General features: G+C 57.9%; 223 protein-coding genes and 4 tRNA genes (2 of these 227 running past the window's edge). 87 read left to right on the top strand and 140 right to left on the bottom strand.

Annotated features, from left to right (window positions below; all coding sequences use genetic code 11):
- Positions 1-1,127, bottom strand: partial view of an enolase C-terminal domain-like protein gene (locus GOX73_RS01695; protein ID WP_171122679.1) — the 5' portion only. 7 nt of this gene lie to the left of the window's left edge; 1,127 of the gene's 1,134 nt are visible here — the first part of the coding sequence; the start codon lies at positions 1,125-1,127; its stop codon lies beyond the left edge, outside the window.
- Positions 1,128-1,225: 98 nt separating this feature from the next.
- On the opposite strand from GOX73_RS01695, the gene GOX73_RS01690 reads away from it, so the two are divergent.
- Entirely contained in the window at positions 1,226-2,146 is a 921-nt protein-coding gene (locus tag GOX73_RS01690) for a LysR family transcriptional regulator (RefSeq protein ID WP_171122678.1), read from the top strand.
- Here GOX73_RS01690 and GOX73_RS01685 read toward each other — a convergent pair.
- On the bottom strand, positions 2,107-3,801 hold the full coding sequence (locus tag GOX73_RS01685) for a thiamine pyrophosphate-binding protein (RefSeq protein ID WP_171122676.1): 1,695 nt from the start codon (positions 3,799-3,801) through the stop codon (positions 2,107-2,109). The two genes, GOX73_RS01690 and GOX73_RS01685, sit on opposite strands and share 40 nt — an antisense overlap.
- 107 nt (positions 3,802-3,908) lie before the next feature.
- Here GOX73_RS01685 and GOX73_RS01680 point away from each other — a divergent pair, with 107 nt between their 5' ends.
- The 6 genes from GOX73_RS01680 (at position 3,909) to GOX73_RS01655 (ending at position 11,080) form a co-directional block, all read left to right on the top strand.
- Positions 3,909-4,607 carry a GntR family transcriptional regulator gene (locus GOX73_RS01680; protein WP_171122674.1) on the top strand — a complete coding sequence of 233 codons (699 nt, stop codon included), beginning with the start codon at positions 3,909-3,911 and terminating at the stop codon, positions 4,605-4,607.
- A 3-nt stretch (positions 4,608-4,610) separates the two neighbouring features.
- Complete coding sequence (locus GOX73_RS01675; RefSeq protein WP_171122672.1) at positions 4,611-5,321, top strand: aspartate/glutamate racemase family protein; 711 nt, start codon at positions 4,611-4,613, stop codon at positions 5,319-5,321.
- Between the two features lie 224 nt (positions 5,322-5,545).
- A complete protein-coding gene (locus GOX73_RS01670) occupies positions 5,546-7,636 on the top strand; it encodes a hydantoinase/oxoprolinase family protein (protein ID WP_171122670.1) in 2,091 nt (696 codons plus the stop codon).
- Positions 7,636-9,282, top strand: a complete 1,647-nt coding sequence (locus tag GOX73_RS01665) for a hydantoinase B/oxoprolinase family protein (RefSeq protein ID WP_171134761.1) — start codon at positions 7,636-7,638, stop codon at positions 9,280-9,282. Before GOX73_RS01670 ends, GOX73_RS01665 begins: the two co-directional genes overlap by 1 nt.
- Positions 9,279-10,346 carry a histidinol-phosphate transaminase gene (locus GOX73_RS01660; RefSeq protein WP_171122666.1) on the top strand — a complete coding sequence of 356 codons (1,068 nt, stop codon included), beginning with the start codon at positions 9,279-9,281 and terminating at the stop codon, positions 10,344-10,346. Before GOX73_RS01665 ends, GOX73_RS01660 begins: the two co-directional genes overlap by 4 nt.
- Entirely contained in the window at positions 10,343-11,080 is a 738-nt protein-coding gene (locus tag GOX73_RS01655; protein WP_171120876.1) for an Asp/Glu racemase, read from the top strand. Before GOX73_RS01660 ends, GOX73_RS01655 begins: the two co-directional genes overlap by 4 nt.
- A gap of 29 nt (positions 11,081-11,109) precedes the next feature.
- On the opposite strand, the gene GOX73_RS01650 is transcribed toward GOX73_RS01655, so the two are convergent.
- Positions 11,110-11,829 (bottom strand): hypothetical protein, encoded by a 720-nt coding sequence (locus GOX73_RS01650; protein ID WP_171122664.1) that lies wholly within the window; start codon positions 11,827-11,829, stop codon positions 11,110-11,112.
- Positions 11,830-12,056: 227 nt separating this feature from the next.
- Positions 12,057-12,146, bottom strand: a tRNA-Ser gene (locus GOX73_RS01645).
- Between the two features lie 199 nt (positions 12,147-12,345).
- Between GOX73_RS01645 and GOX73_RS01640 the strand changes: the two genes are divergently transcribed.
- The 8 genes from GOX73_RS01640 (at position 12,346) to GOX73_RS01605 (ending at position 19,824) form a co-directional block, all read left to right on the top strand.
- Positions 12,346-13,518, top strand: a complete 1,173-nt coding sequence (locus GOX73_RS01640) for an SPOR domain-containing protein (RefSeq protein ID WP_171122662.1) — start codon at positions 12,346-12,348, stop codon at positions 13,516-13,518.
- Positions 13,519-13,534: 16 nt separating this feature from the next.
- A complete protein-coding gene (locus tag GOX73_RS01635; protein ID WP_171122660.1) occupies positions 13,535-14,710 on the top strand; it encodes a D-alanyl-D-alanine carboxypeptidase family protein in 1,176 nt (391 codons plus the stop codon).
- Entirely contained in the window at positions 14,707-15,333 is a 627-nt protein-coding gene (gene tmk, locus GOX73_RS01630; RefSeq protein WP_171122658.1) for a dTMP kinase, read from the top strand. The genes GOX73_RS01635 and tmk overlap by 4 nt, the downstream gene beginning before the upstream one ends.
- 7 nt (positions 15,334-15,340) lie before the next feature.
- Positions 15,341-16,462: a DNA polymerase III subunit delta' gene (locus GOX73_RS01625; RefSeq protein ID WP_171122656.1), complete on the top strand. Its 1,122-nt coding sequence runs from the start codon at positions 15,341-15,343 to the stop codon at positions 16,460-16,462.
- Entirely contained in the window at positions 16,459-17,265 is an 807-nt protein-coding gene (locus tag GOX73_RS01620; protein WP_171122654.1) for a TatD family hydrolase, read from the top strand. The genes GOX73_RS01625 and GOX73_RS01620 overlap by 4 nt, the downstream gene beginning before the upstream one ends.
- A complete protein-coding gene (locus tag GOX73_RS01615; protein ID WP_171120838.1) occupies positions 17,262-18,059 on the top strand; it encodes an MBL fold metallo-hydrolase in 798 nt (265 codons plus the stop codon). Before GOX73_RS01620 ends, GOX73_RS01615 begins: the two co-directional genes overlap by 4 nt.
- A 61-nt stretch (positions 18,060-18,120) precedes the next feature.
- Entirely contained in the window at positions 18,121-19,053 is a 933-nt protein-coding gene (locus GOX73_RS01610) for an AEC family transporter (protein ID WP_171134760.1), read from the top strand.
- A 72-nt stretch (positions 19,054-19,125) separates the two neighbouring features.
- Positions 19,126-19,824, top strand: a complete 699-nt coding sequence (locus GOX73_RS01605; protein WP_171134759.1) for a CbiX/SirB N-terminal domain-containing protein — start codon at positions 19,126-19,128, stop codon at positions 19,822-19,824.
- 2 nt (positions 19,825-19,826) lie between these two features.
- On the opposite strand, the gene GOX73_RS01600 is transcribed toward GOX73_RS01605, so the two are convergent.
- The 5 genes from GOX73_RS01600 to GOX73_RS01580 form a co-directional block, all read right to left on the bottom strand.
- Entirely contained in the window at positions 19,827-20,873 is a 1,047-nt protein-coding gene (locus GOX73_RS01600; RefSeq protein ID WP_171122648.1) for a GGDEF domain-containing protein, read from the bottom strand.
- Entirely contained in the window at positions 20,873-21,457 is a 585-nt protein-coding gene (locus tag GOX73_RS01595) for a heme NO-binding domain-containing protein (protein ID WP_171122646.1), read from the bottom strand. Before GOX73_RS01595 ends, GOX73_RS01600 begins: the two co-directional genes overlap by 1 nt.
- A gap of 120 nt (positions 21,458-21,577) precedes the next feature.
- The gene (locus GOX73_RS01590) at positions 21,578-23,137 is read right to left on the bottom strand and encodes a trimethylamine methyltransferase family protein (protein WP_171122644.1); all 1,560 of its coding nucleotides are present in this window, start codon (positions 23,135-23,137) and stop codon (positions 21,578-21,580) included.
- Between the two features lie 121 nt (positions 23,138-23,258).
- On the bottom strand, positions 23,259-23,951 hold the full coding sequence (locus GOX73_RS01585; RefSeq protein WP_171134758.1) for an HAD family hydrolase: 693 nt from the start codon (positions 23,949-23,951) through the stop codon (positions 23,259-23,261).
- A gap of 25 nt (positions 23,952-23,976) precedes the next feature.
- Positions 23,977-24,261: a DUF3572 domain-containing protein gene (locus GOX73_RS01580; RefSeq protein WP_171122642.1), complete on the bottom strand. Its 285-nt coding sequence runs from the start codon at positions 24,259-24,261 to the stop codon at positions 23,977-23,979.
- Positions 24,262-24,348: 87 nt separating this feature from the next.
- On the opposite strand from GOX73_RS01580, the gene GOX73_RS20695 reads away from it, so the two are divergent.
- Complete coding sequence (locus GOX73_RS20695) at positions 24,349-24,807, top strand: two-component system response regulator (RefSeq protein ID WP_254429099.1); 459 nt, start codon at positions 24,349-24,351, stop codon at positions 24,805-24,807.
- A gap of 123 nt (positions 24,808-24,930) precedes the next feature.
- A complete protein-coding gene (locus GOX73_RS20690; protein ID WP_254429098.1) occupies positions 24,931-25,731 on the top strand; it encodes a GGDEF domain-containing protein in 801 nt (266 codons plus the stop codon).
- Positions 25,732-25,736: 5 nt separating this feature from the next.
- Here the strand turns inward: GOX73_RS20690 and GOX73_RS01570 are convergent, their stop codons facing one another.
- Genes GOX73_RS01570 through GOX73_RS01555 form a run of 4 tightly spaced genes read right to left on the bottom strand, consistent with a single transcriptional unit; the run spans position 25,737 to position 27,635 of the window.
- Positions 25,737-26,210 carry a periplasmic heavy metal sensor gene (locus GOX73_RS01570; RefSeq protein WP_171122640.1) on the bottom strand — a complete coding sequence of 158 codons (474 nt, stop codon included), beginning with the start codon at positions 26,208-26,210 and terminating at the stop codon, positions 25,737-25,739.
- Positions 26,207-26,554 (bottom strand): hypothetical protein, encoded by a 348-nt coding sequence (locus tag GOX73_RS01565; protein ID WP_254428672.1) that lies wholly within the window; start codon positions 26,552-26,554, stop codon positions 26,207-26,209. Before GOX73_RS01565 ends, GOX73_RS01570 begins: the two co-directional genes overlap by 4 nt.
- The gene (locus tag GOX73_RS01560) at positions 26,547-27,161 is read right to left on the bottom strand and encodes an RNA polymerase sigma factor (RefSeq protein ID WP_171122639.1); all 615 of its coding nucleotides are present in this window, start codon (positions 27,159-27,161) and stop codon (positions 26,547-26,549) included. The genes GOX73_RS01565 and GOX73_RS01560 overlap by 8 nt, the downstream gene beginning before the upstream one ends.
- 6 nt (positions 27,162-27,167) lie before the next feature.
- Entirely contained in the window at positions 27,168-27,635 is a 468-nt protein-coding gene (locus GOX73_RS01555) for an EF-hand domain-containing protein (protein WP_171122637.1), read from the bottom strand.
- A 191-nt stretch (positions 27,636-27,826) separates the two neighbouring features.
- Here GOX73_RS01555 and GOX73_RS01550 point away from each other — a divergent pair, with 191 nt between their 5' ends.
- Both GOX73_RS01550 and GOX73_RS01545 read left to right on the top strand, forming a co-directional pair.
- A complete protein-coding gene (locus GOX73_RS01550) occupies positions 27,827-28,225 on the top strand; it encodes a DUF983 domain-containing protein (RefSeq protein WP_171122635.1) in 399 nt (132 codons plus the stop codon).
- Between the two features lie 25 nt (positions 28,226-28,250).
- A complete protein-coding gene (locus GOX73_RS01545; RefSeq protein ID WP_171122633.1) occupies positions 28,251-28,952 on the top strand; it encodes an NUDIX hydrolase in 702 nt (233 codons plus the stop codon).
- A gap of 7 nt (positions 28,953-28,959) precedes the next feature.
- Here GOX73_RS01545 and GOX73_RS01540 read toward each other — a convergent pair whose 3' ends face one another.
- The 30 genes from GOX73_RS01540 to GOX73_RS01400 form a co-directional block, all read right to left on the bottom strand.
- A complete protein-coding gene (locus GOX73_RS01540) occupies positions 28,960-30,630 on the bottom strand; it encodes a ribonuclease J (protein WP_171122631.1) in 1,671 nt (556 codons plus the stop codon).
- The gene (locus GOX73_RS01535; RefSeq protein WP_171122629.1) at positions 30,627-31,406 is read right to left on the bottom strand and encodes a type III pantothenate kinase; all 780 of its coding nucleotides are present in this window, start codon (positions 31,404-31,406) and stop codon (positions 30,627-30,629) included. The genes GOX73_RS01540 and GOX73_RS01535 overlap by 4 nt, the downstream gene beginning before the upstream one ends.
- 11 nt (positions 31,407-31,417) lie before the next feature.
- Positions 31,418-32,167 carry a biotin--[acetyl-CoA-carboxylase] ligase gene (locus tag GOX73_RS01530; RefSeq protein ID WP_171122627.1) on the bottom strand — a complete coding sequence of 250 codons (750 nt, stop codon included), beginning with the start codon at positions 32,165-32,167 and terminating at the stop codon, positions 31,418-31,420.
- Between the two features lie 54 nt (positions 32,168-32,221).
- Positions 32,222-33,664: an NADH-quinone oxidoreductase subunit NuoN gene (gene nuoN / locus GOX73_RS01525; protein ID WP_171122625.1), complete on the bottom strand. Its 1,443-nt coding sequence runs from the start codon at positions 33,662-33,664 to the stop codon at positions 32,222-32,224.
- A gap of 15 nt (positions 33,665-33,679) precedes the next feature.
- Positions 33,680-35,224: an NADH-quinone oxidoreductase subunit M gene (locus tag GOX73_RS01520; RefSeq protein ID WP_171122623.1), complete on the bottom strand. Its 1,545-nt coding sequence runs from the start codon at positions 35,222-35,224 to the stop codon at positions 33,680-33,682.
- Positions 35,224-37,365, bottom strand: coding sequence for an NADH-quinone oxidoreductase subunit L (gene nuoL, locus GOX73_RS01515; protein ID WP_171122621.1), 2,142 nt, complete (start codon positions 37,363-37,365; stop codon positions 35,224-35,226). The genes GOX73_RS01520 and nuoL overlap by 1 nt, the downstream gene beginning before the upstream one ends.
- A gap of 6 nt (positions 37,366-37,371) precedes the next feature.
- Complete coding sequence (gene nuoK, locus GOX73_RS01510) at positions 37,372-37,677, bottom strand: NADH-quinone oxidoreductase subunit NuoK (RefSeq protein ID WP_050602759.1); 306 nt, start codon at positions 37,675-37,677, stop codon at positions 37,372-37,374.
- A 4-nt stretch (positions 37,678-37,681) separates the two neighbouring features.
- The gene (locus tag GOX73_RS01505) at positions 37,682-38,284 is read right to left on the bottom strand and encodes an NADH-quinone oxidoreductase subunit J (protein ID WP_171120795.1); all 603 of its coding nucleotides are present in this window, start codon (positions 38,282-38,284) and stop codon (positions 37,682-37,684) included.
- A complete protein-coding gene (locus GOX73_RS01500; RefSeq protein ID WP_171122619.1) occupies positions 38,281-38,691 on the bottom strand; it encodes a carboxymuconolactone decarboxylase family protein in 411 nt (136 codons plus the stop codon). Before GOX73_RS01500 ends, GOX73_RS01505 begins: the two co-directional genes overlap by 4 nt.
- Positions 38,688-39,182 (bottom strand): NADH-quinone oxidoreductase subunit NuoI, encoded by a 495-nt coding sequence (gene nuoI / locus GOX73_RS01495; RefSeq protein WP_170331439.1) that lies wholly within the window; start codon positions 39,180-39,182, stop codon positions 38,688-38,690. The genes GOX73_RS01500 and nuoI overlap by 4 nt, the downstream gene beginning before the upstream one ends.
- Before the next feature lies 1 nt (position 39,183).
- Positions 39,184-40,221 (bottom strand): NADH-quinone oxidoreductase subunit NuoH, encoded by a 1,038-nt coding sequence (gene nuoH / locus GOX73_RS01490; RefSeq protein WP_171120790.1) that lies wholly within the window; start codon positions 40,219-40,221, stop codon positions 39,184-39,186.
- Positions 40,222-40,266: 45 nt separating this feature from the next.
- Entirely contained in the window at positions 40,267-42,288 is a 2,022-nt protein-coding gene (gene nuoG / locus GOX73_RS01485) for an NADH-quinone oxidoreductase subunit NuoG (protein WP_171122617.1), read from the bottom strand.
- Between the two features lie 3 nt (positions 42,289-42,291).
- Positions 42,292-42,711 carry a DUF5333 domain-containing protein gene (locus GOX73_RS01480; protein WP_171123560.1) on the bottom strand — a complete coding sequence of 140 codons (420 nt, stop codon included), beginning with the start codon at positions 42,709-42,711 and terminating at the stop codon, positions 42,292-42,294.
- 56 nt (positions 42,712-42,767) lie between these two features.
- Positions 42,768-43,208: a hypothetical protein gene (locus GOX73_RS01475; protein ID WP_371808558.1), complete on the bottom strand. Its 441-nt coding sequence runs from the start codon at positions 43,206-43,208 to the stop codon at positions 42,768-42,770.
- Positions 43,163-43,579 (bottom strand): MAPEG family protein, encoded by a 417-nt coding sequence (locus GOX73_RS01470; RefSeq protein WP_171120786.1) that lies wholly within the window; start codon positions 43,577-43,579, stop codon positions 43,163-43,165. Before GOX73_RS01470 ends, GOX73_RS01475 begins: the two co-directional genes overlap by 46 nt.
- Before the next feature lie 5 nt (positions 43,580-43,584).
- On the bottom strand, positions 43,585-44,883 hold the full coding sequence (gene nuoF, locus GOX73_RS01465; protein WP_171122615.1) for an NADH-quinone oxidoreductase subunit NuoF: 1,299 nt from the start codon (positions 44,881-44,883) through the stop codon (positions 43,585-43,587).
- A 12-nt stretch (positions 44,884-44,895) separates the two neighbouring features.
- Positions 44,896-45,114 carry a DUF5337 domain-containing protein gene (locus tag GOX73_RS01460; protein WP_170784212.1) on the bottom strand — a complete coding sequence of 73 codons (219 nt, stop codon included), beginning with the start codon at positions 45,112-45,114 and terminating at the stop codon, positions 44,896-44,898.
- Positions 45,115-45,145: 31 nt separating this feature from the next.
- Positions 45,146-46,195, bottom strand: coding sequence for an NADH-quinone oxidoreductase subunit NuoE (gene nuoE / locus GOX73_RS01455; RefSeq protein WP_171122613.1), 1,050 nt, complete (start codon positions 46,193-46,195; stop codon positions 45,146-45,148).
- Positions 46,195-47,418, bottom strand: coding sequence for an NADH-quinone oxidoreductase subunit D (locus GOX73_RS01450; RefSeq protein WP_171120779.1), 1,224 nt, complete (start codon positions 47,416-47,418; stop codon positions 46,195-46,197). Before GOX73_RS01450 ends, nuoE begins: the two co-directional genes overlap by 1 nt.
- The gene (locus GOX73_RS20885; protein WP_255431592.1) at positions 47,418-47,540 is read right to left on the bottom strand and encodes a hypothetical protein; all 123 of its coding nucleotides are present in this window, start codon (positions 47,538-47,540) and stop codon (positions 47,418-47,420) included. The genes GOX73_RS01450 and GOX73_RS20885 overlap by 1 nt, the downstream gene beginning before the upstream one ends.
- A 1-nt stretch (position 47,541) precedes the next feature.
- A complete protein-coding gene (locus GOX73_RS01445; RefSeq protein ID WP_171120778.1) occupies positions 47,542-47,718 on the bottom strand; it encodes a hypothetical protein in 177 nt (58 codons plus the stop codon).
- 5 nt (positions 47,719-47,723) lie between these two features.
- A complete protein-coding gene (locus tag GOX73_RS01440) occupies positions 47,724-48,323 on the bottom strand; it encodes an NADH-quinone oxidoreductase subunit C (protein WP_171122611.1) in 600 nt (199 codons plus the stop codon).
- Positions 48,324-48,335: 12 nt separating this feature from the next.
- Positions 48,336-48,869 (bottom strand): NADH-quinone oxidoreductase subunit B family protein, encoded by a 534-nt coding sequence (locus tag GOX73_RS01435; RefSeq protein WP_037307875.1) that lies wholly within the window; start codon positions 48,867-48,869, stop codon positions 48,336-48,338.
- Positions 48,860-49,225: an NADH-quinone oxidoreductase subunit A gene (locus GOX73_RS01430; protein WP_050602775.1), complete on the bottom strand. Its 366-nt coding sequence runs from the start codon at positions 49,223-49,225 to the stop codon at positions 48,860-48,862. Before GOX73_RS01430 ends, GOX73_RS01435 begins: the two co-directional genes overlap by 10 nt.
- 187 nt (positions 49,226-49,412) lie before the next feature.
- On the bottom strand, positions 49,413-50,201 hold the full coding sequence (locus tag GOX73_RS01425) for a crotonase/enoyl-CoA hydratase family protein (protein WP_171120774.1): 789 nt from the start codon (positions 50,199-50,201) through the stop codon (positions 49,413-49,415).
- Between the two features lie 8 nt (positions 50,202-50,209).
- Positions 50,210-51,064: a hydroxymethylglutaryl-CoA lyase gene (locus GOX73_RS01420; RefSeq protein ID WP_171122609.1), complete on the bottom strand. Its 855-nt coding sequence runs from the start codon at positions 51,062-51,064 to the stop codon at positions 50,210-50,212.
- A 66-nt stretch (positions 51,065-51,130) separates the two neighbouring features.
- Positions 51,131-53,059, bottom strand: a complete 1,929-nt coding sequence (locus tag GOX73_RS01415) for an acetyl/propionyl/methylcrotonyl-CoA carboxylase subunit alpha (protein WP_171122607.1) — start codon at positions 53,057-53,059, stop codon at positions 51,131-51,133.
- Positions 53,060-53,064: 5 nt separating this feature from the next.
- Positions 53,065-53,484, bottom strand: a complete 420-nt coding sequence (locus GOX73_RS01410; RefSeq protein WP_171122605.1) for an ASCH domain-containing protein — start codon at positions 53,482-53,484, stop codon at positions 53,065-53,067.
- A gap of 5 nt (positions 53,485-53,489) precedes the next feature.
- Positions 53,490-55,097, bottom strand: coding sequence for a carboxyl transferase domain-containing protein (locus tag GOX73_RS01405; RefSeq protein ID WP_171122603.1), 1,608 nt, complete (start codon positions 55,095-55,097; stop codon positions 53,490-53,492).
- A complete protein-coding gene (locus tag GOX73_RS01400; RefSeq protein ID WP_171122601.1) occupies positions 55,098-56,627 on the bottom strand; it encodes an AMP-binding protein in 1,530 nt (509 codons plus the stop codon).
- 136 nt (positions 56,628-56,763) lie between these two features.
- Between GOX73_RS01400 and GOX73_RS01395 the strand changes: the two genes are divergently transcribed.
- On the top strand, positions 56,764-57,372 hold the full coding sequence (locus GOX73_RS01395) for an OmpW family protein (protein WP_171122599.1): 609 nt from the start codon (positions 56,764-56,766) through the stop codon (positions 57,370-57,372).
- 50 nt (positions 57,373-57,422) lie between these two features.
- Here the strand turns inward: GOX73_RS01395 and GOX73_RS01390 are convergent, their stop codons facing one another.
- From GOX73_RS01390 to GOX73_RS01380, 3 genes are all read right to left on the bottom strand, one after another.
- On the bottom strand, positions 57,423-58,586 hold the full coding sequence (locus GOX73_RS01390) for an isovaleryl-CoA dehydrogenase (protein ID WP_171122597.1): 1,164 nt from the start codon (positions 58,584-58,586) through the stop codon (positions 57,423-57,425).
- 155 nt (positions 58,587-58,741) lie between these two features.
- Positions 58,742-59,932, bottom strand: coding sequence for a DegT/DnrJ/EryC1/StrS aminotransferase family protein (locus GOX73_RS01385; protein ID WP_171122595.1), 1,191 nt, complete (start codon positions 59,930-59,932; stop codon positions 58,742-58,744).
- Positions 59,933-59,971: 39 nt separating this feature from the next.
- Positions 59,972-60,643: an HAD-IA family hydrolase gene (locus tag GOX73_RS01380; protein WP_171120756.1), complete on the bottom strand. Its 672-nt coding sequence runs from the start codon at positions 60,641-60,643 to the stop codon at positions 59,972-59,974.
- Positions 60,644-60,777: 134 nt separating this feature from the next.
- Between GOX73_RS01380 and glmU the strand changes: the two genes are divergently transcribed.
- From glmU to GOX73_RS01365, 3 genes are read left to right on the top strand one after another with little or no spacing between them, the layout of a single operon-like run.
- Positions 60,778-62,130, top strand: a complete 1,353-nt coding sequence (gene glmU, locus GOX73_RS01375) for a bifunctional UDP-N-acetylglucosamine diphosphorylase/glucosamine-1-phosphate N-acetyltransferase GlmU (RefSeq protein WP_171122593.1) — start codon at positions 60,778-60,780, stop codon at positions 62,128-62,130.
- A gap of 3 nt (positions 62,131-62,133) precedes the next feature.
- Positions 62,134-63,954 (top strand): glutamine--fructose-6-phosphate transaminase (isomerizing), encoded by a 1,821-nt coding sequence (gene glmS, locus GOX73_RS01370; RefSeq protein ID WP_171122591.1) that lies wholly within the window; start codon positions 62,134-62,136, stop codon positions 63,952-63,954.
- 6 nt (positions 63,955-63,960) lie between these two features.
- Positions 63,961-64,644, top strand: a complete 684-nt coding sequence (locus tag GOX73_RS01365; RefSeq protein ID WP_171122589.1) for a DNA alkylation repair protein — start codon at positions 63,961-63,963, stop codon at positions 64,642-64,644.
- Here the strand turns inward: GOX73_RS01365 and GOX73_RS01360 are convergent.
- The gene (locus GOX73_RS01360) at positions 64,632-65,054 is read right to left on the bottom strand and encodes a hypothetical protein (RefSeq protein WP_171122587.1); all 423 of its coding nucleotides are present in this window, start codon (positions 65,052-65,054) and stop codon (positions 64,632-64,634) included. The genes GOX73_RS01365 and GOX73_RS01360 overlap by 13 nt on opposite strands.
- Before the next feature lie 90 nt (positions 65,055-65,144).
- Here GOX73_RS01360 and moaA point away from each other — a divergent pair, with 90 nt between their 5' ends.
- Together moaA and GOX73_RS01350 are read left to right on the top strand one after the other, a co-directional pair.
- Positions 65,145-66,155, top strand: a complete 1,011-nt coding sequence (gene moaA / locus GOX73_RS01355; protein ID WP_171122585.1) for a GTP 3',8-cyclase MoaA — start codon at positions 65,145-65,147, stop codon at positions 66,153-66,155.
- A 1-nt stretch (position 66,156) separates the two neighbouring features.
- Positions 66,157-67,479 carry a 3-deoxy-D-manno-octulosonic acid transferase gene (locus tag GOX73_RS01350; RefSeq protein ID WP_171122583.1) on the top strand — a complete coding sequence of 441 codons (1,323 nt, stop codon included), beginning with the start codon at positions 66,157-66,159 and terminating at the stop codon, positions 67,477-67,479.
- A gap of 46 nt (positions 67,480-67,525) precedes the next feature.
- On the opposite strand, the gene GOX73_RS01345 is transcribed toward GOX73_RS01350, so the two are convergent.
- From GOX73_RS01345 to GOX73_RS01315, 7 genes are all read right to left on the bottom strand, one after another.
- Complete coding sequence (locus GOX73_RS01345; RefSeq protein WP_171122581.1) at positions 67,526-68,689, bottom strand: M20 aminoacylase family protein; 1,164 nt, start codon at positions 68,687-68,689, stop codon at positions 67,526-67,528.
- A 40-nt stretch (positions 68,690-68,729) separates the two neighbouring features.
- Positions 68,730-69,872, bottom strand: coding sequence for an MFS transporter (locus GOX73_RS01340; RefSeq protein WP_371808557.1), 1,143 nt, complete (start codon positions 69,870-69,872; stop codon positions 68,730-68,732).
- 69 nt (positions 69,873-69,941) lie between these two features.
- Positions 69,942-71,219 carry a DUF3422 family protein gene (locus GOX73_RS01335; RefSeq protein WP_171122579.1) on the bottom strand — a complete coding sequence of 426 codons (1,278 nt, stop codon included), beginning with the start codon at positions 71,217-71,219 and terminating at the stop codon, positions 69,942-69,944.
- A 108-nt stretch (positions 71,220-71,327) separates the two neighbouring features.
- On the bottom strand, positions 71,328-71,684 hold the full coding sequence (locus GOX73_RS01330; RefSeq protein ID WP_171122577.1) for a VOC family protein: 357 nt from the start codon (positions 71,682-71,684) through the stop codon (positions 71,328-71,330).
- A gap of 163 nt (positions 71,685-71,847) precedes the next feature.
- Positions 71,848-73,299: an NAD(P)(+) transhydrogenase (Re/Si-specific) subunit beta gene (locus tag GOX73_RS01325; protein ID WP_171122574.1), complete on the bottom strand. Its 1,452-nt coding sequence runs from the start codon at positions 73,297-73,299 to the stop codon at positions 71,848-71,850.
- Positions 73,300-73,312: 13 nt separating this feature from the next.
- On the bottom strand, positions 73,313-74,884 hold the full coding sequence (locus GOX73_RS01320) for a Re/Si-specific NAD(P)(+) transhydrogenase subunit alpha (protein ID WP_171123554.1): 1,572 nt from the start codon (positions 74,882-74,884) through the stop codon (positions 73,313-73,315).
- Positions 74,885-75,015: 131 nt separating this feature from the next.
- A complete protein-coding gene (locus GOX73_RS01315; protein WP_171122572.1) occupies positions 75,016-75,465 on the bottom strand; it encodes an isoprenylcysteine carboxylmethyltransferase family protein in 450 nt (149 codons plus the stop codon).
- Between the two features lie 195 nt (positions 75,466-75,660).
- On the opposite strand from GOX73_RS01315, the gene kynU reads away from it, so the two are divergent.
- A complete protein-coding gene (gene kynU / locus GOX73_RS01310; RefSeq protein ID WP_171122570.1) occupies positions 75,661-76,854 on the top strand; it encodes a kynureninase in 1,194 nt (397 codons plus the stop codon).
- Here kynU and GOX73_RS01305 read toward each other — a convergent pair.
- A complete protein-coding gene (locus GOX73_RS01305; protein WP_171122568.1) occupies positions 76,847-77,440 on the bottom strand; it encodes a TetR/AcrR family transcriptional regulator in 594 nt (197 codons plus the stop codon). The two genes, kynU and GOX73_RS01305, sit on opposite strands and share 8 nt — an antisense overlap.
- A gap of 82 nt (positions 77,441-77,522) precedes the next feature.
- On the opposite strand from GOX73_RS01305, the gene GOX73_RS01300 reads away from it, so the two are divergent.
- Both GOX73_RS01300 and GOX73_RS01295 read left to right on the top strand, forming a co-directional pair.
- The gene (locus tag GOX73_RS01300) at positions 77,523-77,987 is read left to right on the top strand and encodes a (2Fe-2S)-binding protein (protein WP_171120729.1); all 465 of its coding nucleotides are present in this window, start codon (positions 77,523-77,525) and stop codon (positions 77,985-77,987) included.
- 3 nt (positions 77,988-77,990) lie between these two features.
- Positions 77,991-80,231, top strand: coding sequence for a xanthine dehydrogenase family protein molybdopterin-binding subunit (locus tag GOX73_RS01295; protein ID WP_171122566.1), 2,241 nt, complete (start codon positions 77,991-77,993; stop codon positions 80,229-80,231).
- A gap of 46 nt (positions 80,232-80,277) precedes the next feature.
- Here GOX73_RS01295 and GOX73_RS01290 read toward each other — a convergent pair whose 3' ends face one another.
- The 3 genes from GOX73_RS01290 to GOX73_RS01280 form a co-directional block, all read right to left on the bottom strand.
- A complete protein-coding gene (locus GOX73_RS01290; protein WP_171120725.1) occupies positions 80,278-81,057 on the bottom strand; it encodes a gamma-glutamyl-gamma-aminobutyrate hydrolase family protein in 780 nt (259 codons plus the stop codon).
- A gap of 204 nt (positions 81,058-81,261) precedes the next feature.
- Entirely contained in the window at positions 81,262-81,687 is a 426-nt protein-coding gene (locus GOX73_RS01285; RefSeq protein ID WP_171122564.1) for a heme-binding protein, read from the bottom strand.
- Between the two features lie 82 nt (positions 81,688-81,769).
- On the bottom strand, positions 81,770-83,905 hold the full coding sequence (locus GOX73_RS01280) for a malate synthase G (protein ID WP_171122563.1): 2,136 nt from the start codon (positions 83,903-83,905) through the stop codon (positions 81,770-81,772).
- Positions 83,906-84,109: 204 nt separating this feature from the next.
- Between GOX73_RS01280 and pepN the strand changes: the two genes are divergently transcribed.
- The 5 genes from pepN to GOX73_RS01255 all read left to right on the top strand — a co-directional run bounded on the left by pepN (position 84,110) and on the right by GOX73_RS01255 (position 90,624).
- A complete protein-coding gene (pepN, locus tag GOX73_RS01275) occupies positions 84,110-86,662 on the top strand; it encodes an aminopeptidase N (RefSeq protein ID WP_171122561.1) in 2,553 nt (850 codons plus the stop codon).
- Positions 86,659-87,087 carry a hypothetical protein gene (locus tag GOX73_RS01270; protein ID WP_171122559.1) on the top strand — a complete coding sequence of 143 codons (429 nt, stop codon included), beginning with the start codon at positions 86,659-86,661 and terminating at the stop codon, positions 87,085-87,087. Before pepN ends, GOX73_RS01270 begins: the two co-directional genes overlap by 4 nt.
- A 131-nt stretch (positions 87,088-87,218) precedes the next feature.
- Positions 87,219-88,475: a hypothetical protein gene (locus GOX73_RS01265; RefSeq protein ID WP_171120715.1), complete on the top strand. Its 1,257-nt coding sequence runs from the start codon at positions 87,219-87,221 to the stop codon at positions 88,473-88,475.
- A 71-nt stretch (positions 88,476-88,546) separates the two neighbouring features.
- The gene (gatB, locus tag GOX73_RS01260) at positions 88,547-90,058 is read left to right on the top strand and encodes an Asp-tRNA(Asn)/Glu-tRNA(Gln) amidotransferase subunit GatB (RefSeq protein ID WP_171122557.1); all 1,512 of its coding nucleotides are present in this window, start codon (positions 88,547-88,549) and stop codon (positions 90,056-90,058) included.
- Between the two features lie 158 nt (positions 90,059-90,216).
- Entirely contained in the window at positions 90,217-90,624 is a 408-nt protein-coding gene (locus tag GOX73_RS01255) for a DUF4177 domain-containing protein (RefSeq protein WP_171122555.1), read from the top strand.
- 12 nt (positions 90,625-90,636) lie between these two features.
- Here GOX73_RS01255 and GOX73_RS20685 read toward each other — a convergent pair whose 3' ends face one another.
- Together GOX73_RS20685 and GOX73_RS01250 are read right to left on the bottom strand one after the other, a co-directional pair.
- A complete protein-coding gene (locus GOX73_RS20685) occupies positions 90,637-90,861 on the bottom strand; it encodes a GDCCVxC domain-containing (seleno)protein (protein WP_254428668.1) in 225 nt (74 codons plus the stop codon).
- Between the two features lie 31 nt (positions 90,862-90,892).
- Positions 90,893-91,147: a BolA family transcriptional regulator gene (locus GOX73_RS01250; protein ID WP_171120708.1), complete on the bottom strand. Its 255-nt coding sequence runs from the start codon at positions 91,145-91,147 to the stop codon at positions 90,893-90,895.
- A 107-nt stretch (positions 91,148-91,254) separates the two neighbouring features.
- On the opposite strand from GOX73_RS01250, the gene GOX73_RS01245 reads away from it, so the two are divergent.
- On the top strand, positions 91,255-91,881 hold the full coding sequence (locus GOX73_RS01245) for a J domain-containing protein (RefSeq protein ID WP_171122553.1): 627 nt from the start codon (positions 91,255-91,257) through the stop codon (positions 91,879-91,881).
- A gap of 12 nt (positions 91,882-91,893) precedes the next feature.
- On the opposite strand, the gene GOX73_RS01240 is transcribed toward GOX73_RS01245, so the two are convergent.
- The gene (locus tag GOX73_RS01240; protein WP_171122551.1) at positions 91,894-92,775 is read right to left on the bottom strand and encodes a Hint domain-containing protein; all 882 of its coding nucleotides are present in this window, start codon (positions 92,773-92,775) and stop codon (positions 91,894-91,896) included.
- A gap of 493 nt (positions 92,776-93,268) precedes the next feature.
- Here GOX73_RS01240 and cobS point away from each other — a divergent pair, with 493 nt between their 5' ends.
- From cobS to GOX73_RS01210, 6 genes are all read left to right on the top strand, one after another.
- Positions 93,269-94,252, top strand: a complete 984-nt coding sequence (cobS, locus tag GOX73_RS01235; RefSeq protein WP_171122549.1) for a cobaltochelatase subunit CobS — start codon at positions 93,269-93,271, stop codon at positions 94,250-94,252.
- Positions 94,253-94,259: 7 nt separating this feature from the next.
- Entirely contained in the window at positions 94,260-95,744 is a 1,485-nt protein-coding gene (locus GOX73_RS01230) for a glycosyltransferase family 25 protein (protein WP_171122547.1), read from the top strand.
- Between the two features lie 169 nt (positions 95,745-95,913).
- On the top strand, positions 95,914-96,291 hold the full coding sequence (locus GOX73_RS01225) for a hypothetical protein (protein WP_171122545.1): 378 nt from the start codon (positions 95,914-95,916) through the stop codon (positions 96,289-96,291).
- A 92-nt stretch (positions 96,292-96,383) separates the two neighbouring features.
- Positions 96,384-98,261 (top strand): cobaltochelatase subunit CobT, encoded by a 1,878-nt coding sequence (gene cobT / locus GOX73_RS01220; protein WP_171122543.1) that lies wholly within the window; start codon positions 96,384-96,386, stop codon positions 98,259-98,261.
- Between the two features lie 54 nt (positions 98,262-98,315).
- Positions 98,316-100,097: an aminopeptidase P family protein gene (locus GOX73_RS01215; protein ID WP_171122541.1), complete on the top strand. Its 1,782-nt coding sequence runs from the start codon at positions 98,316-98,318 to the stop codon at positions 100,095-100,097.
- 60 nt (positions 100,098-100,157) lie between these two features.
- Complete coding sequence (locus GOX73_RS01210; protein WP_171122539.1) at positions 100,158-100,499, top strand: DUF427 domain-containing protein; 342 nt, start codon at positions 100,158-100,160, stop codon at positions 100,497-100,499.
- Here GOX73_RS01210 and GOX73_RS01205 read toward each other — a convergent pair.
- A complete protein-coding gene (locus GOX73_RS01205) occupies positions 100,496-101,821 on the bottom strand; it encodes a hypothetical protein (RefSeq protein ID WP_171122537.1) in 1,326 nt (441 codons plus the stop codon). The two genes, GOX73_RS01210 and GOX73_RS01205, sit on opposite strands and share 4 nt — an antisense overlap.
- A gap of 599 nt (positions 101,822-102,420) precedes the next feature.
- The gene (locus GOX73_RS01200; RefSeq protein ID WP_171122535.1) at positions 102,421-104,046 is read right to left on the bottom strand and encodes a PQQ-dependent sugar dehydrogenase; all 1,626 of its coding nucleotides are present in this window, start codon (positions 104,044-104,046) and stop codon (positions 102,421-102,423) included.
- A 239-nt stretch (positions 104,047-104,285) separates the two neighbouring features.
- Between GOX73_RS01200 and GOX73_RS01195 the strand changes: the two genes are divergently transcribed.
- Positions 104,286-105,653 (top strand): DUF3179 domain-containing protein, encoded by a 1,368-nt coding sequence (locus GOX73_RS01195; protein WP_171122532.1) that lies wholly within the window; start codon positions 104,286-104,288, stop codon positions 105,651-105,653.
- Here GOX73_RS01195 and GOX73_RS01190 read toward each other — a convergent pair.
- The 17 genes from GOX73_RS01190 to GOX73_RS01110 form a co-directional block, all read right to left on the bottom strand.
- Positions 105,650-107,335 carry a chloride channel protein gene (locus GOX73_RS01190; RefSeq protein ID WP_171122530.1) on the bottom strand — a complete coding sequence of 562 codons (1,686 nt, stop codon included), beginning with the start codon at positions 107,333-107,335 and terminating at the stop codon, positions 105,650-105,652. The two genes, GOX73_RS01195 and GOX73_RS01190, sit on opposite strands and share 4 nt — an antisense overlap.
- An 80-nt stretch (positions 107,336-107,415) precedes the next feature.
- Positions 107,416-109,065: a DNA repair protein RecN gene (gene recN, locus GOX73_RS01185; protein ID WP_171122528.1), complete on the bottom strand. Its 1,650-nt coding sequence runs from the start codon at positions 109,063-109,065 to the stop codon at positions 107,416-107,418.
- 35 nt (positions 109,066-109,100) lie between these two features.
- Positions 109,101-109,943 carry an outer membrane protein assembly factor BamD gene (locus GOX73_RS01180; protein WP_171122526.1) on the bottom strand — a complete coding sequence of 281 codons (843 nt, stop codon included), beginning with the start codon at positions 109,941-109,943 and terminating at the stop codon, positions 109,101-109,103.
- 127 nt (positions 109,944-110,070) lie between these two features.
- Positions 110,071-110,991: a UDP-3-O-acyl-N-acetylglucosamine deacetylase gene (gene lpxC, locus GOX73_RS01175; protein ID WP_171122524.1), complete on the bottom strand. Its 921-nt coding sequence runs from the start codon at positions 110,989-110,991 to the stop codon at positions 110,071-110,073.
- 213 nt (positions 110,992-111,204) lie between these two features.
- The gene (gene ftsZ / locus GOX73_RS01170) at positions 111,205-112,827 is read right to left on the bottom strand and encodes a cell division protein FtsZ (protein WP_171122522.1); all 1,623 of its coding nucleotides are present in this window, start codon (positions 112,825-112,827) and stop codon (positions 111,205-111,207) included.
- Between the two features lie 48 nt (positions 112,828-112,875).
- On the bottom strand, positions 112,876-113,073 hold the full coding sequence (locus tag GOX73_RS01165; RefSeq protein ID WP_171122520.1) for a hypothetical protein: 198 nt from the start codon (positions 113,071-113,073) through the stop codon (positions 112,876-112,878).
- Between the two features lie 101 nt (positions 113,074-113,174).
- Positions 113,175-113,588 carry a hypothetical protein gene (locus tag GOX73_RS01160; RefSeq protein WP_171122518.1) on the bottom strand — a complete coding sequence of 138 codons (414 nt, stop codon included), beginning with the start codon at positions 113,586-113,588 and terminating at the stop codon, positions 113,175-113,177.
- Positions 113,575-114,909 carry a cell division protein FtsA gene (ftsA, locus tag GOX73_RS01155; RefSeq protein WP_171121679.1) on the bottom strand — a complete coding sequence of 445 codons (1,335 nt, stop codon included), beginning with the start codon at positions 114,907-114,909 and terminating at the stop codon, positions 113,575-113,577. The genes GOX73_RS01160 and ftsA overlap by 14 nt, the downstream gene beginning before the upstream one ends.
- 8 nt (positions 114,910-114,917) lie before the next feature.
- Entirely contained in the window at positions 114,918-115,919 is a 1,002-nt protein-coding gene (locus GOX73_RS01150) for a cell division protein FtsQ/DivIB (protein WP_171122516.1), read from the bottom strand.
- Positions 115,907-116,830, bottom strand: coding sequence for a D-alanine--D-alanine ligase (locus GOX73_RS01145; RefSeq protein WP_171122511.1), 924 nt, complete (start codon positions 116,828-116,830; stop codon positions 115,907-115,909). Before GOX73_RS01145 ends, GOX73_RS01150 begins: the two co-directional genes overlap by 13 nt.
- Positions 116,831-116,931: 101 nt before the next feature.
- Complete coding sequence (gene murB / locus GOX73_RS01140) at positions 116,932-117,858, bottom strand: UDP-N-acetylmuramate dehydrogenase (protein WP_171122509.1); 927 nt, start codon at positions 117,856-117,858, stop codon at positions 116,932-116,934.
- Positions 117,859-117,903: 45 nt separating this feature from the next.
- A complete protein-coding gene (locus GOX73_RS01135; RefSeq protein WP_171120664.1) occupies positions 117,904-118,158 on the bottom strand; it encodes a DUF2484 family protein in 255 nt (84 codons plus the stop codon).
- Positions 118,155-118,403, bottom strand: a complete 249-nt coding sequence (locus tag GOX73_RS01130) for a DUF2484 family protein (protein WP_171122507.1) — start codon at positions 118,401-118,403, stop codon at positions 118,155-118,157. The genes GOX73_RS01135 and GOX73_RS01130 overlap by 4 nt, the downstream gene beginning before the upstream one ends.
- A gap of 74 nt (positions 118,404-118,477) precedes the next feature.
- Positions 118,478-119,887 carry a UDP-N-acetylmuramate--L-alanine ligase gene (murC, locus tag GOX73_RS01125; RefSeq protein ID WP_171122504.1) on the bottom strand — a complete coding sequence of 470 codons (1,410 nt, stop codon included), beginning with the start codon at positions 119,885-119,887 and terminating at the stop codon, positions 118,478-118,480.
- Complete coding sequence (locus GOX73_RS01120) at positions 119,884-120,981, bottom strand: UDP-N-acetylglucosamine--N-acetylmuramyl-(pentapeptide) pyrophosphoryl-undecaprenol N-acetylglucosamine transferase (RefSeq protein ID WP_171122502.1); 1,098 nt, start codon at positions 120,979-120,981, stop codon at positions 119,884-119,886. Before GOX73_RS01120 ends, murC begins: the two co-directional genes overlap by 4 nt.
- Positions 120,981-122,144, bottom strand: a complete 1,164-nt coding sequence (gene ftsW / locus GOX73_RS01115) for a putative lipid II flippase FtsW (protein WP_171120656.1) — start codon at positions 122,142-122,144, stop codon at positions 120,981-120,983. The genes GOX73_RS01120 and ftsW overlap by 1 nt, the downstream gene beginning before the upstream one ends.
- 173 nt (positions 122,145-122,317) lie before the next feature.
- Positions 122,318-122,716, bottom strand: a complete 399-nt coding sequence (locus tag GOX73_RS01110) for a rhodanese-like domain-containing protein (protein ID WP_171122500.1) — start codon at positions 122,714-122,716, stop codon at positions 122,318-122,320.
- Between the two features lie 139 nt (positions 122,717-122,855).
- Between GOX73_RS01110 and GOX73_RS01105 the strand changes: the two genes are divergently transcribed.
- Positions 122,856-124,034 (top strand): NAD(P)/FAD-dependent oxidoreductase, encoded by a 1,179-nt coding sequence (locus tag GOX73_RS01105; protein WP_171122499.1) that lies wholly within the window; start codon positions 122,856-122,858, stop codon positions 124,032-124,034.
- Here the strand turns inward: GOX73_RS01105 and GOX73_RS01100 are convergent.
- The 9 genes from GOX73_RS01100 to mraZ all read right to left on the bottom strand — a co-directional run bounded on the left by GOX73_RS01100 (position 124,031) and on the right by mraZ (position 133,713).
- Positions 124,031-124,405 (bottom strand): glycine zipper family protein, encoded by a 375-nt coding sequence (locus GOX73_RS01100; RefSeq protein ID WP_254428667.1) that lies wholly within the window; start codon positions 124,403-124,405, stop codon positions 124,031-124,033. The two genes, GOX73_RS01105 and GOX73_RS01100, sit on opposite strands and share 4 nt — an antisense overlap.
- Before the next feature lie 105 nt (positions 124,406-124,510).
- The gene (gene murD / locus GOX73_RS01095; RefSeq protein WP_171122497.1) at positions 124,511-125,911 is read right to left on the bottom strand and encodes a UDP-N-acetylmuramoyl-L-alanine--D-glutamate ligase; all 1,401 of its coding nucleotides are present in this window, start codon (positions 125,909-125,911) and stop codon (positions 124,511-124,513) included.
- 150 nt (positions 125,912-126,061) lie between these two features.
- Complete coding sequence (gene mraY, locus GOX73_RS01090) at positions 126,062-127,144, bottom strand: phospho-N-acetylmuramoyl-pentapeptide-transferase (protein ID WP_171120644.1); 1,083 nt, start codon at positions 127,142-127,144, stop codon at positions 126,062-126,064.
- A 24-nt stretch (positions 127,145-127,168) separates the two neighbouring features.
- Positions 127,169-128,563, bottom strand: coding sequence for a UDP-N-acetylmuramoyl-tripeptide--D-alanyl-D-alanine ligase (gene murF / locus GOX73_RS01085; RefSeq protein ID WP_171122495.1), 1,395 nt, complete (start codon positions 128,561-128,563; stop codon positions 127,169-127,171).
- Entirely contained in the window at positions 128,560-130,041 is a 1,482-nt protein-coding gene (locus GOX73_RS01080) for a UDP-N-acetylmuramoyl-L-alanyl-D-glutamate--2,6-diaminopimelate ligase (RefSeq protein WP_171122493.1), read from the bottom strand. Before GOX73_RS01080 ends, murF begins: the two co-directional genes overlap by 4 nt.
- Positions 130,042-130,063: 22 nt before the next feature.
- A complete protein-coding gene (locus GOX73_RS01075) occupies positions 130,064-131,851 on the bottom strand; it encodes a penicillin-binding protein 2 (protein WP_171122491.1) in 1,788 nt (595 codons plus the stop codon).
- Positions 131,848-132,216 (bottom strand): cell division protein FtsL, encoded by a 369-nt coding sequence (locus GOX73_RS01070; RefSeq protein WP_171120635.1) that lies wholly within the window; start codon positions 132,214-132,216, stop codon positions 131,848-131,850. Before GOX73_RS01070 ends, GOX73_RS01075 begins: the two co-directional genes overlap by 4 nt.
- On the bottom strand, positions 132,213-133,205 hold the full coding sequence (rsmH, locus tag GOX73_RS01065) for a 16S rRNA (cytosine(1402)-N(4))-methyltransferase RsmH (RefSeq protein WP_171122489.1): 993 nt from the start codon (positions 133,203-133,205) through the stop codon (positions 132,213-132,215). The genes GOX73_RS01070 and rsmH overlap by 4 nt, the downstream gene beginning before the upstream one ends.
- 4 nt (positions 133,206-133,209) lie before the next feature.
- On the bottom strand, positions 133,210-133,713 hold the full coding sequence (gene mraZ / locus GOX73_RS01060; RefSeq protein ID WP_170384396.1) for a division/cell wall cluster transcriptional repressor MraZ: 504 nt from the start codon (positions 133,711-133,713) through the stop codon (positions 133,210-133,212).
- Positions 133,714-134,626: 913 nt separating this feature from the next.
- Here mraZ and GOX73_RS01055 point away from each other — a divergent pair.
- Complete coding sequence (locus GOX73_RS01055) at positions 134,627-134,851, top strand: DUF1127 domain-containing protein (protein ID WP_171122487.1); 225 nt, start codon at positions 134,627-134,629, stop codon at positions 134,849-134,851.
- 524 nt (positions 134,852-135,375) lie between these two features.
- On the opposite strand, the gene GOX73_RS01050 is transcribed toward GOX73_RS01055, so the two are convergent.
- On the bottom strand, positions 135,376-137,769 hold the full coding sequence (locus GOX73_RS01050; protein ID WP_171122485.1) for an ATP-dependent helicase: 2,394 nt from the start codon (positions 137,767-137,769) through the stop codon (positions 135,376-135,378).
- A 246-nt stretch (positions 137,770-138,015) separates the two neighbouring features.
- On the opposite strand from GOX73_RS01050, the gene GOX73_RS01045 reads away from it, so the two are divergent.
- The 7 genes from GOX73_RS01045 (at position 138,016) to GOX73_RS01015 (ending at position 145,326) form a co-directional block, all read left to right on the top strand.
- Entirely contained in the window at positions 138,016-139,152 is a 1,137-nt protein-coding gene (locus tag GOX73_RS01045) for an alpha-hydroxy acid oxidase (protein WP_171122483.1), read from the top strand.
- Between the two features lie 146 nt (positions 139,153-139,298).
- Entirely contained in the window at positions 139,299-142,736 is a 3,438-nt protein-coding gene (locus GOX73_RS01040; protein ID WP_171122481.1) for a pyruvate carboxylase, read from the top strand.
- 77 nt (positions 142,737-142,813) lie between these two features.
- Complete coding sequence (locus GOX73_RS01035) at positions 142,814-143,197, top strand: MAPEG family protein (RefSeq protein WP_171122479.1); 384 nt, start codon at positions 142,814-142,816, stop codon at positions 143,195-143,197.
- Positions 143,198-143,529: 332 nt separating this feature from the next.
- A tRNA-Gly gene (locus GOX73_RS01030) sits at positions 143,530-143,604 on the top strand.
- A 37-nt stretch (positions 143,605-143,641) separates the two neighbouring features.
- A tRNA-Gly gene (locus GOX73_RS01025) sits at positions 143,642-143,716 on the top strand.
- Between the two features lie 84 nt (positions 143,717-143,800).
- Positions 143,801-144,667 (top strand): GNAT family N-acetyltransferase, encoded by an 867-nt coding sequence (locus tag GOX73_RS01020; protein WP_171120623.1) that lies wholly within the window; start codon positions 143,801-143,803, stop codon positions 144,665-144,667.
- A 56-nt stretch (positions 144,668-144,723) separates the two neighbouring features.
- Entirely contained in the window at positions 144,724-145,326 is a 603-nt protein-coding gene (locus GOX73_RS01015; RefSeq protein WP_171122477.1) for a hypothetical protein, read from the top strand.
- Between the two features lies 1 nt (position 145,327).
- Here GOX73_RS01015 and GOX73_RS01010 read toward each other — a convergent pair whose 3' ends face one another.
- Entirely contained in the window at positions 145,328-145,567 is a 240-nt protein-coding gene (locus GOX73_RS01010) for an Lrp/AsnC family transcriptional regulator (RefSeq protein ID WP_050602861.1), read from the bottom strand.
- 155 nt (positions 145,568-145,722) lie between these two features.
- Here GOX73_RS01010 and hisB point away from each other — a divergent pair, with 155 nt between their 5' ends.
- Both hisB and hisH read left to right on the top strand, forming a co-directional pair.
- Complete coding sequence (gene hisB / locus GOX73_RS01005; protein ID WP_171122475.1) at positions 145,723-146,310, top strand: imidazoleglycerol-phosphate dehydratase HisB; 588 nt, start codon at positions 145,723-145,725, stop codon at positions 146,308-146,310.
- Positions 146,311-146,949 carry an imidazole glycerol phosphate synthase subunit HisH gene (hisH, locus tag GOX73_RS01000; protein WP_171120617.1) on the top strand — a complete coding sequence of 213 codons (639 nt, stop codon included), beginning with the start codon at positions 146,311-146,313 and terminating at the stop codon, positions 146,947-146,949.
- A 4-nt stretch (positions 146,950-146,953) separates the two neighbouring features.
- Here hisH and GOX73_RS00995 read toward each other — a convergent pair whose 3' ends face one another.
- A complete protein-coding gene (locus GOX73_RS00995; RefSeq protein ID WP_171120614.1) occupies positions 146,954-147,355 on the bottom strand; it encodes a DUF2147 domain-containing protein in 402 nt (133 codons plus the stop codon).
- Between the two features lie 134 nt (positions 147,356-147,489).
- On the opposite strand from GOX73_RS00995, the gene hisA reads away from it, so the two are divergent.
- Positions 147,490-148,209 carry a 1-(5-phosphoribosyl)-5-[(5-phosphoribosylamino)methylideneamino]imidazole-4-carboxamide isomerase gene (hisA, locus tag GOX73_RS00990; RefSeq protein WP_171122473.1) on the top strand — a complete coding sequence of 240 codons (720 nt, stop codon included), beginning with the start codon at positions 147,490-147,492 and terminating at the stop codon, positions 148,207-148,209.
- 1 nt (position 148,210) lies between these two features.
- Here the strand turns inward: hisA and GOX73_RS00985 are convergent, their stop codons facing one another.
- Positions 148,211-148,657, bottom strand: a complete 447-nt coding sequence (locus GOX73_RS00985) for a DUF302 domain-containing protein (RefSeq protein ID WP_254429096.1) — start codon at positions 148,655-148,657, stop codon at positions 148,211-148,213.
- Between the two features lie 118 nt (positions 148,658-148,775).
- Here GOX73_RS00985 and hisF point away from each other — a divergent pair, with 118 nt between their 5' ends.
- The 3 genes from hisF to GOX73_RS00970 are packed head-to-tail and all read left to right on the top strand — an operon-like array spanning position 148,776 to position 150,478.
- Positions 148,776-149,537 carry an imidazole glycerol phosphate synthase subunit HisF gene (gene hisF, locus GOX73_RS00980; protein ID WP_170384425.1) on the top strand — a complete coding sequence of 254 codons (762 nt, stop codon included), beginning with the start codon at positions 148,776-148,778 and terminating at the stop codon, positions 149,535-149,537.
- Positions 149,534-149,851 (top strand): phosphoribosyl-ATP diphosphatase, encoded by a 318-nt coding sequence (locus GOX73_RS00975; RefSeq protein ID WP_171120606.1) that lies wholly within the window; start codon positions 149,534-149,536, stop codon positions 149,849-149,851. Before hisF ends, GOX73_RS00975 begins: the two co-directional genes overlap by 4 nt.
- A 60-nt stretch (positions 149,852-149,911) precedes the next feature.
- On the top strand, positions 149,912-150,478 hold the full coding sequence (locus GOX73_RS00970; protein ID WP_171122471.1) for a hypothetical protein: 567 nt from the start codon (positions 149,912-149,914) through the stop codon (positions 150,476-150,478).
- A gap of 4 nt (positions 150,479-150,482) precedes the next feature.
- Here GOX73_RS00970 and GOX73_RS00965 read toward each other — a convergent pair whose 3' ends face one another.
- From GOX73_RS00965 to rlmB, 4 genes are all read right to left on the bottom strand, one after another.
- Positions 150,483-150,953: a CoA-binding protein gene (locus GOX73_RS00965; protein ID WP_171122469.1), complete on the bottom strand. Its 471-nt coding sequence runs from the start codon at positions 150,951-150,953 to the stop codon at positions 150,483-150,485.
- Positions 150,954-151,152: 199 nt separating this feature from the next.
- A complete protein-coding gene (locus tag GOX73_RS00960) occupies positions 151,153-151,602 on the bottom strand; it encodes a YHS domain-containing (seleno)protein (RefSeq protein ID WP_254428665.1) in 450 nt (149 codons plus the stop codon).
- Positions 151,603-151,710: 108 nt separating this feature from the next.
- Positions 151,711-152,025: a hypothetical protein gene (locus GOX73_RS00955; RefSeq protein ID WP_171134756.1), complete on the bottom strand. Its 315-nt coding sequence runs from the start codon at positions 152,023-152,025 to the stop codon at positions 151,711-151,713.
- Positions 152,006-152,779, bottom strand: coding sequence for a 23S rRNA (guanosine(2251)-2'-O)-methyltransferase RlmB (gene rlmB / locus GOX73_RS00950; protein WP_171122465.1), 774 nt, complete (start codon positions 152,777-152,779; stop codon positions 152,006-152,008). The genes GOX73_RS00955 and rlmB overlap by 20 nt, the downstream gene beginning before the upstream one ends.
- Positions 152,780-152,895: 116 nt before the next feature.
- Here rlmB and GOX73_RS00945 point away from each other — a divergent pair.
- The 3 genes from GOX73_RS00945 (at position 152,896) to GOX73_RS00935 (ending at position 154,619) form a co-directional block, all read left to right on the top strand.
- Positions 152,896-152,979: transfer RNA gene (locus GOX73_RS00945), tRNA-Tyr, on the top strand.
- Between the two features lie 207 nt (positions 152,980-153,186).
- Complete coding sequence (locus GOX73_RS00940; RefSeq protein ID WP_171122463.1) at positions 153,187-153,705, top strand: hypothetical protein; 519 nt, start codon at positions 153,187-153,189, stop codon at positions 153,703-153,705.
- The gene (locus GOX73_RS00935; protein WP_171122462.1) at positions 153,702-154,619 is read left to right on the top strand and encodes an integrase arm-type DNA-binding domain-containing protein; all 918 of its coding nucleotides are present in this window, start codon (positions 153,702-153,704) and stop codon (positions 154,617-154,619) included. The genes GOX73_RS00940 and GOX73_RS00935 overlap by 4 nt, the downstream gene beginning before the upstream one ends.
- A gap of 151 nt (positions 154,620-154,770) precedes the next feature.
- Here GOX73_RS00935 and GOX73_RS00930 read toward each other — a convergent pair whose 3' ends face one another.
- Complete coding sequence (locus GOX73_RS00930) at positions 154,771-155,568, bottom strand: sulfotransferase family 2 domain-containing protein (protein ID WP_171122460.1); 798 nt, start codon at positions 155,566-155,568, stop codon at positions 154,771-154,773.
- 141 nt (positions 155,569-155,709) lie between these two features.
- On the opposite strand from GOX73_RS00930, the gene GOX73_RS20990 reads away from it, so the two are divergent.
- The 3 genes from GOX73_RS20990 (at position 155,710) to GOX73_RS00915 (ending at position 159,481) form a co-directional block, all read left to right on the top strand.
- Positions 155,710-156,996, top strand: coding sequence for a glycosyltransferase (locus GOX73_RS20990; protein WP_371808556.1), 1,287 nt, complete (start codon positions 155,710-155,712; stop codon positions 156,994-156,996).
- A 341-nt stretch (positions 156,997-157,337) separates the two neighbouring features.
- Positions 157,338-158,315: an autotransporter outer membrane beta-barrel domain-containing protein gene (locus tag GOX73_RS00920; RefSeq protein ID WP_171122456.1), complete on the top strand. Its 978-nt coding sequence runs from the start codon at positions 157,338-157,340 to the stop codon at positions 158,313-158,315.
- Positions 158,316-158,692: 377 nt separating this feature from the next.
- Positions 158,693-159,481 carry a hypothetical protein gene (locus GOX73_RS00915; RefSeq protein WP_171122454.1) on the top strand — a complete coding sequence of 263 codons (789 nt, stop codon included), beginning with the start codon at positions 158,693-158,695 and terminating at the stop codon, positions 159,479-159,481.
- Positions 159,482-159,675: 194 nt separating this feature from the next.
- Here GOX73_RS00915 and GOX73_RS00910 read toward each other — a convergent pair whose 3' ends face one another.
- From GOX73_RS00910 to GOX73_RS00880, 7 genes are all read right to left on the bottom strand, one after another.
- Positions 159,676-160,797, bottom strand: a complete 1,122-nt coding sequence (locus GOX73_RS00910; protein WP_171122452.1) for an alanine racemase — start codon at positions 160,795-160,797, stop codon at positions 159,676-159,678.
- Positions 160,794-162,041, bottom strand: coding sequence for a D-arabinono-1,4-lactone oxidase (locus GOX73_RS00905; protein WP_171122450.1), 1,248 nt, complete (start codon positions 162,039-162,041; stop codon positions 160,794-160,796). The genes GOX73_RS00910 and GOX73_RS00905 overlap by 4 nt, the downstream gene beginning before the upstream one ends.
- Before the next feature lie 87 nt (positions 162,042-162,128).
- Entirely contained in the window at positions 162,129-162,650 is a 522-nt protein-coding gene (locus GOX73_RS00900; protein ID WP_171120569.1) for a DUF2478 domain-containing protein, read from the bottom strand.
- 69 nt (positions 162,651-162,719) lie between these two features.
- Positions 162,720-163,385, bottom strand: a complete 666-nt coding sequence (locus GOX73_RS00895) for an NnrU family protein (protein WP_171134755.1) — start codon at positions 163,383-163,385, stop codon at positions 162,720-162,722.
- A 103-nt stretch (positions 163,386-163,488) separates the two neighbouring features.
- A complete protein-coding gene (locus tag GOX73_RS00890) occupies positions 163,489-165,549 on the bottom strand; it encodes a proline/glycine betaine ABC transporter permease (protein WP_171122446.1) in 2,061 nt (686 codons plus the stop codon).
- The gene (locus GOX73_RS00885) at positions 165,546-166,595 is read right to left on the bottom strand and encodes a betaine/proline/choline family ABC transporter ATP-binding protein (protein ID WP_171134754.1); all 1,050 of its coding nucleotides are present in this window, start codon (positions 166,593-166,595) and stop codon (positions 165,546-165,548) included. Before GOX73_RS00885 ends, GOX73_RS00890 begins: the two co-directional genes overlap by 4 nt.
- A 10-nt stretch (positions 166,596-166,605) precedes the next feature.
- A complete protein-coding gene (locus GOX73_RS00880) occupies positions 166,606-167,556 on the bottom strand; it encodes an ABC transporter substrate-binding protein (RefSeq protein ID WP_171120561.1) in 951 nt (316 codons plus the stop codon).
- Between the two features lie 391 nt (positions 167,557-167,947).
- Here GOX73_RS00880 and GOX73_RS00875 point away from each other — a divergent pair, with 391 nt between their 5' ends.
- Complete coding sequence (locus tag GOX73_RS00875) at positions 167,948-168,610, top strand: DNA-3-methyladenine glycosylase I (RefSeq protein ID WP_171122442.1); 663 nt, start codon at positions 167,948-167,950, stop codon at positions 168,608-168,610.
- 41 nt (positions 168,611-168,651) lie between these two features.
- A complete protein-coding gene (locus GOX73_RS00870) occupies positions 168,652-169,338 on the top strand; it encodes a hypothetical protein (protein WP_171120557.1) in 687 nt (228 codons plus the stop codon).
- A 3-nt stretch (positions 169,339-169,341) separates the two neighbouring features.
- Here GOX73_RS00870 and GOX73_RS00865 read toward each other — a convergent pair whose 3' ends face one another.
- The gene (locus GOX73_RS00865) at positions 169,342-169,746 is read right to left on the bottom strand and encodes a cytochrome c (protein WP_171134753.1); all 405 of its coding nucleotides are present in this window, start codon (positions 169,744-169,746) and stop codon (positions 169,342-169,344) included.
- Positions 169,747-169,838: 92 nt separating this feature from the next.
- On the opposite strand from GOX73_RS00865, the gene GOX73_RS00860 reads away from it, so the two are divergent.
- The gene (locus GOX73_RS00860) at positions 169,839-170,276 is read left to right on the top strand and encodes a DMT family transporter (protein ID WP_171122440.1); all 438 of its coding nucleotides are present in this window, start codon (positions 169,839-169,841) and stop codon (positions 170,274-170,276) included.
- On the opposite strand, the gene GOX73_RS00855 is transcribed toward GOX73_RS00860, so the two are convergent.
- Positions 170,260-170,946 carry an ABC transporter ATP-binding protein gene (locus tag GOX73_RS00855; RefSeq protein ID WP_171120551.1) on the bottom strand — a complete coding sequence of 229 codons (687 nt, stop codon included), beginning with the start codon at positions 170,944-170,946 and terminating at the stop codon, positions 170,260-170,262. The genes GOX73_RS00860 and GOX73_RS00855 overlap by 17 nt on opposite strands.
- The gene (locus GOX73_RS00850; RefSeq protein WP_171122438.1) at positions 170,939-172,234 is read right to left on the bottom strand and encodes a lipoprotein-releasing ABC transporter permease subunit; all 1,296 of its coding nucleotides are present in this window, start codon (positions 172,232-172,234) and stop codon (positions 170,939-170,941) included. The genes GOX73_RS00855 and GOX73_RS00850 overlap by 8 nt, the downstream gene beginning before the upstream one ends.
- Before the next feature lie 367 nt (positions 172,235-172,601).
- On the opposite strand from GOX73_RS00850, the gene GOX73_RS00845 reads away from it, so the two are divergent.
- Positions 172,602-172,964, top strand: a complete 363-nt coding sequence (locus tag GOX73_RS00845; RefSeq protein ID WP_171122436.1) for a hypothetical protein — start codon at positions 172,602-172,604, stop codon at positions 172,962-172,964.
- Here GOX73_RS00845 and GOX73_RS00840 read toward each other — a convergent pair.
- Both GOX73_RS00840 and proS read right to left on the bottom strand, forming a co-directional pair.
- Positions 172,961-173,872, bottom strand: coding sequence for a glycosyltransferase family 2 protein (locus GOX73_RS00840; RefSeq protein WP_171122434.1), 912 nt, complete (start codon positions 173,870-173,872; stop codon positions 172,961-172,963). The genes GOX73_RS00845 and GOX73_RS00840 overlap by 4 nt on opposite strands.
- The gene (gene proS, locus GOX73_RS00835; protein WP_171120546.1) at positions 173,856-175,196 is read right to left on the bottom strand and encodes a proline--tRNA ligase; all 1,341 of its coding nucleotides are present in this window, start codon (positions 175,194-175,196) and stop codon (positions 173,856-173,858) included. The genes GOX73_RS00840 and proS overlap by 17 nt, the downstream gene beginning before the upstream one ends.
- Positions 175,197-175,363: 167 nt before the next feature.
- Here proS and GOX73_RS00830 point away from each other — a divergent pair, with 167 nt between their 5' ends.
- From GOX73_RS00830 to GOX73_RS00810, 5 genes are all read left to right on the top strand, one after another.
- The gene (locus GOX73_RS00830; protein ID WP_171122432.1) at positions 175,364-176,728 is read left to right on the top strand and encodes an FAD-dependent oxidoreductase; all 1,365 of its coding nucleotides are present in this window, start codon (positions 175,364-175,366) and stop codon (positions 176,726-176,728) included.
- Positions 176,728-177,702 carry an isopenicillin N synthase family oxygenase gene (locus GOX73_RS00825; protein WP_171122430.1) on the top strand — a complete coding sequence of 325 codons (975 nt, stop codon included), beginning with the start codon at positions 176,728-176,730 and terminating at the stop codon, positions 177,700-177,702. Before GOX73_RS00830 ends, GOX73_RS00825 begins: the two co-directional genes overlap by 1 nt.
- 91 nt (positions 177,703-177,793) lie before the next feature.
- On the top strand, positions 177,794-178,876 hold the full coding sequence (locus GOX73_RS00820; protein ID WP_171120541.1) for an AI-2E family transporter: 1,083 nt from the start codon (positions 177,794-177,796) through the stop codon (positions 178,874-178,876).
- On the top strand, positions 178,877-179,566 hold the full coding sequence (locus GOX73_RS00815) for a DnaA ATPase domain-containing protein (RefSeq protein ID WP_171122428.1): 690 nt from the start codon (positions 178,877-178,879) through the stop codon (positions 179,564-179,566).
- Positions 179,567-179,615: 49 nt separating this feature from the next.
- Entirely contained in the window at positions 179,616-181,160 is a 1,545-nt protein-coding gene (locus GOX73_RS00810; RefSeq protein ID WP_171122426.1) for a Ppx/GppA family phosphatase, read from the top strand.
- 3 nt (positions 181,161-181,163) lie between these two features.
- On the opposite strand, the gene GOX73_RS00805 is transcribed toward GOX73_RS00810, so the two are convergent.
- From GOX73_RS00805 to scpA, 6 genes are all read right to left on the bottom strand, one after another.
- On the bottom strand, positions 181,164-181,553 hold the full coding sequence (locus GOX73_RS00805; protein WP_171122424.1) for a hypothetical protein: 390 nt from the start codon (positions 181,551-181,553) through the stop codon (positions 181,164-181,166).
- Between the two features lie 38 nt (positions 181,554-181,591).
- Positions 181,592-182,596, bottom strand: coding sequence for an endonuclease/exonuclease/phosphatase family protein (locus GOX73_RS00800; RefSeq protein ID WP_171122422.1), 1,005 nt, complete (start codon positions 182,594-182,596; stop codon positions 181,592-181,594).
- A gap of 5 nt (positions 182,597-182,601) precedes the next feature.
- On the bottom strand, positions 182,602-183,282 hold the full coding sequence (locus tag GOX73_RS00795; protein WP_171122420.1) for a molecular chaperone DjiA: 681 nt from the start codon (positions 183,280-183,282) through the stop codon (positions 182,602-182,604).
- A 9-nt stretch (positions 183,283-183,291) separates the two neighbouring features.
- Positions 183,292-183,816, bottom strand: a complete 525-nt coding sequence (locus tag GOX73_RS00790) for a GNAT family N-acetyltransferase (protein WP_171122418.1) — start codon at positions 183,814-183,816, stop codon at positions 183,292-183,294.
- Positions 183,813-184,415, bottom strand: a complete 603-nt coding sequence (locus GOX73_RS00785) for a VOC family protein (protein ID WP_171122416.1) — start codon at positions 184,413-184,415, stop codon at positions 183,813-183,815. Before GOX73_RS00785 ends, GOX73_RS00790 begins: the two co-directional genes overlap by 4 nt.
- A 99-nt stretch (positions 184,416-184,514) precedes the next feature.
- Positions 184,515-186,641: a methylmalonyl-CoA mutase gene (scpA, locus tag GOX73_RS00780; RefSeq protein ID WP_171120524.1), complete on the bottom strand. Its 2,127-nt coding sequence runs from the start codon at positions 186,639-186,641 to the stop codon at positions 184,515-184,517.
- 169 nt (positions 186,642-186,810) lie between these two features.
- Between scpA and GOX73_RS00775 the strand changes: the two genes are divergently transcribed.
- On the top strand, positions 186,811-187,257 hold the full coding sequence (locus GOX73_RS00775) for a DUF4174 domain-containing protein (RefSeq protein ID WP_171120521.1): 447 nt from the start codon (positions 186,811-186,813) through the stop codon (positions 187,255-187,257).
- A 76-nt stretch (positions 187,258-187,333) separates the two neighbouring features.
- Here GOX73_RS00775 and GOX73_RS00770 read toward each other — a convergent pair whose 3' ends face one another.
- Together GOX73_RS00770 and GOX73_RS00765 are read right to left on the bottom strand one after the other, a co-directional pair.
- A complete protein-coding gene (locus tag GOX73_RS00770) occupies positions 187,334-189,379 on the bottom strand; it encodes an acetyl/propionyl/methylcrotonyl-CoA carboxylase subunit alpha (RefSeq protein WP_171122414.1) in 2,046 nt (681 codons plus the stop codon).
- Between the two features lie 114 nt (positions 189,380-189,493).
- Positions 189,494-189,697 (bottom strand): hypothetical protein, encoded by a 204-nt coding sequence (locus GOX73_RS00765; protein ID WP_171120517.1) that lies wholly within the window; start codon positions 189,695-189,697, stop codon positions 189,494-189,496.
- A 650-nt stretch (positions 189,698-190,347) separates the two neighbouring features.
- Here GOX73_RS00765 and GOX73_RS00760 point away from each other — a divergent pair.
- A complete protein-coding gene (locus tag GOX73_RS00760) occupies positions 190,348-191,499 on the top strand; it encodes a DcaP family trimeric outer membrane transporter (RefSeq protein ID WP_171134752.1) in 1,152 nt (383 codons plus the stop codon).
- 86 nt (positions 191,500-191,585) lie between these two features.
- On the opposite strand, the gene GOX73_RS00755 is transcribed toward GOX73_RS00760, so the two are convergent.
- The 3 genes from GOX73_RS00755 to GOX73_RS00745 all read right to left on the bottom strand — a co-directional run bounded on the left by GOX73_RS00755 (position 191,586) and on the right by GOX73_RS00745 (position 194,183).
- Positions 191,586-191,939 carry a hypothetical protein gene (locus tag GOX73_RS00755; protein ID WP_171120512.1) on the bottom strand — a complete coding sequence of 118 codons (354 nt, stop codon included), beginning with the start codon at positions 191,937-191,939 and terminating at the stop codon, positions 191,586-191,588.
- A gap of 124 nt (positions 191,940-192,063) precedes the next feature.
- Positions 192,064-192,549: a DUF6497 family protein gene (locus GOX73_RS00750; RefSeq protein WP_254429094.1), complete on the bottom strand. Its 486-nt coding sequence runs from the start codon at positions 192,547-192,549 to the stop codon at positions 192,064-192,066.
- Positions 192,550-192,650: 101 nt separating this feature from the next.
- On the bottom strand, positions 192,651-194,183 hold the full coding sequence (locus GOX73_RS00745) for an acyl-CoA carboxylase subunit beta (protein ID WP_171120510.1): 1,533 nt from the start codon (positions 194,181-194,183) through the stop codon (positions 192,651-192,653).
- Positions 194,184-194,366: 183 nt separating this feature from the next.
- On the opposite strand from GOX73_RS00745, the gene GOX73_RS00740 reads away from it, so the two are divergent.
- Both GOX73_RS00740 and GOX73_RS00735 read left to right on the top strand, forming a co-directional pair.
- A complete protein-coding gene (locus GOX73_RS00740) occupies positions 194,367-195,572 on the top strand; it encodes a multidrug effflux MFS transporter (protein WP_171122412.1) in 1,206 nt (401 codons plus the stop codon).
- 65 nt (positions 195,573-195,637) lie between these two features.
- Complete coding sequence (locus tag GOX73_RS00735; protein WP_171122410.1) at positions 195,638-197,038, top strand: short-chain fatty acyl-CoA regulator family protein; 1,401 nt, start codon at positions 195,638-195,640, stop codon at positions 197,036-197,038.
- A 75-nt stretch (positions 197,039-197,113) separates the two neighbouring features.
- On the opposite strand, the gene GOX73_RS00730 is transcribed toward GOX73_RS00735, so the two are convergent.
- The 6 genes from GOX73_RS00730 to GOX73_RS00705 all read right to left on the bottom strand — a co-directional run bounded on the left by GOX73_RS00730 (position 197,114) and on the right by GOX73_RS00705 (position 202,891).
- Positions 197,114-197,353: a YdcH family protein gene (locus tag GOX73_RS00730; protein ID WP_171120501.1), complete on the bottom strand. Its 240-nt coding sequence runs from the start codon at positions 197,351-197,353 to the stop codon at positions 197,114-197,116.
- 77 nt (positions 197,354-197,430) lie between these two features.
- Entirely contained in the window at positions 197,431-199,089 is a 1,659-nt protein-coding gene (gene betA / locus GOX73_RS00725; protein WP_171122408.1) for a choline dehydrogenase, read from the bottom strand.
- A gap of 86 nt (positions 199,090-199,175) precedes the next feature.
- Entirely contained in the window at positions 199,176-200,684 is a 1,509-nt protein-coding gene (betC, locus tag GOX73_RS00720; RefSeq protein WP_171122406.1) for a choline-sulfatase, read from the bottom strand.
- Positions 200,681-201,253, bottom strand: a complete 573-nt coding sequence (betI, locus tag GOX73_RS00715; RefSeq protein WP_171120494.1) for a transcriptional regulator BetI — start codon at positions 201,251-201,253, stop codon at positions 200,681-200,683. Before betI ends, betC begins: the two co-directional genes overlap by 4 nt.
- Positions 201,254-201,342: 89 nt before the next feature.
- Entirely contained in the window at positions 201,343-202,251 is a 909-nt protein-coding gene (locus GOX73_RS00710) for a DMT family transporter (protein WP_171122404.1), read from the bottom strand.
- A 40-nt stretch (positions 202,252-202,291) separates the two neighbouring features.
- Positions 202,292-202,891, bottom strand: coding sequence for a LysE/ArgO family amino acid transporter (locus GOX73_RS00705; protein WP_171122402.1), 600 nt, complete (start codon positions 202,889-202,891; stop codon positions 202,292-202,294).
- 84 nt (positions 202,892-202,975) lie between these two features.
- Here GOX73_RS00705 and GOX73_RS00700 point away from each other — a divergent pair, with 84 nt between their 5' ends.
- Positions 202,976-203,863 carry a LysR family transcriptional regulator ArgP gene (locus GOX73_RS00700; RefSeq protein WP_171122400.1) on the top strand — a complete coding sequence of 296 codons (888 nt, stop codon included), beginning with the start codon at positions 202,976-202,978 and terminating at the stop codon, positions 203,861-203,863.
- Positions 203,864-203,877: 14 nt separating this feature from the next.
- Here GOX73_RS00700 and GOX73_RS00695 read toward each other — a convergent pair whose 3' ends face one another.
- Both GOX73_RS00695 and GOX73_RS00690 read right to left on the bottom strand, forming a co-directional pair.
- Complete coding sequence (locus tag GOX73_RS00695; RefSeq protein WP_171122398.1) at positions 203,878-205,146, bottom strand: MFS transporter; 1,269 nt, start codon at positions 205,144-205,146, stop codon at positions 203,878-203,880.
- Positions 205,147-205,310: 164 nt separating this feature from the next.
- On the bottom strand, positions 205,311-206,051 hold the full coding sequence (locus tag GOX73_RS00690) for a YebC/PmpR family DNA-binding transcriptional regulator (protein ID WP_171120485.1): 741 nt from the start codon (positions 206,049-206,051) through the stop codon (positions 205,311-205,313).
- A 110-nt stretch (positions 206,052-206,161) separates the two neighbouring features.
- Here GOX73_RS00690 and GOX73_RS00685 point away from each other — a divergent pair, with 110 nt between their 5' ends.
- From GOX73_RS00685 to GOX73_RS00670, 4 genes are all read left to right on the top strand, one after another.
- Entirely contained in the window at positions 206,162-207,934 is a 1,773-nt protein-coding gene (locus GOX73_RS00685; RefSeq protein WP_171122395.1) for an SLC13 family permease, read from the top strand.
- 16 nt (positions 207,935-207,950) lie between these two features.
- Positions 207,951-208,685 (top strand): glutamine amidotransferase, encoded by a 735-nt coding sequence (locus GOX73_RS00680; protein ID WP_171122393.1) that lies wholly within the window; start codon positions 207,951-207,953, stop codon positions 208,683-208,685.
- 72 nt (positions 208,686-208,757) lie between these two features.
- Positions 208,758-209,615: a bile acid:sodium symporter family protein gene (locus tag GOX73_RS00675; protein WP_171122392.1), complete on the top strand. Its 858-nt coding sequence runs from the start codon at positions 208,758-208,760 to the stop codon at positions 209,613-209,615.
- Between the two features lie 11 nt (positions 209,616-209,626).
- Positions 209,627-211,288: an FAD-binding dehydrogenase gene (locus GOX73_RS00670; RefSeq protein WP_171122390.1), complete on the top strand. Its 1,662-nt coding sequence runs from the start codon at positions 209,627-209,629 to the stop codon at positions 211,286-211,288.
- A 12-nt stretch (positions 211,289-211,300) separates the two neighbouring features.
- Here GOX73_RS00670 and GOX73_RS00665 read toward each other — a convergent pair whose 3' ends face one another.
- From GOX73_RS00665 to GOX73_RS00655, 3 genes are all read right to left on the bottom strand, one after another.
- Positions 211,301-212,041, bottom strand: a complete 741-nt coding sequence (locus GOX73_RS00665; protein WP_171122387.1) for a YbaY family lipoprotein — start codon at positions 212,039-212,041, stop codon at positions 211,301-211,303.
- Positions 212,042-212,138: 97 nt separating this feature from the next.
- Positions 212,139-213,917, bottom strand: a complete 1,779-nt coding sequence (locus tag GOX73_RS00660) for an SLC13 family permease (protein WP_171122385.1) — start codon at positions 213,915-213,917, stop codon at positions 212,139-212,141.
- Between the two features lie 80 nt (positions 213,918-213,997).
- Positions 213,998-214,813: a TIGR00282 family metallophosphoesterase gene (locus GOX73_RS00655; RefSeq protein ID WP_171122383.1), complete on the bottom strand. Its 816-nt coding sequence runs from the start codon at positions 214,811-214,813 to the stop codon at positions 213,998-214,000.
- 88 nt (positions 214,814-214,901) lie between these two features.
- On the opposite strand from GOX73_RS00655, the gene GOX73_RS00650 reads away from it, so the two are divergent.
- Positions 214,902-215,129 (top strand): DUF333 domain-containing protein, encoded by a 228-nt coding sequence (locus GOX73_RS00650; protein WP_171120467.1) that lies wholly within the window; start codon positions 214,902-214,904, stop codon positions 215,127-215,129.
- 8 nt (positions 215,130-215,137) lie between these two features.
- Here GOX73_RS00650 and GOX73_RS00645 read toward each other — a convergent pair whose 3' ends face one another.
- Both GOX73_RS00645 and mgtE read right to left on the bottom strand, forming a co-directional pair.
- The gene (locus tag GOX73_RS00645; RefSeq protein WP_171122381.1) at positions 215,138-215,701 is read right to left on the bottom strand and encodes a 5-formyltetrahydrofolate cyclo-ligase; all 564 of its coding nucleotides are present in this window, start codon (positions 215,699-215,701) and stop codon (positions 215,138-215,140) included.
- Complete coding sequence (mgtE, locus tag GOX73_RS00640; RefSeq protein WP_171122379.1) at positions 215,698-217,092, bottom strand: magnesium transporter; 1,395 nt, start codon at positions 217,090-217,092, stop codon at positions 215,698-215,700. Before mgtE ends, GOX73_RS00645 begins: the two co-directional genes overlap by 4 nt.
- A 140-nt stretch (positions 217,093-217,232) precedes the next feature.
- On the opposite strand from mgtE, the gene guaD reads away from it, so the two are divergent.
- Complete coding sequence (gene guaD / locus GOX73_RS00635; protein ID WP_171123549.1) at positions 217,233-218,522, top strand: guanine deaminase; 1,290 nt, start codon at positions 217,233-217,235, stop codon at positions 218,520-218,522.
- 68 nt (positions 218,523-218,590) lie between these two features.
- On the opposite strand, the gene GOX73_RS00630 is transcribed toward guaD, so the two are convergent.
- The 3 genes from GOX73_RS00630 to GOX73_RS00620 form a co-directional block, all read right to left on the bottom strand.
- The gene (locus tag GOX73_RS00630) at positions 218,591-219,925 is read right to left on the bottom strand and encodes an 8-oxoguanine deaminase (protein WP_171122377.1); all 1,335 of its coding nucleotides are present in this window, start codon (positions 219,923-219,925) and stop codon (positions 218,591-218,593) included.
- 115 nt (positions 219,926-220,040) lie between these two features.
- A complete protein-coding gene (gene hisN, locus GOX73_RS00625) occupies positions 220,041-220,832 on the bottom strand; it encodes a histidinol-phosphatase (RefSeq protein WP_171122375.1) in 792 nt (263 codons plus the stop codon).
- A 44-nt stretch (positions 220,833-220,876) separates the two neighbouring features.
- Positions 220,877-221,248 (bottom strand): helix-turn-helix domain-containing protein, encoded by a 372-nt coding sequence (locus GOX73_RS00620; RefSeq protein WP_171120458.1) that lies wholly within the window; start codon positions 221,246-221,248, stop codon positions 220,877-220,879.
- A 336-nt stretch (positions 221,249-221,584) separates the two neighbouring features.
- Between GOX73_RS00620 and GOX73_RS00615 the strand changes: the two genes are divergently transcribed.
- A complete protein-coding gene (locus GOX73_RS00615) occupies positions 221,585-222,541 on the top strand; it encodes an NADPH:quinone oxidoreductase family protein (RefSeq protein WP_171122373.1) in 957 nt (318 codons plus the stop codon).
- On the opposite strand, the gene GOX73_RS00610 is transcribed toward GOX73_RS00615, so the two are convergent.
- Positions 222,538-223,419, bottom strand: coding sequence for a LysR family transcriptional regulator (locus tag GOX73_RS00610; RefSeq protein WP_171134751.1), 882 nt, complete (start codon positions 223,417-223,419; stop codon positions 222,538-222,540). The two genes, GOX73_RS00615 and GOX73_RS00610, sit on opposite strands and share 4 nt — an antisense overlap.
- 127 nt (positions 223,420-223,546) lie before the next feature.
- Here GOX73_RS00610 and GOX73_RS00605 point away from each other — a divergent pair, with 127 nt between their 5' ends.
- Both GOX73_RS00605 and GOX73_RS00600 read left to right on the top strand, forming a co-directional pair.
- Positions 223,547-223,756, top strand: a complete 210-nt coding sequence (locus tag GOX73_RS00605) for a DUF1127 domain-containing protein (protein ID WP_171120453.1) — start codon at positions 223,547-223,549, stop codon at positions 223,754-223,756.
- Between the two features lie 181 nt (positions 223,757-223,937).
- Positions 223,938-224,714 (top strand): Bax inhibitor-1/YccA family protein, encoded by a 777-nt coding sequence (locus tag GOX73_RS00600; RefSeq protein ID WP_171120451.1) that lies wholly within the window; start codon positions 223,938-223,940, stop codon positions 224,712-224,714.
- Between the two features lie 167 nt (positions 224,715-224,881).
- On the opposite strand, the gene GOX73_RS00595 is transcribed toward GOX73_RS00600, so the two are convergent.
- Both GOX73_RS00595 and rpmG read right to left on the bottom strand, forming a co-directional pair.
- Positions 224,882-225,388 (bottom strand): hypothetical protein, encoded by a 507-nt coding sequence (locus tag GOX73_RS00595; RefSeq protein ID WP_171120450.1) that lies wholly within the window; start codon positions 225,386-225,388, stop codon positions 224,882-224,884.
- A 216-nt stretch (positions 225,389-225,604) separates the two neighbouring features.
- Positions 225,605-225,772 carry a 50S ribosomal protein L33 gene (gene rpmG, locus GOX73_RS00590; protein WP_005630270.1) on the bottom strand — a complete coding sequence of 56 codons (168 nt, stop codon included), beginning with the start codon at positions 225,770-225,772 and terminating at the stop codon, positions 225,605-225,607.
- Between the two features lie 495 nt (positions 225,773-226,267).
- On the opposite strand from rpmG, the gene GOX73_RS00585 reads away from it, so the two are divergent.
- On the top strand, positions 226,268-226,903 hold the full coding sequence (locus tag GOX73_RS00585; protein ID WP_171122371.1) for a DUF1326 domain-containing protein: 636 nt from the start codon (positions 226,268-226,270) through the stop codon (positions 226,901-226,903).
- Positions 226,904-226,915: 12 nt separating this feature from the next.
- On the top strand, positions 226,916-227,049 hold the 5' portion of the coding sequence (locus GOX73_RS00580) for a DUF2182 domain-containing protein (protein ID WP_171122369.1). 709 nt of this gene lie beyond the right edge of the window; the window shows 134 of its 843 coding nt (coding positions 1-134); the start codon lies at positions 226,916-226,918; its stop codon lies beyond the right edge, outside the window.

Below are 227,049 nucleotides of genomic sequence, written 5' to 3'. Positions count from 1 at the left end.
GCCACCGCCTTGGTTATTGCATAGTGGTTCAGTTTTCCGATGTCAGGACACCCGCCCAGCCCCGGACCAACGGGAACGATCACGTTGCCGTCGGCCACGCGGAAAGGATCTTGCAGAATGTCTTCCGCAAGGAAGTATGAAGACTGATAAAACTCGCAGCCCAGAGTTATCTCGGGCGTTGCCGCAATCATGTGAGTGCCCGCAAGGTGGGCCAACCCTGCTTCGAACATGTCGCCGCCATACGCGCTCAACCCATGGGCTGCGGCGATACGCGCAGTTGTCTGGGCGCGGTGTAGCCCACCGGATTTCATGATTTTCAGCGAAACGCCGTCGCATATGTTTTCGCGCGCGGCGCGCTCCATATCTTCAGGACCAAAAACGCTTTCATCTGCAAGCAGGGGCACATCAATCATCTGCCTTAAACGGGCCATCATGCCAAAGTGATGCGCCCGCACGGGTTGCTCGATGAAATCCGGTGCAAATTGCGCGACGTCCCGCACCCGTGCAGCGGCATCCGTAATTTCAAGCCCCTGATTATAGTCCACTCTGACAGACATATCCGGGTAGTTCTGCGCCAGATATTCCAGCCGCATGATGTCAAAGGCATGATCCTTGAACCCCGTCTTCAGCTTAACGATCCGAACGCCGTCGTCCTGCAGCCGATCCAGCAGTTCCTTGTCCTGCGCGAATTCAGGGTTGGCGATTGAACAGCTCAGCGGAATGGTATCGCGGCACTTTCCACCCAACAATGCCCACACCGGCACGCCACTGATCCGACCAGCCAAGTCAAGCAGCGCACTGTCCAACGCGGCCTTCGCTTCGGTGCAATTTGCGACGACGCGGGACGCCTGCTCCATGATGGTGGCCCGGTCGGCAATGCACGAGCCAATCACCAGCGGCCGGATATACCGGTCCAAAGCCGCATAGGTGGCCTCGGGCGTTCCAGTGAACACCGACCAGGGCGAGGCCTCGCCAAACCCATGACAGCCGTCCTCGGACGTCAGGCGCAAGACGACAACTTCGCAACTTCCTTCAACAGTGCCAATTCCATGATCACGGCGTGATGTGACCGGCAGCTCCAGATGCCAAAGGTCAAACCCAACAATTTTCTGAAACAGGTCGCCCATGCCGCATCCCCTTGATGAACAGAAGCCTGCCTTGACCTGTATATCATTTCAAATACTATGTTTTCGCAATTCCATCAGAAAAAGTGATAGGGTGAACAATGTCTCTGCGCTTTCGCCAATTGCAGGCTTTTCACGCCATCATGGAAACCGGAACCGTCACTGGCGCGGCGTCTGTGCTGGGCATTTCGCAGCCGGGCATCAGCAATCTTCTGGCCCAGCTTGAACGCGAGGCCCGACTGCCGCTGTTTGAACGCAGCAAAGGCCGATTGTTACCCACGCCCGAGGCCGAGCTGCTGTACCGAGAGGTCGATACCGTCGTGCGCGGTCTGGACCACGTCGCCCAAGCGGTCTCTGACCTGCAAAACAAGCATCCCGGTCAGCTTCAGATCGCGGCCCCTCATCTGTTGTCCTTCGGCTTTATCCCGCGCGAGGTCGCCCGCTTTGCCAAAACTCGACCAAACCTGTCCGTCAGTTTTCAATCGCAGTATTCGTCAAAAATACAAGAATGGGTAACCTCGGGCCTGTTCGAGATCGGGGTCGTCGAGATGCCAATCCTTCACGACACGCTGAATTATCAGGTGTTCCACTTCGAAACTCTGGCCACGTTCCCCGAAGGCAGTCCGCTAGCCGCCCACGATGTCCTGACGCCTGCATTGCTGGAGAACGAGCCTTTCATCGTCATGGGGCCGGAACATCAAACGCACCGGCGCACTAGGGATGCGTTTCAAACGCAGGGGCGCACGTGGCGAACACAAATCCACACGCATCTGTCTGAAAACTTACTGAGCTTCGTCAAACAAGGCATGGGCGTTGCCCTGATTGATCCCTTTACAGTTAATTTCGATGAAGAGACCGGCTATCAGACCCGCCCCTTCCGGCCTGCCGTGATGCTGGACCTAGCGATCATAACGGCCAAGGGTCGCCCTCTCTCAACTGTTGCGCAGGACTTTCTGGCCCAACTCACAGCGTCAATTGCGACTTACGCCACCCATTCGGACACCGGCGCGGCGGCCTCGTGAAGCGGTTGGGAATGTATATCCACCAAGGTTGGCCCGTCATGTTCCACGGCCATCGCCAACACCCTGCGCAGGTCGGCCGGGTCTTTCACAGTCCACGACTTGACCCCAAAGGCCGAAGCAACCGCAGCATGGTCGGTGCGATCAAAGTCGACATTGTAATACCGCTGCCCGAACCCGGCATTCTGACCCGCCTTGATCCACCCAAAGACCGAGTTTGAGAACACGATCGAAGTGATCGGCATTTTGTGCCGTACCATCGTTTCAAACTCTCCGCACGTGAACCCGAAAGAGCCATCCCCCATGACGGCCAGCGTTTTGACGGACGGCCTGCCGACATGCGCCCCCATCGCGGCCCCTAACGAATATCCCAAGGCACCATGCGCCCGGTTCGTGATGAAGTGGCGCCCGGCGTTTTGCCACCGGTAATGTGCACTGAAATAGGGGCAAGGGGTCCCGGGGTCTGCGACAATCGTGGCATCGTCATCAAGAACATCCATGAGCGCAGCCATGACGGCCTCGGGGCGGATCGGGGCTTCGCGGCTTGCCGCTAGCGGGGCAAAGGCGGCGGTTTTGGCAGCCCAGGCGGCCTTGGCCTTGGCTGCACCGCCTTGGCCGGGCAGATCATCATTTCCCTCCAGCGCGTCCGCCAGCGCTTCCAGCGCCAGCCGCGCGTCGGCGCAGATCGCCACCTCAGTCTGATAGTTCGCGCCGATCACCATCGCGTCGCTGTCGATGTGGATGATCGTTGCGTTTCGGGCCGGGCTTCTCCAGCGTTCGGTCGTAACCGACCCTGCGCGGCAACCGATAAACAGAACCACGTCCGCCTGATCTACAACCGCCCGAGTCGCTGGCACGCCTCCGTTTGATCCCACGACGCCCAGCGCCAAAGGCTCGGTCTCGGCCAGCGCGCCCTGACCTGAAACCGTTGTGGCCACAGGCATATCCAAAGCCTTTGCCACCCGGCGCAGCGCATCGCTGGCCCCCGACAGAACAGGCCCGCCCCCGCAAACGGCCACTGCCGATTTTGCCTTAGCCAAGACTTCCGCGGCCGCGTCTATCGCGTCAGGATCAGGCCCCACCCGTTCAGCCGGATAACTGCGATGCCGCGCGTCCGCCCAGATTTCAGATTCGTCCACCGAGGCCTTTTGAACATCAAAGGGCAAAGCAAGATGTGCCGCGCCGGGCGTTCCGGTCGTCATAGCCCGGAACGCCGCCCGCATCATTGCAGGCAACCGCGAGGCATCGTCGATCGAGGCATTCCACTTCGCCAGCGGCTTAAACAAAGCTGTCTGGTCCAATTCTGTCAGCGGGTATTTCCCCCGGCTGGTTGTCGCGACATCAGAGGTGATCGCCAGAATCGGCACCGAGCTTTCGTTGGCCTCGACCACGCCCGGCAGTATATAGGTCGCCCCACCGCCCGATGGCCCCTCGCAAATACCGGGTTTGCCCGTAACGCGGGCATAACCGTCAGCCATATATGCCGCGTGTCGTTCGTCGCGGGTTAAGATGTGCTGAATGCCGTGATCCATCCGCGCCAACGCATCATAAAACGGCAGGGTCGTGTCCCCACACAAACCAAACATGTGAGTCACGCCATGGGCTTCAAGCATTCTTGCCATCGCCTCAGCCCCAGTCAGGTAGTTCACGCCCGTCATATTTGCCCTCATCAAGGATTGAATACATAACTGTATACAGTATTGCATATTGAATTCAAGATCGACCTGTGGCACCCCTGAAAAGAAGCAGAGGAAGGCAATATTTGATGGCGGGTCCACGAGTCGATGACATTTACGATCAGGTAAAGGCGATGGCGGTGTCATTTCGCCTGCGTCCGGGTGACCGCCTGAACGAAGTCGCACTCTCCAAAGAACTCGGCGTAAGCCGGACCCCCCTGCGCGAGGCGCTGAACCGTCTGGTCGCCGAACGCCTATTCGACTTTCGCCCCGGTCAGGGTTTTTTTTGCAGACCCTTGGATGCCCAGAGCGTGTACGACCTGTTCGAACTGCGCCAGATCATAGAAGTGGCCGCAGTACGTGCGGCTTGCGCCAAGGCAACGGATCAAGAGCTGAAGGCGCTTGAACAGGAACTGTACGACACAGGCATCGACATAACTGGCCTGACGGTCGAAGAAGCCGTAGCGCGCGACGAGGTATTCCATATCGGAATCGCGCGGTTGTCGGGCAATCGCGAATTGCTGCAAACCCTCAGCCGGATCAATGACCGTATCCGGTATATCCGGTGGGTTTCGATGACTGCGGACCGCATTCATCGCTCGAAAGATCAGCACAAGGGTGTAATGAACGCCATGCTTGAGCGAAACACGGACGAGGCCGAGCGGATAATGGGCACCCATATCTCCAGGCGGATGGATCAGGTACAGGACGCAGTACGTCAGGGAATTTCCAGCATCTATATGGAGGGGCCCGACGAAATCGCGACCCGCATCATTGAGGAGGCATGAGGCATGATCGCACAAGGTGGAAAATCCATTTACGGTGCCTCGGTGGGCATTCTTATGCTGGATGCGCAGTTTCCACGAATTCCCGGAGATATGGGAAACGCGCTGACATGGCCCTTTCCCGTGCTCTACCGAATAGTGCGTGATGCGTCACCGGACCGAGTTGTTCGCCAAAAGGCCGAAGGCATGTTGGACGCGTTCGTCGATGCGGCTCTGGATCTGGTCAAGGACGGGGCTGACGGCATTACCACAAATTGCGGCTTTCTTTCGGTCTTTCAAAAGGAACTGTCCGAAGCCATTCCCGTCCCCGTCGCGACATCATCTTTGATGCAAGTGGAAATGGTAAACCGCACCCTTCCAGCGGGCAAACGTGCGGGCATCCTGACGATTTCAGCGTCCACCCTGACGGATGAACATCTGTCTGGCGCGCATGTTCCACTGGGTACTCCAATCGGAACTACTGAGGGGGGTGACGAATTCACACGCGCAATTCTTGGCAATGAGCTGACGATGGATGTGGACAAGGCCCGTGCGGATAACATCGCCGCTGCGTTATCCCTGAAGGCAAAGAACCCTGACTTGGGCGCGATCGTTCTGGAATGCACCAACATGTGTCCCTATGCGGCTGACATTCAAAAGGCTACGAACCTTCCGGTGTTTTCGATGGTTACCTTCGTCGATTGGTTTCAGGCCGGGCTCAACCCGCCGCATTATTGATACCTCCCGAAAACTGCGCGTTTTGATGTCGCTTACATGCAATCACGTCGCATTTCCGCTAGTAAGGCACCGCCTGCGCCTGCAACCTTCCGGCATGCGTATGGCTTGTATTTCTCATCCGATGAACCGTCGCGCGACGGGTTGTGATCTGGTGGTTGCCACCTGAGCCAAGGGCTTTGTGCCCTTTGCGACGGACTGCGATTACTCTGACTTCGGACTACAGAATGACCCCTGATGCGCTGCGCCTCGCCATTGATATTGGCGGCACTTTTACCGACACGGTTCTATTCTCGGGTGAGGACACAATCCTTGCATCCACCAAGACGCTGACCACTCATCAAAACCCCGCTGACGGCGCGATGGAGGGCGCGAGGCGGGTTATCGAGCTATCTGAACGCTCATTATCCGACATCTCCGGCTTCATTCATGGAACAACTTTGGCCACCAATGCCCTGATCGAACGGCGCGGGGCCAAGGTTGCAACGATCACGACAGAAGGCTTCCGCGATATCCTCGAAATCGCTTACGAGCGGAGATATGCGCAATACGATATCAACCTGGAAAAGCCCGACCTGCTGGTGCCCCGGGAACGGGCGTTTACGGTGCGTGAACGTATGTCGGTAGACGGTGAAGTTTTGATCGCGCTGGAGCAGTCCGCAATCGACGCAGTGCTGGAAGAGATCGACGCAAGCGGTGTGGGCGCCGTCGCCATCTGCCTTATGCACGCTTACGCCAACCCTGCGCACGAACGGCAGTTGCAATCAGCTCTGGCCCAAGAACGCCCCGAACTGGCCATCTCAATCTCGTCCGAGGTCAGCCCCGAGGCGCGTGAGTTTGATCGCCTCTGCACCACGGTTGCAAACGCCTATATCCAGCCTTTGATGCAGGCATACCTGACGCGTTTCGCGGATCGGTTCCGTGACGAAGGTCTTGCCTGCCCGATCCTGATGATGACGGCTGGTGGCGGAATGTGCACCCTAAACACCGCGGCGCAATTCCCCATCCGTCTTGTCGAATCCGGCCCGGCCGGGGGCGCCATTTTGGCCGCCCGGATCGCCGCACGCGCGGGTCTGGATCAGGTTCTGTCCTTTGACATGGGCGGAACAACGGCCAAGCTCTGCCTGATCGACAACGCGCGCCCGCAGACCTCGCGTCAGTTCGAAATCGCGCGTGCGGCCCGGTTCATCAAGGGCTCAGGCATGCCTGTGCGAATTCCCGTGATCGAAATGATCGAAATCGGAGCGGGCGGCGGCTCGATCGCTGGGGTGGATCGGTTGGGGCGGCTGACCGTTGGGCCGAAATCGGCTGGCTCGGAACCCGGCCCCGTCGCGTTCCTACGCGGCGGCACAGAGCCAACGGTCACAGATAGCGATATCGCACTGGGCTACATCACCCCCGAAACCTTTGCCGAAGGGCACATCGCGATTGACCTTAAGGCTGCGAAACATGCTTTGGATCGCGTGATCGGGACCAAGCTCGATCTTAACGCAACCGGTGCCGCAGATGGTGTCAGTCGCATCGTCGACGAAAGCATGGCCAGCGCCGGACGCATGCACGCCGTCGAAAGCGGCAAGGAACTGGGCACCCGAACTATGATCGCGTTTGGCGGCAATGGTCCCCTGCACGCAACACGGGTTGCCCGGTCCGCCGGGGTCAACCAGATCGTGATCCCACCAAACCCTGGTGTCGGCTCGGCTGTTGGTTTTCTTTACGCGCCTGTCAGTTTTGAGATTGTGCGGTCTCGGTACTCTTTGTTGGAAAGCATCGAAGTTAACGCAATCAACACGCTCTTCGACGCAATGATTTCCGAAGCAAAACAGGTGGTATCCCAAGGCGCAAGCGATGCGCCAACTCAAACGCAGCGTACCGCGTTCATGCGCTACAGCGGTCAGGGCCACGAGATCGAAATCCCCCTGCCCGACCGTCCTCTTTCTGGCGCAGACATAGCCCCCCTTACCCATGCGTTTGAAGAGGAATACCGCAAGCAATTCTCGCGCCCAGTGCCGGGAATGCAGATAGAAATCCTGAACTGGTCGGTGCGCGTGGCAACCGTCGGAAAGGAACCGGCTGCATTGACAGATGCGCCGGTACCTCGCGCAACCAAGTCATCGCAGACACGTCCCATCACCTGCGACCTGACCGGACAAACCGTACAGGCAGCTTTGATCGCCCGCCCCGACCTGCGCGCGGGCGACTATGTCCCCGGACCCGCGCTGATTACCGAGCCACAGACAACCACATTGGTCTCTTCTGACTTCGCAGCCTGTGTGGACGCGATCGGGAACCTTGTCCTTACCCGGAAAGGAACAGAATGATGACCCTCTCTCCGGCCCGACTTCAAGTTATGTGGAACCGTCTTCTGGCAGTTGTCGAAGAACAGGGGCAAACCCTGATCAGGGCGGCGTTTAGCCCAATCGTGCGCGAGTGCGGGGATATTTCCGCCGGTATCTTTGATGCGAATGGGCGCATGCTGGCGCAGGCCGTTACCGGCACGCCCGGACATATCAACACAATGGCCGAAGCGGTTCAGCACCTGCGCGCGGCCTTCCCCGTTCAAGACATGAAACCGGGTGACATCTATATGACCAACGACCCCTGGCTGGCCTCGGGGCATTTGAACGACTTTCTTCTGATGATGCCGGCCTTCCGGAACGGACAGGTCGTTGGCTTTACCTCATGCACCTCTCATCTGGTCGATTTGGGCGGGCTTGGAATGGGGCCTGAGGGGTCCGATATCCATGACGAGGGTTTGTTGATCCCGCCCTGCAAACTGGTCGATCAAGGCGTGCCAAATACCCTGCTTCTTGACATCATCCGCGCAAATTCCCGCGAACCCGTCGCGAATGAGGGCGACATTTACGCACTAATTGCCTGTTGCGAGTCTGGGGTCGACCGTCTGCTATCCATGATGGAGGAATTCAACCTCGACGATCTGGGAACGCTGGGCGCCTATATCATCGACACGTCGCGCCGTGGCACCCAAGCTGCAATCTCCGAAGTGCCTGATGGTGTCTATAAAAACGTCCTGAAAATGGATGGGTATGAGAATGAACTGGAACTTCACGCCACGCTGACCGTCCATCAGGACAGGATGCATGTGGATTTCGCTGGCACCTCTGGATGTTCGCGCAAAGGGATCAACGTGCCGCTGAATTATGCCACGGCCTATACCATATTTGCGCTGCGCTGCATCGTTGGGTCGGACATACCGAACAACGCAGGATCACTAGAGCCCTTCACCGTTGATGGGCCGAAAGGGTGCATCCTGAACGCCCAAAGGCCCGTTCCCGTCGCCATGCGGCATACTCTTGGTCAGGTGACACCTGACTTGGTACTGGGATGCTTGCATCAAGCCTTGCCTGATCAAGTCCCGGCAGAGGGCGCAAGCTGCATGTTTGACCTGCCCATGCGTCACGCGCCCGAAGTGGCCCGCGACGGTGGACGGGAGTTTGCGATCGAACCAGTACATAATGGTGGAACAGGCGCGCGGCCTCATTCGGATGGCTTATCCGCGACGGCCTACCCGTCCGGCGTTTTTGGCAGTCAGGTTGAAATCACCGAAAGCGTCGCGCCCGTGACGATTTGGCGGCGCGAGCTTAGGCCGGATTCCGGCGGCGCGGGGCAATATCGCGGCGGGCTGGGTCAGCGCATAGAAATGACATCGTCCAATGGCGCGCCTTTTGTGGTGTTCCTATCGGTTGAACGGCTGAAATTCCCCGCCCTTGGCAGGATGGGTGGTGGTGCCGGAAGCCCCGGCCGCATTCGCCTTCGGGACTCTACCGGGGACATTCCGGGCAAAGGTGAGCTGCGCGTTGAACCGAGCGATTACCTGATCTTTGAAACGCCCGGCGGCGGCGGGTTCGGAGATCCAAAGCTGCGCGATCCCGTGTCCCTCGACCTCGATTTAAAACGTGGTTTGGTGACCGCGGAACAGGCAAAAGCCTATGGAGATGGCACATGATCCGCCCGAACGCTTATGTCGCTAACATGGCGGCCTATGCCCTTGCCGATCTGGGCGGGGCGCAGACCATCTCGATGGCGCAGAATGAAAGCGCGTTTCCCGCCAGCCCCGCCGCGATACGTGCAGGCCAAGCTGCGGCGTCTGACCTGACGCTTTACCCTGACCCCGAGTGGACAGAATTACGCACAGCGATCTCGACCGTGCACCACCTGGACCCATCGCGCATCTTATGCGGAGCCGGTTCAATGGAGCTGATAGGTTGCCTGATCCGCGCATACGCCGGACTCGGCGATCAGGTTCTGGGCGCGCAGTACGGATATGCTTTCGTGGCGTCGGCAACCGCACAAGCGCAGGCGGACTATCGGACGGCACCCGAGGTTGGCCTGACCGTATCAGTTGACGAAATTCTTGCCGGGGTAACGCCTGCGACACGCATTGTTTTCATTTGCAATCCAGGCAACCCGACTGGAACGCTTATCCCGAACTCCGACATACTTAGACTGCGCACCGCCCTGCCGAACGATGTGCTTTTGGTGGTCGATCAAGCCTATGCCGAGTTTTCGGATATAGCCAATAACCCTGCGGACATCTTCGCGCTGGTGGACCGAGGTGATACCGTCATAACCCGGACATTTTCCAAAGCCTATGGCGTGGCCAGCGCCCGTGTCGGATGGGGATATTTCCCTCTGCCCATCGCCGCTGAGTTGCGGAAACTTCTCAACCCAAACAACATATCGTCAGCATCACAAGCTGCAGCCGCCGCTGCTATGCGCGACCAATCCCACATGCGCGATGTGGTCAGCCAAACGGCACGCCTTCGCGACCAATTTGCGCAGGATTGCCGTGCCCTTGGGCTGATCGTGCCGGACAGCCACACGAATTTTGTCTTGCTCCGCTTTGGTTCCCCACACGACGCTCAAAAAGCCGACGCCGCATTGCGGACCGAAAACCTACTGATGCGCGGAATGGCAGGCTATGGCTTACCGGACTGTCTGCGCGCAACGATTTGCGCTCCTGCGATTATGGACAAGGCCCTGAACGTGTTGAAAGGAGTATTGGCATGACCGAGACGCGAACCGCAGCCAAGATCGGCGTGCTCGTCCCCTACACAAACACCAATCTTGAACCTGACATGGAGATGTTGCGTCCGCCGAATACCACGGTTCATTTCCAACGCATGGGTGGCTATGACGTGGATGAGATTCCGGGGGCTGAACAGATGGCAGGTTTGGGTGCCTCGGATATCAGCCATGATCTACGGATGATCGCGGGCGTTCGGCCAGATATTGTGCTGTACGGCTGCACGTCAGCCACCCTGACGCATGGTCCTGTATTCGATACAGAACTCGCAGGTCAGATAAAGACACAATCAGGTGCAGACTCGCTGACAGCCGCGGGGTCATTGATCGCTGGTATCAAAGCTCTGGGCGCAACAAAGGTTGGGTTTTCCTCGCCTTATCTTGGTGAGATCAACACACAGGCCATGGATTTTTTGTCTCAGAACGGGATTGAGACCGTGTGTTGCGCGGATATAGGGCGCGAATTGGGAAATTACGGACAAGGCGAACTGACCCCAGATGAGGTGTTTGACCTAGCCTGCCAAGCAGACCATCCGGATGCGCAGGCAATCGTTCTGAGTTGCACTGACATGCGCGCGGTCGAGGTCATCGACAGAGTTGAGGCGCATCTGGGAAAGCCAGTGATCACCTCCAATCAAGCAATGGTCTTTTGCATGATCCAAAGGTTGAAACTTGACCGCCACGCCGCATTACCGGGCCGCTTGTTCGAACACATTTGAGCCATTCTACCCAGCGGGCGGGAGGCATCCTATGCCGAGGCCGGGTTGTCGTCGTTTTGTAAAAAGGAAATCTGCCGCAAAAGGGCATATCCGAAGATTACCATTCCAAGCATCTCAAAGGATTCTTCAATCGTCGCCAGTAAGAAAAACCTCCAGCCGCGGTCGTCATTGTAGAAATCCACCCAACCGCCCAAAGTTTCGATCATCAACGCACCAAACAGGTAAGTGGCGCCAGCAAGTGCCATCAGACTGGCGACTGCTTTTGGCAGGCGCATGAGAAAGGGCAAATAGAACCCCGCCACAACAAGTGCGACAAAAGCCCCGATCGGCGTCCAGGAAAAATGCCAAAGCGGGCTTTCGGGCAGGATAGAGCGCATGGGCTGCGTAAACTTCTCATGCACTTGGGCCGCTTCGTCATATCCCATCAGAAACATGACCACAGCAAGGATCAACCAATAGACCGAGTCGCTATCCTTTTGCGTTCGTTTAATCAAAAAAACATACGTTAACAGGCCAAAGTTCGAGACGAGCAGAAAGTAGTTGTAAATCGTTGGAACGCTTTGCTCGACATCGTGATTAAAACGCCAGGCGAAGAACTTAAGAACCCGGTTGTCCGTGCTCTCAAGGATCAGAATCGAGATCATCGAGAGGGCAAATAAACAAATAATAATCAACGAATTGATACGAAAGTACTTAGAACGAACCGACGCGCTCTGGCCAAGAGGAACGACAAATTCTTCTCCCGGCATTTTGGGCCTCCTGCACTCGTTAACACAATAGCTGACCACGCCTCGGCGCTGTCACAAAAATGAAATAATACATCGTTCTAACCCGACGTTTACTTCAAGTAAACAAGACCACGGTCCGCCAACCCGCAGAACGGCGATATGCGGCAAAGGGCTGAGTCCCTGAAAACCCAAACAAAATGTCGGCCACATCGGGACTATAGGAAAAAGCTGGTACTTGGGTGGATGAGTGGCGGGGAGACAGGGATTCGAACCCTGGGAACGCTCTCACGTTCAACGGTTTTCAAGACCGCCGCATTCGACCACTCTGCCACCTCCCCGCGTGACGCTGGGTCTAAGGCGAACCGAAACCGGTGGCAAGACCAAATAGGGAAATCTTGCCGAAGCGGTTGCAGCGGCCTTTCCATGACACCTTGTGCAGGTTATGATCTAATCGAAAGACCGTAACAGGCCGGCAATTCAGAACCGGCAATCGGCGGGGCTCGGGAAACGAGGCCCCTTCAGGCAAGGGATGACAAAATGAATCGAGCGACCCAGACACGCGCAAAACCGCGAGCGTTGGCGGTTCTGGCCGTGTTTTCCGCAACCCTCGCAGGTTGTGATGAGACACTTTCCCCTGACAACGCGTCATCCGAAGCGGCCACAGAAAGCCTTCAGGATGACAACAAGGTCGAACTGTTCCCGGACGCCACCGGAAATCCCCGCGACGATGTCGAAGCGCCCGAGGTCTTCGAAGTTACCGAGGCTGGATTGTGGGATGGGCGCCCATCGTTGGGTGGAGTTTGGGTGGCTCACCCGGACGTCACACAGCCCGAACGGGTACGGATCAAGAACGCCAGCAACAACAAGACCGTAACCGGCGCGCTGTTCCGTCGGGAAAGAAACCTGCCGGGACCGGCCTTGCAGCTTTCTTCGGCCGCTGCTGCGGAATTGGGCATTCTGGCAGGGTCCCCGACCAAGGTTCAGGTCGTTGCGCTGCGCCGTAAACCTGCGGAACCCCCGAAACCCGAGCCTGAAGATACTCCGACGGACGCGGGGGAAGACGCCCCTGCACCACAGGATGACGATACTCAGTCCGCATCCGTAGACACGGCAGAGGACGGCGAAGAAAAGCCCGCCAAGCGGAAATGGTGGCAAAAGAAAGAAACCGCCGCAGTCGCGGCTGGTGCAGCAGGCGCAGCTGCGGTCGCGGCAGACGCGGCCACAGACACAGCCACCGAAGCCGCAGAGGAAACAATTGAAGCTACCGCCGAAGCCGCGCCAACCGCGACACTGAGCGATCCAGAGGTGACCCCGCCCAGCGATCAACCTGCAAAGCGAAAATGGTGGCAGAAGAAACCTGCAGACGAAATCACGGAAACGCCGCTTGATCCTATCGCAGGCGCCGCGGCCGCGATCGACGCCTCGGAACCTACACCTGCAAGTGCGGCAAGCCAGCCGGAACAGTCTTCTGGCCCATTGTCCAAACCTTATGTTCAGGTCGGGACATTCGGCGTTGAAGCCAACGCCAAAAGCGCCGCTGACAAGATACGCCGCAACGGGCTGCCTGCCGAAGTGCGCGAGCTAGCAACCGACGATGATTCTGTCTGGAGGGTTCTTGTAGGCCCCGCCTCAACCCGTGGAGAGCGCACCGCCCTTCAAAGCGACGTAAAGGACCTAGGCTTCTCGGATGCCTTCCTGGTCAAGAACTGAAACAAGGGAGGCCCTGATGCTGACCTCATTGCGATCTTCTGTTTTGTCCCTGGGGCTGGCGCTGTTTGCCCTGCCTGCCCAGGCCTTCGATACAACGGCCCGCGCAGCATATGTGATGGACCAGACAACAGGCACGGTACTGCTGTCCAAAGACGCAGATCAGCCGCTGCCACCGGCGTCGATGTCGAAACTGATGACCTTGTATGTCGCGTTCGAAGCATTGCGGGATGGCCGCCTGACGCTGGACGAAGAACTGCCCGTTTCGGAACACGCGATGAGTTATGGCGGCTCGACCATGTTCCTAAATACGCAGGACCGGGTCCGGGTCGAGGATTTGTTGCGGGGCATAATCGTGTTGTCCGGCAATGACGCCTGCGTGGTGATTGCCGAGGCACTCAGCCCGGATGGAACCGAAGCCGGGTTCGCACGCTATATGACGCAGCGCGCCGAGCAGATGGGGATGAACAGCTCGAACTTCGCCAACTCAAACGGCTGGCCTGCGGCTGGGCACATGATGTCCGTGCATGATCTGGCGGTTCTTGCGGACCGACTGATCACCGATTTCCCCGAATACTATCCCCTGTTCGCCGAGGAAGAGTTTGAATTTGACGGTCGCGCGCCGTCGAACTCGCGCAACCGCAATCCCCTGCTCAAACTGGGAATTGGGGCAGACGGGTTAAAGACCGGCCACACGCAAGAAGCGGGATACGGCCTTGTCGGTTCAGCCAAACAGGGCGACCGCAGGGTGATCTTTGTCCTGTCCGGTCTCGACAGCACTGCCCGCCGCGCAGAGGAGGCTGAGGCCGTGGTTAACTGGTCGTTTCGCAATTTTGTCGAGAGGACAATTGCCAACACCGAAGCGCCGATAGCCGAAGCCAAAGTCTGGATGGGTGCGGAAAAGACGGTTGGACTGGTTCCCGATGGTGATCTGACTATTCTTCTTCCGGTTTTGGGCGACAAGGATGTAAAGGCCGAAGTGGTCTATGATGGGCCCGTCGATGCATCGAGTGAGCCGATCAAAAAGGGTCAGAAGCTGGCCGAACTGGTCATCAAGCCCGAGGGTCTGCCGGAAATTCGCCGCCCTCTGGTGGCAGCGAATGATGTTGCGACCGGCGGGTTTGTTGTTCGGATGATGACCGTAGGCAGCATCGTGTTAACTGACGTTATCGGCAATCCGTTGGACGCCCTGTGACAAGCACCGGGTTATTCCTGACCTTCGAAGGCATTGACGGATCGGGTAAGTCATCGCAAGCACGCTTGCTGGCCGATCACCTGCGCGGCATGGGTCACGACGTTGTCCTGACCCGCGAACCCGGCGGGTCTGCCGGGGCTGAAGAAATCCGCAGGCTTGTTCTTGAGGGCGACCCCGATCGGTGGTCCGCTGAAACGGAAATTTTGCTGTTCACCGCTGCGCGCCGCGACCACTTGGAACGTACGATCGAACCCGCTTTGGCCGCTGGCAAAGTGGTGATATGTGATCGCTTTGCCGACAGCACCCGCATGTATCAGGGCCTTTCTCGCGGTGACCTGCGCGGATTGGTGGATCAGTTGCACAATCTGATGATTGGTCGTGAACCTGATCTGACCCTTCTGATCGACATGGACCCCCAGACCGGTCTGAACCGGGCAAAGGGGCGTCAGGGAACAGAAGAAAGGTTCGAAGATTTCGGCCTTGACCTGCAACTCAAGATGAGAGCCGGATTTCTTGCCCTTGCCGATGAGTTTTCTGAACGATTTCGCGTGATCGACGGCAATCGGGACATGGACAGAGTCGCCAGCGATGTGACAGGTATCGTTAATCAGGCTTTGCGGTAAACTATTGATGAGCGACGAAACCCCGCCCCCGGATCAGGCACCCGGTGCCCCACACCCGCGCGAAACCCGGCAGCTTTTCGGGCAGGCCGAGGCCGAAAGCGCCTTTCTGACGGCTTACAATTCGGAACGACTGCACCATGGCTGGTTGCTGACCGGCCCTCGCGGAGTGGGGAAATCGACGTTGGCGTGGCGCATCGCACGGTTCTTGCTGGCGACACCTCCAGCCGAAGAGGATGGCCTTTTCGGAGCGCCCCCACAACCTGAAACGCTGGATATTGACGAGGATCACCCGGTCTCTCATCGCATTCTGGCCGGGGCTGAGCCTGGACTTGCCTCGGTCACCCGGTCCGAGAACGACCGCGGCAGGATGCGAAACGAAATCGTGGTCGAAGATATCCGTAAGCTGGGCAAGTTCTTCGGGCTTTCCTCAGCCGAAGGTGGGCGGCGCGTTGTCATCGTGGACTCTGCGGATGAGATGAATGTCAGCGCAGCCAATGCCCTTCTGAAAATGCTCGAAGAGCCCCCTGCCCGCACCACGCTTTTGTTGGTCTCGCACCAACCATCGCGGCTGTTGCCTACAATCCGGTCGCGGTGCCGAACGCTCAGGCTGTCACCGCTAGGCACCGAAGATATGATGACGGCTTTGGCACAAACCGGGGCCGAGCCGCCAAGCAACCCGGATCATCTGGCCGCTCTCGCCGCTGGTTCTGTGGGCAGTGCCGTTCGCCTGATCAACCTGAGTGGCCTGGACATTTACGCAGAACTCATCGCCATTTTGGGCACGATTCCAAGAATGGACCGTCAGCGTGCCTTGGCCTTGGCCGAGGCCGCAGCCCAACGCGGCGCGGCCGAGCGTTTTGAGTTGTTGCTGACTTTGATAGACATTGCTTTGTCTCGGCTTGCCCTCACGGGTGCAACAGGTGCCCCCCCTATGCCAGAGGCCGCGCCGGGCGAGGCGGAAGTCCTGTCACGCCTGTCCGCGTCCCCACATATGGCGCGTCAATGGGCGGATACCGCAGCCCTGATCACGGCCCGTACGCGACATGGTCAGGCGGTGAACCTTGACCCTGCCGCGCTGGTCCTAGATACGGTGTTCAAGATACAGGAAACCGCCGGTCAGAGCAGATGAGCGATACGCCCCAAATCACAGATAGCCATTGTCATCTGGACTTCACTGATTTCGATGGCCAGTTGGACGAAATCGTGGCCCGCGCAGCCGAAGCAGGCGTGACGCGGATGGTCACAATCTGTACCCGTTTGCGCAATGAACCCACCATCCGCGCGATCGCAGAAGCACATGCTCCGGTCTTTTTCGCCGCTGGTACGCACCCCATGAGCGCCGCGGATGAACCGATAGCTACCGTTGATGAACTGGTGCAACTGTCCCGGCACCCCAAATTCGTGGGCATTGGGGAGACCGGGCTGGACTATCACTACACCGCTGACAGTGCCGAAGTACAAAAGCAATCTCTGCGTATCCACATCGAAGCCGCGCAGCGAACAGGCTTGCCGCTGATCATCCACGCCCGCGCGGCTGACGATGATATGGCGAGGATTCTAAGCGAAGAATATCGCAACGCGCCCTATTCCTGCGTGATGCACTGCTTCTCATCATCGGCGGAACTGGCCAAGGCCGCATTGGATCTGGGATTTTACCTTTCCATGTCCGGCATCGCTGCATTCCCCAAAAGCCAGGACCTTCGGGACATATTCGCCAGCGCCCCGGTCGATCGCATCCTTGTCGAGACCGATGCGCCTTATCTGGCGCCACCCCCATTCCGCGGCAAGCGTAACGAACCGGCTTATACGGCCCATACCGCCCGAAAAGGGGCTGAAGTTTTCGGGATGGGGTACCCGAAATTCGCGGCACAGACGCAAGCAAATTTTGACCGGCTGTTCACAAAGGCCGCAACTTACAAGGCGGCTGCATGACGGAACTGCGCTGTACGATCCTTGGCTGCGGGTCTTCTGGCGGCGTCCCGCGACTGGGCGGTCACTGGGGCGCATGTGACCCCGACAATCCGCGCAACATCCGTCGCCGCTGCTCGATGCTGGTTGAACGCGACGGACCCAAAGGGACGACTTCGGTTCTGATCGACACGACCCCCGATATGCGCAGTCAGTTGCTGGATACAGGCACGGGCCGTCTGGACGGAGTGGTCTACACCCATTCCCACGCCGACCACGTGCACGGCATCGACGACCTGCGCATGATCGTTTTCAACATGCGCGAGCGTGTCCCAGTTTGGGCTGACGGAGATACTCAGAACGATCTGCTGGGTCGCTTCGGATATGCCTTTATTCAACCCGAAAATTCGCCCTACCCGCCTATTCTCGACCTGAAAACCATTGATGGCCCGTTCGAGGTTACAGGCCCCGGCGGTCCGATCCCCTTTCATCCGTTCAAAGTGAACCATGGGTCGATTGACGCTTTAGGCTTTCGAATGGGCAATCTTGTCTACCTGCCCGACGTAGCCGAGATTTACGACGATGCGTGGACAATGTTGGAAGGGCTGGACTGTCTCATTATCGACGCGTTGCGCCGGTCTCCGCATCCTACCCACGCACATCTGGAAAAAACGCTGGGCTGGATTGAAAAGTTGCAACCCAAGAAGGCCGTCCTAACCAACATGCATATCGACCTGGATTATGCCACAGTCGATGCGGAAACTGCGGATCACATCGCACCAGCCTATGACGGCATGGTGATACATCAGGCGCTGTAAGGCCCTGACGACTTGCTCTGCCATATCCTCGCCCCGGTTGGCGACCCCGGTGGAGCCTTAGATGCTGCAATCCCTGATCAACGTTATCCTTCCGGTATTTCTGGTTATCGGGGCTGGCTATGCGTCGACCCGACTTGGGTATTTCAAAGAGGTCCATGTCGACGGGCTGATGAAGTTCACCCAAGGATTTGCAATCCCTTGCCTGCTGTTTCTTGCTATTTCCAATCTTGACCTCAGCGCCAGTTTCGATCCGCGCCTGCTGGCCAGTTTCTATACAGCGGCGGCACTGTGTTTCTGCGCCGGGTTGTTCGGCGCGCGGCTGATATTCAACAGGGATTGGGAAGACTGTGTCGCCATCGGGTTTTGCTGTCTATTTTCGAATTCAGTTCTACTGGGCCTGCCAATTACCGAGCGCGCTTATGGCCCCGAAAACCTGACCGGAAACTACGCGATTATCGCGTTTCACTCGCCTTTTTGCTATTGCGTGGGCATCACGGTGATGGAGTTCGTCCGCAATCGTGGGCACGGTGGCACTCGTATGGTGCGCTCGGTTCTATCGGCGATGTTCCGAAACGCTCTGATCTTAGGGATCGCGTTGGGCTTTGCCGTCAACCTGTCCGGGATCCAGGTTCCTGCCGTTGTGGATGAGGCCCTTGGCCTAGTGACCCGTGCCGCCCTTCCAGGGGCGCTGTTCGCGTTGGGCGGAGTTCTGGTCAAGTACAAACCCGAAGGCGACCTGCGCACGATTGCCTTTGTGTGCGGCGTGTCGCTGATGCTGCACCCCAGTCTTGTCTGGCTTTTCGGCTCTTCCGTCGGTTTACCGCAGGACTTGTTTCGATCCGGCGTTCTCAACGCGGCAATGGCGCCCGGGTTCAATGCCTATATCTTTGCCAACATGTATGGGCGGGCCAAAAGAGTCGCCGCGTCGTCGGTTTTGGTTGGAACCGGGGCGTCTATACTTACGGTCTGGTTCTGGCTCATGTTGTTGGGCTAACTCTATCCAAATGCATGTTGACTTTGCCCCGGTACAACACACCTTTCGATAACTCAAAACGGGAAGGCCCTCATGCCCTACGCCCTTATCGTCGCTCATGGTCAGCCCTCTGATCCAGACCCCGCTGAAGCCGCGCTTGCCCGATACGCGACCGAGGTAGACGGGATGTGCGACGGCGTTAAGGTGACGTCAGCGACTTTGGCGGCACCCGGCGCGCTTGAGGTGAAACTACAGGACTTGCCCGATGACACAGTGGTTTTTCCGCTGTTCATGGCGAAAGGGTGGTTTGTCACAAGCGCCCTGCCCAAACGCCTTGGGGCACAGCCGCTGCGCGTTCTTGACCCTTTAGGTACCGACGCCATCCTGCCTTCGCTGATTGCAGACACACTAGGCGACGCGGTTACGGATTTAAAATGGGTGTCCTCAACCACCGATATCGTATTGGCCGCGCATGGCTCTGGGCGCAGCCGCAACCCGTCCAAAGTAGCCCGAGATTTCGCCAAGAAGCTGGAGGAAATGACGGATTTTCGCTCAATCCGGGTCGGGTTTGTGGAAGAACCACCCTCCATCTCCAAGGCCGCGCAGGGCACAGGGGCAAAGGCTCTCTGCCTGCCATTTTTTGCCTGTACCGGGGGCCACGTTCTGGAAGACGTCCCGCAAGAGTTGGATCGCGCTGCGTTCAAGGGCCGGGTTTTGCCCGTTGTCGGCGAACTTCCCCGCGTGAAGCGTCAGATTGCCAACGTACTTTCGCAAGCCTTCGGGGGCACCTAGCACTATTGCCCAGAGATACCGGACCGCGGCTGTGGGGAACCCTGCAATTTTGGGGGATCGGTTATCGAACCTGCTGGTGGTGAGAAAAAGCTATAGCGGGATCTGCCAGATCGTTTAGCGTCATACAGAGCTTGATCAGCAGCCTTAAGGATTTCTGCAGCCTTCAAGCTACTGAATTGGGTCGACAAGGCTATGCCAACGCTAGCAGATACCCTGCAGGTTTCGCTTTCGAATACCGTCGGTTGCCTCAGCCTGTCTATCAAACGGCCCGCAATTGAGGACAACACTCCCTCGTCAGTCAAGCCTTTGATAATTATAACAAATTCATCTCCGCCGACTCGCGCGACCATATCGTCACTGCGGGTTTCTTCCTCCATGATGCGCGCTGCCTGCTGCAGAACAAAATCACCTGCCGCGTGCCCAAGTCGGTCGTTCACGGACTTGAAGAAATCCAGATCCAGATGCATCAACGCAAATGGTGCATTGCCCGACGCCATGTGACCCAGAAGAACGTCCATAGCCCTTCGGTTCTTCAAACCGGTAAGCATATCCGTAAAGGCCTGTTCCTCAGCCGCAAGCATGGCACCTTGCAAGCGCAGGTTCAGGGAACGTGATGCTTCCATCGCGGCTGACTTGGCTTCGACAAAGTACAGCAGTTCAATTGCAAGATCGGTTCCCGAGAAATCAGCACTGGTCAGGGCATAATCACGCACGGCATCCAGAATCGAAATTCCAAAGGACAGATTGATGATCGCGCCCTTGTTCCCCGGCAGCGGTGCAACCAACCCCTTTAACGCGGTGCGTGGTTCGTCCCGTAGTTTTAGGTGCAGTTTGGCACCTGCCAGCGACAACAATGCAGCAGTCGTGGTGATTGAGCGTGGGCGAACCAATTCGAACAGGTCCAAAAAGCCTTGGCCTTGCATGGGCTGCTCGGGGCGGAGCTTTTGCAAAGTGGGCCCAACGCTTGTGATTTGTCCCTGTTCGTCAACAAGCACAAACATGGGGCACAATAGTCCAAGCAAAGAAGAAAGATCCGATGCTTCCATCATCAACCGCGCGCCCCCAGATCGAATTGTCGCCCCTCGGCAAACGCGCTTTCGATCAGAACAATTGAAATAATCTCAACCTCTCCCTCGGTGCCTGCATGGGACAGCATCGCCAAGGCACCATAGTCATCGGCGATGGCACGCAAGACCCCGACCATAACGCTCGAATACCCTTTCAAGCCGGGATAGCAGTAGAGTTGGAACTCCGCAGGCGACACCTCTCTCAACTCGAGCACAGGCAAGGTCAGATCGCTGACCGCCAAACGAACGCGGTCAGATAAATCATCGAGCGAGTGCAGGAATTCGACATAAGTTTCGCCCCCAAACCGCAGAAGACGGCGTAGCCCTTCCATATTGGGATGCGAGACCAGATAAGTCCCAAGGTCTTCAAGCAGTTCCCCGCGCGGCCGCTTTAGCTTCGCGCATAAAATGTCCAGAACACGCAGAGTCATTTCGTCGTTGTAGACCAGCATGGCCTCAAACTCGGAAAACCCCAATTCAGCCGCCTCGGTCACGTTTATCCAGCACGATTGTCCGTAGGTCTCGCAAACAAATGACTGTACCGCCCGATTAATCAGACCATGCATGAGATGCCCCAAAGTGGTTACATGCGTAGTCTGCTCCGAGAAACCTTAACAAAAAGCCAAGATGGCCAGCCCGATAGGTAGAATTCAGCCTAGTCTCAATGTGAAAAGGCGTGCCTCTACTTAGAAATCTGTTGGCGCGCCGCCCTCGGCCTTACGACGTGTGACGAACTCGGCAAGTTCTTCCCGAATCCCGTCGTCAATCGCAGGCGGCTCAAAACTGGTGATAATTTCTTTGAACATGTGATGGGCGCGCTCGGCCGTCCAGACACCACCAGCGACGTTCCATCCTTCATAATTCTTCCAGTCACTCAGGAAGGGTTGATAAAATGCTGTGGTGTAGCGGTCCTGTGTATGCTGAATGCCAAAGAAATGGCCGTCATTTCCGACTGCTTTTATTGCCTCCAATGCGATTTCATCAGGTCCCGTCGCCGTGATCTCGGGCTGCATATACCTTTGAATTTGCTGCAAGACCTCGCAATCCATAATAAACTTTTCGGGGCTGGCGATCAGCCCGCCCTCCAGCCAGCCAGCGGCGTGGTAAACCATGTTCGTCCCCGATTGCACGGCAGCCCACAAAGAGTTCGACGTCTCCCAAACAGACTGACCGTCAGGCACGTTTGCGGCGCACACACCCGAGGACCGCATGGGAAGACCATAGTACCGTGCCATCTGTCCTGTCATCTGGGTGGACCGCATGTATTCTGGTGTTCCAAACGCAGGCGCACCGGACTTCATGTCGACATTCGAGGTAAACGTGCCGATGACGCAGGGAATGCCCGGCCGCACGTATTGAAACAGGGCAATAGCGCACAGCGCCTCGGCCAAAGACTGTGCTACGGCCCCGGCCATCGTTACGGGCGCCATGGCGCCAGCCAATGTAAACGGAGTGACAACAATCGCCTGACCGCGCCGGGCCAGCCGCAGGCATCCGTCAATCATCGGATGATCATGCTTCAGTGGTGAGGTCGAGTTGATGTTGGTGTACATCCGAGGCTCGGCCTCGAATTCCTCATGGGTTAGGCCACCTGCGATGCGGACCATCTCCATGACATCCTCAACCCGTTCCTTGCCCAGCGAATAGGCGTGCATGGCTTTGTCCGTCAGGGTCAGCTTGTCATACAACACGTCCAGATGCCGAACACTGGCGTGGATATCGACCGGTTCCACCGGGTATCCCCCGGCAAAGTGAATGCAGTTGAAATACTGAGTCAGCTTCAGCAATTTTCGACACATTTCGCGGTTGCCCGGAACTTTGGTTCCAATCTCCATGTCCCAGTAATTTGGCGGAGAGGATACGTTCCCGAACAGCATATTCCTGCCCCCGATTTCGATCTTACGATCGGGGTTGCGCGGCGTGATCGAGAAGGATGACGGCGCTTTTCCCACCATCTCCATCACAAAATCCCGCCCCATTCGGACGTTATCGCCGTCAATTGTACACCCGGCTTCACGCAGAATGCCGATAGCTTCTTCGTTGTAGAATTCGACCCCTATCTCTTCGAGGATACGCATTGCGCCTTCGTGGATCGCTTCGATCCCGGCAGCATCCAAAGGTTCGGTGGGGTTGTCGATATTGACAGGTGGATTCCACGGCATCTGATCAATCACGGCGGTGCCTCTGCGCTCGGCTGCACCTGCACGTCCACCGCTGCGGCGTCTGCGCGTTTTTGTGTCGGCCATTGGACCCTCCCGAAACTGGCGTTGCTTTAAGCAAGCCCCGAAGTCGGAAGGCTGGCCGCTCTGTCTGCGACAAGCTATGTCGGTTTCAACACTCAGATCGGCGATTTTGACCCGACCTCGTTCAGTCCTTGGCCAGCCAGCCCGGGATATGCCCGATATTGGGCAATACAACATCCGCAAATGGTGCCAGTGTCTCGGCCGGGGCCAATCCGGTCAGAACTCCGATTGTGGTCATACCCGCAGCGCGCCCGGCCTGTAGATCGTGCAGACTGTCGCCAACCATCGCGACCCGCTCGGGGGCGACATCGACATGTGCAGCAAAGGCCAAAAGCTGTCCCGGCCCGGGCTTGTATCCGTGTCCACTGTCGTATCCTGCGACAAAATCGAAATGTTCTCTTATCCCGGCCGAAGCCAAATGCTCGAGCGCGGGCATCTCACCGTCGTTCGTTGCCACACCCAGTTTTAACCCCGCATCGCGCAACCCGTTCAGAAAAGGCGCCAAGGGAACAGCAGGGGCCTGTGGCGCTGAGGCTGATTCTACGTTCAGCAAGTCAATCAGCTCTTCGTGTTCCATGTCGGGTAGATGCGGAACCAGGACGTCTGCCACCTCTTCCACGGTTCCGGCGATCACAATGCTGTCTTCGGAATAGGTCACGGATTCCAGATCAAACCCGATGATGCGGCCCAATTCCGCCGCGCGCTGATTGTCTCCATCCGCCAAACGCAGCAACACGTTGCGCCCAAAAGCGCCCCACGTATTCGTAAAATCAAACAGAGTGCCGTCCTTGTCGAACAAAATCGCATCAATGGGCATTACGTGCTCCCGCAGGGAAAAAGCTTCAGGTCCAGTGCATGTCCGCGCCGCCAGACAGAACTGCGCGGGCTTGACCGGGCAGTTCGTAAGGCACGGAATTGGTGTCACAAAAGGACATCACCCACGAATCGTCAAGCACAAGAAAATCAAGTACCGACCCAAGGAAATCCGGATCCTCTGCCCTGTCTCTTAGATCCTGAACGGACGCCCCGGTTGACCCAAGAAAAACCGGTAGCAATTCCTCGTTCCCAACGAGCCAACCCAGCACGTTCAAGGCCAAAGTTTCAGCGGATTGGGCAGATAATACCATTAAATTGCCCCGGATCAGACATTGGAAAGGGTTTGTTAACCAGACTCATAAACACTTTGGCAACGCATGCAATCAACGGTGACACAAATGTCGGTTCAGGGAACCATCCTTGTCCTAGACGGGACCTCGACCAATCGCATCATGCTGAAGGTTCAGCTGACGGCGGCCTGGTATCACGTTGTGCAGGCCGAAAAGCTGGACGGTCTGGTCGGGCTGTTGCGGCGCACACGCCCGGACCTTGTGCTGACCGCGCAATCCCTGCCGGATGGCACGGCGGCAGAGGTCAAGAAACTGGTGGCAGCCGATCCAGACCTTGCCGATGTGCCAGTGGCGGCAATTGCTGCCCAGAACGACAAGGCGGCCAGACTGAAAGCGCTTACGGATGAGCTGGATGATGTCATTGCCCCACCTTTCAAGGATACTCTCTTGCTTGCCCGGGTCCGTAGCCTTATGCGTGCACGCGCCGAGACTCAGGAACTCAGAATAGGAAGTGGGTCGCAATCGTTAGGGTTTGCCGAACCCGCAACGGGTTTCACGCCAGCATAAAAGCCTGCCCGGGTTGCGGTTCTGACACAATCCACCAAGACAAGCGCGCTGTGGCACAAGGCACTGTCCGGGAAAACGCGGCACGCGCTGGCCACGCATACCTGTTCGAATTTGCAGGGGCTTTTGTCAGGCCCTCTGCCCGATGCAATTGTCATTGAAATCAACCCAAAGGCCCTAAGCACCCTAGCCGACTTGCGATCAAGGGTCGGTACAAGGCGAACGGTTCTGATTGGCGTTCTGCCTCAGGACGGCGCGCAGCTTGCCGCCGACGCGCTTGATCGCGGGGTGGATGCGATTTGCCAGAGCGGATTTTGCGCCGACGAAGTTGCGTTGCGACTTGAAAATCAAATCGCCCGGAAATCCCGATTGGATCAGATGCGTGCATCGCTGTATCGCGGGGTCGCCGAATCCTGGATCGACCCCCTGACCGGACTTCACAATCGCCGGTATGCCATGCACGCCATGGATCAAATTGCGCGCAGGTCATCCCAAGCCAACAAGGGTTTTGCGGTGATGCTGGCGGATTTGGATCATTTCAAATCGATCAATGACCGTTACGGTCACGTCGCTGGTGACTTTGTGCTGACCGAAGCGGGCAAACGTTTGGAACGCGCGATTGGATCAGCCGGTTTCGTCGCGCGCATCGGCGGAGAGGAATTTCTGATTGGCCTGCCGGAAACAACACAATCTGGCGCCCTTTCCATCGCCCGAACCTTGTGTGACTGCATCCGTCAGTCCCCGTTTTCACCCCCGGACAATCGGAAATTGGTACAGGTCACAATCAGTATCGGACTTATCGCGACAAAACCTCAAAAGTCCTCTGTTGCGCCGTTGGATGGCTTGATCCGGTCAGCGGATTCCGCCCTGTACGCTGCAAAGAAAGCAGGCAGAAATCAGGTGCGGGTCAGACAATGTGCTGCCTGAAACCATTAGTCCTTTTTCTTGCGGCCATGCGGTCCGCGACGAACGACCTCTTCCAGACGATCAGCATAAATCAGACGCTCGTCGCTGGTCATCGACGTGACGCGGTCAAGCCACTGCTCTTGTAAGGCCACTTGCAGATCGGCCATGGACTGCGCCTGTCGGGACAACAGCGTCTGAACGGCCACAGGATCAAAGGGATCGGCGCGCAATGCCTCATTCAGCGTTGCGAAATCCCTGGAGCGGCTGCTTGACCCTTTTCTGTGCCGATCCGACAGATCACCCCGCAAAGCCTTCCGATCATCCTTCGGCAACGCGCGATAAAGAGCAGAGCCAAACCCGGGCGGGGCCTTGGCGTGATCGTTGCCTTTGACCCGCAGAACGGTTCCGACAGCCATCCCAACAATCAAAAGATTGAGCGCAAGGGACACGGCCAACAGGATCGGCATCCACCGACGCTTGGGTTGTGGACTATCGCTCATTCGGTGTCCTCCAGAAATGATGTATCGAGGTCGGCGAGAACAAAGCTCGTTTCCTGCCCATAAATGTAGGTGGCGGGGTCCGGCAAAAAGCCCGGAGCGGCAAAGCCGATCCACACACCCGCTGCACTGGCCGCGACCAGCCCCCCCATGCCCTGCCAGCCTCCGACGCCATCAACAATCCGCGTCCAAAGCGAACGAGCGGGTTTGCCTGCGGGCGTCTTCTGACCCAAACGCACTTCTTCGGCGTCTGTCAGGATGCGTACTGCAAGTGTATCCGGCAGCTCCGGTCGGTTCTGACGGGCTTGCGTAAATAACTGATCCAGTTGCTTTTCGTCTTCAGTCATCGTCATACCCCAATTCACCACGCCTATCGGACAGAATGGCCACCAAGCTCCGTTTTCCGCGCGCGGTCAGGCTCTCGACCGCTTCTACAGAAATACCCATGATCCCGGCAATCTCGGGGTTGGGCAATTCCTCTATGTGCCGCAAAACAACGGCTTGTCGCTGTCGCTCGGGCAGTTGTGACAAGGCCACCTGAAGCGCATCCTTACGGGCTTTGTCCTGCATACGCTCGGCAACACTGGCCTGACCATCTTCTGGCTCTGGAACATCGGCCAGACGGTCAGGTTTTTGCTTGCGCAGGTGATCCACACACAGGTTCATCGTTACGCGATACAGCCATGTTGAAACCTTTGCCTGCCCCGAAACCCAATCCGGGGCCATCTTCCAAAGGCGCATCATTGCCTCTTGCGTGATATCTTCCGCCTCTGCCTGTGATCCCAGCATCCGAAGGGCAACCGAAAAACTTCGCGGTCCAAGCCGGTCGGTCAGAACGCGCGCGGCCGCTGCGTCGCCACGGGCGAACTGACCCAACAGGGCATCATCGCTGAGCGTGTTCGCGGTGCAGGCCGCACCACGAACATCCTGCAGTGAAGAGGTCAGATCCTGCATTCCGCATCAGCTATCGTCAGAACCACCCTTGTCGCGTTTCTTGTGGTGCCGACCCATCTTTTTTTTTGCATCCGCAAATTCCTGTTCCGAAATCACACCGCTATTGTCCGCGTCTATACGGTCAAACATCTTGTCAGCGCGGCGCGGTTTGGGCAACTCATCCTCGCTCAGAAAGCCATCCTGATTGGCATCGTGCCGCTCAAACATCTTCGAGACACGTTCGTTCACCTTCTTCTGGCTGGCCGCCTGCATCTCTTCGACGCTGAGTTGACCATCTCCGTTGGCATCCGCATCCAGGAACCGCTGGCTTCGATGGGCCTGCATTTCCTCCGGCGTAACCTGCCCGTCATTGTTCGCGTCCAATTCCTCAAACGTCACAGGTTCGTGACCGCGCTGACCTGCCGCCAGAACCGAGGTGCCTGTAATCGCGACAGCCGAGAGAACAATCGCCGGGATAAACTTCGCGCTTTTCATATCGGTTTTCCTTTGTTTGTGCGGCGTCGTTGCCGCTGCTCACATAGGTTCAAACGCCGCTGCGCGTGGGTTCCGTCGCAGAATTTCAAAAAAAACATCACTCCCTTTAAGGACACAAAGCGACGCACCCCCCTTTTCTACACGTCAAAACATGCGCAATATCCCACAAATCGAAACGCGCGAGTATCATGATGACAGATCAAACGATCGATACCACGGCTCAGGAAGACCGGCCCACTTGGCCGGCTTTGGCCAAGGGTTTTCGTTGCCGTTGCCCAAAATGCGGTGAAGGAAAGCTGTTGCACGACTATCTGAAGGTGAACCACACTTGCTCGTCCTGCGGGCAAGAACTGTTTCACCACAGGGCGGATGACGGCCCGGCTTACCTGACGATTCTGCTGGTCGGGCATCTACTGGCACCGGCGCTGCATGTCTCATACGTGCATTGGCGGCCCGAGCCTTTGACGATGTTCCTGATATTCGCGATTGGATGCACGGCATTGTCCCTGTTCCTGTTGCCGCGTTTGAAAGGTGCTGTTGTCGCCTATCAATGGGCGCGCCGTATGCATGGGTTTGAAAAATCGCAATGACCCCGACGATACAGGTGTTCAAAGTATGACGGTTGACAAAACTGCGATCCGCGACGCGGCGACGGTCATCGTTCTGCGCGACCGTATGACAAATCCGTCAATCCTGATGGGACAACGCGGAGCCAAAGCTGCGTTCATGCCCAACAAATTCGTGTTCCCCGGTGGCGCGGTCGACAAAGAAGATGCCGAGATCCCTCTGGCCTCTGACATGCCAACCCTGTGTCAGGACCGTCTGGCAGAAAGGTCCGAGCCGAACCTGCAAAACGCGCTCGCCGCCGCTGCAATTCGTGAATTGTGGGAGGAAACCGGGCTGGTTCTGGGCCACCCCGAAGCTTGGCCTACGCCTGCCCCAGTGGATTGGACCGGTTTCGCTGAACTGGGCTATCGCCCGGCCGCCGAGGCGTTGCAGTTCGTGTTCCGCGCTGTGACCCCTCCTGGGCGTCCCCGCCGGTTTGATGCGCGGTTTTTCCTTGTCGATGCTTCAGCAATTCAAGGAAATTTGGATGACTTCAGCCGCGCGTCTGAAGAGCTGTCCCATCTGCAATGGGTTCCCTTGGAACGCGCGCGCGAGTTCGATCTTCCCTTCATAACCGAAGTTGTCCTGGCCGAAATCACGGCGCGGGTGACAGACACCGCGCCGCCGACATCGGTCCCCTTCCTGCTGAATCGGGAAGAGGAAAGCCTATTTCTAAAGCTCAAAGGTTATCCGATGCCCGAAAGCGACTGACCGTCGCTTACTTCATCCTGCTGATAACAGTGGTGACTTCGGGCTTTTTGCCGATCTCTGCCTTGGCCGTCTGACGTACAATTCGACGCATTGCCTCTTCCAGCTTGTCGTCGTCGCGCAGAGTCTTGGCATCGGCGCGCACGAGGAGCTGGTTCAGATCTTCTTCAAGAACCTCAACCAAGGCAGCACGAGAGGTTCCCAACTCAGGCAATCCCATCGTATCGCACCATGGCTCGCCCAGCGGTTCATCTTCTTCGTCCAGAATGACCGTAACAGTCACATGACCGTTCAGCGCCATTCGAATTCGGTCGCGCACAACGCCATCCAAAGCGCCGACTTTGACGGTGCCGTCCAGATAAGTCCGGCCCGTTTCGACATAATCCACCGCATTTGGCGCATTGCCGGTCAGGTCCAGCATAGTGCCGTTCACGGCCAAAACACCTGTCCGACCGCCCACTTCGGCAAGTTTCACGTGCTCTCGCAGGTGACGATGCTCACCATGCATCGGAATGACGAATTGCGGGTCAATCAGCGCATGCACTTTCTCAAGGTCTGGCCGGTTCGCGTGGCCCGAAACGTGATACAGGCCCGAACTGTCGTCCACGACATCCACGCCTTTTTCGCTGAGCTGATTGATGATGAAGATCACACCCCGCTCGTTCCCCGGAATTGTCTTGGACGAAAACAGGAACAGATCGCCCTCTTTCAACTCCAGTCCGCGGTATTTTCCACGCGCCAGTTGCGCGCTTGCGGCGCGGCGTTCACCCTGACTGCCCGTAACAATCAGCATCAGGTTTTGGCGCGGCACATCCACCGCCTCTTCCGCGCTGATCACTTTCGGAAAGTCCGACAGAATTCCGGTTTCGGTTGCCGCTTCGATCATGCGACGCATCGCCCGGCCAAGCAAAACGACCGAGCGCCCAGCCTTTTGCCCCGCCTCTGCGAGCGTCTTCACCCGGGCGACATTCGACGCGAAGGTCGTTGCCACAACCATGCTGCTGGCATTTTCGACCAGTCTAGTAATTTCAGGTCCGACCTCGGATTCCGATCGACCGTCATGAGGGGAAAACACGTTGGTGCTGTCGCACACCAATGCCTTAACGCCGGGCTTGGCGACTTCGGCCCAAAGGTCGGGGTCGAAAGGTTCACCTACAACCGGATTGGCGTCCAGCTTGAAGTCGCCGGAATGTACGATCCGCCCCTCGGGCGTATCAATGACCAGCGCCGCGCTTTCGGGGATCGAGTGTGAGACCGGCAAGAACGCGACCTTGAAAGGGCCCACCGATACCTGCTCGGGCCAGGCGGAAACCGTTCGCACGGCGTCTTCTGGGTGGCCATGCTCTTCCATCTTGCGGCGCGCAATATTCGCGGTAAAGGCCCGGGCATAGATGATCGGTGCGCCCAAAGCCTCATAACAATGCGCAACCGCGCCGACATGGTCTTCGTGGGCATGGGTCACAAACACTGCATCCAAACGATCCGCTCGTTCCTGCAGCCACGAGATATCGGCGTGGATCAGATCGACGCCCGGCGTGGTGTCCATATCGGGGAACGTTACCCCAAGGTCGACGAGGATCAGACGCTCCTGCTCCGGCTTCCCATAGCCGTAGACATAGGCATTCATGCCAATTTCGCCTGCACCGCCCAGCGGCAGATAGATCAGTCGTTCACTGCTCATGTTGAGCCATTTTCCTTGTTATAGCGATGGATTACAGTCAGGCCGCGCATCGTCAGGTCATCCTCGATCGCGTCAAACCCAACGTCGGCCTGATCGAACAACGGAGCAAGTCCACCGGTCCCAACGACCTTCATCGGCATTCCATATTCCGCTTTGATGCGGGCAATCAACCCTTCGATCAATCCCGAATAGCCCCAATACACGCCGGATTGAATACAGCCAACCGTATTCGTACCAATCACCTTGTCAGGACGGGTAATATCGATGTGCGGCAACGCAGCCGCACCCTGATGCAACGCCTCAAGGCTCAGGTTGACGCCCGGCGCAATGATCCCACCGACATATGCCCCATCCGAGGCGACCACATCAAAATTCGTGGCTGTTCCGAAATCAACGACGACGACATCGCCGCCGTGACGGTCAAACGCGCCGACCGCATTGGCCAGCCGGTCAGGTCCGGGAATGGTGCCTTCGTCAATTCGTGGGGCAACAGGCAGCAGGCATTCGGGCTTACCAACCACCAGCGGCCTGCAGCCAAAGAACCTGTCTGCGAATATGCGCAGGTTGAACACCACGCGCGGCACGGTTGAGGCGATAACCACGTCTGTAATGTCCGCCTCAATACCATAGTGTTTCACTAGCGTGGAATACCATGTGAAATAGGCATCCGCCGTCCGAGAGTGGTGCGTTGACGTGCGCAAGGTGCACAGAAAGGTTTCCCCGTCCCAGATCGAAAACACCGTATTCGTATTGCCGCAGTCAATTGCCAGAAGCATTTGAGCCTCCTTCAGAAAAACACGTCCGCCGCCGGAATGCTGACGCGGCCTTTGGCGGTGTTTAGGACAAGGTTGCCACCCGCGTCCACTGTTTCAAAGGTTCCAACCGACTCGGACGTTGCGGTACGGGCGGTTATCACCTCACCCAACCGGGCCGCACGGTCCAACCAGGCCGTCCTGATCGGCTCAAACCCATAGGTCACAAACTGCGTCTCGTATTTCGAATACGCCGCAGCCAGTTCTGTCAAAAAGTCTTCTGGCGTGACGTCGACACCCATTTCTGACAGTAAGGAAACCGGACGCACCGCACCTGGTTCAACCGCATGCGGGAGGGGCGCTTCGGACAGGTTCACGCCGATCCCAATAGCCAGATGCGAGACACCGTGCCCGTGGCCAGTGCTTTCCAGCAGGATCCCCGCCAATTTCCCGCCGTTCAGTAACACGTCATTCGGCCACTTCAGGGAAAAACCACTCGCGCGCCCGGTGACGGCGACACAGGCATCAAATAGTGCAAGCGCCGCCACGAAGCTGCGTAACGCCGCCTGTTTCGGGTTTCCTTCGGGGCGCAAAAGTAGGGTCGCCGCCAGGTTTCCCTTGGGGTTGGCCCAGGCCCTGCCCCGTCGCCCTCGGGCCGCTGTTTGGTGGTGCGCCAGAATCCAGACTGGCCCCTGCGCGGTTGGAGCGATCCGGGCCGCCTCATTCAGCGTGCTGTCGACCTCCTGCAGAATATGCAGGCCATATCCTTGCGGCCATTGGGTCATTGTAAAAAGGCCCGGTCTGCTGACCGAGCCCTCCAAAAAAGTGTGATGCGCATCTTAGTTGACAAGAGTTGCCGCCGCAGCCGCAGCCGCGCCTTCGATGCCAAACTGATATACGACCCCGACCAGCATCAGCACCGCCGACCCCATCAGAGCAGTCCACAACACGGGCGAAGAGTGGGTTTCGACCGGTTCATCATTCTCGGCCCCGAAATACATGTAGAAAACGATCCGCAGATAGTAGAACGCCCCAATAACCGAAGCGATGGCAGAAACGATCACCAAACCGGTCAGCCCGGCGCTGACGCCAGCCTGCCAGACGCCGAACTTGGCGAAGAATCCCAGCATCGGGGGCACGCCTGCAAGGCTGAACATCAGGACCAAAACAGCAAGCGCCTTACCCGGATCACGCTTTGCAAACTGACGTAAAGCGTCGATATCGGTGACAGGTTTGCCGTCACGCTCCATCATAAGGATGAAGGCAAAGGTGCCGATATTCATGGTCACATAGATCGCCAGATACATCAGCATCGCCTTGATGCCCAATTCCGTACCCGCAGCAAGACCAATCAGAGCATAGCCCATATGGGCAATCGACGAAAACGCCATCAGTCGCTTGATGTCGCGCTGACCAATGGCCGCAACTGCGCCCAACAACATCGACAGGACCGAGAGCAGGACGATCACCTGCTGCCAATCCTTGACCACTCCGCCAAAGGCATCATGCAGCAGACGCGCAAACAGCGCCATCGCTGCCACTTTTGGTGCCGTAGCAAAGAATGCGGTGATCGGCGTGGGTGAGCCTTCGTAGACGTCCGGAGTCCACATGTGGAACGGAACCGCCGAGACCTTGAACGCCAGACCCGAGATCAGGAAGATCAGGCCGAACAGCAGCCCGACCGAAACATCTCCGTGGTGTACCGTCTGGATAATGCCCGAGAACAGCGTGGTCCCGGTGAAGCCATACACCAGCGACGCACCGTACAGCAGCAGGCCCGAGCTGAGCGCACCAAGAACGAAATACTTCAGGCCGGCCTCGGTGGATTTCGCACTGTCACGGCGCAGGGCGGCCACGACATAAAGTGACAGGGATTGCAGCTCTAGCCCCATGTAAAGGGACATCAGGTCGCCTGCGCTGACCATCATCATCATGCCCACTGCGGCCAGAGCGACCAGCAACGGGTATTCGAACCTGAGCAAGCCGCGCCGCGCCATATAATCCTGGCTCATCAAAAGAACGGCAGCGGCAGAGAGAAGGATCGCAACCTTGGCAAAGCGCGCGAAACCGTCATCCACGAACATGCCGTTGAAGGCGACATTGGTGCCATCACCGTTCGTCGCGATCCAAATCGCGAGCAAGGCCATCAAACCAGCGGTAGACCACACCAAAACGGGTGCCAGCCCATCCTTTGATGTATAGACCGCCCCTATCAGCGCCAGCATCGCATAAACGGCCAGAATTATTTCCGGCAGGATTATCGTCAGATCAGCCTGGATCATGTCTCCAAAGCCCCCTTAATGCGAAGCAGCTGTCTGGGTCACGGCCTCTGCCGCGGCCAGAGCCGTGTCATAGTTCGAAATCAATGCCGCGGTCGAGTTGCCGATCACATCGGTCACGAGCGACGGGTAAACGCCCAACAGGATCGTCATTACGATCAGCGGCGCAAAGATCAGCCGCTCGCGCGAGCTCATGTCTGTCATCGCCTTCAGGCTTTCCTTGATCAGATCGCCAAAGACCACCCGGCGGTAAAGCCACAGCGCATACCCGGCCGAGAAAATCACGCCGGTCGCAGCCACAGCCGTCACCCATGTGTTCACTTGGAACGCGCCCATCAGGGTCAGGAATTCGCCGATAAAGCCCGAGGTGCCCGGCAAGCCGACATTAGCCATGGTGAACAGCATGAAGACCAGCGCATAGGCGGGCATCCGGATCACCAGACCTCCGTACGCGTCGATATCACGGGTGTGCATCCGGTCGTAGATCACGCCGACGCAGAGGAACAGCGCGGCCGAGATAAACCCGTGGCTGATCATCTGGAAGATCGCGCCATCAATGCCCTGCTGGTTCGCCGCAAAGATGCCCATGGTCACAAAACCCATATGCGCGACCGAGGAATAGGCGATCAGCTTTTTCATATCCTCCTGAACCAGCGCCACCAGCGAGGTGTAGACAACCGCAATCGCTGACATCCACAGCACCAGATCGGTCATCACCGCCGAACCCACTGGGAACATCGGCAAGCTGAACCGCAAGAAGCCATAGCCGCCCATCTTCAGCAAGATCGCCGCCAGCACCACCGAGCCCGCCGTCGGGGCCTGAACGTGTGCGTCTGGCAACCACGTATGAACCGGCCACATCGGCATCTTCACCGCAAAGGATGCGAAGAATGCCAGGAACATCAGCGTCTGCATTCCGCCAACGATGTAGACGCCCAGCACGCTGAACCCCTCGGACGAGAACTGATGGCTCATCAGCGCCTCGATATCCGTGGTGCCCGCATCCGCATACATCGCAACCATCGCAACCAGCATCAGCACCGAACCGAGGAAGGTATAGAGGAAGAACTTGAAGCTTGCATAAATCCGGTTCGCACCGCCCCAGATACCGATGATTAGGAACATTGGGATCAGGCCTGCCTCGAAGAACAGGTAGAACAGCACCAGATCCAGCGCCATGAACACGCCCAGCATCAGCGTTTCCAGAAGCAGGAAGGCGATCATGTATTCCTTGACCCGGTCTGTCACGTTCCAGCTGGCCAGAATGGTCAGCGGCATGATGAAGGTGGTCAGTAGCACGAACAGAACGCTGATCCCATCCACGCCCATCTTGTACTTCAGGCCCAGCAGCCACTCACCCTCTTCCACCATCTGAAAGCCGGTGTTGGATGGGTCAAAGCCTGTGTAGATGCCGATGGAGACAAGGAACGTCACCGTGGTCGCCACCAACGCAACCCATTTCGCGTTGCGCTGCGCGGCATCGTCATCGCCGTGCAGAAACAGGGCCAGAATGCCTGCCGCCACAGCGGGGATGAAGGTAACGATCGAGAGGATATTATCCATTAGTGTGCGCCTCCGCCGATCGACATCCAGGTGACAAGGGCTGCTATCCCCAAGACCATCCAGAAGGCATAAGTAAAGATGTAGCCCGTCTGCGCCTTGCCTGCGAGGCGGGTGAAGAAGGGAACAACGCCCATGGCAATCCCGTTCAGGAAGCCGTCAATAGTGTTGCCATCACCGCGTTTCCACAGGAACCGGCCAAGCGCCACGGTGGGTTTGACGAAGATCACGTTGTAGATCTCGTCAAAGTACCATTTGTTCAGCAGGAACAGGTACAGCGGACGCTGGTTCTGTGCCAGACGTCCCGGCAGCGATGGGTTCACGATGTAGAACCAATAGGCCATCGCAAAGCCCAACAGCATCGCAACAAAGGGTGAAACCTTGACCCACTTAGGCGCCGCATGCGCATCGTCCAGCACATGGTTGTCCGGCGCCATGTACAGCGCGCCCTCGCCCGGCTCACCTGCGAAAACATAGTGATGATCGCCATGAGCATCCTTTTCACCATGACCGTCATCCGCGTGGTCATCGCCGTGACTTTCATCTGCGTGGCTATCATCGCCATGCGCGTCAGCTTTGCTGTGATCACCGGCCTCGGCATGTTCCGACGCCTCTGCCAACGGGATGCCATAGAACTTGCCGACCTTGTCTGCGTGGCCAAAGAAATTGCCGTACCAAATCATGCCCGCAAAGACCGCGCCCAGCGAGAGAACGCCCAGCGGCACCAGCATGACCATCGGGCTTTCATGCGCATGGTCGTGTGTATGCTTGTCGCCGCGCGGCGTGCCGTAGAAGGTCAGGAAGATCAGACGCCAGCTATAGAAGGACGTAAACGCCGCCGCCACGACCAGCAGCCAGAAGCCATAGGAAGACCCACCGGCATAGGCGCTCTCGATGATCGCATCCTTCGACAGGAAGCCAGCGAAACCGAAGGTCGTCAGCGGAATACCAACGCCTGTGATGGCCAGCGTGCCAATCATCATCGCCCAGAAGGTATAGGGGATCTTTTTGCGCAGACCGCCATACTCGGTCATTTCCTGTTCGTGGTGCATGGCGTGGATGACCGAGCCTGCCCCAAGGAACAGCAGCGCTTTGAAGAAGGCGTGCGTGAACAGGTGGAACATCGCCGCCGAATACATCCCAACACCTGCCGCCACGAACATGTAACCCAGCTGCGAACAGGTCGAATAGGCGATGACGCGCTTGATGTCGGTCTGAACTAGACCCACGGTCGCGGCGAAGAAGGCGGTCGTGGCGCCCAACACGGTGATGAACCCGGTCGCACCCGGCGCGAACTCCATCAGCGGAGACATGCGGCAGACCAGGAACACACCCGCCGTGACCATGGTTGCGGCGTGGATCAGGGCCGACACAGGCGTCGGGCCTTCCATCGCGTCGGGCAACCATGTGTGCAGGATCAACTGCGCCGATTTCCCCATCGCACCGATGAACAGCAGCACGCAGATGACCTCAACAGCGGTCCATTCGCCCCACAGGAAGTGCAGCTTTTCCTCAGCCAAAGCCGGGGCCGAGGCGAAAATGTCCGAAAAGTTGATGCTGTCGGTAAGAAAGAACAGCGCGAAAATCCCCAGCGCAAAACCAAAGTCCCCCACACGGTTCACAATGAACGCTTTCATCGCCGCCGCATTGGCACTCGGTTTGCGGTAATAGAACCCGATCAGCAGGTAGGACGCGACGCCCACGCCTTCCCAACCGAAGAACATCTGCACCAAATTATCCGCCGTCACCAGCATCAGCATGGCAAAGGTAAAGAAGGACAGATAGGCGAAGAAACGCGGCTTATAGCTCTCGCCCTCGCGCCATTGCGGGTCGTGATCCATGTAGCCGAAGGAATACAGGTGTACCAGCGCCGAAACAGTCGTCACCACGATCAGCATGATCGCGGTCAGCCGGTCCAAACGAATGGCCCAGCTTGTCGACAGCGATCCGCTCTCGATCCAGCGCATGATCTCGATCTGTTGAGTGACGCCGTCGAACGAGAAGAACACGATCCACGACAGCAGACAGGCCAGAAATAGAAGGCCCGTCGCGGTCCACATCGCGGCTTTCTCACCGATGAACTTCCAGCCGAACCCGCAGATCAGCGCGCCCACCAGCGGGGCAAAAAGGATGGTGGTTTCCATGTTCCCTTACCCCTTCATCATATTGACGTCTTCAACCGCGATCGAGCCACGGTTGCGGAAGAAACAGACCAGAATGGCCAGTCCAATCGCCGCCTCAGCCGCCGCAACGGTCAGGACAAACAGCGTAAACACCTGCCCGACCAGATCGCCGAGGAAGCTCGAAAACGCCACGAGGTTGATATTCACCGCCAGCAGCATCAGTTCGATGCTCATCAGCAGGATGATGACGTTCTTGCGGTTCAGGAAGAGACCGAAGATGCCGATGACGAACAGCGTCGCCGCGACCGTAAGATAGTGTTCGAGTCCGATCATCGTCTTATAGCCCCTGCCCCGGTTTCACGTCCTTCAACTCCATCGCCTTGGCCGGGTCGCGCATCATCTGGCTGATGATGTCCTGACGCTTGATGTCCTGACGGTGGCGCAGGGTCAGCACGATGGCGCCGATCATGGCGACCAGCAGGATCAGGCCCGCAAGTTGGAACAAAAGGAAGTATTGATCGTAAAGAATGACACCCAGCGCCTCGGTATTGTGGCGGTCGGTTGGGACTGGCTGCGCCAGATTGGCCGCCGCCCCTTGCGCGCTGTCCCATGCGCCGAAGGCCATGACGAACTGCATCAAGATGACCAGACCGATCAGCAGCGCCAGCGGCATATAGCGCGCCATTTCGGCCTTAAGCTCAGCAAAGTCCACGTCCAGCATCATCACCACGAACAGGAACAGCACCGCGACCGCACCGACATAGACGATGATCAGCAGCATCGCCACGAACTCGGCCCCCAGCAGAACGAATAGCCCAGCCGCAGACAGGAAGGACAGGATCAGCCACAGCACCGAGTGCACCGGCTGGCGGCTGATCACCGTGAACAGCCCGCCGGTGACAGCGCTGATGGCAAACAGGTAAAAGGCAAAGACGGTCATTGATCCTCATCCTTGTTGTCGCCCATGGCCTGTTGCGCCAGATCCAGCGCACGGGTCATGGCCGGGATGCCGGCAAAGACCGACATCTGACCGATCGTTTCCACGATCTCTTGTTTCTTCGCACCCGCCTCGAGCGCATGGCGCACAGTCTGCCGCACCGCTGAATCCGCCTGCGCGCCCTGACAGGTCAACCCGGCCAGCGTCAGCAAAAGGCGGGTCTTAGCGTCCAGCCCGTCGGTGTTGACCGTGTTGCCGAACATCATCTCCATGACCTCTTTGGGCATGGTCGGCCACAACGCCTCAAACCCTTTAGGCGAGAAATTCTCCATCGCCGGGTTCATCGCCTTGGCCATGTCCTGAGCCTGCTTCATCATTAGCTCAAAGGGATTTGTCGGACTGTCTGTCATCGGTACGGCGCGTCCATTTCGAGGTTGCGAGCGATCTCGGCTTCCCAACGTTCACCGTTGTCGAGCAGTTTTTCCTTGTCATAAAACAGCTCTTCGCGGGTTTCCGTCGCGAATTCGAAGTTCGGACCTTCGACAATGGCATCGACCGGACAGGCCTCTTGGCAGAAGCCGCAATAGATGCACTTAGTCATGTCGATGTCATACCGCGTGGTGCGGCGGCTGCCGTCCTCGCGCGGTTCGGCGTCGATAGTGATCGCTTGCGCGGGGCAGACCGCCTCACACAGTTTGCAGGCGATGCAGCGTTCCTCGCCATTGGGATACCGACGCAGGGCGTGCTCGCCGCGGAACCGAGGCGACAGAGGACCTTTTTCGTGCGGGTAGTTCACGGTAGCCTTTGGGGCGAAAAAGTACTTCAGCCCCAGCTTCATGCCGACCCAGAAGTCTTGCAGCAGGAAATACTTGGCAGCGCGGGTATAGTCGATTTGTGTCATATCAGCCTCCTACGCTCCAACGGGCGAACGCACCCCAGAACCAGTCGAACTTTGCTGCGAAGGCCACGAACACCACCCAGACCAGCGAGAAGGGCAGAAACACTTTCCAACCCAACCGCATCAACTGATCATAGCGGTAGCGGGGCGTGATTGCCTTGACCATTGCAAACAGGAAGAAGAAGAACGCCATTTTGGCGACCATCCACAGCACGCCATCGGGCAGACCCGGAATGGGTGACAGCCAACCACCGAAGAACAGCAGCGAGATCAGCGCGCACATCAGGAAGATGGCGATGTATTCCCCAGCCATGAACAGCAGGAAGGGCGTGGCCGAGTATTCGACCTGATAGCCTGCCACCAGTTCCGATTCCGCCTCGGGCAGGTCAAACGGCGGTCGGTTGGTTTCAGCCAGCGCCGAGATGAAAAACAGGAAGACCATCGGGAAATGCGGCAGCCAGTACCAGCTGAAGAAGCCAAACCGACCGTCCTGTGCCTCTACGATGTGTCCAAAATTCATCGACCCGGTCGAGATGATCACACCGATGATGATCAAGCCCAGCGAAACCTCATACGAGATCATCTGCGCCGCAGACCGCAGCGACCCAAGGAACGGATACTTTGAGTTCGACGCCCAACCGCCCATAATCACGCCATAAACCTCCAACGAGGATACGGCAAAGACATAGAGGATCGCGACGTTCAGATCTGACAGCACCCAGCCATCGTTGAACGGGATCACCGCCCAAGCAATCATCGCCAGCACGAAGGATGTCAGCGGCGCCAGCATAAAGACCGTGCGGTCCGCACCCGCTGGGATCACGACCTCTTTCACCACGTATTTCAGTGCGTCCGCCACGGATTGCAGCAGGCCGTAGACGCCAACGACGTTGGGGCCCCTACGCATCTGGACGGCGGCCCAGATCTTGCGGTCGCCATAAACAAGGAACAACAGCGAAATCATCACAAAGGCGACGACGGCCAGCACCTGCGCCAGAATGATGAGGGCGATGCCGCCGGGGGTGTTAAAGAAATCAGCCATTGGTCCTCACACCGTGGGTCGTCAGGGAAGTGTCAGCGGGTCGGATCATTCTGCGGCCATCCTGTCAGTCTTGAGGGCTTGCGCCTGCGCCGACAGCTCGGCCATCAACTGCGAGGCCCGCGCTATCGGGTTTGTCAGGTAGAAATCCTTGATCGCGGGGCGGAAGCTGGCCTTGCCCAGTGGCCCGGCCTCAAGTGGTTGAATTTCATTTTCAATCACTTCGTCAATGCGCGCCAGATGTGGCACCGCTTCGATCAGGGCCGTGCGCAATTGCGCCAGCGAGTCAAAAGGCAGCGCAGCACCCAATTCGGCTGAAAGCGCGCGTAGAACGGCCCAGTTCTCTTTCGCCTCTCCGGGTGCGAACCCGGCCCGCATCGCCAGTTGCGGACGGCCTTCGGTGTTCACGAACAACCCGTTTTCCTCGGTATGGGCCGCGCCCGGCAGGATCACATCGGCGCGGTGCGCGCCCCGGTCACCATGGCTGCCCTGATAGATGACAAAAGCGCCTTCGCCGATCTCGACTTCATCCGCACCAAGGTTATAGATAACGTCCGCCGCATTTACGGCGTCCATCCCTGCATCGTTCGTCGCGTCTACATCCAAGGCGCCCACACGCGCGGCGGCGGTATGCAGGATGATCAGCCCGCTTTCGGTATTGGCGGCAATGGCTTGCGCGGCGGCCAGAACGGCGGCCCCGTCAGCCTCCTGCAGGGCACCTTGCCCGACGATAACCAGCGACGGCTTGCCCTTGATCTCATCATCACCGCCCATATCGACGACCTTTTGCAGCGCCGCCCGGTCATCGCCCAAGTGGTGATAGGGATAGGTCAAATCTGCAGCAGGCCCAACCAAAGCAATATCAGCCCCCTGCGCCCATGCCTTGCGAATACGTGCGTTCAGAACCGGAGCTTCGTCCCGCGGGTTGGTGCCGATCAGCAGGATACGCTCGGCCGTGTCAATATCTTCGATGGCGGCAGTCCCGGCATAGGCCCCACGGTTGCCCGCTGGCAGCTTGGCCCCGTCGGTGCGGCATTCGACAACACCGCCCTGCCCCTCGATCATCTGTTTCAGCGCAAACGCAGCCTCAACCGGGGCCAGATCACCAACGATCCCAGCCGGTTTTTCGGCCCCTTTCAGCGCTTGCGCCGCTTTGGCCAACGCCTCGGGCCACGAGGCTGGGCGGAGCTTGCCGTTCTCGCGTACATAAGGCTTGTCCAGCCGCTGGCGGCGCAGGCCGTCCCAAACAAAGCGCGTCTTGTCGCTGATCCATTCCTCGTTCACACCGTCGTGGTTGCGCGGCAAGAAGCGCATCACTTCACGCCCCTTGGTATCCACGCGAATGTTGGATCCCAGCGCGTCCATAACATCAATGCTCTCTGTCTTGGTCAGCTCCCACGGACGGGCAGTAAAGGCATAGGGTTTAGACGTCAGCGCCCCAACCGGGCACAGATCGATGATGTTGCCCTGTAAGTTCGATTGCAGCGTTTCATTCAGGTACGAGGTGATCTCGGCATCTTCGCCACGCCCGGTCTGCCCCATCTGAGTGATCCCGGCGACCTCGGTCGTGAAGCGCACACAACGGGTGCAACTGATGCACCGGGTCATCGCGGTGCCGACCAGCGGCCCCAGATCCAGATCATCCACAGCGCGCTTGGCTTCTTTAAAGCGCGACCCAGACACTCCATAGGCCATCGCCTGATCCTGAAGGTCACATTCGCCCCCCTGATCGCAGATTGGGCAGTCCAGCGGGTGATTGATCAGCAGAAACTCCATCACCCCTTCGCGGGCCTTCTTGACCATGGGCGAGTTTGTTTTGACCACGGGCGGCTGGCCTTCCGGACCCGGACGTAGATCACGCACCTGCATCGCGCAGGAGGCGGCGGGTTTCGGCGGCCCGCCCACGACTTCAACCAGACACATCCGGCAGTTCCCGGCGATCGAAAGACGTTCGTGATAGCAGAAACGCGGCACCTCGACCCCGGCCTGCTCACAAGCCTGGATCAGGGTCATCGCACCATCGACTTCAATTTCCTGCCCGTCGATATTGATCTTGCGGAGGTCAGACATGGTCTAGTTCGCCCTCAAATACACGCCGATGGCGCTGTTTCTTTCGATTTCCTTCTGCCCCAATGCGCAGAAAGTTTTGGGGTTGTCATACGAGACACCGTTCTGCGCCAGGTATGCTTCGCCTTTTGAGCGCATCCTGTCTTTCTCAGAATCGGATTCCACATAGGCCCGGATTTCCTTGTCCGAGTACCCCAGCTTGTTTGCTTTCGACCGCAAATCCCACATCACGCCAATCGCCTTCAGACGACGCCCACTGATCGAAGGGCAAACCTCTGAAATCTCGTTCGCAATCGCGATATAGTACAGCTCGTTGTCGATTTCTTTGACATCTCGCAAAGGCGGCTTGGCGTCAGCCGGCACCGGCGACGCAAACACGCATATCGCGGCAATCAACGTCGCCGCGCCCAATGCGGACCCTCGCATATTTGCCGGCCCCCGGCATTCAGCGCGCATAGCTGCGTGATATGCGAAACTGCGTGTCATGGACGAAGGCATTTTCCTGCGAATGTCAGTTTGTCGTCGGTGATCCGCAGGTTTTGCGGTTCGGTATCCGGTCCGACCTTCCAGTCAATTCGCGAAGACCCGTATTTTGCGATACAAAACTTGGTGCCTTCGTACCGTCCCGCCTCGCGCGCTCCGTCCAATGAAGCTGAAACACCGTTCACCACGACCGTGAAATCTGTTGGCGCTGTTTTTTTGTCCACGACTTTCGCTTTAGCGCGGAAGTATTGACCGTCGAAAACCACGCGGTCCGACGATGGTGTCACCAAACCACAAGACGCGACAAGCGCAGCCGCGGCACAGACCACCAATGCCCGACCACAGGTTTTCATCCGGCGCGTTTTTCCGGTGACATGATGAACAGCGCTTAACATCAGAACGCGGCCACCATTGCCATAATCCCCATGATGAACATGCACGCCCATCCCAGAACATAAAGAACGCTCCGCAAGCCTGTGTTAGGTTTGCCAATTCCCTGAATGTGAATGACCAGCATCACCAATCGCGCCAAAAGCGCGACCGAGGCCAGCAGATTTACCCAGAACGGGCTTACCGCCATCAGTATGGCCGCAATTGTCACAGCCGCATATGCCGGAAGGGTCTCAGTTCCGTTCAGATACGCTCGGTTCAGTCGATAGGTTTTGTCGGCATAGTCCTGCTCGGGCGTGGAACCCGGAGCCAAGCCTTTTCCTTGCTTTGCCAAAGCCGTGAATGGGGCAAGTAACAACACAACCAGGGTGAAGATCATCAGCGAAACGATCGCATGGCCATATTCTGCAAATACTTCCATAGGTTCTACTCCGCAGCCATTGCACCAAGGCGACCAGACTTCTGGGCCTTGATACGGTCTTCGATTTCGTCCCGGAAATTGCGGATCAGGCCCTGGATGGGCCAAGCCGCAGCATCGCCAAGCGCGCAGATCGTGTGCCCTTCGACCTGTTTGGTCACGTCAAACAGCATGTCGATCTCTTCCAGTTCGGCCTCACCGCGCACCAGTCGATCCATCACGCGCATCATCCAACCGGTGCCTTCACGGCATGGCGTACACTGGCCGCAACTTTCGTGCTTGTAGAATTTCGACAGCCGCCAGATTGCCTTGATGATATCGGTGGATTTATCCATCACAATCACCGCCGCCGTTCCCAGGCCCGAACCTAGATCGTTGCGCAGATAGTCGAAATCCATGATCGCATCGCGCATGTTTTCACCGCGCACGCAAGGAACGGACGAGCCACCGGGGATCACCGCCAGCAGATTGTCCCAGCCGCCGCGAATACCGCCACAATGGGTCTCGATCAGTTCCTCGAACGAAATCGACATCGCCTCTTCGACCACACATGGGTTATTCACATGGCCCGAGATCGCAAACAGCTTGGTGCCCGCATTGTTCTGACGACCAAAGCCTGCGAACCAATCCGCGCCCCGGCGCAGAATGGTGGGCACAACGGCAATGGATTCCACGTTATTCACCGTGGTCGGGCAACCATACAGCCCCGCACCCGCCGGGAACGGAGGCTTCATCCGCGGCATGCCCTTTTTGCCCTCAAGGCTTTCGATCAGGGCGGTTTCTTCGCCGCAGATATACGCACCCGCGCCGTGATGCAGGAACAGATCAAAATCCCAGCCCGAACCGGCGGCGTTCTTGCCCAACAAGCCAGCGTCATAGGCTTCGTCAATCGCAGCCTGTAGCGCCTCACGCTCGCGGATATATTCGCCGCGCAGGTAGACATAGCAGGTATGCGCATTCATCGCGAAGGACGCGATCAGGCAACCTTCGATCAATGTATGCGGATCATGGCGCATGATCTCGCGGTCCTTGCAGGTGCCCGGCTCGGATTCGTCCGCGTTCACAACAAGATAGGCCGGGCGACCGTCGCTTTCCTTGGGCATGAAAGACCATTTCAGACCAGTGGGAAAGCCCGCACCGCCACGACCGCGCAGGCCGGAATCCTTCATCGTCTGGATGATCCAGTCGCGGCCCTTTTCGATCAGGCCAGCGGTGCCGTCCCAATGCCCGCGCGCCTGTGCGCCGCGCAATGTGCGCTCGTGCATCCCGTAGATGTTGGTAAAGATCCGGTCCTGATCCTTCAGCATCGTGTATTACCTTCAGCTGTCCTGACGCATGCGCCAGAGTTGAAAAATGTTGACGCCCGCATAGATGAATCCTGCCAGAGCGGCAAAATCAAAAAGCAACGCATAGCGGCCCGGCAGTCCCAACTGCGGACCAACAAAAGACATAACAAGCCACAGCACCATCGTCGCGGCGATGACGATGCCGATGTGACGGCCCTTTCGGGCTATGGCCTGTTCCTTGTCCTTGTCCATCTCATCCCGATGCCCCGAGTGGGCACCTATCTTAGTCCTCGTTCCCCGCGGCAAGGCTGGTTGCCTGCTCGACCCAGCCGTCGCGTTCGATCCGGCCCTTGAACTTCAGCTGCGTATCCACCCAGGCAATATTCCCGGCCGTCCAGCTTGATATCTGGTCGTAGTGATAGATCCCCAGATCGTTCAGCTTTTCTTCCAGCTTCGGCCCAACGCCCTTCAGCACTTTCAGATCATCCGCCTTACCGTCGCGCGCTTGCGTCAGCGTTTCGGGCTTGTCTTCCGTAGCTTCCTGAGCCTGCTTCGCCGCCGGTTTGCCAACCTCACGCTCTTTCGGAGGTTTAGGAGCAGCCTTGGTCGCCGCCGCCTTGCCATCCTTACCCAACCACGGGGTCAGGATCGGTACCTCGGTTCCGTCGATGCGTTTGACCGTGTCGCCCAGATCATCAGCCAGTTCGACACTCGCATTATGCTCGGGCTTGTCTGCTGCATACTCAGTCAGGCTGCTCAAACCTTTCAGCGGTTCCGCGGCATAGCGACCGTTCTGTGGACCTGGCACCGGCACCTTGCCCGCGGCCAAATCGTCAATGATCTTGCCAAAGCTTTCGGCCGTCAGATCTTCATAATAGTCCTTGCCGATCTGCGCCATGGGCGCGTTGGCACAGGATCCGAGGCATTCAACCTCTTCCCAACTCAACTTACCATCAGCGGACAACTCATGCGGCTTGGCAGCAATCTTTTCTTTGCACACCGCAATCAGATCTTCGGCCCCGCAGATTAAACATGAGGTCGTGCCGCACACTTGGATATGCGCAACTGTTCCAACGGGTTGTAACTGAAACATGAAGTAGAATGAGGCGACCTCAAACACGCGGATATAGGCCATACCCAACATGTCAGCGACGGATTCGATCGCCGGACGGGACAGCCAACCCTCTTGCTCTTGCGCGCGCCACAACAGCGGAATAACCGCACTGGCCTGACGGCCCTCGGGGTACTTGGTGATCTGCGCTTCGGCCCACTGCTGGTTAGCAGCGGTAAAGGCAAAGCTTTCGGGTTGTTCGGGATGAAGACGGCGGAGCATTAGCGGTCAATCTCTCCAAATACGACGTCCATGGTTCCGATAATCGCGGCGACGTCGGCCAGTTGGTGACCCTTGGCGACGTGATCCATGGCTTGCAGGTGCAGGAAACCCGGCGCGCGCAGTTTGGCGCGATAGGGTTTGTTGGTGCCATCGGCGACGAGATAGACGCCGAACTCGCCCTTAGGGGCTTCGACGGCGGCATAGACCTCGCCCGCGGGGACGTGGAAGCCTTCGGTGTACAGCTTGAAGTGATGGATCAGGCTTTCCATCGAGGTCTTCATGTCCGAGCGTTTCGGCGGGGTGATTTTGCCGCGGGCCAGAACGTCGCCCGGGCATTCGCGGATCTTGGCGATGGCCTGACGGATGATGTGCAGCGACTGGCGCATCTCTTCCATCCGAACCAAATAGCGGTCATAGCAATCACCATTCTTGCCGACGGGGATTTGGAACTCGAACTCGTCATAGCATTCATAGGGCTGCGCGCGGCGCAAATCCCAAGCCAGACCCGATCCGCGCACCATTACGCCGGAGAAGCCGTATTTCTGGATGTCATCTTCGGTCACGATGCCAATATCGGCGTTACGCTGTTTGAAGATGCGGTTTTCGGTCAGCAGACCGTCAATATCGTCCAGAACGGCGGGGAATTCGTGGCTCCACGCCTCGATATCGTCCAGCAGTTCTGGCGGCAGGTCCTGATGCACACCGCCGGGGCGGAAATAGGCGGCGTGGAGGCGCGCACCACAGGCACGCTCATAGAACACCATCAGCTTTTCGCGTTCCTCAAACCCCCACAGCGGTGGAGTCAGGGCGCCAACATCCATCGCCTGCGTCGTCACGTTCAGCAAGTGGTTCAGGATGCGCCCGATCTCAGAATACAGAACTCGGATCAGCGAACCCCGGCGCGGTACCTCGACCCCGGTCAGTTTCTCAATCGCCAGACACCAGGCATGTTCCTGATTCATTGGCGCGACATAATCCAGACGATCGAAATACGGCAGGTTCTGCAGATACGTCCGGCTTTCCATCAGCTTTTCGGTACCACGGTGCAGCAGACCGATATGCGGGTCGCAACGTTCAACAATCTCGCCGTCCAGCTCGAGCACAAGACGAAGAACCCCATGGGCCGCAGGGTGTTGCGGGCCGAAGTTAATGTTGAAATTGCGGATCTTCTGTTCTCCGCTCAGCGCGTCCGTGCTGCCGTCATCGTATCTTGAGCCGTCCATCAACGCCCTCGTTTCTTCTTCGCTTCGGCCCGAACCCGGACCTTTTCGGCCTCGGCCGCCTTCGCTGCGGCCCCTGCAAGCAGCACACCCAGCACGCCCAGAACAATCAGTTCGCCTGTCATATCAGCGTCGCTCCATCTCTTGCAGCTTCAGCGCCATCATCCACAGCAGGACAATCACGACCGGAGAAATGATGCACGCAAACGCCCAGTTCTTGTTGATCCCGAAATGCGGCAGCAGCTTGATCATTGGCACAACCGTCGCCACCACCAGAACAATCCAGATCAGGAACTCAAACATGGCGGCTACTCCTGCTTCTCATCCCCTGGCAGAATATAATTCGCACCTTCCCAGGGGCTCATGAAGTCAAACTGACGGTACTCCTGCACCAGGCTGACCGGTTCGTAAACGACACGCTTCTGCGCCTCGTCGTACCGCACTTCGGTATAGCCGGTGGTGGGAAAATCCTTGCGCAGCGGATAGCCGCGGAAACCATAATCCGTCAGAATGCGCCGCAAGTCCGGGTGTCCCGAGAACAGAATGCCGAACATGTCGAACACCTCTCGCTCGAACCAGTTGGCCGAGGGGTGAACATCTGCGATCGAGGGCACCATGTCTTCCTCACGAATGGAAACCCGCAAGCGAATGCGCTGGTTCTGATACATCGACAAGAAGTGATAGACCACGTCGAACCGCTTGGCGCGTTCGGGGTAATCGACGCCCGTAATGTCCACAAGGGTCGCGAACTTGCAATTCTGATCAGACCGCAGGAATTCTACGAACTCCACAAGGCTCGACGGCGCGACATCGACGTTCAATTCGTCATGGGTCACATCCCAGGACAGAACGCAATCAGCCCGTTTAAGCTCCAACTGCGCGCCGAGTTCTTTGAGTGCTTCGCTCATCTTCCCTCTCCCTCAGCGCACGATGGTTCCGGTGCGGCGGATCTTCCGTTGCAACTGCATCAGACCATAAAGCAGAGCCTCGGCGGTCGGAGGGCAGCCGGGGACGTAGATATCCACCGGAACGATACGATCACAGCCCCGCACAACAGAGTAGGAATAGTGATAATACCCACCCCCATTCGCGCAGGACCCCATCGAGATCACATAGCGTGGCTCGGGCATCTGGTCATAAACCTTGCGCAACGCCGGGGCCATCTTGTTGGTCAGGGTTCCGGCAACAATCATCACGTCGGACTGACGCGGAGAGGCGCGCGGCGCGATGCCAAACCGTTCCGCATCATAGCGCGGCATCGAGGTGTGCATCATCTCAACCGCGCAGCAGGCCAGACCAAAGGTCATCCAGTGCAAAGACCCGGTGCGAGCCCAGTTGATGATGTCCTCGGTCGAGGTCAGCAGAAATCCTTTGTCCTGCAATTCAGCATTCAGGGCCTGGGTTGCAACTTCCTTGTCGACGCCTGCGGTATTTGCACCCGTCATCACTCCCATTCCAGGGCCCCTTTCTTCCATTCATAGGCAAAGCCAATGGTCAGAACGCCCAGAAACACCATCATGGACCAGAACCCAACATCGCTGATGTCTTTGAAACCGACGGCCCAGGGGAACAGGAAAGCAATTTCCAGATCGAAGATGATGAAAAGAATCGAAACCAGATAGAACCGAACGTCGAACTTCATCCGCGCATCATCAAAGGCGTTGAAGCCACATTCATATGCGCTAACCTTTTCAGGGTCTGGATTGCGGACGGCCAGAACCACAGCAGCCAGAATCAGAACGATTCCAAGGCCAACGGCAACGGCCAGAAACACCAGAATCGGGAGGTACTCCCGCAACAGGTCTTCCACGTAAAGCTCCTTTCCTGTGCAGCGCTCGCAGCGACGCACCGTCAATTGGCGTGTTGACTGGACATTCTCTATCCCTGCGTGATCAGAGGGTCAACCGAACAGAAGCGCGCAGGCACCTAATATTCCGTTTCCCTCGTGGGATATTGAGTATGTTGGTTCTGTTTGCGCGATAAGTGACTGTTGGAATTCAGACCTTGCTGTTCCAAACAGGTTTTCTTTTGGCAAAAAACGCGCCGATTCCTTCTTGCGCTTCTTCAGTTTCCCAACGATCCACCAGCGCCCGGATCGTCCCGTCGATCACAGTATTGTCAATCGTCGGTCCCAGCATTCGCACCAAAGCTTTGGCCGAGGCCACGGCCCCCGGCGCGCAGGACAGGTATGGCTCGACCTCGGCCTCGACCGCCCCGGCCAGATCATCGGCATTGACCGCGCGGGCAAGCAATCCCAGTTCCACAGCCTCGGACGCTTCAAAAAGACGTGCCGACATGAATACGCGCCGCGCCCGTGCCTCACCCATGCGTGCAACAACATAGGGACCAATGGTCGCCGGGATCAGGCCCAATCTCGTTTCTGTCAGGCCCATTTTCACCGACTGGACGCCAATTGCCACGTCACAAACTGCGGCCATTCCAACGCCCCCTCCAAAAGCGTTGCCCTGAACGGCGCCGATCAACGGTTTCGGCATCGTGTTCAAAGCCTGCAACATTTCGGCCAGCTTACGCGCTTCAACAAAGCGCGTTTCGGGGTCGGCGGCCATTTGATCCTGCATCCAGCTTAAATCGCCTCCGGCGCAGAAGCTTTTGCCCGCGCCTGTCAGGACAACCACCCGCACCGCGTCGTCCTGTCCCAACTGTCCTGCGGCCTGTGTCAGTTCCGATATCATCTGCGCTGACATCGCATTGTGTTTTTCCGGTCGGTTCAGCGTCAGCGTCGCGACGCCGCGCGGGTCCACAGCGATTGAAATGGTGTCGAACATGGCCTTACTTATTCCCCTCGCATGGCGCGCGCCATCTGCGCGGCCTGGTCCACGATCTCGGGGGCGATACCGGTCTCATATCCCAGCCGATGTAAGTGCGACACAACCGTTTCGGTCGCCACATTCCCGGCCGCGCCAGGGGCGTATGGACACCCCCCCAAACCGCCAACCGCGGAATCGAACGTGCGCACCCCCAAAGCGAGGGCCGCGTCTATATTGTCGATCGCCCGTCCGTTGGTGTCGTGAAAATGACCCGCCAGTCTGGTGACGGGCACCCGCTTTTGCACCGCCAAAAGCATATGCGCGACAGTATCGGGCGTGCCCTGCCCGACCGTATCCCCCAGAGACACTTCGTAACAGCCCAGCGCAAACAGCGTATCCGCGACTTCAGCAACTTTTTCAGGGTCTGTCGGGCCATCATAGGGACAGTCCGTCACGCAAGAGACATACCCCCGCACGGGAAGGTCAATATGCCGAGCAGCCTCTAGAATTGGGGTAAACCGCTCGATGGATTCCGCAATCGAGGCGTTGATGTTGGCCTTAGAAAACCCTTCGGAGGCTGAGGCGAAAACAGCAATCTCATCCGCCTTGGCCGCAAGCGCGTCGTCATACCCGCGCATGTTCGGTGTCAGCGCGGCATAGCGCACACCATCGGCACGGGAAATCCCAGCCAGCACTTCGGCACTGCCCGCCATCTGTGGCACCCACTTGGGCGAAACAAAGCTGGCCACCTCGATCCGGTTGAACCCGGCCCGGCTCAGACAATCGACCAACGCGACCTTTTCGGCCACCGGGATTTCCCGCTTTTCATTCTGCAGACCGTCGCGCGGCCCCACTTCGAAGATTTCAACCCGATCACCCATGGCTGCGCCCCTCCCTTATTGCCGCTATGAACCCGACCTTGCCACGTTGACCCCGCGCAGGACAGGTCATTCCTCCTCCAACCGGACCAGAGCGGCACCGGCTTCGACCTGCCCCCCGGCTTCGGCGAGCACTTCGGCAACCACGCCGTCGCGTGCTGCCAACAAGGAATGCTCCATCTTCATGGCTTCCAGAACGGCCAGTCGATCGCCTTCCTGCACCGTTTGCCCCTCTGTCGCGAACATGGCTTTTACTAATCCCGGCATCGGTGCCTCGATCACGTTGGTGTCGCCAACGGCACTTGCGTCGCGGTCCAGAGGATCGACGATATCGAACGATTGCCCATAGTTTTCGAAAACCGTGACCCTCGACCCTGCCACAGTTACGCGCGGCATGGGCTTGCCACCCACGATCCATTTCCCGGCCTTTCGTTCGGCCAGAACCGAGTCGTCCCCCACCCGCCAAAGCTGTCGGTCCGGCCCTTCAACCTGAACATCCAGATCAATCACGTCTTCGGCCTTCAGTTGGGCCGCCCGATGCAGGGGTGCCCAAAGAGAGAACCCACATTCTTCGTTCGTATCCACCAGCCCCAACGCCGTCATCGCCGCCGAAACACAGGTAGACGCCGTAACTGGGACGGGCCTGATGAGCGCGTCCAAGTCCCGCCCGATCAGTCCTGTATCCACATCCCCCGCCGCAAAACCAGTATGCCGCGTCAAAGCCCCCAGAAACCCGAGGTTTGTAACTGTCCCGGCAACTTCGGTACGCGACAACGCCCGATGCAGTTGCTCCAACGCAATCTGGCGTGTTGGCCCGTGCACGATGACCTTGGCGATCATCGGATCGTACCAAGGGCTGATCGTATCGCCCGCCCGAACGCCGCTATCTGCCCGGCAAGCCGTGGGGAACTGCAAATGAGTCAGCTTGCCCGTTGCAGGCAAAAACCCTTTGGGCACATCTTCGGCGTAAAGCCGCGCCTCAAACGCGTGGCCGGTGATCGACAGTTCATTTTGTTTCTTTGGCAGCGTCTCGCCCGAGGCAACCCGCAATTGCCATTCGACCAGATCTACGCCCGTAATGGCCTCGGTCACAGGGTGCTCGACCTGCAAGCGTGTGTTCATTTCCATGAACCAGAACCGATCCGGTCGCAGCCCTTCCGAGGCATCGACGATAAATTCAACCGTGCCTGCGCCCTTGTAGCCAATCGCCTCGGCCGCCCTGACACCCGCCTGCCCCATCGCCTCGCGCATTTCGGGCGTCATACCGGGCGCAGGCGCTTCCTCGATCACTTTTTGATGTCGCCGTTGCAAAGAGCAATCGCGTTCGAACAGATGCACGGCATGCGTTCCATCTCCGAACACTTGCACTTCGATGTGGCGCGGTTTGGCGACGAACTTCTCGACCAGCACGGCATCGTTACCAAAGGCTGTACGCGCCTCGCCACGTGCGCTGTCCAAGGCCGACGCAAATTCCTCGGGCTGCTCAACCAGCCGCATCCCCTTGCCGCCACCTCCGGCAACAGCCTTGATCAGCACCGGATAGCCGATGGTTTCCGCCGCACCGGCCAAATGGTCGGGGTCCTGATTGTCACCGTGATAGCCGGGCACAACCGGCACGCCCGCCTGCTCCATCAAAACCTTGGCCGCATCCTTGAGACCCATCTTGCGGATCGCATCCGCAGAAGGCCCGATAAACGTCAACCCAGCGGCTTCGACCGAATCCACGAAATCCGGATTCTCGGACAAAAACCCATATCCGGGATGGATCGCCTGCGCGCCGGTGTCCAGCGCTGCCTGAATGATCACGTCGCCCTTCAAATAGCTCTCAGCCGGTGCCGCACCGCCGATATGCACGGCCTCATCTGCCATCTGCACATGCTTGGCCGAGGCATCCACATCGGAATATATCGCAACGCAGGTCACACCCAACTTCTGAGCGGTTTCCATCACCCGGCAAGCAATCTCACCCCGGTTGGCAATCAGGATTTTGCTGAACATATTTCTTACTCCTCTGACGCCAAATCTTCGATCAGCCGAAACCGTTCGCAGAGCAATTCCATCTCTGGGTCAAATCCACCGTTGCGCTCAAAGTATCGACTGTGATCCTCCCGCCATCCTTCAAGCGTTTCGTTCTCGCCCTCGGCCAAGGCAAACGCTTCGGTCATGTCACAGAACCGGCTGACCGTAACCTCAAGCGTCTCGATCACCAAAGCTGGACGACCATCCCACTCCAGAGCAATATCGCGCCGCCCGACCACTGGGGTCTCTGCGCTGCCTTCGGGATAGTCACGCAACGCGCCACAGGTTGCAGTTTTCCGGCCTGCGCGCACCAACCCCAACAGTTCAGCACTCATCGGCGCGCTGTCACCGAACTTGAAGGTTTGCGCGCCGGGATAACGAGTCAAAACGTCCTTTAAGGTCATGATGATCACATCCTGAACACGCCAAAACGTGTCTCTTCGATCGGGGCGTTCAAGGCGGCGCTTAGCGACAGGGCCAGCACATCGCGCGATTTGCGCGGGTCGATGATGCCGTCATCCCAAAGCCGCGCCGAAGCATAGAGCGGGTGTGACTGCTCCTCGAACATATCCAGCGTCGGGCGCTTGAATTCGGCTTCTTCCTCGGCCGACCACGTGCCGCCCTGCCGCTCGATCCCGTCGCGTTTGACAGTAGCCAGAACACCTGCCGCCTGCTCACCCCCCATCACCGAGATGCGCGAGTTCGGCCAGGTCCACAGGAACCGAGGCTGATAGGCGCGACCCGCCATGCCGTAGTTTCCCGCGCCGAACGAGCCGCCCACCAGCATCGTGATCTTGGGCACCGAGGTCGTCGCCACAGCCGTCACCATCTTGGCGCCGTGCCGCGCGATGCCCTCATTCTCGTATTTCCGACCGACCATGAACCCGGTGATGTTCTGCAAGAACACAAGCGGCGTTTTGCGCTGCGAACACAGTTCGACAAAATGCGCGCCCTTCTGCGCCGCCTCGGAAAACAGCACGCCGTTGTTGGCGATGATCCCCACCGGGCAGCCTTTGACATGAGCAAAGCCCGTCACCAGCGTTTCCCCGAACCGAGGCTTGAACTCATCGAAGCGCGACCCGTCGACCAGACGCGCAATCACTTCTCGAATATCATAAGGTGTACGCAGGTCGGCGGGGACGACACCCAGAATTTCCTCAGGATCATAAGCAGGTTCTTCCACAGCCTCGAACCGTAGGCCGGGCATCAGCCCGGCACTGCCCAAAGACCCAATGGCGCGCCGCGCCAAAGCCAATGCGTGCGCGTCATCTTCAGCCAGATAATCCGCAACACCAGACAGGCGCGTATGAACATCCCCGCCGCCCAAGTCCTCGGCGCTGACGACCTCACCCGTCGCAGCCTTTACCAGAGGCGGCCCGGCCAAAAAGATCGTACCCTGTTCTTTCACGATAATCGTCACATCCGACATCGCGGGCACATAGGCCCCACCCGCCGTGCATGACCCCATCACAACCGCGATCTGAGCAATGCCCTTGGCGCTCATCCGCGCCTGATTATAGAAAATACGGCCAAAATGGTCTCGGTCGGGAAAGACCTCATCCTGATTGGGCAGGTTCGCACCTCCGCTATCGACCAAATAGATGCAGGGCAGATGGTTTTCCTCGGCAATCTCCTGCGCCCTCAGGTGTTTTTTGACCGACATCGGATAGTATGTACCGCCCTTCACAGTGGCATCGTTGCACACCACCATGACCTCGCGCCCCTGCACCCGGCCAATCCCCGCGATCACCCCGGCACAAGGCGCGGCGTCGCCATACATCCCATGCGCCGCCGTCGCGCCGATCTCCAGAAACGGAGACCCCGCGTCCAGCAAATTCGCCACCCTGCGCCGAGGCAGCATCTTGCCCCGAGACACATGCCGCGCGCGGGATTTTTCGCCGCCGCCCATGCGGGCCGCTTCGGCGGCTTCGGAGATCTGTGCCAGCGCGTCCAGATGGGCGGTGCGGTTTGCCTTGAAGCCCTCAGAGGCGGGCATGGCTTTGGATGTGAGTTTCATTTACGTTGTCTCCAATTCCAACTTCGCACGACGCTTCAATTCCTTCCGAATGACCTTCCCTGTCACCGTCATCGGCAATTCCTCCAGAAACGCCACCTCGCGCGGGTAGGAATATTGCGCCAGACGGGCCTTTACCCACTCCTGCAACTCCGTGCCCGTCGTCTCAGCCCCCGGTTTCAACACCACATACGCCTTGACAATCTCGGTCCGCAGCGGGTCGGGTTTGCCGACCACGCCCACGGTCGCCACCGCAGGGTGAGTCAGCAGGCAATCCTCGATTTCGGCGGGGCCGATGCGGTATCCGGCAGAGGTGATCACGTCGTCATCTCGTCCCACGAACCGTAGATAGTCGCCCTCCCACACGCCACGATCACCGGTGATCAGCCAGTCGCCCCGGAATTTCTGCACAGTCTCCTCGGGCCGGTTCCAGTACTCCAGCAACATCGAGGCCGAGCCGCGCCGGATGGCAACGTTGCCTTCTTTGTCCGTTGGCTGGCCCATGTCATCAATCACCGCCACCTCATGCCCCGGCACCGGTTTCCCGATACAGCCGGGCCGCACCGGGAAATCTTCGGCGCAGGACGACACGACCATGTTACATTCGGTCTGGCCGTAGAATTCGTTGATCGTCAGGCCGAATGCCTGCTGCCCCCAGGCCAGCATCTCGGCCCCCAGCGGCTCGCCGCCCGACGCGACCGAGCGTAGGCCGGGGACGGCCTGACTTGCCGCTTTCAGCATCCGCAACGCGGTGGGGGGAAAGAACACGTTGCGCACTCCGCCGCGCGCGATCACGTCAGCGCAGACTTCTGGGGTAAATTTCTCAAGCCGCGCGGCAACCACCGGGATGCCCAGCGCCAGACCGGGCATCAGCACATCGAACAACCCGCCAATCCATGCCCAGTCGGCAGGGGTCCAAAGGCAATCGCCGTCGCGTAGGTGATTGTGGCTTATGGATACGCCCGGCAGGTGCCCCGTCAGAACCCGGTGCCCGTGCAGCGCCCCCTTGGGGCTTCCGGTTGTGCCCGAGGTATAGATCAGCACCGCAGGATCCTCGGGGCCCGTATCAGCAAAGGAAACCGGGTCATCCGAAGGTACAATCCGGTCAACCCGCACCGAGTGTGCCAAAGCGCCCAACAGTTCCTCGCCTTCTGCATCCGTCAAAACTATCTGCGCACCTGCATCCCGAACCCTTGAGGCCAGCGCATCATGTTTGAATAGCTTAAATAGCGGAACCGAGATCGCGCCGATTTTCCAGATCGCCAAATGCGCTGCGGCGCACCATGGCGATTGGCTGAGAAGTACACCCACCCGGTCGCCTCGTTGCACAGATATCAGAAGATGGCGTGCGATACCGTCCGCCATTCGCTGCAAGCGGTCAAAGGTGACGTCGTCCTGCGTACCCCCGGTCAGGTCGCGAATAGCCACGCGATCACCCGGTTGCGACAGACATTGCCGCGCCATGTTCAATCGGTCGGGAATCACCCAGCCACCACCGGGCTGCATTCCGGGTATGCGCCTAGCGGGACACATTGCCGAAACCCTTTGTTTTCATGACATTTCTTTGGCGATGGGCGCGTTGGCCAATCACACGAACTTGATACAGATCAGAGTTGGCAGCGGACCGTTTGTGCAAAACGCCAGCATCAACAAACCTAAAGGCAGTAAAATGACCAACAAACTCGCCGCTCTGACCCTCTCCACCGCGCTTGTCGCACTGGCTGTCCCGGCTTTCGCCCAATCTCAGGGTGATTGGACCGTCGGACTTGGTGTGGGCTATCTCGACCCGAAATCCGACAACGGCACGCTGAGCAATGGCGCCAGCGTCGAGGTTGACTCGGACACGCGCCCGATCTTCACGGTAGAATACTTCGTTCGTGACAACCTTGGCATCGAATTGCTGGCTGCAACGCCCTTCAGCCATGACATTACCCTGGCTGGCAGCATCGACGGCGGGACCGTCAAGCACTTGCCGCCTACACTGTCGCTGAACTATCACTTCCCGACCAACAGCGCGTGGAAGCCTTACGTTGGCGCTGGTATCAACTATACCGTCTTCTTTGACGAAAGCTCGGCTCTGGGCGATCTGGAACTGGATGACTCGGTTGGTGTCTCTCTGCAGGCTGGTCTGGATTACATGGTCACCGAAAAAGGCGCCGTGCGTCTGAACGTGCGCTGGTTCGACATCGACTCTGATGTCAGCCTCGACGGAAACAACCTCGGTACTGCCGAGATTGATCCGTGGCTGGTCGGCGTTTCCTACGTCCATCGCTTCTGATCCTTCGAAGAAACGCCCCGCAGTTCCCTCGTCTGCGGGGCGCTTTTCCATCACTCCATCCCGCTCATCAGTTCCCGGCCGATCAGCATCCGGCGGATTTCACTGGTGCCCGCGCCAATCTCCATCAGCTTGGCATCGCGGAAAATCCGGCTGACCGGCGCATCCGACAGGAACCCCGCCCCGCCCATCGCCTGCACCGCCTGATGCGCCTGCGTCATCGCCGCCTCGGACGCGTAAAGGCAGCACGCCGCCGCATCCTGACGCGTCACATCCCCACGATCACACGCCTTGGCCACTTCGTACACATAGGCGCGGGCTGAATTCATCGCCGTATACATATCCGCGATCTTTCCCTGCATAAGCTGGAAGCTACCGATGGGTTTCCCGAATTGCTTACGCTCGGCCAGATAGGGCATGATCTCATCCAGACAGGCGGCCATGATGCCGGTACCGATTCCGGCAAGCACCACACGCTCATAGTCCAGGCCAGACATTAGAACCGCGACACCCTTCCCTTCTTCGCCAAGCACATTTTCAAACGGCACTTCGACGTCTTCAAAGACCAGCTCGGCCGTATTCGACCCGCGCATCCCCAACTTGTCGAAATGGGGTGAGGTGGAAAAGCCGGTCATCTCTTTCTCGATCAGAAAGGCGGTTATCCCACGCGACCCGGCCTCTGGGTCAGTCTTGGCGTAAACGACCAGAGTATCCGCGTCCGGTCCGTTGGTGATCCAGTATTTGCTGCCGTTCAGACGGTAGTGATCATTGCGCTTCTCGGCCCGCAACTTCATCGACACCACGTCGGACCCTGCCGACGCCTCGGACATCGCCAGTGCTCCCACATGTTCACCCGAAATCAGGCGCGGCAGGTATTTCGCCTTTTGTTCATCCGTTCCGTTCAACTTGATCTGATTGACGCACAGGTTCGAGTGAGCGCCATAAGACAGTGATACCGAAGCCGAAGCCCGGGCAACCTCTTCGACGGCGACGGTATGGGCCAGATACGACATGCCCACCCCGCCAAATTCTTCGGGCACCGTTATGCCCAACATCCCCAAATCGCCCATTTCCTTCCAAAGCTCATTGGGAAACGCGTTCGAGACATCAATCTCGGCGGCCTTCGGCTTGACCCGCTCCTGCGCCCAGCGGTGAACCATTTCACGCAGGGCATTCACATCCTCGCCCAGATCAAACTGCATGGTAGCCGCGAACATACGCGATCTCCTCCCTCGCATTAATGAACAGTTGTTCAATAAGTATCAGCGAATCTTTTCCGGGTCAACGACGGCCACGCAGAAACACACCACCGACCCGTCAGGGGTGGTGATGTCAAAGCATCAAGCGTGCGCTTTCAGCGCACTCCTTTGGATTACGATTGGTAGACCGCCCCGACCTCGGCTCGGATGATCCGTGCGATCAGTCGGCAATCATCTAGAGAGAATGTCAGCGGCACGCGCATGTCCATGATCCCGGCCAGCACCCGGTCACTGGCGGGCAAAGGCGCGCTGTCGGCGTAGCGCCAGCTATCATAGCGCGAGGTAAACCCAGTGGGCTCGGCCCCGCCGAACCACTTCAACTCGACCCCGCGCGTAGCACAGCGGCGGATCACTTCGGCAATACGCTCGGATGACCAGTCCAACAGCAGGAACTGAATGGACGAGCCCACATAGGTCTCACCCTCGGGCCGCTCGACAATCGTCAAGCCGGGCGTTCCGCGCAGCCCCTTTTCAATCTCGGCATAACGCTCATTCCAACGCGCGACCTGTCTATCCAGATCCCGCAGTTGAGGCCGCAGGATCGCCGCCCGCAGATTATCCATCCGACCCGAAACATTGGGCGTGGTGTACTTGATCCTCTCAAAAGCCTCAGGTCCCGGCGCGGCCAGATGGCGTTCGTACAGCATATAGGATCCCGACAGCATCGTGGCCTTGGCTGCCAACTCCTCATCATCTGTGATCAGCAAGCCGCCCTCGCCCGAGTTCACGTGCTTGTAGGTCTGGCAAGAATAACACCCGATGGCCCCCTGCCGCCCCGACAGTTGCCCGCGCCACGCGGCACCCATCGTATGCGCGCAATCCTCGATCACGGTCACACCCGCGGCGTCGCACATCTGCATCAGCCGATCCATGTCACACAGATGCCCGCGCATGTGGCTGAGCATCAGCACCCGCGCCTGATCAAGCTTGCTCTCAAGATCATCCAGATCAATTACCAGCCCTTCGGTCACGCCCACGAACACGGGCTTTGCCCCGACCGAGGCAATCGACCCCGGCACAGGGGCCAGCGTGAAGGCATTGGTCAGAACCGGATCACCGGGCTGCACACCCACCGCACGCAATGCGGTCGCCAGCGCATAGCCGCCCGACGACACGGCCAGACAGTATTTCGCCCCCATCTGCGCGGCAAATTCCTGCTCCAGCAAAGCAGTTTCGCCCAGCTCTCCGGGCGTCACGTTATAGCGATGCAACCGCCCGTGACGCAGAACCGCCAATGCGGCCTCGATCGCTTCGTCGGGGATGGGTTCCTGTTGCGTGAAACTGCCAGTGAATGTCTCGGTCATACGCCCGTTCTGAGGCCGCGCGTGCGCAGCGTCAAGGGCTTACGCCACCGCTCCGATAAGGCTGGTCACAACCTCGGGCAGATCATCGAAGTGATGCAGCAACGCTTCGGGCTCAAGCGCGGCCATATCCGCGCCCGACGGACCAAACGTCACCAACACCGAAGGAACCCCAGCGGCGCGCGCTGTATTGCGGTCAGTATCGGAATCTCCGATCAGCACACAAAGATCGGGGTGCCCCCCTGCCCGCCGCGCGGCCTCGCGCAGAGGTTCGGGATCGGGCTTACGAACCGGCAGGGTGTCGGCCCCCACCAATGATGCGAACTGCTCCCGCACGCCCATCTGGGTCAGCAACTGATCGGCAAGAGCTTCGGGCTTGTTCGTGCAAATCCCCACGCCGTACCCCGCGACCTTCAATGCCTCAACCGCATCAAGTGCACCTGGGTAGAAATGCGTATGGGTATCAATGGCCTGCGCATATGCGTCCAACAGCATTGGATAATATACCTGAATCGCCTGTTCATCATAAGCCCCGACACGCTTCAATCCGTGCGTCAGCATCATCCGGCCACCCCGCAGCGCGACCGCAGCATCCTGCCCGTGAACCAGAACATCCCCGTGCCCCATATGGCGGAAACAGTGGTTCGCGGCTTCAAGCAAATCACCCGAGGTATCGGCCAATGTCCCGTCCAGATCGAAGATAACCGTTCGCATCGCGCCTCCTGCTTCGGCGGTTTTTCGCCGTATCCTGTTGCAAACGGCAATCTTGTTTGATTGCTGAACCGCTTGCGCCTTTGCCCTCAGCGGATAAAACGGACCGCAACAAAACACAAAGAGAAAACGATTTCATGAGCACCGCCCTTGTCATCCTTGCCGCAGGTAAAGGCACCAGGATGAATTCGGACATCCCCAAGGTCCTTCATCCAATTGCCCAGACACCGATGCTGGTTCACACCATGCGCGCCGGATCGGTTCTATCGCCCGAGCGCACCGTGATCGTCACCGGGCACGGGTCGGAGGCTGTGGCGAAAGTGGCGACCGCCGAAGACGAAACAGCCCGGATCGCGGAGCAGACCGAACAGTTGGGCACCGCTCATGCCGTCGCTCAGGCACGCGCTGCGCTGGAGGGGTTCAAGGGCGACGTGGTGGTTTTGTATGGCGACACTCCGTTCCTTCAACCCGAGACACTGGAACGGATGATCGAGGCGCGCGCGCAAAACGATCTGGTTATCCTCGGGTTCGAAGCCGCCGATCCCGCGCGCTATGGTCGCTTGGTCATGAACGAAGATCATCTTGAGCGGATTGTCGAATTCAAGGATGCTTCAGATGAAGAACGCGCGATAACCTTTTGCAATTCCGGTCTTTTGGCGTGCGACGCAGAGGTGTTGTTTTCCCTGATCGACGCGGTGGGTAACGGCAATGCGGCCGAGGAATACTACCTGACCGACGTCGTGGAAATCGCCCGCAGCCGTGACCTGAAAGTCACCGCAATTGCCTGCGACGAGGCCGAGACGCTGGGGGTCAACTCGCGCGCTGATCTTGCCGCTGCCGACGCTGTATTCCAAACCCGCGCGCGGTCAGAACTGCTGGGCCTTGGCGTGACTTTGATGGCCCCTGAGACCGTTTATCTTGCCGCTGACACGATCATCGGACGCGACACGGTTATCGAACCGAATGTGGTATTCGGCCCCGGCGTCACGGTCGAAAGCGGTGCGACGATCCGGGCGTTTTCGCATCTTGAGGGCTGTCACGTTAGCCGAGGCGCTGTCATCGGCCCCTATGCCCGCCTGCGCCCCGGCGCGGAACTGGCCGAGAACACACGCATCGGGAATTTCGTCGAAATCAAGAATGCCGAGATCGCCGAAGGCGCGAAGGTCAATCACCTTAGCTATATCGGGGATGCCTCCGTTGGCGCGGATTCGAATATCGGGGCGGGTACGATCACCTGTAATTATGACGGGGTGATGAAGCACAAGACCACGATAGGTGAAAATGTCTTCATCGGATCGAACACCATGCTTGTTGCACCCGTGACCGTGGGCGACGGAGCCATGACAGCGACCGGCACCGTGGTCACGCGCGACGTCGAGCCCGACGCTCTGGCTGTGGCGCGCGCCAAGCAGGACAACAAACCCGGCTATGCGCGCAAATTGTTTGAGATGCTCAAGGCGAAGAAGGCTCGCCGCGATAAAGGAGCCTGACCTATGTGTGGAATTGTAGGCGTTCTGGGGCAGCACGAAGTCGCCCCCATTCTGGTTGAGGCGTTGAAACGTCTGGAATATCGCGGCTATGACAGCGCCGGGATTGCAACGGTGAACGGCGGTGACCTGGGGCGTCGCCGGGCCGTGGGAAAGCTGGTGAACCTCAGCGATCTGCTGGTGCATGATCCCCTGCCCGGCAAGTCCGGCATCGGCCATACACGCTGGGCCACCCATGGCGCACCTTCTGTGACGAACGCGCATCCGCATCAGGCGGGTCCAGTGGCCGTCGTACATAATGGCATCGTCGAAAACTATCGCGATCTGCGCACAGAGCTGGCCGAACATGGCGTAGGCTTCATGACCGAAACCGACACCGAAACTGTCGCGCTGATGGCCGAGCACTACCTGTCAACGGGGCTTTCTCCGGTTGAGGCGGCCTTTAAAACAATCGACCGGTTGGAAGGCGCATTTGCTCTGGCATTTCTGTTTGAAGGGCAAGAGGACCTGATCATCGCCGCGCGCAAGGGATCGCCGCTGGCGATCGGGCATGGGGATGATGAGATGTTCGTTGGTTCGGATGCGATCGCGCTGGCGCCGCTGACGGATCGCATCACCTATCTTGAAGAAGGCGACCGCGCGGTGCTGACCCGCACCACGTTGGAAATTCGTAACGAAGCGGGCGATCTCGTCAACCGCGACGTCCGCCGGATCAAGCTGGAAACTGCGCGCGCTGACAAAGGAGGACATAAGCACTTCATGGCCAAGGAAATCGCGGAGCAGCCCGTGGTCGTGGCCGAAGCAATCAGTTCGTATTTGCCCACTGGCGGTGATGAGATTGCCCTTCCCGAAGAACTGGACTTTACCAAACTCGACCGTATGACGATGGTTGCGTGCGGCACCGCCTTTTATGCCTGTTTGACCGCCAAGTACTGGTTCGAGAAACTGGCCAAAATGCCGGTTGAGGTCGATATCGCCAGTGAATTCCGGTACCGGGAACCTCCGATCAGTGACCGGACCGCGGCGCTGTTCGTTAGTCAGTCCGGTGAAACGGCCGATACGTTGGCGGCCCTAAGGTACTGTGAAGGCAAGGCGGACAAGATCATTTCGGTGGTCAATGTCCCCGAAAGCTCAATCGCGCGCGAAAGCGATGTGACGCTGCCCATTCATGCCGGGGTCGAGATCGGAGTGGCCTCGACCAAGGCTTTCACATGCCAATTGAGCGTGTTGCTGATGCTTGCACTAAAAGCCGCCTCGGATCGCGGGACGTTGACGGCAGAAGAACTGGCCGACCACGCCGCCGCATTGCGCGGCTTGCCTGCGGTGCTCAACGTCGCGTTAGAGCAGAACGACGCGATCCGCGCGTCTGCCCAACGACTGTCCGAGGCACGGGACGTTTTGTTTTTGGGGCGCGGCCTGATGTATCCGCTGGCCATGGAAGGCGCACTAAAGCTAAAGGAAATCAGCTATATACACGCCGAAGGTTACGCGTCTGGCGAGCTGAAACACGGCCCAATCGCCCTGATCGACAAACATATGCCGGTGGTTGTGATGGCACCGCGTGACGCGGTTTTCGACAAAACCATATCGAACATGCAAGAAGTGATGGCACGCAAAGGCAAGGTTATTCTGATATCGGATGGCGACGGGATCGCCGAGGCTGAGGACGGCGTCTGGAGCACGATCCGCATGCCACTTGTTCACGAAAGCCTCGCCCCGATCCTCTATTCGGTTCCTGCGCAGTTGCTGGCGTATCACACGGCCGTCGCCAAGGGCACAGACGTGGACCAGCCACGCAATCTGGCGAAATCTGTTACGGTGGAGTAGCGATCCGTGGACGCCTATCTGGATCAGATCAAGGAACATGCCGATCCCGAGCGCGCCACGCAGATGGCGGCCTATCACAAGGCCGCCCGTCCTTACTTAGGGGTCGCAAACCCTATCTTGAACGACCTGACAAAAGCGTGGCGGCGAGACCTTGACGTGGCCTCTCGGGTCCAATTGGCCGATGACCTGTGGCAGACAAACATTCATGAGGCACGCTTAGCCGCCGCCAAATTGCTGACACAGGCGCGCATTCGGCCGGATGATGCGGCTTGGGAAGTACTGCAAAGCTGGTTGCCGGATTTCGATGCCTGGGCCGTTGCGGACCACGCGTGCATGGCCATGCAAAAGCGGCTGTCAGCCGACCCAGAAAGGCTGGATCAGGTCGGAGGCTGGACATCCTCAGACCACATGTGGACACGTCGCGCGGCATTGGTGGCAACCCTGCCATGGACCAAGCAAAACCACCCCAAGCCGGATGATCTGGACCGCCGGGATCGTATTTTGACCTGGGCCGCAGGATATGTCCCCGACCGTGATTGGTTTATCCAGAAGGCCATCGCATGGTGGTTGCGCGAGCTTTCCAAGCACGACCCATCCCGTGTTGTCGCGTTCCTACAAACATATGGGGATGCAATGAAACCCTTTGCGCGCAAAGAGGCCGGAAAGTACCTGAAGGATCAGTTTGAGTAGACCTCAAGCTCGACCAATTCATCGAAAGGCAGCAGCAATGCCCGCATCGCGTCCAACGACAAACGGCTGCCCCCGCCTTCCGGCCCAGAAGCAGGCACCAGCGTAATGTAGGCCTGAGCGCCAGTTCTTGGAACGACCACCCGCCCGGTGAATTCGGTGTCGACCAGCGGTGTTTCCAACCAGCGCCCCAGTGTTGTGGGGTCACCCAGACTGGCCACAGTGGTTTTCGGACCAACCCAACTGGGGGCAGCCACAGCAACAGGTTCGGGGTCAGCTACGTCAGCGACTTCTACTGCTTCGGGCTCGGCTTGAGCCTTCTCACCGTCGCCGCCAAAGACGCGATCTGTCGTGGACCGGACGGTGTCGCATCCCGCAACAACTGCAAACAAAACAATAAATGCAATCCTCATACTGGTAATCTACCGTTCCAACGGCCTCTGATCTAGACCAAAGCACAGTTCGCCCTTGTCGCAGCGGGGTCACCGCTTTACCTATGGTGCATGACTGCTGCTCCACTAATCGACCCGTTTGCCCGTGCAATCACCTACTTGCGTGTTTCCGTCACGGACCGCTGCGACTTTCGCTGTGTTTATTGTATGTCCGAAGACATGAAGTTCCTGCCCAAAAAGGACCTTCTGACTTTGGAAGAACTGGACCGGATGTGTTCGACCTTCATCAACATGGGCGTCGAAAAGCTGCGCATCACAGGGGGTGAACCTTTGGTGCGCCGGAACATCATGGCGTTCTTCAACGCGATGACACGCCATCTGGAAAGCGGGGCACTTAAGGAGTTGACCCTTACCACCAACGGATCGCAACTTCATCGTTTCGCAGACGACCTCTACGCAGCCGGCGTGCGCCGCGTGAATATCTCGCTGGATACGCTGGACGAGGACAAATTCGCCCAGATCACACGCTGGGGACGCCTGAAACAGGTCTTGAAAGGCATTGACGCAGCTCAGAAAGCCGGGCTGCGCATCAAGATCAACGCCGTTGCCCTTAAGGGTTTCAACGAAGAGGAGCTTCCCCAAATCACGCGGTGGTGCGCCGAGCGTGACATGGATCTAACCTGGATCGAAGTCATGCCCATGGGTGATATCGGCAATGAAGACCGCCTTGATCAGTACTGGTCGCTGAAGGACGTGCGCAAAGAGTATGAAAACCACTACACAGTCTCTGATCTGGCCGAGCGCACGGGCGGACCGGCGCGCTATGTGCGGCTAGAGGAAACCGGACAGAAAATCGGGTTCATTACACCGCTGTCCCACAATTTTTGCGAAAGCTGCAACCGTGTACGCCTGACCTGCACCGGTGAATTGTATATGTGCCTTGGTCAGGAAGACATGGCCGACTTGCGCAGCTCACTTCGGGATCATCCCAACACCGAAGAGCCGCTGGAACACGCGATCCGCGCGGCCATCAATCTGAAACCCAAGGGCCACGATTTCGACTATTCCCGCCAGTCCGTCGACGGAAAGATGAGCCGTCACATGAGTCACACAGGCGGCTGACATGCCCGATCATTCAGAACGGCCGACGCTGCTATACACCCTGTATTGCGGCCTGACCGGCGTTGCCGCGCCAATCGTTTGGCAGACGGTTCGAAAGAAACTACAGGCCGCTGATGTCCCGGTTGAGCGTCAACACGAACGGCTGGGCCATGCAAGCCTGCCGCGACCAAATGGCCAACTGATCTGGTTTCATGCGGCAAGCGTCGGCGAAACCCTGTCCGTCATCACCCTGATCAAACGCCTGGGTCAGCGCTTGCCCCAGGCCGAGTTCCTCATAACGTCCGGCACACCGACCTCAGCCGCGTTGATCGCAAAGCGGATGCCCCCGCGCACGAGCCACCAATTCCCACCGCTTGACACGTCCGGACCCGTTCAGCGCTTCCTGACCCATTGGCGACCGGACGCTGGTATTTTCGTCGAAAGCGAAATCTGGCCCCGGCTCATCGTTGAAAGTGCAGATCGCAAGATCCCGCTGGCCTTACTGAACGCCCGCCTCTCAGACAAATCTGTCGAGGGATGGAAAAAGCGACCAGTAACCGCACATTTCATTCTGGATAAGTTCAGTCTGTTCCTGACCCAAAATGACAAGGCGGCCGAAAACTTGCGCCAAATGGGTGCTGCACCGGAACGGGTTCAATCAGGCACCAACCTCAAGGCTATGTCCGACCCCCTGCCTGTTGACCAGAACACTGTATCGCAAATCCAAAACCAGATTTCAGGCCGCCCCGTGTGGATCGCCAGTTCCACCCATCAGGGCGAGGAAGACGCCGTTCTTGCCGCACATGCACAGTTGCTCAAACAACGCCCCGACTTGCTATTGCTTCTGATCCCCCGCCACCCGGAACGCCGGGACGAAGTTCACGCCCTTATCAAACAAACCGGACTAACGGCCGCGTTTCGGTCCTCTGACCAAGCAATCACGGACACAACACAAATCTACGTGGCAGACACTTTAGGGGAAACCGGCACGTGGTACGCAATCTGCCCCATCGTGTTCCTTGGCGGCTCATTGAAGGAAATCGGAGGACACAATCCCTTCGAACCCGCACAAGCCGGCGCTGCAGTCATCACCGGGCCCGGCTATTACAATTTCGCTGAAACATTCGCGCCCCTGATCGAAACCGGAGGTGCGGTGGAAATAAACTCTGCCCTGCAACTGGCAGCTATCGTTGACAAATGGCTATCTGACCCAAGCGCACTGAATTCAGCACGGGCAGCCTCGAAATCCTGCGTCAATACGCAGAAATCGGCCCTGAATGATGTCGTCGAAACCCTATGTACCAGGCTTGATCTACGGCCTCAGGATCCCTCTTCATCTGGCTAAAAATATCCCGGGGGTGTGGGGGCAGCGCCCCCACCCACGCTGCCATTCACGCAGCGGGCATTCGCTGTTCAACAATCTCTGCCCACCAACTGCAACCGGCAGGAATCGCCTCGTCGTTGAAATTGTATTCCGGGTGATGCACAGCCGCTGAATCGCCGTTTCCAACCAGAATATAAGCCCCCGGTCGCTCCTCCAGCATAAAGGCAAAGTCCTCGCCCCCCATGACCAACGGTGCCTCAGCGCACTCACCGGCCACGGATCGCGCGACATTCGCTGCAAAATCAGTTTGCTCATCGCTGTTCACCATCACGGGATAGCCGCGGTAATACGTTACTTCTGCCGCTCCGCCGAATGTGGCGGCAACCCCGTTGCAAATTTCACCGATCCGCTTTTCAGCCAGCCCCCTCATCGCTTCGCTCATCGTGCGCACCGTACCTTTTAACCTGACCGTCTGCGGGATCACGTTGAAAGCTGTCGAAGACGTTTCAAAAGACGTGACCGACACGACAATCTGATCAATGGGATCAGCATTGCGCGACGCAATGGTCTGCAAGGCCATGACCGCTTGCGCGGCAAGGACAGTCGTATCGACTGTTTCATGTGGCTTGGCCGCGTGGCCCCCTTTACCTTCGAATATGATATCAAACTGGTCGGTCGCGGCAAAAAAGGCACCGGGGCGTATGGCAAAGCTTCCGACCGGACGTCCGGGCCAGTTATGCATCCCATAAACTTCCTGAATGCCCCAGCGGTCCATCATCCCGTCTTCGCACATCTCACGACCACCACCGCCGCCCTCTTCGGCGGGCTGAAAGATGACAACGACAGTGCCATCAAAATTTCGCGTCTCCGAGAGGTACTTCGCCGCCCCCAACAGCATCGCCGTATGACCGTCGTGCCCGCAGGCATGCATGGCGCCCTCAGTCTTGGACGCATAGTTCAGCCCCGTCGCCTCATGAATCGGCAGCGCGTCCATATCAGCCCGCAATCCGATCACCTTGCCCTTTGTATCGACCTTGCCTTTGATGATGCCCACGACACCCGTGCGCCCGATCCCGGTCACGACCTCGTCACAGCCAAATTCCCTCAGCTTTTCCGCGACCAAAGCACTGGTGCGATGGGTTTCGAACAGAATTTCGGGATTCTGGTGGATATCACGCCGCCACTCGGTGATTTCGTTTTGCAGTTCCGCGAACCGGTTCTTTATCGGCATGTCTACCTCCCATATTGTTCTTGTTCCCTGCTCTTGGCAGTCAATCCAGTGCAGCAGGTCGCAACGCACCGGACAAGATAACTATCATGATTGCAAGCGGCAGCAGGGCCATAAACGCCAACCGCAATGTAAGCATCTCTGCCAAAAACCCAATAAGCGGAGGCCCGATCAACAACCCGCCATATCCCAATGTGGCCACGCTTGCGATTGCTTGGCCGGGCGGGACATATGGATCGTTGGCCGCTCGGCTGAACGCTAAGGGCATAATGACTGCATAACCGATGCCCATCAGTGCAAAGCCTGCCAGCGCCAATTGGGGCTGCACCGCCGAAACGACGCCCAGAACACCCAATGCCGCGCACACGCCACCAAACCTGGCCGTCGCAACAGGCCCAAACCGGGCGATGACGACGCCTCCGGCCAACCGAAAGGCGACCATGGTGACTGAGAATACAGCGTACCCCAAGGCCGCGATACTCTCGGCTGCGCCCGTCACGTCCCGCAGGAAAATCGCGCTCCAGTCTGCAACCGCGCCCTCGCCCAATGCACCGCACAGGGCTGTGAATCCGACAAGGATCAGTGCCCCGGATGGCAGGGCAAAAACCGCCCCGCCGGGCGAAGCCGCCCTGCGCGACGTCCAGCGCACCCAAGACAAAACCAGCGCCAAACCAACCACAGCACCGCCCGCCAAAAGAAAGTGCTGCATTACAGTCATACCAAGCTGCACGGCACCGTACCCACTCAGCGCACCCAGCCCGGCCCCAAGGCTCCACATCGCGTGAAACGAAGACATGACGGGCTTGTCATAGGCTTGTTCAACTTCAGCAGCCCATGCGTTCATCGCGACGTCCATCGACCCGTGAAACGCCCCGAATATGAATAAAAAGGCCGCCAGCGCCCAAAAACTACCGGCAACAGCCAACAGAACCAGCGAAAGCGTGTAGAGAACCGCGATGACTCGCGTGATGGACACCGCCCCAAACTTATCCGTCAAACGACCGGTTATAGGAAAGGAACAAACGGCCCCAGCCGCCATGAACAGCAAGCCAAGGCCCAAAGCCTCGTGCGTCAGGTCCAGCCTGTCCCGTACCGCGGGGATACGGGATGCCCATATACCGAACAACGCACCATTTAGGATGAACATGGCGGCTACAGCCCGCCATGCGGCTACGATTCCAATCACCGGTCTACCCTCAGCTCTCCGCCTGCCCCGGTCAGTACTACAGACACGGCACGGAATGGCAAACGAGGTTTACTCCAACCGCCTGCGAATTTGCCGGATCGCAAACCAAACGGTCAGCACAACTGGGATCGTGACAATCGCCGTCAGCATACCTTTGCTTATCCCGGCTTTGGTCAAAGGATACAAAAGGTAGCTGACCAACGAGACCGCATAATAGCTGATGGCAACCACCGACAACCCCTCGACCGTGTGCTGCAAACGCAGGGCCAGATCAGCGCGACGGTCCATACTTTCCAACAGCGCTTGATTCTGCGCACTGCGTTCCACATCCACCCGGGTCCGCAACAGCTCTCCTGCGCGGATGGCCCGATCCGACAGGGCCTGCAAGCGCCGCTCGGTCGACTTCACGGTGCGGATCGCGGGGTCATAGCGCCGCATCATGAAATCGGCAAAGCTCTGACGACCCTCAAACCTCTGCTCGCGCAACACCTCGATGCGTTGATTTACGATTGCTTCATATGCGCCCGTTGCACCGAACCGAAACGAACACCGGGCAGACAATGTCTCCAGCTCAATCGACGTGGCAAGCAGGTCCGGCAAAAGCTCGTCAGGATGGGCCGAATTGTCGGTCATCTGCCCCATCAAATTGGTAAGTTGCGCGTCCAACTCACCAATCCGGGGCGTCAATTGCTTGACGCGGGCAAAACCCAGCATCGACATCGCCTTGTATGTTTCGATCTCGCACAGGCGCTGAATGATCCGCCCCGTCCTACGCCGCCCGGTGCCTTTGTTCACAAACAGCGCAAAGCGCATATGTCCAGCCGGATCAATCCGGAAGTCGCTCGCGCATATGGCAGCATCATCCAAGACTCTCGCCACAGCAAGACTTTCCGGCTCAAACCAATCGGCCAGAGCGTCCTTGGCAGCCGCATCGCTTTCCAGGTCCACCACCCGCATCATGGCCGAGGTAACACGCTGACCCGGACTTGCCATCAACCAGTCCTGTGGAAACACCTCAAAATCGGGAGGATTGAAGACACGGTCGCTGACATTCTGCGTGATCGCAGTATAAGTCACAAACTCGGTATGCTGCTCCCACTTGAGCCAATGACGGCCAATCTGACCCGCATAATGGGTGGCCTCAGGCTGCGGATGCGGCGCGCCATGGCGATCCAGCAGATTGATCAAATGCACCATATCTTCGTGCCGATCCCGCCCGACAGCTTCAGTAGTTTTCTTTATGGCCAGAAACACCACCGTGCAGGGCGTCGATGCCACCGGAAATGGGCGCGCATGCAGTTCGTTGGCCAGCGCATAGCGCAGCGGATGATCATCGATAGGCGTCATTCTGGGCTCCGGGTCTGACCAGCGCACTATACGACACCTCAAAAATACATCAATTCTCTTTTTATTTCATATGCTTACAAGGATACAACGGTATACAAATCCGCTATCTCATTGATTTGGTTGCCACAGCTCGATCGGGTTGCCCTCGGGGTCGTGAAGTCTGGCGAATTTTCCGACCTCGCTGTCCCATTCGGCCCGAGTCTCCACAGGGATTCCAGCGACCTCAAGCTGCGCGATCATCGCGCCCAAGTCGTCCACTCGAAAATTTATCATCCATTGCTGTTCGATGCGCCCGAAATAATCCGTATCCTGCGCGAATGGCGCAAAGACCGTATACCCGGCACTCTGTTTCCAAGGCAGCGGGTTGAGCTGGTTCACACCAAGATGCTCTTCATACCACCGTCCAAGCGCCTCCGGATCACGAGCGCGAAAGAACACGCCGCCTATCCCATTTACTTTCTGCAAAACCTACCCATTCGCGAATACCTTCTCCCCAAAGATACCACATCTCGCCCGCTTCATCTGGCCAGAAATATCCTGGGGGGTTTGGGGGGCAAAGCCCCCCATCATTCACCAAAAAGAAAAGGGCGCCCATCGGCGCCCTTTCCAATCTACCTATAAGGATAGATCAGTCGATCATCGGCAGCAGCTTGTCCAACGAAGCCTTCGCGTCGCCATAAAACATGCGCGTGTTCTCTTTGAAGAACAGCGGATTTTCGATGCCCGAATAGCCAGTTCCCTGACCACGTTTGGACACAAACACCTGCTTGGCCTTCCAGCATTCCAGAACCGGCATCCCGGCAATCGGGCTGTTGGGGTCTTCCTGCGCCGCAGGGTTCACGATGTCGTTCGAGCCGATTACGATGGCCACATCCGTTTCCGGGAAGTCCTCGTTGATCTCATCCATTTCCAGAACGATGTCATAAGGCACCTTCGCCTCGGCCAGCAGCACGTTCATGTGACCCGGCAAACGACCCGCAACGGGGTGGATCGCAAAACGCACCTCTTTGCCCTTGGCACGCAGCTTGCGGACCAGTTCGGAAACCGACTGCTGTGCCTGCGCAACCGCCATACCATAACCTGGAATGATGATCACACTGTCAGCGTCATTCAAAGCAGCGGCCACGCCATCGGCGTCAATCGCCACCTGCTCGCCCTCAACTTCCATCTGCGGGCCCGAGGTGCCGCCAAAGCCGCCCAGGATCACGCTGACAAAGTGCCGGTTCATCGCCTTACACATGATGTAGGACAGGATCGCACCGGACGAACCGACCAGCGCACCGACCACGATCAGCAGGTCGTTGCCAAGGCTGAAACCAATCGCTGCCGCAGCCCAACCCGAATACGAGTTTAGCATCGACACAACCACCGGCATATCCGCACCACCAATACCCATGATCAGGTGATAGCCGATGAACAGCGCCGCCAGCGTCATCAGGATCAGCGGGAACAGACCACCCGACGCGGTGTACCAGATCAGACAGATCAGCGAGAGACCCGCCGCCGCCGCGTTCAGCGCATGACCGCCAGGCAGCTTGGTCGCCGCAGATGTCACTTTGCCCGCCAGCTTGCCATAAGCCACGACAGAACCGGTAAAGGTGATCGCACCGATGAAGATACCCAGGAACAGTTCCACATGCAGGATCGTCAGTTCCGCCGCCGTTTTCTTGGCGATCAGCTTGGCAAATGCGCCCAGATCGGACAGGTCCGCCTCTTTCGCGCTGTCAGCAATCGCCATGACCTGCGCGACGTTGCCAATCTCAAAATGCGCGTTGAAACCAACGAACACAGCCGCCAGACCCACCAGCGAGTGCATCGCCGCCACAAGCTGCGGCATCTCGGTCATCTGCACGCGTTTGGCGACGTAAGAGCCAATCAGACCGCCACCTGCGATCAGCAGCAGCGACAGCAGCCACAGGCCGGAACCCGGACCAACCAGCGTGGCGAAAACCGCCAGCGCCATACCGACAATACCGTACCAGACGGCGCGTTTAGCGCTTTCCTGGTTTGACAACCCGCCCAGAGACAGGATGAAAAGGACAGCCGCGACAACATAAGCGGCAGTGGTGAAGCCAATCATCTACCCGGCCTCCTTAAGATTTCTGGAACATGGCGAGCATGCGCCGGGTGACAAGAAAGCCGCCGAAGATGTTGATCCCGGCCATAAAGACAGACAACGCCGCCAGCAGAATGACCAGGAACGAACCCGACCCGATCTGCATAAGCGCCCCAACGATAATGATCGACGAGATCGCGTTGGTGATCGCCATCAGCGGGGTGTGCAAGCTGTGTGCCACGCCCCAGATAACCTGGAAGCCCACGAACACGGCCAGCACAAACACGATAAAGTGCTGCATGAAGCTGGCCGGAGCGACCAGACCAACCAGCAGCATCAGCGCACCGCCGACACCCAGCAGGGTGAACTGCTGCTTGGTCTGCGCCTTGAACGCCGCAATCTCCTGCGCCTTTTTCTCTTCCGGGGTCAGTTCTTTGACCTCGGGCTTTTTCTGCGCCGCGATGGCCTGCACTTTGGGCGGTGGTGGCGGGAAGGTGATCTCACCCTCGAAGGTCACGGTCGAGCCGCGGATCACGTCATCTTCCATGTCGTGATTGATCTGACCATCCTTCTCGGGCGTCAGGTCTGACATCATGTGACGGATATTGGTCGCGTAGAGCGACGAGGACTGCGCGGCCATCCGGCTGGGGAAGTCGGTGTAGCCGATGATCGTCACGCCATTGTCGGTCACGATCTTCTCATCCGCGACGGTCAGCTTACAGTTGCCGCCCTTTTCCGCGGCAAGGTCAACGATAACCGAACCCGGCTTCATGCTTTCGACCATATCTTTGGTCCAAAGCTCGGGCGCTTCGCGGTTCGGGATCAGCGCGGTGGTGATCACGATGTCCATTTCAGGGGCCAGTTCACGGAACTTGGCAAGCTGCGCGTTGCGGAATTCTTCGGACTGGACCGACGCATAGCCGCCGGTGGCTGCGCCATCCTGCTGCTGCTCTTCAAAGTCCAGATAGACGAACTCGGCACCCATGGATTCGACCTGTTCGGCCACTTCGGGGCGCACGTCGAACGCATAGGTGATCGCACCCAGCGAGGTCGACGTCCCGATCGCGGCCAGACCGGCCACACCGGCACCAACGATCAGCACCTTCGCAGGCGGGACTTTACCCGCAGCCGTGACCTGACCGGTGAAGAAACGGCCAAAGTTGTTGCCGGCCTCGATCACGGCACGGTAACCCGCGATGTTCGCCATCGACGACAGCGCGTCCATCTTCTGCGCACGCGAAATACGTGGAACCATTTCCATGGCGATCACGTTCGCGCCCTTGGACTTGGCCAGTTCCATCCCTTCTTCATTGCCCGCCGGGTTGAAGAACGAAATCAAGGTCTTGCCCTTGGTCAGGCGCTTCAGCTCGGTTTCATTCGGCTGACGTACCTTGGCAACAATATCCGCCGCCTTCCATAGGGCCGCAGCGGTTTTGACAATCTCAACGCCTGCGGCTTCATAGGCTGCATCCGAGAATCCAGCCGCAGCACCCGCACCGGTTTCAATGGCACAGTCATAGCCCAGTTTTTGAAGCTGAACGGCTGAGTCCGGAGTCATCGCGACCCGGTTTTCACCGTCCATAATCTCTTTTGGTGTTCCTATCTTCACCGGCATTATCCCCCTAATTTTCACTCACATTGAGCGGGTGGTCGGTATTGTTCATCAAGCATCCATGTATCCTGCGCAATATTATTTCGCAAGCGCAGCAATATTAACGTGGTGTCATTTTACGTGAGTCCTCAGATCCATCGGCGCGTGCTGCGCTCGTATCGCGCGAAGTCTGCGCGGAACGTTTTGCGCATTCTGTCTTCTTCAGGCAGAATAAAACGCCGCTCCAGCAGCCAGACAAAAACAGGTACCAGTGCCAGCGATAAAACTGCATCAAAGCGCAGAACCAACCCCGTCAGAATCAGAACGTCACCCAAGTAGATCGGATTGCGGCTGCGTTTGAAAATACCGCTTTGAATCAACGAACTGGGCGTTTCATGCGGGATAACTGTTGTCCGGTGTTTGCGGAACTCGGTAATGGCAAGCAGGATAAGGATAAGCCCGCCTCCGATCAAAATGCCGCTCAGCAGATCCGTAAAGCCACCGTCCAGCGACAATCCCATCGACAGGTATCGGGCCTGTAGCCACGCCAGAACCGAGCAGCCCAACAACCAGACCGGAGGTATGTCAATCTTGCGCATGGTTAAGTAACTTTCTGCTCGGTAGCGAGGCTAAATGTCGCTTTTGCATGATGATCTATCGCTTTCCGACAGGAATCGCAAAATCGCCGAAAGTCGCAGGAAATTTATCTCACCTTTCACCCTCACCGACGCCGATAGACAGACAAGGTCGGATGGGCTAGCCCTTGGTCGACACACAAAGACGAAGGCCCGCCAATGACTGACTTCAAAGCAACCAAGGCTATGTTCGACCTGCCGGATGGCGTGGTTTATCTGGACGGCAATTCGCTGGGGCCCGTACCCAAGGCAGCGACGTCGCGCGTTGCTGAGATGATGACCGAGGAATGGGGCAAGATGCTGATCACCGGCTGGAACAAGGCCGGATGGATGGGGTTTCCGATCGGATTGGGCGATCGCATCGGCCGACTGATCGGAGCAGAGCCCGGCAGCGTTGTAACCGGCGACACATTGTCGATCAAAGTCTATCAGGCAGTGGCCTCGGCGCTGGAACTGTGCCCGGATCGCAAGGTCGTGCTGTCGGACGACGGTAACTTCCCATCCGACCTTTATATGGTGGACGGGCTGCTGCGCTCTTTGGGGCCGGACTATGAATTACGCGTTGTCGCACCCGAGTATGTGGCTGCGAACATCACCGAGGACGTGGCCGTTTTGATGCTAACCGAAGTCGATTACCGGTCGGGCCGGATGCACGACATGAAGGCGCTGACGGAACTTGCACACGCCAACGGAACCATCACGGTCTGGGATCTGGCCCACTCTGCCGGGGCAATTCCTGTGGACTTGTCTGGCTGCAATGCCGACTTTGCGGTGGGATGCACCTACAAATACCTCAATGGCGGCCCCGGAGCGCCTGCGTTCATCTACGTTGCACCACGCCTGACTGACCGTGTTCGCCCAGCGCTGTCAGGCTGGCTTGGGCATGAGGCCCCCTTTTCCTTCGATCTCGATTACCGCCCCGGCAGCGGGATCGAGAGGATGCGGGTAGGCACCCCTCCGATCATCCAGATGACCGCCCTGTCCGCTGCAATGGATATCTGGGACATGGCTGACATGGCAGACGTGCGCGCCAAGTCCATCGCGCTGACTGAATTGTTTATCAACCGGGTCGAAGCCACCTGCCCCGAGCTGCGCCTTGCCAGTCCGCGCGACGCAAAGCAGCGCGGCAGCCAGGTCTCATTCCGCTTTGAAGAAGGCTATGCGGCTATGCAGGCGCTCATCGCCCGCGGAGTTATCGGAGATTTTCGCGCGCCCGACATCATGCGGTTCGGATTTACGCCGTTATTTATCGACGAGCAGGATGTTGAACGCGCGGTGGACATTCTGGCCGATATTATGGCGAACCGGTTGTGGGACACCCCGGAATACAAGCAACGCCAGCGGGTTACCTGAGCGCAAGCCCAGCGCCGACAATCGTGGCAAAGTTCGAGTTCATGCGGTCGAACTGCTGGTAATCCGTGGCGGCGATCTTGTTACCGCGCAGAGCAGCGCCAATCATTCTGGCCGTTTCTCGCGGGCTGTCGAACAGGCGTATCCGCCCGTTTTCTACCTCGCGTTCAAGCCAATTCGCGTAAAGCTCCAGCAACTGCGCCTCGCCTTGCGTGACAATGTCAGATGCCATGGAAATACCCGCGTCCAGCAGTTCGAGCCCATGTGCTGAAGACATGATCTCTGCCATCCCGTCCGTCTGAACGCGGATCGCATTTCCGAAAACCTGTGACACCGGACCGTCCGCATTCAGCGCCTTGGCAACGGCTGCTTTCTTTTCCTCGTAGTGCAGCTCTGTCAGTTTTCGCAGAATGGCTTCTTTGTTCTCGAAGTACAGGTACAAAGCTGGGCGCGACATCCCCGCACCTTTGGCTATGTCATCCATCGAGGTCTTCTTGAATCCATAGGTCGAAAAGACCCGCAGAGCGGATTCAAGGATAGCCCGGGTTTTTTCGTCGAGCGCAAAGTCTCTCATCTGAACCTTTGACATTTTTTGTTTCATTTGTCAGTTGACTGACTGACATCTCGTATTAAATATGTCAGCACGTCAGCAAAGCCAAGAGGGGAACACCATGGCGACCAATTTGAACGTTAACGGTACGTCGTACCAGGTGGATTTGCCTGACGATGTTCCCCTGCTTTGGGTTCTGAGGGATGAGGTTGGCCTGACCGGTACCAAATTTGGCTGCGGTGTTGCCGCCTGTGGTGCCTGTACTGTCCATATCGACGGCGAGGCCGTGCGGTCCTGCCAGGTTGCGTTGTCTGATGTCTGGGGCGACGTAACAACCATCGAAGGTCTCGGCACTCCGGACGCGATGGCCAAGATCCAGCAAGCTTGGGTCGACCATCAGGTTGCGCAATGCGGTTACTGCCAATCAGGTCAGATCATGCAAGCAGCGGCCTTGCTGGCCGAGAACCCCTCTCCGACAGATGCTGACATCGACGACGCGATGCAGGGCAACCTGTGTCGTTGTGGAACCTATCCACGCATCCGGGCCGCAATCCACGATGCGGCTTCCAAGTTGAAGGAGGCGTAAGCAATGGCATCTGTTGGTAAAATCCTTCGCCGCACATTCCTGATCGGTTCAGCAGCTATCGTCGGCGGCGTTGCTTTTGGTGCGTATTACGTTACCCGTCCGGCAGCGAACCCGCTGAAACCGGCAAAAGGTGAAACCGCACTCAGCCCGTTTATTCTAATTGACCAGCAGGGCGTGACCTTGTTCGCCCCACGCGCCGAGATGGGACAGGGCGTGATGACCACCTGGGCTGCCCTGATCGCAGAAGAACTGGACGTCGAGATGGACGATATCCGCGTTCTGCATGGTCCTGCTGCGGCAGCCTACTATAACTCTGCTCTGGTTGGCGAAGGTCTGCCGAACAAGGGATATGACATCTCCGACTTCCAGCACAATCTGGGTGAAGCCCTTGGTGTCCTCGGCAAAACCCTCAGCTTGCAAGTCACCGGCGGCTCGACCTCGATGAAAGACGGATTTGAGCGTATGCGCGAGGCGGGAGCAACCGCGCGGGAAACATTGAAACAAGCGGCGGCGGACCGGTTGGGCGTTGACCGCGCGCAGTTGAAAACCGAAGCGGGCGTGGTGATCGCACCGGATGGCACACGCATCCCCTATACGGAACTGGCCGAAGCCGCAGGCCGGATCGACCCGCCTCATGCGGAACTGCGCGATCCGTCGGACTGGCGTCTGCTGGGGCAGAATCTGCCGCGTGTGGATATCGTAGGTAAATCCACCGGCACCGCCGAGTTCGGCATAGACGTGCGCCCCGAAGGTCTGAAATTCGCTTCGGTTCGGATGAACCCCAAGCTGGGCGGCGCGATGAACGGCTTTGACGCCAGCGCGGCCCAGTCCATGCCCGGCGTTGAAAAAGTCGTGGATCTGGGCAATGGAGTGGCGGTTGTCGCCACCAACACATGGCTGGCTATTCAGGCGGTCGAGGCGATTGACGTTGATTGGGCCGACGCCCCCTACCCGCCCGAGACCGAAGACCTGTTCACCACCATCGCCCAGGCGTTTGACGACGCGCCAAACTCAACCATGCGGGACGATGGCGATGCGGACGTGTTGCCCGACGGCGCGACCGAGATCACCGCCGAATACCGCGTGCCCTATCTGGCGCATTCCACGATGGAGCCGATGAACGCCACCGCGCTGTTCACCGTCACCAAGCTGGACCTATGGTGCGGTAATCAGGCCCCGACCCTGTTGCAGATCCGCGCCGCAAACACCGCCAATCTGGACAAGGATGCCGTCGAAATTCACACCACCTATCTGGGCGGCGGCTTTGGGCGGCGCGGAGAGTTGGACTTTGCAGAGATTGCCACCAAGGTCGCGATGGCCATGCCCAACGTTCCGGTCCAGACCACCTGGAGCCGCGAAGAAGATATGCGCCACGATTTCTATCGCCCCGGCGCGCTGGCGCGGATGCGGGGTGCGGTCAAGGATGGTACAGCGGTCCTGATCGACGGCAAGGTTGCGGCCCAATCCTGCACCCAGCAAGCTGTCGAGCGGTATACCGGTATGCCGGGCGGCGGCCCTGACAAGGTGCTGGTTGAGGGGCTGTTCAATCAACCCTATACGGTTCCGAATTATCGCATCAGCGGTCACATTGCCGATCTGGACGTGCCCGTGGGATTCTGGCGGTCAGTAGGCAACAGCCATAACGGATTCTTCCACGAGACGTTCATGGATGAGATGGCCCATGCCGCTGGCCGCGACCCGTTGGAGTTCCGTCTGGAACTGGCCAAGGGCGAATTCGCCCCGGCTGCGGGTGTTTTGCAGGCCGTCAAGGACATGTCCGGCTGGACCGGTGAAACCCCCGATGGCGTCGGGCGCGGCGTTGCGATGACCTACAGCTTTGGTACGCCAGTCGCACAAGTGATCGAAGTTGTTGACGAAGATGGCACTATCCGCATCGCTAAGGCGTGGATTGCCTGTGACGTTGGCCTCGCGCTTGACCCTGGCACAGTCAAGGCACAGATGGTCGGCGGCATGATCTATGGACTGTCGGCGGCGGTAACGGGCGAGATTACTTTCTCGGACGGTGAAGTCGAACAGTACAACTTCCCCGACTATGACGCCCTGCGGATGCACAACGCTCCGCTCACCGAAATTCAGGTTCTTGAAACCAACCCGCGTCTGGGTGGTGTTGGTGAACCTGGAACACCTCCGTCCATGCCAGCTTTGGGAAATGCGCTTTTCGACCTGACAGGCGAGCGCGCGCGGACGCTACCCCTGATCAATCAGTTCAATCTCCTGGTTTGATCGCGTTGCGCCGGTCTGGTTCTTCCCTCCCGGACCGGCGCACGAATTACGCGCTCTGCTGGATGAGCCTCGCGCCGGACCCTTCAGACCAAGCATGAACGGCTGCTCCGAACGCTTTGAACAACGGTCGCGACACGGGATCGTTTTCAGCATCCCATTCCGGGTGCCATTGAACCGACAGGGTGAAGCCCGGCGCATCCTTTACATAGATCGCCTCTGGCGTCCCATCCGGCGCATGGCCTTCGATCACAATCCTATGTCCCACGGTTTTGATACCCTGCCCATGCAACGTGTTTGTCATCACCTCACAAGCGCCCATGAGCCGATGGAACACACCACCTTCGGACAGGGTCACGATATGGCGCAGCGCGAATTTCTCTTCCAGCGTTCCATCGGGCGGCATACGGTGGTTCATCCGACCCGGCAGCTCACGGATTTCCGGATACAACGTCCCGCCCATTGCGACGTTGACCTCTTGGAACCCTCTGCAGATACCAAAGAACGGCTGCCCTCGCTCGACGCAGGCCCGCACCAGCGGCAGGGTGATCGCGTCACGCGCACGGTCAAATTCACCATGCGCTTCGGTCTCGGGCTCACCGTATTCTTCCGGGTGAACGTTGGGCCGACCACCCGTCAGTAGAAAGCCGTCGCACACCTCAAGCAATTCCTCGACCGAGACATAACGCGGATCAGCCGGGATCAGCAGCGGCAGACAGCCCGATACGTTCGCCACGGCTTCAGAATTCATCGTCCCGCCCGCATGGGTCGGGTATTCATCGTTCATAAGGTAAGAGTTGCCGATGATACCGACGACGGGCCGAGACATTCCGCTTTCCTAATCTGTTGCGCGTTTCACGAAAGCTATCCGCAGGGTCAAAAGCGTGCAATAGCACACCCCCTGTGTATCAGCGCAAGTACATGTTCACCCCTGCACATTAGGGCACCTGTGACGGCACTTGCCCATTTTGGCGTCGTTCCGCGAATTCCGCAGATCAAAGAGCATCTGCTGCTCGCGGAATATTTCAACCAATTAGACTTCGCCGACCAGACCAGCAGCCTCAATCCCAGCCATCGCCGCAACCGCATCATTGTCCGAGGTATCGCCGGTCACGCCGACAGCCCCAATCACAGCGCCCTTCTTATCGCGCAGCAACACGCCGCCCGGAACCGGGACGACCTGCCCGCCATACACTCCGTTCACGGCGGCCATGAAATAAGCCTGCGCCTCGGCCCGCGCCATCTGCGCCGTGCCCGCCATGCCCAGCATGACCGAGCCATAGGCCTTGCCCTGCGCAATCGCAAAGCGGCCTGGCGCGGCACCATCTTCGCGTTCAAACGCAATCACATGCCCGCCGGCATCCAGAACTACAACCGAAAGCGGTTTTAATTCCAACTCACGGCCCTTTTCAAAAGCCTTGCGCACAATGGCGCGCGCCTTACGCAATGTAACAACCATCCCTGATCCCTTTCATCTGGCTAAAAATATCCTCGGGGGAGCGCGAGGGGGCAGACAGCCCCCTCGTTCCCATCCTATCCACTCAACCCAAGCTGGCTTTCAGCTCCAAACGGCGGGCGTGCAGAACCGGCTCAGTGTAACCCGACGGTTGCACGCGTCCCTTAAAGACAAGATCACAAGCCGCCTGGAACGCCACGCCATCAAAGCCGGGCGCCATCGGGCGGTAGCTTGGGTCGCCCTCATTCTGACGATCCACCACGGCGGCCATCTTCTGCATCGCGGCCATCACCTGCTCCTCGCTGACCACATCATGATGCAGCCAGTTGGCCAGCGCCTGCGATGAAATCCGGCAAGTCGCGCGGTCTTCCATCAGGCCGATATCGTTGATGTCCGGCACTTTCGAACAGCCCACACCCTGATCGACCCAGCGCACCACATAACCAAGAATGCCCTGTGCGTTGTTCTCGACCTCACGCGTAATTTCATCATCGCTTAGGTTACGCCCGCCCAACAGCGGAACCGTCAGCAGATCATCCAGCGTGCCGCGCGCTCCTCCGGCGGCAAGCTCATCCTGACGGGCCAGAACGTCGACCTTATGGTAATGCGTGGCGTGCAGGGTTGCGGCGGTCGGTGACGGCACCCAAGCGCAGGTTGCGCCGGATTTCGGGTGGCCGATCTTCTGATCCAACATGTCCCCCATCCGGTCGGGCATCGCCCACATGCCTTTGCCGATCTGCGCCTTGCCCTTCAGACCACAGGCCAGACCGATATCGACATTGCGATCCTCATAAGACACGATCCACGGCGTTGCCTTCATATCGCCCTTGGGCAGCATCGGCCCCGCCTCGATCGAGGTGTGAATCTCATCCCCCGTGCGGTCCAGAAAACCGGTATTAATAAAGGCCACGCGCGACTTCGCAGCGCGGATACATTCCCGCAGGTTGGCCGAGGTGCGGCGCTCTTCATCCATGATGCCCAATTTCACGGTGTTGCGCGGCAGACCAAGGATGTCTTCAACCATATCGAAAATCTCAACCGCAAAGGCCACTTCGGCGGGGCCGTGCATCTTTGGCTTGACCACATAGACCGACCCCTTGACCGAGTTTCCGCCCTCACGCTGCAGGTCATGCATCGCAATCAGCGTGGTGCAGAGCGCGTCCATCAGGCCCTCGCCAATCTCATTGCCATCACCGTCCAGAACGGCCGGATTGGTCATCAGGTGGCCCACATTGCGGATCAGCATCAGCGAGCGGCCTTTCAACACGGCCTGTTCGCCGCCTGCGGTGGTATAGGTCAGGTCATCAGCCAGCTTCCGAGTGAAGGTGGTGCCGCCCTTGGTTACCTCTTCGGCCAGATCACCCTTCATCAGACCCAGCCAGTTGCCATAGGCCACGACCTTGTCCTCGGCATCCACACAGGCGACCGAGTCCTCGCAGTCCATAATTGTGGACAGCGCCGATTCCAGATGAACGTCAGCAATTCCAGCCGGATCAGCCGCGCCAATATTACTAGAGGCATCGACGACGATTTTCACATGCAGCCCGTTATTCTTCAGCAGTACGAAATCGGGCTTCTCAGCCTCACCGCCAAAGCCAACAAATGCCGAAGCGTCGGCCAGCGCGGGTACCAGCGCACCGCCTTCGACGCGCAGATCGGACACATCGGCCCACGACCCTGCGGTCAGCGGCACAGCATCATCCAAAAAGCTTTTGGCCCAGGCAATCACACGGGCGCCGCGCGCTTCGTCATACCCTCCAGCGGCGGGCAGATCACCCATCGCGTCGGTTCCATACAGCGCATCGTACAGGCTGCCCCAACGTGCATTGGCGGCGTTCAGCGCAAAGCGGGCATTGGTGATTGGCACAACCAGTTGCGGGCCGGGAACGGTGGCAATCTCAGGGTCGACATTGGCGGTTTTGATTTGAAATTCTTCGCCTTCTTCGACCAGATAACCGATCTCACGCAAGAAGGCTTGATAGGCGTCGGCGTCATGATCCTGACCTTTGCGGTCCACGTGCCATGCGTCGATCCGGCCCTGAAGCTCTTCTCGTTTGGCAAGAAAGGCACGGTTTTTCGGTCCCAACTCGGCTACCATCCGCGACAGACCATCCCAGAACGTATCGGCGGATACACCGGTTCTTGGCAGGGCCTTGCCCTCGATGAATTCGGCCAGAACCGTATCGACCTGAAGTCCGCTGCGTGCCTGTCTGCTGCTCATTTGGTGTCTCTCCGCCATTGTGCGCCATTGTATGCAGCCTGCATTTAGGACGATTGTTTCCGATAGGCAACTTTCGACGTCACATTTAAACCCTTCGGCGTTGCACGAAGCTGCTTCAAATACGAGAAGGCAATGAAGCCGCTGTTGCAGCCCATCGCCTCAGACCATAACGTCGCGCCAGTTATCAAATGATGCGAGGTCCCGATGCGCGACGCTGCCCCCCAAACGATCTACCTGAAAGACTACACGCCGTTCGGCTACATCTTGGATAGCGTGCATCTGACCTTTGATCTGGCCGCACACGCCACCCGCGTCACCTCGCGCATTGCGTTCCGCCCCAACCCTGAGGCGACGGACCGCACATTCTTTTTGCACGGCGAAGACCTGACCCTGATCCGCGCGTCCATTGACGGCATCGATGTCACGCCCGAGGTGACCGACAAGGGTCTGACCGCCCCTGCCCCCGATGCACCCTTTGTTTGGGAGGCTGAGGTTGAGATCGACCCCGGCAACAACACCGCGCTTGAGGGGCTGTATATGTCGAACGGCATGTACTGCACCCAGTGCGAGGCCGAAGGGTTCCGCAAGATCACCTACTACCCCGACCGTCCCGATGTGATGTCCACCTTTACCGTGCGCATCAACGGCGATCTTCCGGTGTTGCTGTCCAACGGCAACCCAAGCGGCAAAGGCGAAGGCTGGGCCGAATGGACCGACCCATGGCCTAAACCCGCCTATTTGTTCGCGCTCGTCGCGGGCGATCTGACCGCGCATCCCGGCCGATTCACCACCATGTCGGGCCGGGACGTCGAACTGAACCTCTGGGTGCGTCCCGGCGACGAAGGTAAATGCGCTTTTGGTATGGAAGCGCTGAAAAAATCTATGAAATGGGATGAAGACGTCTATGGCCGCGAATACGATCTGGACGTGTTCAACATCGTGGCCGTCGACGATTTCAACATGGGCGCGATGGAGAACAAGGGGCTGAACATCTTCAACTCTTCCGCCGTTCTGGCCAGCCCCGAGACCTCAACTGACATGAATTTCGAACGGATCGAGGCGATCATTGCCCATGAGTATTTCCACAATTGGACCGGCAACCGCATCACCTGCCGCGACTGGTTTCAGCTGTGTTTGAAAGAGGGGCTGACCGTGTTCCGCGATGCGCAGTTCACGTCCGACATGCGCTCGGCCCCGGTGAAACGTATCCACGATGCCATCGACCTGCGCGCGCGGCAATTCCCCGAGGATAACGGGCCTTTGTCCCATCCGGTTCGGCCCGAAAGCTTTCAGGAAATCAACAACTTCTACACCGCCACCGTCTACGAGAAAGGCGCCGAAGTCATCGGGATGCTAAAACGGCTGGTCGGGGATAAGGCGTACACGAAGGCGCTGGACATGTATTTTGATCGTCACGACGGTCAGGCCTGCACCATCGAAGACTGGATCAAAGTGTTCGAGGATACGACGGGCCGTGATCTGTCACAGTTCAAACGCTGGTACAGCCAATCCGGCACCCCCCGCGTGACCGTGGCCGAGGATTGGGCAGACGGCACCTATACTTTGACCCTTTCGCAACGCACCGAACCGACCCCGGGGCAGGATGAGAAACTGCCGCAGGTGATCCCGGTGGCCTTGGGCCTGCTGAGCCCCAACGGGGATGAGGTCCGCGCGACCGAGGTGCTGGAACTGACAGAGGCCAGCCAGAGCTTTACCTTCACAGGGCTGGCCGCCAAACCGACGGCTTCGATCCTGCGGGATTTCTCGGCCCCGGTCATTCTTGAACAAGATCAGAGCAACACCGAACGCGCCTTCCTGCTGGCCCATGACACGGACCCGTTCAACCGCTGGCAGGCCGGGCGTTCGTTGGCCGAAGACACTCTGTTGGCGATGATCCAAGCCGGCGCGTCGCCTGATGCCGACTATCTTGACGGGCTGCTGGCCGTGCTGCGTGATCGTGATCTTGACCCGGCCTATCGTGCACTGATGCTGGGCCTACCGACACAATCGGAACTGGCGGCAGCTCTGCACGAACGCGGTTTAACACCTGATCCAATGGCGATCTGGACCGCAGTAGAAACCCTGCGGCAGGTCACGGCGCAACACGTGCAGGACTTGCTACCGCGCCTGCACAGCGAAACCATGATTGATGCGCCCTTTAGTCCTGACGCCGATCAATCAGGCAAGCGTGCGCTGGGTGGGGCGGCACTGGCGCTGACCACGCGATTGGATGGCGGAGCCAAGGCCGCTGTCAGCTATGAGACCGCTGACAACATGACCCTGCAACTTTCCGCCCTATCCTGCCTACTGCGCGCTGGCAAAGGCGAGGCTGAATTGACCGCCTTCTACGATCAGTGGAAGCACGATCGGCTTGTGGTGGACAAATGGTTCGGCCTACAGGTCGCGATGGCCGCACCTGAATCCGCTGCGGATTCAGCACGCAAACTGACTGAGCATCCAGATTTCAACTGGAAAAACCCAAACCGATTCCGCGCGGTCATGGGGTCTTTGGCGATGAATCACGCTGGCTTCCACCGCGAAGACGGCGCTGGGTATGCGTTGCTGGCCGACTGGTTGATCAAGCTGGATCCGGTCAACCCGCAAACCACCGCAAGGATGTGCTCGGCCTTTCAGACTTGGAAACGCTATGACGCGGGCCGTCAGGACCTGATCCGCACGCACCTGAGGCGCATTGCCGATACAGCGGACTTGTCGCGTGATACGACCGAAATGGTCTCGCGTATTCTGGGCGCATGACACCGTTCACTTATACACGTCATAACCGAACACCCCGAACGGTCGTGATTCTGATCCTTGTGTATGCGGCGTTGATTTCGCTGGTGATCCTGTTTGACGCCGTCTGGTGGCTGATTGGGTTGCTGGCGCTTCCATCGCTGCCGGCCCTTTGGGACGTTGTACGGGATACCAGCGCGGGCCTGTCGCTTGATCAGAACAAGCTGAATTGGTTCACCGGCAATCGAACAGCCGAGGTGAAATTGTCGGAAATTGACTATGTCCGCTTTGACACCCGCTGGGATTTTTCCGTGCGCGTTTCGTTGATTACGATCTCGGGAAAACGAATTCGGCTGCCGGATGAGTCGATCCCCCCACATACAGAGTTTGAGTCCATCTTTGAGCGGGCCGGGATCCGAGTGGAGCGGCATCACTTCAGTGTATTCTGACGGCAATGCCGGGAAAAAAGTCTCACTGTTCACCAAAACGACACAAATACCCCCCCAAATCTTGAATTTGATGCAAATTCCAGAGAAGCTTGGTTCCTAAGTTACCAGTTTTTACAGTTCCGAGTTTCACCATGTTCCGGTTGTTCCGCACCTCTTCATCCAACGCACAGGCTTCTTCTCTGCCGATGCCGTCCGACTTGGCGCTTTCGCCTGAGGTCGCTGCGGCAATGCCTGATCAGGGGCAGTTGAATATCCCTGTAGCAGAGCTTCAGGCCGAGGATCTGGTGGGTCGCAAGACGATCGAAGCCGGGCGTCATCTGGCGCGTCAGGGCCGCTGGTCCGAGCTGTCGCGGCAAATGCGGGCCGCGGACGAGGCTCGGGAGTCTGCGCCTGACGGTATGCCGATTGCAGACCTTCTGGCGTTTGGTGCCCGCGCCGACGTTGTTCTGGCGGTTGAGCACGCGCTTTCTGATTGGAAAGCGCTGTCTGATTATGACGTGCTGTGTGGCATTTCCGAACTGGAAGACGAAATGCGAGAGCACGAAGGCGATCCGATGATCGCACTGGTTGTTGCACTTGCACATATTGATCTGGCCTGGGCATGGCGCGGGACCTCCGTGGACGCGAAATTGCCGCCCTTGCACCAATCGCGCTGCGCTGCACATTTCGACCGGGCGGCAGCAATCCTTCCGAAATGCCGCGAGGCCGCACCCGAAAGCCCGCTTGTTGCTGCGGCCGACTGCGCTCTGCTGGCCGGGCAACGTAAGTCGAACATCCGGGTGGCCGACAAATACGAGCGTCTGATTACTCTGGACCCGCACAATCAGCGTCACATGCGTGCTATGGGCACCCACCTGCTGCCGCGTTGGTTCGGCAGCTATGAAGAGCTTGAGGTTCAGGCCCTTCGCAACGCCGCACGGACACACGAAATCTGGGGTGCTGGCGGGTATACCTGGGCGCAGTTCGACGCGATTGCCCTTGACCCAGAGGCATGTGCCCGGCTGGACGTGGAATATTTCCTGGAAGGGCTGCGTGACATCCTGCGTCAACGCCCCGATCAGGAAACCGTCAACATGTTGGCCGCTTATTGCGCCATCACCATTCAGAACGGGCTTGGCCTGAACGAAAAAGCCGATGAAGTACGCGCGCAAATTCATGAGGCTGCGAACTGGCTGATCCGTGACCACATGACCGAGCTGCATCCGCTGATCTGGGCGCATGCTGCGAATGGGTTCAACAACTCGGTCCGCATCAACTCGCCCGAGAGGTTTGCGGCGCGTGGTCACCGCGATGCCCTGCGTGCGATTGGCGATTTGTTCCGTGAAGAATTGCGCAGCGGCATGGACGTCACCTTTACGCCTTCGGGTCTGCACCTGTCAGGTCACTGATTCCCCCTTGCTCCTTCGGCGCAGCGCGCCTAATACGCAGGCTTAGACTTCTGCGGAAATAGAGGCGCTCCATGCTCGACCTGACATACGAAATGCCCAAAATCAAAACCATTGCCGGGGCCAAGCACGATTGGGAACTGGTCATCGGGATGGAGGTGCACGCTCAGGTCTCATCCAACGCCAAGCTGTTTTCTGGTGCATCGACCCAATTCGGGGCCGAGCCGAATTCGAACGTGGCCTTTGTGGACGCCGCGATGCCGGGGATGCTGCCGGTCATCAACGAATATTGCGTTGAACAGGCGGTGCGCACCGGGCTGGGCCTTAAGGCGGATATCAACCTGAAATCGGCCTTTGACCGCAAGAACTACTTCTACCCCGACCTGCCGCAGGGCTATCAGATCTCCCAGCTTTACCACCCCATCGTGGGCGAAGGTGAAGTGCTGGTGGAAATGGGCGACGGCACCGCGCGCATGGTTCGGATCGAGCGCATCCATATGGAACAGGACGCGGGTAAATCCATCCACGACATGGACCCGCATATGTCCTTTGTCGACCTGAACCGGACCGGCGTCTGCCTGATGGAGATTGTCAGCCGCCCCGATATCCGTGGCCCCGAAGAAGCCGCCGCCTATATCGCCAAGCTGCGCCAGATCATGCGGTATCTGGGCACCTGTGATGGCAACATGCAGAACGGCAACCTGCGGGCGGACGTCAACGTGTCGATCTGTTTGCCAGGTGCGTATGAGAAATATCAGGAAACACAGGATTTCTCGCATCTGGGCACACGGTGCGAAATCAAAAACATGAACTCGATGCGCTTTATTCAACAGGCCATTGAGGTTGAAGCCCGCCGTCAGATCGCCATTGTCGAAGGTGGTGGTGAGGTCGAGCAGGAAACCCGCCTGTACGACCCGGACAAGGGCGAGACACGCTCGATGCGATCCAAAGAAGAAGCGCATGATTACCGCTATTTCCCCGACCCCGACCTGCTGCCGCTTGAGATCGAGCAGGCGTGGGTGGACGACATCGCCGCCAAACTGCCCGAGCTGCCCGACGCCAAGAAAGCGCGCTTTATCGAGGCGTTTGGCCTGACGGATTACGACGCCTCGGTCCTGACTGCCGAGGTGGAAAGCGCCTCCTATTTCGAAGAAGTCGCCAAGGGCCGCAATGGCAAACTGGCCGCGAACTGGGTGATCAACGAACTGTTCGGCCGGTTGAAAAAAGAAGACCACGATATCACCGATAGCCCCGTGTCTCCGGCACAGTTGGGCGGGATCATCGACCTTATTTCCTCGGATGCCATCTCAGGCAAGATCGCCAAGGACCTGTTCGAGATCGTCTATACCGAAGGCGGCGACCCCGCGCAGATCGTGGAAGAGCGCGGCATGAAGCAGGTCACCGATACCGGCGCGATTGAGGCTGCGTTGGACCAGATCATCGCCGCCAACCCCGCTCAGGTTGAAAAGGCCAAGGTGAACCCGAAACTAGCGGGCTGGTTCGTCGGTCAGGTGATGAAAGCCACCGGCGGCAAGGCCAACCCCAAAGCTGTGAACGAGCTGGTGAGCAAGAAACTAGGCGACTAAGTCATCGAAAATTAGTGCAAGGGCGGCAAGGGGCATCCCCTCTGCCGCCTTTCTTTTGCGCTGTGGCGTGGCAACACACGCTGCGGACTGCGCGAAGATGACTTTCCCAATAGCCTCAACATGCTAGATTGCCGGGAACGAACAGGTAGGAAGAACCGATGCCGCGCTACGAATACAAAGTTGTCGCCGCCCCGCAAAAAGGCGGCAAAGCGAAAGGGGCCAAGACCGCCGAAGACCGGTTTGCCGTCTCGATTGAACAGGTGCTGAACCAGATGGGTCAGGACGGCTGGGAATACCAGCGCGCGGAATTACTGCCCAGCGAAGAGCGTTCGGGCCTGACCAGTTCTACCGTGAACTGGCGCAATGTTTTGGTCTTTCGGCGCGAAATTGAAGTGAACTTTGTCTCAACCCGTGGCCCAAGCGAAACGCCCGAGGGTGTACCGTTGGCGCAGCCCTTACCCGGACCCGAGGCCGTTGTTGCCCCAGCCCCAATTGCCGAAGAGGTGAAAGAACCCCCACTGTCGCTGAAAGGGGCAGAAGCACCCGAGCAACAAGAGAAACCCTAGCCAAGTTCGAACTTATCCGCAGCACGCCTGCCCCGCCTGAATCGGCGGGCATGGCACTGTCGCGTAAGAGCAGTAGACACAGCAATCACCTTCCAGCGGCTTCAGGATTTCACGACACGATTTGCATTCGTAAAACCACTGGCACGCGTCTGTTGGCATAGTTTCCGTTTCGGCATGTCCGCAAGCGGGACAAGTCAAAGTCGACTCGAGAATTATGGTTGTCTCTGTGTCTTCCATCTCCCCCTCCTCAATAAACGAGTTGGCGCATTTACTCCCCAATATCCAGCGCCAGCGCGTGAATACGTGGCACGATATCGCCGAGCGCTTTATGCACAGCCCTGTGACGCGCGACTCGGGATTGCCCCTTGAAAGCGGCCGCGCGGATACGGACGTTGAAATGGCTCTCACCGCCCTCTTGATACCCCGAATGCCCACGATGGCTTTCGCTGTCGTCAACTACCTCAAGCTCATGCGGATCAAAGGCAGCTTGCAGGCAGGTTCGGATTTCGTCGGTCACAGTCATTTTTACGCCTAGCGGTAAAAATTTTACCGCCCCCCTCTTCTACTTTCGGCTGCTTAGACTAAACTGCTGCCTCCGAGTCGAGAAGATGCGTTCTTAAGGATCACAGCATGACGAAATCAGACCCTTTCGGATTCGATATGTCCGTCTCCAACGCCAAGAAAAAGAACCCGCGCGGGCGTCGGGGGATGTCGGGCGCGTCTGAGACATCGGTGCGAATCTGCGACCATGAAGGCTGTGAAGAGGCGGGCAAATTCCGCGCGCCCAAAGCGCCGGACGTGCTGGACGATTTCTTCTGGTTCTGCCAGCAGCACGTGCGCGAATATAACCAGAAATGGAACTTCTTCGACGGCACGACCGAGGCTGAACTGAACGCGCAGCGATCCAAGGATAAAGTGTGGGAGCGCGAGACTAAGCCCATGGGGGACCCCGAAGCCCGTGCATGGGCGCGTTTGGGCATAGAAGACCCGCATCAGGTTCTGGGCGCAAACGCCACCAAGAACCCTGGCCGTACTTCCGGCGGCGGTGGCCGCCGTCTACCCCCCACTGAACGCCGCGCAATTGAGATTCTCGAAGCCAACGACAGTTGGACTAAAGCCGAGGTGCGTAAGGCTTACAAAAAACTGATCAAAGTACTGCACCCGGATATGAACGGCGGCGACCGGTCCCAGGAAGAACAACTGCAAGAAGTCGTCTGGGCCTGGGATCAGATCAAGGACAGCCGGAATTTTAAGTAATTCGGCACATCGCTAAAACAAACCTTGCAATGCGTTGGCTTCGGCCCGCTTGAGGCAACGCAGCCGCGTTTTTAGCATTGATCTGGTACCTTCCAGTTCGGGAAATAACGCAAGCAATTCGGCGACGTCCTCGCGCTGAAAGGACTTTAGCGCGCGATCCCCCAGATACAGGCTTTCGCTGTGCAAACCGTGGGAAGTCAGTATAGCGTGTTCCTCGCAGGCGATGTGATAGTACGTCACCGGCTTATCTGCTTGCACTTGATGAACCGTATCTCCGTTGACCAGATGAATAGCGGCGCAAAATACGCTCTCTTCACCAAACAGCAATTCGGCCCGCCACCCCTCGAGAACGATCCGGTGCTGGGGTGACACATATAGATCCCGGTTGGGCAATCCCGCACCCAACGCGTCCCGTTGGATCCGCACTGGCCGGTACTTTGTCTGTATACGCAAGGTCTGCGCAGTAAGGGTTCGCTGACCGATCCAGACAATGGGTAGAGATTGTCCCCCTGCCCCGCGAACCCATTCCCCAATTTTCAGGTCTTCTACCGGGCGTGGACCCCGATCTGTCTCGATTAATGTTCCCGCCACAAAGCATGGCGGGTCCGTTGGGTCGAGATCGCCCTCATCAATCTTCCAATTTCCGGTTTGCATTGGGCCAGTCGGATCATCGGTATCCCAGGCATAGATATTGCCGCCAACTCGGATAAATTCACCGGATTCCCCTGTGCCCCGATAGTTCCCTTGACCAAGATAGGTATAGGGCTGAAAGGTCGTTCCCCCATCAAACGAAATTGTCTGGCCATCAATGATCGCGGTTTGGGTCGAGTTGCGAACGATATAGTCTCCACCACCGGTGGTCCCGACATTATGAAGGAGTACGTCAAATGGCATGGACCGCGCCCCTGCCCCTACAAGGTATCAAAACAGTCCGACAACCGCCCGACATGACGCAGCGCTCAAAAGAGGCTTTGATCTTGGAACCCATGACCAACACTCTGCACTCATACAAAAAACACCATGTATTATCACCTTAATTGTCAATTAACGCAAATCAAAGGCGCGCAGGCGACTATTCGGGTGATTGCCGCAGAGCCATCCGACAATTGCCAAAACGTCCCGACAGACGACCGATGACCGGCTCAGAATGAATGGTTGGGAAACATGTCAAACTCGCCCTGGGCTGGTGAAGCGACACAGCCCCAAAGGCCCTCAGCTACATTTCTCAGTGACGAAAAATACACGACTTTCAGGCCAGCACCGAAGAAACACCCGCCTGCGCCACTGCTCAGGCGGCTTTCCCTTGCCCTTGCTCTCAATATGTTGCACCACACACAGTGTCGAAGGCCCCTCGTGAGGCTGCGGTATCAGGATAAGGACGACAGGCATGGATTGGCCGATTGACGCAAACGCAAAACCATCAGAAGAGATTTCGGTTCGCGAAGTCTTCGGCATCGACACCGACATGCAGGTCAAACGCTTCTACGAAGTGACCGAGCGGGTGCCCGAGATTGATCCGACCTATAAGTTCGACCCTGATACCACGCTGGCGATTTTGGCAGGATTTACCCACAACCGCCGGGTGATGATCCAAGGCTATCACGGCACGGGTAAGTCGACGCATATTGAACAGGTTGCCGCGCGTCTGAACTGGCCCGCCGTGCGCGTTAATCTCGACAGCCACATCAGCCGGATCGACCTGATCGGCAAAGACGCGATCAAACTGCGCGACGGCGTTCAAATCACCGAATTCAGCGAAGGTATTCTGCCTTGGGCCCTGCGCAATCCGGTTGCGATCGTGTTCGACGAATACGACGCCGGGCGCGCGGACGTGATGTTCGTGCTGCAGCGCGTGCTGGAAGCCAACGGCAGCCTGACCCTGCTGGATCAGAACGAAATCCTGACGCCGCACCGGTATTTCCGCATGTTCGCAACCGCCAACACCGTTGGCCTGGGCGACACGACGGGCCTGTACCACGGCACCCAGCAGATCAACCAGGCGCAAATGGACCGCTGGTCTCTGGTCGCAACGCTGAACTACCTCAGCCATGACGCCGAAACGATGATCGTTCTGTCCAAGGCCCCTCATTATAACACGGCGGAAGGACGCAAGATCGTTAGCCAGATGGTCACTGTTGCAGACCTGACACGAACCGCCTTCATGAATGGCGATCTGTCCACAGTCATGAGCCCCCGAACGGTCATCAACTGGGCGCAGAACGCCGAAATTTTCCGCAATGTCGGCTACGCGTTCCGCCTGTCTTTCCTGAACAAATGTGATGAACTTGAACGTCAGACGGTTGCCGAGTTCTACCAGCGCTGCTTTGACGAAGAACTGCCTGAAAGCGCGGCAAACGCCTCATTGGGATAAGTCGTAAATGCTGTTCGGATCTGACCCGCGTCCGTCCACCGGACTCGGTGTCTTTGAGGGCATTATCGACCGGATCATGGTCCTGAGCCTTCCCGAGGCTCAGGAACGTCGCGATCGTATCCCTTCTCATCTGGCAGAGTACGGGATCACTGCATTTGAATGGCATGACGCTTTTACGCCGGATCATCCAGCCGTTCAGTCGCTCTATGAAGAACAACGCATAGCGACGTTCCCGCCGTGTTTTCGGTGCGGGATGAACGATTGCGATTGCCCTAACAACGTGCTGATTCCTCAGCAGGTCGCAAACTTTGCCAGTCACTTGGACATATGGCGGCTTACCAGTCAGCAGGACGGTCGGGTCCTCGTGATGGAAGATGATATTGTGCTCCACCCTTGGACGTCGCGTGTATTGCGAAAGCTCTGGCACGGGATCGAGCGTGGAAACATCGACTTCACCCCAAGATCAACAATGATGTTGCGACTTGGGTGGGCATTGTCCAAGGATCATGGTCGTTTCAAGCGGTTCCGCACAAATCACAAGGTCAGAACGTCGAACCCGTGCTATGCGCTCACTTCGGGGTTTGCCGCAAAGCTCATTGATCGCTTCGACCGTGTGGACACAACGTCGGATGTGTTTTTGCATGGCGAGGTTGCGACGCCCGAGGATTCTCTCACGATTTTCCCGCCTGTTGCTTCGGGTTTGTCCTGGTCCGAAGGCGCAACGGATTCCTACATTCACCCCAAGAAAAACCGCTTGGAATACCTGAAGAAACACAATCGTGGCACTGAACTTGCCGAGTTTGAGCGTTGGTTGAAGCACCATGTTCAGCATGTATATCAACGACCAATTTTATGCGTAGGTCATCCTCGAACCGGAACTGGTTTCGTGGCCGAACTGTGTACCAAGTCCGGCTTGGATGTCGGTCACGAAGCTGACGGTAAGGACGGCATTAGTTCGTGGATGTTTGCGGTGGACGCGGCGGAAAACCCTTGGGCCGCTGACCCGGTCGCCCAAACGCGCAAAGCCCTAAAGTGGCAATTCATGATCCAGACGGTTCGGGATCCGGCCACAGCCATTCCCTCGATTATTCGCGAAAACGCACATGCCCCTGCATCATACGAGTTTCGCCGGACCCACATTCTTGCGGAAACAGCGATTGATCTGAACGGTTTTGAGACTGATATCGAACGGGCTATCGCGTCGCTTTGCTTGTGGGCGTCCATCATTCGTGGGCAGAACCCGGACTTTGTATTCCGAATTGAAACCGACTCTGAGGCCCTGATCGACTTTCTTCAGGACAAAGGTTTCAAGGTTCACAAGGACAATCTGGATATCGGCCCTGTAAACGCCGAGAAGCTGTATAAGGGCAAGCATCACGAAAAACCTCAGATCGACGCAGAACAGTGGGAAGTGATCGGACCACAAGCCCGGGCGCTTCTGAATGAATACTGTGAGGAATACGGCTACAACTCCCCCGTGGGAGCAACCTAGTCAAATTTTCCGCCTTATCGGGCCCCGATTTAGCGACCACATTGGTTAAAACCGTATATCAATGTTGTGTTTTGATCACGTAGCGCGATGTATTTTGTATAATTAAAGTATATACAATCAATATCCATGCTACATTCACCACATGTCATGTTTCAGATTTATTTTAATCGTGGCCACGATTGTCGTTACGTTTTCCTCGCCGATTGCGGCTCTCCCTTCCAAGCCCACTGACCGGGCAGAGTTGTTTGCCGTATGTTCAGGACGGCTCGAAGCATTGGCTGCGCGGCAAAAGGCCCGCTTGGGTAGCAAAGCGAATTCGGCAGAGATCCTTCGCGTTCAATTTGACCAGATGCTCGAAGCGGTGTTGCCTTGGGCGCTGTCCGAAGGCGTTGAGGAGCATCAGCCCAAACGCTGGCGTGTGCGTGGCTGGGTTGAGGTCGCGTATCTATTGGCCGATATGGACTACAGCTTTGATGCCCGGATCGCCGCTGGGGCTGAACTCCAATTGGAGCACCGGATATCCGAGTGCCGCGCCGTCCTGTTGTAACCCTGTTTGCATGAAAACAGGGCTGGCCCTATGGTCAAGACCCCGGAATGGTTCTAGGTTGCCGGGACAGAACACAACCGGACCTGCCGCCGATGAGCAAACCAATCGATAACCCCGCTGATCCGTTCAAGAAAGCTTTGGCCGAAGCCACGAAAGTGATGGCCGATGATCCCGAGCTGAACGTCTCATACACGGTCGATCCGTCGGGCATGTCGGGTGAATCTATGCGCCTGCCGCAAGTCAGTCGCCGCATGACTCGCGAAGAGGTTCTGCTGGCGCGCGGGACCGCCGATGCACTGGCGCTGCAACGCAAGTACCACGACGATGCAACGCACGCACGCTATGCCCCTCCGGGAGATATGGCGCGCGATCTGTACGAAGCGATGGAGACCGCCCGGTGCGAGGCGATGGGCGCACGGGACATGCCCGGCACCGCGTCCAATATCGACGTCAAAATTGAACACGAAGCTATCCGCCGTGGGTATGACCAGTGCAAACAACCTGCTGATGCGCCTTTGGCCGTTGCGGCAGGTTATCTGATCCGACATCTGGCGACTGGTCGTGACCTGCCCCAGGCAGCAGATAACATCATGAACCTTTGGCGCGGATTCATCGAAGAACAAGCTGGGGGAACGCTTGAAAGCCTCGATGATATTCTCTCGGATCAGGCAGAGTTTGCAAAGTTTGCCCGTCAGATGATCAAGGATCTGGGATACGGCGACCAATTGGGGGATGACCCTGACGAGCTGGACGAAGAACAGGAAGATCAGGCCGAGGACGACGCAGAAGAACAGCCCGATCCTGATAGCACCGGCCAGGACGATCAGGATGAACAAGAAGCCGATGCCACCCCTGAGCAATCTCAGGAAGAGCAGCAGGACCAATCTCAGGCCCAGGTCTCGATGGACGAAATGGCCGACGACGAGATGGGCGAAGAGGCAGAGATGCCCGAAGGCGAAGCCCCGCTAGAGCCGCCCGCCCCGCCTCCGGCCTCTGAGGCGGACCCTGATTACAAAGTCTACCTGAATACTTTTGACGAAGAGATCGAGGCCGAGGATTTGGCCGAACCCGCCGAGTTGGAACGGCTGCGCGCCTATCTCGATCAACAGCTTGAACCGCTGAAGGGCGCGGTCAGCCGTCTGGCAAACAAGCTGCAACGCCGCCTGCAGGCGCAGCAGAACCGATCGTGGGAATTCGACCGTGAGGAAGGCATTTTGGATGCTGGACGTCTGGCACGTGTCATCGCGAACCCGACAACTCCGCTCAGTTTCAAAATCGAGAAGGATACCGAGTTCCGCGACACCGTCGTGACGCTTTTGTTGGATAATTCCGGGTCGATGCGCGGGCGTCCGATCTCGATCGCAGCGATATGCGCTGATGTTCTGGCGCGGACGCTGGAACGCTGCAATGTTAAGGTCGAAATTCTGGGCTTCACCACCCGCGCCTGGAAGGGTGGTCAGGCACGCGAGGCGTGGCTGAACGATGGTCGCCCCCAGCAACCCGGGCGGCTGAACGACCTTCGCCATATTACTTACAAGGGCGCGGATGCTCCGTGGCGTCGCGCACGCCCCAACCTTGGCCTGATGATGAAAGAAGGTCTGCTGAAGGAAAACATCGACGGCGAGGCGCTGGAATGGGCGCATCGTCGGATGATGGCCCGGCGTGAACAGCGCAAGATCTTGATGGTGATTTCCGATGGTGCGCCAGTCGATGACTCAACTCTCAGCGTTAACCCTGCAAATTATCTGGAAAAACACCTGCGCGACGTGATCGCAATGGTTGAGAAGCGCAAGATGGTCGAACTGCTTGCTATCGGGATCGGCCATGACGTGACGCGTTATTACGACCGCGCGGTTACAATTACGGACGTCGAACAACTGGCCGGAGCAATGACCGAGCAATTGGCAGCACTGTTTGACAGCGACCCAAGGGCGCGCGCCAGGGTCATGGGGATGAGGAAAGTAGGCTAACGCGCCTAATCCTAAAACTAAACGAAGTGCACTCCGATCTGAATGAGGTGAGACATGTTTCAATCCTTTGCCGTGACCGCACGTCCGGAACAAGGCCCACCGCGCTTGGCTGCGCTGCGGACGGAGCTAGCGCAAGCGGGGTTGGATGGTTTCCTGATCCCGCGCGCGGACGCGCATCAGGGAGAATATGTCGCCCCACGGGACGAGCGTCTGGCGTGGTTGACCGGATTTACCGGATCAGCCGGATTTTGTGTTGCCTTGTCAGACATCGCAGGCGTGTTTGTTGACGGACGCTACCGTACTCAGGTCAAGGCACAGGTCGCGTCCGACTTCACCCCGGTGCCTTGGCCCGAAGTCGGCCTGAGTGCGTGGTTGAAGGAACAACTGCCGAACGGGGGAAAAGTTGGCTTTGACCCTTGGTTGCACGCCGCCGGGCAGATCTCAGCCGCCCAGAAAGAGCTGTCCGGCAGTGGTATCGAACTGATGCGCAGCGATAACCTCGTCGACCGTGTTTGGAACGACCAACCGGAGTCGCCATTAAATCCCGTCAAGGCTCACCCTCTGGAATTCGCTGGAGAAACCGCAGAAAGCAAAATCACACGCTTGGCCAAGGGCCTGCGCGATGCAGGATGTTCGGCCGCTGTGATTACCCTGCCGGACTCGATCATGTGGCTGTTGAACATTCGCGGCTCAGATATCGGCTACAATCCTGTGGCACACGGATTCGCGATTCTACATGCCGATGGGCTGGTGGATCTGTTCATGGCCAAGGAAAAACTGGTCATTCCTCTGGGTGACAGGGTGAATATCCACGAACCGAACGCGTTCTTGGACAGCCTCGCTGCGCTTGATGGCAAGGTACAGGTCGATCTGGGCACGCTGCCACAAGCCGTAGCGGATATCTTGTCAGATCGGATGATTGACGGCGGCGACCCGTGCGCCCTGCCCAAGGCCTGCAAGAACCTGGCCGAAATCGCTGGCAGCGCCGAGGCGCACTTGCGCGACGCCGTTGCGGTTGTCGAAACCCTGTGCTGGCTGGATGCACAGACCCCCGGCACAGTGACCGAGACCCAAGTCGTTACCCGGCTGGAAGAAAACCGGCGCAGGGACAACGCCCTGCAGGACATCTCGTTCGACACGATCGCCGGAACCGGCCCCAACGGTGCGATCATGCACTATCGCGTGACCGAAGAAACCGACAGCTTGCTAAAAGACGGGCACATACTGGTTCTGGACAGCGGCGGCCAGTATTTGGATGGTACGACAGATATCACCCGGACCATCGCAGTCGGAGAGGTCGGCGAAGAGGAAAAAACCTGCTTCACCCGCGTGTTGAAGGGCATGATTAACATGTCCATGTTGCGCTGGCCCGTTGGTTTGGCAGGACGCGACGTTGAATGTATCGCGCGCGCACCGCTCTGGGCGGCAGGGCAGGATTTCAATCACGGGGTCGGCCACGGGGTCGGCGCTTATCTAAGCGTTCACGAAGGCCCCCAGCGTCTGTCGCGTGTCAGCTCTGTCCCGCTGCAACCCGGTATGATCCTGTCAAACGAACCTGGCTACTACCGCGAGGGCGCTTTCGGAATCCGGATCGAAAATCTGGTGGCTGTGCAAGAGGCGCCCGCCCCGCCCGGTGGTGATGCCGAACGCGCGATGCTGAACTGGCGTACTCTGACTTTTGTCCCGATTGACCAACGGTTGATTGTGGTCGAGATGCTTACCACTGACGAACGCGATTGGCTGAACGCCTATCACCGCGACGTTGCGGAAAAAATCAGGCCTAGGCTGGGCGCAGAGGCGCAGCTGTGGTTGGATGCCGCAACCGGGCCGGTCTGACACCGGACCGTTACAAACACCGGGCAGAGGAGAAGCCCAGAACAAAGGGATGGAATACGTATGACCAAGATCACAATCCGTAAAGCACCGGGGAAATGGAGCGTCCGGTCCGGAGGCGCTGTCCTTGGTGAAAGCACAAATGCGCTGGAGCTTTTAGAAGGCGATCTTGACCCTGTAATCTACTTCCCTCGCTCAGACATTGCCATGGCGTTTCTGGATCGCACCGAAAAACGCACGCATTGCCCGCACAAGGGCGATGCCACGCATTTTTCGATTGTGAACAAATCCTCTGTCACTGAAAACGCAGCATGGAGCTACGAAGACCCAATCCCATCAGCCGTCGAAATCAAGGGCTACGTTGCCTTTTATAAGATCGAGTCGGTCAAGGTCGAACAAATCTAGATCGCCTCTTTCACCGCCTCGACAGTTGCCATGTCATGACGGACACGTCCGAACGCCTGCGCCATTGAGGTCAACGTATGCGGCGGGCAGCCAATCTCAGGCAGGCAGGATGCGTCGATCACACGGACCTTCCCGTCGAAAGCAGATCGCACGACCCGATCCACGGGCTCATGACGCTGCCCAAGGGTCAGCCTGTGATAGTGAAACCCTTGACCGGGGTCAGTGATGCCCAATGCGCTGCGCACGCCATGAGAGGCGAGCCAGTCGAGAAGATGCTGCAAGTATTCGTCCATATCCGGTTTCGGCGTCTGTATCGCCTCTATCCGGTCCTGGCCCGGTAAATGGTGGAACTGAACCAGCGTTTTCGGTGTCCAAATCCGCACTGGCTGGACAAAATCAATAATGCGTCCAATGCGTCGACCACGGAAGTGAGGCCCCAGACCAAACCTGGTCGTCAGCATACTCAGCGGGGCTTGGGACACCGTATAGACCGAGGCAAACAGCTTACAAAGTCCGTCTTGTTTCCACTTGAGCGTCAGTGCGTTGAAATTCCCCCGGTTCGTATAGCTGCGCGGCGACCCAAGTATACGGGCGAGCCTGAGGCAATTGATCGTGTAAGGTGCATGATCACGAAATCTGATTTCGGTCGCTGCCCTTAGGCTACGTGCCAGCAAAGTTGCCGTGCCAAGAACACCGGCAGCCAGAAACACGCGACGAGCCTTAATCCGGGTACCGTCGTCAAGCTCTAACCGAACAAGTTCCTGTTCGGTTTCGATACGCTGTACCCGACCGTTGCGGATTTCGACATCCGGCATTTCACGCAGGCGCTTTTCCACCGCATTTGCCATAGCGCGCAATCCAGACCCGGGCTCGTCCTTGGTTCCCGTCAGAAGGCGCGGTGCGCTTTTTTCAAATCCGTTTTCCAGTTTCTGCCGACGAACGCCGCCAACCACTTCAAAATCGGATTGTACTGCGTCGCACGCTTCGCGGTAAGCCCGCCAGTTTTCAAGGAATCGTCCCTGTCCCCAAGGGTCATCCCTGTCATAGACCTGAAGCTGTTTTCCCCAATAATTGGCCAAACCACCAATTTCTGCGGCAACAAACATTGGAGGGGCATCTCCGGACACTGCCGTTCGTTCGGCCAAATAGGCGGGCTCGCGCCGTTCATAAGCAACCGAAACTATTTTGGCCGGCCCCCCCTCAAAGGGTTGGGACGTCGCACCCGTAACAACAACCAACGATCCGGAATAACCCTTCATCGCGGTCAGGGCGGCATAACCAGCAGGGCCAGCGCCGATCAATGCGGCATCAAAAACGCGCATGCAAAGACCCTTTTCTACACGAAACCGGATTTAGAATTCGCTTTCCGCCCCGGCAATTCATCGGAACACGGGCGTGAACCAAAGGGTACTCTGCGCATCTGAAAGGTTCAGAGCGGAGTATTCGGAACTTCCACAAGCAATAGATGGCCCAAGTTCTGCCAAGCGGCCCCAAAAGCGCCGGACACCATGCACGCGCAGAGGCAGTAGTGTAATTTGATGTACACAAAGCGAGACGCAGTAAAAACATAATAAGTTGCCCCCAAATCTCATGAGCCTTGGTGCAAGTTCGTATATTTGTCGTCTAGTTGTTTGAAATTACGTGTATTCGTAGTGCCAGATACCCGGTTAAGAAGAACGAATACCAATTGAACTCAATAAATAAGCCGGGCCAACTTTGCCGATAATAGCTGAAATTTGCTGTTTGAATCAAGAAAACAAGCCATTCCAATGGGCGTCGAACAAGTTCCACTGCTGGCTCGGTGCGTTCTTAAGCACGCAAGAAAGCCCAAAGCCCAACTTTGCGGCGATTGCTGTTTCCAAGCAAAAATCCGTGCTGCTTCAGACGCGCCCGAGGCCTTCTTTCACACAAAAATCAGAGGTTATTCAGCCTGCTCGCGCAGAGAAATCAGGATATCCACCAAGGCGTTAATTACTTCTGGGTCGTCCAGCGCCGGGTCAGGCATCGAGGTGTCCTGGGCCACAGATTGCGGATTGTCCAGAAATGCTACCAACTGCTCGCGCGTCCACTCTCCTCCGACCGACGAAAGCGACTGCGAATAGTCAAAATCTGTGAGACCCGCGATCTTTCTGCCGTAGACCTCGCCCAATGACGGGGCGCTTGCGCTAGGAAGTACGCCAAAACCGTGACATTCGGCGCAACCGTCCAACGCGGTTTCGACCGCGCCGACGGTTCTGTTCGACAATCCAAGATCGCCAATTTTGGCAACAGCGAACTGGTAGCTTGGATCAAACTCTCCAACCGTCAGATGCAGCACCTTTTTCTGGTCGGTCCAAAGTGCGATCGTGTCTCCATGCTGATGGACATAGCGGATGCGAAAGCCGAGCGGAATGCGCTCGGCGAACAGGATGCCTTCGCCGTTCGTGCGAATGCGGAACAGGCTGTTTCCGGCCAAGGACCCCGCCAGCATGTCACCATCCCACGCTGGATGGAAGTCATCCACCGGCGCTAATGAACTTACGGCGACCGAGGGCAACCACGAATAGGCTGGAAGCTGGAATTCCGGGTGGCGTCCGTAATCAAGCGTATCCGGCAAAGGCAACTTATTGTACCGCGTACCCAGCGAAACCTGCGGCCACCCGTAATCTGAGCCCTCACGAATAAGGTTCAGTTCATCCCCTCCGCGACGGCCATGCTCGACCGTCCACAAGCGGCCATCGGCATCAAACGCGATCCCCTGCATGTTCGAGTGACCCTGACTGAGAACGCGGTGCTCACCTGTTGCCGTATCGACGGCAAGTACCTTGCCGTACATCTGGTCAGGATCCTGCGACAGCGCCACCGGCGAATAGGTTCCGTCCATCGCATAGTCGCCAGCGGCCAGATACAATGTCCCATCATCGTCGACACGGAACCGACCGCCTGCCATATGGCCCTGAATCGCGCGCCCGTCCGGGTTGGGCGCAAGACAGGGATCCGTTGCGTATAGAATGGTCCAGTCATCCGAACTGATTGAAACCGCATCGGCAGAGGTGCCGTTCAGCGGAGCAGTGGACAAGGTCGTGCGATAGCAATTGTCGGCTTCTACCCACTCGGTGAATGAGACAATCAGCTTACCGTCGACGACGTCTACGTCGTTATAGCGAAAGTAAAAATGCGCAAAGTTATAATCCGGGTTGGCCTCTTCGAAATCAAGCATGGTCTCCCACCCGTTGGGCGGCGGCGCAATATCAAGCGTCACGGCTTCGTCGCCGCTGACTTCGAAAAACCCGCCTTCATGGGTCATGACGATCAAGTCTTTTCCCAAACTGGTCAACGCACCACCGCTGCCCGCACGGTCCACGGGGACGTCCAGTTCTTTCATGTTGAGGGCGGTGAAAATGGTTTCGACTTGCGCAACGCGATCCCCAGACCAGATCGGAGCGGAATGAGTTATCCCAACATGACTTGTGCGCAGTTGGTGGACTTCCCACATCATCAGGCCCAGCGAACCTGCCAACGTCACCGTGATAACGGGGCTACTCAACAGTCGTTTCACGATGCTCATTGCCTGACCTCAACCAAGTTTTTTTGTTATCCGCCATTACTGCGGGTGCTGCTCGGGCTCATAGAAACCGGAAACTTCAACAGTATCAACCCGGCTTGCCAATTCCCGCGAACGATTGCGGTCAATAGACTTCAACCACGCCCCAAATCGAACAAACTTCACGCGTTCCTCACGCGCCTGTTCAATGCAAGTGAACCGATTTGCGGGCAAAATGGCACAACACACCATCGGAGGACGCCATGTCGATCACCCGCCGCAGTTTCGTCGGAGCATTTGGGGCCGGGCTTGCCCTGCCCACAGCGTTGTGGTCACAATCCGATCCTGTTTTGCAGGCGGTGCGTTCCACCCTGTATGGCAGCAATTCCGAGTTTGCCGAAGGTATGGCTTATCTGGTCGCGCGTGGAAATCCGGATGTCGTCCCTGCCCTGCTGACCGCGATGCGGTACGGGCGGCAGCGAAGCAACGAGATCACCGGCGTGATGCGCGATCTTACGGGCGAGACTATCGGAACCGATTGGTTCGATTGGATGCTGTGGCAAGAGAACAACCCGCAACTGACCCCACATCCGTCGCTGATCCCATTCAAGCGCGAAGTGCTATTGGGAATCGATCCGAATTTCGACGATTTTCTGCGCCCTGAATACCTTCAGCCCGAGAAGATGAAAATCCGGCTGGAAGAGATCACATGGGGTGGGGTTCACAAGGATGGTATCCCATCTCTGGATAATCCGACACTGGTGCCGGTGTCTCGGGCGGAATACCTGAAAGACAGCGATCTGGTTTTCGGGGTCTCGATCAACGGAGACACACGCGCCTATCCGTTACGGATTATGGGCTGGCACGAAATGTTCAATGAAGTCATCGGCGGCGTACCTGTCGCGCTGGCCTATTGTACGCTGTGTGGTTCTGGAATTCTATTTGAAACGCAAGTGGCCGGGCGGAGCAAGCCTCTGGTCTTTGGCTCATCAGGTTTTCTATACCGCTCGAACAAGCTGATGTTCGACCGCGAGACACACTCGTTATGGAACCAGTACACCGGCAAACCGGTTGTTGGCCCCTTGGTCAGCAGCGGGATTGAACTGAAGCAGCGACCAGTTGTGATCACCACATGGCAAAGCTGGAAAACCTCGCACCCGGACACCAAGGTTCTGTCCCTCAAAACCGGGCACCGCAGAAACTATGGATCGGGCGTAGTCTATCGCGATTACTTCGCATCGCCCGAGTTGATGTTCCCGGCGCTGGTCGATCAATCCAGACATCAGCAGAAGGACTATGTGTTCGCCATTCGTCAATTTGGCGCGGCGAGGGCTTGGCCTTTGAACGCGTTCAGCAAGACCCGCGTGATCAATGACGCAATCGACAACAAGGCGCTGGTTTTGGTCGGAAACCCAGACAAGCGCACGGTCCGGGCCTACGAGAGGAAGTCAAACCAATTCACGGCGTCTGACAGCGGTTTGGTTGATCAGGCGGGCCGGAAATGGACAATGACCGAAGAGGCCTTGATCGGGCCTGACGGCACCCGGTTGCCACGCGTCGCGGGACATATCTCGTACTGGTTTGCGTGGGACAACTATCTGGGGGACGCCGCGACTGTGTATCCCGGTTAAGAATGTTCCTCGGCCGCCGTCGCCGCCAAAGCCCGATTATAGGCTTTGAGCGCGTCAATGTGATACAGGGCACCAACAGGGTTTTCGCAGCCGTCCTCATCCACCACGACGACCGGAATGCACGAGATGTCCACCCGGTCGAAGTAAGGCATCGCGGCCTCTAACGTGGCGCTGGCCTGAACGCACAGGCCTTGTTCTATCAGCTCCTGTGCTTCGTCCTTGGTGATTGACCGTGGATCACCGATCGGGCGCATCACTGATCCGGCGCGGAGCATCGCCAACAGATAAGCCTGCGGGCCAGCGGCCAGGTGGACATCGCGGCGCTCAAGCTGTGTCAGGAAGAACGATCTGTCGACTAAGCGCGAGGCTAGCGCGGTCGACATGGACACCGAAACCATTACGGCTAGACCGATTTGCCAGTCTCCGGTCAGCTCAAAAACAATCATCGTGGTCGATATCGGCGCACCCAGCACCGCGGCGGCAACGGCCCCCATCCCCGCAAACGCATAGAGAGTATGCGTGCCAGATACATCCGGCAGTAGACCCGTCGCGACAAGGCCGAAGGCCAACCCGGTCAACGCGCCGATCATCAGCGAAGGCGAGAACACCCCGCCCCCCATCCGTCCGCCCATCGTAATGGCCAACGCAACGGTTTTGACCACGGCAAAGACAATAGCAGCGGAAAGCACCAAATCTCCGGTCAAGGCACGGACCGTGGTTTCGTATCCAACCCCGATGATGTGCGGGAACCAGATCGCCAGAAGCCCCAGCATCGCGCCCGACACGGCTGGCCGCAACCAACGCGGCAGGGACAATCGGGCCTGAATGTGGTTGCCGAAGTCCTCGGCGAAAAAGATTGATCGCATCAGCAGCAGGGAAACCAGCCCGCAGATCAGGCCAAGGATCAGAAATGCGGGTAACTCGACATAGAATTGCAACGAGCCGGGCGTTTCCAAAACGAACTCGGTGACGTCGCCATATTCCAACCTGTTGATCACCGTGCCCGCGACCGACGCGATGACGATCGGCGCAAATGCATGCACCGCAAAATGCCGCAAGACGACCTCGAGCGCGAAAAGCGCACCCGCGATCGGAGAATTGAAGCTGGCCGATACTGCGGCCGCAACCGCACATCCCAACAGGTCGCGCCCGGTAATGCCGTCGGCGTTAATACGGTCGCTAACCCATGTCGAGATGACACCGGCCATGTGCACCACCGGACCTTCGCGGCCCGTCGATCCGCCCGTACTTAGTGTAATCAGGGACGCGAACAAGGACGCGATCCCGGCCTTGCGTTCAACCCGGCCATCGGTCAGCGCCGCGCCCTCAATCACGTCGGCGACGGAACGAACGCGCCCGTCATCGGTGAACCTGTGCAGGATGATGCCAACAACCAGACCGCCAATGATGGGCGTGATCAGGATCACGAACCACGGCAGCTTTTCCGCATGGCTATGCAGCAGCAGGATGTCTTCGGTGTCATAGACATAGGCCTGAAGTGCTCGGATTGCCTTGCGAAATCCCAGCGCCATGAAGCCAGCCGCGATCCCGATGGCCAAAGCAATGAACCAGAACTGAATTTGGCTGGGGCCCCGACGCCGCATCACCCGCCACGCATCCTTCATCGCGGCCAGAGCCTGATTGAGCTGGTTGCGCAAAACGGTACGGGTCGACTGAGTCATGTGCCCTCGGGGATCAATTCATATGCCTTACTAAGCCACGGTGGGCACATATAAAAGGCGGATCGCGCGGGTGTGAGCAGCTATGCGTCCAACAAGGCACGGGCGGCGGCGCGTGCTTCGTCAGTTATGGTATCGCCGGCAACCATTCGGGCAATTTCGTCCACCCTGTCAAGGTCAGCCAGCGGGATCACCGTAGAAAGCGTCTGACCGTCCGTGACATGTTTCTGAACCCGCCAGTGATGCGCGGCTCGGGCGGCAACCTGCGGTGAATGCGTCACCACAAGAACCTGCCCGCCATGCGCCAAAGACGCCAGTCGACGGCCAACAGCATCTGCCGTGGCACCGCCCACACCCCGATCAATCTCATCAAAGATCATGGTGTGCGCACTGTCTTCCCCGGTCAGGCACACCTTGAGTGCCAGCAGAAATCGGCTGAGTTCCCCGCCGGACGCGATCTTGTTCAGCGGGCCGGACGGGGCGCCCGGGTTGGTGGCAACCGTGAAGGCAACCACGTCAATACCTTCGGGGCCGGGGTCACCTGGGGTCACTTCGGTCCGAAACACCGCACGCTCCATTTTCAACGGTGCCAGTTCTGCCATTACGGCTGCGTCCAACTCGACGGCAGCCTTTTGCCGAGCGGCGCTCAGAGCCGAAGCAGCAGCGTCATAGCGCTCCTGCGCGGCCGCAACCGCAGCGCGCTGATCGGCCAGATCTGCATCCCCTGCTTCCAGCCGGTTCAAACGATCGCGCAAAGTCTCGGCAAAGCTACTCAGATCATCGGGGGCAACGTCGTGTTTTCGGGCCAGCGCGCGAATAGCAAAAAGACGCTCTTCGGTCAGCTCCAAGTCGGCCGGGTTGAACTCCAGCGCGTCAAGACAGGCACTGACACCGTCTTGTGCCTCACCCAGTTCGATCAAGGCACGGCCCAACGCGGCAATCGGTTCCTCCAACTGCCCACCAGCATTATCGGATACACCTTCCAGCCAACGCACGGCGTCAGACATCGCGCCCTCTGCGCCGTCGCCGCCCAGCAAATCAAAAGCGCGGGCAACGTCGTCACGGATGCGCTCGGCACCCTGCATCAATCGACGACGTGCATCCAGATCAGCATCTTCGCCCGGTTGCGGGTTCAACTGATCAAGTTCGGCTACCGAATGGCGCAGAAACTCTTCTTCTGCGCGCATCGCTGTCAAAGTGGCCTCGGTCTGGGTAAGAGCATTGCGGGCGCGCGACACTTCAGACCACGCGGTGCGAACGTCGGCAAGCTGCTCACCAGCGCCCGAATAGCTGTCCAGCATGGCCCTGTGACCGCGCGGATTCAACAATCCGCGATCATCATGTTGACCATGCAGCTCCACCAGAGTCTCAGACAGCGCTCGCAGCACCTCGCCCGAGCAGCGCCTGTCATTGACCCAGGCTGTCTTGCGCCCTTCGGCTGTGTTTACGCGGCGCAGGATCAACTCCTCTCCGGCAGGCAATCCGGCCTCCGCCAAGATCGTATGGGCTGGATGGTCCGGGGACAGCTCGAATTCGGCTACAACCTCGCCCTGCACAGCGCCCTGACGCACCAGTTCAGCCCGGCCGCGCCACCCTAGAACGAAGCCAAGGGAATCCAGCAGGATCGACTTGCCTGCCCCTGTCTCGCCGGTCAACGCGTTCAAACCCGGCTGGAACGTCAGTTCCAACCGGTCGATGATCAGCATGTCGCGGATATCGAGGGCGCGCAGCATCGGGTCTTAGCGTCCCACGCCTTTGGTCATGGCGATTACAACCACTCACCCTTGATCGTCTGGCGATAGATCTGGCTGAGCCAATTATTTCCTCGGCTCTTCAGGTCCAGCCCACGCGAGGTCAACAGCTTGTAACCCGCGTCGTACCACTCGGACGACTGATAGTTGTATCCCAGAATCGCACCGGCCGACTGCGCTTCGTCCACCAGACCCAGCGACAGATAGGCTTCGATCAAACGATACAGCGCCTCGGCTGTGTGCGACGTGGTCTGGAAATCCTCAACCACAACACGGAACCGGTTGATGGCTGCGGAATAATGATCTTGGCGCAGGTAATAGCGGCCAATCTCCATTTCCTTTCCGGCCAGATGGTCAAAAGCCAAATCGAATTTCAACACCGCCGACGTTGCGTATTCACTGTCGGGGTAAACTTCGATGACCGTGCGCAAGGACTGAAGCGCCTGAAATGTCAGGCCCTGATCACGCCCGACCTCGTCAATCTGATCATAATAGCTCAGCGCAAGCAGGTACTGGGCATAGGCTGCATCTTCATCAGTGGGGTAAAAGTCGATATACCGCTGCGCCGCCGCCCGGCTTTCTTCATAGTTCTTGTCCGAATGGTATGAGAACGCCTGCATGATCAGCGCGCGTTTGGCCCAATCGGAATAAGGATACAGGCGTTCAACTTCCGAGAAGTACCACGCCGCATCATCCGAACGATTCTGCGACAGCTCATATTCGCCGCGCGTGAAAATCTGTTCCGGAGTGAACCCTTCCAGGTTCTGATCCCGGTCTGCGCCTTGTCTGCCGCAAGCCGTCAAAACTGCTGCCAGAAGAATCGCCCCTGCGAATCTGACTGCCGCTTTGGTGCCAACCATTCCGCCTATCCTTGTCGTCTTGATTATTGGGGCAAACCCCGGATTTGGCCTTGGTTTAGCACATATAATTGCGGGGCAAAACGCCTTAGTAAGCCCTCTGGCGCAATTGTCGACAGAGTTGATCCAATCAGGCGACTTCGGGGATTTCGTCCCACACAAGGCCTTGCCCCGGCAGACGCGCGGCCTGTTCGGGCGTGCAAAGGATCGGACGAACGGCCCCCGGCGTTTCAAACAGTTTGCGCAGCAAGGTGTTTGTCATCGCATGGCCCGACTTGTCGCCTGTGAAATGACCCAGGATCGGCCCTCCGGCCAGATAAAGGTCACCCAGAGCGTCCAGCATCTTGTGACGCACGGCTTCATCAGCGTGGCGGAGTCCGCCGGGGGTCAACACTTCGTCCCCCTGAACAACCACGGCGTTTTCCAATGTTCCGCCAAGCGCAAGACCGTTCTCGCGCATTTCCTCTACGTCTGTGCGGCGGCAGAACGTACGGCAATCGCTCAGCTCGCGTGCAAAGGATCCGTTACGCATATCCAATGTCTTGGTCTGACTGCCAATCGCTGCGTCTTCGAAATCTATGTGGAAGTCGATGATCAGGCCATCGGCGGGCGCGATTGAGGCGCTTGCCCCTTCGCGGGTCGCTGTTACGGGCTTAAGAACTTCGTAGGCCAGAACCGGGCTCGCCTGCCGACGCACGCCTTTGGTCATGATGCCGCGCACGAAGTCGATCGACGATCCGTCCATGATCGGAACTTCGGGGCCGTCAATCTCGATCAGAGTGTTATGAACACCGCACCCGGCCAAAGCTGCCATTATATGTTCGATGGTCGACACCGACACACCCGCGTCGTTCACCAGACGGGTACATAGCGGGGTGCGTTCCACCACGTCGTAGATCGCCGGGATCAGCGCGTTGCCCAGTTCGATATCCGACCGCTTGAACCAGATGCCGTGACCGGCGGCCGCTGGCTTCAGGACCATCGTCGCTGGTTTGCCGCTGTGCAGCCCGACGCCTGTAAACGTGATCGGAGTTTTGAGCGTATGTTGCAAAGTGAACCTCGGTGAGTGGTGTCCGGCCCATCCCGGCCGTGTTGGACATTCAGTTAAGGAACACGGGCAAAAGGCTCAACTCACTCTTTGTAACTGAATGAAACATGTATGTAACAGATCGGCAAAAGACTGCTTATATCCACCTAAGGTACTGTATTTAAATTAAAAAGGGCCGCCAAACGGCGACCCCTTAAACGTATATTGTTACCGCGATCAGTTCGCTTGACGCCGCAGAAATGCCGGAATTTCGATGCGATCCTGTTCGGGATCGGCCTCATCCTGTGCTGGTGCCGTAGCGTCAGATTGGCGCATAACCGGCTGTTGGCGCGGTGGTTGCGCCGGTGTATCGGCCGCGTGACCGGTCATCCGGTCGATCAAACGGTTGAAGCCAAACCGGGGACGATCAGCCTCAGCATGGGCCGTCGGCTGAGGTGCGGGCTGCGGTGCCGTTGGGCGCGGCGCTGGGTGGCCACGCTCGGACGCCGGAACGTTCTGAACTGCGGCTTGCAGGCGCTGCAGGGCCTCTGGCGACGGGGTGCCCGCCGCTGGTTGAGGCTGAGGCGCGACAAAGCTGTCCGAGGCGGGCTCAACCGGCTCGGGGGTCGGTTCGAACTCAGCGACCTGCGGCTGATAGGCCGGGGGGGGCAGGCCATCATCGTCTTGTTCGGCACGCGGCTGGTACTGTGGTTCCGTCGGTTCCTCGGTCGTTTCAAACAAAGACGGTTCGCGGTTCACTTCGGGCTGAGGCTCAGGAACGACCTCTTCCGCTGCGACGGGGGTCTCTTCTTGCAGCGGTTCCTCTGCCGAAACTGTGCGTGTCAGTGGGGCTGACATCGAACGACGGGCAACGGGGACGTCATCGTGCTTTTCACTGGCGTCAATACCGGTTGCGACAACTGAAACGCGCATGCCGCCTTCCATCGCGGTATCCAGGGTCGAACCAACGATGATGTTCGCCTCGGGGTCCACTTCCTCGCGGATGCGGTTGGCGGCTTCGTCCAATTCGAACAGGGTCAGGTCGTGCGAACCGGTGATATTGATCAGCACGCCCTTGGCACCCTTGAGGCTGATTTCGTCCAGCAGCGGGTTGGCGATTGCTTTCTCGGCCGCCTGAACCGCGCGATCTTCACCGGTCGCCTCGCCCGTACCCATCATCGCCTTGCCCATCTCGTCCATCACGGCGCGGACGTCGGCAAAGTCGAGGTTGATCAGACCCGGACGCACCATCAGGTCGGTCACGCCCTTCACGCCCTGATACAGAACGTCATCGGCCATCGAGAACGCCTCGGTAAACGTGGTCTTTTCATTGGCCAAACGGAACAGGTTCTGGTTCGGAATGATGATCAGCGTGTCAACGACCTTTTGCAGCGCCTCAACACCGTCTTCGGCCTGACGCATCCGCTTGGCCCCTTCGAACTGGAAGGGTTTGGTTACCACGCCAACAGTCAGAACGCCCAACTCACGCGCAGCCTGAGCGATGATCGGAGCAGCGCCTGTACCGGTTCCACCGCCCATGCCGGCGGTGATGAAACACATATGTGCGCCCGCCAGATGATCGACGATCTGTTCGATGCTTTCTTCTGCAGCCGCAGCCCCAACGGTAGGCCGCGCGCCAGCGCCCAGACCCTCGGTCACTTTGACGCCCAATTGCACCCGCGCCGAGGAATGGCTTTGCTGAAGTGCTTGTGCGTCGGTATTGGCGACCACGAAATCCACGCCATCCAACTGTTTTTCAATCATGTTATTGACAGCGTTACCGCCTGCGCCACCAACGCCAAATACAGTAATCCGAGGCTTCAGTTCGTCGTGCCCGGGCATCGAAAGATTCAATGTCATGCTCTGTCCGCCTGTTTATATGATCCGCCAAAGCGGTGTTTTTCTTACCTATCCTTCAACAATCCTACCGACCGAAACGCCAAAGGTCACGCCAAAAATCGCCAGAATCCACAAAATATGGAGGAAATAAGGCGGATCACCGCCGTATTTTGCATTGATTGCCAGATGTTGCGGATTGAACTCAAAGCACCACGAAAAATGCGACCGGCACACCGCAATTGACGGGCGCGTCACCTGAAAATCCATCATCTTCTGTGTGCGGAAAACTGCTCAGGTCCTGCCGCGGGGCCTCTGACGGGCCCTGTGGATATTTTGCGGGATTTCAACGGCGTCCGCAACACATTTCTTCAGCCAATTGGGGTACTTGGACAGTTCAGACCGTCTTCGGATACATCGCGAACTTCTTGGATTTCAGTATAAGCGAATGTGGCCAGACGAACCATCAGCCGATCCTCGTGCGCAAAGGGCCACCAGCAAACCGGAATGCCGTCGACATCATCGTCATAGAGAAAGCAGATCTGCCCGTCAGGAGTTGTAATCTGACCATAGACACAACCCCTGCCCTCCATTCGCCAAACCGAGAGAGTCGGGCTGAGGAATTCTTCAGTCCCCACCAGATCGCCGCTCGGGTAGTCGTGGAACTTGACGGTTTTGCCCTCGACTGCGCTTAGAAACGCCTCAGGCGTGATGCGAGTCTGGGCCGATGGGGTAGTGGGAATCGCAGCGACAAGCGCCGCGATCAGGACCTTACCAATTGTCACGGAACCAGCGCACTGCGCGCTTGAAAGGGCGCGCCGCATAGGTATCGACCGGGATTTCAAAGTCCCACCATTCATCCTGCGGATGCGCCGCGAACAGGCTAAGGCCGACCGCCGACGAAAATCCCGGCCCGGTTGCCGATTGCGGCAACCCATGAACGCGAAGGGGGCGCCCCAAGCGGACGCGCTGACCCAGAATACGGGTCGCAAGCCCATCCAGGCCCATGATCTGGCTGCCACCGCCCGTTAGCACAATCTGCTGACTGGGCATGTGTTCGAACCCCGCAGCATCCAGACGAATGCGGACCTCTTCCAGGATCTCTTCCACACGAGGACGCATGATCCCGATCAATTCGGCCCGGCTTACGGTCCGGCGATCGTGCTCCCAGTCGCCGGTATCGCCACCGATGTCGATCAGGTCACGATCATCTGCGCCTGTCGCATGAACCCCCCCATTGAATGTTTTGATACGTTCAGCCACATGCGCGGGAACACCCAGCCCCATCGAGATATCCGAGGTCACGTGATCACCGCCCATACGCACGCAATCGGCGTAGATCATGTGTTTCTTCATGAAGATCGACACGCTGGTCGTGCCACCGCCCATGTCAATACAGGCCGCGCCCAGTTCCTGCTCGTCCTCGACCAAGGCCGAAACACCCGACACATAGGCCGAGTTCGCGATCCCGGCGAGCTCTAGATCACAACGCTTGATACAGCGCACGATGTTCTGGATTGCAACGGCGTCAACGGTGAGCATGTGCATGTCAACGGCCAGCGATTGCCCCATCTGACCGCGTGGGTCGATCAGGCCAGAGCGGTTGTCCAAAGCAAAGTTCACCGGCTGCGCATGCAGCACTTCGCGCCCCGCACCGTAATCGGGAACGTCGCAGGCATTCAGAACGCGACCAACCTCGGCCTCAGTCACGACCTGCCCTTCCAGATCGACCTGAGCGTCCAAACCGTAAGATCGGGGATTGGCCCCCGAAAAACATGCGATCACGTGATCCACGCGGATATCGGCCATCTTCTGCGCTGTTTGCAGCGCCGTCCGAATGGCGCGCTCAGTTTCCTGCATGGCCGTGACTTCGCCAAACTGCACGCCACGAGACCGGGTCGTTGCAGCACCAATCACTCGAAAGCCGGACTGACCGGCGAGCGATCCGATCCCGCTGTCTTCGTTCAGGCGACCGGCGCCGTCAAACCGAAGCACAAGGCAGGCAATCTTTGAGCTGCCGACATCCAGAATGGCAACCACACCGCGCTGCATTGCCTGTCTGCGCATTTGCCGCATGGCCCGTTGAGACTGATAAAGGTCGGTCATCATAATCGTTACTGCCCGCTACTTACATCTACTTTTGTATTCCACCAGTCTTCGCTGGCAGCTTTGGTCATTCGGATGGTTGGTCGCTGACCCAGACGCATGTCGACCACGGCCACGTCGCGTTCCAGCAGATCCTGAACTTCGTTTACGGCCAGCACGCGCTCCAACGCCCGGACGGGGCGTTCTGTCGGCAGCATGATGCGCTGACCCCGATCCAGCACCAGATCCCAACGGCGTTCGCCTATACGCACAAGCCCGCGCACCCGGTTGCCAAGGCTGCGCGCCGTCGCCAACAGTTCCAACGCTTGCGGCACATGGGCATCGGCACCCTTGCCCGCGATCAAAGGCAGACCGGAATGGTCCTTGCGCGAGACAATTCGTTCGACATGCGCGCCGGTGTCATCCAGCAGCTCGATACCGCCCCGCGTACGCCAGACGACAACAGGCTGGCGCTCAACAACATCCACCTGAAGGATTCCACCTGGGCGCACGCGCACAGTCGCTGATTTGACAGGGTCCAACCCCGTGATCGTGTCGCGGATCTGATCGGCATCCAGATCCCAAGAACTGATCGGGAAATCCAACGGCACCACCGCACGGATATCATCCGCCAGACCGGGGCCTGCCCCATCGATCGCCATCAGGTTGACCATGAATTCGGGGCGTTGCTGGATAGAAGTCTTGATATCGTTGGCATAAGCCACCAATGCGTCGCGCCGCTCTGCCGCGCTGAAATAAAGGCCAACAGCCGCGCAGATCGCAAAAATCGGCAACCCAACCTTCAGGCCACGCCGCACACCCGGTGTCAGCATCCAACGCTGCACCCGGTAGCTGAGGCGCGAGGGCGCGGGGTCAAAGCGACGGGACTTGCGGCCAAACAGCTTTGCGCCTTGCAAACGCAGTTTCGGCTCAACATCGTGATGTTCGCCCGACACGAAATCCGCATCCGGCCCCGACAATGGTTTTGACCGGTGTATGACAGGTGCGCGGGTGGCTCTTAACGGTCGCATGAGGCATCCTCCACCATCCAGGCGCAAAGCTGTCCGAACGTCATACCGCAATGTTCTGCCTGCTCGGGCACCAAAGACGTTGGCGTCATACCCGGTTGCGTGTTGGTCTCGAGCAGGAACAACCCATCCGCGCCCATGCTGTCATCCCAGCGATAGTCAGTACGGCTTACGCCCCGGCAACCCAAAGCATTGTGGGCCTTAATTGCGTATTCCATGCAAAGTTGGAAAATGTTCTGCGGAATATCAGCAGGCAGTACGTGCCACGAACCGCCCGGCTTATACTTGGCGTCATAGTCGTACCAGCCGCCATCCGTCATGATTTCGGTCACTGTAAGGGCGCGATCCCCCACCACCGTCACCGTCAATTCACGCCCGGCCACGTATTTCTCGACCATGACATGTTCGGGCATATCATCCGACAGTTTCGGCGGTCCGTTGGACCCTTCGTGAACGATGTAGATCCCTACGCTGGACCCTTCGTTATTGGGCTTGGCCACGTAGGGCGGCTCCATCACGTGAACGTCGACAACCTCGACCTTGGGCACGATCACGCTGGGTACGATAGGCAGACCCTCGGTCTGGTAAATTTCCTTGCTGCGCTGTTTGTCCATCGCCAAAGCCGAGGCCAGCACGCCGGAATGCGTATAGGGTATCCGCATCCATTCCAGCAGACCCTGCACGCAGCCATCCTCACCCCAGCGGCCATGCAGGGCGTTGAAAACAACATCTGGCTTGATGTCCAAAAGGCGCGCGTAAAGGTCGGGACCCGCGTCCAGCTCGACCACTTCAAAGCCTTCTCCCCTGAGGGCGGCTGCGCATTCGCGCCCGCTGCTGAGTGACACCTCGCGTTCTGCCGAGGGGCCGCCCATCAATACCGCCACTTTGGGGTGTGTCCTGCTCGACTTACCCACTTAGCGCCTCAATGTCCCCGGACCTTATCTGGTGGTCCGTATACGTTTATACCCTTGATCCGTCGCCTGAATTTGCCTGTTTTGGTCTGACGGTTGGGGTCTTAATCTGTCTGCGGATCACCGACCCGCATGATTTCCCACTCTAGCGTGATGCCGCTTGTTTCGTAAACCTTTTTTCGCACCTCTTCACCCAGACCTTCAAGGTCGGCGGCGGTTGCGGTGCCAGTATTGATCATGAAATTCGAATGCTTGGGACTCATCTGCGCGCCGCCTCTGGCCGCGCCGCGCATTCCCGCATCGTCAATCACCTTCCACGCCTTCAGATCATGCACATCATCGGCTTGGCCGGTCGAGGAATACCCCGCCGGATTGCGAAAAGTGGACCCCGCGCTGCGGTCCTTGGTGGGCTGGGTTTCGTCGCGTTTCTTGAGTTGCGCGGTCATGCGATCATGCAAGACCTGCGGATCAGCGGAAGGCCCCTCAAACGTCGCCGAGATCAGCACCGCACCTTCGGGCAGGTCCGACTGGCGATAGCTAAAGTTCAGCTCGTCAGGGGTCAGGTCCACAACGTCGCCCTGACGGGTCACGATAGTCGCATTGCGCAGGACATCCGCCGTGTAGCTGCCATAACACCCCGCGTTCATCCGCACAGCACCACCGATAGACCCGGGAATGGTGCGCAGGAACGTTAGATCAACCCCCGCATCCGCCGCTTTGCGCGCAACATGCGCATCCAGCGCAGCAGCCCCTGCCGTTACTCGGTTGCCTTCGACGCCAATGCCATTGAAGCCCCGCCCCAAACGGATCACAACCGCCCTCAGCCCCCCGTCGCGCACAATGAGGTTAGAGCCGACACCCATCGGAAAAACCGCCATGTCTCCGGGAAGCCGCCGCAGGAAATCCCGCAGGTCCTCCAAATCGGCTGGTTGGAACAGATAGTCCGCCGGCCCGCCGACGCGCAGCCATGTCAGATCATTCAAAGGTCGGTTTTCAGAGAGTTTGCCGCGTGGCGTGGGAAGAGCTGTCATGCCTGCTAATTCGCGGATTTGAACCTGCAACGCAAGCTGTATTGGTCAGAGCGTCGCGCCAAGTACTTTGCGCACCCACCGCCCCAGATAGATCACCGGCCAGCGCAACACGGACATTCCCGCCGCCAGAACGACCAAGCCAATCCAGGGACCATTTTGCAACGTCACATAGCCAAGGATCGGAATGCCAACAGCAATCAGAACATAAGCCCTGGTCCAGTGGTTGTCTTTGCTTGGGATCATCGCCAGCACATTCGCAGCGATCCCCCACATGAAAGCAAGAGCAAGAGACAAGTTCACTCTTCTACCTCCTGCCCTGTCCAACGCCGCCAGTAATGACGGATGGGGTTGCGGAACATTGACGCAAAGGCAGCAAAGGCCAGCACTGAAAAGAACCAGCCGAAATCATGGCCTAACCAGACGATAAGTGCAGGTGCCGCCACGAACAGAACAACGCCGGGTGGAAATTGCAGACGCATCGGCAGCATGGCCACGACGGTCGAGGCCACCACCCACAATCCTGCAAATACCACTGAATAAACCATTCGCCCCTCCAAGGACGCTTTCTGGCGAGTCCAACCACGCTCTTTAAGGTTGCGCGTCGGCAGAGTCCATTACCTTATCCAGCCTGCTTGCGCAGCAACCGTTCCGGCAAACCATTGGCCCAAGCGCTGATCGTACCGGCCCCCAGACAGACGACCATGTCGCCCGGACGGGCCTGTTCGCGGACCAGCCGTTCCAGATCGTTTTCATCCAGCAGCGCGCGGGCATGGCGGTGGCCGTGGCGGATCAGGCCCTGCACCAGATCATCGCGGGATGCCCCCTCGATCGGATCTTCTCCGGCGGCAAAGATTTCGGCAATGGCGACCACGTCGGCGTCATTGAAACAGGTGCAGAAATCATCAAACAAGTTCGACAGGCGTGAATACCGGTGCGGTTGATGCACTGCGATTACGCGGCCTTCGGAAGCCTGACGTGCAGCTTTTAGTACGGCGGCGATTTCAACCGGGTGGTGGCCGTAATCGTCGATAATGGTGACACCGTCGACCTCTCCAACCTTGGTGAAACGGCGATTGACGCCGCCGAAATTGGCCAAAGCCTCGCGGATTTCCGCGGTTTTCATACCCAGATGACGGGCAACGGCCACGGCGCTTAATGCGTTCGAGACATTGTGGTCGCCCGGCATCGGCAGCGTGCAGCCTTCGATCACCGTGTCTTCATATTGCAGATGAACATCAAAATGCGCGACGCCGCCCTTATAGGTCAGGTTCACCGCCCGCACATCGGCCTGCGCGTTAAACCCATAAGTGCGCACGCGGCGGTCGGTGATACGACCCACCAGTGTCTGCACCTCGGCATGATCCGTGCAACAGACCGCCAGCCCATAGAAAGGCAGGTTCGAGACGAACTCATAGAACCCATCGCGAAGTTTATCGAAATCGCCCCAATGCTCCATATGTTCGGGGTCGATATTGGTGACAATAGCAATGGTTGCGGGCAAACGGTTGAACGAGCCATCCGATTCGTCGGCTTCGACCACCATCCATTCGCCCTGCCCCATCCGCGCGTTCGAGCCATAAGCGTGAATAATGCCTCCATTGATCACGGTGGGGTCGAAATCTCCGGCGACCATGAGTTCAGCCATCATGGTGGTCGTAGTGGTTTTGCCATGGGTTCCGGCGATGGCAATGTTGGACTTCAGGCGCATCAGCTCTGCCAGCATGTCGGCACGGCGCACCACCGGCAGGCCCTGCGCACGGGCACCGTCCAATTCAGGGTTCCCCGCCTTGATTGCGGTAGACACCACAACAACGGCTGCATTTTCAAGGTTTTCGGCGCGCTGGCCCACGAAAATCTCAGCCCCCAAACCGGCCAGACGGTCGGTGATCTTGGACGCTTTCAGGTCCGAGCCCTGCACACGGTAGCCCAGGTTCAGCAGAACTTCTGCGATCCCGGACATCCCAATCCCGCCGATCCCGACAAAGTGGATCGACCCTACGTCTTGCGGCAGTTTAGTTGCTGGATTCATGTGGTCTCCTTCTGCGCCAACTGTTCGACGAGGTGCACCAGACGCTCGGTCGCATCGGGCGCGCCGGTCGAGAGGGCGGCGTGGGCCATCTTTTGCGCGGCTTCGGGGTTTGTCAGAACTGCGGTGATTTGCTCGGTCAGCGCTGGAACGTCAAGCAGGTTTTCCGGGATCATGATCGCGCCCCCGGCCTGCACCAACCCGCGAGCATTGGCGGTTTGGTGATCTCCGGCAGCAGCGGCAAAAGGGATCAGGATCGAAGGCCGCCCGATTACCGAGATATCGGCAACGCTGGAGGCACCCGAGCGGCTTATGACAAGTTGCGCATCGGACATGCGTCGTGGGACGTCATCGAAGAATGGCAAGACTTCGGCGCGAATTCCGTTATCGGCATAAAACGCGGTGACACGTTCGCCATCCTCATTCCGCGCCTGATGCGCCACGCGGATATGGGCGCGCAGAGCTTCGGGCAATGCCGCGATCGCACCGGGCACAACGTCGCTGAGAATACGTGCCCCCTGCGAGCCGCCCATAACAAGCACAGACATCGGGTAGTCGCCGGGGGGGATGTACCCCGACGCTGCACGCTCTAACACGGCGGCGCGGACCGGGTTGCCGGTGTGGACCCCCTGCGCGCCGTCTGGCAGGTCCGTGGGCCACACACCGCAAGCCACCTGCGCCACGCGCTTGGCAAACAACTGGTTCACGCGGCCCAGCACACCGTTCTGTTCGTGGATCATGCGCGGGATTTTCAGCAACGTTGCCGCCCCCAACGCAGGGATTGAGGGGTATCCACCAAAGCCGACAACCACGTCAGGTCGGTCGCGCATCATCTGCATTGCCATGCTGGTCACGCCGCCCGCGATCTTTGGGCCCACCATCGCTTTGGCGGCCAAACCGCCCCGCGCGAAAGTGGCGGAACTGGCCTCGACAATCTCGGTCGAATGAGGAAAGCCACCCGTATAACGCGCACCGCGCGCATCAGTTGACAAACGGACGCGCCAGCCTTTGTGCAGCATTGCCTCGGCCAGCGCCTGTGCCGGGAACATGTGACCCCCGGTGCCGCCCGCCGCAATCAGAAGATAAGGTGCTGTCATCAACCTCGTCCGCGCAATATGTCGCCCAGTTCGCCCTGTGGCCGGGTGCGGGTAAAGGCCAGCAACATGCCAACCGCAATTCCACCCGCAATCAGCGAGGAACCACCATAGCTGACGAACGGCAATGTCATGCCCTTGGCGGGCAGCAGACGCACGGCCACCCCCATGTTGATCATCGCCTGAACGCCGAACATGCAGGCCAGACCTGTCCCTGCCAGACGAATGAACATATCCCGTTCACGCATCAGCCGCAGGAGCGAGCGCACGACGATCAGAGAATAAAGTGCGATGATGATCAACACCAGGATCAGGCCGTATTCCTCGGCCGCCACAGCGATGATGAAATCCGTATGCGCATCGGGCAATGACCATTTCACCTGCCCCTCGCCCACGCCCACACCGAACAAGCCGCCCTCGCGGATCGCGTTGGTAGCATAGCCAAGCTGGGTGGTCGGATCGACCTCTTGGTTCAGGAAGCCGTCAATGCGGCGCGCAAAATGTTCCGAGTTCGAATAAGCGAACATCCCGCCCAGAACGACCGCGCCCGCCATGCCGACCAGCAGCAGCATCGGCGCACCGGCCACGAAATACATCACGCCCCAACCAAACAGGATCAGGCAGGCCTGACCAAAGTCGGGTTGCAGCACCAACATCGCCACGATCGCCATACACAGCGCAAAAGACCACAACCGCCCCGGAGGGCCGTTGATTTCCTGCGACGCGGCCAGCAACCATGCAGCCACGACGATGAAACCGGGTTTCAGAAATTCGGACGGTTGCAGCGAGGCAAAGCCCAGCGAATACCAGCGCACCGCCCCTTTACCGAAATCGGTCCCGAAGACAGGCAGAAAGGCCAGCGCCACAAACGCGCCGAGAAAACCCAGCACAGCCAGTCGCCGCACCAAAGTCGGCGACATCATCGAGGTCAGCAGCATCGCAATCAGAGCTAAGCCGCCGAACAACGCCTGCCGCTCAACGTAGTGAAAAGGATCAAACCCATTGCGGCTTGCCAGCGGCGGCGAAGACGCCAACCCCAGCAACAAGCCGATGACAAACAGGATCAGAACGCAGGACATCGTCCAGCGGTCAATCGTGCGCCACCACTTTGGTAGAATCGGTTCGCCGCGCTGGTCCTGGACCGCGCCATACACCATCTCAGTCATGAGATACCGCCACTCTCTGCCTCGTTCACGTCCCGTTTTCGGGATCTGATTGAGAGTCTATCCCGGTTTTTGCCTTTGGGCCAGTAAAATGAGGGGTTTGAGCAAAAACAAACCGCCGTCAGCAAAGTCCCGCCGGGACGGGGGTTTGCGGAATGATGTTCGCCTAAATCTGACTACTCCACTTCTTCAACCGGTGCACCGGACTTGGCCCAAGCGGTAAACCCACCTTCGATATGAACAACCGGCTTTAGCCCCATCTCCATCGCGATTTTGGCACTAAGCGCCGACCGCCACGCGCTGGCGCAATAGAACACGTAGGTCTTATCCTGATCAAAGACGTCCTTGTGATATGGGCTTTCGGGGTCGATCCAAAACTCGAGCATCCCTCTGGGGCATGAGAATGCTCCGGGGATCTTGCCAGACCGTTTTAATTCGCGAAAGTCGCGCAAGTCGATCAGAACGTGGTCGTCACTGTCTAGCATGGCTTGGGCCTGCTCAACCGAAACCGACGAAACAACGGCATTCGCTTCGGCCAGCAGTGCCTTGATTCCCTTTGTTATTGTCTGGGGCATATTGGACCTTTCCTGAATACGTCACGCATCGGTGCAGAGAATACCCGACAGCTCATAGCATCAAAGAAAGGGCCGCGACAAACATGGCACGCACCAAGTCCCCCTTGCCATCCCAGGTAATCCGCGCCATGCGCAACACATGGACTTTGACACGATCATCCTTGGTGCCGGGGCAGCCGGTATGATGTGCGCCGCCCATTGCGGTGGGCGCGTATTGGTGATCGACCATGCGAAGGCCGCGGGTGAGAAAATCCGTATCTCGGGCGGCGGGCGCTGCAACTTTACGAACATGTACGCAGGGCCTGGCAACTTCCTGTCGCAGAACCCGCATTTTTGCAAATCCGCATTGGCCCGGTACACCCAGTGGGATTTCATCGATCTGGTCGGGCGGCACAAGATTGCGTGGCACGAGAAAACGCTAGGGCAGTTGTTCTGCGACGGTTCCTCAAAACAGATCATTCAGATGCTGATGGATGAGATGGCGAATGCAGGGGCCGAATTGTGGGTCCGGGCCGAGTTGAGGTACCTTCGCAAGACGGAAAGCGGGTTCGCCCTTGACGTCGATCGCGAAGGACAGCGCGTTTCCCTGACCTGCGCCAATCTGGTGCTGGCCACGGGCGGCAAGTCGATCCCCAAAATGGGTGCGACCGGGCTGGCCTATGACATCGCGCGACAATTCGGGTTGGGCATTACTGATACAAGGGCGGCGCTGGTGCCATTCACGTTTTCGGACGCAAAATTCAAAGAGCTTTCAGGCGTTTCCCTGCCTGCCCGACTGTCGAACACGCGCACCAGCTTTGACGAAGCGCTGCTGTTCACCCATCGCGGCCTCAGCGGACCGTCTGTCCTGCAACTGTCCTCTTACTGGCGCGAGGGCGAAGACATCAGCGTCAATCTGATCCCTGATCTCGCGCTGTTTGACGTGCTGCGCGATCGGCGGCAGGCCGGAGGGCGCAAAGCTCTGACCACCGAACTGGCCCGGCACCTGCCCGGTCGTCTGGTGGAATTCCTCAGCCACATCATCCCCATGCAAGGCAATCTGGCCGACCAATCTGATGCCGCGCTGAGCGAACTGGTCAAAGCCCTGTCAGACTGGCAACTGACCCCATCCGGCACTGAGGGCTACCGCACCGCCGAGGTCACGTTGGGTGGGATCGACACCGACGACCTTTCGTCCAGAACGATGGAGGCCAGGGATGTCCCCGGCCTCTATGCGATTGGCGAAGCAGTGGATGTCACAGGCTGGCTGGGCGGATACAACTTCCAGTGGGCGTGGTCATCGGGCCACGCCGCCGGAACTGCGATCGCGGGCCGTTAACCTACGACGTTATACCCACGTCCGCGCATACAGTTGCGCACGATCACTTCCTGATTTTGAGTATTGTTAATCGCGCTCGCACCCGCACCTACCAGCGCACCCGCAACGGCGGCACGTCCCAGATCGCTGGCGCTGTCGTCAATGATCGCCTTGGTGCCGGCAGCACCCGCCGCGCCGATGGCAGCAGCGCCAGCCGTCCGGCTATCCACTGTCGGCTGAGACCGTGCAAGCGCCTGACACTGGGCCAGATCCGCGTTGTAGTTTGGCCCAACCGGTCCATCGACGACCGGCTGGTAATTGGCACCGACATTGGAGCAGGCTCCAACCACCAAAATAGCGGGCAGGATCAAAGAGAATTTACGGTATGGCATAATCATAACCTCACGTTGAATTTGAAGGCAGGCAAAACCAATAATCTTGGCGCGTCAAGCTGATAGCAACTCAGCTTCGCTCAACCGGCGATCAATTGCAAACCTCTATTCTGACAGCCTCTGCCGAACCTGCGCCTCAAAGTCTTCTCCGCGTCGCTCGAAACTGTCGTATTGGTCAAAACTAGCCGCCGCTGGGGCCAATAGCACAGTTTCACCCGGCTGCGCATCCGACATGGCCTGCGCCACGGCCTCGGCCATCGTCGTGCAAACCAGCGTTTCCGCGTCAAGCTGCATGGCAAATCCGGCCGCCTCGCGCCCGATCACATAGGCTTTGATGACTCTGTCCGATGCTGCGTTCAATGCCGACAATCCGCCCTCTTTCTCTAGCCCACCGCAAATCCAGCGGATTTTTCCAAATGCGTTCAGCGCCTTCAGAGCACTGTCCACGTTGGTGGCCTTGGAGTCGTTCACAAAAGTAACGCCATCTGCTTCGGCGATGATCTGGCTACGGTGCGGCAGGCCGGGATAGCTGTGCAAGGCGTCCTCGATCACGCGGGGGGCCAATCCCAGCGCGCGACAGGCTGCGTAAGCTGCGCAAGCGTTCTGGTGGTTATGCGAACCGGGCAGTCCCTTGATCCCACGCATGTCAATCGACCCGGCCTGCCGACCTTTGCGATATTCCGACAAAAACCCCTTGCGCGCGAAGACCTGCCATCCGGGGCCCGTCAATTTGCGTGCGACCGATACGCGGATCACCCGGTCGTCAGAGGGCCCCTCGGCAAGCTGACCGGCCAAAAACGCTCCTTCTTTTTCGTCGATGCCGATCACAGCGCGGTCTGGTCCGCCTTCGGCAAACAACCGGCGCTTGGCCGCAAAATACCCGCCCATCCCGCCGTGGCGATCTAGATGATCCGGTGAAAGATTGGTGAACACCGCTACATCCGGCGTCAAAGCGCGGGCAAGTTCTGTCTGATAGCTGCTCAGCTCCAGCACCACGACAGAGCCATCCCCGCCCGGCTCAATATCCAGAACACCCCACCCGATGTTCCCCGCCAACTGAGCCTCTCGCCCCGCTTCGGTAAGGATATGATGGATCAAGGCGGCCGTGGTCGATTTACCGTTCGACCCCGTCACCGCAATCACGCGCGGAGGCATATCGTAGTTGTTCCATTCCGCACCCGCGAAAGAGCGGAAGAACAGCCCGATGTCGTTGTCTACCGGCACGCCCGCATCCAATGCAGCGGCCACCACAGGGTTCGGGTCAGGATAAAGATGCGGAATACCCGGCGAGACGATCAGCGTGGCGATGTCGTCAAACGCGCCATGGCGCAAAAGGTCGGCGCAGGCAAAACCTTCGCCTTCCGCCTTCTCGCGGGCCGCTGGGTTGTCATCCCAACAGACCGGCTCTGCGCCGCCAGCCCTTAATGCGCGTGCGGCGGCCAGCCCTGACCGACCAAGCCCCAGAACCGCAACTTTATGTCCTGAAAACCCTTTGACCGGGATCATGCTGCCCACCCTTTTTTGACTTTGGCTTGGGCGTCACCCTGCACAGAAGACCCCCTCATTGGCAAGGGGATAGACAGGCTCGCGCGCCAGCGCGAGCCGGGCCCAACAGGTGGCAGGTGGACCGAAGGTCCGCCGAACCTGGCGGGAGGGCTACCGGACCTTCAGCGTCGCCAGACCAATCATCGCGAGGATCAGGGAAATGATCCAGAACCGGATCACGATCGTCGGTTCCGCCCACCCCTTTTTCTCATAATGATGGTGGATCGGCGCCATCAGGAACACCCGACGCCCGGTGCGTTTGAAGTACAGGACCTGAATGATCACGCTCAGTGCCTCGACGACGAACAGACCGCCGACAACGGCCAGTACCAATTCGTGCTTGGTGGCAACTGCGATTGCACCCAGCGCGCCCCCTAAGGCCAGTGACCCGGTATCACCCATGAACACGGCGGCAGGCGGCGCATTATACCAAAGAAACCCAAGCCCCGCGCCGAAAAGCGCCGAGGTAAAGATAAAGATTTCACCCGTTCCCGGCACATAGTGCACGTCCAGATATTCGGTAAAGTCGACCCGGCCCACCGCATACGCGATGATCCCCAGCGTCGATGCCGCGATCATTGCAGGCATGATCGCAAGCCCGTCCAACCCGTCGGTCAGGTTCACGGCATTCGCCGCACCCACAATCACGATAATCGAGAACGGAATGTAGAATATCCCCAGATTGACCAGCGTGTCCTTGAAAACCGGCACGGCAAGCTGGTTCTGCAAAGCCTCGGGATGGTGCAAAGTCGCCCATAGCGAAGCCAGAACCGCAATAATGATCCCCAGAGCAAGCCTCATTTTACCCGAAACGCCCTTAGTGTTCTGCTTGGACACCTTGGCGTAATCGTCGGCAAAACCAATGGCTGCGTAAGCCAAAGTTACGAACAGCACCATCCAGACATAGGGGTTGTCCCACCGCGCCCAGACCAGAGTAGACGTCACAAGCGCCCCGACTATCAGCAGGCCGCCCATGGTTGGCGTTCCGGCCTTTGAGAAATGCCCCTCGGGACCGTCATCCCGGATCGGCTGACCCTTGCCCTGCTTGCGGCGCAACACATTGATCAGCGGTTTTCCAAACAGGAACCCAAAGATCAACGCAGTCATAAAGGCCCCACCTGCACGGAACGTGATGTACCGAAAGAGGTTAAAGAAATCCCCCCCGTCCGACAGGCCGGTCAACCAATAAAGCATCTTAAAACCTTTCTCGTGCGGCGATCATGGGTCAGGCGCGCTCCCTTGCCCCATTTTCCGCAAACCGTCAACAATCTGTGCCAAAGCCATGCTCAGAGAGCCTTTGGCCAATACGGTATCACCGGCTCGGATCAGCTCTGGCAAACGCGCGACCATTTCAGTGCTGGTTTCAAACCAGAGGCCGCGTTTTTCGTCCGGCAAAGCGTCGTGAAGCGTCTTCATCAGTGGGCCGATACAGTGAACACGATCAACACGTTGCATGGCATCCACGTGGGCCATATTGGCGTGCATTTCGGCTTCTTGTGCGCCCAACTCTTTCATATCGCCCAAGAACGCGATCCTACGGTCACCCTGCGACGCGGCCAGCACATCCAGCGCGGCCTCCATCGAGGTTGGGTTGGCGTTATAACTGTCGTCCAGCAATTCGACCTGACCGCCCGCAATCAGCGCAATCTGCTCTCGCACCCCGCGCCCCTTGACCGGAGACCACCGGGCCAACCCAGTAATCGCGTCGTCCAGTTCAACGCCCATCTCTACACAGGCGGCCAATGCCCCCAGCGCGTTCATCGCAAAATGCGTTCCGGCAGATTGTACGTCAAACTTGAATGGGACATCGCCCACGGTCGCCGACGCATGTACCGAATCCGAGGCCTGCGTGACATCTTTCAGCACATAATCCACAGCGGATCGCCCGAACTCCACGACCCCAGCCCCGTTTTCCATTGCACACTCGCGTAGAATTTCTGCGTGTTCCACATCCGCGTTGACGATCGCCGCGCCACCTTTGGTCAGACCTTCGAAAATCGCAGCCTTTTCATGGGCGATCCCGGCAACGGACTCGAACGCCTCTAGGTGGACAGCCGCCACAGTGGTCACCAACGCCACGTGCGGGCGGGCCTGCCGCGCCAAGGGCGCGATCTCTCCGGGGTGGTTCATGCCAATCTCGATTACCGCGTAGTCGGTGTCGCGCGGCATCCGGGCCAATGTCAGAGGAACACCCCAATGATTGTTGTAGCTGGCAACGCTGGCATGTGTTTTTCCCTGCGTTTCCAAGATAGTAGACAGCATTTCCTTGGTCGAGGTTTTCCCGACGCTGCCCGTAACGCCCATCACCCGCGCATCCGTGCGCGCACGCGCGGCCTGCCCCAGCGCCTCCAACCCTGCCTGAACGTCGTCCACGATCAGCAGCGGCGCATCTTCGGGCACACCTTCGGGCACACGGGACACAAGCGCTGCACCTGCCCCTTTTTCCAATGCCTGCGCAACGAATTCGTGCCCGTCACGCGCCGCTGTCAACGCTACGAAAAGATCGTCGGGCTGCAGGGTTCGCGTGTCAATGGACACGCCGTTTGCTGTCCAATCCGCTGTAGCACGCCCACCAGTTGCTTCGGCGGCTTCGGATGCGGTCCACAAAGTCATGCGACCCTCCCGTCAAGTGCAGCGACGCTTATGCTGGCCTGTTCCACATCGTCAAATGGCAGAACCTGATCGCCAACAATCTGGCCTGTTTCATGCCCTTTGCCTGCAATCAGCAGCGCGTCGCCGGGTTGCAAGGCATCGACACCGCGGAGAATGGCCTCGGCCCTGTCTCCGACTTCGGTTGCACCCGGTGCCCCTTGCATCACGGCCTCGCGGATCACTGCGGGGTCTTCGCTGCGCGGGTTGTCATCCGTCACGAACACCAAATCAGCGTTGTTCGCCGCAGCCTTGCCCATCAAAGGGCGCTTTCCCGCATCCCGATCGCCACCCGCGCCAACGATTGCAATCAGCCGACCCATGACATGCGGGCGCATCGCCTTGAGCGCAGTCGCAACCGCATCCGGCGTGTGGGCGTAGTCCACGAACACCGCCGCCCCATTCTCTCGCGTTGCAGCCAGTTGCATTCGTCCACGCACGGTTGTCAGGTGCGGCAAGGTTTCAAAAACGCGCTCGGGATCATCTCCGCCCGCGATCACAAGCCCGCAGGCCAAAAGGACATTCTCGGCCTGAAACCCCCCAATCAGGTTCAGGCGCGTTTGAAAGACCTTTCCCTTCCATGAAAAGCGCAGGTCCTGACCCGTGGCATCGAAACGCTGGTTCATCAGACACAGGTCCGCATCACCCAGACCCACGGTCAGCACATCCTGCCCCCGGTCTTCGGCGATCTTACGGACTTGCAGCCCTTTGGGGTCGCTCATGTTGATAACGACGGTTCCGTCCTGCGGCAGAACGCGATCGAACAGACCGGTCTTGGCCGCAAAGTAGGCCTCAAACGTTTCGTGGTAGTCCAGATGGTCCTGCGTGAAGTTTGAAAAGCCCGCCGCAGTCAGATTCACCCCGTCCAGGCGCCGTTGTTCCAAACCGTGCGACGACGCCTCCATCGCGGCATGGGTCACACCGTTTACTGCCGCTTCTGCGAGACAACGGTGCAGGGTTATAGGCTCTGGCGTGGTATGGGCCAGAGGCGCGGTCCAGGCACCTTCGACACCGGTTGTGCCAAGATTGACCGCGGCGTGGCCCAGCTCCATCCAGATCTGACGTACAAAGGTCGCGACCGACGTCTTGCCGTTTGTCCCGGTCACGGCAACGATAGTCTGCGGTTGAGAGCCAAACCAAAGCGCCGCACATCCCGCCAGCGCCTGACGAGGGTCTTCAACGACGACCAGCGCAGCATCCGAGCCCGACAACTCATCCGCCGCAACCGCAGCACCCTCGGCATCCGTCAGGATGGCCGCAGCGCCCATCCGCAGGGCGAACTGGATAAACTCGCCCCCGTGAACCCGCGTACCGGGAAGGGCTGCGAACAAGTAGCCGTCCTTGACCTCTCGGCTATCGACGGCCAACCCGGTTATTTCCGGGTTTGCGCCACCTCGGGCGGTCAGGGCCAGTTGGCTGAGTTTCTTTGTCCTTGTGCCCATCGCCCACCTCTTGCCGGACAGTCTAATTTGAGGTCAGCGTTATAGCAGCGCGCGCCTCAGGCTCAAGCCGGGGACGCAAGCCCAGCAAGGGCGCGACACGACCAATCAATTCGGCCGCCACGGGCACCGCTGTCCAGCCCGCCGTCCGGCGCTTTTCGCCGTAGGCAACGATGGACGGCTCGTCCAGCGTGACGATCAGAACGTATTTGGGATCATAGGCCGGAAAGATCGTCGCGAACGTCGCGATGACCTTGTCGTCATAGTAACCGCCGCGTGGCTTCGGCTTGTCGGCTGTGCCGGTTTTACCGGCGACATCATACCCCGCCACGTCCCCGAAACTGGCCGTCCCGTCCGTGACCACCTTGCGCAACATCTTTTGCGCCTGAAGCGCGGCACCATGTGACAGCACACGGGGACCATACTGAGGGCCGTTCTTACGCAACACCGTTGGACTGACGTAGTGCCCGCCATTGGCGATCGCCGCGTAACCGGCTGCCAGATGCATTGGGCTGGTCGACAGCCCATGACCATAGGAAATGGTAACGGTACTCAGCTCGCCCCACTTCTTGGGCTTGAGGGGCTCGCCACCCGCGGCTTCGACAATCTCAAACGGGGTGGGTTCAAACATGCCGAGCGCGCGCAAGAACTCCTGTTGACGCTGCGCGCCGATTTGCAGCGCCAGCCGTCCGGTACCCCGGTTCGAGCTGTGAACAATCACATCCGCGACGCTGATTTTACCGTAGTTCTTGCCGTTGAACTCACCAATTGGAAAGCGTCCGATCCGCATAGGCCCAGACGTGTCGATGATTGTCTCAGAATTCACCAGCCCCAGTTGCACCGCCTGCGCGGCCGTGAAGATCTTGAAAACTGATCCCAGCTCGTACACGCCCTGCACGTAGCGGTTGAACAAGGGGCTGTCAGACGGATCAAACCCCGAGGTCGGTGGGCGCGGACGGTCGTTTGGGTCAAATGACGGCAACGACGCCGCCGAGATCACTTCACCCGTATGCGCGTTCATCAAAACGGCCGAGGCACCCTTGGCGTTCATGATGTTCATGCCGCCATACAGAACCTGCTCGACCGCAGCCTGAATGGTCAGGTCCAATGACAGTTGCAGCGGCTTGTTCCCATTGGCCGGGTTGCGCAGATAGTCATCAAACTGTTTCTCGACCCCGGCAACACCGATCACCTCGGCTGCGCTGACGCCTTCACGCCCGAATCCCGATCCGCCAAGAATATGCGCGGCCAGCTTGCCGTTGGGGTACAGCCGCATCTCACGCGGGCCGAACAGAATGCCGGGATCACCGATGTCGTGAACGGCTTGTTTCTGTTCCGGCGAGATACGCTTTTTGATCCACAGGAACTTGCGGTCGCCGGTGAAATCCTTGACCAGACGTTCTTTTTCCAGATCAGGGAAAATCGCGACCAACTGATCAGCGGCGGCCACCGGGTCGATCATCAGGGGCGGCTGGGCATAGACCGAATAGGTGTCCAGATTGGTTGCCAGAATACGCCCCTCGCGGTCGACGATATTGGCCCGCTGCATGGCAATCGCGGCACCGGGGGCGCTGGCCAGCGGCTCTTGCGCCTCGGATGTTGCCAGCATCCCCATGCGAAACCCAACCACTGCAAAGGCACAGAAAAAGAACAGGCCAAGCACCAGAAGCCGCCCTTCTGCACGGGCGCGGGCGTGATCCTTCATGTCTTCGTGGCGCTTCCTGATATTTTCACGCTCGATGGCCTTGGGGTTATCCCCGCGCGCGCGTGCATCAAGGATACGGGCCAGAGGTCGGAGGGGCGTGCGCGTCATGGGATCTGCACCTCGCCCAAAGCCTGAATGTTAGTCAGCGACTGCAGCTCAAACGGGTCTACGATCGGCAAGTCAGGGTCTTCTGCATATGCAATCTGGTCAGCGCGCCCGAACTGCTCGGCACGAAGGGGTAGCAAACCCAGACGTTCAAAATTCAGATCGGCCAGTTCGCGCAGTCGATCAGGGCGATTAAGATACGCCCATTCCGCGTTCAAAACCGCAAGCCGGACCTGAGCCACGCCAATCTCGCGCTGCAACTTCTGCGTTTCCTTAACGACCTGCTGGGTGCGATAGTTCTCTTGATACGCCCAAAGCGCCAATCCGAACACGGCCAAGGCAGTCAACGCATACAAAACACTTTTCATTTTGCCCTTCCCCCAAGTTGCGGCATCCCAATGGCGCGGGCATCAATTTCCCCCGCCGGTGCCTCGGTCCGCACAGCGACACGCAGCTTGGCCGAGCGCGCGCGCGGATTTTCCTGTAATTCCTGTTCATCCGGTCCAACAGCCTTACGCGTCTTAAGCATAAACTGCGGCTGGCCCTGCTCCACCTCAGGCGCATAGCGGTTTGCACGCCCGGTCTTGCCAGCACGCGACTGAAAGAACCGTTTGACCATGCGGTCCTCGATAGAATGGAATGTCACAACAGCCAGTTGCCCGCCCGGCTTCAAAGCACGTTCCGCAGCCATAAGCCCTTGGAACAGTTCTTCATATTCCGCGTTCACCGTGATCCGCAGGCCCTGAAAGCTGCGTGTCGCCGGATGCGATTGACCCGGTTTCGGACGCGGGAGGCAGGATTCGATAATCTCAGCCAGTCGCAGTGTTGTGGTAATCGGCGCCTCGGCCCGCGCCTTCACAATCGCCTTGGCAATCCGGCGGCTAGCGCGTTCCTCGCCAAAATGGAAAAGGATGTCGGCCAGTTGCGCCTCGGTCGCTGTGTTGACCAAATCGGCAGCACTCTCGCCTTCCTGACTCATCCGCATATCCAGCGGACCGTCTTTCATGAAGGAAAAACCACGCTCCGCCTGATCCAACTGCATGGACGAGACCCCAAGGTCCAGCACCACCCCATCCAGATTCTGTGCGTATTCATCCATGCGAGAGAACACACCCTGCTGCATCGCCAGTCGGTCACCGTATCCACCCACCCAGTCAGCGGCCATCTCAAATGCTAGCGGATCACGGTCCACACCGATAACCTTCTCGGCCCCGGCTTCCAGCAAGCCGCGCGTGTACCCTCCCGCTCCAAAGGTGCCGTCGAGCCAGGTGCCCGAGACAGGCGCCACGGTCGCAAGCAACGGACGCAGAAGGACAGGGATGTGGGGTTTTTCGGTGGGGGTTTCAGCGCCGGCCATGCCGTTACGCATCCCCGGTGCCGTCTAGGAACTCCAGAGGGTCAAAGTCCCCTGGCTGTTCGTCCAACCATTCTTCGGCCGAAGCCAGTTCTTCCGATTCATATGTTTCGGGCTTCCAAATCTGGAACGTGTCCCCGGCGGCAATAAAGAACGCCTCGCCCTCAAGTCCGATCTTGTTGCGCAACTTAGCAGGCAATACCAGACGACCGGTCTCATCCACCGTGGTCGGGAAAGACTGACCGTGGAACATGCGTTGCAGCAGTTTCCGCTGCATCGAACCACGCGGCAGCGCGTCGATCTTGTCATCAACCTCGTCGATCGCCCGCATCGTATAGCATTCAAGAAACTTCCGGCGGTGATCGCCGTAGACAATAACAAGCTCTGGATTATCGCCGGGCTGCCAATTGGGGTCACAGGATTCAAGCACACGGCGAAAAGAGGCCGGGATCGAGACCCTGCCCTTCGTGTCCACCTTATGGTGGCTTTCACCTCTAAACCTGCGCGCCAAGACGACTGTCCCTTTCGCTTGCGCCCCACCTAAAATTCACGTTCCCCCCGGATGAAAAACGGCGGGTTGATCTGCTGCCACTGATCAACCCGCCGCATTGACCCGCTGAGCGGGAAGTCCAGCTGCGCGCGCCACCTGGGGGGATGTCTGCTCGCCCGCGCGCCGGATCTCTTGAGTGATGAAAGCGAGATGCCTGTATGAAACCTGAATTTTATTGGTTCGGGGTCGTTTGGTGCCCCATATGCCTCGTCCTCATCGGATGCATAAGGGATGACATGGGAATTCATGGAAATCAATAGAAAAATTCGCCCACTCAAGACTGAAGACCCATCCTAATAAGGCCGCAACCAAAAGGAAAGACCACTAATTGCACCACAAATTGTCTTCATACAGAATTTACACACCACATATAGTTGAGCTCACGTTGGCCCAATCTATCCCATGATTTCCCAAAAATTTTTCAATTTTTGTGATTCCCAGCCCAACCACACGGCAACACCGCACAAAATTAGTCGAATCACCCAGCCTCAGACATGGCTGCACCACCTAAATTCAACTGCAGCCCACGGCGCGGCCCACGAATTCCCATAGCTCTAAATTTCTCCCAGCCCGCGCCTCAACTCTCAAGACGGGATTTACAATATGCACAAATTTCGGAATATGCCGCCCAATCAAGGGGCAAACCCATGCACCCTGAAATCGCGCCGAGGCGACGCCCCTCATGCGCAAGCGGCCAAAAGTCATATTTTAAAGGCACTTTCACCGCAAGGTTTACAACTTGTTGATATCCATGCGTTTGCTGCATAGCGGCAATGACTACGTAGGCTATTGTGCAGGCGCAGCATTTGCCTATTTTTGTAACCAAGCAAGCGCTGGAACACTCCGGCGACAACATACAAACCGGGTTACGCACATGGCTGTAGCAACACATCATACTGCGCTGAAGAACGCGCCCGCAACCGGCTTGGCTTCGCTGATCGAGGCCGCAAAGGCCCGGTACGCGCGTCACCGCGTCTATCGTCAGACTGTAAATGAACTGTCTGAACTTTCGAACCGCGAACTGGCCGATCTGGGCCTGCACCGCTCGATGATCCGCCGGCTGGCACTTCAGGCCGCAGAAGAATTCGCCGCGCGTTAGTCGCGGCACGACATAACCGAGATCAGGTCCTTCCTCCTCCCTTTAGGACCTGTATTACAGCAGCGGCATCTCTCCTCCTCCCTGATGCCGCTGCACCAAATACCGGCCCAACCTGCCGGAAACCGACACACCGGGCACTCCTCCTCCCTTTCCCGGTGTTGAAAGCGCGCGGCGACGTCTCTCCTCCTCCCTGACGTCGCCGCGTCTTACAGATACCGGGATCAGACCCGGAGACGGATACATCGGGGCTCTCCTCCTCCCTGCCCTGATGTTGAAAGAGCGCGACGACACCTCTCCTCCTCCCTGGTGTCGTCGCGACTTACACATACCGGGATCAAACCCGGGTTCGGATACATCGAGACTCTCCTCCTCCCTGTCTCGATGTTGCAAAGAACGGCGGTTTCCTCTCCTCCTCCCTGGAAACCGCCGTTTTTCTTTGCCCAACAACAAAAAAGGGGACGCAAACGCCCCCAGCTTCTTCTGTTCAAAATACTTCGGAGCGCGAGGCAGAGCCTCGCAAAAACTCAGAACGGCACGTCATCCTTGGCAGATAAGAACCGCGAGACGACCTTCTTCACCCCGGCCTTGTCGAAATCGACTTCGACCTTGTCACCCTCAATGCCAATCACCGCGCCATAGCCGAACTTCTGGTGAAACACCCGTTCACCCAAGGTGAAACTGGCCACCGCTGTCGCATCAATCACAGTGTTCCGGCTTTCGCGGGGCTGAGACGTCCCATATTGCCCCTGACGCGCCTGCATCCTTTTCCAGCCCGGGGAATTATAGACATTCGCTTCGGCTGCTCGGCTTTCGATGCTGGCCGTAACCTGCCCCCCACCGTAAAGACCCGGAGGCGTCAGAACTTCCACGTGATCTTCCGGCAATTCATCAATGAATCGCGAAGGCATGGAGTTCTGCCATTGCCCGAACACCCGCCGATTTGCAGCAAAGGAAATCGTGCAAACTTCTTCGGCGCGGGTAATTCCCACATAGGCCAAGCGCCGCTCTTCCTCGAGCCCCTTGATACCGGATTCGTCCATTGACCGCTGTGACGGGAACAAGCCATCCTCCCAGCCCGGCAGGAACACGGCTGGAAACTCCAACCCCTTGGCCGCGTGCAGAGTCATGATCGAGACCTTGGCGCCGTCGCTGTCCTGCTCGTTATCCATAACCAGACTGACATGTTCCAAGAACCCCTGCAGATTCTCGAAATTGTCCAACTGATTGACCAGTTCCTTGAGGTTTTCCAACCGCCCCGGTGCCTCGGGCGTCTTTTCATTCTGCCAATGGGCCGTATAGCCGGATTCATCCAGAATGATCTGCGCCAGTTCGATATGCGATACTTCAGGCTCACCAAAACGAAGGGGTGCGCCGTCGTCGATGACCGTATCATCCTCGACCTCAATCCTCGGGCCGCGCGTCATCGCATTCCAGCGCGCCAGCCCCTCGATCAGCTCGCGCAGCGCCTTGCCGCCTTTGCCCTTAATTAGCCCATTGTCGACCGCAATCCGCGCGCCATCGACCAGCGAAACACCGTGTTCACGCGCGGTCATTTGGATCGTCTGCTGCGCCTTGTCGCCCAAACCTCGTTTCGGCGTATTCACAATTCGCTCAAACGCCAGATCGTCGCCGGGGCTGACCACCAGCCGGAAATAGGCCATGGCATCGCGAATCTCCATCCGCTCATAGAACCGAGGGCCACCGATCACCTTATAGGGCAGGCCAATGGTCAGAAACCGATCCTCGAAGGCGCGCATCTGGTGCGAGGCACGGACAAGGATGGCGATCTCATCCAGATTCATAGGACGAATTCCGCGCGTTCCGCCCTGCAAGGCGTCGATTTCCTCACCGATCCAACGGGCCTCTTCCTCGCCATCCCAGTGGCCGATCAGATTGACCTTGTGGCCGTCTTCGGCATCCGTCCACAGCTCTTTGCCAAGACGGTTTTCATTGCCGCGAATGACGTTCGAAGCTGCGGCCAGAATATGCGGGGTCGAGCGGTAATTCTGTTCCAGCCGCACCACGAACGCGCCTGGGAAATCCTTTTCGAACCGAAGGATGTTGCCCACCTCGGCCCCGCGCCAGCCATAGATCGACTGGTCATCATCGCCCACGCAACAGATATTCTTATGCGCCCCGGCCAACAGCCGCAGCCACAGGTATTGGGCGACGTTGGTATCCTGATACTCGTCCACCAGAATGTACCGGAACCAGCGTTGATATTGCTCAAGAACATCCGCGTGGGTCTGAAAAATCGTGACCATGTGCAACAGGAGGTCACCGAAATCGACCGCGTTCAGCTCGCGTAGGCGGGTTTGGTATTGGGCATACAGCGCAATACCTTTGTTGTTATACGCCCCCGCATCTGCAGCGGGCACCTTATCGGGTGTCAGAGCACGGTTTTTCCAATCGTCGATAATCCCCGCCAGCATTCGCGCGGGCCAGCGTTTGTCATCAATATTGGCCGCTTGGATTAGTTGCTTGAGCAGCCGGAGCTGATCATCCGTATCCAGAATGGTGAAATTCGATTTCAGATCGACCAGTTCCGCGTGACGGCGCAGCAGCTTGACGCAGATCGAGTGAAACGTCCCCAGCCACGGCATCCCCTCGGCGGGTTGTCCTAGCAGGCGGCCCACACGTTCTTTCATCTCGCGCGCGGCCTTATTGGTGAAAGTGACCGACAAAATTTCGTTGGGTCGCGCGCGTCCAGTACTGAGCAGATGGGCTATCCGCGCCGTCAGCGCCTTGGTTTTACCTGTCCCGGCACCAGCCAACATCAGCACAGGACCATCCAACCGCTCGACAGCTTCACGCTGCGCTGGATTCAATTCGTCCAGATAAGGCATAGGCCGCGCGGCCATGGCCCGCGCGGACAGCGATGCGCCTTCGAAGGCGTCCATTTCGTCGAAACTGCTCATATCGTCAAACTACGCTGGTTACGCCGCGAGGGAAAGAGTTTGTTCACGCCTTGTTCACAAGACATTCCGCATTGATTTCACACCAATTCTACTCGGATTGGTATGGTGGTCCGACAGAACATTGGCCTTCTTTCAACGCTTGTGTCCGATGTTTACCGTCGGATTTACGGGTGCCAGAAAGTGAAACCAAACGCGCCAAAAGGCTAATGTCCTTGCCGAATCGCGCCTTAGGTCTGATCAATCCGTATGGACCTACACAGCAGCTATCCCGGAATTGCCGACCTAAAACGCCGCGCCAAACGCAGGATTCCGCATTTCGTGTGGGAGTATCTGGATAGCGGAACCGGATCCGAGGCAACTTTGCAACGCAACAGGGTCTCACTGGATCGCATGGGGTTTCTGCCGTCGATCCTGCATGGCCCGTTGGAGTTTGACACACAACGTCAATTTTTGGGTCAAACCTATCCATTGCCGTTTGGAGTCGCACCGATCGGCATGGCGGGGTTGATCTGGCCCGACGCCGAGGGGTTGTTAGCCCGGGCGGCAGCGACGGCTGGCCTGCCCTTTACCCTGTCAAACGTCGCCACGCAAAGCCCCGAGGATGTGGCCCCTCATCTGGGACAGAATGCGTGGTTTCAGCTTTACCCGCCAAAAGACCCCGACATTCGCCGGGACTTGCTGGATCGAGTAAAACAGGCGGGATTTTCGACACTGGTAATGACTGCTGATGTTCCCGTTGCGTCACGACGCGAACGCCAGACGCGGTCTGGCCTGACCAACCCACCTAAACTGACCCCGCGCTTGCTGATGCAGATTGCGCAGCGTCCGGCATGGGCCATGGCAATGGCACGTAGTGGCCCGCCAAGGATGCGGACACTGGACAAATACACCGACAACTCCAGCAACCTGCCCCCGACGGCGCATGTCGGGTATCTGCTCAGAACATCGCCGGATATGGAGTATGTGCACTGGCTGCGGGATGCATGGGATGGCAACCTAATCGTCAAAGGCGTGATGCGGGCCGAGGACGCAGAGCCCCTTAAGAAGGCCGGCGTTGACGCGATCTGGATTTCGAATCACGGCGGGCGGCAGTTTGATGGAGCACCATCCAGTATTGAGGCCCTGCCAGCGATCCGGGCGGCGACCGACCTTCCCCTTATCTTCGACAGCGGGGTTGAAAGCGGGCTGGACATACTGCGTGCGCTGGCACTTGGGGCTGATTTTGTCATGCTGGGCCGTGGCTTCATGTACGGTTTGGCCGCATTAGGTCAGAATGGACCCGCGCATGTGATCGACATTTTGCGGCAGGATCTACAGGCGAATATGGGCCAACTGGGCGCCGAAAATCTGGGGCAAATCCCACCTAGCCTAACACTGGATTGATGCCGCAGCGCAGCGCGTGTAGTAAGATAGCGCTAACAGAAGGCGTTTGCGAGCGTTAACATGCCGGTTCTACCCAGAACGACTGATTTACGTGCGCGTATTGTCCGCCTATCAACACGGCCAAAGAAGTAGGACCGGGACCTGACATGACCGACTTTAACAAGATCCTGATCGCCAATCGCGGCGAGATTGCCATTCGCGTGATGCGCGCGGCCAACGAGATGGGCAAACGCACCGTCGCTGTCTTCGCCGAAGAAGACAAGCTGGGCCTGCATCGCTTCAAGGCGGATGAGGCATATCGCATCGGTGAAGGGATGGGCCCGGTTGCAGCATATCTCAGCATTGATGAGATCATTCGCGTCGCCAAGGAATGCGGTGCTGATGCGATCCATCCCGGTTACGGCCTGTTGTCGGAAAATCCCGATTTCGTGGATGCCTGTGTGCAAAACGGCATCACCTTCATCGGCCCCAAGGCCGAAACAATGCGCGCCCTTGGTGACAAGGCCAGTGCCAGGCGCGTTGCGATTGAGGCAGGCGTGCCGGTCATCCCGGCGACCGAGGTTCTAGGTGACGACATGGATGCGATCCGTGCTGAGGCCGCCGAGATCGGCTATCCCTTGATGCTGAAAGCATCTTGGGGCGGCGGTGGACGCGGGATGCGCCCCATCGAATCCGAGGATGAGCTGGAAGAAAAAGTTCTGGAAGGCCGCCGCGAGGCCGAAGCCGCCTTTGGCAATGGCGAAGGCTATCTGGAAAAGATGATCACCCGCGCCCGCCATGTCGAAGTGCAGATTCTGGGCGACAAGCATGGTGAGATTTACCACCTCTATGAACGCGACTGCTCGGTGCAGCGCCGCAACCAGAAGGTTGTGGAACGCGCCCCTGCCCCGTATCTTTCCGACGAACAGCGTGCAGAGATCTGTGAGTTGGGCCGCAAGATCTGCGCCCATGTGAACTACGAATGCGCGGGCACGGTCGAATTCCTGATGGATATGGAAACCGGCAAGTTCTACTTCATCGAAGTGAACCCCCGCGTACAGGTCGAACACACCGTCACCGAGGAAGTCACCGGTATCGACATCGTGCAGGCGCAGATTCTGATCGCCGAGGGGAAGACTCTGGCCGAGGCCACCGGAGCGGCCAGCCAGTCGGATGTGCATCTGAACGGCCACGCGCTGCAGACCCGCGTCACCACCGAGGACCCGCAGAACAACTTCATCCCCGATTATGGCCGCATCACTGCTTATCGCTCGGCCACCGGGATGGGCATCCGTCTGGATGGAGGCACGGCCTACGCAGGTGGGGTGATCACGCGGTATTACGACTCGTTGCTGACCAAGGTGACGGCCAAGGCCCCCACGCCGCAAGCCGCAATAGCACGGATGGACCGCGCCCTGCGCGAATTCCGTATTCGCGGCGTCAGCACCAATATCGACTTTGTTATCAACCTGCTGAAACACCCGACCTTCCTGTCGAACGAATACACCACTAAATTCATCGACACGACGCCCGACTTGTTCAGCTTTCAGCGCCGCCGCGACCGGGGCACCAAGGTTCTGACCTATATCGCGGACATCACCGTGAACGGGCATCCCGAAACCAAGGACCGCCCCGAACCCCGCGCCGATCTGAAAGAGGCTAAGCCCCCCGCACTGAAGGCCGAGCCGCAGATGGGCACGCGCAACCTGCTTGAACAAAAAGGTCCGCACGCTGTGGCCGACTGGATGAAGGCCCAGCGGCAGTTGCTGATCACCGACACGACCATGCGCGACGGGCATCAGTCACTGTTGGCCACCCGGATGCGGTCGATCGACATGATCAAGGTCGCTCCGACTTATGCGGCGAACCTGCCGCAACTGTTCAGCGTCGAATGCTGGGGCGGTGCGACGTTCGACGTGGCTTATCGGTTCCTTCAGGAATGCCCGTGGCAACGACTGCGCGACCTGCGCGAGGCGATGCCGAACCTGATGACCCAGATGCTGCTGCGTGGCGCGAACGGGGTTGGGTATACCAACTATCCCGACAATGTGGTGCAGGAGTTCGTCCGGCAAGCATCGCAGAACATCGACGTGTTCCGTGTGTTCGACTCGCTCAACTGGGTCGAGAATATGCGAGTAGCTATGGATGCAGTCGTCGAGAACGGCAAAATCTGTGAAGGCACCGTTTGCTATACCGGCGATATTCTGGACCCCGATCGTGCCAAGTATGACCTGAAATATTATGTCGGCATGGCGAAAGAGCTGCGCGACGCGGGCGCGCATGTGCTGGGACTGAAGGATATGGCGGGGCTGATGAAGCCAGCCTCGGCCAAGATTCTGATCCGCGCGCTGAAAGAAGAGGTTGGGCTGCCGATCCATTTCCACACCCACGACACCGCAGGCATCGCCAGCGCCACCATTCTGGCGGCGTCCGAGGCGGGCGTGGACGCGGTGGATTGCGCCATGGACAGTTTCAGCGGCAACACCTCTCAGGCGACGTTGGGCACCGTGGTCGAGGCCCTGCGCCACACCGATCGCGACACCGGGCTGGACATCAAGGCGATCCGTGAGATCAGCGATTATTTCGAGGCCGTGCGCGGTCAGTACGCGGCCTTCGAATCCGGCCTTCAGGCCCCGGCGTCTGAAGTGTATTTGCACGAAATGCCCGGCGGTCAGTTTACCAACCTCAAGGCGCAAGCACGGTCTTTGGGGCTGGAGGAACGCTGGCACGAGGTCGCGCAGATGTACGCGGACGTGAACCAGATGTTCGGTGATATCGTGAAAGTGACGCCCTCGTCCAAGGTGGTGGGTGACATGGCGCTGATGATGGTCAGCCAGGGCCTGACTCGCGATGACGTGGAAAGCGCGGACACGGATGTGGCATTCCCCGACTCGGTCGTCGATATGATGCGCGGCAATCTGGGCCAACCTCCGGGCGGGTTCCCCGAAACGATCATCAAAAAGGTGCTGAAGGATGAGGCACCCAACACCGAACGCCCCGGCAAGGACGTGCCCGCCGTCGATCTTGAGGCCACCCGCGCCGAGTTGTCCAAACAGTTGGAAGGCAAAGAGGTCGATGATGAGGATCTGAACGGGTACCTGATGTATCCCAAGGTGTTCCTCGACTATATGGGCCGCCACCGGGTCTATGGTCCGGTCCGGACCCTTCCCACGCGCACCTTCTTCTATGGCATGGACCCCGGCGAAGAGATCACGGCCGAAATCGACCCCGGCAAGACCTTGGAAATCCGCTGTCAGGCGATCGGTGAGACTGACGAGAATGGTGAGGTCAAAGTGTTCTTTGAACTCAACGGCCAACCCCGCGTGATCCGGGTTCCCAACCGACTGGTGACGTCATCCACACAGGCCCGACCCAAGGCCGAGGCGGGCAATCCCAACCATATCGGCGCGCCAATGCCGGGGGTTGTTGCGACCGTAGCCGTATCCGCCGGTCAAGAGGTTAAAGAAGGTGATCTGTTGCTAACCATCGAAGCCATGAAGATGGAAACCGGCATCCATGCCGAACGTGACGCGGTGGTCAAGGCCACTCATGTCCAGCCCGGTGGCCAGATTGACGCAAAGGACCTGCTGGTCGAACTGGAGTGAACGCTCTAGTTTCTTGATCAAGTGACGGGCCGCTCGGACAACCGGGCGGCCTTTTTCGTAAGTTAAGGAAGGAAGCCATGTTGTCCATTACACCGATCTACGCCGCTTTGCTGGCAATCGTTTATGTCTTTCTCAGCGGATGGGTCATCAATACGCGCCGGACACAGAAGATTTCCTACGGCGACTCTGGTGACGACAGTATGCTCAAGTCCATGCGCACGCATTCCAACTTTGCGGAATACGCGCCGTTTGCCTTGTTGCTGATCGCGATGGTCGAGCTTCAGGGTGCCGGGGCCGTATTGGTGAACATTCTGGGCCTTGGCCTACTGACGGGCAGGGTGTTCCACGCCTATGGGTTCGGCAAAACACCGCAGATCGTCATTCTGCGTCAGATGGGCATGATTCTGACATTCGCTGTTTTGCTGATTGCTGCTGTCGCCAACCTTGTTCTAGCGCTTTGAGTTGTTCTCGGGCTGAAACGCCGAAAGGCGTTCAACCTGTCAGAGGTTTGGACACTATCGTATGGGCCGACGTCCAGACCTGAGTTGGCTCGACGCTCTGCTCTGCTGGAATATGCGATAAGATCGCGGCAATTGTCATTAAAATGGCCAATGCCGTGATTTTGTATCTTTCTTTGGGTTTCACCTGTCACCTCCGTCGTTTTTTGCAACTCTCTGAACCTTCAACGCATTCACAGAAGAGTTCCGTCGCCAAAAAAGAAATTTTCCAAGAGATGCGTTTTTCCGCTTGCAGCCCCGCTTGGGAATTTATACATCCCTCCTCACTCAACGGCGCGGGCGTAGCTCAGGGGTAGAGCATAACCTTGCCAAGGTTAGGGTCGGGCGTTCGAATCGCCTCGCCCGCTCCATTGAGAGGTCTTTAGGACCGATACATATGTATCTGATGCGGGCGTAGCTCAGGGGTAGAGCATAACCTTGCCAAGGTTAGGGTCGGGCGTTCGAATCGCCTCGCCCGCTCCAGATACGATTGTTTCCTAAACTTTTCTGGTTTCCTGCCGAATGTTGCGCCATTGTATTGGCATTAACGATTGCAGGATTTTAACGATGTCAGATTATTCTATCCGGCCCCTTTCGGCCGTAGAGTTGCAGTATGCCGTCGATTGGGCAGGCAGCGAAGGATGGAATCCGGGCTTGCGCGATGCAGAATGTTTCCGCTCCACCGACCCGGAAGGGTTCTTGGGCGGGTTCCTTGATGGGGATATGATCGCCTCGGTTTCAGCGGTGAACTACGATGACGCGTTTGCCTTCCTGGGTTTTTACATCGTGCGCCCCGAGTTTCGTCACCACGGTCACGGGCTAGAGATCGCGCAGCATGCTCTAGCGCATTGCGAGGGGCGCAATATGGGGCTGGATGGCGTGGTCGAGCAGCAGGACAACTACCGAAAGTCAGGCTTTTCCTTTGCCTATAACAATTATCGGTTCGGCGGGACCATCGGTGAAGTCCTACCGGAACTTGGTCAGGTGCTGGGTAACGGCGTTGCACCACTGGAATCTGCCACAAACGCGCTGCGCGCCTATGATCGTAAATTGTTCCCTGCCCCGCGCGACGCGTTCCTGCAAAGCTGGCTGGGCGCATCGGATCATATTTCACGCGTTTATTCCGAGAACGGTCAGATAAAGGGCTATGCCACCCTGCGCCCCTGCCGATCGGGTTACAAGGTTGGTCCACTTTTTGCGGATGAGGTTGGCATCGCGCAGGCACTTTTGGCCAGCTTACTGGCCGCTGTACCCCAAGATCATCACGATCACGACGTCTTTGTCGACATGCCACAACCCAACGATGCCGCGTTTGCAATGGCCAGACAGTTAGGGTTGACCAAAGTCTTCGAAACCGCCCGGATGTATTCCGATCACGAACCGGAAATTGACCTCAACCGAATCTTCGGAGTGACCACGTTCGAACTTGGCTAACGCCAGGTTTCGAAACCCCGCTTCGACGTCCAACCTTATGCGCAGGGACTTTATGCATGCTGGGAGAACACCAAAAACGGCTGTTGCAGGACATGTTCGAGAACCTGCCGGGGATCAGCTTTTTGATCCTGTCCCGTGCCACTGACGATTTGCGCCTGGCCGGGTGGGTCGGAACCGTGCTCGCGACCCTTGTGTGCCTGGCGTATGTCAAACGGGTTCTGCGCGCACATCCCATCTTGTTGGGGATCAATATCTTCATGGTGGTCATAACACCTTTGATCGAAATTCTGGTGCTGTCCGGCAGTCGGAACTCGGCTGATCTGTTGATCGGCAATATCGACTCACTTGTGCTAGGCAGTGTTTTCGTAACGGGCGTTGTGTTGACCCTGTTCACAGCCAAAGGCTTTCTGACCTATGACGCAAAAAGCGCCAAGCAAATGCGCATCCATTCCACGGCAATGTTGGCGCTGTGCGTCGCCGGGATTGTCTGGTCCGCAGCCATGGGACAGAACTACCTGATAACGCTGGCGGTTCCGCTCATGGTGCTTTTTGGATGTCAGCGCTTCCTGCGTGCGGGCGCAACAGACCGTCAATCGCGCAGAGGCGTTTTACTAAGCGGGACCATACCGATGGACCCGCCCGCCGAGACTGTCGCCTGATCTAGAACGCCTTGAATGTCATCGTGGTCAGCGACCTTTCTATATTCGGTATCACCAGCAGATGTTCGTTGATGAAATGCCCGACATCTTCGGTCTCGGGGATATAGAGCTTTAGCAGCAGATCGTATTCGCCGCTGGTCGAATACAGCTCGGAATGGATTTCGCGCAGGGCGATTTCCTCGGCCACCTTGTATGTTGTGCCGGGTTTGCAGCGGATTTGGATGAAGACGCAGGTGGACATGGGCCGAGCCTTGGTTGTTCAGGTTGCTTGCAGGCTGGCACGGGCCGCGCCGGGGTGCAATCCCCTGCAACAGTTTGGCGGGAAAGACAGATGCGGTCTGGAAAGTGCTGCCCCTCCGCGTCTATAAGCGCGGCTGTAGCAAAAGGAATTCGCCCATGCGCAGCGCAAAGATCAGCCGTCAGACCGCCGAGACCGAAATCTCGGTCGAGGTCAATCTGGACGGCACCGGCCAGTATGACAACCAGACAGGCGTCGGGTTCTTCGATCACATGCTGGACCAGGTTGCGCGCCATTCGCTGATCGACATGACGATCCGCGCCAAGGGTGATTACCACATCGACGACCACCACACCGTCGAGGATACGGGGATTGCGCTGGGTCAGGCGCTGACGCAAGCGTTGGGTGACAAGAAGGGCATCCGCCGGTATGGCGAATGCCACCTGCCTATGGATGATGCGCAGGTACGCTGCGCGCTGGACCTGTCTGGCCGTCCGTTCCTGATCTGGAATGTCAACCTGCCCACGCCCAAGATCGGCACGTTCGACACCGAATTAGTGCGTGAGTTCTTTCAGGCGCTGGCCACCCATGGCGGCATCACACTGCATATCGACCAATTGCACGGGTTCAACAGCCACCACATTGCCGAGGCAGCGTTCAAGGCGGTCGCGCGCGCGTTGCGTCTGGCGGTAGAAACCGACCCGCGCAAGGCCGATGCGATTCCGTCCACCAAGGGCGCGCTGTAAATGCTGACAGCCATTATCGACTATGAGAGCGGCAATCTGCACTCGGCAGAGAAGGCGTTTCAACGCATGGCGAGCGAGTTGAATGCGGGCGAGGTGGTTGTGACCTCGGACGCAGACGTCGTTGCGCGCGCGGATCGTCTGGTTCTGCCGGGCGACGGCGCGTTTCCCGCCTGCGCTGCCGAGTTGCGGGGCCACAAAGGTATTTATGACGCCATGGTCGAGGCGGTTGAGCAAAAGGGGCGACCGTTTCTGGGTATCTGCGTCGGGATGCAGCTGATGGCGTCAAAAGGCCATGAATACACCGAGACTGACGGTCTGAACTGGGTTGCCGGGGACGTGGTGCGCATCGCCCCTTCTGACAGCGCGCTAAAGGTGCCGCATATGGGCTGGAATAATCTGGTTCTCGAATGTGATCACCCGGTCTTTGACGGGGTGAAGTCGGGCGACCATACCTATTTCGTCCACTCCTACCATTTTCGCGTCACCGATCCGGCGCAACGGCTGGCCTATGTGGATTATGGTCAGGAAGTCACGGCCGTGATCGGCCGCGACACGATGATTGGTATGCAATTTCATCCCGAAAAAAGCCAGGATGTGGGCCTGCGTATGATCGGGAATTTCCTTACCTGGGCCCCCTGAGCCCTTATTGAACGCGGGTCCAGGTCTGACCACGGCAGACCAGACCACCCGCGACACAACCCTTGACGGTCAGCGCATTCTGGCTGTCCAGCGTCATCTTCGAGTTATAGGTCTTGTCCCGGTCCGGCGCCCAGATCTTGCCGTTGTCATAAGCGCCGTTGCCCTCGGGCTCCATGTCCCAGATGATCTTTTTGCCCAGGTTCTCATAGGAAAGTTGCTGATTGCCGTTGCCATCAAACGCGGTGTCGATGGTACCGCAGATCGCACTGCCGCACGGTGCAATCGTCACGTGCAGATAGCCGCCTTCGTCGCCGGGTTCGGTCTTCCACAGACCGTCAACTGGGTCAGCCGATGCAACCGTGGAAAAAACGCACAGGGCTGCCGCTGCAATGATTGAGTGTTTCATGATGTTCTCCCTTAGATGGCGGTACTGTGTCGCGCAGCAACCGAACCGGCAAGATTAACCCCACGTCGCGTTGCATCCCCTATCCAGCTTGTGCGATATCCCGCGCGTACAACTCTGATATAGGGCCGCCTAAAATGATCCTCTACCCCGCTATCGACCTCAAAGACGGCCAGGCCGTGCGCCTGCTGCGCGGTGAAATGGACAAGGCAACCGTATTCAACGAAGACCCTGCGGCGCAGGCCAAAGCCTTCGTTGATGCCGGTTGTGACTGGCTGCATCTGGTTGATCTGAACGGTGCCTTCGCGGGCGAGCCTGTAAATGCTGCACCGGTCGAGGCGATTCTGGCGGCCTGCAACGTACCCGCACAACTGGGCGGCGGCATCCGCGACATGGCCACCATCGAAACATGGATCAGCAAAGGACTGGCGCGGGTTATTCTGGGCACTGTGGCAGTTGAGAACCCTGACCTGGTGCGCGAGGCGGCGCGTGAATTCCCCGGCAAGGTCGCCGTGGGCATCGATGCCCGCAACGGCATGGTTGCCACCAAAGGCTGGGCCGAAGAAACGGACGTGCAAGTAACCGATCTTGCCCGCAGCTTCGAGGACGCGGGCGTTGCGGCCATCATCTATACTGACATCAACCGCGACGGAGCCATGCAGGGCCCCAATATCGAGGCAACTGCCGACCTTGCCCGGGCCGTGTCAATTCCAGTGATCGCGTCAGGCGGCGTCAGCTCTTTGGACGATCTGATCGCTCTGCGTGATTGCGGCGTGGAGCTGGACGGCGCGATTTCAGGGCGCGCACTTTACGACGGCGCGATTGATCTGGCCGAAGCCATCCGCGCCCTGAACTAGGTTACTGCGTGGCCGCAGCAGTCAACTTGGCCAATGCGCCGCGCATTTTGTCGATCACCGGCGAATTCTCGACCTCGTCCAACTCGTCCATTGTCTCTTTGGGGTCTTCATAGGCCAGCCAAACCTGACCCTCAGCGTCTTGATAAGCCTGAACCTTCAACGGAAGGAACAGGCCGGCCCTCGGGTCGATCTGCATCGCGGGTGTGCCCAACGCAGGGTTGCCAAAGATCAGAACCTGATTGGCGGGGATCGGGGTACCAACTTTTTCGGCACCGGCTGCATGGTCGACCCGGGCGAATACGGTTGCGCCCGCATTGCCAACGGCTGCCTCGAGCGCATCCAGTGCTTCAGCGACAGATTTGTCTGTAGGGATTTTGATAATATCGTCAGCCATAGCGGACAGAGTACCTCCGAAAATCAGAAACGTTGCCAGTATCAGTTTGTGCATATCGGAATTCCTTTATTGAATTTTACCCCAGTTTTCACAGCTTTGCGCCGTGCGGCAATCACAAGTCTGGCATCGGCGGGGCTTTGCCGTTAGAGGTGCCCGCTATAGAGGATACCACATGCTAAAAACCCGCATCATTCCCTGTCTGGATGTCGCCGATGGCCGTGTGGTCAAGGGCGTCAATTTTGTTGGCCTGCGTGATGCGGGCGATCCGGTAGAGTCGGCAAAAGCTTATGACGCGGCCGGAGCCGATGAGATCTGTTTTCTCGATATCCACGCCACCCATGAAAACCGAGGCACCATGTTCGATGTGGTCCAACGGACTGCCGAACAGTGCTTTGTGCCTCTGACCGTGGGCGGCGGTGTGCGCACCAAAGAAGACGTGCGCGCCCTGCTGCTGGCCGGTGCTGACAAGGTCAGCTTCAATTCGGCGGCTGTGGCGAACCCGGATGTGATCGCGGAATCGGCGGATCAGTTTGGCAGCCAGTGCATCGTCTGCGCGATCGACGCCAAAACCGTCAGCCCCGGAAAATGGGAGATATTCACCCATGGCGGGCGCAAGCCCACAGGTATCGACGCAGTTGAATTCGCGAAAACCGTGGTCGCCAAGGGTGCCGGGGAAATCCTGCTAACTTCGATGGATCGCGACGGCACGAAAGCTGGGTTCAACCTGCCTCTGACCCGCGCCATTTCCGACGCCGTAGACGTTCCGGTTATCGCTTCTGGTGGTGTTGGCAATCTCGACCATCTGGTAGAAGGCGTGACCGAAGGCGGCGCAAGCGCTGTTCTTGCCGCCTCGATCTTTCATTTCGGCGAGTACACAATCCGCGAGGCCAAAGAGCATATGGCCGCCGCAGGCATTCCGATGAGGCTGACATGAGCATCCTGCAAGATCTGGCCGCAACCATTGAGGCCCGCAAAAAGACTGATCCAGACAGCAGTTGGACCGCCAAGCTGCTGGCCAAAGGCCCGGAAAAATGCGCCGAGAAGTTCGGGGAAGAGGCCGTCGAGGCGATTATCGAGGCTGTCAAAGGCGATCAGGCAAAACTGACGTCTGAGGCTGCGGATGTGTTGTATCATCTTCTCGTAATGCTGGCCGCGCGTGACGTCGCTTTGGACGATGTGTTGGATGAGCTGGCGCGGCGTCAGGGCGTCAGCGGCCTGGAAGAAAAGGCAGCGCGACCAAAGGGGTGACGCCTGCCCTCGCAATCTCGTAATGTGGTTCGGCAAGGTTCACGGATTGAAGGCGCGGATATGATCAAAGCTTTGGCGTTTGTATTTGCGCTTGGAATACTGGGTGCCTGTTCAGTCGCACCGCCGTCAACCGGAGACGAGGTTCAGCGGCTTGCGGCCGAAATTCGCAGCCTTGGCCCGGATATCGACCCCGAAGAAGCAGAGCGCGCGGCGCGCATCGCTTATTCCTATACCGCGCAGTTAGCACAGGAATACGAAATCACCGATCCCCCACTGATTCACAACGCCAAGGTCAACAAGGGTTTGCGCCCCCGGGGGTTGTGCTGGCATTGGGCCGAAGACATCGAACGGCGGCTGGATCAGGAAGGCTTCCAAACGCTGGAGATGCATCGCGCCATCGCCAATGCAGATAACCCGTTCCGCATCGACCACAGTACCGCCATCATCAGCCGCAAAGGGGAAACTATGTATGATGGTGTCGTACTGGACCCCTGGCGGTACGGTGGCACCTTATTCTGGTCTCCGTTGCCGGAAGATACGAAATACGAGTGGGTGCCACGCGAAATTGTTTTGGAAAAACGGCGGCTAGAGCAGGTCGCGCGACTGAAGCCCCTGCCCGGCACCTGAACATTCAAAGCTTGGACGATATGACCCCGGTCGCGAAGCCACCCATGCGCAGTTCTCCGAAAAGGCGTTGATATTCGATTTTCGGGCAACGATTCATCACAACATCAACGCCGCGCGCTTCGGCTACGGCGGCGGCTTTGTCATTTTCCACGCCAATCTGCATCCAAATTGTGCGTAGACCAGGAAATGCCCCAAGCGCCTCATCAACGATTGGCGGAACTGCTTCTGAGCGCCGGAAAATATCCACCATATCCACCTGCTCTGGAATATCAGACAGCGAAGCCCGCACTGTTTGACCAAACAGCTCCTTACCTGCATGGCCCGGATTCACGGGAATAACGGTGTACCCCTTAAGCGACAGGTAACGCGCCACATAGTAACTTGGCCGCACCGGATTCATCGAAACACCGACAACGGCAATCGACTTGGTTCGCTGGAGGATGTCTTTCAGAAACGCATCAGAGTATTCGGTCATGCGCCCACCCTATTCGGACGATACAGAATAAAAAAGCGCCCAGGTAAAAACCTGAGCGCAAGTTGTTGGAACGAGGGACAGTGAAATGACCCGCGGCAGTTCCGTTCCGCGGTCACTGTGACATTTAGGCATAAGTTGAGAGAAAAAAAGAGGGGGTACGCAATTTTGTGATGACAGATCACAAAAAGCGGAAACCCGCCTATTGCTCGTAAAGCGCGGTGGGCCAATGTGCTTCGGCCATGCGGATGTATTCTGCAGTGTCGGTGTTCCATACTTGCTCGATCCCGGGTGAGTGCGTCAGGTACAGCCGTCCGTCAATCACTGTCCAAAGCTTCGGGTCTGTACTCACCAACTCTCCCATCGCCATGGCATACGCGCAGTATCCGCCGAACTGGGGCGCATAGGCCCTTGGGTTCATCTCGAAAGCATCGCGATTCTCGGCCGAGGCAAAGTGCCATTCGGCACCCTTCCACTTTACCGAAAATTCAGGAAGCCCAAGGCGCGGGGTGTCTTCGGTGAAATACGAAACCGCATCATATCCGGCCATAACTGCCCCGTCCGTCTGATAAAAGACGGGCATGTCCTGGGCAAACGCCGCCGGAGCAAACAGGGTGGCGGCCATCGCGCCAAGTAGGAAACGTCGGTTCATAATCACCAAGTCATGGTTTGAGGTTCAGTGTATCAATTTGCAATTTTTTGACACATCCGAAACCCCCATTAACGAGGTTGTGATCGCCTGAGATGCGAATACGTCCCCTCAATCAAAGATATCTTCAACAACGTCCCAGGCTTCATCCAGAACGCGCGAAAACAAACCCTTTTTCCTCTTTTTCTTCTTGTTCTTGTACGGGTGCTGGGTTTTCGCGGCATTGCGAACCGGCTTGCTGTCCGAAAGTTTGCGCTTGGGCACCATTTTCAGGTCGTGCAGAGGCGCGCCGCAGCTTGAACAACTTAGCTCATGACGCTGCTTTCCCTTTAGAACCAGCGCCGCGCGGGTTCCACAGTAGCAGCAGGTGGCGATTTTTGAGGGCGTGGAAATGGTGCTCTCCTGTTTATCTGTGCCTTGAGGCATATAGGGCAATCGCAGCCGCATTTGAGACGTTCAAGGACCCGAACCCACCCGCTGCGTCGATTTTCACCAGATGATCGACGGTTTCCTTGGTCTTCTGGCGCAAACCCGGCCCTTCGGCGCCAAGCACCAACGCCACCGGGTGATCCAGTTTGCCGTCCAAAGTGGCCTCGATCGTAAGGTCCGCTTCGCCGTCCAGCCCCAGCACCAAAAAGCCCATACCCTGCAACTCGCCTATTGCGTCGGCCAGATTGCGAACACGAAGGTACGGCTGCCTTTCCAGCGCCCCACTTGCAGTTTTTGCCAATGCCCCCGTTTCCGGTGCCGAATGATGGCGCGTTCCGATAACTGCGCTGGCCCCCAGCACTTCGGCCGAGCGTAGAATCGCCCCGACGTTGTGCGGGTCTGTCACGCGGTCCAGTAGGATCACGCGCGGATGTTCTCGCCCGATACAGTTCTCGGCCAGCCCACCCCAGTCCAAGGGCTTCACTTCCAATGCCGCGCCCTGATGCACAGACCCCGGATCAATCGGGGCGGTGAATTTGCGTGGATCGACCATCTCGGGCTCAATCCCTGCAAACTCAATGGCTTCGGTCAGCTTGTCCCGCGCATTTCGGGTCACAATCAAGCGCAGCTTCTGCCGATCCGGGTTCATTAGGGCGTCGCGCACAGCGTGCAAACCAAACAGCCAGACGGTTTCCGACGCCGCAGCTTTGCGCGCCTGTTCCTTTTCAACGACCCACTTGGGTTTCTTCATTTCTTGGGCCTCCGGGCCGGGAAATCGGTTTCCTGCGCCAAAGCGATATTTTCCTGTTGACGCTCCTTTAAGGCGCTAGTAATCACGCCTCCACGTCAGGTGCAACGCCTGACAGTGGGCGACAGGCCGCAAGGTGTGGCAGGGGACTGTAACTCCCTCGCGGAGACGCACGCCTGGTTCGATTCCAGGGTCGCCCACCACTTCCAATCCACCAATAAAATATAGCTCATTTGCATGCCTTTCGGTGTTTGCGGTGGTTACACCGTGTTCCCATCATTTCCACACCAATGCCCTTGAATGCGCGTCGACGACTTCCTCAGTCTGGAAAAGTATTATGTTCATTTTAGTGACCCAGGGTGCTGTAACACCCTGAGTCGTCCACCCGTCCAGCTGAAAGGAAAGACGGAATGAACGCTGACACTATAGCTTTTGACGGCACCAATCATCTACTCCAAAACATCAACCCGATTATCGATCGGCTGGTCGGCTACCTCATAACGGGCAAGCCCGCTGTTGACCGCACATTGGATGCTCACCGGGATTTTTTACTTGGGAAGGCGGTCGAGCCACTGTCCAAGGATGACCTAGACGGTTTTGCCCAACATCAGTCGCGTGTGCTGAATTACGACAACGCTCTCAACCAGGTCGTCGATGTTGACCTGCCAGCCAGCCGACTTCGCACCTATTGCATCGACACGGAGGGCAAACCCGTCTTTTTCGGCTCTCTAAAGAACATCGTGCAACTCAAAAAGACGCTGGAGCCATACGCGCAGCCGAAACGGTGGAACGGCGACTTGTGGGAGCTGTTTCCGGTCATCCAATCTCAGGACGACAACCCTATCACCGACATGCTGCACCTCGCCGCAATCCGCATCGACTTTGACAAGGCACGCGAGCGCCGCGCTGCGTTGGAGGCGAGCAGATGAACAAACGCAAGACAAAAGGCCAGCGTGATGCCATCGACCTGCTCTATCAGGCTCACGATATGGTCAGGGGGCCGCTCAGGACCGCCATTGCAGCCGCCATCGAGGTCGGAGAACAGGGCAACGGGACCGACCTTAACAACCTGTCATACGACCAGCTACGACCCGGCCAAAAACTCACTGACCCCAAACGGCCCGGCCTGCTTATGCGACATGGGAAGCTGGATGGTCGCCGGTGGGTTTTCCGCACCACCGAGCCAATGACACGCCACCAGATTGAGGTGCCGATGGGCAGCTACCCGGGTGTCAGCATCACTCAGGCCAGAGAGATGTGGCGACAACTGCGCGACCTGCGTAGGGATGCGAACGCAAAGTTTACCGAGGTGGTCGATGGCAAGCCGAGGCCGATGCACGCGGATAAGCTGCTTGGCAATGAGCCGACCGACCAGGTGATGACGGTCGAGCGCCTGATGCGCAGATACATCGAGGACTACGCCAAAAAGGTTAAGCGGTCGTGGACTGTCGACGAACGGCTGCTGGACAAACACATTGTGCCAAAGCTCGGCAAACAAGCGGTGTCAGGGGTCGAGGCTAAGGACATCACCCAGATTGTGCACTCGCTTCACGACCGGGCACCTCGGGAAGCCGAGAAACTGCTGGCTTGCCTGTCGACGATGTTCAATGTGGCCAAAGGCAAGACGCGCAAAATCAAGATTGCTGAGCCGTGGTTGCCCGAGGACATCGCCAACCCGATGTCAGGGGTGCCGCCCCTGCCCTCACGCAAGGTCGATGCTTACAAGCCGACAATAGACGAGATGCGCCGTTACTATGACAACCTCGACGAACTCGGCGAACCCCTTGGACACCCCCCGGGTGGGGTAGTCTTAAGGGATGCGAAAATTCGCGCAAAAATATAATCGAAGGACTTATTGTCCCAAGCTAACCACTGAATTTATAAATACTTGCACAGCCAATTCCAGACATGGCTCGCTATGAACATCTTGCTGTCAAAACCCACTAGCCCGATGCCGTTGGTGAGCGATAGTTGAACCGCGAGCTCTGAAGCGATCAGTAGTTGAACCATGAATAGTCGATATCGAACAAGCGTCTAATCCGATCGGCTTGTTCAGGAGTAGACGAGAACTCAGAGGTAGATTGGTTTATGCGTTTTGCGGTGACCGTCCCGTTTTCAACCTCATGTTCGCTGAACTGCTCTGATAGATTGATCAGTTCTTTGTTCAAAGCCTCCACTTTTCCAATACGGCTATATTTTATGATGTCGGGGCGGAGATTAAAGAATTGAGGGCGAAAATGTGGATCGAAACGCCGTGGATTTTCTGAAATACCGTATTCGATATAGTCTAGGAAAATATCGAACTTTTGGCTGCTTGTGCGGTCGGAATTGAACCCAAAGCCTTTGATGTAGGGCAAATGGCGGCTGTGCTCTGGGTTTTTGAAATCGAGAAAAAAGTTCTTGAATGCACTTTCGACCCGATTTTTCGGATCTCGCACAAAGCTAAATTTGAAAACCTTGTCGTCTAGTAGGCCACTCAATAGCTCGTGCGGGCAGTCTTTCCCTCGTACTAACTCAGGGCATTGATGTATGTCGCCGATGTATTTTCTTCCGTACTGCCATTCATATATCTTTGCGGCCACTGCACTTGTGCCACACTTGGGGTTTTTGACATAGACGTACGCCCCATTGTTGGAAAAGACCGATCGACGTGCCAACTCCTGGATTTCTGTGTCTAGTTTTCCCAGATGCGCTTTGTTCTTGTAGGCGGGAAAAAGAGCGGACAGAAATCTGTACCTGTAGATCTTCGGTGCATTAAAATAACGTACTTTGGACAACATGTGATTTTGCACCAAGCCTCTGGGACAGAAACGAATTCGTACTTGAAGATATCCGGCTTACTTTCACATGACAATTTCGAGTGACATAGCGCGAACTACAACAGTGCTCTTTTTTGTAGACTGCTAGTATTGCGGAAAAGACGTATTTGATATTTGGGCGCGAGATCGGAAAGGACGGATTTGGCTACAAAAAAACGCATTGCCATATTCGCACAGGGCTCTCGTGGAGACGTTCAGCCATATATAGCATTGGCCCTGGGATTTGCGCGGCGTGGGCACGACGTGGTACTCGCGGCACCCGATGATTTTGCGGGTTGGATCGGCAGTTTCGGTTTGTCGTACGCCGCGATGGGGACCAATATACAGGATCTTCTCAAATCCAGTGAAATCCGGAAAATATTGGCGGGCAATCCGTTTGGCATTGGAAAAGTTTGGAAAAGCACTGCAATACCGATGCTCGAAAAGTCGCTCGGGACCCTGTGGGAGGTCGGGCAGAATGCCGACATATTGGTTCACCATCCAAAGGTCATAGGTGCTGCTGATATTGCTGAGGTCACAGGCGCTCCGGTTGTCCTGGCGTCCCCGATCCCGATGATGCCAACATCTGAGTTTCCAATAATCACCATGTCCCACGATTATGGGAAGTTGGTTAACAAGCTGACGTGGTTGCCGCTTCACTGGGTTAGGATATTCTATGGCCGGCAATTGTCCCAATGGCGACAGCAAACTCTGGGCCTTTCGAGGACGTACCGACCCAGAAATGGGGCAGACCCTTTTTACGGGGCAGATTTGCGACTGATAGGTGTTTCCAAACTCGTAGTACCGCCCCCTTCGGATTGGGACGAAAACACAATAATGACCGGGTACTGGACACTGCCGGAAGATACGGGCTGGCGCGCTGATCAGAGGCTCAGTTCTTTTTTGGACGGCGGTTTGGCCCCTATCTACGTGGGATTTGGTTCGATGCCTGTAGATAGCCCAGAACATGCAACGCATCGAATAGTTGAGGCAATTGAATCAGCCAAGTGTCGGGCGGTTCTGTCGTCAGGGTGGGCTGGTCTAGGCGATGAAAAATTGCCGGATAGCGTCATGGCAATCGACAATGTTCCGCACGACTGGCTATTCCCGCGCGTGTCCGGTGTCGTACATCACGGTGGCGCAGGAACAACGGCTGCCGGCCTGATTGCCGGCCGTCCGACACTGATATGCCCCGCGGGTGTTGATCAACCATTTTGGGCGGGGCGCGTTGCCGAGTTGAAATGTGGTCCTCGGCCCTTGCGATTGAAGGACCTGACGGCCGCCGCTTTGACAGATCGAGTTGTCGAGCTTTGTCATTCGACATCCTTTGTCGAAAACGCGTCCGCGTTGGGCAATGCTCTATCCAAAGAAGACGGGGTGGCCTGTGCTGTTAACCTGATCGAGGAAAAGTACTGTCTCTAGTCTTCCTGACGGTGCTGGCTATCAATCCCCAATAGCCGCGAAGTTCGACATCCATAAATTGTAGAATGCGCTTTTTTGAGAGCGGTGGTTCTAAATGATGTCACCAAGGCCAATGGAGAAATGATCTTTGTTGTTTCGGGGTACGCTTGAACGAAGGAACCTTCTGCGACTTGGTAAGCCCCCTAAACAGGATGCAAAATCGCCACAGATAAACCTGGTGTCGCTTCTGAGGTTGCCTCTTGGTTTGGATTCTGGCTCAAATGCTCCCGCGTCGATCAGAAGGCCGAATAGCAGGTGTGTTTTGGGTTCAAAGGTTCTCTGGTACTGCTATGGGGGCGTCTATGCGAATTACGCTAAAGGGGAAATTGGCCAACGGCTTTAGGCAGGTGGCGTCGATTGGCGCGGTTTTAGTAGCCGTGGCAGATCCATCAGCGGCGCAATCGATTGACGACGGAAGCGGATTCGACGTGCGCGAGAATATCAAAGGCGCGCTTGCGATTTTGGGTATCTCGGCCGCGCCAAATGAATCTGCAAGTGTTCTCCTGTTAGACAAGAATGTAAAAAATGGCGACGATTATGACCTTCGAGGTGGTCAAATCGGTGGCGGCTTCAGGGCTTCCAGTGACGTTCCGGTTTTTCTAGAAGGATACGTTGGGTTTACCAATTATGACCCGGTGTTTTTGTTGTCCGAGGGCGGCACAAACACAGACATACCGTCCTATTGGACAAGTATAGCCGCCACCGGCGGGGTAGGTTGGCAATTTGATATAAGCGAGGGCTGGAAAATTCGTCCCATGGTCAATTTTTCGATTGGCCGAGTTCAAAGTGATAGTTCCATTGCGGCCCATTTGGTCAACATTATCCTGGATGATGATTTGGATTTCCTGAGCGACGGCGGCATAACGGCACTGGGATACGGCGGTTCATTGGTTGCGGAATATAATCGCCGTTGGGCGAGTAACCACGAAATCGACCTGCGATTTAGACATACGCATATCATTCTTGAACCTATGGACACCGACCTTGTTGGGCAGGCCAAAGCAATTTCGACCGTAGCTTGGTCCCGGGTCAGAGTTCCGACGGGTGTGCGGGTGTTTTCCCAGCCTACTCGGTGGGTTGGTGAAGTTTCCGCCTCTTATCTTCCAGGTGATCAGGGAATCGTTCTGGACAGTGAGTGGCTTGCACAGTTGGGTGCAGGAATAGAACTGGACCTGTCCAGAAATGACTCGGCCTGGATCGAAGAATTTCGCGTTATGGCGCGTGTTGCTAAGGGCGACAATATTGAGGGCTACTCAGTCGGTGTCGCCCTAAAATTCTGAGACCCTGCGCTGGACACCGAGTTGTATCCTAAACCTCCACCTCGTGAAAAACAGCTTTCATCACAGCACCGCCGTTGGTGGGCGCGGCTTGATTGTAGCGAGTGTTTTGGACCGGCCCTCCATAATGAGTTCGGGGCGCATTGTCTTGACGCAAATCCGTTGAATGCGCGCTTGAAACAGCAGTAACCAATGCCGCCAGGGTGACAATTCCTGCTATCGTCCATCTGTGAGTCATCCAAAGCCTCCTTCGGTCTTAAATAGTCTCTTTGATGGTACTCAGGTGGGCATAGGAAAGGCTTGGCGAAAGGAAATTACATGTTGCTTTACAGTATTCTACATTGGCAAACTTTGTGACGTGACCAAGCAGGAGAATAGCCGTGCCCGAAAATGTCGACAAAGCGGATATTCTAAAGCAACTGGAACGCATTTTGGCATCCAAGGATTTTGAAGGCAGTGCGAGGACGAAATCGTTTCTGAAGCATCTTGTACAACGTGAACTTGAAGGTCGTGGCGAGGAATTGAGGGGAACCGCTTTGGCCATGGATGTCTTTGGGCGAGGTGCTGAATTTGACCCCAATGTCGATCCAATCGTACGGATCGAGGCCGTCAAGCTGCGAAAATCTCTGGATTACTGTTATCTGACTTCAGGGGCTGCTGACCCGTTTCGTATATCGATCCCCAAGGGGCAGTATCGTCCTCATTTTGACGTAAATTCTGGAAGGGAACAGAAAGGTCAATCGCTGGAAAACGAGCCTGATTGGCCTGTTTTGGGAATCGGCGTCTTTTCAGGCTCGGATACGCCACCTGCCAAACTATTGCGCGAGGGGTTCCCAGAGGAACTGGGGCTTGAGCTGGCACGATTTACCCATATCCGCGTTCTCACGGGGTATGGCGATACGCCTTTCAGCGAGAATTCGGAGAAAACGGTACCGCGTTGCGACTATGTTCTGGATGGTACTGTGAGGGACGCCCAAAAAAGCCTGCGTTTGATTGTACAGCTCAAAAGGGCTGACGAGGGTTCCATCTTGTGGTCCGACCGGTGTGACTTCAGGCCAGATGAGACGGATAGCTTTAAGTTTCAGGAAGAAGTAGCGAGAAACTGTGCCGTGAAAATAGCCGACGCCTATGGCGTCCGGCTTACACGGATTTGCTGGAAGCCTGTGTAGCAGACAGCAACACTACTCCGGTACCTTAGTGTGAGAACTTGTATTATCTGGAAGACGTCTGGAAAAGACCTTTGCAAGCTTAGAAATTACTCTCACAAGACGAGGACTGTAACTCCCTCGCGGAGACGCACGCCTGGTTCGATTCCAGGGTCGCCCACCATCTTCTTCAGATGGTGAAAAAGTTCAACAGGCCGTTAATTCGGCAGGCATTGCCATTCATCCACCACCTGCCCCCCTTTCAAAACCAAAAGTGGCCCGAACTGGTTCAGTACCGCCTCGCTTTGTGTTGGTCGCAATAGGGCGATGTTCCCAGGTGTCACGCTGGAATCCAAGGGACCGGTCCATACTTCCTGATTGCTTGATCGGCCGAAAATCGACGAATAGGAAAAACCGTCTGGGAACACGGGCTGCCCCAGAAAATGCCCGCCGAATATCGCCAAGTCCGTCTTCCGTCTGGGCAGAAAGTCCAAACCCGGTAACGCGTTGCCCTGCATCACTTTCAGGATTGGCGAGGCGATAAAGGCCGCTGGTTGAAACGCTGCCGTCGTCGGGTGGTCAAAGTCCGTGGGCTTTACCAGAACGGACCCAAAGGCGACCTCATTTGCGGCGCTGCCAGCAGCATAGGACTGAAACGTCAGGCTGCCCCCTGTATTCAGGCAAAGCCCCTCACCTGCATTTGGCAGCCCTACTATTGCACGTTGGAATGCGCTTGCGCTGGACCGCATGGCGCGGGATTTCAGAACATGCGGCAGCTTGGCCAGATGTGCCTCATACCCCATGACCCCGGCCAACGTCGCATAGGGATGGCTGCCAATACGTTGCGCGATCTGAGGAATGTCTTCAGAACGCAACCCGCCCCGGTGTAGGCCGATATCAACCTCAAGCGACAGGCGAAGCCGAAGATTGAGAGCTTGGGCCAACCCCAGATAGGCATCCAGATTTTCAGCCGTGTCGATGAGCCATTGGACACGTTCCGCCGCGGTCGGGTTCTTTTTCAGTACACGTGCCGCCGAACTGACTGGCAAAGGCTTACCGATCAAATGGTCAGTATCAGGCTCTGCGTCCAGCAGCGTCGACAACATAGGCTCGGAGAAGGTCATGAGCCCTGATGCCGGAACTTTCGCCCGAATGTGATCCAGCAACGGCAGACATGGGAGGGATTTGGCCACAAGACGGCTTGCCAAGCCCTGAGCAACCAAACTAACCGCCAGAGAACAATTAGCGTCGAGCCGATCAAGATCGACCACGGCCACTGGTTTATCCACCCCATAGTCACGCAGCGCTGCGGACAAGTTTTGTAGGTATTCCGCCGTCATGGTCGGAACAGTTTGTTCAAAGCGGGCGTAAGAAACTTTCCGTTTGGGTCCAATTGCTCTCTCACCGCGCAGAAACGGTCGAAGTCGGGATACAGGCGTGAAAGCTCTTTGTACGTCAAACTATGAATCTTACCCCAATGCGGGCGCCCTCCGGCCTCAAGGAGTATTGGCTCGATATCGGCAAAGTAACGCGTGTGATCTTCGGCGGCGTCGGTATGGATCGCAACCGAAACACGCGGGCCACCCTGAAACGGAGAAATGCAGGCCGTATCGCCAGCGGTCTGCCTGACCTCAATCGGAAAATATATGTCCGGATGGTCACGGTGCAGACGCGTGAACACATCCCTAAGTACATCCCCGGCGACATCGGGCGGCAGGTGATACTCCATCTCATTGAACCGAATGTGGCGATCACTGCACAGCACGCGCCAGCTTTCGCCGACGTAATCCTCATCCGACTGGGCCAGCGTCAGCAGCTTAAGTAGCGCACTGCGCAGACCGTTGCTGTAGCGTCCTGAGTTTCTAGCCAGCTTCAGCACCTTGACCGCAATCATGTCCAGATCGCGCGGGGCCTTGGTCTCGGGCGCGTCTGTCATTTCATGGCAAATCTCAACGGCCTTTCCGGTGAAGGGGATGTAGAAAAACTCAAAATTCCGAAACTCCGCCCATTTTTGGTGCATGCTGGCAATCGTTTCTTCAAGCGGTACCAAGGTTACACGACGACGCAGGTTATACTTCGGAATTACGGCGATTTGCGCGTCGGTCAGTACGCCAAGTAACCCAAGCGAGACCTGAGCCATCTCAAGGGGGATATCCTCGGTCGACAGGATGTCTCCACATGCCCCTACAAAACTGGCCGCGATGATTTCGGCGGAAATGCAGGGTAATTCCCGGCCGGTTCCGTGTGTTGCGGTCGCGGCCGCACCCGCCAGCGATTGCGCGTTGATGTCCCCAAGGTTGCGAAAGGCCAGCCCGTGATCGGCCAACGCCGGAGAAAGATCGCGCAAACGCGCGTTGGCGTTTACCCAGACACGGTCTTCGCTGACCTGTCCCAATGTCGGTAAATTCAAGTTGGACAAATCCAGAATGCGATCCGCACCAGCCACGATCGGCGTAAAGGAATGCCCCGCACCAACAACGCGCATACCGTCAGGTTGTGCGACAGCGTGTTGCAGTTCGGCAAGGGTAGAAGGGCGCAACATGGGTGCGCTTGAGCTTTGGCCACCTGCCCAGTTAGTCCACATCTGCAATCTCCTCCCAATTGAAGGATTGCAGCACATCGACCCCAAAACAAGTCAGGTTTCCAGCAGGTTACCCAACGGCAACTAAGATCAGGCGGCCGCTGCGCGCTCTGCTGTTACGCGGGCGAACCACTCGATGATCGCGTCGACCTCAGGTGCGATCTGTTCGGCGGCCCCATCGGTGAAGGCTTCGAATTTTTCCCTGTTCAACCCATTCACTCCAACCAGAACCGGAATGTCCAGCGCAAGCGCCTCGGCGATAACAGGGCGAAAACCGCGCCCGTCGGCTTCGTGTTTGCCGAACTTGTTCACGACCAAGAGTTGAGGTGCATCGGCCAGTGACGAAGTGACATACCCCACGGCCTGCTCTAGTGCGGCGGGGTCCAGACGACATCCACGCGACTGTTCGCCCAGCGACTGCGAAATGCGGATCGTTTCGCCTGCGGGCAAAACACGAACATCCATGTCGCATTTGCTGCTGTCCGCGCATTCGGTGTTGGTTTGCACGACACCCGCTAGCTGTGCACCGGTTTTCAGCAACTGCTCAGCCGCCGCGCTAAGCAGTCGATCGGTTGCGCCACGCTCTGTCGTGGTTACGTAGGCCAGGTACATTCAAAGACCCCTTGATAAAACTGTGACATTCCAGATAGCACGCAAGTCGCCCTCGGACCACTCTTTGCATTATGGCAGCGGTGAAAGTCCGATCACAGACTCGTGCGCACCAAGCAGAACCAGGTACGCCGCCAGCGACGCGCCCCAAACCCAAGCACGTGGCCATGGCTGCGGGACTCGCAGAGACAGCCGCGCGGTGTTGCGCGACAAACGAACCCATTCCGGCCCCATCTCGCGAGATTTGCGGCGATCAATCACGGCCATCCCCATGGCTGCGAACCCAGCGAACAGACCAAATAGGATCACATGCGACAGGCTGCCATTGGCCAACAGATGTGCCACAGCCCACAGCATCAGGGCGGCCAGAACAGGGTGGCGGGTGGTGCGCAATATGCCGGGGTTCTCGGGATCAAACGGACGATGACCCAAGCCACCGAAAGAGAACGGGTTTTGCACAGACATACCACTGACAGCCAACCAGCACACAACGGGCATACACAATAGCGGAATCCACCTCAGGATCGCGAGTGGCGGAATGACCTCAACATAAGGCGCGTGGGCGGCTGCGACGATCAGCCAGACGAGAACCACCAGAGACAGGACAGAATATGCGCTGTAATACCCCCGCCGACCAAGCAATGAGATCAGATACCCGCGCACAGCGGGCCGGGCTGGAATCATATGGCTCAGAAGAAAAACAATCAGCGCGGCAAAGAAAGGTCCCCAGCCCATCATCATAGACTCCGTAAGTTCTGCACTTGATTTACGGCAGCGCGGCTGGGCGAAACTTGTCCGAAATCAAGTCGGGGGCGGGGCAGTCGCGCTGCCCCTGCCCTTTTTATAGGCCCAGCGCCTTGCGGCGTTCTTCGGCAAAGCCCTGCACCATGCGGTCGGCGATCAGCGCCAGAATCGCCATCGCAGCACCAGCCGAGATGCCAAGCCCGACATCCGCCTGCCCCAGCGCCAGATAAATCGACTGGCCCAGACCGGTGGTCCCGATCAGCGCCGCAATCACCAGCATCGCAAAGGCGTAAAGGATGGTCTGGTTCAGCCCCAGCAGGATTGTCGGCGCGGCATAGGGCGCGCGCACGTCGCGCATGATCTGCCACTCGGTCGCGCCGCTGGAGATTGCAGCCTCCATCATTTCCTCGGGTGTGTTGACCAGCCCGTGACGGGTGTAGCGGATCATCGGTACGATCGCATAGGCGCAGATCGCCAGAAACGCCGAAAATTCTCCGATTTGGAACACCATCAGAACCGGGATCAGGAACACGAACAGGGGGATTGTCTGCAACATGTCGCAAACGGGTCGAACGACCTTCCACACCGGACTCCAAACCGCGCTGGCCAGACCGATCAGCCCGCCGACCACAGCACAGGAAAACACCGCCGCACCGCTGAGGTAGAGCGACAGCAAAGCGCGCTCCCACAGGCCTGACACAAGGATGGTGCAAAGCAGCCCCACCGAGAGCGCCGCCAGTCGCCAGCCGCCCGCGACATAGCTGAGCGCGGCAGCCCCGGTCAGAACGAAGGGCCACGGAAGGTTTGCGATGCCGGTTTCCAACATGCCGATCAGGATCAGCACGACCAACCCTCCGGTCAGATGCCCGCGCCATGCCATTAGTGCGGCGATGACAGCGGCAGCGGCGAACAGGCCATAGCTCATCCCCTGCGTCCACTGGAATCCCCATGTGAACGGCAACACCGCCTGATCCAGGCCAATCCGCAATGGCAACAGAACGTAGAACAGAGAATTGTTCTTGAGCGCATCCAGCCACGGGCCGTTGGCCTGCGTAAAGGCGGTCAAGCCACTGTCGATCGCCTCGGCCATTGGGTCCAGCAGGGTCAGTTCTGACGGGTTCGGCAGCCACAGCCAGAAGGCGGCCGTGAACAGCACGGTAAAGCCCAGAACCGCCCAGACGACACGCTGGTCATATCGTTTGCGCTCGGTCGCTAGCGTCCCGCTCATCCGGTCGATGACGACGGCAAAAACCACGATCACCAGACCGGCCATCAGGGATTCGCCGAACTGCGCCTTGCGCATGGTCAGCAGAACCTCCCAACCGATATCATTGAAGCCACCGATTACGGCCGCGATGATCACCATCGAAAGCGCCGCCATCAGGCACTGGTTCACACCGACCATGATCTGCGTTGCCGCCGCCGGGATTTCCACCTGAAACAGCTGCTGGAACCGCGTGCCGCCAGACATGATGGCAGCCTCTTTGATTTCGGGCTCGACCCGTTCCAGCCCCAGCATCACGTTCCGCGCCATGGGCGGTGCGGCGTAGATGGCCGAGGCGATCAGACCCACCACCGGGCCAAAGCCGAACAGCAACAACAAAGGCGTCAGATAGGCAAAGGTCGGCACTGTCTGCATCACGTCCAGCACCGCCTGAACAAAGCTCTTCACGCGGGGGATTTCATTGGCCAGAATACCGATCCCGCCCCCCACAACCAGCGCCACGGGAACTGAGACAGCAACCAGCGCCAGTGTGTTCATGCTTTCGGCCCAATAGCCCGAGGCAAGTACGAATGTCAGGCCAAAAAACCCAAGCGCCGCCATGGGCAACCCGCCAAGATACCAGCCCAGCGCGGTGACAAGCCCGATCAGGATCGGCCACGGGGTATTCCCCAGCACGAAATTGGCCGCATCCATTGGATAGGTCATCAGGTCCGAGAACAATCGCATCGCCGGTTTGATGCCGTTCAGGAACCAGTCCAGAAAGGCTCCGACCCACTGGGTTGCGGGCAGCTCCCACGCGGTGGGCCATTTGGCCAACCACGGGGCAATGCCCTCAAGCGCAAGGCACAGCGCGCCGACCACAGCGGTAATAAGCGCGGCCTTGGCCCCAATCCTTAGACGCGCCTGCGCGGGAACGTCGGTCATCGCGGTCATGTCTCGTCCACCTGAAGTGCCGCAGCCAGGTCGGACGGGTGGACCGTGCCAACGATATTGCCTGCCTCATCCCGCACAGGTACGGGCTCATACAGCTCCATGCAATGCGCCAGCGCGGCGTCCAGCGTCATACTTGTGGTCAAACCGGGATCATCCGGGCCACGCTCGGATTCATCACGCATGACCGAGGCGACCTTGGCGTGTTGGCCCTTGGCGACGTCTTTCGAGAATTCGCGCACATAGTCATCGACCGGGCGCAGAACGATGTCCGTCGGTGTCCCGATCTGAACGATCTTGCCATCGCGCATGATGGCGATGCGGTCGGCCAGCTTCAGCGCCTCTTGAATGTCGTGAGTGATAAAGACGATGGATTTCTTCAACGTCGCCTGAATGCGCAGGAACTCATCCTGCAACTGGCGACGGATCAGGGGATCGAGTGCCGAGAACGGCTCATCCAAAAACCAGATATCGGGGTTCACGGCCAAAGACCGCGCAATGCCCACACGTTGCCTCTGACCTCCGGACAGCTGCCGGGGGAAGCTGTCCTCGCGCCCCTCAAGACCGACCAACGAGATCACTTCCTGCGCGCGGGTCAGACGTTCTTTTTTACCCACGCCCTGCACGCGCAGCGGGTAAGCGACGTTTTCGGCAACGGTCATATGCGGGAACAGGCCGAAATGCTGGAACACCATGCCCAGCTTTTTGCGGCGCAAGTCCGTCAGCACCTTTTTCGACGCGCCTATGACATTCTCACCATCCACGCGGATTTCGCCACCCGTGCCGGGAAGCAATTGCGAGATACAGCGGATCAGCGTCGACTTGCCTGAGCCCGACAGGCCCATGATGACGAACAGCTCGCCCTCTTTGACCTCAAAATTGGCGTCTTGCACGGCGGGGATAAAGCCATGTTCCCTCAGATCCGAGGCGGCCTTGTCGGCGTCATTCCCTGACCGAGACAGCGCGTCGGTCAGGGCCTTGTCAGCACCTTGGCCAAAAACCTGCCAGAGGTTCTGGCAGGCGATGGCTGGCATTTTAGCGTCAGTCACTTAGGCTGGCTCACTGCGTTGCTGCGTCAACGACCGGACGCCACTTGCCTTCGTTCTCGGCCATCCATGCCGCGACAACTTCTTCAACTTTACCGCCGTCGACGTCAATCGCTCCCATCATCGGCTGCTGGTCTTCGACCGCCAGTTGATAGTTGGTAAGGATCTCATAAGCAGCAGGCCATTTGTCTTCCATGCCGCTCCAGCTTGCCTTGAAGATGCGGGAGGGCGAGAAATCGCAGTCGTTTACCGCGTTCGGGTTCGGCCCCCAGGATGGGTCGTTAAAGCACGCTTCTTCACCTGCTGGCAGCTCGACGAATTGCACGTCATAGGCCGACATCGCCCAATGCGGCTGCCAGAAAGTGATCAGCAACGGCGATTTACGCTCGGTCGAGGCACGCAGTTCGGCAATCAGCGCGCCTTCAGACCCGGCAGGAACGGCTTTGAACGGCAGTTCCAGGCCAGTCATCCGGTCCGCGCCGGGGGTGCCCCAATCGGCCGGGTAATCCACCAAACGACCGCCGGGCAGCGTTTCCGCAGTTGCAAAGACCTGCGCGCAGTCTTTCAGGGCTTCCCAGGCAGGCAGGCCCGGACACAGTTCGGCCACGTGCGCAGGATACGCAATGCCTTCCTTGGCATCGAGGCCCAGATCACCGATTTCAACGACGGTGCCTTCCTCAACCTTTTTGGCATACTCATCCGAGACATTCGACGACCAGATCTCCAGCGTTGCATCGATATCGCCATCGGCCAACGCCTGGAACTGGTTCATCATGCCTGCAGTGACATATTCCACGTTATAGCCCGCGGCCTTGAGCATCTCACCGGCAACATGTGTCGTGACATGCTGGCCGGTCCATTCATTGATCGCCAGTTTGATCGGTTCGTCCACAGCGCCCATATCGGCTGCGTATGCAGATCCGGCTACCGTCATCGCCAAAAGGCTTACACTCAGTTTTTTCATCGACATTCTCCCTGTCTTCTATTCTTTGCCCAGACCGGCGCGATCGCGCGCCGGAAAGCTTGTCGCATGACAATACCATGTCGCAACATGCACAAATTTGGCTGGGAAAGGAAAGTGAACAGTTTGATGCATGGCTGGGTCGCCATGATCGAAATCCCACCTGATTCCCCGCCTTTCACTATGCGCCGCGCCCCACCCCTTGTGTTTACGCCATATTCATCGAGGCAGGAAGTTGATTGACGAGTCAATCACAAACCAAAATCGTACAGTTTGTCGAGCATTTCTTTTACGTATTGAGTGATTTTCTGACCCTCGCCCAAGAATTGATCTTCCGTACATGCCTTGCATCACCGGCACTTAAACGCGACCCTGTGGTCGGAGGGCGTTTTTTATGCATCATTTCGACGAGATCTTTTCCATAGCAGCTAAACGGCATGGCGGTCACGGCGCGCTGGATCAAAAACTCAGCAAACCCAAAACCATAGACGAACTTGCTGCGGTTCCGGATGACCGCTGGCTTGCGATCATAACCAAGTGCATCTTTCAGGCTGGGTTCAACTGGAAAGTCATTGAGGCCAAATGGGATGGCTTTGAAACGGCCTTTGATGGGTTCGATGTCGGGCGCTGTGCTTTCATGGATGACGAAAAGTTCGACTCGCTGCTGCAAGACACCCGAATCGTGCGAAACGGTACAAAAATCGCGACCGTCAGAGACAATGCGGCCTTTCTTCTTGAACTGCGGCAAGAAGGGGGTGCAGGCAAGGTGCTGGGCGGATGGCCTTCGACAGATTTCATCGGATTGCTAACGATGCTGGGCAAGCGAGGGTCGCGTCTGGGTGGGGCCTCGGCCCAATACGCCATGCGGTTTGCAGGGCGCGACAGTTTCATCCTTTCGCAGGACGTGACCGCCCGGCTGATTGCAGAAGGGGTTGTGGACAAGGCCCCGACGTCCAAGAAAGCGATGATTGCCGTTCAGGATGCGTTCAATGTCTGGATGGACCAATCGGGCCGGTCGCTAACCGAAATCAGCCGTGTTTTGGCAATGAGTGTATGAAAACGGGTTACAGAGTGATTGCAACGCACTAGGCTTTGAACATGATGCGCCTTATTTTGATGACGTTTCTATTGCTGTTTGCCTCCTGTGGACGGCCGCTGACGGATCAGGAGGTAGCCTTTGCCAGCGCTGTTCAGGGCGACACGCTGAATCTTGAAAGCGTACGACTGGTCGAGGGCGCCCCGGTCGCGCCAATTACGTTTTATCGTGAAAAGCGACCACGCCTTGCCTGCCGGGAACGTATTCTACCCCCGGCTGAGGAAGGTGTTGTAACAGCGAAACCCGCAGCCGTTGCCCTGTTCAATCGCGTCTACTTCACACGCGAATGGTATCTGGAAGACTATATGTCTGACTTTCCGGAACAAATGGACCTGATCGCCGCGATGCTTCTGGCCCACGAACTGACCCATGTTTGGCAATGGCAGAACCGCAAGACAACGGGATATCACCCGTTGCGGGCGGCGGCCGAGCATGGCGGCAACAAGGACCCCTACCTGTTTGATCTGGATACCTCGCCTGATTTCCTTTCCTACGGGTTTGAACAACAGGGCGCGATTGTCGAGGAATATGTGTGCTGCCGGGCGCTGGACCCGACCGCTCCGCGTACAATGCGGTTGCACGAAATGCTGGGCCAGCATTTCGACCTGTCGCCATTGCCAAAGCAAGAACGGGAACGGGCCGTGGTTATCCCTTGGTCCGAGGCAAAGGTTGAAGGCATCTGCCGCTAAAAATCAGCCACCCTGAATCGTCTCAAGATACGCGACCAGATCAACAATCGGCTGGCTGGTTAAGATAGGCTGACCTTCAGGTGTTTTCATTGAGGTGTCCTGCCCGTCAAAATAAGGCCCGTATACCGGCATCGGGCTGCCGTGGCTGACCAGAGGGTCGCGCCCGTCAATGCGGGCCACAACCCGGGCCGTCGGGAACACTCCGCCGTCACCGGAAAGCTGGGTCAGGTCGGTCGCTTGAATAACCAAAACGCCGGCCATAGGCCCATGACCTGTTGCGTCGATCCCGTGACAGGTCGCGCAAAAGTGCTGATAAAGTTCGGCCCCGGTCTCAACGTCCTGGGCGACTGCCTGAGAGGCCACCGCCATCAGCCCTAAAGAAACAGCCCCGAGTATCCGTCTGGTCATCCTATCCTCCTGTCGCGATTGACATTTGCAGGCTTGCCCGAAGGCCCGCTTGGCGCAATGATCCAGATCAACGAAGCAGGAGGGTTCGGGCGATGACACAATACGCAGCTATTATGCTGGCAGCCGGGATTGGTGTGCCTATCCTTGCGGCCCTGAACGCGGCGTTGGGAAAGCTGATCGGCTCACCCACCACCGCCGCAGTGATCCTGTTTGCCATCGCCTTTCTGTCATCCGCTTTGGTGATGCTGTTGTTTCCCGGTGTCAGCGCATTGTCCAAAGTCACTGACGCCCCCAAACACCTTTTGCTGGGCGGCGTCCTGATCGCCTTTTACGTCCTGTCGATCACCCATGTCGCGCCACATTTCGGCGTTGGCAACGCGGTGTTTTTCGTGCTTGTGGGGCAGCTAATCAGCGCGGCCGCCATCGACCACTTTGGGCTGTTTGGCGCGCAGGTCACACCTTTGAGCTGGATTCGCGCGGGCGGCATCGCAGTTATGGCGGCCGGGGTCGCAATTACTCAACTGGCTTAAGCACACCACCATCCAGCCGCAGCTTGCGGTCCATCCGCGCCGCAAGATCCATATTGTGCGTCGCGATCAGGGCTGAAAGCCCCTCGTCACGCACCAACGCCATCAGCGCGTCGAACACCTGATCCGATGTCTCAGGGTCCAGATTGCCTGTGGGTTCATCGGCCAGCAAAACGCGGGGTTTGTTGGCCAAAGCACGGCAAAACGCCACCCGCTGCTGCTCGCCCCCCGACAGGGCTGCGGGGCGGTGATCCGCGCGGGCGGCAACACCTACGCGGTCCAAAAGGGTCATCGCTCTGTTCTGAGCAACTTTTTCCGAAACGCCGTTGGCCAGTTGCGGCAGGATAATATTCTCAAGCGCCGTGAACTCGGGCAACAGATGGTGAAACTGATAGACGAACCCGACATCCTGCCGCCTGAGCGCGGTACGGGTGCGGTCGCCTTTTCCGGTGACACTTTGCCCGGCTATTTCCACCGTCCCCGCATCGGGCGTGTCCAGCAAACCGGCGATATGCAAGAGGGTCGATTTACCGGCACCCGACGGCGCGACAAGCGCAACCGCCTCACCCGCGCGCAGGTCCAGATCAACACCACGCAGAACCTGCACCTCGCCCGGCGTTCCTTTCAGGTAGGTCTTGGTCAGACCGTCCAACCGCAACGTGATATCACTCATAGCGCAGCGCCTCTACCGGGTTCAGCCGCGCCGCGCGACGGGCCGGGAAATAGGTGACAAAAAAGGACAGACCCAGAGACAATCCAACCGCCTTCAACACGTCGACCAAGTGCAACTCGGCGGGCAAAGCGTAAATCCCGCGTATGGAAGGATCCCAGACCCCACCGCCCATGACAAAGTTCACAAAACTGAAAATCGGATCGATATAGATCGCGAACAAACACCCCAACGCCACACCCATCCCGGTGCCGATGATCCCCGTAAAGGCCCCGCAGATAAAAAACACCCTAAGCACCGACCCTTCACTCAGGCCGATTGTTCGCAGAATTCCGATGTCGCGACCCTTGTTTTTGACCAGCATGATCAACCCGGACACAATGTTCATCGCGGCAATCAGCACAAGGATCGACAGGATGATGAACATGACGTTGTCCTCGACTTCAAGCGCGCGCAGAAACCCGCCTGATGCGTCCTGCCATGTCCAGATGCGGCTGTTTTCTCCAGCGGCCTGCAAGATCAGATATATGGTCGGGTCCAGCTCTTCGGGCTGATCCACCATGACTTCGATCTCGTCAGCGACACCTTCGCGGTTAAAAAAGCCCTGCGCCTGCTCGAACGGCATGTAGACCCGTGTGCGATCGATGTCATAGCGCCCGGCCGAAAACACATAGACCACGCGATAGGCATTAACCCGCGGCGACGTACCAAACGCGGTTTTCACGCCGTTGGGCGACGTCAGTTTGACCGTGTCCCCAACGGTCGCGCCGATGCTGCGGGCCACCCCTGATCCGATGGCGATCACATCCTCGCCGTTCTGAAATTGCGAAAGATCCCCGGCGGCCTGCTCACTTTCGGCCACCCCCGGCAGATCAAGCAGGTCATCGGGCTGAATACCAAACACTTCGACCCCGCTGCTGCGGTCGCGGTTGGTGATCAACACCTGCCCTTTGACCAAAGGCGCGGCTCGGTTCACTCCGGGGACCACTGCAATACGCCCAGCCATGTCTGTATAATCCGCGATGGTGCGGTCCAAGCGGCCTTGCGCATCCATCTCTCCGGCCGAGTAAACCGTGACATGCGCATTGGCCCCCAGAATGGTCCCCACGAATTCTGATCGGAAACCAGACCGCACCGCCAATGTCGCGATCAGAGCGAAGACCGCCAGTGTGATCCCGATCAGCGAGATCCACGTCATGACACTTACGCCACCTTCCGCACGGCGCGCGCGCAGGTACCGCCAGGCGATCTTCCATTCAAAGGGGGCAAAGGGCGGGGGCGTCGTGGCCATGTCTGCTCCGGTTCTTATTACTTGGCGCGACCCTTTCGGCATTTCACCCGATGGTCAAGTTCGTTATGCGCCACCTGGGCCCGGATGGGCAACAGCGCCTTCTGACCCGGCGCGAATCACCCGTGAAACCAGAACACCCTCTCCGCCAAAAGGAGAGGGTCACGCTACTTCCTACACCTTTGGTTGTGACGCCCTTCACAGACAAACACCAATTGTTTCAGCTATGAAGCTAATGTGGCAGTTGCGTGAACGACTGAACTCGAAATGCAACATTCATCAAGCAACTTTGTTTCGCCTTTTGCTTATTTTCAGAAACTTTGTCACCCTAGATTTAAGGGGGATACCATTTTCAGAGCGGGAGACGCTCATGTTAGTAAAGAGTAGTACGGAATTGATGGACCCGATATTGGTCCGAAATGCATCTTCAGAGTTGGATTGCGAAACTGCTGCGCTATTGCGCGCAACCATCCGCCCGATATTCGATACTGCGGCAAGCTGGGCAAATTTGTCCGATATCCTAAGAGATAAAGGTTACCGCCTCGCCTTTCGCGAAGGGCGGATGTGCATCACAGATCGCACGACGGACGAACGTGTTTGCGGGATTCGTTTTCTAGGGTTCGAGTTCAAAGAACTGGTCAAACGTCTGGGACGTCCGATTGTCGTTGCACGTGGCAACAACAGCGCCGATGGCGAAATTCTTTCTGAACGGCCGGACGCACAGCGCGGCTAGTAGCTGCGCCAGAATTGAGCTTTGCGTCTTAGTGTCTTTGACAGGCTGTATAGCGCAGCGCGTGCGATCGCAGGCTTCGACAGGGATTTCATCAAAATAGCACCGGACACCCGAACCGGCAGATGGCCTTGTCTGTACCACCCCAGTCGATCTTCATCCGTATATCGGGACATATCGCAGAACTGGCTATAGTTCTTGAACCAACTCGCGGCCATTTCAGCACCCGCGGCATCGGTGTCCGCAGACACCCCACCAATCCGAAACAGAGACACCGGCATCTGTAACCGATGACCGGAATGGCCGGACAAAATCATCCGCAAAACCATGTCGTAATCCGCAGCAATCTGAAACTGCAGGTCATGTCCACCCATTTCCAAGAACAGAGATCTTTTCAGGACCATCGCATTGTGACCGAATGGCAGGCGTTGAAGAATGGACTTTGGCGTCAGTCGGCGCGCGTGGCGCCGGTTGCCTTCATCGTCAAAGAAAACCGTTTCCCCATAAACAAAATCAGGCTTCCCGGGCACGATGGCTTTCTGGACATTCGCTAGGCTGTCTGCATCCGCGATCAAGTCATCAGAATTCAGAAACAGCACATATTCCCCGGTACAACGCGCAACCGCCTGGTTCATCGCATCATAAAGGCTTTTGTCCGCCTCACAGAAATACCGCACCGGGATCAGATCGCCTGATTTTTCGATCTTTTGAATCGCGCCCTCAAGCAGCTCTTGCGTGCCATCGGTGGACTGACCGTCCCAGACCACATGCTCAACGTTGCGGAACGTCTGCGCCTGCACACTGTCAAGCGCGGCAAGGACTTGGTCACCCCGCCCCGCTTCGATCAGGTTTCTGGTTACAGTAACGACCGAGATCAGCGGCCCGGGATGCTGTTCAGGCGATTTGCTCATAGATTTTGGCAACTTTCGTAACGGCGGCCTCTGGGCTAAGCTCTTCGCTTTCCCCGGTACGGCGGCAGGTCAGCTCAACCACACCGTTTTTCAGACCGCGCGGACCAACGGTGATGCGCCACGGCAGACCGATCAGGTCCATAGTCGCGAACTTGCCCCCTGCCCGTTCGTTGCGGTCATCATAAAGCGGCTCAAGCCCCAGAGCGGTCAGCGCGGCGTAGAGTTTGTCACAAGCGGCATCGGCTTCTTCGTCACCTTGCTTGAGATTCACGATCCCGCAATGGAACGGCGTCACACCCTCGGGCCAGATGATGCCCTTGTCGTCATGGCTGGCCTCGATGATCGCGCCAATCAGGCGACTGACGCCGATGCCGTGGCTGCCCATATGCACGGGCGTCGGCTTGCCATCCGGGCCTTGGACAGTTGCGCCCATCGCCTCGGAATATTTGGTGCCAAAGTAGAAGATTTGCCCGACTTCGATCCCGCGCGCCACGCGGCGGCGGTCTTCCGGCACTTGGTTGAACAGCGCCTCGTCATGGGTTTCATCGGTGCGCGCGTATTTCGAGGTGAACTCCTCCAAAATCGCCTGACATTGATCACGGTCGTCATAGTCAATCTGACGATCACCAAAACTCAGGTCGGTTACGGCGCTGTCATAGAAGACCTCGGATTCACCGGTGTCGGCCAGCACAAGGAATTCGTGGGTATCATCGCCGCCGATAGGGCCAGAATCCGCGCGCATCGGGATGGCTTGCAGGCCCATACGTTCATATGTGCGCAGATAGCTGACCAGATGGCGGTTATAAGCGTGCAGCGCGTCTTCTTTGGTCAGGTCGAAATTGTAGCCGTCCTTCATGTAGAACTCGCGCCCCCGCATCACGCCGAAACGCGGACGGATTTCGTCGCGGAATTTCCACTGGATCTGATAGAGCGTCAGCGGCAGGTCTTTGTAGCTGTTGACGTGCCCACGAAAGATATCGGTCACCAGTTCCTCGGCGGTGGGTGTGAACAGCATATCCCGGTCGTGCCGGTCCTTCATCCGTAGCATTTCCTGACCGTAGTCATCATAGCGCCCGGATTCGCGCCACAGGTCTGCCGATTGGATGATCGGCATCTGGATCGCGATGTGACCCGCGCGCGCCTGCTCTTCGTGGATGATGTTTTCCAACTTGCGCAGCACTTTGAAGCCCAACGGCAACCAGGAATAAATCCCAGCGGATGCCTGCTTGATCATTCCCGCGCGCAGCATCAGCCGGTGGCTGACGATCTGAGCCTCGGAGGGGTTTTCCTTGAGAACGGGCAGAAAGTAACGGCTGAGGCGCATTGGGTGACCTTCAAAGGTGAGAATTTCGCTGCAAGGTGATTATGCCAAAGCCTCGCCGGGGGCAATCACGCATTGGTGTTTTTGCGACCTCGGGTCAGTCGCATTTTTTATTGACCCGCCAGTCAGGAAACTCAAATGTGACGGGAATGTAAAAGCAAGAGGCCGCGATGCAGACAATCTCGGAACCCGCCCGCCAAATTCCTGTTGTCCACCAGACGGATGTTCTGGTTGTGGGTTCCGGCCCTGCCGGGCTTGCCGCTGCGCTGGCCGCAGCGCGTGCCGGAGCCGAGGTGTCTTTGGTCGATCGGTTCGGCTGCATGGGCGGCAATATCACCGCCGTGGGGGTTGAGGGGTTCGCGTGGTATCGCCATGAACAAACAGTCGAGGCAGGCGGTATCGGTATGGAGTTCGAGACCCGAGCCAAGGACATGGGCGCGGCAGTGCCGGAAAGCCAGTCACTTAGCTATGAGCTGGACAGCGAAGGCTTCAAGCTGGTGGCTGACAAACTGGTCGAAGAGGCGGGCGTGCATCCCATGCTGCACCGTCAGTTCGTGGCCCCGATCATGGACGGCGACCGGATCACCGGCATCATCACCGAATCCAAAGCCGGGCGTGAGGCGATTCTGGCCCGCGTGGTAATTGACGCCACCGGCGACGCCGATGTCGCCCACCGCGCCGGTGCCCCCACCCACAAAACGGCGCGCGAGGATATGATGGCCGCCTCGGTCATGTTCCATCTGGCCGGTGTCGACAAACGCGCCTTTATGGAAGGCGTGAAGGCCGATCCGCAGACCTACAAGGACTGGGGCGGCGGCGGTGAGTGGAACATCGAGACCTCGGGCAAAGAAGACGACATGTTCTCGCCCTTCGTTCACAAACCGTTCCAGCAAGCGATTGATGCGGGGATGATCCCACCGCATCTGAACACCATCGCGGGCACGTGGGGCGCGATGCACGATACGGGTGAGCTGACCTATATGAACCTCATCCATCTGGCCGAGATTGACGGCACCGATCCCGACAGCCTGACTAAGGGTGAGATCGAGGGCCGCCGCCAATCCATGCTGGCCATCGAGGCGCTACGGCGCTTCATGCCGGGATGTGAAAACGCCCGTCTGCGGAATTTCGGTATGACCATCGGCATCCGCGACACCCGCAAGATCGACGCCGTTTACAACATGACCGAGGATGACGCCCGCCATCAGGGTCGGTTCGAAGATACCATCGGCATCTACCCCGAATTCATCGACGGGTACGGCATCCTGATCCTGCCAACGACGGGGCGGTATATGCAGATACCGTACCGGTCCATGCTGCCCAAGGGGATCAAGGGCCTGCTGGTCGCGGGGCGTTCGCACGGATCAGACAAGGTGGCACATGCGGCTACACGCAACATGGCGTGCTGCGCCGTTATGGGGCAAGGCGCGGGAATCGCCGCCGCGCTATCACTGAAAAGCAATCAGGACGTTCACGACATGAACCTGACCCCCGTTCACAAGGAACTGGACCGCCAGGGCGTCAGGATACACTGATGGATCACATCCCGACGATAGACATCGCACCGCTGTTTGAACCGGACCACCCGCTCTATGGGCAAACAGTGGATCGAGTCATCGACGCCTGCACCGGCATCGGTTTTCTGTCCATCACCGGCACTGGAATTGAGCCCGAGACCGTAAAGACAGTACGCGCCTGTGTTCGGGAAATCTTTGCTGTCGAAGAAACCTCGAAATGGGATCAGGCGATCACGCGCGAGAATTACAGGGGATATATCCCCATGGGGTTTTTCACCCCAAATGACGGGACGGGCAAAGCAGACAAATACGAAGGCTATAAGCTGCACTATGACGTTGCCCCTGACGCAACTGTCCGGACGGAATGCAGTCTGTATGGCCCCAACATCTGGCCTAGGGAAGTGCCAGAAGCCCGTGGGATCATTCTGGACTATTGGGCCCAACTGGATGATGTCACTGACGTATTGCTGGCCGCGCTAGAAGCGGGGTTTGGATTGGAAGACAAGGTGTTACGCAAGGCATTTCACACTCCGATGACCAATATGACCCTACTACACTATCCGCCACAGGCCGCTGACGAAGGCGGTTACGGCATTCATCCGCACAAGGATACTGACGCCTTGACGATCATCGCGCCAGATCCGGTCGGCGGGTTGGAGGTGCAGACCCGCGACGGAGGATGGATCACCCCGGACTGCCCACCGAATGGGTTTATCGTGAATATCGGCGACATGCTTGAGCTGTGGTCAGGCGGCAGGCTTAAGTCGACGCCTCACCGGGTCGTTAATCGCTCGGGAAAAGAGCGATACTCGTTCCCCTATTTCGCAGTACCACGCCATGATGTGGTTGTTTCGCCATTATTGGACCCCGTCGACGGCTTTGATCGTCCCTCGGTCCATTGCGGCCATTGGTCTGCTGAAATTTGGCGCACCAACTGGCCCGACGAAACGGCCTACGATCAGACGCCCGAACTGGGCACGCTAGGCGATTAACCGCGCCAATAGTCCAAAGAAATGAAACGCTTGCATCGCAGGCGTTCATAAGCCAATAACTTGTCCAAGAACCGATAAAAAAGGGATGAGCATGGCTTTGCCCGTGAAGGATCAACTCAGATACTGGGGCATTGCTGCGGCGATTTTTGTGCTTCTGTTATGGGCACTTGGCGACGTTTTGCTGCCTTTTGTAATCGGTGGTGCAATTGCTTATTTTCTGGATCCCGTCGCCGACCGGCTTGAGGGGTGGGGCCTGTCGCGGATCGCGGCAACCGGACTGATAACGGTCGTTGGCGTATTGGGTTTTGTCCTGATGGTGCTGATGGTCGTGCCAGCGCTCGTCACGCAGTTGATCGAATTGATCGAGGTCCTGCCCAGCCTGATCAAGCAACTGCGCGGTTTCATCGAACAACAATTCCCCTCACTTCTGGACCGCGAATCCAGCTCGCATCAGTTCCTTGTATCGTTGGGGGAAACGCTGAAATCCAAGTCCGGCGACGTGCTGCAGTCTGTCGCCGCATCGTTCAGCTCGGCCATCAATGTGGTTGTCCTGCTGGTGATTGTGCCGGTTGTGGCCGTTTACCTGCTGCTGGACTGGGATCGCATGGTCGCTCGTATCGGAGAACTGCTGCCGCGCGATCACGCCCCCACCATCAAACGACTTGCCGGGGAAATTGACGACGTCCTTGCCTCGTTCGTGCGCGGCATGGGCACGGTCTGCCTGATCCTTGGTACATATTATGCCGTGGCGCTGATGGCCGTGGGATTGCAATTCGGCCTTATCGTAGGATTCATCGCCGGGCTGGTGACCTTTATTCCCTACCTCGGCGCGCTCATCGGCGGCATGCTGGCCATTGGACTGGCCCTGTTTCAGTTCTGGGGGGATTGGGTGCAAATTGGCCTGGTCGCCGGGATATTTGCGTTGGGTCAGGTGACCGAGGGCAACTTTCTGACCCCGAAATTGGTCGGCAATTCAGTCGGGCTGCACCCGGTGTGGTTGCTGCTGGCCTTGTCGGTCTTCGGGGCCTTGTTCGGATTTGTCGGCATGCTGATTGCCGTCCCGGTCGCGGCGGCGTTGGGCGTACTGGCACGGTTTGCCACGTCGATCTATCTGGAAAGCCGGCTATACACCGGTTTAGAAAGCGCCGAACAGGCTGACCAGAAAGACGAATAAATGGCCCAACAACTGAGCTTTGATCTTCCGGCCAAGACCGCGCTGGGGCGAGAGGATTTTTTCGTTTCCCCAGCAAACGCGCTGGCCGTTGCCATGATTTCGGCAACGTCATGGCCGGGAAACAAGCTGGTCCTCAGCGGTCCCGCCGGGGCAGGCAAGACGCATCTGGCCCATGTCTGGGCTGCCGAAACGGGCGGGCGCATTGTACAGGCGAAGGACATCACGCACGACGACGTGCCCACCCTTGCCCAATCAGCGATTGCCGTCGAAGATGTGCCCATGATCGCTGGTGATATCGAGCAGCAGAAAACGCTGTTTCACCTGCACAATCTGGTTCTGGCCGAAGGAAATGCCCTGCTGATGACAGGGCGTATGGCTCCGAAGTTCTGGGAATTGCCCCTGCCCGATCTGCAAAGCCGAATTGAAGGCGCACATCATGTCGCCCTAGACCCGCCGGATGACGCGCTGTTGGGGGCGGTTCTGGCCAAGCTATTTGTCGACAGGCAACTGAACCCCGGCCCCGAGGTCATTGCCTATCTGGTCAAGCACATGGACAGACGCTTCGAGACAGCCGCCAGTGTCGTGGCGCAACTGGACCAATTGGCGTTGTCGGAAAAACGTGAAATTACGCGGGCTTTGGCCGTGCGTGCCCTAAGTTCAGAGCGCGATGAATTCCAATCTGGTAATTGACCCGCACACGGCGATTTCGCATTCTAAGCCCGGAATATCTGGAAGAGACATGGATCAGACCGTCGAAACCGACATCCCCGACTGGGGGCCTTTCGGAAAACCTCTGTTCGATGACCCCGAGGCCCGCGCCCTGTCGCGTGTGGGTGTTCTTGATGTCGGCTCAAACTCGGTCAGGATGGTGATCTTTGACGGGGCCGCGCGATCTCCGGCGTATTTCTACAATGAAAAAGTCATGTGCGAACTTGGCGCTGGCCTTTCTGAAACCGGTCGCCTGAACCCGCGTGGGCGCGTGCGTGCGCTGTCTGCCTTGCAGAGGTTCAACCAACTGGCCGATGATCTGGGCCTTCCGGGGTTACATGTCGTAGCCACTGCCGCCGTGCGCGAGGCCGAGGACGGACCCGAGTTTTGCGCAGAGGTTTACGACCAAACTGGCCTGACGGTATCGGTAATCGACGGCGAAGAAGAGGCGCGCCTGTCTGCGCAGGGTGTCCTGTTGGGGTGGCCGGGTGCCTATGGTTTGATCTGTGACATTGGCGGGTCTTCCATGGAGCTGGCCGAAATCGGCGGAGGAGAGGTCGGACGACGTGTCACCTCGGCCCTTGGCCCGCTTAAACTGAGGGATATCAAGGGCGGTCGACGCGCGCGCAAGGCCCACATCAAAGAGACAATGGAAGACCTGCGCGCCCAGATGGGCCCGCAACGTGACCGTCTGTTTCTGGTCGGGGGCAGTTGGCGGGCGTTCGCACGTCTGGACATGCTGCGCCGGGGGTATCCGCTGAACGTCTTGCACGAATACCGCATGACGACGTCGCAAGTTCGCGAAACCATTAAGTTCATCGAAAAGGGCGACCCTGAGAAACTGCGCAGCCTGGCCGGGGTTTCGGGATCTCGGATGTCTCTCATCCCCTATGCGATGGACGTGCTTGCGCGGCTGGTTCGGACGTTCAAACCCAAAGACATCGCCATATCCAGCTATGGTATCCGCGAGGGCCTGCTTTACGAGCAAATGCCGCAAGTCTTACGAGACCGCGACCCGCTCATTGAAGCCAGCCGGTTTTCCGAGGCCAAAGACGCGCGTCTTCCCGGGTTTGGCAAACACCTCTTTGACTTTGTGATGCCGCTTTTCAAATCGGCCCCCCCTGCACAGGTCAGGCTGATCAAGGCTGCGTGCCTTCTGCATGACGTAAGCTGGCGCGCCCATCCCGACTATCGGGCGGAAGTCTGTTTTGACAATGTTACACGTGCCAATCTAGGCGGGCTGAAACATTCTGAACGCGTTTTCATCGGCCTTGCGCTGCAGCATAGGTACCGCAACAAGCGCGAAGGCAACAGGTTCGCGCCCCTTTATGAATTGCTGAACGAGAAGGACCAGAAACAGGCCGAAATTTTGGGCAAGGCCATGCGGTTTGGCGCAATGCTCTGGATGCAAAGCAACGCAAAAATGGGAACATTGCGGTTCTATCCCAAAAAGCGGCAGCTAGATCTGTATCTGCCGAAATCAGCCTGTCTGCTGTTCAACGAAGTTGCCGAAGCGCGGCTGAATTCGCTAGCGTCCGCGCTGAAATCTGACACGCGCGTCATCACAAAAGGCTAAAGCTCAGATATCGGTCGCGCCTTCGGGTAGGTCTTCGGATTGATCGGGGGCAATTTCTGGTTCCGGAGTATCTTCGGACACGGGCGGCTTTTTCCGGATGATGATATCACCATTAGGCAGAATTTCCGGAGCTTCATATGCGCTCCAATCCTGAATCTCACTCGCCAACTCTGCCAAAGCCGGCCCCATTTCTTCAAAGAACGACTGCATGGCCGGACCGAACTGATCCGCCAATCCCAGCAAATCCTCCAGCGCCGGTTCCATTTCCTGACGCAGCCCTTCAAAGAACAGTTCTGCGCCCTGCTCCATCAAGGACGGCCCGGTTTGATCCTCTGCGTACGCAGGCGTCGCCAGAGCCAGTGTGACTGCACAAATCGAAACAAGGTTTTTCATACTAAAAGATATATGCGTTTGAGGCAGTTGATTAAAGATCAAAGGTCTATATCCAAAGTGACCGGGAAATGATCCGACGCTGTCAAAAGCGCGTCGTGCAGGTCTGTTTGGGCTTTACAGATCGGATCATGAAATGGGTGCCAGATACGCCACTCGGGACGGTGCGCGCGCAATCTGTCGCTGATCATGATGTAGTCCAGCAGCGCCTCAAGATGCCCACCAGTATTGGGTCTTGGAAAACGCGCGGTCGAGGGCGCGACACCCGGCTCTGGCCCATATGCCGTGGCTGCATTCGGGTCGAACAGCCCCGCCCCAAGCAGAATCTCGACCGAAGACCGCCCAAACAGGTTCTCAAACTCATCAAGCCCCGGCCCGTCGTTCAGGTCACCCAAAAGAATGACGTCTTCGTCATCGGCGATATGGGTCTTGATCCGCCGCGCCAACCAAACCGCCTGCGCAAGTTGCTTGCGGCGATTGGCGATTGAAATTCGGACCGCTTCATCCCGACTGCCGGCCCCGTGCGGGGCCTTGGATTTCAAATGGGCTCCGATCAATCGAAACAAAGCACCGGCCGGAGTTTTGACGGCCAACTCCATAGGAGGCTTTGAAAATTGAACCTGATCCTCGGTCGCGTCGATATCGAGATCAATTTCAAACACCGAATCGAAACGGGGTGCATCCGATCGCGCGCCATCATCACCGATCGGATCGTGGCGTACCGAAAGACAGGCCGGATCATACAGCAAGGCCAGCTCCTGATGCGTGTTGTTCGGAAACCCCATGACCGCATGACTTGTTCGAAGGTCAAAAACCTCGGCAAACCGCTGCAAGGCACGGACTGTATTCTGAGTTTTGCCGGTATTCGGCGCTTCGACAATCAAAATGGCGTCGGCGTCTATTGCGGTCAGGACCTTGGCAATCGCTTCGACCTGCTGGGCGGTCGTGACATCATGTCTGCCTGACCATGTATCATCGCAGATCAACCGGTCTTTACGATCGAAAAGATTGGCAAACCACTCGATATTGTAGGTCGCCAACCGCATGGGTATCAGGCTCGGGCGCCGTTGATCTGATCCCAGGCGCGATTGATGTCGATCATCTTCTTTTCGGCCAGGCGAATGGCTTCTTCGGGGACCCCGCGGGAAATCATTGCATCGGGATGAGTTTCGCGCACCAACTGCCGCCAGACCTTGCGGATATCGGGCAAAGGCATGTCGCGCGGGACGCCCAGCACCGTATAGGGATCCTTGGGCGCATCCGGTACAAATCTTTCCCGCAGCGCAAGGAATTGGGCTTCGGTCTGCCCGAATATACGACTAACCTCTTCCAGAAACTCATTTTCGTTCGGGTGATAGAACCCGTCAGCCATCGCGATATGGAACAGCCCTTCCATCAAATCGCAGAGCGTGGTGCTGTCATCGGCGAACATTCCGGCGATCTTGCGGGCGTATTCCTGATACCCAGCGACGTCGGTTCGGGCCATATCGAAAACGCGGGCGGCGTCGGCTTCATCCTCGCGCGCGATTTGGAACACATCACGAAAGGCTGTGACCTCGTCCCGCGTCACCTGCCCATCGGCCTTGGCCATTTTTGCACCAAGCGCAATAACAGCAATAGTAAACACGACCGACCGTTCAGGCGGTGTGCGAAGAATTTCAAAAACAGCGGTCAGGCTTTCGCCCTGTGCAAGCGCGCTTAGCGCGTCGGATATGCGGGTCCAGATCGACATGAGGGCACCCTAGCGCCCCAATTCGCCGGTGTCAGGTGCAACCAATGGGTCTGCGGCAAGAATTTTCTGCATTAGCACAAGATCCAGCCTTTTGCCCCACTTGGACCCAACTTCTGGCATGCACCCAACTTTTTCGAATCCGACGGCCGCGTGAAACGAAATTGCCGCCGGGTTTGCCGACGATATTCCCGCAACCAGAACGTGGACGCCCTCGTCCTTGGCCACGGCCTCTAGCGCGGCCATTAACGCGCGACCAGTGCCATGCCCACGCGCCATGGGCAACAGTTGGATAGAGTGTTCCCGGCATTGGGCGTATCCGGGACCTGAGCGAAACAGGCCGTAAGTGGCAAAACCCACAACCTGCCCTTCCAACTCGGACACTAGAAAAGCGGGTCCACGGGCTTGGATGTCGCTTGCTATGCTGCCCACATCCCGCTCAGCTGTGGTAAAGGTCACAAGCGTATCCCGAATGATCTGATTGGTGATCTCAGCAATGGCATCAGCGTCCGCGACTTTTGCCTGACGGATGATCATTCCAGCACGCGTAGACCATGGGGCGTTTCAAATTCCGCACGCATCGCGGCAGGGCCGGAATCAAAGACCACGCGGTCCAAAGCACCCAGCAGTTTTGCCAGCTCCAGTGCTTCGGGATGGAACACAATCAACTGCCGCAGACGGCATCCCCTATCTTGCAGCATCTGCGCCGGGTGCAGGTCACCGTGCCATTGGATTAGCGCGGGAAACAGATTGTCAAACGGTGGCCGCCCGCTTGGGGGAACAGCCATACGCCAGCGCAGCGCGCCTCTGGTCAGGTCAATGGGGTGCCCAACGCCGTCAGGGAACACATCCAGCGATGCTTCAATGTTCGGGACACGACAAATCCAGTTTGTCAGTCGCGGGCTTCCCTGAAACCGGTCAAGGTCAAACCAGCGCGTCCGTTCGGGGCGAGGTGCGGACGGGTCAATCGCGATCGCCTCAAGGTACAGACCATCCGCCAGACCCAGAAGCCGATTATAGGTTCCTAATTTCTCGTGCTTTCCGCCGTCCTGTAGGGAAACACCCAGTGCCTGCTCGACATGAGCAGCGGCTTCTTCAAGCGTTTCACCCGCAACAGCCAGATGATCGAGCAACATGCGCGCCCTCCTGCAAAAAACGACCAGACCCAAGCGGATCTGGTCGCATGTTTCCGTCAAAGACGCGGGATCACAAGAGGTTTCGGCGGGAAACCCCCATTATCCCTTGGTCTTGCCGATCAGGCCCAGAATGTCCTGCGCTGCCTCGGGGATGTTTGTCCCCGGACCAAAGATCGCCTTGACGCCGTGATCATAGAGGAACTGATAATCCTGCTGCGGAATCACGCCGCCACAAATCACGATGATATCCTCGGCTCCAGCCTTTTTCAGCTCTTCCACCAGTTGCGGCGCAAGGGTCTTATGCCCCGCTGCCTGCGAGGAAATACCGACCACATGCACGTCATTGTCTACCGCGTCCTGCGCCGCCTCGGCGGGTGTCTGGAATAGTGGACCAACATCCACGTCAAACCCGATATCGGCAAAAGCGGTCGCGATCACTTTGGCACCCCGGTCGTGACCGTCCTGCCCCATCTTGACCACCAGCAAACGCGGACGGCGGCCTTCGGCCTCGGCAAATTCCTCGATGGACTTCTGGATCGCGGCAAAGCCCTCGTCACCCTCATAGGCCGCTCCGTACACACCGGCCAGCGTTTTCACTTCGGCGCGGTGGCGACCGAATTCCTTTTCCATTGCCATGCTGATCTCTCCTACGGATGCGCGGGCGCGCGCGGCTTCGACCGCAGCAGCCAGCAGGTTTCCGCCCTCTTGGGCGGCCTTGGTCAGGGCGCCCAACGCCTGTTGGCACGCGGCCTCGTCGCGCGTGGCGCGGATACGCTCCAGACGTGCGACCTGCGCTTCGCGCACAGCTACGTTGTCGACGTCCAGAATGTCGATCGGGTCTTCCTGTTCCTTGCGGTACTTGTTGACACCGACGATCACCTCTTCGCCCCGGTCGATCATGGCCTGACGGCGCGCGGCGCTTTCTTCGATCCGCAGCTTGGGCATGCCTGAAGCGACGGCCTTGGTCATGCCGCCCATCTCTTCGACCTCTTCCATCAGGGCCCAGGCTTTTTCGACCAGTTCATTAGTCAGGCTTTCGATGTAGTAGGACCCCGCCAGCGGATCGACCACATCAGTCACGCCGGTTTCTTCCTGCAGCACAAGCTGCGTGTTCCGGGCAATGCGGGCTGAGAAATCGGTGGGCAGGGCAATCGCCTCATCCAGCGCGTTGGTGTGCAACGACTGGGTACCGCCCAGAACCGCGCTCATCGCCTCATACGCTGTCCGGATCACGTTGTTATAAGGGTCTTGTTCCTGCAACGACACACCCGAGGTCTGGCAATGGGTGCGCAGCATTTTCGAGCGTTCAGACTTCGCGCCAAAATCGGTCATCACACGGTGCCAGAGGGTGCGGGCGGCGCGCAGTTTGGCGATTTCCATGAAGAAGTTCATGCCGATGGCAAAGAAGAACGACAAACGGCCCGCAAACTTGTCGACGTCCATCCCGGCTTGCGTCGCGGCGCGGACATATTCGCGGCCGTCGGCAAGCGTATAGGCCAGTTCCTGCACCAAGTTCGCGCCAGCCTCTTGCATGTGATAGCCCGAGATCGAGATCGAGTTGAACTTGGGCATCTCGTTCGAGGTATAGTCGATAATGTCCGAAATGATCTTCATCGACGGCTCGGGCGGGTAAATATACGTATTCCGCACCATGAACTCTTTCAGAATGTCATTCTGAATGGTGCCGGACAGGACGGATTTGTCATGGCCCTGCTCCTCACCGGCGACAATGAAATTCGCCAAAATAGGGATCACCGCACCGTTCATGGTCATCGAGACCGAGACCTTGTCTAACGGGATACCGTCAAACAGGATCTTCATATCTTCAACGCTGTCGATGGCAACACCAGCCTTACCCACGTCGCCAACCACACGCGGGTGGTCGCTGTCATAGCCGCGGTGCGTAGCCAGATCGAAGGCTACGGACACACCCTGCTGACCGGCGGCCAGATTGCGGCGATAAAAGGCATTCGATTCCTCAGCCGTCGAAAAGCCCGCATACTGGCGGATCGTCCACGGACGACCTGCGTACATCGTGGCCTTCACGCCCCGGGTAAACGGGCCGAATCCCGGCAGCGTGCCCATATGCGGCAGATCGGCGGTGTCCTCGGCTGTATAAAGAGGTTTGACGTCGATGCCTTCAAGCGTCTCCTTGGTAAGGTCTTCCAGCGGACGACCGCGCAGCTCTTTCTCGGCCAGCGCCTGCCAGTCTTTGGTATCGGTCATGGCGAATTCCTTTTCCTATTTAGGATCGCGCGCAGAGAGGAACCTGCCCGCAGTTATGTTTCGGATTGCCCGGTCCATTCGGGCTGCGCGCAACAAATTGAGCGCACAGTGCATTTCACTGGTCGCATTCATCGACACAGGGGCTATATTCGATGGGACAGGAGGCCCAATGACACGAACGCTTGCCCTTGTTTTCTCGGCACTAATCCCGCTGGCGGCCTTTGCCGCTGACGGGTCTGCACCTGCCGAAGACGAATTCGTCCGCCCCGCTGGTGACAGCGACCTCAGCGAGTTTTTGTGGGTCAGCCGACCCATCGTCGTCTTTGCCGACACCCCTGCGGATCCACGTTTCCAGCAGCAGATCGACATGCTGGTCGAGGGCGAAGCCGCCATGCGGGACCGCGACGTCGTGGTATTGACCGACACCGACCCATCGGCCCGATCCCCGATCCGGTCGCAGTTGCGCCCGCGCGGGTTCCAGATGGTATTTGTCGACAAGGACGGCGTGGTCAAACTGCGCAAACCGTCCCCGTGGAGCGTGCGCGAGATTGGCCGCTCCATCGACAAGACCCCCTTACGCGAACGCGAAATTCGCGAACGGCGCGAGGGCGGTTGAGCGTCTTCGCCACACCCAAGCCGCCCGGCACAGAACGCCGGGACAACAAAGGGATATGACAAAAACGCCACCATGATCACTCGAACTCGATGATCACATCGTCCACGGCAAGGCTGTCGCCGGGACCAGCGTTGATCTTGGCGACCACGCCTTTCTTCTCGGCGCGCAGGATGTTTTCCATCTTCATCGCCTCGACGGTGCACAGTGCCTGACCTTCCTGCACTTCCTGCCCTACTTCGACGTCGATCTTCACGATCAGGCCGGGCATCGGGCAAAGCAGCATTTTCGAGGTGTCTGGCGGCAGCTTTTCAGGCATCAGCTTGGCCAATTCCGCCTGGTGCGGGCGGCGCACATGCACTTTCAGGTCCGCACCCCGGTTGCGGATGCGGAACCCGCCCGAGATTTTTCCGACCTTCATGACCAGCGGATCACCATCGACATCCAGCACGGCCAATTGATCACCCGGCGTCCAGTCCGAAGCGACGCGAAGCGTCGTTCCGTCTGTAAAGGCGACAGTCGCGCCCTCTTTGTCGGCCTCGATCTTGACGTCAAACTCGTGCCCTTGCAGCGCGACATTCCAATGTGCGCCGACCTTACGTTCGTGGTTATCCATACGGCCTGACACTCGGGTCCGGCGGATTTCAGCAACACGGTACATGGCCGCGCAAGACGCTGCGATACGACGCAAGTCCGCTTCGGGCAGGGTCACGCCTTCGAACCCCTCGGGGTATTCCTCGGCGATGAATGCGGTGGTCATGTCGCCGCTAATGAATTTCGGGTGATCCATCACGGCAGACAGGAACGGCAGGTTGTGGCCGATGCCTTCGACTTCAAAACTGTCCAGCGCCACGCGCATCGCCTCGATCGCCTGATCGCGGGTCGGGGCCCAGGTACACAGCTTGGCGATCATCGGGTCGTAGTACATGCTGATCTCGCCGCCTTCATAAACGCCGGTATCGTTACGCACCGCGGCCTCGCCTTCGGGCGCGTCGCCTTGCCACTTGCCGTTCACCAACATGGGACCGGCAGCCGTTTCCATCGGCGGACGATACCGGGTCAGACGGCCAATCGAGGGCAAAAACCCGCGATACGGGTCTTCGGCATACAGGCGGTTTTCAATCGCCCAGCCGGTCAGCGTCACGTCATCTTGGGTAATGGTCAGTTTCTCACCAGCCGCCACACGGATCATCTGTTCCACCAGATCAACACCGGTAATCAGCTCGGTCACCGGGTGTTCCACCTGCAGGCGGGTATTCATCTCAAGAAAGTAAAAGTTCTTTTCCCCATCCACGATGAATTCAACTGTCCCGGCGCTGGCATAGTTCACGGCCTTGGCCAAAGCGACCGCCTGTTCGCCCATCGCTTTGCGGGTTTCGGGATCAAGGAACGGCGACGGGGCCTCTTCCACAACCTTCTGGTTCCGGCGCTGGATCGAGCATTCGCGCTCGCCCAGGTAAATGCCGTTGCCGTGGCTGTCACACAGAACCTGAATCTCGATATGGCGCGGCTGGGTCACGAATTTCTCAATGAAAATCCGGTCGTCGCCAAAGGAATTCGCAGCCTCATTCTTGGAGGATTGGAAGCCTTCGCGCGCTTCGTCGTCGTTCCACGCGATCCGCATGCCTTTACCACCGCCACCGGCGCTGGCCTTGATCATAACCGGATAGCCGATGTCGTTGGAAATCTTCACCGCCTCATCGGCGTCTTCGATCAGCCCCATATATCCGGGCACTGTCGAAACGCCTGCATCCTGAGCGATCTTCTTCGAGGTGATCTTGTCACCCATGCTTTCAATCGCACCGACCGGGGGGCCAACAAAGGCCGCGCCCTCGGCCTCCAGCGCCTCGGCGAATTTGGCGTTTTCCGACAGGAAGCCGTAACCGGGATGAACCGCCTGTGCGCCGCTTTGACGGATCGCATCCATAACCTTGTCGATCACGATATAGGACTGGTTCGCGGGGGGCGGGCCGATATGGACAGCTTCATCCGCCATCGACACATGCAATGCGTTCTTGTCCGCGTCCGAGTAGATGGCGACAGTGCCAATACCCATTTTACGCGCGGTCTTGATGACCCGGCAGGCGATCTCGCCCCGGTTGGCGATCAGGATCTTGTTGAACATGGGACGTCCTTTGTCTTGGTGTTCTGGGAACGCAAAACGCCGCCGCAGGGTCTAATCCCCACGACGGCGTGATGCGCGATGACGGTCGAGGCGACGCGCGCCCCGAAGACTACGTTAGTAGCAGTTTCTTTGTGTTTTGCAGAAAAGCACGTTGCCTGCGGCACCGACCGCAGCCCCGACAAACGGGTCGGCGCTGAGGACGGCCGCGCCCAACGCGCCCGCGCCGCCACCAAGCAGCGCCTGTTCGCCCGTGTTTTCACCGCAGGCCGTAAGGCCCGCACAGGTCGCCAATACGAGGACGACTTTTGAAATTCGCATGTTATCTGCCCCTTCAGGTTATTTGATGCATTCGGGGGCACATGTCGGATTTGCGCCTTGTTATTCAATATCAGGCGGATCAAATTTGGCGTTTGCGCAGAATTATGCCGCTTTTTGCGCAATTCATGCGCAAAGAAAAACGCGGGCAGGGAATTGTGAGTTTCACAAGCCTGCCCGCGGAAGGAAGGGGTACGGAATAGTAGGTGCATGTGCGGCGCAGGCAAAGTAGAGCCGCACGGCCTATCAACCATGCACGCCACCAATTCGGCCGCCAACCACTCATCGTTTCCTTTTGATTTTCCGGCTGAATCCTGCCCATACATCGAAACCTCGCGCAAATATGCGCCGACGGGAATTTGTAGACATGTGTTCACAGACGCTCTGCTAGCCGTCACGTAGCCGTTACACAAAGCTATCAATTCGACACTTCGCGCCAAATCGACCTCACGGCGTGCTGCGGGTGCGAAGATAACAAAACCCATGTTTTGCAACGCATTGGTATTTGCGTTCACCCCGCCGTGAAAGCCGGCGAGCGAAATAACACAGTCGCATGAGAAATCCGGCCCAAATCCTCCCGACTTGGTGATTTCCCTCCGCAAAGCTTGCGTGAAACCTTGGCCCTGCACACTCGCATACAAGGAATTATCCCCATGAAAACAAAGGGTAAATACGCTCGCCTGCTTGCTGCCAGCGCGCTCTGCGCGGTTGGCGTGCCGGCCTTGGCGCAAGATGCTGAAACCCAGGCCGAACTGGAGAACCTGCGACTCCGGGTCGAGGCGCTGGAGTCGCAGGATCCGAACTCGACCCCCGGCGAGTTCCGGATTGGGAACACGACCCTGGACCTGTACGGCTATGTCAAAGCTGATTTCTTCTACGACTTTGACTTTGATCAGGGCGACACGGCCTTCGTGAACGTCGTGGGTGAGCCCTCTGCCGCGACCAGCGGGACGTTCGGTGCAACCGTTCGGCAATCCCGACTCGGGCTTCTGACAAGTACGCCCAGCGCGATTGGCGATATCGGCGGGCAACTGGAACTTGACCTGTTCGCAGGTGGAGGTGCCGCCGAATTGCGCCTGCGTCACGCCAACATCCGCATTGGCGAACAATGGTTGATCGGTCAGTTCTGGACCAACTTCCAGCCACTGGACACCTACCCGACCTCGGTCGAATTCAACGGCCCGGTTGGTATTGCCTTCGCCCGTGTTCCACAGGTGCGTTATACCAATTCGTTCTCCAGCAACGCTGAATTCGCACTGTCCATCGAGGAAAATGTCGGCGGTTCGAATTCGGATGATCCGGTCCTGACGGCCTCGGCCGAGTATAATGATGGCAGGTTCATCGCGCGCGGTGCCCTGCTTTACGGTAAGGCCGAGGGCGGCGGTGTCGAAGTCGATCAGACCGGTCTGACCCTGTCGGGTTCGGCGCGCTTGTGGGAAGGCGGCCTGTTCCAGGTCAATTACGTCACCGGTGAGGCGCTTGGCCCGTGGCTGATCGGCCTTGGTGATGCGGTCGTCGGAGGCGAGGCGAACGACGTCGACGGATTCACCGTCGAACTGCGTCAGCAGCTGAACCCCAAATGGAATGTGGGCATCGCCTACGGCTATGAAGACTATGACTTGGCGACCTCGACCGGTACGCTGGCCTTTACCGAGCTTGAGACGATCCACGTCAACGCCTTCTATCAGGCGACCGACAACCTGACGCTGAGCGCCGAATACATCTTTGGCGGACGCAACGACGCCCCCACCGGACGGACGTTCGACGCCAACCGTGTTCAGGTGGCCGCGCAGCTTAACTTCTGACGCACGAACCTGACCCTGCCCCACACGGGGCGGGGTCAACCAGTCAGGACCTGACGTCCGCTGATATGTGGCGGCCAAAGGCACGTTCAGCGCACCCCATCGAAAATATCGGGAAATGACTGCCGCGCAGCGTCGACGTCAATCACCAAAAGCGCATCATAGCTGGCGGGGTCAAACGGATCTTCGGCCGGGATCACCTCGCGCTGGAACAGCCAGCTCAGCCGCCCTGCATCCAGATTTCCACGCTCAAATGGTTGATCCCCGAAATGCTCCCACAGCGCCTGCATGAAAGCTGTATCTGCACGCCTGTCCGCCGGTTTGCGGTCACGAAACCGTTCACGGGAGGTTATTGGGGTCACCCCCTTTGGATTGGCTCGACGGATGGTGAACTGAAAATCCGTTCCGGCCAAACGGCCCGGGAAACCGCGATGTTTCAACATGCTGTCACCTCGCGAAAATAAGAACAAAACGCACATCCGTTGCAGGACGAAGCCATTTCAAACACCCCCATAGCGTCTTTACTGGTCAGAAATGCTTTGACTGGTTTACACACGGTCATCATGGTCAAAGCCCCTCCCAGATACACCGGGACTGTTCCAGCCGGTAGGCCTCGAAAAACTGCGTGGCATCAGGAGCAGAGCGGCCAAATTCCGTAGGACGATCAGATAGGGAAATAACGACGCGAGCCGGCTCAAGCTCGTACTGCGCGACGTAGGCAACAGCCAGTGTCTGACATAGATGCTCCATATCAACCGAAGCGACGTCATAGCCAATTCGCCCGACATCAGACCCGATCTTTGGCGCGATAAACCGAAACCGCACCCACAGCTCTCCGGGGTTGTTGTCCAGAAGAACATCGCGCAGGTATACGGGCTGACCTGACGGGACCGGCAACAGCGCCGAAGTCTCGGCAAAAGTCGTAGCGGGCTGCGCAAGAAGGGTCAGAATAAAGGCACGACCCCAGACCTGCCAATGGCAAGCTCCTCTCTCCGGGATCGTGCGCGCATGGCTTTTGGCCCGCGCTTTCCTATTTCTGATAACCACATTCATTTAACAGCTTTGACCTCAAAGTCAAACTTGACTTTCATTAAGCCTAGTTGCCCGGTTCAAGTTCGGCCCTCGAACCAAGCAACCTGTTCTGCACCAATACCTTACAGCGGGATATTGTCGTGCTTTTTCCACGGATTCTTGAGCTGCTTGTTCCGCAGGCTGGCAAAGGCACGGGACACGCGGCGGCGCGTTGACTGCGGCATGATCACCTCATCAATGAAGCCACGCTCAGCAGCGACAAAGGGATTGGCAAAACGGTCTTCATAGTCCTGCGTATGCTGTGCAATTTTCTCAGCATCCCCCAGATCGGCACGGTGAATGATCTCGGTCGCGCCCTTGGCACCCATCACAGCGATCTCGGCAGTCGGCCACGCATAGTTAAAGTCCCCGCGCAGGTGCTTGGACGCCATAACGTCATAGGCCCCGCCATAGGCTTTGCGGGTGATCACGGTAACCTTCGGAACGGTCGCCTCACCGTAGGCAAACAGCAGCTTTGCACCGTGTTTGATGACGCCGCCATATTCCTGACTGGTCCCCGGCAGGAAGCCCGGCACATCAACCAGCGTCAGGATCGGAATTTCGAAGCAATCGCAGAAACGCACGAACCGAGCCGCCTTGCGGGAACTGTCGATGTCCAGACAGCCCGCCAAAACCATCGGCTGGTTTGCGACAACACCAACGGTCTGGCCTTCCAAGCGGATAAAGCCGGTGATGATGTTCTTGGCGTAGTCTTCCTGAATTTCGTAGAAATCCCCCTCATCCGCCACTTTGGTGATGAGTTCTTTCATGTCATAGGGGGTATTCGGATTATCTGGGATCAACGTGTCCAGAGAAGCCTCAATCCGGTCAGGTTCGTCAAAGAAGGGGCGGACCGGTGGTTTTTCACGGTTGTTCAGCGGCAGGAAGTCAACCAAGCGGCGAACTTCGGCCAGCGCTTCAACATCGTTCTCGAACGCTCCGTCCGCGACCGAGGATTTCTTGGTGTGGGTCGAAGCGCCGCCCAATTCCTCGGCTGTGACGACCTCGTTGGTGACAGTTTTCACAACGTCGGGGCCTGTCACGAACATGTAGGAGGTGTCTTTGACCATGAAGATAAAGTCGGTCATCGCCGGGCTGTAGACCGCACCACCGGCACATGGCCCCATGATCACGCTGATCTGCGGTACCACGCCCGAGGCCATGATGTTGCGCTGGAAAACTTCTGCATAACCGGCCAGCGACGCAACGCCTTCCTGAATCCGCGCACCACCCGAGTCATTGATACCAATCACAGGTGCTCCGTTCTGGATCGCCATGTCCATGATCTTGCAGATTTTCTGCGCGTGGGTTTCCGAAAGGGATCCGCCAAAAACGGTAAAGTCCTGACTGAACACATAAACCATGCGGCCATTAATCGTGCCCCATCCAGTCACGACACCGTCGCCAGCGGGCTTTTGGTTCTCCATCCCGAAATCAGTGCAACGGTGGCTGACAAACATGTCGAATTCTTCAAAGCTGCCTTCGTCCATCAGCAACTCGATCCGCTCACGCGCGGTAAGTTTGCCTCTTGCATGCTGTGCGTCGATACGTTTTTGCCCGCCCCCTAGACGGGCATCGTTGCGGCGGCTTTCTAGTTCGGTCAGGATGTCTTTCATGACGATGATCCCCTCTAAAATTTGTCGGGACACTATACGCATCGCACCAAGGACCAAAGCACCATTCGGCAAATTTGCAAATCTTTGGAAATATCCTTTCGGAAAATTGTAAATTTGCTAATATTGTATCGAGTTCGGCAAGACGGATGGTAATTGCGACGCCGCTCACTATACATGTGAACCATGCAGTTCAGTTCACCCTCGACGCGACGTTCGCCGCCCACGATTACAACACTCGTCCTTTTGTCGGGGCTGTCTGCGCTAAGCCTGAACCTGTTCCTGCCCAGCCTTCCGAATATGGCGCTGTATTTCAACGCGGACTACAAGGTCATGCAGTTGTCAATTGCCCTGTACTTGCTGGTCAACGCCGTTCTGCAAATTCTGATTGGACCGATCGCGGACAAGGCCGGTCGCAGGCCAGTCCTGCTTTGGGGATTATCCTTGTTCTTGCTTGCCACACTCGGCAGCATCTACGCACCCAATGTCGAAGTTTTCTTGGCCTTCCGCATGTGTCAGGCGGTCATTGTCGTCGGAATGGTGCTTAGCCGTGCAGCCGTGCGCGACCTTTATGATCAGGATCAAGCCGCCTCAATGATCGGATATGTCACTATGGGGATGGCCGTCGTTCCCATGATCGGTCCTGCAGTCGGTGGCCTTCTGGAAGAAAGCTTCGGCTGGAAGGCAAACTTTTGGCTGCCATTCGTCCTTGGCGCGTTGACTCTGCTGCTTGTATATCTCGACTTTGGCGAAACCAGCGCCAAAAGCGGCAAAACGTTGGGACAGCAATTCAAGGAATACCCCGAGTTGCTGACGTCGCCACGGTTCTGGGGATATTCGCTGTCATCGGCCCTGTCATCAGGTGCCTTTTTTGCCTATCTCGGCGGCGCGCCCTTTATCGGCACCGAGCTTTTTGGCCTGACCGCATCCGAGGTTGGAATTTACTTTGGCGCACCCGCAATCGGGTATTTCTTCGGGAACTTTATCAGCGGGCGGTATTCGGTTCGATTTGGCGTAAACCGCATGGTTCTTTGGGGGAGCGCATTGAACGCCGCGGGAGTCTTACTGTCCGCTATACTGTTCCTTGCCGGTTTCGGTACTGCACTCAGCTTTTTTGGCTTCATGACCTTCGTCGGTGTTGGCAATGGCATGACGATACCGAACGCCACCTCGGGCGCCCTGTCCGTTCGCCCCCATTTGGCCGCCACAGCCTCTGGCCTCAGCGGTGCCATCATGCTCGGCGGCGGCGCTGGCCTTAGCGCACTGGCTGGCACCTTGTTGACGCATGAGACCGGCGCGATGCCCTTGTTGTGGCTAATGCTCGCCACCGCTGCACTCGCGGTTTGCGCAATCGCAACGGTGATCCGACGCGAGCGGCAATTGGGCCTATAAGACGGCTTGCACCCAATAGTTTGCAAAGTTAGCCTAGCGCGACAGAAAAGTTGCAAAGGCAGACCATGGCGACCCAAAAGCTATATGCTGGTGCGAAACTGCGCGAAATGCGCACACGTCTGGCGCTGACTCAAAAGGAATTCGCAACCAAACTGGGTGTTTCGCTGCCATACCTAAACCAAATGGAGAACAACAACCGCCCGATATCGACGACGGTTGTTCTGGCTCTGGCGCAAGAGTTTGGAATGGACGTGACCGAACTCAGCACAGGTGACAGCGAACGGCTTGTCTCGGACATGCGGGAGGCTTTGGCAGACCCTGTGTTCGATGACGCGACCCCTCCGCTGGCAGACCTGCGCCTGACGGCATCAAATGCGCCCGCACTTGCTCGTGCGTTTATTGCGCTACACCGCACGTACCGGCAGACCCACGAAAGACTGGCGTCGCTTGACGAAGCGCTGGGGCGTGAGGACGCCCAGATACAAGCAAGTCCCTGGGAAGAAGTTCGTGACTTCTTTCATTACTGCGACAACTACATCGACGCCGTCGACCGCGCCGCCGAGAGGTTTTCCAGCCGGGCTTCAGACGCCGGCGATATTCGCACAGCCGCCATAGAAAGCCTGAGCGAACGCGGTATCAGAGTTCAGTTTCCGGATATCGCAGAAACGCGGAAATACGACGCAGACAGTAAAACGCTTTTCCTGTCGTCACGCATTGCGCCCCAGACTCAGGTGTTCCAGTTGTTATTGCAGGTCGCTTTGATCGACCAGGACAAGCTGCTCGATGCGACACTGGATTTTGCAAAATTTCAAAGTGACGAGGCCCGCGCAATCGCGAAAATCGGTCTTGCCAACTACTTCGCGGGCGCCTCCCTGATGCCATACAGCAAATTTCTAGCGGCGGCACAGGAATACAGGCACGATCTGGAATTGCTCAGCAACAGTTTTGGCGCGTCGATTGAACAGGTGGCCCACCGACTTTCCACCCTACAACGCCCCGGCGCCAAGGGGATTCCGTTCTTTTTCGTACGTGTGGATCAGGCCGGAACGATTACCAAACGCCACTCAGCCACCCGACTGCAATTTGCCCGGTTCGGAGGCGCATGTCCGCTGTGGAACGTGCACCGTGCCTTTGAAACGCCCGGCCACTTCCTAAGACAACTTGCCGAAACGCCAGACGGCGTCCAGTATATCTCCCTTGCGCGGGACGTGTCCAAATCGGGGGGATCGTTTGGCGCGCCAGTGCGCCGCTATGCCATAGCGCTTGGATGTGAAGTGCGCCATGCCGAGGCACTGGTTTACGCAGACAATCTGGATATCAACAACGCCAGCGCATACGAACCCATCGGCATATCCTGCCGCATCTGCGAACGCCAGAATTGCCATCAACGCTCTGTTCCACCGCTGGAGCGCCGTCTGTCAATCGACGCGCATTCACGTGGCACGCTGCCCTACGAAGTCACCTGATCTTCACCTGGCAAGAAAATATCCCGGGGGAGTCGCGGCCTGCCGCGACGGGGGCAGAGCCCCCGCCCTTTTGGATCAGGCTTTCGACAAGATCGACCAGATCTCATCCTTCAGGGCTGCGCGTTTCTTGCGCAGCTCGCCTTCGGCCAGTTCTTCCATCGGTTCAACATTGGTTTCCGCGCGGTGAACGCTGCGATTAATCTCGTGATACTCATCTGCCAGCCGCGCGAAATGCGCGTCCGACTGCTTGAGCTGGCTCATCAGGTCAACTTTGTCCGGAAACTCTTCGGCCAGTTCATGCGGGGTGTGGGACATTCCTGTTCGCTCCTTGAATATGTCGTTGCGATTCAGACTATAGATGATTCCCATACCCCGCTTTGACGCGGATCAAATTACCGTTGTGCAGTAGCCCATTGCGGATGAATCCAGGGCCGGTCATTGGCCTTTGGCAAGGGATCTCGGCCCAGAAGATGATCCGAGACTTTCTCACCCACCATAATCGACGGGGCATTCAAGTTGCCGTTGGTGATCTGCGGAAAGAGTGAACTGTCAGCCACACGCAACCCGTCCACCCCAATCACTCGGCCCTGCGGATCTACAACAGCATTCCTGTCGTCCGCCCGCCCCATTCGGCAGGTGCCGCAGGGATGATACGCGCTCTCGGCATGCTCGGCGATAAAGCCGTTTAGCTCTTCATCGCTTTGAACGCCTTCACCCGGCTGAATTTCCTTCCCGGCAAATGGCTTGAAAGCCTCCTGCCCGAATATTTCACGCGTCAGTCGTATACAGGTCCGGAAATCCTCCCAGTCCTGTTCGTGGCTCATGTAGTTAAAGCGGATCACAGGTGCATCCTCGGCCCGCGCTGAACGCAAGGTTACAGACCCGCGCGACGGAGACCGCATCGGCCCCACATGTGCCTGAAACCCGTGCCCTTCGGCCGCCGCCTGCCCGTCATAGCGCACCGCGATTGGCAGGAAGTGGTATTGGATATCGGGGTACTCGACCCCTGGCTTTGACCGAATAAAGGCCGCACTTTCGAACTGGTTCGACGCCCCAAGCCCGGTTTTGGTGAACAACCACTGCGCCCCGATCAAACCCTTGCTGATCAGGTTCCAATGCTTATACAACGTGATCGGCTGCAACGACGCTTGCTGGATATACAGTTCCAAATGGTCTTGCAGGTTTGCCCCCACACCGGGGCGATCAGCGACAACCTCGATTCCATGTTCAGCCAATTGTGCCGCAGGGCCAATTCCCGACAGCATCAACAGCTTGGGTGAGTTGATCGACGACGCCGCCAGAACTACCTCGCGCCGCGCACGGATGATCTCTTTCTTGCCGCCTCGGATCAGTTCGACGCCCGTGGCGCGACTATTCTCAATCACGACCCGTGAGGCAAGACCGCGGACAATATCGCAATTCTCGCGCTTGAGGGCGGGCTTCAGATAAGCATTTGCCGCCGACCATCGCCGCCCCTTCCAAACGGTCTGCTCCATCGGGCCAAAGCCTTCCTGCTTTTCGCCGTTATAGTCGCCCGTGACCTCGTACCCGGCTTGCTGACCCGCATCGACGAACGCTTTGAACAGTGGGTTCTCGCGCGGGCCGCGTGACACGTGCAACGGACCATCGGTGCCGCGCCACGCGGTATCGCCACCATGACCTCCGTCGTGCCACGTTTCCATGCGTTTATAGTAAGGCAGCACATCCGCGTAGGACCAGCCATCCGCGCCCATCTCGGCCCAGGTGTCAAAGTCACGCGCATGGCCACGTACATAGACCATGCCGTTGATCGAGGACGATCCGCCAATCACCTTCCCGCGCGGACAGGCCAGCCGGCGGTTGTTCAGATGCGGCTCGGGCTCGGACTTGTAGCCCCAGTCGTACCGCGCCATGTTCATCGGATAGCTGAGAGCGGCAGGCATCTGGATGAACGGTCCGGCATCGGTGCCGCCATGTTCGATCACCAGAACCGAGGCCCCGGCCTCGCTCAGTCGATATGCCATCGCGCAGCCAGCGGAGCCTGCGCCAACGATGACGAAATCTGCTTCCATTTTCGGGTCTCCATTGCCGCTTCAGCGCCAAGATCTCTGTCGAATACTCTCAGCAAGACTGAAGGGGGTATTTCTAATTCAGTCAGTTATTCTCCTCGGGGAAAGCGCTGGCTTTCCTCGACGATATTAAGGTCCATGTGATTGCGCATGTAACGTTCGGACGCCTTCTGCAGCGGCTGATAATCCCACGGGTAATAGCCGCCCTGACGCAACGCCTCGTAAACGATCCAACGGCGGGCCTGGCTTGCACGGACATCCGCGTCAAAGCGGTCCAGATCCCAGCGAGCCTCGGACTTGGCGCGCAAGGTTTGCAGGGTGCCGGCGTGTTCGGGTTTGCCCGCAAGGTTTTCCAACTCGTGCGGGTCGGCCTCAAGGTCGAAAAGCTGATCGGGGTCCAATGCACAGCGGTTGTATTTCCACTTGCCATAGCGCAGCGAAACCAGCGGGGCATAGGACGCCTCCGCTGCGTATTCCATTGCAACGGGGGCCGTGCGCTCAGATCCCTGCGCCAGCGGAACAAGGTTCTCACCATCGGTCCACGGCGCGATCTCGGCCATATCCACACCAGCCAGCGCACCCAGTGTTGGGGTCACGTCGATGGTTGAAACAGGCGTATCAATTCGGCCCACTGCAAGGTCAGGCGCTGAAATCATCAACGGCACACGGGACGAGCCTTCAAAGAAGGTCATCTTGAACCACAAGCCCCGTTCGCCCAGCATGTCACCATGGTCCGAGACGAACAGGATGATCGCTTCCTGGCGCGTGGTTTCCAGCACCTCAAGAATCTCGCCGATCTTGTCGTCCAGATAGGAGATGTTTGCGAAGTAAGCCTGCCGTGACTTGCAGATATCATCCTCAGTGATATCGAAGCTGCGCCAGTCGTTTGCGTCGAAAATCCGTTTCGAATGTGCGTCCTGATTGTCATAACCAAGGTCCGGAACCTCGGGCATCAGGTGCTCGCAATCTTCGTACAGGTCCCAGTATTTTCGGCGGGCCACATAGGGATCGTGCGGATGGGTAAAGCTGACGGTCACGCACCAAGGCCGCTCATCCTTGCCTCGCGCCAGATCATACAGTTTGGCTTTCGCGTTGTAGGCAACCTCGTCGTCGTACTCCATCTGGTTCGAGATTTCGGCCACGCCCGCGCCCGTCACCGAGCCCATATTGTGATACCACCAGTCGATCCGCTCACCCGGTTTGCGATAATCCGGCGTCCAGCCGAAATCGGCAGGGTATATATCGGTGGTCAGGCGATCCTCGAACCCGTGTAGCTGATCGGGGCCGACAAAATGCATCTTGCCGGACAGACAGGTGTAGTACCCCGCCCGGCGCAGATGATGCGCATAAGTCGGGATGTCGCTGCGAAATTCAGCCGCGTTATCATAAACACCAGTCCGAGAGGGCAACTGCCCGGACATGAAGCTTGCGCGCCCCGGCGCGCATAGTGGCGATGCCGTATAGGCATTGGCAAACCGGGTCGAACGATCAGCCAGCTTTTTCAGGTTCGGAGCATGAAGCCATTCCGCGGGACCGTCTGGAAAGAGGGTCCCGTTCAACTGATCCACCATCAGGATCAGAATGTTCGGTTGTGTCATTTTTCAGCCTCGAGAAAGGTGTTGAGCACCCGAATGGCGTGATTAACCGCCAGTTGCGGTTCTTCCGGGGCACTAAGCGCGGCGCGGATATAAAGCCCGTCAATCAGCGCGATCATGTTTTCCGCCGCTTCAACCGGATCAGACAGCAGCGGCCGCAGCGCAAATATCAGATTTGACCGGATGCGGGCCTGATAAATCTGCCACAAACGAAGCGCGTCTTCGTTTGTCTGCGCAAGGACATAGAATGTCATCCATGCGGCGATCACGTCAGGCGTGAAACAGGACGGCGCAAAGCAGGATCGGATGATGGCTTGCGCACGTTCATCGGGTGCTGCGGACTTGAGCTCCTCCCGCGCTTCGGCCCCGAAGTCGGATAGGATTTGGCGCATCGCAGCAAGGAATATCTGATCTTTCCCACCGAAATAGTGATGGGCCAGCGCGCTGGACATCCCTGCACGTTTCGCAATTTGGCTTACGGTCACATCAAGGGACTTCTTGGACCCAAGCTCGGCAATCGTCGCCTTGACGATCGCATCACGACGAATTGGCTCCATTCCGAGTTTCGGCATCACGGCCCCCTCACCTGCTACTGGTAAGGAAACGCTATGCGGTTTTTATTGACTCGTCAATCAATAACGATTTTTCGGCCGCTACACGCTTAAAGTTTGGGCGCGATACTGGGCGTGGTCAAGCTGCTGCGGTTCAGAACAGCTTCGCGCCATGCAATGAAACTTACGGCTGCAAGAATCAAAGTTCCCCCTGCAACGACCCAGATGTCGACGCTCTCGTGGAACACTAATGCGCCAAGAAGTGTGGCCCAGATCAGTTGCAAGAACGTCACCGGCTGAGTGACGGCCACAGGTGCCGCCTGAAGCGCAAGCGTCATGAAATAATGGCCAAGAGTCGCAAAACTGGCGACTAGAAAGAGAACGCCCAGATCATACAGGCTGGGCGGGGTCCAAACCGCAGCGGCAAAGGGAACCAGTGCCACCGTTACCCAAATCGACATATGCGCGACGACGACCGAAGGCGGTAGGTCCCGCACCAACGTTTTAGCCAACAGGTACGACGCCCCCAGCATCAGGGACGTCCCCAACATCGCCAGATGACCGGCCGAGATTTCACGAAAACCCGGGCGCAGAATGATGGCAACCCCGATCATGGCAACAAGGATCGCTGCAATCCGGCGAATGGCCAGCTTCTCGCCCAGAAACAGCGCCGCACCCAGAGTCACATAGACTGGCGTCATGTAATTCATGGCCGTGACCTCGGCCAACGGGATTTGCGTCATGGAAAAAAACCACAGCATGACCGCGACTGCATGGACCAGACCACGCACTCCGAACATCGCAACATGCTTGCGTGTCAGATGTGTGGTAACGATCAGGCGCAGCGCGGGCAGCAAAAAGACCAACCCAAAGGCAAACCGCAAAAAGGCCGCTTGAATAGGGTTCATGGACGTCCCCAGCGATTTGACCAGCGCTGTCATAACGACAAACGCCAAACCGGCGGAAAACATCCAGAACATGCCCGCGACAGGGCGATACAAAGCGGCTTGAGTTGTCATGTTAACGATTCAATACCGAATTGCCGCCGGGAACAACCCTTCACATCGCAACAAGCTTTGCCGCAAGCGTCAGCATCACGACCCCGATTACCACGTCCAGCACTTGCCATGCTCTGGGTCGGGCAAAGACAGGCGACAAAAGACTCGCCCCGTATCCGAGGGAAAAGAAGAAAACGAAACTGGCGGACATAGCTCCCAACGCAAAGGCCAATTGATCTTCGTATTGGGCGGAAATCGAGCCGATCAACACAACCGTATCCAGATAGACATGGGGGTTGAGCCACGTAAACGCGAGCACTGTCAGCAAAACGGATTTCAGGCTGGCCGTCTGCCCCTGCCCGACCTCCATGACGGCCCCGCCGCGCCAGGCCGAACTGAGGCTGCGTAACCCGTACCACGTCAGGAATATCGCACCGCCATAGCGCATGGCCGTTTCAAACCAGGGAAAAATCTGCGCCAGTGTGCCGAAACCCGCGACGCCCGCTGCGATCAGAATTGCGTCTGAAACGGCACATGTCAGACACAAGGAAAACACATGTTCGCGCCGCAGCCCCTGACGCAGGACGAATGCGTTCTGCGCACCAATGGCAAGGATCAGACTAAAGCCAAGCACAAAGCCTGCAATCAGAGATGTGGACATGTAACCTCCTGTGTTTGGACGTTGACTATGCCCATCCTCGCGATCTATCAAATTAAAGATGTTGATGCTGGTTAAGTTCTACTAATGATAATCGACCCCCATCACTTGTCTGCATTGTCGGCTATTTTGCGACACGGCAGTTTCGAGGCCGCGGCCGATGACCTGTCTGTAACGCCGTCGGCGATTTCTCAACGGATCAAGGCCTTGGAAGATCGTGTTGGGGCGGCTTTGATACACCGCGGCACACCTTGTACGGCCACCCCAATGGGGTTGCGGATCGCGCAACACGCCGAGGATATCGGATTGCTCGAGGCGAAACTGGCGCGAGAGCTTACCCTCGATCGCAAATCAGGTCCGGCGCGGGTGCGTATCGCAGTCCCGGCAGATTGTCTGGCAACCTGGTTTATTGATGCGATGGCTCGGGTCAACGACCTGCTGTTCGATCTGGTCATTGACGATCAGGATTACTCAGCCGAGTGGTTGCGGCGCGGCGAAGTCAGCGCCGCGGTAACCGTCGGCGGACAAACAATTGCCGGATGTGACGCGATTGCCTTGGGCGCGCTGAGGTATCTTCCCACGGCCAGTCCGGAATACCTGCGGACGTGGTTCCCAAACGGTGTAAACGAAGCCAGTTTAACCCGCGCGCCCTGCCTGACCTTCAATCGAAAGGACAGCTTGCAAAAGGAATGGATCGCCCTGCAGACGGGCCGCCGTCTTTCTCCGCCTTCGCACTTCCTGCCCTCTTCGCAGGGGTTCGTGGATGCGGCAATTGCAGGATTGGGATGGGGGATGAACCCGGTGGGTCTGGTGGAAACAGCCCTATCGGACGGACGGCTGGGATTGCTGGTTGAAGATGCGCCGCTGGATATCCCGATGACGTGGCAGGTCGGGCGTATTCTGGCCCCCGCGCTCAGGCCGTTAACCGCCGCTGTCCTGAAATGCGCCCAGCGCGCCCTTCGGCCTGACGCATAACTCGCTGATCAAGACTAAACTGGAACTTTGGAACGCGGAACAACCACGCGATAACATGCGATGGCAGCAAAAAGGCTTATAATAACGATTAACAGGATCGCCCAGGCCACTTCGTGCATATGGGCAATCCCTGCAAGTGCGGCAGACAGAATAACCCCGGAAATTCGGCAGATACTCTTTATAGCGGCGGCACCTTTTACCCGCTGATCTTTGGGCGCGACGTCAAGAAAGTACAGCTTCCGCGCACTGCTGATCCCCGTAACTGCGACCGTCACAATAAACAACGCAACCGCGTGCAGGTGGACGTCATGATCGACACCCAAGTAGTGAACGGACAAAAGGGCGGCTCCGGTCACGGCGACCATCAGGTTTCCCGTAACCATGACCGCACGATGCGATTTCATGTTCACCAATTGCCACAACGGAGCCGATACCAGATAGCCTGACGCCGATGAAATTATCATCGCGGTCAGACCCTTGGCCGAGGTGTGGTGTGCTTCGGCTGCGATCAGGGCGAAGAACGGCACAGATAGGGACACCACGACAATCGGCAGGCGCATGATCATATAGCGACGGAACCACGCCTCGTTAAACATGGCTGCGATATCCGTGAAATTCTCGGTGAACTCCCGTTTTTTCGCGGCAGAGGCTTGGTCGCTCATCGGTGGCCGCGAAGTTCCTTCGGACATCGCCAAAATGGACAGACCAGACAACACAAAGAATGTCACCGACACCGCAATAATAGCGGAATGGCGCGAAAATGGTGGGTTTTCCTTTGTAATTTCGTGAACCAATAGCGCCAGCCCGATGGCACCTAACCCACCAACGCCAAGCTGCAGATAATGCATGATCATCCGCGACTTTGATTGAACGTGATCGCCCAGAAGGTCAGTGTACATCAGCGATTGGATCTCTTCGATCAGACCGATCAGAAAGAACGCGGACACAAAGGCAATCGCGATAAGGGGAACCTTTCCGGTCGCGGCAATGACAAGTGCCGCAACGAGGCATGCGCCTATTGCGATTTCCGTCATTGCGATACCGCGCTTCTTGCGCTCGCGGGCTGAAATCGGCTGGGCAAGGAACACATCGGAAATCATGCTGCCGACCATGCGCACCGATACCAGCGCACCCGCGACGAACATCGGCAGTTCCAGCGAGACGGCAAGAAAAGGCAAAACGATGGACGGGCTGCCAAGTGTCCAGGCGACCTGAGACAGAATGCTCTGCCCGGTCAGAACGGGGATGTTCCGTTTTGCAGTGTTAGAAGGGCTGTTCGTCATTCACTCGATCATGTGACACCCCTTTTTCGGCCTGAATTAAGGCTAAGGGTCGATTGCGTTTCATGGCAGCTTACCGAGTTTAACAGCACCGGCCAAGCATCCAGAAAACGCAAACAAAAAACCCGGCCAATGGCCGGGTTCTTGCAGAGTAATTCAGGTTCGGATCAAAGTTGAGCCATAACCTCGTCCGATGCCTCGAAATTGGTTGTGACGCGCTGGACGTCATCATCGTCTTCCAACGCATCGACCAGCTTCATCAGCTTCTGCATGTCGTCCAAACCCAACTCAGTGGTCGTAGTCGGTCTCCAAACCAGCTTAGTCGACTCGGTCTCGCCCAGTGCCGCTTCCAATGCGTTCGACACGTCATTCAGATCGGTATCGGCGCACCAGATGATGTGACCCTCGTCCGAGCTTTCGACATCTTCGGCACCTGCCTCGATCGCCGCTTCAAACACGGTATCAGCATCGCCCACGGTCGCGGGGTAAACAACTTCGCCCTTGCGTTCGAACATGAACCCGACCGAGCCGGTCTCGCCAAGATTTCCGCCATTTTTCGAAAAGGTCGAGCGCACGGTCGACGCAGTCCGGTTTCGGTTGTCGGTCATTGTTTCGACAATTACAGCCACACCGTTCGGGCCATAGCCTTCATACCGGATTTCCTCGTAATCGTCGCCTTCACCTGCGACCGACTTCTTGATTGCGCGGTCGATCACGTCCTTGGGGACCGAGTTCGACTTGGCCTCTTTCACCGCCAGACGCAGGCGCGGGTTCTTGTCGGGATCGGGATCGCCCATCTTGGCGGCGACGGTGATCTCTTTCGACAGCTTGGAAAACAGCTTGGACCGCGCGGCGTCCTGACGTCCCTTGCGGTGCTGGATATTGGCCCATTTGGAGTGGCCTGCCATGGTGCGTCCTCGTGATAGTGATTGCGTATTCGGCGCTCATATAGACGTTTGCGGGCCTCGGGATCAAGAGAGCGGCTTGTCCGGTGGCCACTTGCGGGTATGGTGTCGGCATGACGACAGATCAGATTATTCTATTTACCCTTTTTGCAACTGTATTTGGAATGCTGCTGTGGGGGCGTTACCGGTATGATCTCGTGGCGTTTTCCGCCCTGTTGATCGGGGTCGTGCTTGGGGTCGTACCAGTGGACGATGCCTTTGCCGGGTTCGGTCATCCGGCCACGATTATCGTAGCGCTGGTTCTTGTCGTTTCCGCCGGGCTGGTGCGGTCGGGTGCCGTTTTCATGATCACACGCACATTGGTCGATGCGTCGCGCGGCCTGGGTGCTCATATCGCTCTGATGGGCGGAATCGGGGCTGTTCTGTCAGCCTTCATGAATAACGTGGCAGCGCTGGCGCTTTTGATGCCTGTCGACATTCAGACCGCGCGAAAAGCGGGGCGGTCCGTCGGGCTGACTCTGATGCCGCTTAGCTTTGCGACCATTCTGGGCGGTATGGCCACGCTGATCGGCACACCCCCCAATATCATCATTGCCTCGATCCGCGCGGAAACACTGGGTGAGCCGTTCCATATGTTCGATTTTGCCCCGGTTGGCGGTCTGGCGGCTATTGCGGGCCTGGCTTTTGTCTCGTTGGTTGGCTGGCGGCTGATTCCCAATCGCGGACCGCAAGAAGAAAGCTCCGAGGCGCTGGCCGAGTATATTGCCGAACTGACGATCCCACCGGATTCGGCCCATATCGGCAAACGGGTCAGCGAACTGTACGAGGTCGCCGAAAAATCGGACGTCGCCATCATCGGCCTGATCCGGGATGGCAAACGGCGGTACGGCCGTTCGGCACATGCAACCCTGCACGAGGGCGACGCGCTTGTACTGGAGGCCCGCCCCGAAGCACTGGACGAATTCCGCGCGGCGCTGAATCTGAATTTCTCGGACACGCGTCGACAGGAATTGCTGACGGCCGAAGGTGATGGGCTGGAAGTGATCGAAGTCGTCGCCACCGAGAGCGCGCGCATTACTGGACGTACCGCGCAAGGTTTGGGCTTGGCTTGGCGCCAAAGCACGGTTCTAATGGGTATCTCGCGCCAGGGTCGCAGGATCACCCAGCAAGTTCGGAAAACTGAAGTGGAGGCCGGTGATATCCTTTTGCTGCTCTGCCCACGCGACCGGAGTGCGGATGTCACCGAATGGCTTGGATGCCTGCCTTTGGCTGAACGCGGGTTGAATGTCACCGCCAATGACAAGGCTTGGCTGGCGATTGGCCTGTTTGCTGCTGCCGTTATTGCGGCCAGCGTTGGGCTGATCTACCTGCCGATTGCGCTGGGGCTGGTGGTCGTTGCCTACGTGCTGACCAAGATCATGCCCATTGCAGATCTCTACAACCATATCGAATGGCCCGTGGTCGTTCTGCTGGGGTCGATGATCCCGTTGGGCAGCGCGCTTGAAACCTCTGGCGGTACGGAACTGATTGCAAACGGGCTGATCCAACTCACCAATGGAATGCCCGCCTGGGCTATTTTGACGGTGCTGATGGTCGTCACGATGACGCTGTCCGATGTGCTGAATAACACGGCAACGGCGATCGTCGCGGCCCCGGTTGGCATCCAGATGGCCCGCACGCTTGAGGTTTCGCCTGACCCGTTTCTAATGACCGTCGCCGTCGCAGCCTCGGCCGCGTTCCTCACGCCGATCGGACATAAGAACAACACGCTGGTGCTGGGCCCCGGCGGGTATCGCTTTGGCGACTACTGGCGCATGGGGCTGCCGCTGGAAATTCTGATCATTGCGGTTTCGATCCCCGCAATCCTTGTGTTCTGGCCGCTGTGACGGGTAAAGGCTGCGTATGAAACGATTTCTGATCCTGCAACTGCGCCCTGAAACCGATGCATCGGACGCTGAGTATGCCTCGATCCTGGACAAGACCGGGCTGACACCCGACCAGACGCATCGTTTCCAGCTGGACCGCGAAGACCTGCCCGAAGGTTTGAACGTGACGGATTATGCAGGCGTGATTGTCGGCGGAGGTCCCGGTTGTGTCAGCGACGACCCGGCGACAAAATCTGCGGTCGATGCGCGGGTTGAGGCGGCGATCATGGGGCTGATGCCGCAGATCACCGCGCAGGACCATCCCTTCATGGGGTGCTGTTACGGTTTGGGGATTCTGGCGGCCCATCTGGGCGGAGAAGTCAGCAAAGATCGCTTCGGCGAACCCGTCGGCCCATCTACTTGCCGCCTGACGGAAGACGGAATGCAGGACCCGCTGACCTCGGGGCTAGAGCCACGCTTTGACGCCTTTGTTGGCCACAAGGAAGCGGTTCAGGCCTTGCCCGAGGGTTGCGTGCACCTGTTGGCCTCGGACCCCTGCCCGTTTCAGATGATCCGTTGGGGCCAGAACGTATATGCCACTCAGTTCCATCCCGAAGCCGACGCGCGCGATTTTGAAGAACGGATCAACATCTACAAGCATCACGGCTATTTCCCGCCCGAAGATGCCCAGCGCCTGATCGACATCTGCCATGCGGCGGACGTCACCCAGCCGCGCAAAATCCTTCGGCGGTTTGCACAACGGTATGGATGACCCTACGGCGCTGTTGCCTGATCGCGCGCCCCTCGCATAGGCTGCCCGGAACGGCTTTGGGAGGAGTTGTTCTTGGATCTCATAATAAATGTCGGCCTGCCCTTGTCGCTGGCCATCATCATGCTGTCATTGGGCATCGGGCTGGAAGTCGCCGATTTTCGCCGTGTTTTAAGCAGGGGCTACCCGTTCGCGATCGGCGCCATATCGCAGATAATCCTGCTGCCCGTTGCAGCCTTTGCGACCGTAAAGCTGTTTGCCTTGCCGCCGGAAATCGCGGTCGGCTTCATGCTTCTCAGCTTTTGCCCCGGCGGGGTCACAAGCAATATCCTGTCCAAACTGGCCAAGGGTGATGTCGCGCTTTCCGTCAGCCTGACGGCGGTCATCAGCCTGCTGTCCATGCTGACCGTTCCCATTCTAGCCGCTTGGTCCATTGCTCATTTCATGGGAGAGGACGCGCCCGAAGTCTCAATCACAGGGCTGGCCATCGCCCTATTCCTGATCACCACATTGCCTGTCGCCATCGGCGTCAGCATCCGACATTTCGCAACCAGGTTCGCCAACCGGGTCGACGCGCCGTTATCAAAGCTTGCCACGATCCTGTTTGTCCTGATCGTCATTGCCGCACTAGCCGGTAACTGGCAGTTGTTCGTGGACAATCTCAGCATTATGGGCGCAGGCTTGATCACGCTTAATATCGCCTTGCTGCTGATTGGCCTTGGTTTAGCACGCGCCGCAAATCTGTCGTGGGATGAGAGTAAGACGGTCTCAATCGAAACCGGCATTCAGAACTCGACCTTAGGAATAACACTAGCCGCCTTGATTACAGGCACCGAAAGCGGGTTTAGTCCGCTTGCGCTTCCGTCCGCCGTTTACGGAATCACGATGTACGCGGTCGCCCTTCCCCTGATCCTTTGGTTCCGCCGCCGCTGAGAGGAGTTTTCATGTCCAACAATACTGCTGACGCCATTGTCGTCGGGGCTGGTCTGGCTGGTCTGGCCGCCGCAGCCGAACTAGGGGATCGCGGCAAGAAAGTGATCATACTGGATCAGGAACCGCAGCACTTTCTTGGCGGGCAAGCGTTCTGGAGCCTTGGCGGACTGTTCATGGTCGACACGCCCGAACAGCGCCGGATGGGAATTCGCGACAGTCACGAACTGGCCATGAGAGATTGGCTGGGCAGCGCCCAATTCGACCGGGACGACGACGCCTGGCCGCGTAAATGGGCGGAAGCCTATGTCGAGTTCGCCGCCGGGGAAATGCGCCCCTGGCTGCATGATATGGGTCTGCGGTGGTTCCCAATCGTCGGCTGGGCAGAACGCGGCGGGTCCTATGCGGACGGTCACGGAAACTCGGTTCCCCGGTTTCACATCACATGGGGTACCGGTCCGGGCGTTTTGGAACACTTCATCCGCCGTGTGCAAGAGCATGTCGCCACCGGACTGGTCGAAATCAAGTTCCGCCATCAGGTCAGCCACATCATCATGCAAAACGGCTGCGCCAAAGGTGTCTCGGGCGAGGTGTTGGCCGATGACCCCGCCCAGCATGGGGCCAAAACCAACCGCGACGAAGTCGGAGAATTCGAGATTTACGCACCATCTGTCATCGTCAGTTCCGGCGGGATCGGTGGTAATTTCGAGATGGTCCGCAAGAACTGGCCCCGCGACCGGCTTGGGGAACCCCCAAAGGATATGGTTGCGGGCGTGCCCTTTCACGTTGATGGCCGAATGATCGCGATCAGTGAAAAGGCTGGTGGGCACGTGATCAATGGCGACCGGATGTGGCACTATACCGAAGGGGTGCGAAACTGGAATCCGATCTGGCCGTCCCACGGAATTCGTATCCTGCCCGGCCCAAGTTCGATGTGGTTTGATGCGCGTGGAAACCGGATGAAACCACCCTGCCTGCCGGGGTTTGACACACTGGGTACACTGAAGGAAATCCTGAAAACCGGGTATGAATACAGCTGGTTCGTCCTGACCCAGAAGGTGATCAAAAAAGAATTCGCGCTTTCGGGGTCCGAGCAGAACCCGGACATGACCGATGGTGGTTGGCGCGAAGTTCTGTTGCAGCGCATTTTGACCGGCTCGAAGGCAACAGCCCCGGTTGAGGCGTTCAAGGAACACGGTGAGGATTTCATAGTCGCCAATACGTTGACCGAGCTGGTGAGCGGCATGAATCAGATGGGCAGCGGTCTGATCGACGAAGCCCACCTTCGCGCCCAGATCGAAGCGCGGGACTCACAGATCGACAATCCGTTCACCAAAGATGCGCAGATGGCGGCGATTCTGGCGGCGCGCAACTATCGCGGGGATCGTTTGATCCGAACCGCCAAACCGCACAAGTTTCTTGATCCGGCCAATGGGCCACTGATCGCGGTTAAGCTGCACGTTCTAACCCGTAAAACTCTGGGCGGTCTGCAAACAAATCTCGACAGTCAGATGGTCGGAGCCGACGGTCAGGTCGTCCCCGGCCTGTTTGCCGCCGGAGAGGTCGCCGGGTTCGGTGGTGGCGGCTACCACGGGTACAACGCGCTCGAGGGCACGTTCCTTGGGGGCTGCATTTTCTCTGGCCGCAATGCCGGGCGGTCTCGGGCCGTCGCGTGACGGCCCCAGCTATCAACTCGCCCGTGCGAACTGGATGACGGCCTGCCCTGCGCTGTCTAGCAGCACAAGCGTGTCGCCTTTGAACGCATAAGCCGTCACGCCGGACAGGGCTTTGAAGAACTCGCGCTCGATCTCATCCAGCGGCGGCGGGCAAGCCATCAGGGTCGCGGCCATGTTGTCCGGAAAGTCAATCTGACTTCCGGTAATCTCGGCCTCGCCTGCGAACCGGTTGCAGCCGCCGCTGCCTGAAAACGCCCCACCTTCGGCAAAGGCAAGTTCTGGGCGCTTTTCTGTCTCAAGCGGTTTTCCGTTCAGCCCGGTCGCCATCCACTTTGTGTTTTCCAACGTGGCGACCCCCTGTGGTTGGGCTTGGACCAGAACCAGATCGACAGTGTTTCCTTCCCCGTTCGTCAGAACCGGATACGCCGTGTCCGTCGTGAACAGCAGCTTGTCACCTTGATAGATCGACCCACGCACCACATACCGCATCCTGTCTCGGATCAGCGCATCGTCGTAGCTAAGCTCGAATTGGGCGGGCACTCCTGTCAATGCATAGCGCTTGGAAGACAGCGTCACCGACGGCGCATCGGCGCGCGAAACATCCTGCAACTGCACCAACAGGGTTGCATCAGGCGGCACTGCGATACGTTCGCGATAGGTGGCCGTGCCTTCAATCGTTCCGGCACTCGCAGCGCCCCCCAGAACGGCGGTCAGCGCGACAGCAGCCAGGGCAGAAGATCCGGATTTGAGCATATGTTTGCTCCTTCCTGCAAAATCATTTCCAGAAACATTGTAATAGAGGCCGATTTTACAAGGACTTCGCCGGAAAACCAGCGGTAATACGCCGATCTTACAACGGCCAGATCAGCGGGATCAGAAGCGACGCCAGCAAGCCCACGGTCAGGTTCAGTGGGATACCCACCTTCATGAAGTCGACGAACCTGTAACCGCCCGGACCATAAACCATCATGTTGGTTTGATACCCAATCGGAGTAGCGAATGACGCCGAGGCCGCAACCATTACCGCAACGACAAGTGGGCGCGGGTCAATACCAACGGCCTGCGCCAACCCAATGGCGATGGGCGTCACAACGACAGCGACCGCATTGTTGGACACCAGTTCGGTCAGCACTGAGGTCAGCAGGTACACGGCCCAAATGATCAGGAAAGGCGGCAGCGCGCTAAGTCCCGGCGCGACAGCTTCGACGATCAACGAGACTGCGCCCGATTTGTCCAGCGCGGCACCAATGGCAAGCATGGAAAAGATCAGCGCCAACAGGCGGCCTTCGACAAAGGAAAACGCCTCGTCCGCGTCGATACACCGTGTCAGCAGAACCACGGCAACGGCCAGAACCGACAACAGCAGAATTGGCGCAATGCCCATTGCGGCCAGCACAACGATGCCTGCAAGTGCGCCGATCGCAATGGGCGCATGGCTACGGCGGAACGCGCGGGCCGAGGGCTGCGTGACATCAACCATCTCCATATCTGCCGCAAGACGCTGAATATCCTCGGGCGAACCTTCCAGCAGCAGAGTATCACCTACACGCACCACAAGTTCATCCAGTTGCCGCCCGATATTCTGGTTCCGGCGGTGTACCGCCAGCACATAGACGCCATAGCGCCGCCGCAAGCGCATCGCGCCCAGCGTACGCCCAACCATGCGGCAACCCGGAGTGATCAGTACCTCGACCGTTTTGGTCTCAACCGCTGAAACCTGATCCACACGCTTCAGTTCCTTGTTGCGCTGCAGGCTTAACAACTCGGTCATCTGGGTACGCAAAACCACGCGATCACCAAGCTGTAGCTGAACGCCTTTAAGGTTCCGACGCAGCGATTCGTCGCCACGGATGACGTCGATCAGGCGCACGCCGGGGCGTTTGAAAAGCTGAACACCGGTGACTTCGCGGCCGATCAGGTTGCTTTCCGGGGGGATAACCGCCTCGGTAAAGAACTTCATCTTGGACCTGTCGCTTAACAGCGACGCCATGCTGTCGCGCTCGGGCAGTAAACGTGGCGCGATGAATCGGAGATACACCATACCATAGATCACCAGAGCGATCCCCAGCGGCGTAACCTCGAAAATCGTGAACGGAGTCATGCCCTGCGACCGGGCGACACCGTCCACCAAAAGGTTGGTCGACGTGCCGATAAGGGTCAGCGTTCCGCCCAGAATGGCCGCATAGCTGAGTGGGATCAGCAGTTTTGAGGCCGGGACGTTAAGCGTCCGCGCAATCTGCACAAATACCGGGATCATCACGACAACGACCGGTGTGTTCGACACAACCGCCGACGCCAGAACCACGAAGGCCATCAGTAATCCGATAGCGATACGCGGGTTCACCTGCGCCTGTTTCTGGGCAGTCGAGGTGAACGCATCCAACGCTCCGGTCCGTACCAGCGCGCCCATGATGATGAACATCGCGGCGATGGTCCACGGCGCGGGGTTTGACAGGACAGCCAAGGCGCTTTGGTATGGAAGAATGCCTGTCACCAGCATCACGGCCACGCCGCCAATGGCGACGACCTCGGTCGGATAGACCTCTCGCAGGAACATGACGAACATGCCTGCGACGACCAACAGCGCCAGTATCGCGCTTCCTGTTTCTGTCAGTTGGAGGAATTGCATTCTTGGTATTCTGTCCGAACCCTGGCTTGGCATACGCGCCCGGCACGCAGTTTCCCGCATTGCGCGGGTCAGAGCAAGCCTTACTGCGGCCCCGCCTGCTGTAACCGCCCGCCAACGCGTACCATTTGAACAGATTTTGCCTGCCCGTTCTGATCGTCGGTCTCGACGAACACCCCGCTGAGGGTCGCCTCACCATTGGCCGGAGTAAATCTGGCCTTAGGCATTCCGGTGATAAAACGGCGCATGGGTTCTACCTTGTCCATGCCGATCACCGAGTCATAATCCCCGCACATACCCGCATCGGTCAAATAGGCCGTGCCGCCCGGAAGGATCTGCGCGTCCGCCGTTGGCACATGCGTATGCGTGCCCACCACAAGGCTGGCGCGTTTGTCGCAATGTTGGCCCATCGCCATTTTTTCCGAGGTCGCCTCGCAATGCATGTCGACGATGATCGCCTGAGCTTGCCCACCGCGCGGATGTGACTTCAGGATTGGTTCAACAGCCGAAAACGGGTCATCAAAGGGCCGCTTCATGAACACCTGCCCCAGCACCTGCACCACAAGCACCTTGCGTCCCCCCGGCGCGGTATACAGACGATGCCCCCGCCCCGGCGCGCCTTTGGCAAAGTTCACGGGGCGCACAATGCGCGGCTCATTTTCGATGAACTGCAGCATGTCTTTCTGGTCGAACGCGTGATCTCCCAACGTCAGGCAATCCGCGCCGGCATCCAGCAGCAACTTGGCGTGATCCCCGCTCAGCCCCATCCCGTTCGAGGCGTTCTCACCATTGACCACAACAAAATCGAGCCGCCATTCGTCGCGCAAACGCGGCAAGTGCTGCTGAACGGCCGAGCGTCCCGCCCGGCCCATGACGTCACCCAAAAACAGAATCCTCATTTAAACCGTCCTAAGTGTGGCATCCATCAAGCACAAGTGGTTAAACTGACACCATAAACCGCAAATTCCTATTCCAAAGGAGCTCTTGATGAATCGATTCCTTTTGTTGGCTGCAATTCTGACGCCGCTTGCCGCCTGTGACCCAGTGCCTGAGCAATCAGCAGAACTGGCGAATCCCGCAGCGACATTCTGCGTTGAGAGCGGTGGAACATACGAAATCCGTGACGGTGCCGACGGGCAGACCGGAATCTGCAAACTGGCAGACGGTCAGGAAGTCGATGCCTGGGATTATTTCCGCGAGAACCACTCGGGATAATATTCCATTCACGACGGAAAGGTCAGTACACGACTTTCTGTAACGACCATGTCCAACGGTTGATCGGTTGACTCAAGAGGCAGCCGATCGGCCTGTTGCGCATCGAACGCAAAACCAATGGCAAGTGTTGGCCGCTTTGCCCGCAGCCCTTCCAGCGTGCGGTCATAAAAGCCGCCGCCATACCCCAGTCGTCCCCCTTGGGCGTCAAACGCGACCAGTGGGACGATCAGGATTTCCGGCTCGAAATAGTCATCGACCTCGGGAACTTTGGCCCCGAATGGCCCGTCCTTCAACGCGCCCTCAGGTATCCAGCGAGAGAACTTCAAGGGCTGTCCTGCGGCCTGTATGACAGGCACACCAACCGGGCCATAAGCCGATGCCTCGGCCATTGCCGGAAGTGGGTCAATTTCGGTTCGGATCGGCATATAGCCAGACAGAGGCACACCCCGGTGCCCCGCCAGAACTTCGGACAGGCGCCCGGCCGCACCGGGTAAGCGCGCATCAAACGCGGCCTTTCGACGGGCGAACGCCTCTTTCCGTGCTGCGGCCTTAATTTCGGTCAGATCGGTCACAATAGCACCACGCTGGCAAGTCCAAGGAACAGGAAGAACCCCATGACATCCGTCGTGGTTGTCACAAAGGTGCCGGACGCAAGCGCCGGGTCAGCGCCCAGACGGTCCAGCACCACCGGTACTACCGTACCAACGAAACCAGCGATGATCATGTTCACGACCAAGGCGGCCCCGATCACGACACCCAATAGCGGCGAATCGAACCACAGCATCCCGACCGTTCCCAGCACGATGGCGAAGCACAGGCCGTTCAACATACCCACCAGCAACTCACGACGGATCACCCGCAGCACGTTCGACGGCGTCAGGTCGCGCGTTGCCAGTGCGCGCACGGCAACCGTCAACGACTGTGTCCCGGCATTGCCGCCCATCGACGCCACAATCGGCATCAGGATCGCCAGCGCCACCAACTGATCAATCGCCGCCTCGAATTGCGAGATAACCAGCGAAGCACAGATCGCTGTGCACAGGTTCACGGCCAGCCACGGCAGACGCCGCTTACTGGTTGCCGCCACCGAGTCGGACAGCGAGCTTTCGTCGCTCACCCCCGCCAGACGCAGGATGTCTTCCTCATGCTCTTCGTCCAGAACCACCATGGCGTCGTCGATTGTGATGACCCCGACCAGCCGACCGTCAGCATCGACAACCGGGGCCGAGATCAGGTGGTACTGGTTGAAGGCATAGGCCACGTCTTCCTCATCCTGGTCGACGGGAATTGTGTGAAATTCCTCTTCGGTGATGTCCTGCAACGGCACGTCGCGCCGCGCCGCCATAAGCTTACCCAACATGACCTGAGCCGAGGGCTTCAGGCGGGGATCAACCAGCACGACGTGATAGAACTGCTCGGGCAGACCATCATTGGCTCGCATGAAATCGATGGCTTGTCCCACTGTCCAATGCTCAGGCGCCATGACGACTTCGCGCTGCATAAGACGACCGGCTGAATTTTCGGGGTAGGACAGGGCCTGTTCCGCCGCGATCCGCTCGGAATCCTCCAGCGCGTCCAGAATGGCTTCTTGCTGCGGTTCTTCAAGGTCCTCGAGCAGGTCAACGACATCGTCGCTTTCCATGTCGCGGACGGCATCGGCCAGAACGTCCGGCTTGAGGATGCCGATGATCTCCTCACGAACGGCCTCATCGAGTTCCGACAAGATATCGCCGTCGAATTCCTTGTCATAAAGCCGGATCAGCCGGGCGCGATCATATGGGTTGATCTGCTCAAGAAGGTCCGCAATATCAGCCGGGTGCAACGGCTCCATCAACTCGATCATCTTGTCGCGGTCATCCACATCCACCGCGTAAAGGATCGAAGCCACGGTTTTGCGATCCAGCGCATAGACGTCTTCGTTGCTGTGCGTATCTATTACGGGTTCATCAAAGCCTGTGGTCATATCTGCCCCCGTTCCGTTCGGTCATTGCCCCCTAATTAGAAGAAGCAGCTACCGGAAAACAATGACAATGCGCCGATTTACCGGCAAGTTTCCCGCCCTTATGCTGTTTCGCAGTCCCATACAGGCGGAGATGAATGAAAATGGCGCAAAAAACGCTGCTGAAAGGGCGTGTTCTGAGCTTTACAGGTTCCCCCTTCGAAGGAGAGCCGACCGAGGCCGTCAAGATCAGCGAGGCCGTTCTGATCGAAGACGGCCGGATTTCGGCGGTGGCGGATGCTGACAGCCTGCGTTCCGCACATCCCGAGGCCGCCGTGGTTGACCACGGCAATCATGTCATCATGGCTGGGTTCGTGGATGCGCATGTGCACTATCCCCAGACCGCGATGATCGCCAGTTGGGGCAAACGCCTGATCGACTGGCTGAACACCTATACTTTCCCCGAGGAGATGAAGTTCGGCGACCCGGCTTATGCCTCGGAGATTGCGAACCGCTATCTCGATTTGACGGCAGCCCATGGAACGACGACGATGTGCAGCTTTTGCACCATCCACCCCGAAAGCGTCAACGCCTTTTTCACAGCCGCACAGCAGCGCAATCAGCGCGTGGTCGCGGGCAAAACCTGCATGGATCGCAATGCGCCCGAGCGGCTGCGGGACACGGCGCAGACGGCCCATGATCAGTCCCAAGCGTTGCTGGAGAAATGGCATGGGGTCGACCGCCTGTGTTATGCGATTACGCCCCGCTTCTCTCCGACATCCACGCCCGAACAGCTTGAGGCGATGGGTGCGCTCTGGGCTGAACACCCGCATTGCCTGATGCAAACCCATCTTAGCGAGCAGACTGACGAAATCGCATGGGTTCGCGAGCTGTTCCCCGAGGCGCGGGATTATCTGGATACATATGAGAAATTCGGCCTGCTGGGATCGTATGGCGTCTACGGCCACGTCATCCATCTGGAGGCGCGCGAACGCGATCGCCTGCGCGAAGTGGATGCGGCCCTGATCCACTGCCCGACGTCCAACACGTTCATCGGCTCAGGCTTGTTCGACATGACCGGCCTGATGCAGGACGGCCACCGCGTCGGCTTGGCAACGGATACAGGCGGCGGGTCAAGCTTTTCGATGCTGCACACCATGGCTTCGGCCTACGAGATTGGCCAACTGCGCGGCGCGCCTTTGCACGCGGCGCAACTGCTTTGGCTGGGCACCGTCGGTTCCGCCCGCTCGCTGCGGCTGGATGACAGCATCGGCAACGTCGCACCGGGGATGGAGGCGGATTTGGTCGTGCTTGATCTCGCCTCAACCCCCGCGATTGCCCAGCGTGAAGCCTGCGCCGAGGATCTGTGGGAAGCCATTTTCCCAACCATCATGATGGGCGACGACCGTGCCATTACCGAGGTTTGGATCGGCGGGCGGGCCGTATCGCGCTGAAGGGAATGGGCCTACGGCCCATGCCTCCGGCGGGGATATTTTGAGCCAGATGAAGAGCGGACCCTGACCTAGCCTGCCAAAGCGCGGGCGAGGCGGTTTTGGGTTTCGATAGTTCTGGGCAGGTCGAGCGTTGTGATCTGCCCGTCACGCACGATCTGGCGGCCTTCTACAAACAGGTGCTTGACCTTCATCGGCCCCGCCAGCAGCAAGGCTGCCGGGTCCCAACTGCCGGCGCTTTCGATGCCGCGCGTATTCCAGATGGCAATATCGGCGCGTTTGCCGGGCGCTAACCGTCCGCAATCGAGGCGGTTCAGCACATCTGCGCCGCCTCGGGTGGCGATTTCCAGTGCCTCGCGCGAAGACATAGCATCGGCCCCGTTTGCGACCCGCTGCAGCAGCATGGCCTGCCGTGCCTCAAGGACCAAACTTCCATTATCATTGCTGGCGGACCCATCCGCGCCGAGCCCGACGGGTACACCGCGATCTCGCATGGCGCGCACTGGTGCGATGCCGGACCCAAGGCGGCAATTCGAACAGGGGCAATGAGCCACCCCGGTTTGTGTACGTGCGAATAGGTCGATCTCAGCCCCGTCCAGCTTAACGCAGTGGGCGTGCCAGACATCTGATCCGGTCCAGCCCAGTTCTTCGGCATATTGCCCCGGTCGGCAGCCAAACTGCGCCTGCGAATAAGCGATATCCTCGTCGTTCTCAGCCAAATGTGTATGAAGCATTACACCCTTGTCGCGGGCCAGAACCGCGGAGTCCCGCATAAGGTCGCGGCTGACCGAGAAAGGTGAACAGGGTGCTAGCCCCACCCGGCACATGGCTCCGTCAGAAGGGTCGTGGAATGTATCAACCACGCGGATCATGTCCTCGAGAATGGCGGGTTCGGCCTCGACCAGAGAATCCGGAGGAAGGCCACCTTCGCTTTCACCTATGCTCATCGCGCCGCGTGTGGGATGAAACCGCATACCGACCTCAGCCGCCGCAGCAATGGTGTCGTCCAGCTTGGCGCCTTTCGGATACAGGTACAGGTGATCTGAGCTCAGGGTGCATCCCGACAGGGCAAGCTCTGCCAGTCCAATCTGTGCTGAGACAAACATCTCTTCCGGTCCGAACCGGGACCAGATTGGATAGAGCGTTTTCAACCAGCCGAACAACAGCGCATCCTGCCCCCCCGGAACAGCGCGCGTCAGGGTTTGATACAGGTGGTGATGCGTGTTCACCAGTCCGGGGGTCACAACGCAACCCGAAGCATCGTGGATATCGCCGCCCGTCTGCAACGCATGCCCGACCTGGGCAATCCGGCCATCACGGATCAGGATATCCGCGCCCGAAAGCTCTTGGCGCGTGTCATCCATTGTCAGGATTGTGTCGGCATTTTTGATAAGGATTTCGGTCATTTCGCCCTCCTTGCACAAGCCCGTTTCATGCATGGAGTGCGAAGGCTGGCGGAAAACGGGCATAAGAACCAGCCGGGCAGAACCTACCCGACCGGCTCCGCCACGGCAACAGGTTTCAATAGTTGCGCAGGATTTCCAAAGCTGCGGCATGGACATCCGCATTTGCCGCAGCCAGTGCGCGCCCTCCATTATGGGCAGCGCCGCCTTGCCAGTCGGTGACAATACCGCCTGCGGCCTGGATCACCGCAATTGGGGCTTGGATGTCATAGGCGTTCAGACCCGACTCGATCACCAGGTCAACCTGACCAGCGGCCAGCAAGGCATAAGCGTAGCAATCCATGCCGTACCGGGTCAGGCGCACGTGTTGTGCGACGGCCTCGAACCCTGCACGATCCTGCAAAGATCCGACTTCGGGGAACGTCGTGAACAGAATCGCTTCATCTAAAGTGCGCGTCGACCGCGTGCTGAGCTGCATCGTCCCAGTCGGCCCGACCGCCTGAGCGATATCTGCGGAACCCAAAAACCTTTCACCGATATAGGGCTGGTCAATGACGCCCATTGTCGGGCCGTCCTGACCGCTCAACGCGATCAGAACACCCCAGGTCGGCGTGCCACTGATGAACCCCCGCGTACCGTCGATCGGGTCAAGAACCCACGTGCGACCTGTGCTGCCTTGGACCTGTCCGAATTCCTCGCCGAAAATGCCGTCATCGGGCCGGTGACGGGCAAGAACTTCGCGCATGGCTTTTTCAGCCTCGCGGTCGGCAATGGTGACGGGATCGAACCCACCAGACAGTTTATTGGATGTTTCCAGGTTGGATTGCCTGAAATAAGGAAGAATGGCCTCGCGTGCTGCATCGGCCATTTCTTCAGCGACTTCCAAGTCATTCAGCGAAGTTTTTTGCATGCGCTACCCGTGCGGCCCGCACGCACCGAAGTCAACCCGGCAAATTACGCGACATCGCTTAGGACACGCGCCAGTTCGAACAAACGGCGGCGCTGATTTTCGGGGATCGCGTAATAGGACCGGACCAGATCCAGCGCTTCTTTGTCGCCCATCAGATCGGCAGGAACAGACTTCTTGCCGGCTGTGTCTTTCTCGGTCTCTTCCAGACCTTCAAAGAAAAAACTGACGGGAACATCCAATGCTTCGGCAATATCCCACAGACGAGAGGCGCTGATCCGATTGGCGCCGGTCTCGTATTTTTGGATCTGTTGAAACTTAATACCAACCTGCTGCGCCAGCTGCTGCTGGGTCATGCCTATCAGCCAGCGGCGATGCCGGACGCGTTTGCCCACATGGACATCGACGTGATGAGTCATTGGTATTCTCCTCTCCTACACACAACCACAGGGGGCGCGCGACCGCTTTCACTGCCGCATCACTAGTGAGCTGTGCTTAACCACTCCCTAATTTGGATCATGCCCCCAAATCAGCACCATAGCGCAATATTGCTTCTTTTGGCTATTTTTTCAAGAAGGTTGAATCTCCGTCCGGTAACAAAGGTTTATGGTTGTACGGATCCACCAAAGCCTGCACGTGCACTTATTACATATAATGTTCAATATTGAGATTTCCGCCCCAATTGTCTCGTGGGGTAAACGATTGACATTCGCAGGCCAAAACGAATCTATGCACATAAAATACGGAGCGTGATCATGCTGGCCTATAAAATTCAATCCAAAGGGGCTGAGGCCCAACTTTGCAACATGCCCCAGCCCGAACCCGGCCCCGGCGAAATACGCATCCGGATCAAGGCCTGTGGTTTGAATTTTGCCGACCTTCTGATGCAGAAAGGCACGTATCAGGACACACCTGATGCGCCGTTTACTCAGGGTATGGAAATCGCAGGTGTCGTAGATTCACTGGGCGCAGACGTCACGCATCTACGCCCCGGAGATCGCGTGGCGGTGTATTCCGGCCAAGGCGGACTGGCTGAGTTCGGTGTTTTCGACGCCGCTCGCGCGATTTCTTTGCCCGACTCGATGAGCTTTGAAGACGCAGCAGCGATCCAGATTGCCTACGGCACAAGCCATATCGCGCTGGACCATCGCGCGCGCCTTCAGCCCGGTGAAACGCTGTTGGTCACCGGTGCGGCTGGGGGCGTGGGTCTGACGGCTGTCGAGATCGGTAAACTGATGGGGGCGACGGTCATCGCGCAGGCGCGCGGCGCCGACAAGCTTGAAGTGGCCCGGGCCGCTGGCGCTGACCATCTGATCGACGCATCGGAAGACCTGCGTGAGCGGGTTCGGGAATTGGGCGGGGCAGACGTTGTTTACGACGCGATTGGCGGAGAGGTTTTCAAAGCGGCGTTTCGCGCGACAAACCCCGAGGGCCGCCTGCTTCCGATCGGTTTCGCCGGTGGGGATGTTCCCCAAATCCCCGCAAACCACCTGCTGGTCAAAAACCTGACCGTAATCGGCTTCTACATTGGCGGATACCTGAAATTCCGCCCCCAGATCGTTCAGGACAGCTTTGACACCTTGTTTCGGTGGCATACCGAAGGCCGGATCAAGCCCCACATCAGCCACACCCTGCCTTTGGCCGAGGTCGAAAAAGGGTTGCAACTTTTGCGGGACCGTACAGCGACAGGCAAAGTCGTGATAACCCCCTAGCCCACTACGGCCTTCAACTGCGTCCCACCAACCAGACGGAAATTCTGCCGAACCAAAGAGGCCAATGCCTCAACAACCTCGCCGCGACCGGCTTCACCGCCATAGAGGTTGATCATGTGCGCCGGCAGTTCCGGCAAAACGCCCCCGTCGTCAATTTGCGCAAGATGCGCCGCTTCGGTTCCGTCCAGCATCGCATGAACGGCCAGATCCGCGCTGACCGTCGCTTCGATCGTGCGGTCGTTTTCGGTTTCGACCGACAGCTCCCACGGGATTTCTGCTTCGTCCAAGGCCGCGATCACTTGCGGGCGGAACAAACACCGACGACCAAGCGCCAAGGGTAAAGGGCGTTTGCGCCAGGCAGAGCCGCCGGGGGCCCCTATCCAACGCAGCGGAAGCTCGGCAATTGTTTCGGCCCCATCGCCGACAGACGCTTCTGTTGTCAGGATCAGGTCGCACTCTCCCTTTTTGTACATATCCTTCAGTTGCAGCGAATAGGACGACACCAACTGAACACGCACGCGCGGGAAATCGGCATTGAAGCGTTGCAGTACCCGAGGGATGGCCGGGTAGACGATGTCATGGGGCACACCCAAAACAACTTCTCCTTCAAATGCCTGATCCGTGAGCTTCGAAATCACCTCATCATTCAGGGCGATCATGCGACGGGCATAGGCCAGCAACTGTTCGCCAGACGCGGTCAACGCAATCGTTCTGCCGCTGCGGTCCAGCAATTCAAGCCCCAGCAGTTCCTCCAGACGTTTCAATTGCATGGAAACGGCGGATTGCGTCAGGTGCAAAAACCCTGCCGCCCGCGTCACACCGCCCTGATCGGCAACCGCCACGAAAGAGCGCAACGTGGTGATGTCCAGATTTCGCATGTTCACGATTCCTTATGCATCAGTTCATAAATATTCATTTTTAAAATGTGTCATATCGAGCCATATAAATCAAGGAAGTTGATAAGATCGACGCAAACCATCGAAATTCACGGAAAGGACATAAGCTATGACCCAGTTAACACTCGCTTCGAATTGCAATCCACGCAGCCGTTTTTCAGTAACTTCTCTTTGGGACGCGCTGTCGCTCATGCGTCAACGCCGCGCCCTTGGCCAACTGGACGACCGGGCGTTAGAGGATATTGGAATCACAAGAGAACAAGCCCAATCAGAGGCAACCCGTCATATTTGGGACGCACCGGAGTTCTGGCAAAAGTGACCATAGGATGCATCTTTTTTCGCTGAATGGCGGCCCGTGTCAGCAGGCCGCCATTTTTGTAGCGTGTTTTAGCCAGTTTCCGGTGTTAAACCCTTGAAACGTAGCTCGCACTTGCCGATATTTGCGGGGAACGCGCACTGATTTCAGGGCGCAACAAGAATAAGTAAAGGGAGACCCTTTAATGGCACAATTTGACACGATCCGGACAGCGGCCGGTGCCCGCGCTGCCGAGATTGATGAGGGCCTGCGCGCCCATATGAACAAAGTCTACGGCACAATGTCCGTTGGCATGCTGATCACCTTTGCTGCGGCTTGGGCGATTGCTGGTCTTGCAACAACAACCGATCCGTCGGCCGCCGCCGCTCAGCTAAGCGCCAACAAATACCTGACCTCGTTCGGCGCAACGCTTTTCGCGTCGCCCCTGAAGTGGGTCATCATGTTTGCACCGCTGGCCTTTGTTTTTGGCTTCAGCGCCGGAATCAATCGCCTGTCCGCATCGGGCGCTCAGTCGGTCTTTTACTTGTTCGCCGCCGTCATGGGTGTTTCGATAAGCTGGATTTTCCTGGTCTTTACCGGTCAGTCGATCATTCAGGTCTTTCTGATCACGTCGATCGCCTTTGCCGGTCTGTCGCTATACGGCTACACCACCAAGAAAGACCTGTCCGCAATGGGCACGTTCCTGATCATGGGCGTTATCGGCCTAATCGTCGCGTCCATCGTGAACATCTTCATCGCCTCTTCCGCGGTGGCCTTCGCAATTTCGGTGATTGGCGTTCTGATCTTTGCTGGTCTGACGGCCTATGACACGCAGAACATCAAAACTACCTACCTGCAGATGGCGCACTCGGGCGATCAGGAATGGTTGGGCAAAGCCGCGATCATGGGCGCACTGAGCCTGTATCTGGACTTTATCAACATGTTCATGTTCCTGCTGCAACTCTTCGGCAACCGGGAATAACAGACGAACAAGCTTCGGCTTTTTGGGGCGGGCCGTTGGGTCCGCCCTTTTCTTTTGGCCAGTGATGCAAGATTTTCCTGTGGCGCACTGCCCCCATTACGTCAAGCAGGGCAAAAAAAAGCCCCCACCGATTGGTGGAGGCTCTGTCAGCTATATGTGATTTGCTCTTAGCTACAGTTCAAAGGAACCGCAAAGCCCGAGCTGCGCTGCGACGAACCTTTGCGGAACACGTCACCTGCTGCAAGGCATCCGGTAAACTGTTCGGCATTCTGGCCGAACGCTGCGCCAATTTGATTGTCGACCCGGGTACTGTTGTTTTCCGTGCGCAGGACGCCATAAAGCGTGCCGTTTACGCTTACAGTGCTCAGGAACATGTTCGTGGACAATCCGGTCAGAACAACCGAGTTGGTGTCGCTGCGTCCGCCATTATCAATGGCAACCCGCGCAAGTTTCTGCGGATCGGTCTCACCGGAAGTCACCCGGATCGGCGGCAACACGGCCAATTCTGCGGGTACGTTGGTTGCCCGAGGCAGGAAAGCCACGGCTCCGGGGACATCAGACAAGGTTCGTGGTTCACCATCGATACCCGTGAACCCGACCCCCTGACGGTTGTAAGGGTCTTCACAAGCCGCAAGGGCCAACACAGTGATTGTGGATAACAAGATTTTTTTCATGACGGCCAACATTTTGGAACGAGTTGTTGAAGCGTAGTGGCAAGCCATTCAAAAAAGCAACCCATGCCCCATTCGATTGATCTGACCGCTGATGCTTCGTTGCAACGCGTGCTTTTCGATCGAGGGTCCGTTTTTTGTCTACCACCCCATCATATTGCAAAGAAAAAGGGGCCTGCAGCAGCAGACCCCTGAACTTTGTCCAAGCTGGACGGCAGATTACTTAATCTTGCCTTCCTTGTACTCGACATGCTTCCGAGCGACCGGATCGTATTTACGAACGGTCATCTTCTCGGTCATGGTGCGCGCGTTCTTCTTGGTCACGTAGAAGTGGCCCGTGCCCGCGGTCGAGTTCAGGCGGATCTTGATTGTCGTCGGCTTCGCCATGGTTTTCTCCTGCGTCCGAAAAGGCAGGGCCTTTCGGTTGAATTCCTATGAGCGTGCGCTTTTACGCCCTGCACCGCCCATGTCAAGCGCAATCGCACCTGATAACCAGCCTAAGCGGGATTGGCATCAGACGGACGGGTTGGCGAGCTGAAACAAGACTGAATCTGACCCGAATTAACTGCACGGAGCGCACTCCGCGGCACTTTCTGCATCAAGTCCGATGATCCATGATCGGTATCCGCCCGAATCGCGCCCTGCCCTCAGGATGTCAGATTTGGCGATCCGTTTAGTCTTAGAGGTCGCGGAAAAAGCGGCATCTCAATAAAACGATTTATGGCGAAAACCCCTAAAGTTTGTGGCAATCACTTAACCGTGATAACTTCCCCTCAGTTCCAAAATCGAAGAAGCCCCCGAACGGCTCGGTTTCGAGGCACCAAAAACAGGCAAGCACCAATGGCAGCGGTGTTTGTAGCTATATTTTTTTGGGGGGACATCATGACGGAATGGGCGATTCAGGGCGAAGAACTGGCCAATTGCAACTGCAACTTCGGGTGCCCGTGCCAGTTCAGTGTGTTGCCGACGCACGGCAATTGCGAGGCGGTCGTCGCGTATGACATTCAATCCGGGCATTACGGGGACACCGATCTGGCTGGGCTCCGCGCGGCAGGCGTCTACTACTGGCCAGGTCCCATCCACGAAGGCAATGGTCAGATGCAATTGATCATAGACGAAAGCGCTTCGGCGGATCAACGGGCCGCGCTGGAAGCCATTATGAAGGGCGAAGACACCGACGAGATGGCGACTTTCTGGTATGTCTACAGCGCCATGGCGCCGACGAAACACGAAACCCTCTACCTTCCGATTGAGCTGGATTGGTCCCGCGAAGACCGCAAGGGTTATGCAAAGGTAAAAGGTATCTTCGATCTTGAGGTGAACCCGATCCCTCATATCGTTTCCGGGCTGCCGCATCGAGCGTCCATCCAACTGCCCAACGGTTTTGAGTATCGGCACGCTGAGTCCGCATCCGGGACAACAAAAACCACGGGTGGGGAAATCAGCCTGACCTTTGATGCGACGCACGCGCATCTGGCCCACCTCAATATCTCTGGCCACGGCGTAATCGGCGCGTGATACCCAGCCGATATGACCTCTGAGACAAATCAATCGCACGCAGGAGCAGTAGATTACGTTCTGCGGCGGGACAGCGGCGTCGTATTGCTTTGCGTCACCCTGATCGTGTTGGCGGCCGCGTGGTACACCATTGTCGGCATCGGGAT

Origin of the sequence: Ruegeria sp. HKCCD7221 (assembly GCF_013031225.1) — a bacterium.
Taxonomy (GTDB): Bacteria; Pseudomonadota; Alphaproteobacteria; order Rhodobacterales; family Rhodobacteraceae; genus Ruegeria.
The sequence above is the reverse complement of the archived record's forward strand: the minus strand, read 5'-3'. Positions and strand labels throughout refer to the sequence as shown.

What these genes read in the sequence shown, in the direction of transcription:
- GOX73_RS01270 (WP_171122559.1), top strand. Translation starts at nt 86,659, where the DNA reads ATGACACCGTTCACTTATACACGTCATAACCGAACACCCCGAACGGTC.
- guaD (WP_171123549.1), top strand. Translation starts at nt 217,233, where the DNA reads ATGGCGCAAAAAACGCTGCTGAAAGGGCGTGTTCTGAGCTTTACAGGT.
- nuoH (WP_171120790.1), bottom strand. Translation starts at nt 40,221, where the DNA reads ATGGCTGATTTCTTTAACACCCCCGGCGGCATCGCCCTCATCATTCTG.
- GOX73_RS01680 (WP_171122674.1), top strand. Translation starts at nt 3,909, where the DNA reads ATGGCGGGTCCACGAGTCGATGACATTTACGATCAGGTAAAGGCGATG.
- GOX73_RS00705 (WP_171122402.1), bottom strand. Translation starts at nt 202,891, where the DNA reads ATGTCCACATCTCTGATTGCAGGCTTTGTGCTTGGCTTTAGTCTGATC.
- GOX73_RS00855 (WP_171120551.1), bottom strand. Translation starts at nt 170,946, where the DNA reads ATGAGTGATATCACGTTGCGGTTGGACGGTCTGACCAAGACCTACCTG.
- GOX73_RS00935 (WP_171122462.1), top strand. Translation starts at nt 153,702, where the DNA reads ATGAACAAACGCAAGACAAAAGGCCAGCGTGATGCCATCGACCTGCTC.
- proS (WP_171120546.1), bottom strand. Translation starts at nt 175,196, where the DNA reads ATGCGCCTCAGCCGTTACTTTCTGCCCGTTCTCAAGGAAAACCCCTCC.
- GOX73_RS00685 (WP_171122395.1), top strand. Translation starts at nt 206,162, where the DNA reads ATGACGACAGATCAGATTATTCTATTTACCCTTTTTGCAACTGTATTT.
- GOX73_RS01350 (WP_171122583.1), top strand. Translation starts at nt 66,157, where the DNA reads ATGCCCGATCATTCAGAACGGCCGACGCTGCTATACACCCTGTATTGC.
- nuoL (WP_171122621.1), bottom strand. Translation starts at nt 37,365, where the DNA reads ATGGAAACCACCATCCTTTTTGCCCCGCTGGTGGGCGCGCTGATCTGC.
- GOX73_RS01280 (WP_171122563.1), bottom strand. Translation starts at nt 83,905, where the DNA reads ATGAGCAGCAGACAGGCACGCAGCGGACTTCAGGTCGATACGGTTCTG.
- GOX73_RS00615 (WP_171122373.1), top strand. Translation starts at nt 221,585, where the DNA reads ATGCTGGCCTATAAAATTCAATCCAAAGGGGCTGAGGCCCAACTTTGC.
- GOX73_RS01385 (WP_171122595.1), bottom strand. Translation starts at nt 59,932, where the DNA reads ATGACCGAGACATTCACTGGCAGTTTCACGCAACAGGAACCCATCCCC.
- GOX73_RS01635 (WP_171122660.1), top strand. Translation starts at nt 13,535, where the DNA reads ATGCTGACCTCATTGCGATCTTCTGTTTTGTCCCTGGGGCTGGCGCTG.
- GOX73_RS01415 (WP_171122607.1), bottom strand. Translation starts at nt 53,059, where the DNA reads ATGTTCAGCAAAATCCTGATTGCCAACCGGGGTGAGATTGCTTGCCGG.
- GOX73_RS00860 (WP_171122440.1), top strand. Translation starts at nt 169,839, where the DNA reads ATGACACAATACGCAGCTATTATGCTGGCAGCCGGGATTGGTGTGCCT.
- GOX73_RS01605 (WP_171134759.1), top strand. Translation starts at nt 19,126, where the DNA reads ATGCCCTACGCCCTTATCGTCGCTCATGGTCAGCCCTCTGATCCAGAC.
- GOX73_RS01215 (WP_171122541.1), top strand. Translation starts at nt 98,316, where the DNA reads ATGTTTCAATCCTTTGCCGTGACCGCACGTCCGGAACAAGGCCCACCG.
- GOX73_RS01380 (WP_171120756.1), bottom strand. Translation starts at nt 60,643, where the DNA reads ATGCGAACGGTTATCTTCGATCTGGACGGGACATTGGCCGATACCTCG.
- ftsZ (WP_171122522.1), bottom strand. Translation starts at nt 112,827, where the DNA reads ATGACATTGAATCTTTCGATGCCCGGGCACGACGAACTGAAGCCTCGG.
- GOX73_RS01080 (WP_171122493.1), bottom strand. Translation starts at nt 130,041, where the DNA reads ATGGGCACAAGGACAAAGAAACTCAGCCAACTGGCCCTGACCGCCCGA.
- murC (WP_171122504.1), bottom strand. Translation starts at nt 119,887, where the DNA reads ATGAATCCAGCAACTAAACTGCCGCAAGACGTAGGGTCGATCCACTTT.
- GOX73_RS01020 (WP_171120623.1), top strand. Translation starts at nt 143,801, where the DNA reads ATGTCAGATTATTCTATCCGGCCCCTTTCGGCCGTAGAGTTGCAGTAT.
- betI (WP_171120494.1), bottom strand. Translation starts at nt 201,253, where the DNA reads ATGCCGAAACTCGGAATGGAGCCAATTCGTCGTGATGCGATCGTCAAG.
- GOX73_RS01665 (WP_171134761.1), top strand. Translation starts at nt 7,636, where the DNA reads ATGACCCTCTCTCCGGCCCGACTTCAAGTTATGTGGAACCGTCTTCTG.
- GOX73_RS20695 (WP_254429099.1), top strand. Translation starts at nt 24,349, where the DNA reads ATGTCGGTTCAGGGAACCATCCTTGTCCTAGACGGGACCTCGACCAAT.
- GOX73_RS00970 (WP_171122471.1), top strand. Translation starts at nt 149,912, where the DNA reads ATGATCAAAGCTTTGGCGTTTGTATTTGCGCTTGGAATACTGGGTGCC.
- scpA (WP_171120524.1), bottom strand. Translation starts at nt 186,641, where the DNA reads ATGACCGATACCAAAGACTGGCAGGCGCTGGCCGAGAAAGAGCTGCGC.
- GOX73_RS00805 (WP_171122424.1), bottom strand. Translation starts at nt 181,553, where the DNA reads ATGAAAAACCTTGTTTCGATTTGTGCAGTCACACTGGCTCTGGCGACG.
- GOX73_RS01305 (WP_171122568.1), bottom strand. Translation starts at nt 77,440, where the DNA reads ATGTCAAAGGTTCAGATGAGAGACTTTGCGCTCGACGAAAAAACCCGG.
- GOX73_RS01390 (WP_171122597.1), bottom strand. Translation starts at nt 58,586, where the DNA reads ATGTTCGCGGCTACCATGCAGTTTGATCTGGGCGAGGATGTGAATGCC.
- GOX73_RS00755 (WP_171120512.1), bottom strand. Translation starts at nt 191,939, where the DNA reads ATGTTGAAACATCGCGGTTTCCCGGGCCGTTTGGCCGGAACGGATTTT.
- GOX73_RS01255 (WP_171122555.1), top strand. Translation starts at nt 90,217, where the DNA reads ATGCCGCGCTACGAATACAAAGTTGTCGCCGCCCCGCAAAAAGGCGGC.
- GOX73_RS00775 (WP_171120521.1), top strand. Translation starts at nt 186,811, where the DNA reads ATGACACGAACGCTTGCCCTTGTTTTCTCGGCACTAATCCCGCTGGCG.
- GOX73_RS01615 (WP_171120838.1), top strand. Translation starts at nt 17,262, where the DNA reads ATGACGGAACTGCGCTGTACGATCCTTGGCTGCGGGTCTTCTGGCGGC.
- GOX73_RS00660 (WP_171122385.1), bottom strand. Translation starts at nt 213,917, where the DNA reads ATGCAATTCCTCCAACTGACAGAAACAGGAAGCGCGATACTGGCGCTG.
- GOX73_RS01445 (WP_171120778.1), bottom strand. Translation starts at nt 47,718, where the DNA reads ATGTTTGAGTTCCTGATCTGGATTGTTCTGGTGGTGGCGACGGTTGTG.
- GOX73_RS00825 (WP_171122430.1), top strand. Translation starts at nt 176,728, where the DNA reads ATGGATCACATCCCGACGATAGACATCGCACCGCTGTTTGAACCGGAC.
- gatB (WP_171122557.1), top strand. Translation starts at nt 88,547, where the DNA reads ATGCTCGACCTGACATACGAAATGCCCAAAATCAAAACCATTGCCGGG.
- GOX73_RS01120 (WP_171122502.1), bottom strand. Translation starts at nt 120,981, where the DNA reads ATGACAGCACCTTATCTTCTGATTGCGGCGGGCGGCACCGGGGGTCAC.
- GOX73_RS01620 (WP_171122654.1), top strand. Translation starts at nt 16,459, where the DNA reads ATGAGCGATACGCCCCAAATCACAGATAGCCATTGTCATCTGGACTTC.
- rsmH (WP_171122489.1), bottom strand. Translation starts at nt 133,205, where the DNA reads ATGGCCGGCGCTGAAACCCCCACCGAAAAACCCCACATCCCTGTCCTT.
- GOX73_RS00815 (WP_171122428.1), top strand. Translation starts at nt 178,877, where the DNA reads ATGGCCCAACAACTGAGCTTTGATCTTCCGGCCAAGACCGCGCTGGGG.
- GOX73_RS01075 (WP_171122491.1), bottom strand. Translation starts at nt 131,851, where the DNA reads ATGACGCGCACGCCCCTCCGACCTCTGGCCCGTATCCTTGATGCACGC.
- hisN (WP_171122375.1), bottom strand. Translation starts at nt 220,832, where the DNA reads ATGCAAAAAACTTCGCTGAATGACTTGGAAGTCGCTGAAGAAATGGCC.
- GOX73_RS00745 (WP_171120510.1), bottom strand. Translation starts at nt 194,183, where the DNA reads ATGAAAGACATCCTGACCGAACTAGAAAGCCGCCGCAACGATGCCCGT.
- GOX73_RS01425 (WP_171120774.1), bottom strand. Translation starts at nt 50,201, where the DNA reads ATGTTCGACACCATTTCAATCGCTGTGGACCCGCGCGGCGTCGCGACG.
- GOX73_RS01410 (WP_171122605.1), bottom strand. Translation starts at nt 53,484, where the DNA reads ATGACCTTAAAGGACGTTTTGACTCGTTATCCCGGCGCGCAAACCTTC.
- GOX73_RS00920 (WP_171122456.1), top strand. Translation starts at nt 157,338, where the DNA reads ATGCGAATTACGCTAAAGGGGAAATTGGCCAACGGCTTTAGGCAGGTG.
- GOX73_RS00810 (WP_171122426.1), top strand. Translation starts at nt 179,616, where the DNA reads ATGGATCAGACCGTCGAAACCGACATCCCCGACTGGGGGCCTTTCGGA.
- GOX73_RS01435 (WP_037307875.1), bottom strand. Translation starts at nt 48,869, where the DNA reads ATGGGAGTGATGACGGGTGCAAATACCGCAGGCGTCGACAAGGAAGTT.
- GOX73_RS00750 (WP_254429094.1), bottom strand. Translation starts at nt 192,549, where the DNA reads ATGAATGTGGTTATCAGAAATAGGAAAGCGCGGGCCAAAAGCCATGCG.
- hisH (WP_171120617.1), top strand. Translation starts at nt 146,311, where the DNA reads ATGCTGACAGCCATTATCGACTATGAGAGCGGCAATCTGCACTCGGCA.
- mgtE (WP_171122379.1), bottom strand. Translation starts at nt 217,092, where the DNA reads ATGACCACAGGCTTTGATGAACCCGTAATAGATACGCACAGCAACGAA.
- nuoF (WP_171122615.1), bottom strand. Translation starts at nt 44,883, where the DNA reads ATGCTGAAGGATCAGGACCGGATCTTTACCAACATCTACGGGATGCAC.
- GOX73_RS01110 (WP_171122500.1), bottom strand. Translation starts at nt 122,716, where the DNA reads ATGCCCCAGACAATAACAAAGGGAATCAAGGCACTGCTGGCCGAAGCG.
- GOX73_RS01505 (WP_171120795.1), bottom strand. Translation starts at nt 38,284, where the DNA reads ATGACCGTCTTTGCCTTTTACCTGTTTGCCATCAGCGCTGTCACCGGC.
- GOX73_RS01540 (WP_171122631.1), bottom strand. Translation starts at nt 30,630, where the DNA reads ATGAGCAGTGAACGACTGATCTATCTGCCGCTGGGCGGTGCAGGCGAA.
- GOX73_RS01600 (WP_171122648.1), bottom strand. Translation starts at nt 20,873, where the DNA reads ATGATGGAAGCATCGGATCTTTCTTCTTTGCTTGGACTATTGTGCCCC.
- GOX73_RS01570 (WP_171122640.1), bottom strand. Translation starts at nt 26,210, where the DNA reads ATGAGCGATAGTCCACAACCCAAGCGTCGGTGGATGCCGATCCTGTTG.
- GOX73_RS01550 (WP_171122635.1), top strand. Translation starts at nt 27,827, where the DNA reads ATGACAGATCAAACGATCGATACCACGGCTCAGGAAGACCGGCCCACT.
- GOX73_RS01335 (WP_171122579.1), bottom strand. Translation starts at nt 71,219, where the DNA reads ATGACGCCTATCGATGATCATCCGCTGCGCTATGCGCTGGCCAACGAA.
- GOX73_RS00735 (WP_171122410.1), top strand. Translation starts at nt 195,638, where the DNA reads ATGGCGACCCAAAAGCTATATGCTGGTGCGAAACTGCGCGAAATGCGC.
- GOX73_RS01195 (WP_171122532.1), top strand. Translation starts at nt 104,286, where the DNA reads ATGTCGATCACCCGCCGCAGTTTCGTCGGAGCATTTGGGGCCGGGCTT.
- GOX73_RS01245 (WP_171122553.1), top strand. Translation starts at nt 91,255, where the DNA reads ATGACGAAATCAGACCCTTTCGGATTCGATATGTCCGTCTCCAACGCC.
- GOX73_RS01035 (WP_171122479.1), top strand. Translation starts at nt 142,814, where the DNA reads ATGTTGTCCATTACACCGATCTACGCCGCTTTGCTGGCAATCGTTTAT.
- GOX73_RS20885 (WP_255431592.1), bottom strand. Translation starts at nt 47,540, where the DNA reads ATGACAGGCGAACTGATTGTTCTGGGCGTGCTGGGTGTGCTGCTTGCA.
- GOX73_RS01565 (WP_254428672.1), bottom strand. Translation starts at nt 26,554, where the DNA reads ATGACTGAAGACGAAAAGCAACTGGATCAGTTATTTACGCAAGCCCGT.
- GOX73_RS01585 (WP_171134758.1), bottom strand. Translation starts at nt 23,951, where the DNA reads ATGCCCATTGATGCGATTTTGTTCGACAAGGACGGCACTCTGTTTGAT.
- GOX73_RS00910 (WP_171122452.1), bottom strand. Translation starts at nt 160,797, where the DNA reads ATGACGGCGGAATACCTACAAAACTTGTCCGCAGCGCTGCGTGACTAT.
- GOX73_RS00840 (WP_171122434.1), bottom strand. Translation starts at nt 173,872, where the DNA reads ATGAGCAAATCGCCTGAACAGCATCCCGGGCCGCTGATCTCGGTCGTT.
- GOX73_RS00875 (WP_171122442.1), top strand. Translation starts at nt 167,948, where the DNA reads ATGCATCATTTCGACGAGATCTTTTCCATAGCAGCTAAACGGCATGGC.
- GOX73_RS00890 (WP_171122446.1), bottom strand. Translation starts at nt 165,549, where the DNA reads ATGACCGCGATGACCGACGTTCCCGCGCAGGCGCGTCTAAGGATTGGG.
- murB (WP_171122509.1), bottom strand. Translation starts at nt 117,858, where the DNA reads ATGACAGCTCTTCCCACGCCACGCGGCAAACTCTCTGAAAACCGACCT.
- GOX73_RS01655 (WP_171120876.1), top strand. Translation starts at nt 10,343, where the DNA reads ATGACCGAGACGCGAACCGCAGCCAAGATCGGCGTGCTCGTCCCCTAC.
- pepN (WP_171122561.1), top strand. Translation starts at nt 84,110, where the DNA reads ATGCGCGACGCTGCCCCCCAAACGATCTACCTGAAAGACTACACGCCG.
- GOX73_RS01560 (WP_171122639.1), bottom strand. Translation starts at nt 27,161, where the DNA reads ATGCAGGATCTGACCTCTTCACTGCAGGATGTTCGTGGTGCGGCCTGC.
- GOX73_RS01530 (WP_171122627.1), bottom strand. Translation starts at nt 32,167, where the DNA reads ATGACCCAATGGCCGCAAGGATATGGCCTGCATATTCTGCAGGAGGTC.
- GOX73_RS00785 (WP_171122416.1), bottom strand. Translation starts at nt 184,415, where the DNA reads ATGTTGCTCGATCATCTGGCTGTTGCGGGTGAAACGCTTGAAGAAGCC.
- GOX73_RS01300 (WP_171120729.1), top strand. Translation starts at nt 77,523, where the DNA reads ATGGCGACCAATTTGAACGTTAACGGTACGTCGTACCAGGTGGATTTG.
- glmU (WP_171122593.1), top strand. Translation starts at nt 60,778, where the DNA reads ATGAGCACCGCCCTTGTCATCCTTGCCGCAGGTAAAGGCACCAGGATG.
- GOX73_RS01290 (WP_171120725.1), bottom strand. Translation starts at nt 81,057, where the DNA reads ATGTCTCGGCCCGTCGTCGGTATCATCGGCAACTCTTACCTTATGAAC.
- hisB (WP_171122475.1), top strand. Translation starts at nt 145,723, where the DNA reads ATGCGCAGCGCAAAGATCAGCCGTCAGACCGCCGAGACCGAAATCTCG.
- GOX73_RS00620 (WP_171120458.1), bottom strand. Translation starts at nt 221,248, where the DNA reads ATGACTCATCACGTCGATGTCCATGTGGGCAAACGCGTCCGGCATCGC.
- GOX73_RS00900 (WP_171120569.1), bottom strand. Translation starts at nt 162,650, where the DNA reads ATGTACCTGGCCTACGTAACCACGACAGAGCGTGGCGCAACCGATCGA.
- GOX73_RS01595 (WP_171122646.1), bottom strand. Translation starts at nt 21,457, where the DNA reads ATGCATGGTCTGATTAATCGGGCGGTACAGTCATTTGTTTGCGAGACC.
- murF (WP_171122495.1), bottom strand. Translation starts at nt 128,563, where the DNA reads ATGACTTTGTGGACCGCATCCGAAGCCGCCGAAGCAACTGGTGGGCGT.
- GOX73_RS01535 (WP_171122629.1), bottom strand. Translation starts at nt 31,406, where the DNA reads ATGCTTCTGGCAATTGACTGCGGCAATACGAATACGGTGTTTTCGATC.
- GOX73_RS01180 (WP_171122526.1), bottom strand. Translation starts at nt 109,943, where the DNA reads ATGGTTGGCACCAAAGCGGCAGTCAGATTCGCAGGGGCGATTCTTCTG.
- GOX73_RS00790 (WP_171122418.1), bottom strand. Translation starts at nt 183,816, where the DNA reads ATGATCATCCGTCAGGCAAAAGTCGCGGACGCTGATGCCATTGCTGAG.
- GOX73_RS01250 (WP_171120708.1), bottom strand. Translation starts at nt 91,147, where the DNA reads ATGACTGTGACCGACGAAATCCGAACCTGCCTGCAAGCTGCCTTTGAT.
- GOX73_RS01685 (WP_171122676.1), bottom strand. Translation starts at nt 3,801, where the DNA reads ATGACGGGCGTGAACTACCTGACTGGGGCTGAGGCGATGGCAAGAATG.
- GOX73_RS00770 (WP_171122414.1), bottom strand. Translation starts at nt 189,379, where the DNA reads ATGTTCAACAAGATCCTGATCGCCAACCGGGGCGAGATCGCCTGCCGG.
- GOX73_RS01285 (WP_171122564.1), bottom strand. Translation starts at nt 81,687, where the DNA reads ATGGTTGTTACATTGCGTAAGGCGCGCGCCATTGTGCGCAAGGCTTTT.
- GOX73_RS01690 (WP_171122678.1), top strand. Translation starts at nt 1,226, where the DNA reads ATGTCTCTGCGCTTTCGCCAATTGCAGGCTTTTCACGCCATCATGGAA.
- GOX73_RS01045 (WP_171122483.1), top strand. Translation starts at nt 138,016, where the DNA reads ATGGACCTACACAGCAGCTATCCCGGAATTGCCGACCTAAAACGCCGC.
- GOX73_RS00820 (WP_171120541.1), top strand. Translation starts at nt 177,794, where the DNA reads ATGGCTTTGCCCGTGAAGGATCAACTCAGATACTGGGGCATTGCTGCG.
- cobS (WP_171122549.1), top strand. Translation starts at nt 93,269, where the DNA reads ATGGATTGGCCGATTGACGCAAACGCAAAACCATCAGAAGAGATTTCG.
- GOX73_RS01500 (WP_171122619.1), bottom strand. Translation starts at nt 38,691, where the DNA reads ATGACAGACAGTCCGACAAATCCCTTTGAGCTAATGATGAAGCAGGCT.
- nuoG (WP_171122617.1), bottom strand. Translation starts at nt 42,288, where the DNA reads ATGTCTGACCTCCGCAAGATCAATATCGACGGGCAGGAAATTGAAGTC.
- GOX73_RS00985 (WP_254429096.1), bottom strand. Translation starts at nt 148,657, where the DNA reads ATGCACAAACTGATACTGGCAACGTTTCTGATTTTCGGAGGTACTCTG.
- GOX73_RS01670 (WP_171122670.1), top strand. Translation starts at nt 5,546, where the DNA reads ATGACCCCTGATGCGCTGCGCCTCGCCATTGATATTGGCGGCACTTTT.
- GOX73_RS00870 (WP_171120557.1), top strand. Translation starts at nt 168,652, where the DNA reads ATGATGCGCCTTATTTTGATGACGTTTCTATTGCTGTTTGCCTCCTGT.
- nuoN (WP_171122625.1), bottom strand. Translation starts at nt 33,664, where the DNA reads ATGATCCAGGCTGATCTGACGATAATCCTGCCGGAAATAATTCTGGCC.
- GOX73_RS01010 (WP_050602861.1), bottom strand. Translation starts at nt 145,567, where the DNA reads ATGTCCACCTGCGTCTTCATCCAAATCCGCTGCAAACCCGGCACAACA.
- GOX73_RS00965 (WP_171122469.1), bottom strand. Translation starts at nt 150,953, where the DNA reads ATGACCGAATACTCTGATGCGTTTCTGAAAGACATCCTCCAGCGAACC.
- GOX73_RS00955 (WP_171134756.1), bottom strand. Translation starts at nt 152,025, where the DNA reads ATGCCTCAAGGCACAGATAAACAGGAGAGCACCATTTCCACGCCCTCA.
- GOX73_RS01405 (WP_171122603.1), bottom strand. Translation starts at nt 55,097, where the DNA reads ATGAAACTCACATCCAAAGCCATGCCCGCCTCTGAGGGCTTCAAGGCA.
- GOX73_RS01230 (WP_171122547.1), top strand. Translation starts at nt 94,260, where the DNA reads ATGCTGTTCGGATCTGACCCGCGTCCGTCCACCGGACTCGGTGTCTTT.
- GOX73_RS01200 (WP_171122535.1), bottom strand. Translation starts at nt 104,046, where the DNA reads ATGAGCATCGTGAAACGACTGTTGAGTAGCCCCGTTATCACGGTGACG.
- GOX73_RS01190 (WP_171122530.1), bottom strand. Translation starts at nt 107,335, where the DNA reads ATGACTCAGTCGACCCGTACCGTTTTGCGCAACCAGCTCAATCAGGCT.
- GOX73_RS00880 (WP_171120561.1), bottom strand. Translation starts at nt 167,556, where the DNA reads ATGAAAAAACTGAGTGTAAGCCTTTTGGCGATGACGGTAGCCGGATCT.
- nuoI (WP_170331439.1), bottom strand. Translation starts at nt 39,182, where the DNA reads ATGACACAAATCGACTATACCCGCGCTGCCAAGTATTTCCTGCTGCAA.
- GOX73_RS00795 (WP_171122420.1), bottom strand. Translation starts at nt 183,282, where the DNA reads ATGTCGATCTGGACCCGCATATCCGACGCGCTAAGCGCGCTTGCACAG.
- GOX73_RS01325 (WP_171122574.1), bottom strand. Translation starts at nt 73,299, where the DNA reads ATGATTGGCTTCACCACTGCCGCTTATGTTGTCGCGGCTGTCCTTTTC.
- GOX73_RS01055 (WP_171122487.1), top strand. Translation starts at nt 134,627, where the DNA reads ATGGCTGTAGCAACACATCATACTGCGCTGAAGAACGCGCCCGCAACC.
- GOX73_RS00845 (WP_171122436.1), top strand. Translation starts at nt 172,602, where the DNA reads ATGTTAGTAAAGAGTAGTACGGAATTGATGGACCCGATATTGGTCCGA.
- GOX73_RS01150 (WP_171122516.1), bottom strand. Translation starts at nt 115,919, where the DNA reads ATGCGACCGTTAAGAGCCACCCGCGCACCTGTCATACACCGGTCAAAA.
- GOX73_RS01450 (WP_171120779.1), bottom strand. Translation starts at nt 47,418, where the DNA reads ATGGACGGCTCAAGATACGATGACGGCAGCACGGACGCGCTGAGCGGA.
- mraY (WP_171120644.1), bottom strand. Translation starts at nt 127,144, where the DNA reads ATGCTTTATTGGTTGACCGGCCTGTCGGACGGGGGGGATTTCTTTAAC.
- GOX73_RS01240 (WP_171122551.1), bottom strand. Translation starts at nt 92,775, where the DNA reads ATGCCATTTGACGTACTCCTTCATAATGTCGGGACCACCGGTGGTGGA.
- GOX73_RS00940 (WP_171122463.1), top strand. Translation starts at nt 153,187, where the DNA reads ATGAACGCTGACACTATAGCTTTTGACGGCACCAATCATCTACTCCAA.
- GOX73_RS01105 (WP_171122499.1), top strand. Translation starts at nt 122,856, where the DNA reads ATGGACTTTGACACGATCATCCTTGGTGCCGGGGCAGCCGGTATGATG.
- GOX73_RS01520 (WP_171122623.1), bottom strand. Translation starts at nt 35,224, where the DNA reads ATGGATAATATCCTCTCGATCGTTACCTTCATCCCCGCTGTGGCGGCA.
- rlmB (WP_171122465.1), bottom strand. Translation starts at nt 152,779, where the DNA reads ATGAAGAAACCCAAGTGGGTCGTTGAAAAGGAACAGGCGCGCAAAGCT.
- GOX73_RS01420 (WP_171122609.1), bottom strand. Translation starts at nt 51,064, where the DNA reads ATGGGTGATCGGGTTGAAATCTTCGAAGTGGGGCCGCGCGACGGTCTG.
- GOX73_RS00600 (WP_171120451.1), top strand. Translation starts at nt 223,938, where the DNA reads ATGGCACAATTTGACACGATCCGGACAGCGGCCGGTGCCCGCGCTGCC.
- GOX73_RS00740 (WP_171122412.1), top strand. Translation starts at nt 194,367, where the DNA reads ATGCAGTTCAGTTCACCCTCGACGCGACGTTCGCCGCCCACGATTACA.
- GOX73_RS01440 (WP_171122611.1), bottom strand. Translation starts at nt 48,323, where the DNA reads ATGAGCGAAGCACTCAAAGAACTCGGCGCGCAGTTGGAGCTTAAACGG.
- ftsA (WP_171121679.1), bottom strand. Translation starts at nt 114,909, where the DNA reads ATGACCGACCTTTATCAGTCTCAACGGGCCATGCGGCAAATGCGCAGA.
- GOX73_RS01400 (WP_171122601.1), bottom strand. Translation starts at nt 56,627, where the DNA reads ATGTGTCCCGCTAGGCGCATACCCGGAATGCAGCCCGGTGGTGGCTGG.
- GOX73_RS01580 (WP_171122642.1), bottom strand. Translation starts at nt 24,261, where the DNA reads ATGGTATTATCTGCCCAATCCGCTGAAACTTTGGCCTTGAACGTGCTG.
- GOX73_RS00650 (WP_171120467.1), top strand. Translation starts at nt 214,902, where the DNA reads ATGAATCGATTCCTTTTGTTGGCTGCAATTCTGACGCCGCTTGCCGCC.
- GOX73_RS01315 (WP_171122572.1), bottom strand. Translation starts at nt 75,465, where the DNA reads ATGCGCAAGATTGACATACCTCCGGTCTGGTTGTTGGGCTGCTCGGTT.
- GOX73_RS01675 (WP_171122672.1), top strand. Translation starts at nt 4,611, where the DNA reads ATGATCGCACAAGGTGGAAAATCCATTTACGGTGCCTCGGTGGGCATT.
- GOX73_RS00895 (WP_171134755.1), bottom strand. Translation starts at nt 163,385, where the DNA reads ATGATGGGCTGGGGACCTTTCTTTGCCGCGCTGATTGTTTTTCTTCTG.
- GOX73_RS01165 (WP_171122520.1), bottom strand. Translation starts at nt 113,073, where the DNA reads ATGGATTTTCAGGTGACGCGCCCGTCAATTGCGGTGTGCCGGTCGCAT.
- GOX73_RS00690 (WP_171120485.1), bottom strand. Translation starts at nt 206,051, where the DNA reads ATGGCAGGCCACTCCAAATGGGCCAATATCCAGCACCGCAAGGGACGT.
- nuoE (WP_171122613.1), bottom strand. Translation starts at nt 46,195, where the DNA reads ATGCTCCGCCGTCTTCATCCCGAACAACCCGAAAGCTTTGCCTTTACC.
- GOX73_RS00960 (WP_254428665.1), bottom strand. Translation starts at nt 151,602, where the DNA reads ATGAACCGACGTTTCCTACTTGGCGCGATGGCCGCCACCCTGTTTGCT.
- GOX73_RS01460 (WP_170784212.1), bottom strand. Translation starts at nt 45,114, where the DNA reads ATGGACAAGGACAAGGAACAGGCCATAGCCCGAAAGGGCCGTCACATC.
- GOX73_RS01295 (WP_171122566.1), top strand. Translation starts at nt 77,991, where the DNA reads ATGGCATCTGTTGGTAAAATCCTTCGCCGCACATTCCTGATCGGTTCA.
- GOX73_RS01050 (WP_171122485.1), bottom strand. Translation starts at nt 137,769, where the DNA reads ATGAGCAGTTTCGACGAAATGGACGCCTTCGAAGGCGCATCGCTGTCC.
- cobT (WP_171122543.1), top strand. Translation starts at nt 96,384, where the DNA reads ATGAGCAAACCAATCGATAACCCCGCTGATCCGTTCAAGAAAGCTTTG.
- GOX73_RS01100 (WP_254428667.1), bottom strand. Translation starts at nt 124,405, where the DNA reads ATGCCATACCGTAAATTCTCTTTGATCCTGCCCGCTATTTTGGTGGTT.
- GOX73_RS01395 (WP_171122599.1), top strand. Translation starts at nt 56,764, where the DNA reads ATGACCAACAAACTCGCCGCTCTGACCCTCTCCACCGCGCTTGTCGCA.
- GOX73_RS01555 (WP_171122637.1), bottom strand. Translation starts at nt 27,635, where the DNA reads ATGAAAAGCGCGAAGTTTATCCCGGCGATTGTTCTCTCGGCTGTCGCG.
- GOX73_RS01070 (WP_171120635.1), bottom strand. Translation starts at nt 132,216, where the DNA reads ATGAAAAGTGTTTTGTATGCGTTGACTGCCTTGGCCGTGTTCGGATTG.
- GOX73_RS00830 (WP_171122432.1), top strand. Translation starts at nt 175,364, where the DNA reads ATGCAGACAATCTCGGAACCCGCCCGCCAAATTCCTGTTGTCCACCAG.
- GOX73_RS01040 (WP_171122481.1), top strand. Translation starts at nt 139,299, where the DNA reads ATGACCGACTTTAACAAGATCCTGATCGCCAATCGCGGCGAGATTGCC.
- GOX73_RS01480 (WP_171123560.1), bottom strand. Translation starts at nt 42,711, where the DNA reads ATGCGAGGGTCCGCATTGGGCGCGGCGACGTTGATTGCCGCGATATGC.
- GOX73_RS20685 (WP_254428668.1), bottom strand. Translation starts at nt 90,861, where the DNA reads ATGGAAGACACAGAGACAACCATAATTCTCGAGTCGACTTTGACTTGT.
- betC (WP_171122406.1), bottom strand. Translation starts at nt 200,684, where the DNA reads ATGACACAACCGAACATTCTGATCCTGATGGTGGATCAGTTGAACGGG.
- GOX73_RS01625 (WP_171122656.1), top strand. Translation starts at nt 15,341, where the DNA reads ATGAGCGACGAAACCCCGCCCCCGGATCAGGCACCCGGTGCCCCACAC.
- GOX73_RS01660 (WP_171122666.1), top strand. Translation starts at nt 9,279, where the DNA reads ATGATCCGCCCGAACGCTTATGTCGCTAACATGGCGGCCTATGCCCTT.
- GOX73_RS01130 (WP_171122507.1), bottom strand. Translation starts at nt 118,403, where the DNA reads ATGGTTTATTCAGTGGTATTTGCAGGATTGTGGGTGGTGGCCTCGACC.
- GOX73_RS00905 (WP_171122450.1), bottom strand. Translation starts at nt 162,041, where the DNA reads ATGTGGACTAACTGGGCAGGTGGCCAAAGCTCAAGCGCACCCATGTTG.
- GOX73_RS00800 (WP_171122422.1), bottom strand. Translation starts at nt 182,596, where the DNA reads ATGCGGTTGGCGACCTACAATATCGAGTGGTTTGCCAATCTTTTCGAT.
- murD (WP_171122497.1), bottom strand. Translation starts at nt 125,911, where the DNA reads ATGATCCCGGTCAAAGGGTTTTCAGGACATAAAGTTGCGGTTCTGGGG.
- rpmG (WP_005630270.1), bottom strand. Translation starts at nt 225,772, where the DNA reads ATGGCGAAGCCGACGACAATCAAGATCCGCCTGAACTCGACCGCGGGC.
- GOX73_RS00730 (WP_171120501.1), bottom strand. Translation starts at nt 197,353, where the DNA reads ATGTCCCACACCCCGCATGAACTGGCCGAAGAGTTTCCGGACAAAGTT.
- hisA (WP_171122473.1), top strand. Translation starts at nt 147,490, where the DNA reads ATGATCCTCTACCCCGCTATCGACCTCAAAGACGGCCAGGCCGTGCGC.
- GOX73_RS00670 (WP_171122390.1), top strand. Translation starts at nt 209,627, where the DNA reads ATGTCCAACAATACTGCTGACGCCATTGTCGTCGGGGCTGGTCTGGCT.
- GOX73_RS00630 (WP_171122377.1), bottom strand. Translation starts at nt 219,925, where the DNA reads ATGACCGAAATCCTTATCAAAAATGCCGACACAATCCTGACAATGGAT.
- GOX73_RS00595 (WP_171120450.1), bottom strand. Translation starts at nt 225,388, where the DNA reads ATGAAAAAAATCTTGTTATCCACAATCACTGTGTTGGCCCTTGCGGCT.
- GOX73_RS00700 (WP_171122400.1), top strand. Translation starts at nt 202,976, where the DNA reads ATGATAATCGACCCCCATCACTTGTCTGCATTGTCGGCTATTTTGCGA.
- GOX73_RS00695 (WP_171122398.1), bottom strand. Translation starts at nt 205,146, where the DNA reads ATGACGAACAGCCCTTCTAACACTGCAAAACGGAACATCCCCGTTCTG.
- GOX73_RS00710 (WP_171122404.1), bottom strand. Translation starts at nt 202,251, where the DNA reads ATGACAACTCAAGCCGCTTTGTATCGCCCTGTCGCGGGCATGTTCTGG.
- GOX73_RS00610 (WP_171134751.1), bottom strand. Translation starts at nt 223,419, where the DNA reads ATGCGAAATCTGGACATCACCACGTTGCGCTCTTTCGTGGCGGTTGCC.
- GOX73_RS00975 (WP_171120606.1), top strand. Translation starts at nt 149,534, where the DNA reads ATGAGCATCCTGCAAGATCTGGCCGCAACCATTGAGGCCCGCAAAAAG.
- GOX73_RS01345 (WP_171122581.1), bottom strand. Translation starts at nt 68,689, where the DNA reads ATGCCGATAAAGAACCGGTTCGCGGAACTGCAAAACGAAATCACCGAG.
- kynU (WP_171122570.1), top strand. Translation starts at nt 75,661, where the DNA reads ATGACTGACTTCAAAGCAACCAAGGCTATGTTCGACCTGCCGGATGGC.
- GOX73_RS01590 (WP_171122644.1), bottom strand. Translation starts at nt 23,137, where the DNA reads ATGGCCGACACAAAAACGCGCAGACGCCGCAGCGGTGGACGTGCAGGT.
- GOX73_RS00995 (WP_171120614.1), bottom strand. Translation starts at nt 147,355, where the DNA reads ATGAAACACTCAATCATTGCAGCGGCAGCCCTGTGCGTTTTTTCCACG.
- GOX73_RS00765 (WP_171120517.1), bottom strand. Translation starts at nt 189,697, where the DNA reads ATGCGAATTTCAAAAGTCGTCCTCGTATTGGCGACCTGTGCGGGCCTT.
- GOX73_RS01015 (WP_171122477.1), top strand. Translation starts at nt 144,724, where the DNA reads ATGCTGGGAGAACACCAAAAACGGCTGTTGCAGGACATGTTCGAGAAC.
- GOX73_RS00605 (WP_171120453.1), top strand. Translation starts at nt 223,547, where the DNA reads ATGACCCAGTTAACACTCGCTTCGAATTGCAATCCACGCAGCCGTTTT.
- GOX73_RS01210 (WP_171122539.1), top strand. Translation starts at nt 100,158, where the DNA reads ATGACCAAGATCACAATCCGTAAAGCACCGGGGAAATGGAGCGTCCGG.
- GOX73_RS00680 (WP_171122393.1), top strand. Translation starts at nt 207,951, where the DNA reads ATGAAACGATTTCTGATCCTGCAACTGCGCCCTGAAACCGATGCATCG.
- moaA (WP_171122585.1), top strand. Translation starts at nt 65,145, where the DNA reads ATGACTGCTGCTCCACTAATCGACCCGTTTGCCCGTGCAATCACCTAC.
- GOX73_RS01205 (WP_171122537.1), bottom strand. Translation starts at nt 101,821, where the DNA reads ATGCGCGTTTTTGATGCCGCATTGATCGGCGCTGGCCCTGCTGGTTAT.
- GOX73_RS01545 (WP_171122633.1), top strand. Translation starts at nt 28,251, where the DNA reads ATGACGGTTGACAAAACTGCGATCCGCGACGCGGCGACGGTCATCGTT.
- hisF (WP_170384425.1), top strand. Translation starts at nt 148,776, where the DNA reads ATGCTAAAAACCCGCATCATTCCCTGTCTGGATGTCGCCGATGGCCGT.
- recN (WP_171122528.1), bottom strand. Translation starts at nt 109,065, where the DNA reads ATGCTGCGCGCCCTCGATATCCGCGACATGCTGATCATCGACCGGTTG.
- GOX73_RS01360 (WP_171122587.1), bottom strand. Translation starts at nt 65,054, where the DNA reads ATGAGGATTGCATTTATTGTTTTGTTTGCAGTTGTTGCGGGATGCGAC.
- GOX73_RS00665 (WP_171122387.1), bottom strand. Translation starts at nt 212,041, where the DNA reads ATGCTCAAATCCGGATCTTCTGCCCTGGCTGCTGTCGCGCTGACCGCC.
- GOX73_RS00760 (WP_171134752.1), top strand. Translation starts at nt 190,348, where the DNA reads ATGAAAACAAAGGGTAAATACGCTCGCCTGCTTGCTGCCAGCGCGCTC.
- GOX73_RS01640 (WP_171122662.1), top strand. Translation starts at nt 12,346, where the DNA reads ATGAATCGAGCGACCCAGACACGCGCAAAACCGCGAGCGTTGGCGGTT.
- GOX73_RS00585 (WP_171122371.1), top strand. Translation starts at nt 226,268, where the DNA reads ATGACGGAATGGGCGATTCAGGGCGAAGAACTGGCCAATTGCAACTGC.
- GOX73_RS01470 (WP_171120786.1), bottom strand. Translation starts at nt 43,579, where the DNA reads ATGGAAGTATTTGCAGAATATGGCCATGCGATCGTTTCGCTGATGATC.
- GOX73_RS01265 (WP_171120715.1), top strand. Translation starts at nt 87,219, where the DNA reads ATGTTCCGGTTGTTCCGCACCTCTTCATCCAACGCACAGGCTTCTTCT.
- GOX73_RS00655 (WP_171122383.1), bottom strand. Translation starts at nt 214,813, where the DNA reads ATGAGGATTCTGTTTTTGGGTGACGTCATGGGCCGGGCGGGACGCTCG.
- GOX73_RS01610 (WP_171134760.1), top strand. Translation starts at nt 18,121, where the DNA reads ATGCTGCAATCCCTGATCAACGTTATCCTTCCGGTATTTCTGGTTATC.
- GOX73_RS00865 (WP_171134753.1), bottom strand. Translation starts at nt 169,746, where the DNA reads ATGACCAGACGGATACTCGGGGCTGTTTCTTTAGGGCTGATGGCGGTG.
- GOX73_RS00850 (WP_171122438.1), bottom strand. Translation starts at nt 172,234, where the DNA reads ATGGCCACGACGCCCCCGCCCTTTGCCCCCTTTGAATGGAAGATCGCC.
- nuoK (WP_050602759.1), bottom strand. Translation starts at nt 37,677, where the DNA reads ATGATCGGACTCGAACACTATCTTACGGTCGCGGCGACGCTGTTCGTC.
- GOX73_RS01650 (WP_171122664.1), bottom strand. Translation starts at nt 11,829, where the DNA reads ATGCCGGGAGAAGAATTTGTCGTTCCTCTTGGCCAGAGCGCGTCGGTT.
- glmS (WP_171122591.1), top strand. Translation starts at nt 62,134, where the DNA reads ATGTGTGGAATTGTAGGCGTTCTGGGGCAGCACGAAGTCGCCCCCATT.
- ftsW (WP_171120656.1), bottom strand. Translation starts at nt 122,144, where the DNA reads ATGACTGAGATGGTGTATGGCGCGGTCCAGGACCAGCGCGGCGAACCG.
- betA (WP_171122408.1), bottom strand. Translation starts at nt 199,089, where the DNA reads ATGGAAGCAGATTTCGTCATCGTTGGCGCAGGCTCCGCTGGCTGCGCG.